The following is a 230686-nucleotide window of genomic DNA, read 5'->3' as shown; positions in this document are numbered from 1 at the left end:
GTGCATACACAGAATTTCAAGCGTATTGCAGCGAAGAAAGAGAAGTGCCAGCGTATTACTTATACGTACAAGATGCGAGAGATGTGTCAAATCGTGTTGCAGAACAATACAGTATTAGACATGAATCACCGCAAGTGCTATACATAAAAGATGGGATGGTAGTATGGAATACATCTCATTGGAATATTAAAAAAGATGCTTTAGAAGAGAATATAAAGTAAAAACAAGCAAGCTAAAGGTGCTTGCTTCTTTTTTTTTGTTTTTGTTGAAATATATTTAGTGGTACACTATTAATAGTTCAAACTAAATAACTAGATTGTTGAAAGTAGGTTTTAAGTAATGAAGAAAATGGCATTATCCTTCGCAGTCGTAAGTTTATTACTAGGAGCTTGTAGTAACAATAGTAATACGATTAGTAAGAAGGATGAAGTTATACAAAAAGATACAAAAGAAAAAAGTATGATTCCGAGAACTGCTGTTTCTAAAGATTATTATAGAACTGTTATTCCTTTAAAAGAACAAAAGGTTATTAATACAGCTAATATAAAAACAAATTCTAAATTAGATTTAGCAGAGTATGAAAATGGTTTAATAAATATTGCAACGCAGCAATTTGATACAGAGAGTTACGTACTGCAATTAAACCAGTATATTCCAGAGAAACTAATTGATGAACTAGTTGCGAAAGTAGAAGCGCCAGTTTTGACGAATATTATAGAACAAGACTATTTCGGAAAACAGAATTCAAATGAATTAAGTTTATCTGGTGTTATGATTGGCTTAGCTATGTCTTCAAGTGTATCGAATGAAGAGGCTATGTCTAAAGGGACTGAAGTTGCTAAACAACTTATTGAAGCTATTAACAAAAATGATAAGTATAACAAATCTCCAATTACGTTTGCTATCTTTAAGCAAGAAAGTACTAGTTCTTTAAAAAATGGTACGTATATTGCTAGTGCTACTGTTCAAAAGAATGATACGAACCTTGGAAATTGGAGTACAATTGATGAAAAGTCGTATTCATATCCTTCTGATGAATTTACACAAGCACATGGAGAAGATAATACAAAAATAAATAACTTTGCTAAGGAAATAAAAGGTTTTTCTAATGGAGATTTTATTCCAGTCAACGCTAAAGTTTCTTATAAGAAAGATCAAATGGATACATTAAATATGAATATTGTTATTAAATATAACGGTAAAACAGAATTAATGGCTCTTACCCAATTGGCTGCGCAAGGTATGTTAGACAAATTGCCTAAAGATGCGAAAGTACAATTACAGATCAAGTCCGAGAGTAAAATCGAGGCTGTGATTATAAAAGAGAAAAACAGTGATAAACCGTTTGTTTCCTTCTTGTAAAAAAGACAGTATGTAAACTGTCTTTTTTATTTTAAATGAAAATATACAACGTTTTTTGATAGTAATTCATTGCTGTATATCGTGTGACAATCGTATATGTATCAGCTATAATAAGTTATCTTAAAAAAGTAACATATAGGAATTTGAAAGAGGTGGCTTTCTTATGGCATCACAACAATTAGGTCGTTTACGTTCTGAAATTGATCAACTTAATTTACAAATATTAGAGTTACTAAACGAAAGAGGTCGTCTCGTACAAGAAGTTGGTAATTTAAAAGAAGTACAAGGTGTGAAACGTTTTGATCCTGTACGTGAAAGAAATATGCTGGATTTAATTGCAGAGAATAATAATGGTCCATTTGAAACTTCGACTTTACAACATATTTTCAAACAAATTTTTCAAGCTGGTTTAGAATTACAAGAAGATGATCATCGTAAAGCATTACTTGTTTCTCGTAAGAAAAAAACAGAAGATACGATTGTTGAAATTAATGGTGAAAAAATTGGTGACGGAAATCAGCATTTTATTATGGGGCCGTGTGCAGTGGAAAGTTATGAACAAGTACGTCAAGTTGCTGAAGTAATGAAAGAGCAAGGTCTGAAATTAATGCGTGGTGGTGCGTTCAAACCACGTACTTCACCGTATGATTTTCAAGGTCTTGGATTAGAGGGATTACAAATTTTGCGCCAGGTAGCAGATGAATATGATTTGGCTGTTATTAGTGAAATTTTAAATCCGAATGATATTGAGATGTCATTAGATTACGTTGATGTTATTCAAATTGGTGCTCGCAATATGCAAAACTTTGATTTGCTAAGGGCAGCTGGTGCTGTAAATAAACCAGTATTATTAAAACGTGGTCTATCAGCAACGATTGAAGAATTCATTAATGCGGCAGAATATATTATGGCAAAGGGAAATGGGAACATTATTTTATGTGAACGAGGTATTCGCACGTATGAAAGAGCGACGCGTAATACGCTTGATATTTCCGCTGTGCCGATTTTAAAGAAAGAAACACATTTACCTGTCGTTATCGATGTAACGCATTCTACAGGGCGACGTGACCTTCTCTTACCAACTGCAAAAGCAGCGATGGCAATTGGTGCAGATGCAATTATGGCTGAAGTACATCCAGATCCAGCTGTAGCTTTATCAGATGCGGCGCAGCAAATGAATATACCGCAGTTCAATGATTTTATGAATGAATTAAAATCATTTGGAAGTAAATTATAAAAACTTTTAATGAGCTGTTCCAAAAAGGGATTTTGGAACAGCTTTCTCTTATTGTATAGCGACTGTCATTGTCGATTTTTGTTGGTAAGTTGATATATTTAAAAAATCGCTGATATAATTAGAGTTGCGGTCGATATATTTGGAAAATCGCTGATATATTTCGAGTTATAGTCGATATATTCGAAAAATCGCCGATATAAATTTCATTTACTATCGTACTGCTTAAAATAAGATTTCTACTTAGGAAACATCTATTTTTTTACAAAAAATGCCCTTTTTTCATAAAAAATACGAAAATACGAGAAAAGAAGCGAATTTTTTCGAAACTTTTGCGGGAAAATATTGTATGAGCCTGCGTTTTTATCGTATCATTAGTAAAAGGAAGAACTCGGGACGATTGGTGGCATCTGCAAATAGAGTTGATGTCTTTTTTTCATTCAAGTAACCGATACATAAAAATAGATAACAAAAATAGAAGGAGTGTGCGATGAGATGAACGTAACAATCTATGATGTAGCGCGCGAAGCAAACGTTTCAATGGCTACCGTATCTCGTGTTGTGAACGGTAACCCAAATGTAAAGCCTACAACAAGAAAGAAAGTATTAGAAGCAATTGATCGTTTAGGATACCGCCCGAATGCGGTAGCACGTGGACTAGCAAGTAAGAAGACAACTACAGTAGGTGTTATTATTCCTGATATCTCAAATACGTTTTATGCAGAACTTGCACGTGGAATTGAAGATATCGCAACAATGTACAAATATAACATCATTTTAAGTAACTCTGATCAAAACAAAGAGAAAGAGTTCCATTTATTAAATACGATGCTTGGAAAACAAGTGGACGGAATTGTTTTCATGGGTGAAGATATTACAGACATTCACATTGAAGAATTTAAAAAATCTCCAGTACCAATTGTATTAGCAGCGTCATTTGATGAGCAAAATGAAACGCCATCAGTAAATATTGATTATACACAAGCAGCTTATGATGCAATGAAGCACTTTATCGAGCAAGGACATAAACGTATCGGTTTCGTCTCTGGTCCTTTCATTGATAAAGCGGGAAGCGCGAAGAAGTTACAAGGTTATAAAAAAGCTTTAGAAGAAGCAGGTATTTCATATGATGAAAATCTTGTAATCGATGGAGATTACACATATGACTCAGGTATTGAAGCATTCGAAAAGCTTTGGAGCAATGATGAAAAGCCAACAGCAATCTTCGTGTCTTCTGATGAAATGGCACTAGGTGTAATCCATGCAGCACAAGACGCTGGATTAAACGTACCAACTGACGTAGAAGTACTTGGTTTCGATAATACACGCCTTGCATTAATGGTTCGTCCGCAGCTTTCAACAGTTGTTCAACCGATGTATGATATCGGTGCAGTAGCAATGCGTTTATTAACAAAGTATATGAACAAAGAAAAAGTGGAAGATCACACTGTTATATTACCTCACCGTATCCAATTTAGAGATTCAACGAAGTAAGTATAAAAAAGCTCACAGCATTTGCTGTGAGCTTTTTTTCGGATTCAGGATAGTATTTTTGTACGACTGTATCCACCGCTTTATTTTTCTTAACGTGTAAAAATCTTGCGTACAATTCTTTTCCAGTTTCAAAGGGGGTATCGTCTAATTCAAACACATGCAACACTTTTCGAAACGTCCACGTTACTTGCTCATCGTACATATTATCGTACGTATCTTCAGATTGCATAGCAATTTTTTTACCAAGTTCGTGAGCATCCTCTAAACTGTTTGCTTTAACAAGAATAATGCTTTCTTCAAAAAGTGTATTGTGATTCTCTTCATAATGCCCATCAATTTTCGTAGAATTAGGCTCACTAGAATGAACAGACTCAAACAATAATTTTACAGCGTACATATTATGCTGCATGTTTCACTTTATAAATAATACTTGCGACAAGCGAAGCAGGTATTGTAAATACGTTACTTTGATAATGGTAATGTACTTGGGATTCTTCATAAGACATATTGTCATATAGTTCGTTTTGTGAGACATTCATTTTTTTCTGTTTTTCTTTGAGCATTTTAATGTAGTTGTACTGTATTGGGACGAGAATGATGAAATAAGCTAATACGATTAGTGAAATCCAAATCATTATGAACACTCCCTTATAAAGAATATTTCTATATAACAATTATATCAATAAAAAGAAAAAATAACCATTTTTTTGTTGGAGCTAATTTTCTTCTAAAAATGCGAACAGTTCCTTTTGGTTTTTTAAATTGTGATCAATACATGTTCGAGCAACATATTTCAATCCTTGTAATAATGCATCTAGGTGAAAAGTATCATAATGAATTATATTTCCCTCTACCATCGTTTCGTCTTTTTGCAAGTTAATTGATATTTTTAGTACAGTTATATTACTTTGTAAATTTACAACTTCGATGTAAAAAAACTGTTTGTCTAAGTCAATCGTAACATAATCGAATCGTTCGAATAGCTCTAATTTACATGTAGTAGTATATTCCAAATGAAAGCCTCCTTATTGTATAAGTGTATGTTATAATGCCTTCGCTATAGATGGGGCTATTCCTTGTTATATGTCACATAAGTGCAAATTTAACTATTATAGGGCAATGTCATGTATAATAGAAAGAAAAGGCTTGTGAGGGGGGAAAAGAGATGATCGTTCTTTGGATAATTACGCTTTGTATGACTGCTATTTTTGCATATATGACGTTAAAACAAAATGGTTTAAAGCGATTTGTTCCAGGAAGTATTCTTGCAGGAATTGCCCTTATCACGTATGTAATTTCTATTTTTATTGAAAGTGTATCAGTAGATATGAGCACAAGTTTAATGTTTATTGGTATTACACTATTTGCAGGTAGCATTATGGTACTTGTGGTTGCTGGTATTATTTTATTTATTCATATGAATTCGGAAACGTTATAGCATATAGAAAAGGCATGTCCCGAGGGACATGCCTTTTTATCCGTTCAATTATGCTCTATCTTTAGAAGAGTTTTGCTGTTTTAGTAAGTCGCGAATTTCGCCAAGAAGTTCTTCTTCTTTTGTTGGTTCTGGAAGTTCTTCCTCTTTTTCTTCTTCTCTTTTAGATGTTAGTTTGTTGAAAACTTTAACAAACATAAAGATAGCAGCTGCAATAATTAAGAAATCAAAAATAGTTTGGATGAAGTTACCATACATAATAGATGATTTACCGAATGTAATTTTTAAATCTGTAAAGTCAACGCCACCTAATACCATACCAAGTAATGGTGTGATGATATCTTTTACTAAAGAACTAACGATTTTACCGAATGCAGCACCGATTACAACCCCGACAGCTAAATCGATTACATTCCCTTTGAAAGCGAACTTTTTAAACTCGTTCCACATGTGTTAATCCCATCCTTTCCACGATTCATTATGAAATTTATAATTCCTATCAACATATTCTATAGAAATTTACGAGAGAAATAAAGAGGGAATGGGAATGAAAGTAAATTCTGAAAAATGTATCCGTTTTAATTTTTATTTACATCATCTAGTAAAGATTGTAGCATTTGCTGCGTTTTTAATCCTTCTAATCCGTCTACAACAGGCTTTGTATCGCCTTGTACACACTCAATAAAATGATGAACAGCATCTTCAAAACCACGTTGTTTTAACGTCGTATCCCATGATGGGGAACCACTTTGTGAAACTGAGTTTTCCTGTTCAATTTCAAATGTATTCATATTTTTTACGCGAATGATTTTCCCTGGCGTTACAAGTTCAATTTGTTCTAAATTTGTACCGGCATGGCGATGCATTGCAGTAGAAAGTAATAGTCCACTTGGAGTTGTATATGTATGATGTCCGTAAAGAAGTTCATTCTTTTCATTGATTTGCATCATATTGTGAACGGCGTTAAGGTCATCATTAGCTAACCAGCGAGCGGTATCTACAATGTGTAAATAATCATCTAACATAGTGAAGTCGTACGTATATGGCCCGACTTTATTTGTACGATGCTTTTCAATTCGAATCCATGAAATATCATGAGCCTGTTCTTTGGCAGCGACATACATAGGAACGAATCTGCGATTAAATCCGACCATTAATTTTCGGTTATACTTCTCGCTCAACTCGACTAGTTGCTCAGCTTGTTCCACTGTAGCTGCTAGCGGTTTATCAACATAAACGTCGATCCCTTTTTTTAGAAGTTCAGAAACGATTTCATAATGCGATGCAGTTGAACTATGAACGAAGATTGCATCGCATTCCGAAGCTAACATTTCAATAGAATGAAAGTCTTGAATTCGGTATTGCTGGCAAACTTGTTTTCTTTTCTGTGCGTTAGGTGTAAACGCCCCTACAAAATTCCAATCAGTTTCTTTTGTAAGTGTTGGAAGATAGGCCTTTTGCGCAATACTTCCAAGTCCAATCATCCCAATTTTAGGTTTGTTCATGTTTATTCCCCCCTATTAATAGTAATGTAACGGCTTAAATGTAGCATAGGGTGGGGGAGGAAGGCAAAAATTAGCTTTTTACTTACGGCCTTCTAACAAAATCTTCTCTATCTCCTCAAAGTGATGAGCGCGAGCATGCTCTAGCGGAGTAACACCATCATTGTCTGGAATATTTACATCTGCACCGTGCTCAATAAGAAGGCGAATGACTTGTTGCTGTGTTTCGTTTCCGTTACTTAGTACGATGGCTTCCATTAAAGCTGTCCATCCCAGGTTATTTACATGATTTACATCAATATTTGTTCGAGTGAGGAGTTCTTTTATAACGTCAATATAGCCATGTTCTGAGGCTGGGATAAGAGCTGTTCCGCCGTAACGATTTGTAATCGTAGGATCTGCACCAGCATCAATTGTTAATTTTAAAATGTCTAAGTAACCTTCCGCACCGGCATATAGAAAGGGATTATTTTTCATGTCATCTTGGATATTTACGTCAGCACCAGCTTCGATAAGTGCCTTTGCGGTTTTTACATCATTTTTGTATGTAGCAATCATAAGCGGAGTGCGTCCTTGACTATCCGTCGCATTTATATTTGCGCCTTGTTTTAGTAAAGATATAACAGTATTCGTTTCATTTTTTTCAGTGGCTGCTAGTAGTGCAGTCTCCATGTTTATCATCTCCTTTTTTACTTCTTGTTCTTGCGAGCATCCTTGTAAAAAAATTACGCAACATATCATACTGAATGTTTTTTTGAACATGGAATTTCAACCTCCTAATTTCAACTGTAAAATAGGAACATTAAATTTTTATAAACTGACGCTAAAATTACTATAAAATCGCTTGAGTAATTGAACATATATTTTTATGCTTATAAATAATAAGGTTTGATAAAGTGAGGATTTAAGATATGTCTATTAAAACAAGGTTTTTATTTTCTTATATTGCTGTTATCCTCGTTTCCATTACGCTTATATTAGTCACGGGATTTTTAATCGTTTTTTCGATAACAGGTGACTTGGAAGCAGTGAAAAATTTCTATAAAAGTTCTTACATTCAAAAGCCGCTTACACCAGAAGAAGAGAATGCCTATCTTGAGTTGAAGTCAGCAGCGAAACAGCATCAATCTCAATTGTTAGATGAGTCGTTTGTCTCAGCAATAGAAAAAGAGGGTGTGAAAATAGTAGTAAGAAAAGGAGAAACACTTTCATATGCTTCAAACGTATTTGAAAGTGTTTCTTTAAAAGAAGCCCTTCCGAAATTTGAATCAGCAAATATTAATAGTCGTGGTACAACGGAACTAGGCGATACATTTTATCGATATGTAAAGTTTGATTTTTATTTTCCTCAGGAAGAAGAGGGAAGTATATTTGTATTAAAAAAGCAAAGTTCATTTGTAGATCTTACACAAAAATTATTTCCAATCTTATTCGTATCGCTTTTACTACTAGCCATTTTACTCATTGGATTATTAAGTTACCTCGTTTCAAGAAGTGTAATAAAACCAATTTTTGTATTGAAAGGCGCAACGGAGAAAATTAAAGAAGGAAATTTAGATTTTCAAATACCAATTACATCACACGACGAAATAGGGCAATTAAATCAAGGGTTTGAGGAAATGAGGAAGAGATTAAAAGAATCGATAGAGATGCAAACACAGTATGAAGAAAATCGAAAAGAGCTTATTTCAAACATCTCTCATGACTTAAAAACACCGATTACATCAATTATAGGATATGTAGAAGGAATAAAGGACGGGGTAGCAAATACGCCAGAAAAAATGGATAAGTATTTAACAACTATCCATACGAAGGCAAAACATATGGACACACTCATTGATGAACTATTTTTATTTTCGAAGCTCGATTTGAATCGAGTTCCATTCCAGTTTGAAACAGTTGAATTGAATACGTTTATGCAAGAATTAATAGAAGAGATGCAGATGGATTTAAGTGAAGAAGGTATAGAAGTGCGCCTACAGTTACATGCATCACCACTATATGTAACGGCTGATTGCGAAAAAATCAATAGAGTGATATCAAATTTAATTCATAATAGTGTGAAATACATGGATAAAGAAGAGAAGAAAATTACTGTAACAGTATCGAGTGATAATAATAAAATTATTGTGAAAGTGATGGACAACGGATCAGGTATAGAATCTGATACATTGCCGTATATCTTTGAACGTTTTTATCGTGCAGAGCAATCGCGGAATTCTAGCACAGGTGGAAGTGGACTTGGTTTAGCAATAGCGAAGCAAATTGTTGAAGAACATGGCGGGGAAATTTGGGCGGAAAGCGAGCTTGGTAAAGGCACAAGCATTTTCTTCTCATTGGAAAAAGTAGAGGAATGTGGTGAGTAAATTGAAAAGAATTTTATTAATAGAAGATGAAGTAAGTATTGCAGAATTACAGCGAGATTATTTAGAAATTAATGATTTCCAAGTTGATGTAGAGCATTCAGGAGAAATAGGTTTACAAACAGCCTTGCAAGAAGACTATGATTTAATTATTTTAGATATTATGCTTCCGAAAATGAACGGATTCGAAATTTGTAAACAAATACGTGCTGTAAAAGATATTCCGATTCTACTTGTTTCAGCAAAAAAAGAAGATATAGATAAAATTCGCGGACTCGGATTAGGAGCGGATGATTATATAACGAAACCGTTTAGCCCGAGTGAATTAGTCGCAAGAGTAAAAGCACATATTGCCCGTTATGAAAGATTATTAGGAAATGTAAGTAAGCAACGTGATACGTTATATATTCACGGAATTTCTATCGATCAACGAGCGAGAAAAGTTTTTATAAACAATGAAGAAGTTGCGTTTACAACGAAGGAATTTGATTTATTAACATTCTTTGTCACACATCCAAACCAAGTATTAAATAAAGAACAGTTATTTGAACGCATTTGGGGATTAGATTCCGCTGGTGATTTAGCCACTGTTGTCGTCCACATTAGAAAGCTACGTGAAAAAATTGAAAGAGATCCTGCTCACCCGCAATATATTGAAACAGTATGGGGAGCTGGTTATCGTTTTAACGTGTAATATACCTGCCGAGTAATTGGCAGGTTTTTTATGTTATTTGTTAAAAGGAAATAATAGGTAATTCGTGTTAAGATATAAAGAGAGATAAAACATAGTAGAGCATGAGAGGGTGTGCTACATTTTGGGAGATACATTACAAGATAATAAATCAAACAAGGTCTTAAGGATTGGAACTAATATTATAATTATTTTATTAATTATTGGTGCAATACAAATGTTTTATGATAAAGATTATACAAATGATCATTTCGGCTGGTTATTTTTAGTATTAGGTTGGATAGTTAGAAGCATTTTTAATATTACGATAGGTTTAAAAGAAGGAGATAAAAAGTCAGTGTTGTTTGATGTAGGTTTGGTGCTCTTTTCCTTTTATCTTTTATTTTTATATAGTACGAAATATTTCTTCTGAAAATTTAGCTCATAGTCTTATAGAGACTGTGAGCTTTCCTTAATAATAACGGTACTGGCGTAACGATTTATAAAATATTTGAGTACTAGAAGTAAACAGGGTCGCTTCTTCTAAAAAAGGATAATGGTTGCTGTTTTCGAATGGAATGAAGAGAGAATTACGTATCCCATCATGTATCTCGATAGAATATTGAACTGGACACTGCACATCATATCTTCCGCATATAATAAGTGTCTTTGTTTGGATGAAAGGTAAATACTCTCTTAAATCAAATGAAGGATATTCATTGGCGAAAGCGTTCATCCGGCTAACGGACATTATTTTATTGATTGGTTTACAAAAATAAGAGTTGTAGTTTTCTGGTTTAAACAATGATAATTTTGTTCTCTCAGTAGATAGTTCTTTTCGTTCTTCACTTGTAAGGTGAGGGCTTTTTAAGTTTTCGATGAGTTTTTGCATATAATGAAACTGTGGATGTGCTGGGTGATAAATGCAAAATGGTGTTTCGGTATAGTTACTTGCTGCAGCTCCTGCTACGACTAATGATTGTAAGGAATTTGGATATGTAATCGCATATAAAAGTCCAAGCATACCACCTGTTGAATGACCGGCGAAATGCCATGTTGGAAGTTGTAATGCTTCTCGTATTGCTTCTAAGTCGTGGATTGTTTCAATCATGCTTAATTCGTTTTCTGACTGGGCGGTTACAGAGCGACCAGTATCTCGTAAATTAATGAGAAATACACGATGCGTAGCAGTAAAAACATCTGCAAAGTAATCACCAGTTTCATTAAATTGTGAATAGTGATGTGTAATACAAAGCGATTCGCCATCTCCTTTTGTAAAGAATTCAAATGTACCACGTTTCGTGTGGATTATTTGTCGTTTCCACATAATATCACGACCTTTTCTCATAAAAGTTGGGCCAGACTGTTATAAAATGAAAATATATCAGCGATTATTAGAATATATCGGCGCAACTCGGAATATATCAGCGATTATCAAAATATATCGGCGTAACTCGGAATATATCAGCGATTATTAAAATATATCGACTTACCGACAGAAAACGACAATAATAGCAAGCTTTAAATAAAAGGAGGCTATTCAAAAACGAGCCTCCTTTTCGTTTAGTATAAAGATTTTGTCGTATTATTCCGAATAATTTCAAGGGATTTCGCTACAGTTAATGCGTTTTTTTCTTCAATTTCTGGTTTACGGGGGATAGGTTTATACATGTTGTCTGGATCTTCCCATGTGAGGGGAAGTTCTGTTTCTGCTTGTCCTTTCCAAGCTTCAATCCATTCTGGAGGGAGATAACCTGAGATGTTTTGGATGTTGTTCATTTCGAGCCAAATGAGTGCCCATGCTCTTGGTACGACACGCCAATGGTCATAGCCGCCACCGCCGACAGCGATCCAGCGACCTTCGCAATATTCATTAGCAATTTCACGAGCGAGCTTCGGTATTTCGCGGTAAATATTCATTGTCGCACAAAGATGTGTAAGTGGGTCATAATAATGTGCGTCAGCACCATTTTGCGTTAAAATAATATCCGGTTTAAAGTACGCTGCAACTTCTTTTACAACAGTTCGATATGATTCTAAGAACGATTCATCTTCTGTAAAAGCATCGAGTGGAACATTAAAAGAATAACTATAACCATTACCTTGTCCACGTTCGTTTACAGCGCCAGTTCCAGGGAATAAATAGCGACCAGTTTCATGCAGTGAAATGGTGCATACGTTAGGGTCATCATAAAACGACCACTGTACGCCATCACCGTGATGAGCATCTGTATCAATATATAAGACGCGTAAACCGTATTTCTTTTGAATATATTTCATTGCGATAGAACTGTCGTTATAAATACAAAAGCCAGATGCTTTGCCGCGAAAGCCGTGATGTAAGCCGCCGCCCAAATTAAGCGCGTGTTTTACTTTTCCGGAAAGAACAGCATCGACAGCTGTTAACGTACCACCAACAAGCAATGCGCTTGCTTCGTGCATATTTGGGAACATCGGTGTATCTTCTGTTCCGAGTCCATATGTCATCGCAATTGATTTTTCTAACTTTCCTTCTCCAGCACGTTTTACCGCATTTATGTACTCCTCTGTATGAATGTAGGCAATCTCTTCATCTGTAGCTATCCGTGGTGAGATGATTTGAGAGGGAGAGATGAAACCGCCCTTTTGTAATAAATCATACGTAAGTGTGACGCGCAGTTGGTTAAAAGGATGATCAGGGCTAAATGAATAGCCCCGAAAGTCATCCGAATAAATAAACGCGCTACTCATGCTTGCATCCCCATGATGTTTGGCCATAATACGCGGTAGCCTTCTGCTTCAAGTGCATCAATCACTTTTAGAGGATTCATCGTTTGAATGCGGAAAACGAGTACTTTATCATTCTCGTCTTTTGCTGGGTAGACGAGAACGCTCACGATATTTATTTGTAAATCACTAAAAATAGCAACGACTTTTCCAAGAATACCAGGTTCGTTTTTTACTTGAATTTCAATTTGCGAACTTGGTTGATGTGCTCCTGTTAATTTTACTAATGTGTGCAGTACTGTAGATTCAGAAATGATTCCAACTAACTTCCCGGCCTTTGTAACAGGAAGACAGCCAATTTTATTTTCAAAAAATAAAGTAGCAATTTCCTCAACGAAATCGAGAGGATGGCAAGTCATAACAGGATGTTTCATAATAAGTTCGAGCGGTTGCTGTAGCATATCGAGTGAAACTTGTTCATCTAGAATAGACGGACTTGCATCTCTTACATCCCGATCAGAAATAATGCCTACGACGTGATTATTTTGATCGACAATTGGAATGTGCCGAATGCCTTTCGTGCGTATCGTTCGGATTGCTGTTTCGATTGTATCGTTTGGATGTAATGTAACTACATTTTGATTCATAATTTCTTCTACAATCATTCCAGTTGCCCCCTTTATTAATACATAAAACGATTGTGAAAACGTAGACGATCAAAAGCTTGAATAGAATCCGTATCAACGCGTTTACCAATGCGGACCATTAAACAGTTGGCAGGATGTGAACAAATTTCAGGGTCGTCTGTAGCCATCCATTGTAACCCGCCAGCATTCATCATCTTCTCCATTACTTTTCGGTATTCCCACACATTCAATCCTGTTTGTTTCAAATCCCAGTGCCAATAATATTCAGTCGTCAATATAATGTAATCTTCCATATAATCGTCCATCATAGAAACCTCTAGTAAGTTCTTTCCGACAGAACTCCCGCGGAAGGCTGGGACTACTTCAATTGCTCCAAGCTCAATTAAGTTTTCCATTTTTCCTTCTGACCATCGTTCAAGTGGATCAGGATACAAGTATGTAACATATCCAACAATTGTTTGGTCATGTCTAGCAATAATGAGACGAGCTTCTGGTAATTTAGAAATTTCGACAATTGCTTTATATTGTTGCTCGGCAGGACGAAACGCAATTAAGTCTGGATGAAACTCATACATTTCTAAGTTATGTGTAGAGACAGGACCTTCAATAATTAAAGTGCCTTTCGCTGTTTTTAAGTTTCTAGCATTATATATTTTTTTATGAATCAATGTATTGCTCACCACCTTGAGGGTTTGTGAATCTATTAATATCGTACTTTATAATATATGCGATGTGAATCGAAATTTGTCATTAAAAATTTGTCTAAAAATCAACAAATATACTGAAAATTTTAAATAATGTCATTATAATAGATAATAGAATACATAGGAGGGGGATGTAAAGTATGAAAGTAGAAACGCTTCCTGTCATTAAAGGAGAAAATAATTTGCCGAATTATGATGAGGCATACGCGAATTTTAACTGGGAAGAGGTTAATAAAAACTTTACTTGGAATGAAACAGGCCGAGTAAATATGGCGTATGAGGCAATTGATAAGCATGCGAAATCCGATCGAAAGAATAAAGTAGCTCTTTATTATCAAGATGGATCGCGAAAAGAGAAATATACATTTAAGGAAATGAAGGATTTTTCTAATAAAGCAGGAAACGTCCTTAAGAATTATGGCGATGTAGAAAAAGGCGATCGCGTTTTTATTTTTATGCCACGTTCTCCAGAGTTATATTTCGCACTTTTAGGTGCAGTGAAATTAGGAGCAATTGTTGGACCGCTATTTGAAGCATTTATGGAAGGCGCAGTTCGCGATCGCTTAGAAGATAGCGAAGCAAAGGTGTTAATTACAACGCCTGAATTGTTAGAGCGCGTACCATTAAATGATTTACCGGCTTTAAAAACAGTTTTCCTTGTTGGAGATAATGTAGAAGAAGGCGGTAAAACGGTAGCGTTCAATCCTTTATTTGAACAAGCTTCAAAAGAATTACATATTGAATGGTTAGGCCGTGAAGACGGCTTGATTCTACATTACACGTCTGGTTCTACTGGTAAGCCAAAAGGTGTGCTTCATGCGCAAAACGCAATGGTTCAGCACTATCAAACGGCGAAGTGGGTATTAGATTTAAAAGAAGACGATGTATATTGGTGTACTGCTGACCCGGGCTGGGTAACTGGAACAGCTTACGGTATTTTCGCACCGTGGTTAGTTGGAGCGTCAAACGTTATTTTAGGTGGACGCTTTAGTCCAGAAGCTTGGTATGAAGCACTGCAAGATTACGGTGTGACGGTTTGGTACAGCGCACCAACAGCATTCCGTATGTTAATGGGAGCTGGACAAGACGCAATTAAAAAATATGACTTATCACAAGTGCGCCACGTATTAAGCGTTGGTGAGCCGTTAAATCCAGAAGTAATTCGCTGGGGTATGAACGCATTTGGACTTCGTATTCATGATACGTGGTGGATGACAGAAACAGGTGGACAAGTTATTTGTAACTACCCTTGTATGGAAATCCGTCCAGGCTCAATGGGTAAACCAATTCCAGGTGTGAAAGCAGCGATTGTTGATAATGAAGGAAATGAAGTGCCTCCTTACACAATGGGTAACTTAGCAATTGCGAAAGGTTGGCCATCTATGATGCGTGGGATCTGGAATAACCAGCAAAAATATGAATCTTATTTCATGCCGGGAGATTGGTACGTATCAGGTGACTCTGCCTATATGGATGAAGATGGATACTTCTGGTTCCAAGGGCGTATTGACGATGTAATTATGACGTCAGGTGAGCGCGTTGGTCCGTTTGAAGTAGAAAGTAAATTAATCGAGCATGCTGCTGTTGCAGAAGCTGGTGTAATTGGTATTCCTGATCCGGTGCGCGGCGAAATTATTAAAGCATTTATCGCACTTCGAGCAGGATACGAACCATCTGATGAATTAAAAGAAGAAATTCGTCAATTTGTAAAGAAAGGCCTAGCAGCTCATGCAGCGCCGAGACAAATTGAATTTAGAGATAAATTACCGAAAACGAGAAGTGGTAAAATTATGCGCCGCGTATTAAAAGCGTGGGAGTTAAACTTACCAACAGGTGACTTATCAACGATGGAAGATTAAGAGAGAAAGGTCTGAACGAAAAATGTTCAGGCCTTTCTTTTTTATGATATCATGAACTTATATATATAAGTTAAAGGGGATAGTATGATGAAAACAGAAAAGGAAAAGATGATACTAGGAGAAATGTACATACCGGCTGATCCAGTTTTAGTTCAAGAGAGGGAGCAAGCTCGTATATTAACGAGAAAATTAAATGAAACGCCAGAAGTACAATTAAAAGAGCGTAGCGAAATCGTAAAAGAATTATTCGGAACGACTGGAGATAACATTCATCTTGAATCTTCTTTTAGATGTGATTACGGCTATAACATTCATGTCGGTGAAAATTTTTACGCGAACTTTGACTGTACCATTTTAGATGTATGTCCAGTAACAATCGGAGTGAACTGTATGTTAGCTCCAGGTGTTCACATTTATACAGCAACGCACCCGCTTGATCCGGTAGAGCGCATAAGCGGATCAGAATACGGAAAACCAGTTACAATTGGCGATAACGTATGGATTGGCGGAAGAGCAATTATTAATCCAGGTGTAACAATTGGAGACAATGCGGTGATCGCATCTGGTGCTGTCGTAACGAAAGATGTGCCTAATAATGTAGTAGTTGGCGGGAATCCTGCAAAGATTATAAAAAAACTAAAATAATATTTGAACGAAGTGCCTTCCTCGTCTGTATACATTTATGAAAGAATAGATGAGGGAGGCTTTTATATGTCTAATAAATTACTTCTTACTCTTGCTGTAATTGGAATTATAGTTGTATTTTCTTGTGGTCTTTTCTTACCGATACCAATTGGATATAGAGTATCAATGCTTACAGCTGGAGTTATAATGGGTGTTATGTTTTCAATCATTATTCCATTTGATAGAAAACATATAGTACGGAAAAATGGATATAAAATTGATTTTACAAAAACAAAAGTGTATTTTCGCTGGAATGTATTTGACACTATTTCTGTCTGCCTTGCGTTGTATGCATGCATATGTGTGCAGGTTTTAATTTTTTTAGTTCCAATGGGATTTACAATTCAAAATCCATATGTTCAATTTTTTACAAATCAATCGCAGTTGTGGGTTTTTATTGCAATTGCATATTTAATCTCTCGCATTTCATTAACGTTAAAAGGAATAAAGGAGATCAAAAATCATGGCGCAGATTGGGATTGAGGAGGAGCTCATGCTTGCGTATCAAAGTGGAGATAAGCAGGCTGGGGAAAAACTATATGTTTTAATCAAACCAGCGCTATACACATTTTTATATCGATTTAATCGAGATGAACAATTAAGTATCGACCTTGTACAAGATACGTTTTTGACGCTAGAGCGTAAGAAACATATGTATGAACTTGAAAAAGGCAAAATAAAAACGTATTTATTTCAAATTGGTTATCGTCTTATGATTAATAAATTAAATAGGAGAAAAAAGTGGCGTACGCTTTTGCCGTTTTTAGTGCCGATTCCGGAAAAAGAATTTTCTCACGAAGATCGGCTCACAGTTAGAGAAGCAATTTTGAAAGTTCCAGAAGAACAAAGAGCGGTCCTAATCCTTTCTTATTATCATGACATGCAGCAAAAAGAAATTGCAGAAATATTAAACATTCCGATTGGAACGGTGAAATCGAGACTTCATAATGGAATAAAGAAATTGAAACAATTGCTGGAGGTGGACGAAATTGAGCGAAAATCCCTTTAAGAGTGAATATAAGTTAAAGCAACATTTAGATAGTGATCATGTAGAAATACCAGACTTTCCAAAAACGGTAAGTCGATTCGATCGATTAATCGGGTTTCTTGGTTCCCCGGCGAAAGATCCTGTGGAGGCGACCATTGGGAATGATTTATCAGTTGTGTTTCATGTCTCGTTATTAGTTGGGCTTCCGGTTATTTCTATAATTATGATATTAATTATAGGATTTTAAATAGGGTAGGAGAAATGAAGTGCATAGTGAAAGCTATGTGCTTTTTACATTTATACATATTATGAAATTAATTCCAAATGAAATAATAATATGTTAATATACAAATATATAATTAATATATTGTTGAGAGGAAGATAAATTATGAGACAGTGTTCCAATTGTGGAAGTCAGGTGCGACAGCATGATAATTTTTGTGGGGATTGTGGTATGAATTTAGAGAAACAACAATGTTCAGAGGAGATATTAGAAACGAACAATGAATGGAATGTAGAGAATAAGAAAAAAACTAGTTTTCTAGCCCATAAACGATTCGTAGTTGTAAGTGCAATAGCCTTAATAATCGTTGCAAGCACTATGTATATTTTTTTAACTCATTCTTCTTCTTTTAATAAGATGAAAGGGTATTGGTATGCTGGCGGTAAAGGGGCTTACCTTCAGATTCAAGAAATAGACGATAAAAATATTGAAATAGTGTTTTATGAAAAGAGAGGGAAAACAGAAAGAGTTAAAGGGAGTGTAGTAGATTATAATGATAATCAAGTAATATGTAATATGTCATACCCTTGGAATGGAAGAGTGAAATTGGAATTATTGGATGATACAACGTTGTACATGAGTGAAGAGGGAAAGAAATCGCATAAATTAAAACTGACAAAGGTTTCCGAAAAGGAGATGCAAGAGTTTTATGGAGGGGAAAAATCTTCAAGGTAGTTTGTATATAGTATTTTCTTCAATTTGACACATGCTAGTAAATAATGATATAAAGAAAAGTATATGAATAATTGAGCGTGGAAAGGGAGAAGTAGTGATCATTTCCCTGTTTTAGAGAGCTGATGGTCGGTGAAAATCAGCACATAGATGATCGCGAATTACGCCCCTAGAGCATCTTTTTTCGATTGAATTGTATTCAAAAGGGAAAAGACGGTGCTAAGCCGTTATGTAAATAAGGTGGTAGGCTTTTTTGCCTGCAACTAGGGTGGTAACGCGATAATCAAAATCGTCCCTTATTTGAAGGGGCGATTTTTTTATGTTTTCAACCTTCACGCCAGTAATGAACTTAAAGGAGAGTATGTAGGATATGGGTATTTTACAAGATCTTGAATTTCGCGGTCTAATTAATCAGCAAACAGATGCTGAGGGCCTTGAGCAATTATTAGAAAAAGAAAGCGTTAAATTATACTGTGGTTTCGATCCGACAGCAGATAGCTTACACATTGGTCATATGTTACCAGTATTAATGTTACGTCGTTTCCAATTAGCTGGTCACCAACCAATCGCACTTGTTGGTGGTGGTACTGGTATGATCGGTGACCCAAGTGGTAAAAAAGCAGAGCGTACATTAAATACGAAAGATACAGTTGCTTACTACACAGAAAGTATTAAAAACCAACTTTCAAACTTCTTAGAGTTCGAAAACGTGGACAACCCAGCAACAATGGCTAACAACTATGACTGGCTTGGTAACTTAGATGTCATTTCATTCTTACGCGATATCGGTAAAAACTTCGGTTTAAACTATATGTTAGCAAAAGATACAGTAGCATCTCGTTTAGAAACTGGTATTTCATTCACTGAGTTCAGTTACATGATTTTACAATCATACGACTTCTTAAACTTATACCAACAACATAATTGTCGCCTACAAATCGGTGGTAGTGACCAATGGGGTAACATTACAGCGGGTCTTGAATTAATCCGTAAATCAGAAGAAGATGCGAAAGCATTCGGTTTAACAATTCCACTTGTTACTAAATCTGACGGTACGAAGTTTGGTAAAACAGAAGGCGGAGCAATTTGGTTAGACCCAGAGAAAACAACTCCTTACGAGTTCTACCAATTCTGGATTAACACAGATGACCGCGATGTTGTTAAATACTTAAAATACTTCACATTCTTATCTCATGAAGAAATTCTTGAGCTTGAAAAGCAAGTAGCTGAAGCGCCAGAAAAACGTGCAGCACAAAAAGCATTAGGTTCTGAAATGACAAAACTTGTTCATGGTGAAGAAGCATTAGAGCAAGCGATTAAAATTTCAGCTGCATTATTCAGCGGTTCTGTAGCAGAACTGACTGCAAGCGAAATCGAGCAAGGATTCAAAGACGTACCATCTGTAGAACGTACTGCAGAAGATACAGTATTAATCGACTTACTTGTAGAAAGCAAAATCTCTCCATCAAAACGTCAAGCACGTGAAGATGTAACGAACGGCGCAATCTACGTGAACGGTGAGCGTACACAAGCATTAGACTACGTTGTAACAGAAAACGACCGCATCGAAGGTAAATTCACAATCATTCGCCGCGGTAAGAAGAAATATTTCTTAATTCGTTACTAATTAGAAACGAATGTAAACAAATAGTACCCCGAATTGTAGGCTGAAAAGTCTATGATTCGGGGTTTTTATGTATGGATTTAAATCGCCGGATCTTTTCTTTTAAATAGAATATAAAGAATTAATATGAGCATATAAAGTAAACTAACTAGCATAACGATAAATGCTGTTGGATAAAATTTTGCCGCATATATAAAGAAATCGATTTGATAAATATCTTGGTAATTTGAAACGGTGCCTTTAAAGTAATTTGTAAACTTAGCGCTATATTTCCATTCATCAGGATTATCTATTAAATTACTCCCCTGATACCAACTCATCAGTGCGGAAGTAATAAATAGCATAAATGAACTTCCGAGTTGAACCATTTGATTTATTGTCAAAAAGAATCCACCTCCCATTTTATGGTTATTATAGCGTGCATTCATATGCTTGTAACCATTTTGTTGTAATCTCCTTTTCGAGTTCATACGGAAATCACATGTAAGCGGTATGATAAATGTATAACAACTAGAAAGGAGTGGTAAAACGAAATGTCACTAGAAGCGCTCATTATTTTTTCTTTGCTAAATGCGGGTCAGCTTGCAGAGAATTCGAAGGTGGATGTACATAAAGAGCAGAAAGATGCTTATGTATATGTTCAGAAAGAGGAAAATAAATAACTTTAATATATATAAATAAAGGCTGCCAGAGAAAGGTTTTAGTTTCTTTGGTAGCTTTTCTATTGAAATGTTTTATTCATCCTCATTTTGGAAGCATTAGGTGACTAAAACAACTAATGTAAGTTCATTAATTATAACTACATCTTTATCTTTTTCGTCATCATAATCAACTGATTTTGTTTTTCCACCTACAAAGTTAGCTAAAATACTTGTTATTGATTCTGAGTCTAGTAATTTGCCAATCTCAATATTTTGCTTCTTTGGCACATACCCCTTTAAACTCCATTTTGTACATTTTGTATTTCATTCAATGTTGAAGACATTATATCTACATAATCTATCATAGCACCTATGTTTAACTTGGCTGTTTCAGTATCATTTTCATTTAAAGCTATAAATGCTTGGTCTACCATTTGTTTAATTGCTCTTGCATCGTCTCTTAATTGAACTTTGAAGTAATCATCCTCCTTAGGAGGTTCTATACTTGCTAGTCTATTAGCTCTCCCACTTACTCTACTTAATTCTCCCTTTAATCCTGTTTGAGTTGTTTTCCACGTTCCATCTTTTTCAGCTAAGGATTTAATAGATTGAACTGCCGTCTTTAAGTCATTAGAAGTATCCTTAATATCTTCTTGATACTTCTCTAAAGGAGAAGATGCACTAGAACCTTTAGTTAACTGCTTATCTCTATACTCTCTTTCCTCAGCTAGTGTTCTACCTTCTCCAATTACAGCTTCTTTTACTGTTTTATCGTTTGAGACTTCATTTTTATCTGTATCTTCTTTCTTTTTCGTTACCTCTTTTTCTTCCTTAGCTTTCTTTTCAGCAAGCAATTCTTCCTTTTCAGCAAGCAATTCTTCCTTTTTAGCAAGCAATTCTTCTTTTTCCTTGTTTAGCTTATCTGCTTCTTTGTCTATTGACTCGTCTTTCTTCTTTTCTGACTCTGAAATCTTTAAGCTATCAGTCTTATTCTCTTCTGTATTGTTCTTAGAACATCCTACCCACGCTACTAACATAAGTGGTAATGCTAAAAAACATATTAGTTTCTTTGCTTTCATTGCGTATACTCCTTTTAAAAAGAATTGTAATTAATTAACATATGAAACTATAACATAAGTTATATAAATAAGATATATAGATATTTCATCCTTAAGAGGGTTTTAACAATATGAAAACATGTATTACGGTTGTGGAGAATCCCACTCCGTATACTTTTAAAAAATTCCTTTATAAATTCCTTAGCGTTTGGGGGCTTTTTTATGCTTTCATAAACTCTTTATCAAAGAAGTTGTTTACGTAACTGATTATTTTTGTAAGGGTATTAATAAAACTCAAAGCGAACTTATCCATATTCATAATGAAAGGGTGATGAAATGATTATTAGAGAAGGTATTGAAGTAACTAGAATAACTTTAGATGGTATGAATTACCGATTCCAGAAGGGGATTCTGAGTTTCTGCTTCGTGCTGGATATTGGGAAGTTGGTGAAAAAGTAGAAAGAATAAATCGTGAGGAAATTCTGGCGGATTATGACAGAAAGGTTTTTCTGGAAGATGGAAAATTGTGTACGATACTCACTTACAAAGGGAATAAAAAGAAAAGATGTGATAGAGGATGAGTGAAGAACAAATTATTCGTGATGAATATGAGTATGTGGTGAAAGTAATCCTTACAAAGGAACAGCGGAAGAAATTTTTAACACCGTTAATACCAGCTGTACGGGAGCTAATTATAAAAAGGAAAGTAGAACAACGAAATAAGCAAAATGAAAGTATGAAAGAAGGTGAATAACAACATTCTTGATATTAAAATAGATGAACAAAAGATTGAAGAACTTTTCTTAGAAGAGTTACGAAAACGGCTAGATCATATTGAACATAGAAAAATGTTTTGGGATATGAAAGAATTGTGTAGACAAACATGTATGAGTGGAAATTCCATCAGAGAAAATTGGTTTTATGATGAACGTTTCCCGAAATTTAAAATAGATGGAAAGTGGTATTTTTCAGCGTTAGAAGTGGAAAAGTTTCTTCTTATGTAGATAAAAGAACAATGAACAATTTTAAAGAAAGAAGGACTAATAATTATTAATTACTAATAAGATGAATGTACTACGGACCTACAGAGGTTTTATTATTTTACTTACACTTATCCATTTCTATACACACGCCAGCCATATTATTTTTTGCCCCCAGTACATTCTTTTTTATGCTTTATATAAATAAAAAAAGCCCAGGTCCCTTGATAAACAAGGTTCCTAAGGCTTTTAATAATACTCTTTGCAGAGTACCGAGATTAACGAGAGTAGAACTCTACGATTAATGCTTCGTTGATTTCAGCTGGTAACTCAGAACGCTCAGCGTGACGAGTGTAAGTAGCTTCTAATTTGTCAGCATCGAAAGTTAAGTATTCTGGTACGAAGTTGTTAACTTCGATCGCTTCTTTAACAACAACAAGGCTGTTAGATTTTTCGCGAACGCTGATAGTTTGACCAGGTTTTACACGGTAAGATGGGATATCTACGCGAGCGCCATCAACCATGATGTGACCGTGGTTTACTAATTGGCGAGCTGCACGACGAGTGCGAGCTAAGCCCATACGGTAAACTAAGTTGTCAAGACGAGCTTCAAGAAGGATCATGAAGTTTTCGCCGTGCTTACCAGGCATTTTACCTGCTTGGTCAAATGTGCGACGGAATTGACGCTCAGTCATGCCGTACATGTGACGAAGTTTTTGTTTCTCTTGTAATTGTAAACCGTATTCTGAAAGTTTCTTACGTTGGTTAGGACCGTGAGGACCTGGTGCGTAAGGGCGTTTTTCTAATTCTTTTCCTGTGCCGCTTAGAGAGATTCCAAGACGACGAGACAGTTTCCAAGCTGGACCTGTATAACGAGCCATAGTTGACTCCTCCTTTAAAAATGTTTTTATTTACGTAAAATAAAAACAGACGTAATCGATATTTACGGGCATTTTGTTTTCATGTACCTTCGCTCCAGCAGCAGGGAGTTACGAGATACACCTCCGTAGAGGAACAAAATACAAACGATAAACTCACATTACAAGGCTGCCTTTTTATTTTACACAAACGCTATTATATCTTTTACCCAGAGTTTCGTCAAGCGAGTACGTTTTTGTTTTATGCATATAAATTTTGGAAATTAATATAAGAAGGAATTTAAAACAATATAGAAGAAGAGATAGAAACACAAATAAAACGCTTACATAAAATGAAGGAAAATGTTCATCAAATTTTTATGGATGAATATGCGGCAATAAAAACATAAGGGGGATGTTTTTATGAAAAAGAAGCATATGGAGACAGCGTTAATTCATCACGGTTATACATCTGAGGAACATAAAGGAAGTTTAACACCACCTTTATTTCAAACTTCTACATTTACATTTGAGACTGCGCAGCAAGGAGAGGCGAGTTTTGCGGGAGTGGATCCATCTTATATTTACTCACGGCTTGGAAATCCAACTGTGAAATTATTTGAAGAACGTATGGCGGTGTTAGAAGGAGGAGAAGAGGCACTTGCCTTCGGATCTGGTATGGCAGCTATTTCAGCGACTTTAATCGGTTTTTTAAAGGCTGGAGATCATATTATTTGTTCAAATGGATTATACGGATGCACGTACGGTTTTTTAGAAGTGTTAGAAGAAAAATTTATGATTACGCATTCGTTTTGTGATATGGAGACAGAGGTTGATATTGAAAATAAAATTCGCCCAAATACAAAGCTTATTTTCGTTGAAACACCAATTAATCCGACAATGAAATTAATTGATTTAAAACAAGTGATTCGGGTTGCGAAGCGAAAAGGCTTACTTGTTATTGTTGATAATACGTTTTGTTCACCTTATTTACAAAGGCCGCTTGAGCTTGGCTGTGACGCTGTTGTGCATAGTGCGACAAAATATATTGGTGGTCACGGTGACGTTGTAGCAGGTGTAACAATTTGTAAAACGAAAGCATTAGCTGAAAAGATTCGCCCGATGCGAAAGGATATCGGCGGTATTATGGCGCCGTTTGATGCGTGGTTATTATTACGTGGGTTAAAGACGTTAGCAGTAAGAATGGATCGTCATTGTGATAATGCAGAAAAAATTGTATCGTTCTTAAGAAAACATGATGCGGTAGAAGGTGTTTGGTATCCAGAAGGGGAGTTAGCATCTCGTCAAATGAAACGCGGGGGCGGTGTTATTTCTTTTTCAGTAAAAGGCGGAAAAGAAGAGACGCAAGCGTTTATTAATGATCTTCACTTTATTACAATTGCGGTGAGTTTAGGAGATACAGAAACGTTAATTCAGCATCCAGCAACGATGACGCACGCTGCGATTCCAGCGGAACTAAGAAAAGAAATGGGCATTTTCGATAATTTAATACGCTTATCGGTCGGTTTAGAATCGTGGGAGGATATCGTTTCTGATTTAGAGCAGGCATTAAAGAAAATATCTACTGTTAATCAATGAAAAAAGAGTGAGCTATCGGTTTTGTACAGGACGTACTAAATCGATAACTCGCTCTTTTCTTTTTACATATGTTTTAGGAGTGTTTCCACAAACTTTTCTAAATAGCGCTGATCTACTTCATCAAAACGATTTTTTTCAGGACTATCAATGTCCAGTACACCAATGACAGCTCCTTCTTTCACAATCGGTACAACGATTTCCGAATTAGAAGCACTATCGCAAGCGATGTGACCTGGGAATTGGTGAACGTCCGCTACAAGCTGCGTTGTTTTCGTTTCAGCTGCTACGCCGCAAACGCCTCGTCCAAATGGAATGCGTACGCAAGCAGGCATTCCTTGGAACGGTCCAAGGACAAGCTGATTTCCTTCTGTTACGTAAAAGCCAACCCAATTAACGCGATCTAAAAATTGGTTTAATAATGCGGACGCATTTGATAAGTTTGCGACTACGTTTGATTCGCCAGTTAATAACGCATCCAGTTGTTTAATTACTGTCTCATATTGCTGCACGCGAGATCCTGCATAACTTTCTTTAGTAAACATGGAAACAGCTCCTTTTTTATCGAGATGTGTAAAATATTAGCAAAATACGATGTATTTCACATGACTTTGTCGATAGAAAATTAAAGGAATTTGTCTTAAAAGTCAAGAAATTTAAACTATAGCTGTTCATTGAAGGGAAGTGAGCGCATGAAGCAGACGAAACAAAAAGTAATTGATGCGGCAATATCGTTGTTTAATACGAAAGGTTATGATGGAACGTCGGTGCGAGACATTGCAAAGCGAGCGGATGTGAATGTAGCGAATATTTCATATTATTTTGCTGGGAAGCAAGGTTTATTAGAACAGCTTATTACTGATTTTTTAGAAGGATATATTCATGTGATTGAAATGTCGTTTGAACAGAGAGAGTATTTGTCGGCTAAAGATGTGATGGTGCAAATGGTGCGAGGGATTTTACGATATCAATTTGAAAATAGAGAACTAACACGTTTCTTCTACCGAGAGCTTTCGCTTGATACGACATTAATTCGTGAAGTGATGACCGTTTATTTTTCTAAAGAAAGATATTATATAGAACAAATGATTAGACAAGGACAAATGAAACAAGAATTTCAGAAAGTATCATTTACAATGTTTATGACGCAATTAAAAGGTATGATAAATATGCCGTTTTTATATCCACAATATATATCAGAAGTACTGCATTCTTTCCCGTCTGAGACATTTTTTATAGAGATGTACACGAAAGAGATTGAGCAATGGATGGAACAAGCATTATGTAAAGCGAATATGTACCATGAATGGCCAAGAGCTGTTCATATGTGAAGAATCCCCACCTAACGAACTGAGGTGGGGATTTTTATGTTTACTTTTCTTTGCCATAAATTGTTACATAATAGCGCGATAATTGTTAATGCAGCTCCAGCGATTTCAATTTTATCGACTGTATAACCTCGAAAGATAGAACCAATCAGTGCAAGGATAGGAACTAAATTCATAAATAATATGCCGTTAATAGATGAAATATAGCGATTTCCCATATTCCAGCAAAATACAGCGATAACGCCTGCGATAATCGACATATAAAAGAGTTCAAAACGAACGCTCACAACTGTACGCAGTGACGGCATAGTAACTATATTTGTGTACGTTAAGAAAGTAACAATAACGATGAGTGAAATGGAGCCAAATAAACAAGTTAATGTCGTGTACCTAAGTGGTGACCAAGATTGAAAACGAGCACCCCCGTTTGTATAAATGACCCAGCAAGTAACGCCGCATAGCATCAATATATTTGTTGATAAGTGGCTTGCAGCTCCAAATAGTAATTCAATATTTCCTTTTGAAATGACAAGCATAACACCAAGTAATGCAACGAACATACAAAGGAATGTATAGTTTTGTGGGCGGCGATTTTTCGTTATCCATTGCAGTGATAAGGCAATCAGTGGCATAAGGGATTGAATCATAGCTGCATGGATTGCTCCGGAAGGTCCGGCAAGTTGTTGTCCGTAGAAAACGAGAAAACCATACCCCGCGAAACCGACTGTCCCGTAAAAGAATAGAGAAAGTGTTCTTTTTTCTAAGCGGAGTGAAGTCTTTCCTTCAGTAATTAATAGCAAAATAAGAAAAATAATAGCTGCTGATCCATAGCGAAGCGTTGTGAAGAAGAATGGATCGATAAATTGCAGAGCATTTGCCATTACAGGAAACATAAATCCCCAGGCAGTGACGGCGAGTAAGCATAGAAAGGATCCGAGTAGCATTTGTTTTTTGTTCAAGAGTATCTTTCCCCTTTACATTTCGTTATAGTAAGTTGATGAAATAAGTATAAAGAGTAATTGTTTATAGGAGGAAATATCGATTTCTTATAACGGTTATAACTTTTTGTTAGAGGTGTGTACGATGGATTTGGAGGCAGTACGATCGTTTATTGAAGTGAAGCATACGCGAAGTTTATCAAAGGCAAGTAAGATTTTACATATATCTCAACCAGCGCTTAGTAAACAAATTCAAAAGTTAGAAGCGGATTTAGAGGTTACTTTACTTAAACGTTCTGCGCAAGGAGTAGAGTTAACGGAGGCAGGAGAGTTATTTATAAAAAGAATGTTACCAATTTTGGAGCAAATAAATGAAGTGAAAACAGAAATGAGGGGGTATCAAGAGAACCGGAAGTTTTCAATTGGTATACTACCGAGTTTAGCGGAGCATTACATATCAGAATGTAAAGATATATTAGGTGATGAGTTCGAAGTGGAATGGCAAATCGGACATACGGAAGTATTAAGAGAGTTATTTAAAGCACGGGAGATTGACGCGATGTTCATCGATTCAGTAGTAGAAGGTGCTACGTATATAAAAGAAGTGCAACAAGAGAAAATTGTTTGTGCTGTTTCAAATAATCATCCGTACAAAGAGAAGATAGTCATTCAAATAGAAGAGCTGCACAATGAAAAATTAATTGTATATCCAGAAATATGTGATGTAAGGAAAATGATTATGAACATGTTTCATGAAATAGGTGTAAAACCAACTATAGCTGTGGAAACATCTTACGCAGAACCGATGCTTGCAATGGTAAAAGCTGGCCTTGGTATCACGTTACTTCCAGAAAGGGCAGTAGAGCAGTCTGTAAGGCAAGGAAATGTACATGTAATTTCTGTTGAACCACCACTCATGCGGAAAATTTATTTCGTATCCCATACGAAAGATTGTTTGTTATTACAATCATTTGAGGATAGGTAGTGAGGTAGGCGGAATATTGAGAAAGATTACAATCACATTGAAAGAAACATGAAATTTTAAAAAAAACTAGGTCAAAAACAAACCATTACATGGTATGATTAGTACATTGTTAGTTGTTAAATATAGGGGAATTCCCTTTTTATACATAATGCCTTCCATTTCATAAACGGAACGGACAAAAAAAGAGATATAACTAGGAGGCTTTTTTGCATGGATTCTATCCTGACGATCGTTATCATTGTAGTAAGCTCTATTCTAGTGCTGCTCATGATAGAGCTTGTGATAAGAAATCGTTCATATAAAGATATTGAAGCACTGGAGCAGTGGAAACAAGAGATAAAAGATAAACCTGTGGCAGATGAACTAAAACGGGTAAAAGATTTAAACATGACGGGTCAAACAGAAGAACTGTTTGGTAAATGGCGTGAAGAATGGGATGAAATTGTATCAACAACCCTTCCGAAAGCTGACAAAGATTTAGCGCAAGCGCGAAAATTCGCCTCGCAATTCTCCTTCCGAAAAGCAAAGCATGCGATGAACGAATCCATAAGTGGTTTAGATGACGCTGATAATCGTATTACGGACATTTTAAATGAATTACAGCAATTGTTAGAAAGCCATGAGAAAAATAGCTCGGAAATTGAAGGGTTACGTGATACATATCGTAGTATGAAAAAGAGTGTTCTTGCTCATAGACATATGTATGGAGCAGCAGAGCAGAAAATCGAAGAGATGCTAGACGCTGAATCTGAGAAATTTAAAACCTTTGAAGAAGCGACAAACAATGGCGACTATTTAAAAGCGAGAGAAATTGTTATTAGTTTGGAAGAAGGTTTAGCAGATTTAGAAATCATTATTCACCAAATTCCAGATTTATTGGTAGAGTGTCAAGCGACGTTACCAGTTCAGCTGGAAGATTTATTACACGGACACAATGATATGGTAAGACAAGGTTATGTATTAGATTATTTGGAAGTCCCTAAAGAAGTTCGCGATATGACGAAACAACTACAAACATGTTTAATGGATATACAGGAGCTTCATATAACAGAAGCGGCTGAAAAAGTAGAAAACTTAAAAACACGTTTAGATGGCTTCTACGATCAACTGGAACAAGAAGTACATGCGAGACATTATGTGGAGCAAAAAACACTTTCTGTTTATGATGATTTAGAAGAAATGCGCATCGAAACGATTGAAACGAAAACAGAAACACAACTTGTGAAACAAAGCTATCAGTTACAAGATAAAGACATTGAGTCTCAAAAAGTAATTGAAAAGCAAATGCACATTTTAACGAAACGTTTTGAAATGCTACAATTACGCGTTGCAGAACAAGATATTGCCTTCTCTATTATTCGCGAGGAACTAGAAGAGGTTTATGAGCAATGTGAAACGTTAAAAGTACTTCATGCAGAATATAAAGAAATGCTGCAAACGATGCGCAAAGAAGAATTTGAAGCACGTGAGAAGTTACAAGAAATGCGAAATACTATTTTCGAAACGAAACGCTTTATGCAAAAATCGAATTTGCCAGGTCTTCCAGAGAGTATTATGGAAGATTTAAAAAGAGGGCAAATGGCAATGCAAGCTGTATATGAACAATTAGAAGTGAAGCCGTTAAATATGAACGCTGTAAATAGCAGTTTAGAAGAAGCATATACAACTGTGAATGGTGTGGCTGAAATGACAGAAGAGTTAATTGGACAAGCGTATTTAGTGGAAAAATTAATTCAGTACGGTAACCGTTACCGCAGTCATGATGAAAACCTAGCAGAAAGTTTAAATTATGCTGAGAAATTATTCCGTGAATACCAATACGATGCAGCTTTAGAACAAGCGGCTTCAGTATTAGAGCAACTTGAACCTGGCGTTGTTCAAAAAATAGCTGAATATGTAGACAATGAACAAACCCTTTCATAAAAGGGTTTGTTTTTTTATGTAATTTTGCAGGCGATGTTGCTATAATGAATAGCGGAATACAGCAAGGTTATTCGTTTCAAAATAAAGTGAAACTGTAATCGGTGGGAAGATTCATCCCCACTGATTACTAGCCTTCACCAATCGGGCATTTACGGGCAGTTAATCTCCCATCTAACTTCTTTGCTCTAACTGGATTTTGAGGTGAGAGTCTTATTGCCCGTTAACGCGGGATAAAGTGAAACTGTAATAGGAGGGCATCCTCGCCAATTATTAGCCTTCACCAATCGAGATAAAACGGAACCTTTGCGTAGTCTTAGCGTAATGACACGTATTTATGATATGATTATACGATGTGATAGCGCTGAAAGGGGAAGAACGATGATCTATTTTGATAATAGTGCGACGACTAAGCCATATCCAGAAGCTCTTCAATCGTACGTGACGGTTGCTGGGAAATATTTTGGTAATCCTTCTTCTATTCATTCGCTTGGAGGAGAGGCAGAGCGTCTATTAACACAATCAAGAACGATTGCAGCGCAGCTTCTTCGTGTTAAACCTTCTGAAATTATTTTTACATCAGGTGGAACGGAAGGGAATAACCTTGCGATTAAAGGGATAGCGATGAGGAATCGTTCGCGTGGCAAACATATCATTACAACAAATATTGAACACGCGTCTGTGTTTGAGGCATATAAGCAATTAGAAGAACTCGGGTTTGATGTAACATATTTACCGGTTAACGAGCATGGTGTTGTATCGGTAGAAGATGTGAAACGAGCGCTTCGTGAAGATACGATTCTTGTGTCAATTATTCATGTGAACAACGAAACTGGAGCAATTCAACCCGTTGCTGAAATTGGAACGTTATTATCGAATCATCCGAAAATAAGATTCCATGTAGATCATGTACAAGGGATAGGAAAAGTACCGCTTGATTTATATGCTTCTCATATTGATCTTTGCTCAATATCTGGACATAAATTCCACAGTGTAAAAGGAACGGGGCTTCTTTATGTACGCGATGGCGTAAGATTAGATCCGATTTTATCAGGTGGTCAACAAGAGCTTAAGTATCGCTCTGGTACAGAGAATTTACCTGGCATTGTAGCGATGGTGAAAGCACTTCGCATGACAATGGAACAAGTGAAAGAAAAGGTAGCTCATTTGCAAAGTTTACAAGCAGAGCTTGTTCGTTTCTTTAAAGAGATGGAAGATGTAACGATTAACACGTCGCTTGCATATGCAGCACCGCACATTTTAAATGTATCATTTGTTGGTTTAAAACCAGAAGTAGTCGTTCATGCTTTAGAAGAACACGGTGTATATGTGTCAACGAAATCTGCTTGTTCTTCAAAAGCAAATGAAGTGAGCAGAGTGTTAGTGTCAATGGGAGTGCCGCATGCAGCAGCTGCAAGCGCTATTCGTATTAGTTTGGCACCAGAAAACACAATGGAAGAAGTAAAACAATTTGAAGGTATTGTAAAAGAGACGCTGCCAAAATTATATGAAGTGATGAGGTAAAGAAATTATGTTGAAATATGAATATATTTTAGTGCGTTATGGAGAAATGACGACAAAAGGTAAGAACCGTTCTAAATTTGTAAGCACATTAAAAGATAACGTGAAGTTCAAACTGAAAAAATTCCCAAATATTAAAATCGATGCAACACATGACCGTATGTACATCCAATTAAATGGCGAAGATCATGAAGCGGTATCTGAAAGATTGAAAGATGTATTTGGTATTCATAAGTTTAACTTAGCGATGAAAGTACCATCAGAATTAGAAGACATTAAAAAAGGTGCATTAGCAGCTTTCTTACAAGTAAAAGGCGATGTGAAAACATTTAAAATTACTGTACACCGTTCTTATAAGCATTTCCCAATGAGAACGATGGAATTATTACCTGAGATTGGTGGACACATTCTAGAAAATACAGAAGATATTACTGTAGATGTTCATAATCCAGATGTAAATGTACGTGTAGAAATTCGCAGTGGTTATAGCTACATTATGTGTGATGAGCGTATGGGAGCTGGCGGTTTACCAGTTGGCGTTGGCGGAAAAGTAATGGTACTTCTTTCTGGTGGTATTGATAGCCCAGTAGCAGCTTACTTAACGATGAAACGTGGCGTATCTGTGGAAGCAGTTCACTTCCATAGTCCACCTTTCACAAGTGAGCGTGCAAAACAAAAAGTAATCGATTTAGCGCAAGAGTTAACGAAGTATTGTAAACGAGTAACGCTTCACCTTGTTCCGTTTACAGAAGTGCAAAAAACAATTAATAAAGAAATCCCATCTAGCTATTCAATGACGGTTATGCGCCGTATGATGATGCGTATTACAGAACGTATTGCTGAGGAGCGTAACGCACTTGCAATTACGACTGGTGAAAGTCTTGGGCAAGTAGCAAGCCAAACGTTAGATAGTATGCATACGATTAACGAAGTAACAAACTACCCAGTTATTCGTCCGCTTATTACGATGGATAAATTAGAGATTATTAAAATCGCTGAAGAAATCGGCACGTATGATATTTCAATTCGTCCATATGAAGATTGCTGTACTGTATTTACACCAGCAAGCCCAGCGACGAAGCCGAAACGTGAAAAAGCAAATCGTTTTGAAGCGAAATACGATTTCACACCATTAATCGATGAAGCTGTAGCGAACAAAGAAACAATGGTATTACAAACGATAGAAGTAGTGGCGGAAGAAGAAAAATTTGAAGAACTTTTCTAAACCATAAATTACCATATCTAAAACGTGTATGAAGTCATGTTATTTATCACACTCTATACTCACAAGGAGGTGATATAACATGTCACGTAGCACAAATAAATTAGCGGTTCCTGGTGCTGAATCAGCATTAGACCAAATGAAATACGAAATCGCTCAAGAGTTTGGTGTTCAACTTGGAGCTGATGCAACAGCTCGCGCTAACGGTTCTGTTGGTGGTGAAATCACTAAACGTCTAGTTTCACTAGCTGAGCAACAATTAGGCGGTTACCAAAAATAATCCCATATGATGGCTTAGAAAGAGCGGGTTCTCCCGCTCTTTCTTTTTTGTGTTGCCATTTGTCGGTAAGTTGATGTAATTTCATTTAGTAATTCGACAGAACTGAAAAATTTGTCAAAAGAAGAGGGTTCAAAATTAACAGAAAATTCTTTATTATATAAAGGAGGCATAAAGAAAAGGGAGGATATTTTATGAAGAGAGAAGAATTGTTGGCGCCACCGTCTTATAATTTAGTTTCTGAAATAGAGAAATATACAGGTGATAAAGAGAAGTTAGCTTTAATTTGGCAAGATGATAAAGGGAATCGAAGGGAAGTTACATACGCTGAATTAATGCAAGGTGCGAATAAAATTGGAAACGCTTTTATAAAAAGTGGTTTGCAAAAAGGGGACAAGCTTCTCATTATGATGCCGCGTTTAATTGAAGCGTACATGACGTATATTGCTGCTATTAAAGCAGGATTTGTCGTAATTCCAAGCTCGGAAATGTTACGTAAAAAAGATATAGAATATCGAATTGGACATGGAGAAGTAAAAGCGATAGTAAGCTATGAGCCGTACATTAGGCAGTTTGATGATATAAAAGCGATGGAATCTCTTCAAAAATTTGTCCTGAGCGAGCAGTCAGTAGATGGATGGATTAATTTAAAAACAGCATTAGAAACAGAGAGTGACATGTTAGAAATGGCGAAGACAGATAAAGAAGATATGGTCTTTTTATCTTACACGTCAGGAACGACAGGAAATCCGAAAGGTGTCGTTCATACACATGCGTGGGCATACGCTCATTTACGTACGAGCGCTCCAAATTGGCTCGGAATTGAAGAGAATGATATTGTATGGGCAACAGCTAGTCCAGGCTGGCAAAAGTGGATTTGGAGCCCGTTTTTAGCAACGCTAGGATCAGGGGCAACAGGATTTGTATATCACGGTAAGTTTGAACCGAAAACATACCTGAACTTATTAGACGATAATAAGGTGAATGTGCTTTGTTGTACACCGACTGAGTATAGATTAATGGCAAAGGTAGAAGATTTAAGCCAGTACAATTTAGAGGCGTTACATAGCGCTGTATCAGCAGGTGAGCCATTAAATAGAGAAGTCATTGGAACGTTCCAAAAGCACTTTCATATTACAGTAAGAGACGGCTATGGGCAAACGGAAAATACATTACTTGTTGGTGTAATGAAAGGGATGGATATTAGACCAGGATCAATGGGGAAACCAACGCCAGGTAACCACGTCGATATCGTAAATGAGGAAGGTACTCCGGTTAAAGTAGGCGAAGTTGGTGATATTGCAGTTCACATTGAAACGCCGGCCCTCTTTAAACAATATTACAAAGACGATGAACGTACAGGGATGCAATTCCGCGGTGATTATTATATTACAGGTGATAAAGCGAAGAAAGATGAAGACGGCTACTTCTGGTTTGAAGGGCGCGGTGATGATATCATTATTAGCTCTGGTTATACAATCGGGCCGTTTGAAGTAGAGGATGCACTTGTAAAACATCCTTACGTAAGAGAATGTGCAGTTGTCGCAAGTCCTGATGAAATTCGTGGAAGTGTCGTGAAGGCATTTATCGTATTAAGAGAGAATATAGAAAAGAACGAAGAAACATTAATTCCAACACTCCAACAACACGTCAAAGAACTTACTGCACCATATAAATACCCTCGCAAAATTGAATTTGTAGATGAACTACCAAAAACGATTTCTGGAAAAATTCGCCGTATTGAACTTAGAAAACAAGAGATGGAGATTCCGTCAAAATAATTTTGAAAACAGTGAAGTAAATAGTTGAATGAAATGCAAAACAATGATAATATAAAAACGAACACAAGTTCGATTTTATAAACTTAAAAAAGAGGTGTCCGTATGATTTTAGGTATTAATCCGTACTTAGTTTTAGATGGTAGTGGGCAAGAAGCTGTACAGTTTTATAAAGAGGCTTTAGATGCAAAAGTAGAAGTCATGCAAACTTTTGGTGACATGCCTGAAAATCCAGAATACCCGATTCCAGCTGAAGCGAAAGAGCGCGTTTTACACGCTACTTTAAAAGTTGGTAATACGGATCTTATGATTTCTGATACATTCCCAGGTCAAGGACATGCAATCGGATCTCAAGTAACAATCGCAATTCAAATTAGTAATGCAGAAAAAGCAAAAGAAGTATTCGATAAGTTACAAGAAGGTGGAGAAGTTATCATGCCACTTCAAGAAACATTCTGGAGCCCAGCATACGGACAAGTAAAAGATAAATTTAATATTGAATGGCAAGTTACAACGTCTACTACTGAACAAAAGTAATTTTTAGAAAAGCACCATGTTTTGAACTGGTGCTTTTTTTTATACAATAAAAAATAAAGGAGATGGGATATATGGGAGAAATTTGGTATGGCGGCACCATTTACACAATGAGAGAAGAAAATGAAAAAGTGGACGCTGTTTACGTTGAAAACGGCATAATTGTTGATGCTGGTAATAAGGGAGAATTAGAAAGCAGATATTCAAACGTAAAGTTACATGACCTAAAAGGAAAAACAATGATTCCAGGTCTCGTTGATAGCCATATGCATCTTATTGGGCATGGAGAGAGATTACTCCGTCTAGATTTATCAAATTGTACATCTTATAGCGAAGTACTGGCTCTCGTTCAGAAGCAAGTGGAAGAAGCTCCAAAGGGCTCTTGGATTATTGGAGAAGGATGGAATGAAAATAACTTTACAGATACGAAAGATGTTCACGCGCGTGATTTAGATGAAATTTCGAAAGACCATCCTATTTTATTAAAGAGAGTTTGTCGTCACGTTACATGGGTGAATTCATACATACTGCAAGAAGCGAATATAACAGAAGCGACAGAAGATCCAAAAGGCGGGAAAATTGGCAGAGATTCATCAAATAAGTTAACAGGACTTTTATATGAACAAGGGCAAGAATTAATTAAACATGTTCAGCCAGAAATTGATGAAGCTTATTTACAAAGAGCTCTGCAAACAGCGATTAAAGATTGCTGGAAATACGGACTTGTTGGCGGGCATACGGAAGATTTAAATTATTATGGTGGTTTTAGAAAAACGCATAATGCGTTTTCTCATGTGATAAAAGAAATGCCATTTAAAGCCCATTTGCTCGTTCACCATGAAGTAGCACATGAACGAAAAGAATATGAAAATGAACATTATATTGAATTTGGGGCAATGAAAATTTTTTCTGACGGTTCTTTTGGCGGAAGAACAGCATTATTAAGTGAACCGTATGAAGATGCGAAGGAAACGAATGGGGTTGCGATTTTCTCATGTGAAGAACTTGCAGAATTAGTGAAGAAAGCACGAGATTTACATATGCCAGTTGCGATTCATACTATCGGTGATTTATCGCTTGAATATGTCATTGATGCACTCGAATTATATCCACCAGCAAAAGGGTTACGTGACCGCATTATTCATTGTCAGCTTGCTCGTGAGGAGTTAATTGAAAGAATGAAAAACTTGCAAGTCATTATAGATATACAGCCAGTCTTTCTTTCATCAGATTTTCCGTCAGTCATTGAAAAACTAGGAGAGCGCCGTCTTCGTTATGCGTATGCTTGGAAGACATTACTGGAAGCAGGGCTACATTGTAATGGTGGCTCAGATGCCCCCATTGAACAAGTAAATCCGTTTCTAGGTATATATAGCGCTGTTACACGTAGAAGTTTTATTGACGGTGTATGCTATATGCCTGAGGAAAGATTAACGGTATATGAGGCTGTTTCTTTATTTACAACAGGAAGTGCCTATGCAATTGGAAAAGAAGCGAAGCGAGGGCAAATTACAAAAGGATATGAAGCAGACTTTACAATATTAGACCGCAATATGTTTGAGATTGAGGCAGAAGAAATAAAAGAAGTAGAAGCAGAAATGACCGTAATAGATGGCCAAGTTGTCTATAGAAAAGATGCGTAAAAATATATGAGCGATTTTCGGAATATATCGACTGTAACTCGAAATATATAAGCGATTATTGAAATATATCTACCGTAACTCGAAATATATGAGCGATTATTAAAATATATCGACTTACCGACAAAAACTGACAAGAATAACGGGTGGATAGTAAGAGAGTATTGTCCGCGCCAATCGGAGTAAATAAATAACCGCAGAATTATGGAATTCCATAATTCTGCGGTTATTTTAATCCTATAAAAACGTTCTCTGTACTTTTTCCCAGAAAGAATTGTTTTTTAATTTAACGGTTTTAATTTGTTTATCGCTTAAGCGTACAACAGCTTTTTCCACTTGTTTAATGCTAAGCGCTTCGTTATCCATGCCGATAACAGGATAATCGTTACCGTCTGGTCTTAGTTTTAAAGTTAATGTACGTTCGTGATTTAAAATGAAAGGTGAACCGAGCGTACGGTAAGTGTTGTTGTTTAAAGATGCTAGTTCGCTTACTTGGAAACATGGAATAAGTGGGTCAACAACTGCGCCATGCAATGATTTATTGTAAGCAGTACTTCCTGTTGGGGTAGAAACTACTAAACCGTCACCTCTAAATGTTTCGAAATATAAATCATCAACGTGAACATCTACAACGAATGTTTTTATAATACTAGAACGTAATGAGAACTCATTTAAACAATGGAAAGATGTACTGTGATCTACATCTACCTGAATTGTTGGATATTTACGCACTTCAATTTCATTTTTTGTAATTTCTTGAAGGGCTGTATCAACGTGATCAATATGGAAATCGCAGTAGAACGAAGTTTCATCTTTCGTAGAAATCCCTGCGTATAAGCAATCTTCCCTAAAACCAGTTTTACGAACGGCTTGTAAGAAGGTTGCATCATCTCCAACACTGACGATAGCGTTTGCATTTTTTGGATGATCTAATATGGTAAATCCATTCTCTTCTAAAATACGATAGATTGGTTTCATTTTTTCAACGAGCGTTGCTTTGTCATCACCATAAAAGAAAAATAAATTGCGACGATCTGCCATTATGTATCCCTCCACTGCAGTTAAATTTTCTGTTTTTCGTGCTACATATCATTAGAGTCCGTTCCCTGATGATATGTTCAAATAATATATTTCGATATAAAATGTCAAAATACCTTTTTATTTTTAGAAAAATTTTTATATTCAATCTTATAGAACTCTGTTTAATGATGAATAAAGTTGTCGATAATGGGTACGGAGTGAAAGGATGATACGTATGAAGTGGCTCGTAATTGGAATAATAATTCTTCTTCTTTTTATTTTGTTTATACTATTGTCAAAAATAAAGCTTAAGGTGACATTTTTATATTCAGAAATGGAAAAGAAATGTTTGCTTCAAGTGAAAATATGGATGATTCGATATACATTTGATGTGTTGGAAAGAATTGAAAAACAGCAGAAAAAGACAGGACAGAAAATCGAAAAAGCTGAAGAGGACGGCGGACTCGATAATAAAATTATGGCGCAACTTGACAGCATTGGTGAACTGATAAAAAAGCTTCAAGAAGTTCATACTATTGTTAAAGATTTTCTCAAACGAGTGAAAATCAATGGTTGGAAATGGCATACACAAATTGGAGCAGGCGACGCAGCTAGTACTGGAATTGTCACTGGATATGCATGGGGGACAAAAGGTATGGCTGCTGGAGTTGTCGGACAATATATGCATATTGTCGACGTACCAGAATTTGAAATTACCCCAGTTTTTCAAGGAAAAGGATTTGCATCAAGATGTGAGTTAACAGCATCTTTTCGTATATTCCGCACTATAAAAACAGCGGTGAAATTGCTCATATTTATGAGGAAGCAAAGATCTGGTATGACAGAAAAATCTGTTCAAGCATAGGGGGGATATAGAATGGACCATCCAATTCAAGGTTTAATGACAACAGCAATGCAGCATTTAAAACAAATGACTGATGTAAATACAATTGTTGGTGACCCAATTAAAGCGGCAGATGGAAGTGTAATTCTTACTGTTTCGAAAGTAAGTTTCGGATTTGCTGCTGGTGGAAGTGAATTTGGTAAAGTAGAACATTCAGGCCGCCATCCATTTGGCGGGGGAAGTGGTGGAGGAGTTTCTATTAATCCTGTTGCTTTTCTTGTTATAAATGGAGATGGTGTGAAAGTATTGCACTTAGATAAACAAACACATGTCATCGATAAAATAATTGAATTAGCGCCACAAGCTGTTGATAAAGTGAAAGAAATGATGGATAAACGAAAAGAAGATGATCCTGAATTTCAAATTTAACGAATAAAGAAGCTAATCAATAGGTTAGCTTCTTTAATTTTTTTGTAAATAAAGCGATTTTATTTGCATTATCGATAGGGACAAACTATCATTTACATTGTACATATTTTGTTTAAATAAGGGAGGATTTTCAAGTGGCAAACGTAACTTTTAAAGGTAATCCAATGACTTTAGTTGGAACAGAAGTTAAAGTTGGCGATCAAGCGCCAAACTTCCAAGTATTAGCAAACGACTTATCTCCAGTAAGTTTAGAAACATACAAAGGCGAAGTGAAATTAATTAGTGTTGTACCTTCAATCGACACAGGTGTGTGTGATGCACAAACACGTCGTTTTAACCAAGATGCAGCAGGTATTGAAAACGCGAAAGTATTAACAATTAGCGCTGATTTACCATTCGCTCAAAAACGCTGGTGTGCAGCAAACGGTTTAGAAAATGTTGTAACACTTTCTGACCACCGCGACCTTTCATTCGGTGAAGCTTACGGCTTAGTAATGAAAGAACTTCGTTTACTTGCTCGTGCAGTATTCGTAGTAGATAGCAATGACAAAGTAGTTTACGTAGAATACGTAAGCGAAGGTACAAGCCATCCAAACTATGAAGCAGCATTAGAAGCAGCTAAATCTGCGAAGTAATGTGAAGAAAATGACCTCTTATAAAGAGGTCGTTTTTTCTCATATATTGCTCTGTAACGGCATCGATATATGAGAAAAAACGTTATATCATATATAACTAAAGGGGAGCTCTTTACAGGAGGTCGCTTTTTCTTTTTGGAAAAAATCACTTTGTGGTATGATATAAGTTATGTGTAAAAGAGAGAAGGAGGAATGTACGTGAGTCAGACAGTAGAAACATTATTTTCTATTTTTGATTCTTCTGCGGTAGTTTTACGTAAAGAATTAGATGTAACATATTTAGAGGCGCTTGTAGAAACAGGTGATAACTTGTTTGAGGGAGCGATTTTACAAGAGGAATTATCCGAATCAGCAATTGAAAGGCTGAATCGTGAATATAGTACGTTTAATGAAGAAACATATAAAGGTGAAGAAATTCGTAAAGCATTTCAGTTAGCCATCTTAAAAGGAATGAAAGAAGGCATACAAGCGAATCACGAAATGACACCTGATGCAGTTGGGATGTTCATGAGTTACTTATTCCATAAATTTATGCAAGGTCAAAATGAAATTACAGTTTTAGATCCTGCAATTGGAACAGGTAACTTAATGACTACAGTGTTTAATAGCGCTAAAGAAGGACTAACAATGAGTGGATTTGGTGTAGAAGTGGATGAAGTGCTAATTAAACTTGCTTTAGTAAATGCAAATTTACAAAAGCATGCAATCGAATTCTTCCATCAAGATGGACTAGCACCACTTTATATCGATCCAGTTGATGCAGTCGTTTCAGACTTACCGGTTGGTTATTATCCAAACGAAATCGGTGCAAGTGAATATAAATTAAAAGCAGATGAAGGAATGTCGTATGCCCATCACTTATTTATTGAACAAAGTGTGAAACATACGAAAGAGGGCGGTTACTTATTCTTCTTAGTACCAAACTTCATTTTTGAAAGTGACCAAGCACCGAAATTACATGCATTTATTAAAGAAACATGCTTTATTCAAGGGTTATTACAGCTTCCTGTTTCCATGTTTAAAAACGAGAAAAATGCAAAAAGTATATTTGTTCTCCAAAAGAAAGGCGCTAATGTAACAATGCCAAAACAGGCGTTATTAGTGGAGTTGCCTAAATTCTCTAACATGAAGGCGATGGAAGACATTATGGATCAATTAAATACTTGGTTTGCAACACATAAATAAAGCTAGGTATATGTAACAGCATTAGTGATTTATGTAGTACAGTTTTATATAATATGTCATATTTTTAAATATATACAAGATTTAACTGAATTTTTTTGAAATCTGTAATATATATTTTTTCTTGGTGTTACAATTTTTTCACTTGAAATATATGTCGGACGATGTTTAAATTAAAATCGTGAGTATAAAATTTGCTAATGATGAAACGTTTTCATATTTAGTGAATTTGATCAGATAAAATCGAGCGGTTTGTGGAAACATCCACACAACTACCAAGAGAAAAAGGGGCGAAAGACTAGATGTCAAAAATCATCGCGATTAACGCAGGAAGCTCTTCCTTAAAATTCCAATTATTTGAAATGCCAAGTGAAACAGTATTAACAAAAGGTTTAGTAGAACGTATCGGTTTAGAAGATAGTATCTTCACTATTACTGTAGATGGCGAAAAACAAAAAGAAATTACAAACATTCCAGATCACGCAGTAGCAGTTAATATGCTTCTTAAAAAGTTAACTGAAAACGGAATCGTTAAATCTCTAGATGAGATTGGCGGTATCGGTCACCGTGTTGTTCACGGCGGCGAAAAATTTGCTGACTCTGTTTTAATTACTGATGAAGTATTAGCTGATATCGAAGAATTAAGCGATTTAGCACCACTTCATAACCCAGCAAACGTTGTTGGTATTAAAGCATTCCAAGAAGTATTACCAAACGTACCAGCAGTAGCAGTATTCGATACAGCATTCCACCAAACAATGCCGGAATCTGCATTCCTATACAGCTTACCATATGAGTACTATGAAAAATTCGGCATCCGTAAATACGGTTTCCACGGAACTTCTCATAAATATGTAACTGAGCGTGCGGCTGAATTATTAGGTCGTCCAATTGAAAGCTTAAGCTTACTTTCTTGTCACTTAGGTAACGGTGCAAGTATCGCAGCAGTAGAAGGCGGTAAATCTATTGATACTTCTATGGGCTTCACTCCACTTGCTGGTGTAACAATGGGTACACGTTCTGGTAACCTTGACCCTGCGTTAATTCCATACATCATGGAAAAAACAGGCCAAACAGTAGAAGAAGTAGTTAACGTATTAAACAAGAAGAGTGGTATGTTAGGTCTTACTGGTTACTCTAGTGACCTACGTGACATCATTGCGAAAGAAGAAGAAGGCGACCACCGTGCGAAAGTAGCACTTGATGTATTCGTAAGCCGTATCCACAAATACATCGGTTCTTACACTGCTCGTATGAAAGGTGTAGACGCAATCATCTTCACAGCTGGTGTAGGTGAAAACAGTGCGATTATTCGTGAGCGCGTATTAGAAGGCCTTGAGTACATGGGCGTATACTTCGACGCAAAACGTAATAACGTATTCGGTGAAGAAGCATTTATCAACTTCCCACACTCTCCAGTAAAAATTATCGTAATTCCAACTGACGAAGAAGTTATGATTGCTCGTGACGTACTACGTCTTGGAGATATTGGTTAATATATGAAAAAAAAGACGAGATCCTATAGGATTTCGTCTTTTTTCTTTTGGATGTATTTTAAAACTCCATCCGGATATAATATTTTTTCTTTCTGAATGAATGCCGTAATAGGAATCCATTTCGCATATGCTACTGTTTCCTCATCTTGTATATTTAATATTTTCATTTCATATAGTGACGTGTCTAATAAACGCAAAGAATATAGTTGAATAATTTCATGACCAATGTCTCCATCTAGATGAAAGACATTTTCTAAACAACCTAAATAATTGGTGATTTCCACTTCTGTATGAAGCTCTTCCCTAAATTCACGAATAACGGTATGTGCTGATTGTTCACCAAGTTCAATTGAACCACCAAGAGGTCGGTAAAATGTTTCATCGGCTGAATGATATTCTTGTACGAGAAGACGCCCGTGATGTATAGCAATGCCAAAAGCCTTTGCACGTGGATACATATACAATCACTCCTTATTTTTTTGTATAAGGAAGATTATAATATGTTTTGTAGTAAAGGTGTCATGTATTTAAGAATGTGGTCTAATCGTAATTCCATCAAATAAGTCTTTCCAAAATGCTTCATTGTATTGGTATACATCCATAATAGGACATTTCATAACGCAAACACGTTGTAATCCCCAATCTTCTTGGGTGATAGTTGGTATATCGGCAGGAATTAGTAACAGGACAGAGAATGTATGTGTAACGATTTGAGATAAAATTTGTTCTAGGGAACATGCTTCTTCATATGTTCCTCCAGTTCGAATAAATAATATGGATTCGGCCGTTTCAATTGTAGCTAGAAAACGATTAATACGATGTTCATAATTTAACTTAATTTCTGTATAAGAAGGCCAAGAAGTTGGTGTGTTTACATCTGTTTTAAAGTCATGACAGGAGTCAATTTCATAAAGGTTGTCCCTTAATCTTAATTTTGCATCATCATCCCAAAATGAGATGAAGGATAAATTTTCGAAATTTAAAAAGCGGTCAAATCGATTTTGTAATAATACATTCACTTTTTCTAATGAGGGGCTTAGCATAAAATCAATAACGCCAAAAAATGGTGATAATTCTAATTGATATAATGCCCAAGCAGGCCAGCAGTTTTGTCCTAAGCTGAATACCGCATTATATTCTTTTTTTATATCGGATAGATTCATGTGATTTATCTCATCCTTTTTGTTAATATTTTATGCCATTCAAAAATGGTATGTGAATAAAGATAGACAAGCATATTTGCAAAGAATAAGCAGAAATATGTTACAATAGAAAAAAATCGAACGAGGTGGTTGTTACGATGCGATCGAAGCGAGAACAAGCCATTTTAGACAATATAAAAGAATGGGAAGCGCAATTAGTTGAGCAAGAAGCGACCGATTTTCAAAAAGTGTTTGATAAATGGTTACATACTACAGTTGCGAAATTACCTGAGAAAAAGCGAAAAGAATTCTTCACGAAAGCAGATGGATGGCTCTTTCATTTGCATGCATTTATTCAAAGTTCACAAGCACAGTTAGATGCACGTAATCGGATTTTAGGAACATCAAGATTATTTGATGAATCGATTGAACAGCTTGAAGATTTGAAAGCATTATCTATTGATCAATTAACATACATAGCAGAGCAGCAAACAGCACGTCATCGTCTATATTCATTTGTACAAGGCGGGGCAACAGGTGCTGGAGGTTTATTATTATTAACGGCGGATTTTCCGGTTATGATCGCATTAAATGTGAAGGCAGTCCAACTTATTGCAACATCATTTGGACATGATGTGAACAAGCCGTATGAAATGATGCTTGCGTTAAAGGTGTTTCATGCGTCATTACTACCAGGAAGACTTCAGCAATACGCATGGTACAATTTATTGCAAGAGCTGGAGCAAGAAGATTCGTTCTTCTACGAAGGAGACGAAGCAGTGCTACAAACAGCTTCTACTGAGGTTGTGTTAAAACAAATTTTGAAGACATTTTCGATTTATGCTCTTCGTCGTAAATTATTCCAAGGTATACCGGTAATTGGAATGGCAATTGGATCTACAGTGAATTATCGTTTAACAAGAAACGTTACTGAATTTGCAAATAGATTTTATCAAGTGCGCCATATAGTCGAGAAAGAAAAAAGAGCATAAAAAAAGCGAGAGGCCGAAGCCTTTCGCTTTTTTAATTTGTTGCATGTTTTTTAGACATTGGAACAGATACTGGCTGCTTTTCTGCTGTTTTTTCTGTTTTTGGATAATAAATTAAATCCAATGTTTTTGCCTGTACGGCAATCGAAAGAATAGTAAAAGCAATTTCTGTCCAATTTAAATAATATAATGAAAGCGCAAGAACAATCGCGTCAAAGACGAAGAAAATTTGCCCAATTGTAAAACGAGTTCGTTTACTTAATACAATTGTTAAAATATCGTCTCCACCGGTTGCACCGCCAAATCGCAATATAAAACCGAGTCCAATACCAGCTAACGCACCGCCAACTACTGCAGCTATAAATAAGTTATTTGATAAATCTACCGTAAATGGAGAATAATTTTCCATAAAGGAATAAAATACTCCGAATGAAATTGAACCTAGGAATGAATAGCCAACCATTTTTCTACCTAAAAATGAAGCACACAGTAAAATAATTGGGATATCCATTAATACAGTTGAAATAGATGGTGAAATATCATAAAAGTTTTGAATGAATAGTGCAATTCCTACAAAGCCACCTTCTGTTAAGTGGTTTTGGAAGTGAATGTGATATAGCGCTGCTGCTAAAATAAATGAACCGATTAAAACCATAAAAATTTCTTTAATAATTTGCCGACTTTGGATGTTCCTCATCGTTATTCCTTCTTTCCGTAGTTAGTAGTCCTTTTTGTGTTGTAAACTAACTACGAGCTCACATGTAGCTTTCAGTTAGTTTACGAAAAAACTAACTACGCTATATGTCGCTGAAGAAATAACGAATAATCCTCTCGTCCATCAATTCTCCCTACCTTCGTTTTAGTTTAAGTCTTAAAACGACTAAACAAAACGTGGAGTAGGATTCTTCATTTAGCAATCCTGCTCTTCTTTGTTTTGTTTAGTTATAACAATTAAGTCCTAAACAAAACGCTATGTGTAAGAAGAGTCTTTTTTTTGCCAAATTATCCTTCGGGCAATCATAATTTCCCCACTCTCGTATTTTTTTCGCTAGACTAAAGTATCTGAGCTGAAAAATACGCTACGTGTATGATTCGTCAATACGATGCCACATGCTCCTTCGAGCGATCATGATATCAAAATCCCTTCCTTCAAGATTTATACTATTATATCATACTTTTAAAAAATGTATGCGGATGGAAACCGACAATAAACGGAGGGAATCTACAAAAAATGTTATGTTTAAATATTTTTGTAGAAAAGCCTAAGTTATTTCGGAGGATTGGACAGTTTGTAACGGTTTGTCCAATAAGTAAGAAAAAAAGGTTTTATTCCGTTGTATTCTTTTCATCACTTTTATCTTTGAAAAACGCATCCCAACTAATCACACTTAAAAAAGTTAAAGCGATAATAACGAAAGCACGCATAAGCTGTAGACCTCCTTTTGTACATAGTATATGAATCATTCGATTCGGAATGTGTCATTTTTTTACAAGTCTTAACTATTATGAGAGTATATTAATATAGATAGATGAAGGGGAGAATGAAGGTATGCTAAAAGAAATGTTCAAAAGAAAAGAATTAATATGTATTTCATGTCAGAAAAAAATTCAATATGAAGAAGAGCTTGTTGCTTTTGTAAAGTTGCCGAAAGAAAGAAGTATATTAGTTGGCCCTTTTGATGTGTGTTTGGCAAAAACAGCACAAGAGATATATTGTAAATCATGTTACGACAAAAAAAGCATGACCCAAAGTAATTGAGGGGCATGCTTTTTTCATTGGTGTGCTTTCCCCTCAGATACATTTTGAGTGAGTCGATACCAAAGCCAAAGGTCATTAATGATGGAAGCAAGATCGGCAATTTCTGAATTTAGTTTACAAGAAACTTCGAAGTCTTCTTCGTTATTTAAATAATGTTGTTTTTTATTAATATAGTGCTCAAGTTCTTTTATACGATCAGGAATTTTCCCGCGAACTTGTTCCCATTTTAGTAAAATAGCATGTTGCATTTTTTCGGGGATTTCTTCCCAGTCTTCTTGTAAATGTGGAATTTCAATTCCTAGATGTTCATCGTATAAGAAATACTTTTCCATAAGTTCACCCCCGTTTTCCTGCTTATATTGTACAGAAAAACAGAAAGAAGTTCGACGAAATTGTTTGAAAAAATTTGAAAATGACTCTTGATACATTTTGTGAAAGGTGTTAAAGTGTGAATTATTATAAAAGAAAATGAATATTTATTCTTTAGGGGGATGCAAAATGGAGAAGAAAAAAGTTGTATTAGCATATTCCGGAGGTCTTGATACTTCCGTTGCAATTAAATGGTTACAAGAGAAGAATTATGATATTATCGCGCTTTGTTTAGACTTAGGGGAAGGTAAAGACTTAGCATTTGTAAAGGAAAAGGCAATTTCAGTAGGTGCAATTAAATCATATATGATTGACGTTCAAGAAGAATTTGCAAGCGAATATGCATTGATGGCGATGCAAGCACACACATTATACGAAGGAAAATACCCTCTTGTCTCTGCATTATCTCGTCCGCTTATTGCGAAGAAATTAGTAGAAATCGCAGAACAAGAAGGCGCAACTGCAGTTGCACACGGATGTACAGGAAAAGGAAATGACCAAGTTCGTTTTGAAGTTTCTATCCAAGCATTAAATCCTTACTTAGAAGTGATTGCGCCTGTACGTGAATGGAAATGGTCACGTGAAGAAGAAATTGCATATGCAAAAGAAAACGATGTACCAATTCCGATTAATTTAGATAGCCCGTTTTCAATCGATCAAAACTTATGGGGACGCAGCAACGAATGTGGAATTTTAGAAGATCCATGGGCAGCGCCGCCAGAAGATGCATATGAGATGACATTGGCGTTAGAAGATACACCGAATAAACCAGAGTTTGTAGAAATCGGATTTGAAGCGGGCGTACCGACTACTTTAAATGGCACTGCATATTCACTTGCAGAATTAATTAAAACGTTAAATGCGCTTGCTGGAAAACACGGCGTTGGACGTATTGATCACGTAGAAAATCGTCTTGTCGGTATTAAATCTCGTGAAGTATACGAATGCCCAGCAGCAATGACGTTAATCACTGCGCATAAAGAGTTGGAAGATTTAACACACGTAAAAGAAGTAGCGCATTTTAAACCAGTGATTGAACAGAAAATAACAGAACTTATTTATAACGGTTTATGGTTCTCACCTTTAAAACAAGCGCTTCATGCATTTTTACAAGAAACGCAAAAGAATGTAACAGGTACAGTGCGTGTGAAATTATTTAAAGGTCATGCGATTGTAGAAGGACGTAAATCTGAATACTCTTTATACGATGAAAAATTAGCAACATATACTGCCCAGGACGAATTTAATCATGATGCAGCAGTTGGATTCATTTCATTATTTGGTTTACCGACGAAAGTATACAGCCAAGTGAATCAAAAGAAGGTGGAAGCGTGAGCAAACTTTGGGGCGGACGTTTTACTGAAGAAGCGGAAGCGTGGGTTGAAGAGTTTGGAGCATCCATCTCTTTCGATCAACAATTAGTAAATCAAGATATAAACGGGAGTATTGCACACGTAACGATGCTAGCAAAGCAAGGCATCGTTACGAAAGAAGAAGCAGAGAAAATAAAGATAGGTCTTCAATATTTATTGAAAGAAGCAAAAGAGAATAAGCTACAATTTTTAGTAGAAGCAGAGGATATTCATTTAAACATCGAAAAAATGTTAATTGAACAAATTGGCGAAGTAGGAGGAAAACTTCACACTGGCCGAAGTCGTAATGATCAAGTAGCGACAGATATGCATTTGTATTTAAAAGAAAAGGTAGAACATATTATAAAAGCTACAAAACAATTGCAAACTGTTCTTGTTCATCAAGCAGAAAATAATATTGAAACGATTATGCCTGGCTATACGCATTTGCAACGTGCTCAGCCGATTTCATTTGCTCATCATATTCTCGCTTACTTTTGGATGTTAGAGCGTGATGTAAATCGTTATGAAGATTCGTTAAAGCGTATTAATATCTCCCCATTAGGAGCAGGAGCGCTAGCTGGGACGACATTCCCGATTGACCGAGAATATAGTGCGGAGCTTCTTGGATTTAATGGAATATATGAAAATAGTTTAGATGCAGTAAGCGATCGTGATTTCATCTTGGAGTTTTTAAGTAACTCATCTCTGCTTATGATGCACTTATCGCGCTTTTGTGAAGAACTTATTTTATGGAGTAGCCAAGAGTTTCAATTTATTGAAATGAGCGATCAATACGCAACTGGAAGCAGCATTATGCCGCAAAAGAAAAATCCGGATATGGCGGAACTAATCCGTGGTAAAACAGGCAGAGTATACGGTAATTTATTCAGTTTACTTACAGTAATGAAAGGATTACCGCTCGCTTACAATAAAGACTTGCAAGAAGATAAAGAAGGAATGTTTGATACAGTAAAAACAGTAGAAGGATGCCTTCATATTATGGCGGGCATGCTTGAAACGATGACTGTAAACAAAGAAAAAATGGGGCAAGCTGTGACGCAAGATTTCTCCAATGCAACAGAAATTGCCGACTATTTAGCAAACAAAGGACTACCATTCCGTCAAGCTCATGAAATTGTTGGGAAGTTAGTGCTATATTGCACACAAAAAGGAATTTATTTATTAGATGTCTCGCTTGAAACATATAAAGAAATGAGCTCTTTATTTGAAGAGGATTTGTATGAAGTTCTTTCACCATATGCGGCTGTAAAGCGTCGTAATAGTTCGGGTGGAACAGGATTTGAACAAATCAAAAACGCTTTGGAGAAGGCGAAGGGGTTAACGAAAGAATTTATTAAGAATTGAGTTGGGAAGTACGCCAGTCTAGTAAAGTCTGGCGTACTTTGTTTTTTAATAATATTTAAGTTACAATATAGTAAAAAATAACAATTTAGGGGAAGTCTATGAAAAAAATAGTGTTTATCATTGTACTGGTAATTAGTTTAATTGCAAATGCTAAAGTGTTTCTTTTGGACAAATATATGTATGTTGGTGAAAAAGAAAAGCGAGAAGAAGCGATTATCGCAACGATGTGGCATTTGCAAGATAAAGGATATAAAGAAAGTGATATTTTATATATAAAACCGGCCTTTTATAGCAAAATGGATTCGTATGGAATGAATGTGCAGTTTAAAGATGAACCAAATGAATCATATACATATAGAGTTTTAAAAGATACGAAAACAAATAAACTAACTGTACACCAAGATAGCAATGAGCAAGGTGGTATGGGCGGGAAGCATCAAGAGCTTAAATAAAGAAAGAAAACGACTGATGGCATTCGCCTGCAGTCGTTTTTCTTTTAATCATACTTATGTCGATCTTCCGTAATTCGAATATACTCAATATCCATCAAATCTCTAAGTAATGCACCGTTACTTAGTTCAACGCCATGTTTCTCTTTAAAATGAGTACGAATCGTATCTAGCATTTCGAGTTCTTTTCCATTCACATCTAAAATAATACGTTCAGAATCATCCATGTTGCATCCTCCTTTTTTACACATATATATTTTGTCCGTCTATTTCTAAAAAATGTATGTTAACGTAATGTTAGGAAATAAGAAAGGGATGAAAAATGAGACGTATTTATTTTATAGGGTTAATTTTGTACACGCTAATTGTATTACACGTTGCATTCCCAAATATCTTTTCATTTGAGGATTTAGAAACAGTACACGTTGCGATATTTATTTTTGCTCTATTTGTAGTAGATTGCATTATTTCTATATGGCTTTCGAAAAGAAAAGATATACAAGGCAAAAAAGAAATGGAACGGAAAAAGAGAAAACGTTCATTTTGGATGATGACATACTGTTTGTCTTTAGTGCTTACTGCTGCTTTTTTTAGTGAACATATTCCATTAGAAAGATTAAATATTGGATTTGGAGCGTTCGTATTCGCATACTATTTTTTTATGCACTTTCTTCCTTATATGAAAGAAAAGCGAGGAGAAGAGGAAGACCAGCTTGTAGAAGAAGCGAAAGAACAAGAGAGTAAGAGAATTGAAGGAGATATAAAGAAACTTGGAGAACAAAAATGGTATTTAAAATCAAAAATCATATATGTTCTTTGCTTCATTACGCCGCCAATCGGCTATTTGTACGTCTTCTTACTTCGTAAAAAAATGACAGAAGGTGCAAAGCAAACGTACTTAACGATCGCGACAATCATGATGGCGTTATGGTCTTTGAAGTTTCTTCCGCCTTATGTGTTGGCAATTACCGTTGTTGTCGTAGCATGTCTTGTGTTTATAGTGAAGTTTATAAAATGAAAAACACCAAGCCTATGTGGACTTGGTGTTTTATCTATAAATTAAAGCTCACCTTGCTCTTCATCACCACGAACAACAAGGACATCGCATTTCGCATAGCGAATAATATGTTCAGAGACGCTACCAATTAGGAAACGCTCAACAGCATTTAAACCAGTCGCACCACACATAATTAAATCTACTTTATGGTTTGGAGCGATTTCTTTTGAAATTTTTGATTTAGGATTACCGAATTCTAATACAGTTTCAATTTTTTCAAGACCAGCTTCAAGCGCAGTTTTTTTGTAGTCTTCTAATAAGTCTTCTGCAAATAGATTTGCCCGTTCAGCAATTGCACGGCTATAAGCTTCTACTGCTGAGTATGCTTTTACATCAACGATATGAGCAATTGTTAATGTTGCATTGTTGCGCTTTGCGACTTGAATTGCTTTTTTAAAGGCTTTTTCTGCTTCTTTAGAACCATCCACCGCGATTAAAATATTTGTATATGTATTATTCATAGTAAATTCCTCCCAATCTGTTTTATAACTGTTTACAACTTAAGTATAAAACAAATTTTGGTAACGTGCTTGCCAGAAACGTTACAGAATTTTGAAAACTCTGTTTCAATTCATTTTAGTTGTAATTGGAGCGAGAACTTGTTACATATGAAGTATAGCAATTTAAAAGGGGGCAGTTTTGTGAGACATGCGCTCATTACAGCCGGTACGAAAGGTTTAGGAAAGCAAGTAACAGAAAAGTTATTGGCTAAAGGCTATTCAGTAACAGTAACGTACCATAGCGATACCACGGCTATGGAAACGATGAAAGAAACATATAAAGATGTGGAAGAGCGTCTACAATTCGTGCAAGCGGATGTCACGAAAAAGGAAGATTTACATAAAATAGTAGAAGAAGCGATGAGCCGTTTTGGCAAAATTGACTTTTTAATTAATAATGCTGGTCCATATGTATTTGAACGAAAAAAGTTAGTTGATTATGAAGAAGATGAATGGAATGAAATGATTCAGGGAAATTTAACAGCGGTATTTCATTTATTAAAACTTGTCGTTCCGGTCATGAGAAAACAGAACTTTGGCCGTATTATTAATTACGGATTTCAAGGGGCGGATAGTGCACCGGGATGGATTTATCGTTCAGCTTTTGCCGCAGCGAAAGTAGGACTTGTTTCATTAACGAAAACAGTTGCTTATGAAGAAGCGGAGTATGGTATTACTGCGAACATGGTATGTCCTGGTGATATTATAGGCGAGATGAAAGAGGCAACTATTCAAGAAGCACGTCAGCTGAAAGAGCATAACACACCGATTGGTAGATCTGGAACAGGTGAAGATATTGCAAGAACCATTTCGTTTTTATGTGAGGACGATTCCGATATGATTACCGGTACAATTATTGAAGTTACTGGTGCAGTGGATGTTATTCATAGACATCGATAGAATAAAATAAGATGAAGTTTCGAATAATTGGACAGTTTATCCATTGTGCTGAGAGGTGCGGATAATACTGTCCTTTAATATAAAATTAAATCTATCGGAAAACTCGTGTTATTTTTTTGTCAAATATTGAGATATTATGTTAAAATATAAGAGCGTAGAAAGCGCTTTAAAAAAATGATTCAGGGGTCATTTCATAACTCAAGGGGGAACTAATCATGCGTATCGGTATTCCAACAGAAATTAAAAACAATGAAAACCGTGTGGCAATGACGCCAGCGGGAGCAGTACATTTAGTACAAAATGGTCATGAAGTTTTTGTTCAAAAAGGAGCAGGTTTAGGATCTGGCTTTACGGATGAAGAATACGTACAAGCTGGTGCGAAACTTGTAGAAACTGCTGAAGAAGCATGGAATCAAGATATGGTTATGAAGGTAAAAGAGCCAGTAGCAAGTGAATACGGCTATTTCCGTGAAGGTTTAATTTTATTCACATACTTACACTTAGCTCCAGAACCAGAATTAACGAAAGCATTAATCGATAACAAAGTTGCATCAATCGCATACGAAACAGTACAATTAGACAATCGTTCTTTACCATTACTTGCACCTATGAGTGAAGTAGCTGGTCGTATGTCTGCACAAATCGGTGCACAATTCCTTGAGAAAAACAAAGGTGGTAAAGGTATTTTACTTGCAGGCGTTCCAGGGGTAAAACGCGGCAAAGTAACAATCATCGGCGGTGGTCAAGCTGGTACAAACGCAGCTAAGATTGCAGTAGGTTTAGGTGCAGATGTAACAATCATTGACTTAAGTGCAGAACGTCTTCGTCAATTAGATGATATTTTCGGTAACCAAGTAAAAACATTAATGTCTAATCCATACAACATTGCAGAAGCTGTTAAAGAATCTGACCTTGTTATTGGAGCAGTATTAATTCCAGGTGCAAAAGCGCCAAAACTTGTAACTGAAGAAATGATTCAATCAATGGAACCGGGTTCTGTCGTTGTAGATATCGCGATTGACCAAGGTGGTATTTTCGAAACAACTGATCGTATTACAACTCATGACAACCCAACTTACGAAAAACACGGTGTTGTTCATTATGCAGTTGCTAATATGCCAGGTGCAGTTCCACGTACGTCAACTCTTGCATTAACAAACGTAACAGTACCATATGCAGTACAAATTGCGAACAAAGGTTACAAAGATGCTTGCTTAGGCAACACTGCATTACTAAAAGGTATTAACACATTAGATGGCTATGTAACATTCGAAGCAGTTGCAGAAGCGCACGGCTTACAATACGCTGATGCGAAAGAGCTTCTTGAAAAAGCTCCTGCTTTATCATAATAGAAATACATTCGAGACCTTCCTTTATGAGGAGGGTCTTTTTTTATGGAGAAATAACATGTGAATAATTGTTATTTATTGGTGTAAATCGATTTTTATTATGATAATTTAGAATTATATAACAAAAAGAGGGGATTCAATGGGGAGCAAAAAGAGGAAGAAAAAGCAAGTTAAGAGACAAAAGTATATGAAGAGAAAACAGGAACAGAACATACCTTTTTCAAAAAAAGTAGTCCTTATGATAGAAAAAGTATTTCGATATATTTGTATGTTCTTGTATGTGATTTTTTGTGTGTTTTTATGTGGGATGGTTAAATGTTTGGGGATAACCCCTAATGTTATTGAAGGTATTTTTGGCGTTATGCTTGTTATGGTAGAAGGAATCTTATTCTTTATATTATTTGATAAGGTTTGGCCTAGTCATGAAAGTAAAAAAGATAGAAAAAGAAGCAAAAAATCTTCATCCAATTCAAGCTCATCAAGTGGATTCGGTGACTACAGTAGCAACGATTGTAGCAGCTCAAGTGATGGCGGAGGAGATTGCGGAGGTGGTGGAGACTAAGTTGGTTTTTCAGAAGAACGACTAATGGAAGGATGGGATGAAATATGGAAACTGTGAACTTAATAGAATTAACAAAAGACATTCAAGATCAACATAAAAACTTCGTCGTTTCAAACATAAACAGTCATTGCTTACGCATCGCTGTATTTACTGGTGAATATGATTGGCACTATCATTCTAATTCGGATGAATTATTTATTGTGCTAGAGGGAGAGTTACTTATTGATTTTGAAGATGGAGAAACGGCGGTTTTAAAGCCAAATGATTCTATTTTAATTCCAGCATGTACGATTCATAGAACGAGAGCATTAAAGAGGACGGTAAATCTTTGTTTTGAACATATAGAGGCTGATACGATTATAGTGGAGCAATTATGAAAAAATTATCTGTAGCCGAGTATAGAAAAATCATTCCGATTTTGGAAAGTAATACAAGAACGACGACATTTGCTTATGCGGTATGTGATCAAATGGTAGATGGTGAGGTTTTTGTAAACGGGCAATTAACAGCAGGGTTAATTATTACAGCTAACGGTATTTATTATTTATTTGGTGATACTGATGATCAAAATTATAACGAAGAGTTATTTTCATATTTAAAAACAGCTATTGAGAAAACAGAGAAGAGATTTACACTCTTTACTTCAAGTGAAGAGTGGGAAATGATGTTAGAAGAGCGTTTTAGTAATACACTTCGGAACATCCCGCGAATGAAATTTCAAAGAGTAACCTTTGAGGAGAGAAAACGAGATTGTAACAAAAATACATATGAAGTGAAGCGTATTGATAGAAGAGATATAGAGCGAAGCAGTGAATTTAAAGAGAAGTACTACAAAGAATATTGGGGATCAAAAGAAACGTTTTTGAATAGTGGTTTTGGATTTTGTATAGAACAAGATGGGATAATTGTAGCTGAATGCGTCTCAATATTTAGCGGGAATGGTTATGCTGAAATAGATATCGCAACACATGAAGCGCATCAAGGGAAAGGATTAGCTCAAGCTGTTGCAACACGGTTCATTGAGCATTGCATGCAAAATGATATTACACCGTGCTGGGATTGTTATGTAGACAATATTCCTTCGCAAAAACTAGCTAGTAAATTAAGTTTTCATAATCCGATAGAATATAGATTGTTTGTACGTAAGAAAACGGGGGAATAAAAATGAATGTGGAATTAACGAGATTCAAAGTGAAACAAGGTAAAAGTCATCGTGTAGATGAATGGATGCAGCTTCTTAATGACAATATGAAAGAAGTGCTTTTGACATTAAACGACGAAAAGATGTACGTTGAGACAATTTTCCGGGAAATAAGAGATGGAGAAGAATACTTATATTGGTATTCTGTGCAAGGAGAAGGCGGGGCTCTTGTCGAAAATTCTCATTATGAAATCGATAAAAAGCACTTGGAATTTTGGCATGAATGTATTGATGAAGAAGCACCATCTGTTGATATGAAAACGGAAGTTGTTATGATTCAAGATGTTGTGAGGGAAGCGATGGAATAATAGAGTAATATTTTGTGAACAAAAAACAGTCTTATTTTTTTGCTGAAATATATATTATTGGAGATGCTATAGGATGAGAATTAGTAATAAATATATCACTCTCGATGAAATAGAGATAATAAGAGAATCCTTAAATAAATTGCATGAATATCATAATAATAAATCAAAATATTTTTCTGGCGATTACCCAAGAATGACATTTGAGGAACGTATTGAAAATTATAAAAAGAACTCAAAGTACGGAGAATATAGAATTGAATTATTGATTGAGTCAGAAACAGATAATATATTAGGATTTTGTATAGCGTATAGTAAAAGCGTAAGCGGAAAGATTGAAGTTTTATTTGTTGATGAAAAATACCGAAGAAACGGATTTGGTTTGAAATTAATGAATAGTGCAGTGGAATGGTTTAAAGTGAAAAAGATAGATGAAATTGAATTAACAGTAGTGTATGGAAATGAAGCTGTATCATTTTATGAAAAGCTGGGATTTTATCCTCGTTCAATTATTATGGCAACTAAGTCATAACGATAGTATGGGGAGAGATGAGTGGGAGTTTTTGTTTCAAAAAAATGGTTCATATTTTACTAAATTATATGTGAAGAGCACATCAAAATAAATGTGCTTTTTACTATGGAAAAATTTATAAAAGCTGTATTTGGATATCTTTAAGTGAAAATAAAGAGGGATATCGAGAATATTTTAGGATAAACTATAAAGTGAAACTTTAATCAGTGGTGAGAGCATCCCCCACTGATTATCAGCCCTCACCAATCGGGCTTTTACGAGCAGTCCGCCCCCCACCTAACTTCTTTGCTTCCGCTGAATTTTGATGTGGGGTCTTACTGCCTGTTAATGCGGGATAAAGAAATAAAAAACACCAAACCAAAAGACTTACCAATATACGGTGTAGTCGTAACAGGAAAACAGAGGATTTACAAAGTTTACAAGGGTCACCGTATATTAAGGCTGCTGTAAGGGGTGTAACAGTTGAGAAATATTGATTACGAGTAATTAATGTGAATAATCAGAAAACTTATGTTATAATATGGGAAAAGGAGGTTTATATGAGGCAAATACATGGAGCAATTTATATTTACATAACAATGTTTTTCGTGGCGATATCCTATGGATTGGGGCACGTGTATTCGCATCCTATACTAACTTTTTTAAGCGGAGCATGTATGGCGTTTGCGCTTCTTGTCCACCTTTTCTCAGTTTGGATCGTGAAATTTCAATTAAATATTAGTGAAATAGAAGAAGGCACTTTCTAAGTGGCCTTCTTTTTTTAATAATATTTTGGAAGGTCTTGCAGCAATTTTTCAATTTTGCATTCGGTTTCTTCACATATAGACAGTGTGCGTAGTCGGAAAAACAAACTACGTAAGAAAGATTTTATATTTCCGTATAGGTACTCGTACGATTCAGTATGTAATGTCTGTTTTTTGACGGGTAATTGAGCTACTAATTCATGAAGGGCTAATAGGAGTACCTCTTCCTTTAGACCATTTTGTAGCATTGCGACAATCGGATAAACGAGACGTTCGTCTTCTTCATATTTGTAGTAAATAGAATGGACACAAACTTTGTTTAATAAAGTTTGTAATATTTCTTCGTAATATAAAGTTTCCAGTTTAGGACTACGAACAAGCGCCTCAAATGTATCAGAAGCGTGAGCGATACTATGTGCCCAGCCGTGGTCTTGCACATATCCGCGGAAATCATGCTCGTTGTTCATATATAACACTAATCGATCTTTTACATGTAAAAGATCAGCCTGTGATAAGAAATTATGATTTGTATCGGCATCAATAATGAGTGCAATTAATAATGTTGTAAATGCACGGGTAAATACCGCATCTTCGTCATCCGAATGAATCTTATACAATAAATATTTGTCACTGATGCTTTCTAATAATAGTTTCTGTAATTGTGTGTGTGAAAGGTAGTCCTTTTTGATGAGATGGTAAAAAGTAGAGCAAATAAGTTTGTCCCTTAAATAGCTATCGGTAACACCGATATGTTTAAGCATATTGGAAATTAAAGAATCCATGTTAATTGTATCCATTACGTAATGATTATTACGAATTTCTTCTAACTGTTGTTGTAACATATAAACCACCTATTTTAGAAAATTCTGTATTTTAATAGTATAATAAGAGGAAGAAATAGACAATAAATAAGTGCTTTTGAATGGAGGTGGGCATTATGAAGAGAGCATTATTCTTTTTCATTAGTATTTTCTTTTTAGGAAGCTGTTCCATTTCGTATGTTACTTTTTCTAGCGAGAGCAAAAGTTGGACGGGACAATATAAGGGCCATATTAAGGACGACAGTGAAGATGGAGTGTTTACGTTTCAGTATAAGGGCGGAGATGGGAATACAGAATTTAAGAATTTAGAGATTGCTATTAATGGAGCCTTTAGTACAATGACACAAACGTCAGAAGTTCATAGAGGAGCAAAGGTTGAAATGAAGTCTTCTTGTGTAAGTTGCGCGCCTATCTCTAAAGATGAACCAATAGAGATTGTGATTAAATGGGATGATAAGTATGAGGAGAAGATGGTGCTAAATTTGAAATAGCCTAGAGTAAGGGGTTAAAAATGAATAGGCATATGAAAATTGTTATGTTTTTAAGTGTATTTCTAGTCGTATTATCAGCGTGTGATACAAAACAAGTAGAGCAAGTAACGGTAAAAGAAGGGTATATTATATTAAGAAATGACACGGTGTTTTTTGCCGATGATAAAACGTTTAAAACAAAAGTAGAGTTGCAACATTATATAGAACAACAAATGAATAAAGATCATCCAGCACATATAGTCTTGAGCTTTAAGGACAAAGACGCATATAAACAGTTAAAAACAGGGGATAAAATAAAAGTATGGTTTTCTCAAATACTTGAAAGTTATCCAGCAAAAATGATTGTAGAGAAATTTGAAATAGTAGAGAAATAAAAAAGGCAGCAATCCCGCTGCCTTTTTTATTATTTTACAAATTGTAATTCTTTCGGGAATTTCGTTAAAATTTCTGATCCGTCTTTTGTGATGTAAATATCATCTTCAATACGAACGCCACCTACGTTTGGTACGTAAATACCTGGCTCGATTGTGAAGACCATACCTTCTTTTAATGGAGACTCGTTACCAGCTTTTACATCTGGATATTCGTGTACGCTAATTCCAAGTCCGTGACCAAGGCGGTGTGGGAAGAAGTCACCGTAACCTGCATCTGCAATAACAGAACGAGCAGCGTTATCGATTGCGCCAAGTGTAACACCTGGTTTACATGCTTCAACTGCTTGTAGTTGTCCAGCAAGTACAGTGTTGTAAATGCGAGTTTGCTCTTCAGAAATCTCACCGAATGCTACTGTACGTGTAATATCAGAGCAATAACCATCAATGATTACGCCTAAATCAAATAGTACGAAATCGCCGCGTTTCATTTTGTTTGCGCCAGGAATACCGTGTGGAAGAGCAGAGTTCGCACCTGCTAATACCATCGTATCAAATGACATTTTATGTATGCCTTTTGTTTTTAATTCGTGTTCAATAATTGCTAATACTTCTAGCTCGCTGCGGTTTTCTTTAATTGCATTTACACCAACTTCAACAGCATAGTCCGCCATTTTAGCTGCTTCGCGTAAAATAGAAAGTTCTTTTTCATCTTTAATTAAACGAAGTTCGCGAACTTTCTCCTCAGCTGATTTGAAAGCTGCATTTGGGAATAATTTCTTTAATTCTTCGTAGCGCTCTACGTTTAAATGTTCTTTTTCAATTGCAACTGCATTTGCATTGATGCCGCGGTCTTTAATTGCTTTTGCAATCATATCCCATGGTCTGTCAGTATCAGTAAATCCGATAATTTCATGTGCCCAGCCAGCGTTACGTGCTTGGCCTTCTTCCATTTTAGGGCAAATTAAAATAGGTTCTTTTTCTTGGAATACAAACATACCAAGAAGTCTTTCGTGTGGTTCACAGTGGAAGTTTGTCATGTAGAAGACGTTCGGTGTAGAAGTTAAGAACGCAGCTTCTACGTTTTTTTCTTTTAGCCATTGCATTAAATTTTCTAATCTAGCATTCATCGATTGGCACCCCCGAGATATTTAATTACAAATATAACTTTAACTCGGAAGAAAGCGTTATGACAAGTAAATAGATGTTAGAAAAGACAGGGGATTGAAAAATCATGTAGAATAAAAAGTGAGAATGTGAATAGGGGAGGAATGTAATAATGAAAGTATCTTATCATGGACATTCAGTTGTGAAAATTGAGGCGAATGGAAAAGTTATTTTAATTGACCCGTTTTTAACAGGTAATCCGAGAACAGATTTAAAAGCTGAAGATGTAAAAGTGGATGCAATTCTTTTATCGCATGGACACGGTGATCATGTTGGAGATACAGTAGAACTTGCGAAGAAAAATAATGCAGTTGTTGTAGCGCCATTTGAACTAGCAACATTTTTAAGTTGGCAAGGTGTAAATACACACCCGATGCATATTGGTGGTTCACATGAATTTGACTTCGGAAAAGTGAAGTTTACACAAGCATTCCACGGCTCTAGTTATATTGATGAAGAAAATAAGACGATTACATATACAGGTATGCCAGCAGGTATTTTATTTACAGCAGAAGAGAGAACTGTATACCACGCAGGAGATACTGCACTATTCTCTGATATGAAGTTAATTGGGGAATTAAATAAAGTTGATCTAGCATTTTTACCAATTGGTGATAATTTCACAATGGGACCAGAAGATGCTGTACTAGCGGCAAAATGGATTAATGCGAAAACTGTTGTACCGATGCATTACAATACGTTCCCAGTTATTGAACAAGATCCATATCAATTTGTAGAAAAGCTACAAGATTGTACAGGGAAAGTATTAGAAGCTGGAGAAAGTATTACACTATAGAAAAGAAACCCTTCATTTGAAAAGAAAAGTGAAGGGTTTTTACGTGTGTAGGACAGCTTTTAATACTTGTATTTGTTTTGGTGATTCTTTTCTTTTGGTATGTGGCTGTTCAGGTGTTTCATTCAATTCCATTGTAACTTTTTTCCCATCTACGAAAGCTAAAAATACAGCACCTACAACCTCTAAAAGTTTTTTCATCATGTGTTCGCTCCTTTGTTTTATTTCTTGTCTTAATTGTATAGGTAATCAAGTGTGCGAACTATCGAATGAGATGACAATAGCATTACATTGTTGTAATAGAATGACTGGTGGAATGTAAGAGTCATTTTGTTATAAAAAAAATAGTACAGGTATGCAAAGAGAGAGTGTAACAGTTTTGAAAATATAGTATACTGAAAGTACAACACATGAAGAATTTAGGGAAAAGAAAGTATGGTGAAACCATTTGGCTACCAAGCATAACCAAATTTTAGAACATATTAATAGCCTGCCAGTAGGCCATAAAATTTCTGTAAGACAAATTGCGAAAGATTTGAGTGTAAGTGAAGGGACCGCTTACCGTGCAATTAAAGATGCAGAAAATAAAGGGTATGTTAGTACAATTGAACGTGTCGGAACAATTCGAATTGAACAAAAGAAGAAAGAGAATATCGAAAAACTGACATATGCAGAAGTCGTTAACATTGTCGACGGTCAAGTACTTGGAGGCAGAGAAGGACTACATAAAACGTTAAATAAATTCGTAATCGGGGCAATGAAATTAGAAGCGATGATGCGCTATACAGAAGCTGGGAACTTACTTATTGTCGGTAACCGTACGAACGCACATCAATTAGCGTTAGAAACTGGAGCCGCTGTATTAATTACGGGCGGATTTGATACGGAAGATCATGTGAAGAAATTAGCAGATGAATTAAAACTGCCGATTATTTCAAGTAGTTACGATACCTTTACAGTTGCAACGTTAATTAACCGTGCGATTTACGATCAGCTTATTAAGAAAGAAATTGTACTCGTTGAAGATATTTTAACGCCAATTGAAGAAACGTTATATTTAAAGCCAAATGATACAGTGCAGCAATGGCATGCCTATAATGAAGAGACGATGCACGGAAGGTATCCGATTGTTGATGAAAGTAACAAAGTGCTAGGAATCGTGACTTCAAAAGATATGATCGGTGTAGCGAAAGAAACACCAATTGATAAAGTGATGACAAAACACCCAATTACAGTGAACGGTAAAATGTCTGTCGCAGCTGCGGCACGTATGATGGTGTGGGAAGGTATTGAGTTACTTCCTGTTGTTGATGAAGGAAATAAACTACAAGGTATTATTAGCCGTCAAGATGTACTTCAGGCACTGCAAATGATTCAACGTCAGCCACAAGTTGGAGAAACCATTGATGATATTGTAACGAATCAATTTATGACGCCGAAAGAAGCGAAGAATGAGCATCTATATCAATTTTCGGTGACGCCGCAAATGACGAACTCAATCGGAACGTTATCGTACGGTGTATTTGCAACAATTGTGACAGAAGCGACAAATCGCGTCATTCGTGCGCAAAAGAAAAGCGATTTAATTGTTGAAAACTTAACGATTTATTTCGTAAAGCCGGTTCAAATTGACAATGTTGTATCTGTTCATCCGAAAGTATTAGAAATTGGGCGTAAATTTGGTAAGGTCGATGTAGAGGTGCATCATGAAGGTAATGTTGTTGGAAAGGCATTACTTATGGTGCAGTTAATCGATAAATAAAAAGATGGAACAAATCGTTTTGATTTGTTCCATCTTTTTTTGTTGTTTTAAATTTGAAAGGCATGATTTTAGATGGGAGTTTTAGTGAAATATGTATGGAGTGGAAAAGTAACGTAAGAAAAGACAGAATAGTAATTCGATTTGGCTGTATATTGTGTTATGATTATATTGTAAGAAAATGGAATTCTGAAAGGTGGTATGCATTATGTCGTCAGCCGTACTCTTTTTTGGTAGTATCGCACTATTTTACTTTCTTGTAATGATACCGATCCAATATTTATATTTACAAGGTTTACATGAAAAAAAGGAAAAGACAGGATTATCTCAGCGAGAGCTATATGAAAAAATGTCTTTTGGAGAAGAACAACTACATTTTCATGTACAAGGTAACCCATTTAATATACCATCTGCGTTTGTTGCATATATGATTTTGAAAGTTAAGGGACGTAAAAAAGCATCACAATATTGATGCTTTTTTATGTTGCTTCATAGACTTCGGCTTCTTTAACTGCTAATGGCAAGAAATGTTTGTATTGGCGAAACCCGTTAAATACACTTGCACTACCAAATAGAATGAATAAAACACCAACGATAATACGAGCGGTTGAAAGTTCTAAAAAGAATTGGTTTATCCCGAAAAATAAAACGAATGAACCGAGTGCCATTGCGGATTTTCCTGAGAGCCAACCTTTCTCCATTGGGCGGTTTGTACGAAAGTATTTTGTTTTGTAAAAGAGGTACAACATAAATGAGACGATAATACAGAAGACTAATACTGGCATAATGAACACTCCCATCGCTTTGTGAAAAATAATAGAAAAGAAAAAGAAATATCTAAACTTTCTAACTTTTATTATAAAGCAATTGTTCGCATGTATGAAATACTTTCCGTTATAATGGAGGATAAAGTGAAGAAGTTGATTAAAAAGGAGATTATACATATGCATGAGCAAATTTTAGGAGCAATTAAAGAGTTTGATACAATTATTATTCATCGCCACGTGCGTCCGGACCCAGATGCGTTAGGTTCACAGGGTGGTCTTGGTACAATTCTACAAGAATCGTTTCCAGAGAAAAATATTTATACGGTTGGGTACAATGAACCGTCACTAGCATACTTACGAGTAATGGATGATATTGAAGATAGTGTATACGAAAATGCGCTTGTTATTGTTTGTGATACTGCGAATCAAGAACGGGTTGACGATCAACGCTATACAAAAGGGAAGATGTTAATTAAAATTGATCATCATCCAAATGAAGATCCATATGGAGATATTACGTGGGTAGACACGACAGCGAGTTCTACAAGTGAAATGATTTATGAGTTTTATAACTATGGAAAAGATAAAGGATTAAAAATAACAAAAGAAGCAGCTCGCCTTATTTTAGCAGGAATTGTTGGAGATACAGGTCGTTTCTTATTCCCAAATACGACAGCAAAAACACTTCGTTACGTAAGTGAGCTTGTTGATATGGGTGTGAAATTCACAGATTTATACAATGAAATGTATAAGACAAAAGAAAAAATTGCTCGTTTAAACGGTTATATTTTACAAAACTTTACGATGGTAGAAGAAGGAGCAGCTTACATTAAATTAACGAAAGAAGTATTAGAAGAGTTTGATGTACTTCCTTCTGAAGCATCTGGTGTTGTTGGAGCGCTTGGCAATATTGATGGATTAAAGGCGTGGGTTCTATTTTTAGAGGAAGATGACGTAATTCGTGTTCGTCTTCGTTCAAAAGGGCCAGTTATAAACAAATTGGCAATGCAATATAACGGCGGAGGGCATCCGATGGCTTCTGGTGCCAAGGCATCTTCTTGGCAAGAAGCGGATCGTCTTTTTGCTGATTTACGTGAGATTTGTAAATAAAAGACTATATGTTAGAACGAAAAGAAGGAGCGGCGCTAAAGCCCTCCTTCTTTATTTTTCTTTCTCTATAGTAATGCTAATTTCAAGCACTGTATCAAAAGATATTGTATCGACTTTAAAACGGTATAGGCGATCGTAATGTTTGTATGTTTTATTTTCGATTACCTTTTTTAGTAGGTCTTTATTTTTTGCGATACTTTGAATGTTTTTCGTTAAAAGATGCTGGAGATCATTATGAATAGATGTAGTCATATTTTCGAGTGTAAGATTGTCTAAATCGTATTTTTCTCGATTGATAAGTTTTATTTTAATCTCTTGAATGGTTAAGAGCCGTTTATTTTCAGTGTTCAATTTTTCTTGATCTTCGAGAAGGACGTGGAGCTTTGCTTCTTGTTTTTCTATAATTTCTCTTTGTTCTGCTATTTTACTAGCTTGTTCTTGTTGAAAAACACCGTATATGTACAAAAAAATAAACCAGCTCAACACGCCTCCAACAGCAGCACCAGCTAATACTAAGTACCATCTTTTTGCTGTATTGGCACTTGGTACTCTCATACATGTTCCTGCGTTAGCCATTTAATAATAATGAGACCTGTTTGCATACCACCAGTTGCGAAAAAAATAAGGAGAATTTGTTTTACGATATCTTTCATATCTCCGCCAAAGAAACTTCTTTCAAAGCTATAAAAGGTATCGAATGTTCCGCCGATTGCTGCAACGAGTGCCCAAATTCTTAAATTTTGGGCGAATTGATTAATGTAAGTTAGAGCTGGTTTTCCGATAAGAAACGCACCAAATCCACCAATTAATGAACCGCCAAGTATAACCCCAAAGGCAATAAAATAACTAATAATAAGCAGAGAGAAAAAAGTATGTTCTCTTACATCCATCGTCATTCCCCTTTCTTCTTCATATATATGGACAAAGTATAAGAAGTATGTTTTGATTTCCGCTTTCCTCATCACCTATAATAAAAGTAGTCAAATAGGTAAAGAGAGGGTACAACAGTGAAGTTTGTGCATTTACAATGTCAAACCGTTTTTAGTTTATTAAAAAGTGCTTGTAAAATTGATGAGCTTGTAGTCAGGGCGAAAGAACTTGGTTTTTCATCGCTAGCTATTACGGATGAAAATGTTATGTATGGTGTTATTCCGTTTTATAAAGCATGTAAGAAACATGGTATACAGCCTGTTATTGGATTAACCGCTTCTATTTTTAGTGAAGAAGAAGAAAGGTCTTATCCGCTTGTATTACTTGCTGAGAATGAAATAGGCTACCAAAATTTATTAAAGATTTCTAGCAGTATTATGACAAAGTCCAAAGAAGGTATTCCTAAGAAGTGGCTTGCGCATTATGCGAAAGGATTAATTGCTATTTCGCCAGGTAAAGATGGCGAAATTGAGCAATTATTACTAGAAGACAATGAGAGTCAGGCTGAAGAAGTAGCTCGCACGTATCAAAATATGTTCGGCCATTTTTATATGAGTTTGCAGCATCATGCAATTCAAGATGAGTTGCTTTTACAAGAGAAACTACCTGAATTTATTAGTAGGGTTAATATTCCAGTCGTTGCAACAAATGATGTGCGCTATATCAATCAAAGTGACGCGCTTGTTCACGAATGTTTACTATCTGTTGAAAGTGGAACGAAAATGACTGATCCAGATAGGCCGAGGCTGAAAACAGATCAGTATTATTTAAAGTCATCGGATGAAATGGAAGCACTATTTTCCCATGCGCCGGAAGCAATCCAAAATACAATAAAAATTGCAGAGCGTTGCCAAGTAGAAATACCGTTCCATGTAAATCAACTTCCGAAGTTTCCTGTTCCGTCTAATGAAACGAGTGATATATACTTGCGTCGTGTTTGTGAAGAAGGTTTGCGGAAACGATATGGTGAACCGAAAGAAGTGCATATAAAGCGTTTGGATCATGAATTAAATGTTATTTCTCGTATGGGATTTAGTGATTATTTCCTCATCGTATGGGATTTTATGAAGTATGCACATGAAAATCATATTCTAACAGGACCAGGTCGTGGATCGGCAGCTGGTTCACTCGTTTCATACGTATTAGAAATTACAGATATTAATCCAATTGAATACGATCTATTATTTGAAAGGTTTTTAAATCCTGAACGTGTGACGCTTCCTGATATTGATATTGATTTTCCAGACGTAAGACGTGATGAGATGATTCGCTATGTGAAAGATAAATACGGTCAGCTCCGTGTTGCGCAAATTGTAACGTTTGGTACGCTTGCAGCAAAAGCGGCAATTAGAGACATTGCCCGCGTAATGGGGCTTCCGCCGCGAGATATTGATATATTTTCAAAACTTATCCCATCAAAGCTTGGTATAACGTTAAAAGATGCATATGAAGAATCACAATCACTTCGTGAGTTTATACAAGGGAATCTTTTGCATGAGCGTGTGTTTGAAATCGCAAAACGTGTAGAAGGTTTACCACGTCATACGTCTATTCATGCGGCTGGTGTTATTATGAGTCAAGAACCGCTAACAGGCAGTGTAGCAATTCAAGAAGGACATAACGATGTTTATGTTACGCAATATCCAGCCGATGCGCTAGAAGAACTTGGGTTGCTTAAGATGGACTTTTTAGGATTACGTAATTTAACGTTACTTGAAAATATTATAAAATTTATCGCGAACAAAACTGGGAAAGAAATCGATATAAGAAACTTACCTCTTCAAGATGAAAAGACATTCCAATTATTAGGGAGAGGAGATACAACAGGTGTATTCCAGCTTGAGTCAGGCGGTATGCGAAATGTACTTCGCGGGTTAAAACCGAATGAGTTTGAAGATATCGTAGCTGTTAACTCGTTATACAGACCAGGACCGATGGAACAGATACCGACTTTTATTGAATCGAAACATGGAAAAAGAAAAATCGAATATTTACATCCGGATTTAAAGCCAATTTTAGAAAGAACATACGGCGTCATTGTATACCAAGAACAAATTATGCAAATTGCATCGAAGTTAGCAGGGTTTTCGCTTGGAGAAGCAGATTTACTGCGCCGTGCAGTGAGTAAAAAAAATCGTGATATTTTAGATCAGGAACGTAAGCATTTCGTCCAGGGATGTTTGCGAAATGGATATGATGAGACGTCTGCTGAAAAAATTTATGATTTAATTGTAAGATTTGCGAATTACGGTTTTAACCGAAGTCACGCTGTAGCTTACAGTATGATCGGATATCAGCTTGCCTATTTGAAAGCGAACTATACGCTGGAATTTATGACGGCATTATTATCAAGCGCAATTGGAAATGAAGATAAAATTGTACAGTATATACGAGAAACGAAGCGGAAAGGTTTTCACGTTTTGCCGCCGTCTCTTCAGAGAAGTGGTTATAACTTCCAAATAGAAGGGAATGCGATACGTTACAGTTTACTTTCGATCCGAAATATTGGAATGGCTACAGTGACGGCATTATTAGAAGAACGAGAGAAAAAAATGTTCGAAGATTTATTTGAATTTTGTCTCCGTATGCCGTCAAAGTTCGTAACGGAGCGTAATTTAGAAGCTTTCGTCTGGTCGGGATGTTTTGATGATTTTGGTGTTTCGAGAACGAATTTATGGAAAAGTATTAAAGGGGCGTTAGAGTACGCGAATCTCGCACGTGATTTAGGAGATGCTGTTCCAAAATCAAAATATGTACAAGGAGAAGAGCTATCTTTTATTGAACAACTAAATAAAGAGAAGGAAGTACTTGGCTTTTATTTATCAAGTTATCCGACAGCGCAATATGTGAAGTTAGCAAAAGAATTAGAAATTCCATCTCTCGCTCAGGCGATGCGACACAAGAAAAAAGTACAAAGAGCTATTGTGTATATAACAAGTGTTAGAGTGATTCGTACGAAAAAGTTTCAAAAGATGGCATTTATTACATTCTGTGATCAAAATGATGAAATGGAAGCGGTCCTCTTCCCGGAAACGTATATACATTTCTCGGATAAGTTGCAAGAAGGAGCAATTGTTTTAGTTGACGGTACGATTGAGCTAAGAAATCATAAGCTGCAATGGATTGTAAATGGACTATATCCGCTAGAGGAAATGGATGTTTATGAAGAAAAGAAAGACGCATCTGTTTACGTGAAATTGCCATCTCAGTATGAGAAAAAGCTTTTAAATCGGGTTACGAAAATATTGTTCGACTATTCAGGTTTTGCGAAAGTACTAATTTATTATGAAAAGGAACATAAAATGGTACAATTATCTCGGAGTTTATCGATTCATCCAAGTGAAGAATGTTTAGGAGCACTTCGTGAAATTGTCGGGGAAGAAAATGTAGTTGTGAAAATATAATGGACAATTTCCCTACACTTCGATTATTATAGTAGTAGTGTTCGTGGTCAGACCACTTGGAGAAATTGATATCAGCAAGAATAATTTGAGGAGAGTGGATAGTTTGTCAACACTTCGTGAAGAAGCACTTCACATGCATAAAGTGCATCAAGGAAAATTAGAAACTGTATCAAAAGTAAAAGTAGAAAATGCAAAAGATTTAAGTCTTGCATATTCTCCAGGGGTTGCAGAACCTTGTAAAGAAATTTATGACGATAAAAGTAAGGTATATGAATATACGATGAAGGGAAATATGGTAGCAGTTGTGACAGATGGAACAGCTGTACTTGGTCTTGGTAACATTGGACCTGAAGCATCTCTTCCAGTAATGGAAGGTAAAGCTGTATTATTCAAGAGCTTTGCTGGTGTAGATGCATTCCCAATTGCCTTAAATACAAACGATGTAGATAAAATTGTTGAAACTGTAAAATTAATGGAGCCAACTTTTGGCGGCGTTAACTTAGAAGATATCGCAGCACCAAACTGCTTCATTATTGAAGAGCGTTTGAAAAAAGAAACAAATATTCCTATCTTCCATGATGATCAACACGGAACAGCTATTGTAACAGTAGCAGGTCTTGTAAATGCACTGAAATTAGTTGGAAAGAAAATGTCTGACATTAAAGTTGTCGCAAATGGCGCAGGTGCAGCAGGTATTGCAATTATTAAACTTTTATATCGCTATGGTGTACGCGACATTATTATGTGTGACCGTAAAGGGGCAATCTATGATGGTCGTCCTACAGGTATGAATCCGGTGAAGGATGAAGTTGCAAAATATACAAATAAGAATCGTATAGAAGGTTCTTTAGCTGATGTTGTACAAGGTGCAGACGTATTCATTGGTGTATCTGCAGAAGGTGCATTAACAGAAGAGATGGTTCGTACAATGAATGACGATGCGATTATTTTTGCAATGGCGAATCCAGTTCCAGAAATTATGCCAGAATTGGCAAAAGCAGCGGGCGCAGCTGTTGTTGGAACAGGTCGTTCTGACTTCCCGAACCAAGTAAATAATGTACTGGCGTTCCCTGGTATTTTCCGCGGTGCACTTGACGTACATGCGACACAAATTAACGAAGAAATGAAGATGGCAGCTGTACAGGCTATTGCTGAGCTTGTAGCAGAAGATGAGTTAAATGCAGACTATATCATTCCGGCACCATTTGACGCGCGTGTAGCGCCTCAAGTAGCGGCTTACGTTGCAAAAGCAGCAATGGAGACAGGAGTAGCTCGCCGTCAAGTAGATCCAAATGAGATCGCTGAAAAAACAAAACAATTAGCGCTGATTGGTAAAGAATAAGCGAGGAAATTCCATTGACATCATCAAATACAAAAGTATATCTCGAAATTGTAAAAAAAATCCGTTCCATTATGGAAGAGGATGGATTGGTGGCGGGGGATCGTTTGCCGTCTGAGCGTGAGTTAAGTTCACGCTTAAACGTAGGACGTTCCTCTGTAAGAGAAGCATTGCGTGCTTTAGAACTGGTAGGATTGATTGAAACGAGACGTGGTGAAGGGACGTTTATTCGAAACTTTTATGATAACGGTCTTGTACAATTAATCGCTCCGTTCTTATTGCAAGATGAGAAAACAATTCGTGATTTATTACAAACGAAACGATTACTTGAGAAAGATATGATTCGAATTGTATGTAATTTACCGAAAGAAACGTTTTCTAAAGTACTAAGTAGATTACACCAAGTACTTGAAGGAAATGAAAGCTCAGTCCCAACGCTTCATCAAACGTTCTTTAAAACACTTATTGAACAAGTCGATAATTATTTACTATATCGCATTTGGATGATCGTAAATGATTACGTAGCAACTCTTTCTTGTAAAGTTTCAAGAGATTCTATCGATATGTATAGAAAGCTTTACGCTACTTTGGAAGAAAAACAAGAAAATGATGCACTAAAAATTTACGATGAATTAGTAGAGAATATACAGTTTCACTCGTAATGTATAAAATTTGTCGAAATGACCATGACACGTTATGACAAACATTCTACCGCTTAGCGGTTAAAGTTAAACGTAAAGAGTGAGGTTATTAGACAGATTGAGAAGATAAGGCTAACATCAAACTTTGGTGTTAGCCCCATTTTCTTCTTACGCTAACCTTAGCTCTCAACGAAGGGGGTCAAATTGTGCTAAGAGATTTATTCGTGAAAAAGAAAAAGTACGCTGCAATACCTTCAGAACAAGTACGAAAAGATGTGCCAGATGGCGTTATGACAAAATGTCCGGAATGTAAAAAAATCATGTATACGAAAGAACTTCTAAAAAATTTAAAAGTATGTGTGAATTGTGGATATCATCATCCTATGAATGCATGGGAACGTCTTGATAGTATATTGGACGAAGGGTCATTCCGTGAGTATGACAAAGAAATGGTTTCATTAAATCCACTCGAGTTTCCAGGTTATGAAGAGAAACTAGAGAGCGATCGTAAGAAGACTGAATTGAACGAAGCGGTTGTAACTGGTGAAGGAACAATTGATGACATGCTTGTTGTTGTTGCAGTAATGGATTCTCGTTTTCGAATGGGGAGCATGGGCTCTGTAGTAGGAGAAAAAATCGCCCGTGCGGTTGAAAAGGCGTACGACTTACAAGTTCCATTTATTATCTTTACTGCTTCGGGTGGTGCCCGTATGCAAGAAGGGATATTAAGTTTAATGCAAATGGCAAAAACAAGCGTAGCTTTGAAAAAGCATAGTAATGCAGGAGGATTATTTATTTCTGTTATGACTCACCCAACGACGGGCGGGGTTTCAGCGAGTTTCGCTTCACTTGGTGATTATAATCTTGCAGAACCAGGTGCACTTATCGGATTTGCTGGTAGACGTGTAATTGAACAAACGGTGCGTGAGAAACTACCGGAAGATTTCCAAACGGCAGAATTCTTACTAGATCATGGTCAATTAGATGCGGTGGTGCATCGTGATGATATGAGAGAAGCGCTTCGCAAGATTTTAGAAGTTCATCAAGGAGGGGAAATGGCTGTATGGCAGAGCTAGAATTTGAAAAACCAGTTGTTGAGCTAAGAAATAAGATTCGTGAACTGAAAGACTATACGAAAAACAGCCAGATGGACTTCAGTGAGGAGATTCGTATTTTGGAAGAAAAGCTAGAAAATTTAGAGGAAGATATATACGGCAATCTAAAAGTATGGGACCGTGTTCAAATTGCTCGTCATGCAGAACGACCGACAACGCTCGATTATATTGAGCACTTATTTACTGATTTTTTCGAATGTCATGGAGATCGTCTATTTGGCGATGATGCAGCGATTGTCGGCGGCATTGCGAAATATAAAGGGATGCCTGTAACTGTAATTGGGCATCAGCGCGGAAAAGATACGAAAGAAAATATTCGCCGTAACTTTGGAATGCCTCATCCAGAAGGATATCGAAAAGCACTGCGTCTCATGAAACAAGCGGAAAAGTTTAATCGTCCTATTATTTGTTTCATCGATACGAAGGGAGCTTATCCTGGTAAAGCAGCTGAAGAACGTGGACAAAGTGAAGCTATTGCCCGCAACCTATTTGAGATGGCAGGTTTAACGGTACCAGTTATTTGTATCGTTATCGGTGAAGGTGGTAGTGGTGGTGCGCTAGGCCTTGGAGTAGGAGATTACATTCATATGCTAGAAAATTCCACTTATTCTGTTATTACACCAGAGGGTGCGGCGGCAATTCTTTGGAAAGATGCAGGAAAAGCAAAGGAAGCTGCAGAGGCAATGAAAATTACAGCAGCAGATTTGAAAGAATTAGGTGTAATTGATGAAATTATTCCAGAGACAAAAGGTGGAGCTCACCGTAATATTTTGAAACAGTCAGAAAATATAGACTTAATAATTAGAAAAACTTTTGAACAATTAAACGGAATTTCGAAAGATGAATTAATCGAAAAACGTTATGAAAAATATATGAAAATTGGGCAAGTTTCGTTTTCAAACGCTTCCATTGGGATAAAATAAGAAAAGCGTGCGTTCCTCTTCGCGAATGCACGTTTTTATTATGAAAAGACACATCTTCTCCATTGTGTTTTTATATTTTTTCGTGTTATTTTATTATAAGGCAAATAATCTTTATGAGGTGAGTACAAATGAAACGTATTGGTGTATTAACAAGTGGTGGAGATTCACCTGGTATGAATGCTGCCATTCGTGCAGTTGTTCGTAAAGCGATTTTCCATGATATTGAAGTATATGGTATTTACCATGGATACGCTGGATTAATTTCTGGTCACATTGAAAAATTAGAACTTGGTTCTGTTGGCGATATTATCCACCGCGGTGGTACGAAATTATATACAGCAAGATGTCCTGAGTTTAAAGACCCAGAAGTACGACTAAAAGGTATCGAGCAATTAAAGAAACATGGTATCGAAGGACTTGTTGTTATTGGTGGAGATGGTTCTTACCAAGGCGCTAAAAAATTAACTGAACAAGGATTCCCATGTGTTGGTGTACCAGGTACAATCGACAATGATATCCCTGGAACAGACTTCACAATTGGTTTCGATACAGCTTTAAACACTGTTATTGATGCAATTGATAAAATCCGTGATACAGCTACATCTCATGAACGTACATATGTTATCGAAGTAATGGGACGTCATGCTGGAGATATCGCATTATGGGCTGGTTTAGCTGATGGTGCAGAAACAATCTTAATTCCAGAAGAAGAGTATGACATGGATGATGTAATCGCTCGTCTAAAACGTGGTAGCGAACGTGGTAAAAAACACAGTATTATCATTGTAGCTGAAGGTGTTGGAAGTGCAATTGACATCGGTAAGCACATTGAAGAAGCAACAAACTTTGATACTCGTGTAACTGTATTAGGTCACGTACAACGTGGTGGATCACCAAGTGCACAAGACCGTGTATTAGCAAGTCGTCTTGGTGCAAGAGCAGTTGAGTTGTTAATTGCTGGTAAAGGTGGACGTTGTGTAGGTATTCAAGATAATAAACTTGTTGATCATGACATTATCGAAGCGTTAGCTCAAAAGCATACAATCGATAAAGATATGTATCAATTATCTAAAGAATTATCCATCTAATCGGCGTAATGTCAGATATTTGGGAACGGTTTCATAATTTTCGGAGGTGCAATATGCGTAAAACTAAAATTGTATGTACTATAGGTCCTGCTAGTGAAAGTATTGAAAAATTAGAGCAATTAATCGAAGCAGGTATGAACGTTGCTCGTTTAAACTTCTCTCATGGTAGCCATGAAGAGCACGGAGCTCGTATTAAAAACATTCGTGAAGCTTCAAAGAAAACTGGTAAAACAGTTGGTATCTTACTTGATACAAAAGGTCCAGAAATCCGTACTCACGACTTCGTAGACGGACAAGCTGAGCTTGTAACAGGTGCAGAGGTAGTTCTTTCTACTGAGCAAGTATTAGGTACTGCAGAGAAGTTCTCTGTATCTTATGCTGGTCTTTATGACGATGTAGACCCAGGTTCTCGTATTCTAATCGATGACGGTCTTATCGAACTAGAAGTAATCGAAAAAGCTGATGGAAACATCCGTACAAAAGTTCTTAACAGCGGAACTGTAAAAAATAAAAAAGGTGTTAACGTACCAAACGTAAGCATTAAGCTTCCTGGTATCACTGAAAAAGACGTAAAAGATATCATCTTCGGTATCGAGCAAAAAGTTGATTTCATTGCAGCTTCATTCGTACGTAAAGCGTCTGACGTATTAGAAATCCGTGAATTATTAGAAGAGCATAACGCTCAATACATCCAAATCGTACCAAAAATCGAAAACCAAGAAGGTATCGACAACATCGATTCAATCTTAGAAGTTTCTGACGGTTTAATGGTAGCTCGTGGTGATATGGGTGTAGAAATTCCACCAGAAGAAGTACCGTTAGTACAAAAACGTCTAATTAAAAAATGTAACGTGTTAGGTAAACCGGTTATTACTGCAACACAAATGTTAGATTCTATGCAACGTAACCCACGTCCAACTCGTGCGGAAGCAAGTGACGTAGCTAACGCAATCTTCGATGGTACAGATGCAATCATGCTTTCAGGTGAAACAGCTGCTGGACAATACCCAGTAGAAGCGGTAACAATGATGGCTAACATTGCGGTACGTGTTGAAAAATCATTACAATATGAAGATATGTTCAAAAAACGTATTAAAGAGTTCACTCCAACAATTACAGATGCAATTAGCCAATCTGTTGCGCATACAGCACTTGCTCTTGATGTAGCTGCAATCGTAGCTCCAACAGAAAGTGGATATACTGCGAAAATGATCTCTAAATACCGTCCAAAATCTCCAATCGTAGCTGTAACATCTGACGAGCAAGTAGGACGTCGTCTTGCACTTGTTTGGGGTGTACAAGCATTTATGGCTGAGAAGCGCGCAGCTTCAACTGACGAAATGTTAGATACAGCAATTCAAACAGGTATGGATGCGGGTCTAATCGGACTTGGAGATACTGTAGTGATTACTGCGGGTGTTCCAGTTGCTGAAACTGGTACAACAAACTTAATGAAAATCCACGTTGTTGGTGAAGAAATTGCTAAAGGACAAGGAATTGGTCGTAAAGCTGCAAAAGGTAAAGTAGTTGTAGCAAAAACAGCTGCTGAAGCTGTAGCGAACGTAAACGAAGGTGATATCCTTGTTACAACAAGCACTGATAAAGATATGATTCCTGCAATCGAAAAAGCTGCGGCTTTAGTTGTAGAAGAAGGTGGCTTAACAAGCCATGCAGCTGTTGTAGGCGTATCAATCGGTATTCCTGTTATCGTTGGTGTAAACGGCGTAACAGCAACTTTAAAAAATGGCCAAGAAGTAACAGTTGATGCAGCACGCGGAATTGTTTATAATGGACATGCGGAAGTGCTATAAGTAATACGGAGAGAAGGATCGGAGTCCTTCTCTTTTTTTTACACAAAAACGAGATAGAATTAGCTTAAAGCGCCTAGAATTGCTTTTAAAAGCTGTTTGTTATGTGTTTTAATATGAAAGAGTATCTATATTTCATATGATGTATATAGGCGTTGTGAGGACGTTAAAAGTGAGTTGTGAGAGAGGTGTAGAACTATGAAGTGGTTACTATTCTTGTTTATTTTAATACCGGCGATTGAGATTACGGTCTTAATTGGATCAAGTCATGTAATAGGTTTATGGTCTACGTTCGCTATGATTGTATTTACAGGTGTTGTAGGTGTGTATTTGGCGAAAAGACAAGGGTTTAAAGTGCTTGGAGAGATTCAATCTAAGTTGAATAGAGGGGAAATGCCAGGTGAGGCGGTACTAGATGGTATTTTTGTATTTGTAGGAGGTATTCTCTTAGTGCTTCCTGGGTATGTGACCGATGTGCTAGGGTTTATCTGCGTGATCCCTATTACGAGAGCTTTATTGAAGCCGCTTGTTATGAAGTGGATGGAATGGAAATTTAGAAAGAACTCTACTATTATTATTCAGAAATAGCACTTAGATTGTAGAAATCTAAGTGCTATTTTTTTGTATTGTAAGAGGAGAGGAGCTTTCTGATTGAAGCTTTGCTTTACCTCGCTATTTGTGGGGTGAAATTTCTATCTCAAAGCTGGGCTGCTCGTAAGTGTCTGATGTGGGGCGAATGATGAGTGGGGATGAACAAAACGTTCGCTTATTATATGTGCTATATAATTTTCGTTTGAACTCTTGTGTGTACTTCGATTAAACTTGTGATTTTTTAGTGCTATTAATTTAGATGAATAAGATGGAGGGAAACGCTGCTGAATTAAAGTTTTGCTTTCTTATATAAAGGAACGATTGGTGTAAAAAATTCATATAAAAAGGCGGAGATTGTTAGTTGAAGTCTTTTTTTATGCTATTTTGTATATTTATTCATTTACATAAAAAGTAATAAATGTAAATGATAATTATAAAATAAATAGAATAAATATGTAAAAATACCACGAAATATGCTTTTTTCATGCAAAAAAACAAGAGAATTATCTTTTTTGAGTGCAATTCTCTTGTTTTATGTAATGAGTATGAAAAATAAGTACAAGGAATAATCAGTGGGAAATTCCCACTGATTACATGTAAGTTTTTTGTTGTGTATGAATTAGAAACTATTATTTTGAAGGTGAACCTTTAATATATTTCCACAAGTCATGGAAGACATTAGCTTTATGTAATGTATTAAGTAGTACTAAGGTGACTGGGCCGATGATTAATCCTAAAAAGCCAAAAAGTTTAAAGCCGACAAATAGAGCGACGAGTGTTGCTAATGGATCGAGACCGATGTTAGATGAAAGTACTTTCGGCTCCATAATTTGTCTTTGGACAATCACGACGATGTATAAAATGAGAAGACCAATGGCGAATGCGGTATCGCCAGTGAAAAATACGTATATAACCCATGGAACGAAGACTGCGCCTGTTCCTAAGTATGGTAGTAAATCTACAACTCCTGTAATAATCGCAATAGTAATGGCGTATGGTACGCGTAATATTAAAAGTCCGATTAGTACAATGACGGTTGTCATAGATACGAGTGTAAGTTGTGCTTTCACAAAACCAAACAAAGCTTTTCTTAAGTCGACAAAAATAGTTTTTCCATAGCCATGTACACGATTCGGTAGCAATTTTCTTGCTTTCTGAGCAAGACGGTGCCAATCGTAACTAATGAAGAAAGTGGCTAATAAAATGAATACAAGAACAGTTAAAGTTGTTGGCAGTGCACTAATGAAATTCGTTAACCCGCTTATAATGGCGGTTAAAAGTTCTTTCATTTGTGTTGTTGCTTCTGTTCCTAAGTTTTGAATGTTTTGTGTAATTGTATAGCGCTGTGGTTCTCCAAGATGATTAAATTTAGAGATTAAATCATCGTAGAGAGGCATAATATGATTAAGTGCAAATTGCTGAGCGAATGTAACGATATCTGGAAACTTTACTGTAACAAGTTGTAGTAAGTATGTTGTGGCAGATATTGCTTCAGTCACAAGATATGTAACAAGTCCAACGATAGCTCCAAATACGAGAATTAAGCTAACGAGTACTGCTAGTGCGCGAGGAAATTGTAGTTTTTGATTAAGGAAATTGACGACAGGATTAATCAAATAAGCAAATGCAAAAGCGATAATAAAAGGATAGATAAGCCCTGACATGTATAGTAATACATAGAACCCAGCTACCGTTGCTACAATGACAAATATGAGTCTCAATATCATATATAGTAAGTTTCGGTTCAAAGATGTATACCTCCCATTCCAATTTGGATTATCCTAATTCGTTCAACTTATAACGAGTGTGCTCCACTGATTAAAGTTTCACTTTACCCCGCATTAACGGGCAGTAAATCTCCTACCCGAAGTGCGGCTGGATCAAAGGAGTTAGCTGGAGATAAACTGCCCGTAAAAGCCCGATTGGTGAAGGCTAATAATCAGTGGAAAATGCCCCACTGATTAAAGTTTCACTTTATGTTATAGTGGAATGATGGATTTTTCCTGCTTTTTCAGTATGTGAGTGACTGTGAAAGCTTGGTGTTGATGCTTCTACTATATGGTAAAAACTTCATTTTCTCTTCTTTTTATTTTACCTGTTTCTAATTAGAAAAGAAAGAAGAGACGCCCGTTTTTTAAAATGTATACATGCTTAAATTTTGATGGTGAAAGTCTCAGTTTGTCATTTTAAAATACATAAAAAATGAAGTGATTCATGTTGAATAGGCATCGATATAGCATGTATAACGATAGGTTTAAAGGTATTTTTGTTTGGAAATGAGTTCATTATTTTCAGAAAGGAAGTGCAAACATGATTAGTCAGTCAACGTTATTTTTATTCATACTACTTATTATAGGACTTATTGCTAAAAACCAATCGCTTACTGTAGCTATTGGTGTGTTATTTTTATTGAAGTTTACGTTTTTAGGAGATAAGGTCTTTCCTTATTTACAAACGAAAGGAATTAACCTAGGTGTAACGGTCATTACAATAGCGGTGCTCGTACCGATTGCGACAGGGGAAATAGGTTTTAAACAACTTGGAGAAGCGGCGAAATCTTATTATGCGTGGATTGCTTTAGCTTCAGGTGTAGCGGTCGCTTTGTTAGCGAAAGGCGGCGTACAATTGTTGACGACGGATCCTCACATTACAACTGCGCTTGTTTTTGGGACAATTATAGCGGTTGCGCTATTTAATGGGGTTGCTGTTGGTCCGTTAATTGGGGCTGGAATTGCCTATGCGGTTATGAGTATTATACAGATGTTTAAATAAGGAATTTTATAGTAATATAAAATTTTTGAATTCTTTCTGTTCACAAAAGTCAGATAATTGTTTATAATAGGATTAGAAACTTTGAAAAGTTACATAACAGCAGAGACTTTACACCAGATAAAATAAAAACAACATAAAACAATTTTATAATGATATTGTTTTATGTTGTTTTTATCATAAAACTCTTCGGAATGTATTTTCCTCACTAACTTGTTGTTTTGAGCGTGAGGATTCGGGGAGACATTCACGCTCATGCTTTCCATGTAAACAATGGACAATAAGAGGGGAACATCGCAACAAATTTGCATGATCGTGCATTTTGCTTGCCTAAAGAGTGAACGGGCGTTCATAATTCATAAGGGGAGCAAATAGATATAAGGAGCAAGGTTGGGAGAATTTTCAGGAAAAGGAGAGAATGTCATGACTGTTATTCGAGGTTTAGAAGGGGTAGTAGCAACAACATCATCTGTGAGCTCTATTATTGATGATACATTAACTTATGTTGGGTATAATATTGATGATTTAGCTGAGAATGCTACGTTTGAAGAAGTAGTGTACTTATTATGGCACCGCAAGCTTCCTAATGAAAAAGAACTAGCGGAATTTAATGAAATTGTATCTGAATACTATAAAGTTCCAGGTGAGATTTTAACATATTTGAAACAAGTAGATTTAAAAATTGCACATCCGATGTCTGTTTTACGAACTGCAATTTCCATGCTATCATTATACGATGAGAGCGCTGAAATTATGGATGAAAAGTCCAATTATTTGAAAGCGGTTAAATTACAGGCGCAAGTCGGAACTTTAGTTGCTGCTTACGCGAGAATCCGTAAAGGTTTAGATATTGTTGAGCCAAGAAAGGATTTATCATTAGCTGCAAACTTCTTATACATGTTAAATGATCGCGAGCCAAATGAAGTTGAAATTGAAGCTTTTGATAAGGCGCTTGTACTTCATGCAGATCATGAGTTAAACGCTTCTACATTTACTGCACGTGTTTGCGTAGCTACACTTTCAGATGTATATTCTGGTATTACAGCAGCAATCGGTGCATTAAAAGGTCCTCTTCACGGTGGGGCAAATGAAAATGTAATGAAGATGTTAACTGAGATTGGTGAAGAAGAAAATGTAGAGTCATATATTCATAATGCTCTTCAAAATAAAGTGAAAATCATGGGCTTTGGCCACCGTGTGTATGAGCAGGGTGATCCACGTGCAAAACACTTACGTGAAATGTCTAAGAGATTATGCGTGCTTTTAGGAGAAGAGAAATGGTATAATATGTCTATCAAAATTGAAGACATTGTAACAAAAGAAAAAGGTCTTCCACCAAATGTTGATTTCTATTCAGCTTCTGTATACCATTGTTTAGGAATTGACCATGACTTATTTACACCTATTTTTGCAATTAGCCGTATGTCAGGCTGGTTAGCTCATATTCTAGAACAATATGAAAACAACCGTTTAATTCGTCCGCGTGCTGATTATAATGGACCAACGCATCAAGTGTATGTTCCAATTGCACAACGATAAGCGAATAACACTATTTTGATAGTGAAAATACGCTTTCAAAAGTCTGATTTTTTCGGAAAGATGTAATGATTAGAATATTTTAATTTGACTAACGGTTTGAACTGAGGGGTTATTCCCTCAGTTTCATACATATGAAATTTCAAACATGGGGGTTATCACATTGACGACAGGTGAAAAAATTACTGTAACTAATGGTGTTATGAATGTACCAAACAATCCGATTATTCCATTTATCGAGGGAGATGGAATTGGTCCTGATATTTGGGCAGCTGCATCTCGCGTACTAGAAGCAGCAGTTGAAAAAGCTTATGATGGTGAGAAGAAAATCGTTTGGAAAGAAGTGCTTGCAGGGGAAAAAGCATTCAACCAAACAGGCGAGTGGTTACCAGAAGAAACTTTAAACTTAATTCGTGAATATTTAATCGCGATTAAAGGTCCACTTACAACTCCAGTTGGCGGTGGTATTCGTTCTTTAAACGTAGCACTTCGTCAAGAATTAGATTTATATGTATGTCTACGTCCAGTTCGTTATTTTGAAGGTGTTCCTTCACCTGTAAAACGTCCGGAAGATACTGATATGGTTATTTTCCGTGAAAATACAGAAGACATTTATGCTGGAATTGAATATGCACAAGGATCTCCAGAAGCAGAAAAAGTTCTTGCTTTCTTAAAAGAAGCAATGGGTGTTAATAAAATCCGCTTCCCAGAAACATCTGGTATTGGTATTAAGCCGATTTCAGAAGAAGGGACAAAGCGTCTTGTTCGTGCTGCAATTCAATATGCAATTAACGAAAAACGCTCTTCTGTTACATTAGTTCATAAAGGAAACATTATGAAATTTACAGAAGGTGCTTTCAAAAACTGGGGTTACGAAGTAGCGGAACAAGAATTCGGCGACAAAGTATTTACTTGGGCTGAATACGATCGTATCGTTGAAAAAGATGGTAAAGATGCAGCGAATAAAGCGATGGCAGACGCTGAAGTGGCTGGAAAAATCATCGTAAAAGATTCTATTGCAGACATCTTCTTACAACAAATTTTAACTCGTCCACGTGAGTTCGATGTTGTTGCAACAATGAACTTAAATGGTGACTATATCTCTGATGCACTTGCTGCACAAGTAGGTGGAATTGGTATTGCACCTGGTGCAAACATTAACTATGTGACTGGACATGCTATCTTTGAAGCTACACACGGTACAGCTCCAAAATATGCAGGTTTAGATAAAGTAAACCCATCTTCTGTTCTTCTTTCAGGTGTATTATTATTAGAACACTTAGGATGGAACGAAGCTGCGAAATTAGTAACTGCTTCTGTTGAGAAAACAATTGCTTCAAAAGTAGTAACTTATGATTTCGCACGCTTAATGGAAGGTGCAACAGAAGTGAAATGTTCTGAGTTCGCTAATGAACTTATTAAAAACATGGATGTAGCGATAATCAAAAACGCATAATTAAAGCGGGGGGTAAATTATGACAATCAAACGCAAGAAGGTTTCAGTCATCGGTGCAGGATTTACAGGAGCAACAACGGCATTCTTATTAGCACAAAAAGAACTGGCAGATGTTGTATTAGTGGACATTCCACAACTGGAAAATCCAACAAAAGGGAAAGCGTTAGATATGTTAGAAGCGAGCCCAGTACAAGGTTTTGATGCTAACATTATTGGAACATCTGATTACGCAGATACTGCTGATTCTGACGTTGTCGTTATTACAGCAGGTATTGCACGTAAGCCTGGTATGAGCCGTGATGACTTAGTAGCAACAAACTCTAAAATTATGAAAAGTATTACGCGCGACATTGCAAAACATTCACCAAATGCAATTATTGTTGTGTTAACAAATCCAGTTGATGCAATGACATATTCTGTATTTAAAGAAGCAGGATTCCCGAAAGAGCGTGTTATCGGTCAATCGGGTGTATTAGATACAGCTCGTTTCCGTACATTCATCGCACAAGAATTAAATCTTTCTGTAAAAGATATTACAGGATTTGTTCTTGGTGGACACGGTGACGACATGGTACCTCTTGTGCGTTATTCATATGCAGGCGGTATTCCGTTAGAAACGTTAATTCCGAAAGAGCGTTTAGAAGCAATCGTAGAACGTACACGTAAAGGTGGCGGTGAGATTGTAGGCTTATTAGGAAACGGTAGTGCATATTACGCACCAGCAGCTTCTTTAGTTGAAATGACAGAAGCAATCTTAAAAGATCAACGCCGTGTATTACCGGCTATTGCGTACCTTGAAGGTGAGTATGGTTATAGTGACCTTTACTTAGGGGTACCAGTAATTCTAGGTGGTAACGGAATTGAAAAAATTATTGAATTAGAACTTCTTGCAGATGAAAAAGAAGCGTTAGATCGCTCTGTAGAATCTGTACGTAACGTAATGAAAGTTCTTGTTTAATAATTGAATAGTAGTGAAAAAGATTCGGGATTCCGAATCTTTTTCTACTATTTACCGAATTGTTTTTTTGAAATAATATGAAAACGCTATCATTTGTAATATCCTATAATGAAACTGTAGATTTATACTATACATTGCCCTCATCATAGTAAATTTCGGATAAGGTATCGCTTTTAGTAGGATAATAAGGTGAAAAAATCGGAGGGGGTTGTAACATGTTAAAGAAAAAAGTTCAAATTGGTCGTAAAATGGATGAAATTACAGTAGGAGAGAAATTATCTATCACTGAAAAAATTGAGGATAAAGATTTGTTATTGTACTTAGGGTTAACGAATGATGCCAATCCATTATATATTCAGCATGATTACGCATCCCAAACTCCGTATGAAAAGCCGATTGTACCAAGCATTATGCTAACGGGAATGATTACAACGGCGGTTACGAAATATTTACCGGGTCCAGGAAGTCATATTACGAGAAAGGACCTTACATTCGTGAAACATGTTCACCATTATGAAACGTTACAAATCCACTTTGAAGTTGTGGCTGTTTCTGAGGAGGAACATACAATTGATATGCTTGTATCTGCTCATGATGAAAAAGGAGAAACTGTTGTGAAAGGTTCATTAACAGTAACGCCACCTTTTAAATCTGTTTCCATTATGGAAAAAGCATTAGATAATTTTTAAAAGATGAAAATATGAATAGCGCTAGCATACCTTTAATAAGGATGCTAGCGCTATTTTTAGTTGAAGAACCCTTCTTTGAACCCTTCAGCAAATTCTGAGCACCCCGTTTTAATCGTATCCCAGCTCGGAGCGTTAAAAGCAAGGATACATGTGACTGCTAAAGATAGAATGGATAGTATTAGTCGCATAATAGACCTCCGTATATTATTAATTTATATATTAAGATTAATAATATAATTATCGGTAATTGAAGTCAATTAAAGGAGTGGTTTTTTAGGTGAGGTGGAAAAGAGAAGAGTGATCTTTGAAACGGTAAGAGAAGCTGAAGTGTGGGCAGACGGGTTTGTGAATGAAATGTACGGGAGAGTATTTGATGGATATGAAACACCAGATTATAAAATAGCGTATGCTTTATCTTTTCTCTTAGCGCAAAATCGAGAACTCAATATTCATACGGAAGTAGAATTTAATAACGATATGGAAGTATATAAAGTATGGATAACAAAACATAATTGAGGCGAACGTAATTGTTTTTAGGAATAACAATAGCACAATCCGAATCCATGAATAGACAATTATATTGAGAGGGACCTTGTTTTCTAGTATGATGAGAATAACGGGGAAAATACTAGGATGAAGAAGGTTTCAAGTCTATAACTTGGAGGAAAAGAATGAACAATCGTATTTTAGTAGTAGATGATGAGGAATTTATCTTAACTTTAATCGAATTTAATTTACAACAAGCTGGGTTTGAAGTTATAACAGCGATGGATGGAGAAATGGCGCTTCAAAAAGCGACAACAGAACGCCCAGATTTAATTATATTAGATTTAATGCTTCCGAAAATGGATGGTATGGAAGTGTGTAAAGAATTACGATTGCAGCGCGTTATGACGCCGATTTTAATGTTAACGGCAAAAGATGATGAGTTTGATAAGGTGCTAGGCCTTGAACTTGGGGCAGATGATTATATGACAAAGCCATTTAGTCCAAGAGAAGTAGTTGCTCGTGTGAAGGCGATTTTGCGCCGTACGAAATTACAACAAGAAGAACAAGTTGCAGAAGCGCCAGATGAAGATAGCATCACAATTGCAGAACTTAAAATTTTACCGGAGTTTTATGAGGCTTATTTCCAAGGAAGAAAGCTTGAATTAACACCAAAAGAATTTGAACTACTTGTGTATCTTGCGAAAAATAAAAGTCGCGTGTTGACACGTGATCAATTATTAAGTGCTGTATGGAATTATGATTTTGCTGGTGATACACGAATTGTTGATGTTCATATTAGCCATTTGCGCGATAAAATTGAACAAAATACGAAAAAACCGACGTACATTAAAACGATACGTGGTTTAGGATATAAATTAGAGGAGCCAAAAGGGAATGAATAAATTTCGTTCCAGGCTTCTTTTTACATTTGTTTCTCTTATTGTATTTATTTTAGTTGGACTAGGTTTATTACTAGAAACTGTGTTTGAAAACTACTATATAGATCATGCTAAAGAGAGAATGGTAAAAGAGACGGAGTATGTTGCGACGTTAGCAGAAGAGCAAGGTTTTGATAATGTCTTAAAAAATCCATACGTATTTGAAAAGTTAGAAGAAAAAATACCAGCTTCTATCGTATTTTTGGATGAAAAAAAGAAAGTTCAATATAGAAAAGGACAAGAATTGGCATTTAGTCCAGAGACGATTAAAGAACTTTCTTCGGAAGTGGCAAAACAACGAAGTAAAGTAATTACGAAAGAAACGGATCGAAAGAATGAATTTTATCATGCGGTGTTCGTTCAAGATGTAGAAGGAAAACAAGGATACATTTTGGTGAAAAGTATAATTGATCCTTTAAGAGACGTACATCAAAAAACGTGGGGATTATTAATTATCGGATTTGTCATTGCTTGTCTCGTAGTTGTATTTTTAGGTATGAAAATTACAGGGCAATATATTAGGCCGATTGAATCGGTTACGAAAGTTGCAATTGAATTGGCAAAGGGTAATTATAAAGCACGTGCATACGAAAGTCATTCGGATGAAACAGGAATGCTGAGTAAAGCGATTAATATTTTAGCTCGAAATTTACAAGAGATGACACTTGAACAAGAAATGCAGCAAGATCGTCTGCATACGTTAATTGAAAATATGGGAAGCGGAATGATTTTAATTGATAGCCGAGGATATATAAACCTTGTAAACCGCTCTTATAAGGAAACTTTCCACGTAACAGATGAAGAATATTTAGATCGCTTATATTATGAATCGTTTCATCATACAGAAATTATTGAGCTTGTAGAAGAAATCTTTATGACAGAAGTGAAAGTGCGTAAACAAATGTTATTGCCACTTGGAATTGAACGGAAGCATTTCGAAGTATATGGAGCGCCGATTATCGGGACAAACCATGAATGGAAAGGGATTGTTCTCGTATTCCATGACATAACAGAGTTAAAGAAATTAGAACAAATGAGAAAAGACTTTTTAGCGAATGTTTCTCATGAATTAAAGACACCGATTACTTCTATTAAAGGTTTTTCAGAAACACTCTTAGACGGAGCGATGGATAATAAAAAATTCTGCGAACATTTCTTGCACATTATTTTAAAAGAAAGTGAGCGCATGCAAGGATTAATTGAAGATTTATTAGATTTGTCGAAGATCGAACAACAAGGATTTAAATTAAATATGGGAACCGTTGACATGAAGGGGCTGCTTGAAGATATTCATATGGTGCTTGATAATAAAGCAGGAGAAAAAGAAATCTCTTTACAAGTGAATGTATTAAAACGTGCCTCTGTTATTGGAGATCCAAGTCGTTTGAAACAAATCTTTATTAATTTAATTAATAACGCAATCGTATATACACCGGCTGGAGGCGTTGTTTCAGTAGAGTTAGCGGAAGATAAATATAATGCTTATATAAAAGTATCGGATACTGGAATTGGTATTAGTAAAGAGGAAATTCCGCGTATTTTTGAACGTTTCTACCGGGTGGATAAAGCAAGAAGTAGAAATACTGGTGGTACCGGCCTTGGATTGTCGATCGTAAAGCATTTAGTTGAGGCGCATCAAGGTACGATTACAGTAGATAGTGAAGTTGGAGAAGGGACAACGTTTACAGTTGTTTTACCGAAATCAGCAACTGAAAAATAGGATGAAGGATGTTTACAATATATTAACAATGGCTTAATTAAATATTAATAAAGCTCTGTTAATATAATACATGAAAACCCCTTCATCCAAGGAGTAATTTTGGACGAGAATAGTTAAGCTGTTCTCGTCACTTCCCTTTATGCCAATATAAGTCTGTTTTATATATGAAAGAAAATAGCCGTTATTTTTCTTCTCTCTATTAGTCATGTTAATATAGAGAGAGGAAAGGAACGGTTTTTTTCTGTGAAAAAAATCATTTCAAATTTGTATGGGGAGGTTTCAATTTTGGAAAAAAAGGTCGTATTAGTAGATGGTAATAATATCGCGTATCGTGCTTTCTTTGCACTACCGCTTTTAAATAACGACAAAGGTATACATACGAACGCAATTTACGGTTTTACAATGATGTTAATGAGAATATTAGAGGAAGAAAAGCCAACTCATATGTTAGTGGCGTTTGATGCAGGCAAAACAACGTTCCGTCATAAAACGTATAGTGAGTATAAAGGAGGGCGTCAAAAGACTCCACCTGAATTATCAGAGCAATTCCCATTTATTCGTGAGATGCTGGATGCGTTCAATGTACCGCGTTATGAATTAGAAAATTATGAAGCGGACGACATCATGGGAACGTTAGCGAAAGAAGCGAGTGAGCAAGGGGCAAGTGTAAAAGTTATTTCAGGAGATAAAGATTTACTTCAACTTGTTTCTGATAACACGCTTGTATGTATTCCGCGAAAAGGGATTACAGAAGTGGATGAATATACGAAAGAAGCTTTATTTGAAAAATACAGCTTATCACCAAAGCAAATTATCGATATGAAAGGTTTAATGGGAGACCAGTCAGATAATATACCAGGTGTACCAGGAGTTGGTGAAAAAACGGCAATTAAATTGTTAACACAGTTTGGAACGGTTGAAGCGGTGTATGAAAATATAGATCAAGTAAGTGGGAAGAAATTAAAAGAAAAACTGGAAGAAAATAAAGAACAAGCTCTTATGAGTAAGGATCTTGCAACTATTATTACAGATGCGCCGATTACAGTTCATGTGGATGATATGGCGTATAAAGGATATGAAGCAAGTGATGTCATTCCAATGTTCGAGAGTTTAGGATTTACATCTCTTTTAAATAAATTAGGCGTTACGCCAGAAGAAACTGCTCCAGCTGAATTAGATGATATTACATTTGATATTGTGGAAGAAGTTACAGAAGAAATGCTTCAGCAAGATAGTGCGCTTATCGTTGAAGTACAAGAAGATAACTATCATAAAGCAGACATTCAAGGTTTCGGTATTCAAAATGAAAATGGATGTTACTTTATTCAGACAGACATTGCTCTTAAGTCAGATGCTTTTAAAGAGTGGCTTGCAGATGGAGAAATGAGAAAGCATACATTTGATGCGAAGCGTGCAATCGTTGCACTGAAATGGAATGGGATAGATATGCAAGGGATTGACTTTGATCTATTAATCGCTGCTTATTTACTTGATCCAGCTGATACGGATAAAGACTTCCGTACTGTAGCGAAAATGAAAGAAACGCATGCTGTGAAATCTGATGAAGAAGTTTACGGAAAAGGTGCGAAGCGTGCTGTTCCAAAGTTAGAGGTAGTAGCGGAGCATGTGGCTCGTAAAGTGCATGTATTATATGATGTAAAGCAAACATTCGTTGAAGAGTTAAAGAAGAATGAGCAATATGAACTGTTTACAGAGTTAGAATTGCCGCTTGCACGTGTATTAGCTGATATGGAAGTAAAGGGTGTAAAAGTTGATACAGAGCGTCTTCGTAATATGGGAGAAGAACTTGCGGGTAGATTAAAGGAAATGGAACAGGAAATTTATAAGCTTGCGGGAACAGAATTTAATATTAATTCACCGAAGCAGCTTGGTGTTATTCTGTTTGAGAACTTAAACTTGCCGGTTATTAAAAAGACGAAAACAGGTTATTCTACGTCAGCTGATGTACTAGATAAGCTTATGAATCACCATGAAATTATTCCAAATATTTTACATTATCGTCAATTAGGGAAACTAAATTCAACTTACATTGAAGGTTTACTGAAAGTTGTACATGAAGATTCATCTAAAATTCATACTCGCTTTAATCAAGTGTTAACGCAAACAGGTCGATTAAGTTCAACGGATCCGAACTTGCAAAATATCCCAATTCGATTAGAAGAAGGAAGAAAGATTCGTCAGGCATTTGTTCCGTCAGAAGAAGGATGGATTATGTATGCGGCTGATTACTCACAAATCGAACTGCGTGTATTAGCTCATATTGCAAATGATAAAGGGCTAGTTGAAGCATTCCAACATGATATGGATATTCATACGAAAACAGCTATGGATGTATTTGGCGTTAAAAAAGATGAAGTAACTTCAAATATGAGACGACAAGCGAAAGCTGTTAATTTCGGAATTGTATATGGTATTAGTGATTATGGTCTTTCACAAAACTTAGGAATTACAAGAAAAGCAGCAGCGGAATTTATTGAAAAGTATTTAGAAAGTTTCCCTGGTGTACAAGAATACATGGAGGACATCGTAAAAGATGCGAAACAAAAAGGATATGTGGCTACATTATTAAATCGTCGCCGTTATATTCCAGAAATTACGAGTCGTAATTTCAATTTACGTAGCTTCGCTGAGCGTACAGCGATGAATACACCAATTCAAGGTACTGCCGCAGATATTATTAAAAAAGCGATGATTATTATGGCGGATCGTTTAGAAGAAGAAGGATTACAAGCACGTCTTCTTCTGCAAGTACACGATGAATTGATATTTGAAGCGCCAAAAGAAGAAATTGAAAAATTAGAGAAGCTTGTACCTGAAGTAATGGAGCATGCAATTGAACTTGCAGTTCCGCTGAAAGTTGATTATTCTTACGGTCCAACTTGGTACGACGCAAAATAAGGAAGTGATGAAATGCCTGAATTACCAGAGGTTGAAAACGTCAGACGGACACTTGAAAATCTTGTAACAGGAAAAACGATTGAAGATGTTATTGTTACTTATCCAAAAATAGTGAAACGACCGGATGATGCAGAAATCTTTAAAGAAATGCTAAAAGGCGAGAAGATTGAAAAAATAAAGCGAAGAGGAAAGTTTTTGCTTTTATATGTAACGAATTATGTTATTGTTTCACATTTGCGTATGGAAGGTAAGTTTTTACTACATCAAGAGGATGAGCCGATTGATAAACATACGCACGTCCGTTTCTTATTTACAGATGGAACGGAATTACATTATAAAGATGTGAGAAAGTTTGGTACGATGCATCTCTTTAAGAAAGGTGAAGAAATGAACCAAATGCCTCTTGCGGACTTAGGTCCGGAGCCATTTGATGCTGAAATGACACCGCAGTATTTACAAGAAAGATTACAAAAGACAAATCGTAAAATAAAAGTTGTGCTACTGGATCAGCGTCTTTTAGTAGGGCTTGGAAATATATATGTAGATGAAGTTTTATTCCGTTCTCAAATTCATCCGGAACGAGAAGCTTCGTCTTTAACAGTAGAAGAAATTGAGCGAATTTATGAGGCTACCGTTACAACGCTAGGCGAAGCAGTAAAGCGTGGCGGAAGTACAATTCGGACGTATATCAACTCACAAGGGCAAATTGGTTCTTTCCAAGAACTCCTAAATGTATATGGGAAAAAAGGAGAGCCGTGCGTAACTTGTGGCACGATATTAGAAAAAACAGTTGTTGGCGGGCGAGGAACGCATTACTGCCCAATTTGTCAGCCTAGAATATAGAAAAGAGATAACATCGGATAGGCATTTGTCATATACATACAGCAGAGCTATGTATAAGGGAGGAGCTTACCGATGTACCTTTATTTATCTCTTATTTTATTAGCTTTTACATTAAGCTTGGATAGCTGTAGTGTAGGGCTAACATATGGTTTAAGAAGCGTAAGAATTCCACTAAGATCAATTATAATTATCGGAATGTGTTCAGCGGCTGTTATGCTTGTTTCAATGGGAATTGGACATATGATCGCGAAAGTATTTTCACCTGTTATCGCAACGCGTATCGGTGGGCTTGTTCTTATTGGAATAGGGATTTGGGTATTATATCAATTTTTTCGAAGTGAGAAAAAAGAAGAACCGAAGCAAGAGGAGAAGGTCTGGAAATTAGAGATTGCCTCGCTAGGGCTAGTGATTCAAATTTTACGGAAACCGACTGTAGCAGATTTTGATAAATCAGGCACCATTTCTGCAGGAGAAGCATTGCTTCTTGGTATCGCTCTTTCTGTAGACTCATTTGGTGCCGGAATTGGTGCATCTTTATTAGGGTATGCACCCGCTATGATGGCGATATTAGTTGCAATTATGAGTTCTTTGTTTTTATTTATTGGAATGAAACTTGGAACGGTTTTATCGAATATGAAGTGGTTACAAAAATTTACATTCCTGCCTGGAGTATTACTCATTATTATTGGAATTTGGAAAATGTAAGTATGGGCGTGGAACATTAGTTTCGCGCCTTTTATTATGAGGAGGATTATGATGACAGTAGTAATTGGATTAACAGGAGGCATTGCAAGTGGAAAAAGTACAGTGTCTCAAATGTTTCGTGAACTGAGCATACCAGTTATTGATGCAGATATTATTGCACGAGAAGTTGTAGAGCGAGGAAAACCAGCATATAACAAAATAGTAGAAGTATTTGGAACGGAAGTGTTACAAGAAGATGGAGAACTAGATCGTCCAAAACTAGGAAGTGTCGTTTTCTATAATGAAGAAAAACGATTGCAGTTAAATAAAATTGTTCATCCTGCAGTGCGTGAGGAAATGAATAGGCAAAAGGAAATGTACATAAAAGAAGGTATGCAAGCGGTTGTGTTAGATATTCCTCTCTTATTTGAAAGCAAATTAACAAGTCTCGTTGACCGCATTTTAGTTGTAGCGGTTAAGCCGCATACGCAATTAGAACGTTTAATGAAACGAAATAACTTTTCAGAAGAAGAAGCAACAGCTCGTATTCAATCTCAAATGCCGTTAGAAGAAAAAGTGAAAAATGCAGATGAAGTGATAAATAATGATGGCACAATTATGGGAACGAAAACACAATTGCAGGTAATTTTAAAGAAGTGGAACATTATTGACTAAAAAATTGTGAAATTAATGAAAATGCTTAGTGACATATCCCCTTTTTGTGTTATACTATTATTGGGATTGGAGATAAATAGTATAACGCATTCAAGGGGGATAACATATTATGACTCGTGTGGCAATTAATGGATTTGGACGTATTGGGAGAATGGTATTTCGTCAAGCAATAAAAGAAAGCGCATTCGAAATTGTAGCAATCAATGCAAGCTATCCATCTGAAACGTTAGCACACTTAATTAAATATGATACAGTTCATGGCAAGTTTGACGGAACAGTAGAAGCATTTGAAGATCACTTATTAGTTGATGGAAAAATGATTCGCCTTTTAAACAACCGCGATCCAAAGGAATTGCCTTGGACAGATTTAGGTGTTGAAGTTGTAATTGAAGCAACTGGTAAATTTAATTCAAAAGAAAAAGCAATTCTTCACGTTGAAGCTGGAGCGAAAAAAGTAATTTTAACAGCGCCTGGTAAAAATGAAGATGTAACAATTGTAGTTGGTGTGAACGAAGACCAATTAGATATTACAAAACATACTGTTATTTCAAATGCATCTTGTACAACAAACTGTTTAGCGCCTGTTGTGAAGGTGTTAGATGAGCAGTTTGGAATTGAAAACGGTTTAATGACGACAGTTCACGCTTATACAAATGACCAAAAAAATATTGATAACCCACATAAAGATTTAAGAAGAGCACGTGCTTGCGGACAATCAATCATTCCGACAACGACAGGTGCTGCGAAAGCGCTAGCAAAAGTTCTTCCACATTTAAACGGAAAACTTCATGGTATGGCACTTCGTGTACCAACACCAAACGTGTCTCTTGTTGATTTAGTAGTAGATGTAAAACGCGATGTGACAGTTGAAGCCATTAACGATGCATTCAAAACTGTTGCAAACGGTGCGTTAAAAGGTATTGTAGAATTCAGCGAAGAGCCTTTAGTATCTATCGACTTTAATACAAATACACACTCAGCTATTATTGATGGTTTATCTACAATGGTAATGGGTGATCGTAAAGTGAAAGTACTTGCTTGGTATGATAACGAGTGGGGCTACTCTCGTCGTGTTGTAGATCTTGTAACGTTAGTTGTTGAAGAGTTAGCGAAACAAGAAAATGTGCAACACATTTAAGTGAATAAGGGAGGAGAGGGCAAGGCAACATTTGCCCTCTTTTTTTAATTTTTTCTGAAAAGGAAAAAAATTATATAAGTATATTTAAAAAAGTGGACATACCACGAAGCGTTGTGATTACTGCATTTGTGAATCGTTTATTTTTTTTAGGGAAAAGTAAAGAGGAAAATATGACAGAAAATCGAAAAAACTGTTGTTGCAAAATGAAAATAAACAAAGTATACTAACACTCGTAAACTTAAGAGCTGAGGTACGTAGTCACTACTTAAAGGGTTAGGACCTCTCTGGACTAACTTTCCCCCGTGGTAGTGGAGCAAGCCAAATTGCAAATTAGTTTTCAATTCGAACAGTTAGAATAAATTTACAAGGGGGAACTGTAGAATGGATACTATGGATACGATGGGTCGTCACGTGATTGCTGAACTTTGGGATTGCGATTTCGACAAACTGAATGACATGCCGTATATTGAACAATTATTTGTGGATGCAGCACTAAAAGCTGGTGCTGAAGTGCGTGAGGTTGCTTTCCATAAATTTGCACCACAAGGTGTAAGTGGAGTAGTAATTATCTCGGAATCACATTTAACAATTCATAGCTTTCCGGAGCACGGTTACGCAAGTATTGATGTTTATACTTGTGGGGATCGTATTGATCCAAATGTTGCTGCAGAATATATTGCAGAAGGTTTAAACGCGAAAACGCGTGAGAGCATCGAGCTTCCTCGAGGAACTGGTAGCTTCGAAATTAAGCAGAGAGAAACAAAAGCTCTTTAAAAAAGAACATAATTGATTTAAAATGTAAAGAGGTGTATAATGCACCTCTTTTTTAGTTTATAAAAAAGGAAAAATATAACGTACTCGTTAGTTGAATAAATTGGATTCTTGCAAATGAGGTAGTGCTCTATATACCATCTTATTTTTAAGGATGAGATGATAAAGTGATGCGCTGAAACTTAAAGTGGTAAGAGAGTTAGAATGAGTTATATAATATTGTATATATATTTTAGGTGAAGTGAGTAGAGAAAAATAAAGAGTATAGTGTAAAGGAGTGAATGTATTGCGTTGTCCATCCTGTTCTCATAATGGTACAAGAGTGTTAGATTCGCGTCCGGTAGACGAGGGGCGCTCTATTCGAAGAAGGAGAGAGTGTGAAAGCTGCTTAAGTCGCTTTACGACCTTTGAAAGGGTAGAAGAGTCACCTCTTATCGTTGTAAAAAAAGAAGGCACACGAGAAGAGTTTAATAAAGAAAAGATTTTACGTGGTTTAATTAAAGCGTGTGAAAAAAGACCAGTATCTTTAAGACAATTAGAAGAAGTAACACAAAGCGTGGAACGTGAACTGCGTAATTTAGGTATATCAGAAGTGAAAAGTGATATGATTGGTGAAATTGTCATGGAAGAACTTCGCGATATTGATGATGTTGCTTACGTACGTTTTGCTTCTGTATATCGTCAATTTAAAGATTTAAATGTATTTATTGAAGAATTAAAAGATATACTGCAAAAAGAAAGAGAGTAGAAGTTGTATTTTATTCTCTTTACATACCGTAAGTAATAGGATAAGAGAGCTAGAAGCGCAAGCTAATAGCTCTTTTTCACTAAGAATTTATATAATGAAGATAGAACGAATGAAGTAGAGGATAGATTGGATGAGAGAAAGGAAAAGCAAGAATGGAAAAACAGTCATGGATGGAGCTATTGCCGATTGATCGTTATAAAGTAAGTGCGAAAGGGCTACTGCACAATTACGACCGAAAAGTGTTAACGATGTTGTATCAGCCGTTAATAGGTAGTAGAGCTTTTAGCTTATACATGACACTATGGGGAGAGCTAGAGCAAGATCGTGTATTTGGAAAAGAGAATACGCATCATTCCCTTATGGTGACTATGCAAATGCAACTTCCTGAAATATATGAGGAACGAGTAAAGTTAGAGGCAATTGGGCTATTGAAGGTATATATTAAGAAAGAAAAAGATATTCGAATGTTCATATATGAGTTGCAACCACCTTTATCTCCGAAGCAGTTTTTTGATGATATTGTTTTAAGTATCTTTTTATACAATCGATTGAGCCGGACAAAATATAATCAAGTAAAGCAATATTTCTTAGAAGAAGAATTTGATTTTGCTTCTTATGAAAATGTTACGCGTTCTTTCAATGATGTGTTTGGTTCGTTTAATCCAGGACAGCTTGAGCATGCGCAAGAAGACCTTCGTATTCCAAAAACGACAACTATGCCAAGTAACGAGAAGGGAGACGCTCCGAAAGTTTGGAATGATTTCTTTGATTTCTCTTTATTTGTAGATGGATTGTCCGCTCTTGTTCCTAAAAAGGCGATTACAGATCAAGTGAGAGACTGCGTTATAACACTTGCTTACGTGTATGGTGTAGATGTGTTATCGATGCAAAATATCGTTCTTGGTGCAGTGACAGAGATGCAAACAATTGATACGGAAAGGCTTAGAAAAGGAGCGCGCGATTGGTATCAATTTGAAAATGGTCAAGCATTACCGGTATTAAGTGAAAGAGTACAGCCTCATGCTGCACGTACGATGAAAGAGAAAGAGCCTTCATCGCAAGAGGAGATGTTAATAAAGCAGCTAGAGGAAATCTCGCCAAAACAACTATTGAAAGAGATTTCTGGTGGTGCAGAGGCAACGAAAGCGGACTTGCAGATCGTTGAAGATGTCATGATTAATCAAAAATTGACACCAGGAGTTGTGAATGTACTTATTTATTACGTTATGCTACGCTCAGATATGAAACTTGCGAAAACGTATGTCGAGAAGATTGCTGGGCATTGGGCACGTAAAAAGGTCGGTACAGTAGCGGACGCGATGGCGTTAGCGAAAGAAGAGAACCGTCAATATCAAGAGTGGGCTGAGACGAAGAAAAAAGGCCGTACGGCGAAGAAAACGGTGCGGAAAGAAATGGTGCCAGATTGGCTTAAGGAAGAAGAGCCGAAAGAACAAGAGAAAGAAACAGAGAAGAAAGATACAAGTGTAGAAAAAGATGCAAGTACGCTAGAAGATGAAAGAAAACGACTAGAAGAAGTGTTAAAAAAATATAAGCGTGATTAATAGAAGAGAATGAACGCTCTTTGAGGTGAGAAAATGGAGCATATTCAAAATTCATTTGCAAAATTAATGGAAAATGAAAACTTTAAAAATAGATATGAAGTACTAAAGGCAGAAGTAATGGCGCATCCGCGTGTGAAAGAATTTATAGACGAACATAAGGGTGAAGTAACGACTTCTATGATTGAGCGCAGTCTTGTGAAGTTATATGAATATATTGGACAAAGTGTAGGTTGCGTGGATTGTCCGGATTTAGGTTCATGTAAAAATATGCTACAAGGTTATGAGCCAAAGCTTGTTATTCAAGGGAAGATGATTGATATTCAATACGATCGCTGCGTTAGAAAAGTAGCGCATGACGAGAGAAAGAAATATGAAAAACTCGTTCAAAGTGTATATATGCCAACGGATATTTTGCAGGCAACTATGGAAAACTTAGACCCTTCTGATTTAAATGCACGTATCGATGCAATTGGTGCAGCGAATGAATTTTTAAGTACATATGAACCAGGTAAAAAAGCACAAGGTTTATATTTGTACGGTAAATTTGGTGTAGGAAAAACGTACCTTTTAGGAGCAATAGCGAACGAGCTTGCTCGAAAGAAAATAAGTTCGATGCTCGTATACTTCCCGGAATTTTTACGTGAAATTAAAAGTTCAATTCAAGATAATTCGATTGGTGAAAAGATTGATGCGGTTAAACGCGTACAAGTTTTAATGTTAGACGATATCGGGGCAGAAGCGATGTCAAGCTTTGTGCGTGACGATGTGCTTGGTGCAATCTTGCAATTCCGTATGTTAGAAAACTTACCGACGTTCTTTACGTCTAATTTTGATTTTAAACAACTGGAACACCATTTAACGTATACGCAGCGTGGTGAGGCTGAAGAAATGAAAGCAGCACGTATTATGGAAAGAATTAAATATTTAGCGAAACCAATTCCAATTGGTGGGAAAAACCGTCGTCATAAGTAAAAGAGTAAGCTTCTCAGCTTGCTCTTTTTTTGTATTATAGTGATATTTTCTTTTCGAATATGAGATCGAAATATTCAGGTTGTCCAGAACTGCCAAACGTAGGGGCAACAATCTGTACGAACCTCCAGCCATCTCTAGCATGTTCTTGAATAATTTCTTGGTAGTCTTCAGCTGGTTTTGAGCGAGTGAACCCCCAATGTAATTCGACTTTTACGAATTTATATTCAAACATTCAGATACCCCCTTTTATTGATAAGTAAAGTATACAATAAAAATTCATAGTAGCTTGTATCATTTTTTTCTCCCTCCCTTAATATATATAAAATTAGCAAGCCATATTGAGTGGATTTTCTAACGATAGGAAATGTGATTCTACTAAGAGTGAAATTCACGCGGGACGGACTCTTATAGGATTTGTAACGTATAGATACAGTCCTTTAGAGCGGGGATAAAAGGGGGGACAAAAGTGATTGAAATTTGCTTCGAAGAAAAAAATGATGCTATGCACGTATATAGACAATTGCTAAAAAGAGCGGAAGTGTTATATAAGGAAACGAGTGTGTATTTACAGGAACAAAAAGTGGTGATTCACATACCAGTACGTGAATCGAATTATATTGAAAAAATCTTATTGCCAGTAATGGTGTATTTCATTGTGAATGTGAAACAAAATGAGTGGATTTATACGATTTTAAAAGAAAAGTTTTTTTATGAAGAACAAGAAGAGTGTCATCAAATATTGCACATGGCACATGAGATTTTAAAGGGAAGAAGAAAAGGTGTAGCTCAGGATTTAACGCGTAACGCATTTGAGTCATATATTAAGTCTTCTTTAAATAATTGGCTTTGTGATCCGCTCTCATTCTCGTTTTCATCATATATCCGTTTTCGTCTTCGTACATATAGGGAAATGGTGGCTAAACTTGCGGAAGTGGCAATTGATGAATATAAGATGGAGCAAGAATACCAAATGTTCATTGAGACGCTTCGGCAACAAGTAAGTAGCCGTAAATCACGTTTGTCTTGCGTGCATCTTATTTTTGATGAAAGCTTTATCTTTTATGATGATAAAGGTAGACGTTTAAAACAGGAGAAGTTGGTCCAATATATAGATGAGGAATTATTAAAGCAAAATGATGTATATATTGATACGAAAGTAATTGCGCCGCTTCTTTCTATTTCGCCTAAAAAGATTTATTTATATACGAAAGAACAAGACCATAATATGATTATTACTTTGCGAAATGTGTTCCAAGAACGGGTCCAATTACATGGATTACATGATTTTGAGCGCAATGTGAAAAATTTAAAAAATAAAGGTAACGCCCTTGATTTTCTAAGTTTTTGAGCATATAATTACCTACATAAATGAAATATATTGAAATGTCATGATGAGGACATGAGTAGTTTTCTACGATTTTCAGAGAGGGAAGCCTTAGGGTGTGAGCTTCCTAGTACGGGATTATTACTTACCACCTCTAAACTTTAGCAGTGAACGGTTTTTCTAGTAATTGCTAACGGACAACACCGTTATGTTGAACTTGAGCAATTAACAATTATGTTAATTGGAACAAGGGTGGAACCACGAATTCAACACTCGTCCCTTTTTACGGGATGAGTGTTTTTTATTTTGAGAAAAAGAGGAGTGACCAGTGATGGCAGATGTAGTTAAAATTACTTTCCCTGATGGAGCTGTGAAGGAGTTTCCAAAAGGCGTAACAACTGAAGAAATCGCAGCTTCTATTAGCCCAGGCTTAAAGAAAAAAGCTGTAGCTGGAAAATTAAACGATGAGATGATCGATCTTGTTACACCAATCGAAGAAGATGGTGCAGTTTCTATCATTACATTAGATTCTGAAGATGGCCTATATATTTTACGCCATTCAACAGCCCACCTTTTAGCACAAGCGTTAAAACGTTTATATAAAGATGTTAAGGTTGAGCTTGGCATTGGTCCAGTAATTGAAAATGGCTTCTACTACGATATTGATATGGAAGAAGCAATTACAGTTGAAGACTTCAAGAAAATCGAAAAAGAAATGCAAAAAATCGTGAACGAGAACTTAGAAATCGTTCGTCATGAAGTACCACGTGCAGAAGCAATTCGTCGCTTTGAAGAAATCGGCGATGAGTTAAAATTAGATTTAATTAACGATCTTCCAGAAGATGCAGTTATTTCAACCTATGAGCAAGGCGAATTTTTCGACCTTTGTCGTGGTGTTCACCTTCCATCTACAGGGAAAATTAAAGTGTTTAAATTATTAAGCGTTGCAGGTGCTTACTGGCGCGGCGATAGCAATAATAAAATGCTACAACGTATTTACGGTACTGCATTCGTTAAGAAAGCAGAATTAGATGAGCACTTACGTATGCTTGAAGAAGCGAAAGAGCGCGATCACCGTAAATTAGGTAAAGAATTAAAACTATTTACTAATAGCCAAAAAGTAGGACAAGGTTTACCACTTTGGTTACCAAAAGGTGCAACAATCCGCCGCATTATCGAGCGTTACATCGTTGATAAAGAAGCAAGCTTAGGCTATGATCACGTATATACTCCAGTACTAGGGAGCAGAGAGCTTTATGAAACTTCTGGTCACTGGAACCACTACCGTGATGGCATGTTCCCATCAATGGAAATGGATAACGAAGAATTAGTTCTTCGTCCAATGAACTGTCCTCATCATATGATGGTTTATAAAAATGATATTCACAGCTACCGTGAATTACCAATCCGTATTGCAGAACTTGGAACAATGCACCGTTATGAAATGTCAGGTGCGTTATCTGGATTACAACGTGTACGCGGAATGACTTTAAACGATGCGCACATTTTCGTTCGTCCAGATCAAATTAAAGAAGAGTTAAAACGTGTTGTAAACTTAACTCTAGAAGTGTACAAAGATTTCGGTTTAGAGAACTACTCATTCCGTCTATCTTACCGCGACCCAGCAGATACTAAAAAGTATTATGCGGATGATGAGATGTGGGAAAAAGCACAAGGTATGTTAAAAGAAGCTATGGATGAAATGGGTCTTGATTACTATGAAGCTGAAGGTGAAGCGGCATTCTACGGTCCAAAACTTGATGTTCAAGTTCGTACTGCTCTTGGAAAAGACGAAACACTTTCAACTGTACAATTAGACTTCTTACTTCCAGAACGCTTTGAATTATCATACGTTGGCGAAGACGGTAAACAACATCGTCCAGTTGTAATTCACCGTGGTGTTGTATCAACTATGGAACGTTTTGTAGCCTTCTTAATTGAAGAATACAAAGGTGCATTCCCAACATGGTTAGCTCCAGTTCAAGTACAAGTAATTCCAGTTTCTCCGCAAGTACATTTAGACTATGCGAAGAAAGTACAAGACGAATTGCGTCGTGCTGGTATCCGTGTTGAATTAGACACTCGTGAAGAGAAGATCGGTTACAAAATCCGTGAAGCACAAATGCAAAAAATTCCGTACATGCTTGTAGTAGGTGACAATGAAGTAACTGAAAACGGCGTAAACGTACGTAAATATGGTGAACAAAAATCAGAAACAATCGCATTAGATGCTTTTGTTGACATGATTAAAGTAGAAGGAAAACGATAAGAAAAAGCCGCGGTATACCGCGGCTTTTTTATGTAATATACTCGAGAGAAATTAGAAAAAATAACCATGTGACACTTATCATAAAAAAGTATTGCAAGTATGTTAGTTGTTTGTTACAATATTTCTTGTTGTTAGTAAAACACATCGCGTCTTCTTGACAGACGTCATGTCCTATGATAAACTCATCAAGGATAATAGAATATTGTTTTGTGGAACAAGTAGAAGCACCCGCTTCTCACCTGATGGACGCATTCGCAGTTAACAGGTAAATGTATTTCTTACTTAAGATTTTACAAGTGTGGGTGTCGTATGCCCGCACTTTTTTTGTTCGGGTTCTATGACTACAAAATATGTTCTGAGAAAACCTTGGAGGTGGCTTACTATTAGCAAGGATATGATGATTAACGAGCAAATTCGTGCACGTGAAGTACGTTTAGTTGGCGCAAATGGCGATCAACTTGGAATCAAGTCTCGTAATGACGCTTTAGACTTAGCTGCAAATCTTAATCTTGATTTAGTATTAGTTGCTCCAAATGCGAAACCGCCAGTATGCCGCATTATGGACTACGGTAAATTCCGCTTTGAGCAACAGAAGAAAGAAAAAGAGCAGCGCAAAAATCAAAAAGTAATTAGCATGAAAGAAGTTCGTTTAAGTCCAACAATTGATGAACACGACTTTAACACAAAACTTCGTAATGCTATCAAGTTTTTAGAGAAAGGCGACAAGGTTAAAGCGTCAATTCGCTTTAAAGGACGTGCCATTACTCATAAAGAAATCGGTCAACGTGTTTTAGATCGCTTCTCAGAAGCTTGTGCTGAAGTTAGTACAGTTGAATCTAAGCCTAAAATGGAAGGACGCAGTATGTTCTTAGTTTTAGCACCGAAAAACGATAAGTAATAGATAGAGGAGGAAATACCTATGCCTAAACAAAAAACTCATCGCGGCGCTGCAAAGCGTTTCAAAAAGACTGGATCAGGTAAACTGAAACGTTCTCACGCTTACACAAGCCATTTATTCGCTAACAAATCTACAAAAGCTAAACGTAAACTACGTAAAGCTGGTGTAGTAAGCGCTGGTGACTTCAAACGCATTCGTCAAATGCTTGACAACTTAAAATAAGTTCGGCTGATATATAGAACAATTAGGAGGTAATATTATGCCAAGAGTAAAAGGTGGTACAGTTACTCGTCAACGTCGTAAAAAAGTAATTAAATTAGCAAAAGGTTACTACGGTTCAAAAAATACATTATTCAAGGTTGCTAACCAACAGGTTATGAAATCTCTAATGTATGCATTCCGTGACCGCCGTCAAAAGAAACGTGACTTCCGTAAATTATGGATTACACGTATCAACGCAGCAGCTCGTATGAATGGTCTTTCTTACAGCCGCTTAATGCACGGTCTTAAAAATGCTGGCATCGAAGTTAACCGCAAGATGCTTGCTGACTTAGCTGTTCATGACGAAAAAGCTTTCGCTGAATTAGCAACAGTTGCAAAAAACAACATTAACTAATTAATTAGTTAAAACCTTAGAAGAATTTTCTTCTAAGGTTTTTTATTTGTATTCAAAGAGAAGTTAGAAGTGAAAAGAAATTCTAAAGATTAACGACTATGTCATTATCAATATGACAAAATCAATATAAAAGTTATAGCAGTATAGAAGAATATACATATGAAGTCAGGAGAATACTCCTGGCTTTTTTTAATTCTGCTCTTTTGGAAAGAAGAGTATCTTTCCTAGCCGAAACGACACTGCTATAATGGAAAGATGATATGGAACTTTCATCAGATGAACAATTTAAGAGCGATGACTGAAACGTATTTGTAAATTAAGGACAAGCTATTTTATAAAGAGGTAGATAGCTGACTTATTCATAAGAACTGAAACATAATAATGAACTTTGAGATGAAACAACATTGTTGCGAAAAATGCGATGTTGGAGGAGGACAATAGAATGGACTTACTACAACTATTTAAATTACAAAAAGAATTAGATGACCGTATTGCAAAAGAACATGACTTACAACCGAAAAAATTGTTAAAAGAAAAAATGTTAGCTCTTCTTGTAGAAATTGGAGAACTTGCAAATGAAACACGTTGTTTTAAATATTGGAGCAACAAACCAGCTTCGGAACGTGAAGTAATATTAGAAGAGTACGTAGATGGTTTGCATTTTATTTTATCAATCGGAATTGATTTAGGTATTGATAAAAACTTCCTATTCTATAAATGTGCACAAACGAATAAAACACAAGTGGAAATTTTCTTAGACACATATGCGAAAGTAATTCGTTTTACAGATCAACCATCTATTACAAACTATATTGAATTATTTACGAGCTATCTTCGACTTGGACAAGCACTTGAATTTGAGCAAGAAGAGATTGAAAAAGCATATTTAGATAAAAATGAAGTAAATCATCAGCGTCAAACACAAGGATACTAATTTAATTTTTGAATATTTCAATTTAATTATTGTATAATAAATTGACTGAAGAAAAAGGAGGGTGTTGGCAATGACAAAATTAGACGCGACATTGACAATGCTAAAAGAATTAACAGATGCACGTGGTATTGCCGGTAACGAGCGTGAACCACGTGAAGTAATGAAGAAATATATCGAGCCGTTTGCGGACGAACTTTCTACTGATAATTTAGGGAGTTTAGTTGCGAAAAAAGTAGGGGAAGAAAACGGTCCGAAAATTATGGTTGCAGGTCATTTAGATGAAGTTGGATTTATGATTACACAAATCGATGACAAAGGTTTCCTTCGCTTCCAAACGGTTGGTGGCTGGTGGTCACAAGTTATGCTTGCGCAGCGCGTGACGATTGTAACGCGTAAAGGAGATGTAACAGGTGTAATTGGTTCAAAACCACCGCACATTTTACCTCCAGAAGCTCGTAAAAAGCCAGTTGAAATTAAAGACATGTTCATCGATATCGGTGCTTCTAGCCAAGAAGAAGCGATGGAGTGGGGCGTACGACCAGGAGATCAAGTTGTACCTTACTTTGAATTCCAAGTGATGAAGAATGAAAAAATGTTACTTGCAAAAGCATGGGATAACCGAATCGGTTGTGCAATTGCAATTGACGTATTAAAACAATTAAAAGATGAAAAGCATCCAAACGTTGTATACGGCGTTGGAACTGTACAAGAAGAAGTTGGTCTTCGTGGCGCAAAAACATCTGCGAATTATATTAAACCAGATATCGCGTTCGCAGTAGATGTTGGTATCGCTGGAGATACACCGGGTGTAACGTCAAAAGAAGCGCAAAGTAAAATGGGCGATGGACCACAAATCATTTTATATGATGCTTCTGTTATTGGACATACAGGTTTACGTGATTTCGTAGTTGATGTTGCTGATGAATTACAAATCCCGTATCAATATGATTCAGTAGCGGGCGGAGGAACGGATGCGGGTGCGATTCACATTGCTGTAAATGGTATTCCTTCTATGGCAATTACAATTGCAACGCGCTATATCCATTCTCATGCGGCAATGTTACACCGTGATGATTATGAAAATGCAGTAAAGTTAATTGTAGAAGTTATTAAACGTCTTGATAAAGAGGCTGTACATAACATTACATTTAATTAATAGAAAAAGCGAAGGAGATTCTCCTTCGCTTTTTTATGTTTTAAAAAGGCCGTTCTAATCCTGCTGCAGTATGAGCGCCTAAAATAATTAAACGAGTTAATTGCATCGCCATAAAATGCGGAGTATATATCATTCCTCTTTTTAACCATGACATAATCATTCCGATGTGAGCCCCTGTCACATAACTAATCAAAATATCACGAGGAACCATAAGATCTTCATCATCTGGTTGTGAAATAGACAAGCTTAATGTTAAATGCACTTGTATTGTTTTCATCATTTTATAAGAGTAGTTTCCGGCAGCTTTATCCCCAAGCATAACGTTATAAAAGTTTACATTTTCTGCGATATGTTCGAATAAAGCCAAAAATGTAGGGTGAGGTGAATCAAATGTAAGTTGAAAATCTTCTTTATTTCTATTTTTCGGTTTAATTACTTCTGCTAGCTTCTCTAACATTTCTTCAATACTTTTGTCTAATAGGTCATATTTATCATGGTAATGGCTATAAAATGTAGCTCGATTTACAGGAGCGCGTTCTGCGATATGTTGCACAGTTACATTTTCAAAGCCTTTTTCGCCTACTAAAGCGACAAAAGCATCCTGAATGAGTTGTCTCGTTCGCTTTACACGTGGATCATTTGTATTTTTAATAGACATTTTTCTTCTCCTCGTTTAATTTTCTATACTTAAACAACATATTGGTATTATATTGTTGTTTAAGCAACATTTCATACGTAAATTGTCGGTTGTAGATTCAAAATAATTATTTATAATTATAAACGATAGTCCTTCAGAAATCAGCACCGCTCGCAGGTAGATAAATTTCGATTTACGCTGCAGATGGTGTGATTTTTTTGTTAAAAGGTTAATATAATTAACAATTAAACAATCTAAACAATAAGGACATAAATAGTTTAGAAAAAAATTATATGCGATATAAGGAGAGGAATGCAATGAATCAGTTTCGAAGAATGGTAATTATCAACATTATCACATTAATTGTACTAGTTGGCGGCGGTATTGGCGGTTATTACTATTACAACCAAACGGAAAATTACTTAAAAACAGACAATGCAAAGATTGATGGGAAGGTAATTCCGGTTGCTTCACCAGTAGCAGGTAAACTAACTGACTGGAAAGCTGAAGTAGGAAAAAATTATAATGAGAACGATAAACTAGGTACTGTTACTGTAGCGGCAGCTAATGGAGAACAAACAGTAGATGTAACAATTCCACAAAATGCAACGGTTGTACAATCAAACGCAACAACAAATGCTTTCGTTGGAGCTGGTAGCCCGATTGCTTACGCATTCGATATGAACAATTTATGGGTAACAGCAAACATTGAAGAAACAGATGTTGATGATGTTCAAAAAGGTCAAGATGTAGATGTGTATGTAGATGCATACCCAGATACAACGTTAACAGGAAAAGTAGAACAAGTTGGCTTAACAACAGCGAATACATTCTCTATGTTGCCATCAAGCAACGCAACAGCGAACTATACGAAAGTAACACAAGTAGTACCAGTTAAAATTTCTTTAGATCATAGCAAATCAGTAAATATTGTTCCTGGCATGAATGTGACAGTTCGTATTCATAAGTAAGGGGGAGATGAGATGTCCTCAATTGTAATTGCAGGATATGCACTATTTTGTATAATCGTCTTCTTCCTTGTAAATCGTCTTTTACGAAAGAAAAAAACGAAAATGGGAGAAGAACAAGTCCCAGCCGTAAGTAAAATAGAAATAAGTAAAGTTGAAACAGAAGAGAAAGAAATTGAACAAAAGCAAGAATCGGAAATTTCTAATGTAGTTGAGTTAGAAACAGGAAAGCAAGAAGAAGTAAAACAAGAAAAAGAAGTGCCGAAAAAACAAATGTCTACGCCTGTAGAGAATGTGAACGTAAAAGCAGTTGTAGCTGTATTAATTCTCGGCATGTTCGTTTCTATTTTAAACCAAACAATTATTAACGTTGCATTACCTCCGTTAATGAATGAATTTAACGTATCAACTTCAACAGCACAATGGTTAATTACAGGCTTCATGCTTGTAAATGGTATTTTAGTACCGATTAGTGCATTTTTAGTTTCACGATTTACGTATCGTAAATTATTCGTAGCAGCAATGTTATTCTTCACGGTAGGATCTATCATTTGTGCTACTTCCGGAAACTTTACGATGATGATGACGGGCCGCGTAATTCAAGCAGTTGGTGCGGGTATTTTAATGCCGGTTGGTATGAATATCTTTATGACATTGTTCCCGCCTCATAAGCGCGGAGCAGCGATGGGGTTACTAGGTGTAGCGATGATTTTAGCTCCAGCTATCGGACCGACTGTAACAGGTTGGGTAATTGAAAATTACAGCTGGAACTTAATGTTCTATGCGATGTTTATTATCGGTTTAATTATTACGTTCCTATCTTTAAAATTCTTTACACTAGCTCAGCCAGTGTCTAAAACAAAATTAGATGTATTTGGTGTTGTTAGTTCAAGTATTGGGCTAGGAAGCTTGCTGTACGGATTTAGTGAGGCTGGAAATAATAGTTGGACTAGTGCAGAAGTTGTTATTTCACTTATCATTGGTGTAATTGGTTTAGCGTTATTTATTTGGAGAGAGTTAACAACGGACAATAAAATGCTTGATTTACAAGTATTTAAATATCCAGTATTTACTTTCACTTTAGTAATTAACGCAATCGTTACGATGGCATTATTCGGAGGTATGTTATTGCTTCCAGTATATCTGCAAAACATTCGTGGCTTTACGCCAATTGAATCTGGTTTACTACTTCTTCCAGGATCATTAATTATGGGGATCATGGGACCAGTAGCGGGTAAATTATTCGATAAATATGGCATTCGTCCATTAGCGATAATTGGATTGGCAATTACGACGTATGCGACATATGAATTTACAAAATTATCGATGGATACACCGTATAGCGTTATTATGACGGATTATATTATACGTTCAATTGGTATGTCATTCATTATGATGCCAATTATGACGGCTGGTATGAACGCGCTGCCGATGAAATTAATTTCTCACGGTACAGCAACGCAAAATACGTCAAGACAAGTAGCGGGTTCAATCGGAACAGCGATTTTAATTACACTTATGACGCAACAAACGACTGCTCACGTAGCAGATTACGGCAACATGTTAACAACATCAAACCCAATTTTAGTTGATAAAATACATGGCATGGGGCAAAGTTTAGCGGCCTTAGCTGGATCAGCTCAAGCAGGAGACGCGATGAGCACACAACTATTATATGGACAAATTTCAAAGCTATCTGCAATTAACGGTATTAACGATGCCTTCTTAATCGCAACGATACTAGCAGGTATCGCTTGGGTGTTATCGTTCTTCTTACCATCAGGCAATAAACCAAATAGAAAAGCAGGGAATTAATTTCCCTGCTTTTTTTGTCTTTTTAAAGAGTAAGATATAAAAGGTAATAACCACTTACAGAGCATAATCCTGTTATAAATAAAATCGTCCCCATAGAACGAATACTCGATATGTGTCTTCCGTTTACTATAGCTAATAGTCCAGCTAAAGAGAAGAGACCCCAATATAAAGTTCCTGAAATTGGAATCATCCCCTCTAAGTCTATTCCATAACCTATACAAATGATAGGAACAACGATAAGAGATATGCTAATTAAACCAGCTATAATAGTAAATGATTTACGACATTTCATACCAGCAATAATTAAAAAAATGCCGACGATGAATTCGCATAACATTAAAGTAAAAGCTAAAATCATCCAAATTAATATTCCGAACATTTCTGTATTACCTCCGATTTGTGGGTTTCGAAAAAAGTTATATAGAATCAATCACCTACAGACATGAGTACCCAGAAGATAACCCCTAATATTCCAATGGTAAAAATAATGAACCCCATATTACGTATACTTTTAATTTTTGCTTGGAATCCACTTATCCCTGCTAATAATCCAGTTAAAGAAAATAGGGTCCAGTAAAGAGCAGTTGGAATGGGGAAGATTGTATCCATATTAATTCCTATACTTAAAAAAACAAAAGGTAGTGTGACAAAGGATAGGCTAAGTAGCCCCATTAAACCAACGAGTAATTTCCGATATTTAATTCCTGTTACTATTAAAAAAATACCACCAGCAATCCCGCATAGTAAGAGAAGTGGCGTGAAAAGCATCCAAATAACACTAAACATATGTAAACTCCTTTATATGAATTAAGTTATATTTTACTACATGAAGTTTATTTTGGATAATATTAATAAATATGTATAAATTGATGGAAATGAGAAGTGATCATACGAATTAATAAAAGAGGTATCGTGAGGATACCTCTTTCTAATTCAAGAATGCCAACATATTATTCATAATATGAAATAACATAGCTGGAATAATGGATTTTGTTTTTTTACATAAAATAGCCATTAATAATCCCATGAAGAAAGTAATGACCATTACGCCAAGTGAGTATGTATGAGCGATACCGAAGAAGAAGCTTGTTATAATCGCTGCAATCCAAAATGGAAAGCGTTCTGAGAAAAAGCGAAGTATAAAGCCACGGAAAATAAGCTCTTCAAAAATTGGTGTGAGTATTGCAAAGCCGAGAAGTAATAATATTTGATACTGCTTAAAGACATCTAAGTTTAGTGCGGAAGATTGCTGCTTTGTAGCGTCTTGGAACACATAATTTAACAAGATGTAATTGAGTAAAATGTTTATAGCGAAGAAAAGAAGTAAGTATACGTATGTACGCCATTCTCTCAGTGCTTTAAAGTTAAATGATTGTAGTAGTAATTTTTTTGCGGGTTCGAATTTAAAAATGAAGAATAACAACACGGCTAGCTGTAATACAATACTTGCAGTATTTACGATAGATTCATACAGGGCAATTTGTTTTTTATCTGTAAGACCGGCTGTATAAATTGTTAAGGGCATTGCGAGGAACACAGTAATAAGTCCGGTTCCGAAAAAAGCGAATACAACGGAGCTAATAAATTGTCCCCATGACATAGAGTATTTCTGTTCATTAGAAAGTTGTGTAGCGGGTTGCATATGTAGAATCACCTCTTTATATTTGTATATTTAATTATAAGGCATTTTGTTTTCAGGCGTAATATTTAAATATTACATATAAAGGTGTATTTTCCATAAAATAATAAAAGAGGTATCACCCTGTAGTGATGCCTCTTTCTCATTGATAACTATGTTCTGTCTTGTTATTCAATTTTGCTTGCTCTATTTGCAATTCACGCTCTACCAATCGATCTAATTGCTGAATTGCTTTAAGTGCTTTTTCATAAGAAATTGTTCGATAATGATGCGCTCCGCCCGGTTCTTCATCTGCTTCGTCTGCCCATTTAATAATATTTTGAAGAGATGTTCTTTCAATTTCTTGTTCCACTAAGAAAGAATCTGTATGAAGAAGAATTGCAATAGAAATTTCTTTTGCTAGTTTTGGATGTTCTCCTAATCTAATAAGTAATTTATGTGCTCTTTCAGCACCTTTAATTGCATGGATATCATTCTTTTTATATAAGTCATAATCCCATTCGCCGCCTGTGTACCACGTATGATGTCCGATATCATGAAGGAAGCCAGCTTTTGTGGCAGCATCGACTGAGGCGTGATGCTTTTTGGCTAGGTGAAACGCATGGTAAGCGACAGCAATCGCGTGGACCATTCCAGAACGGTTTACGTATTTTTGTGTAATGTGGTGTTTAAAAATTTGTTCAAGCGTAATACGGTGCATAAAACATTCACTCCTTTTATCTTATGGTGTATATGAAGAAAAATCGATCGGTTTAAATGTATTTTGAACATTGTACTCCATCATAGTTCGTTAGTAAAGTAGAAATGTTTAGGAGAAGAAAAAATTTTCCCGAAAAAAAATCACCTTAGCTTATGCAAAGGTGATTTTCAAATTGCTTATTTTTTTAATCCTTGCTCTAGTGTTTCTAACATTTCGTGCTTTTCATTTTCATCAGCGTTTTTCCAAATGACTTCAAATAAAACGCCAAGACCTGGAAGCATTTTTTCTTCACCGCTTTGAATTGCATCGACGATTGTTTCTTGTAATTGATCTTGTGAATTTCCAGATACATTCGCTAATACAGCACCGCGTAAATTAAAACTCATTGCTTTCACCTCTTCTTCAGAATTGAAACTGACGTTAGTTTTTGTTCTTTTTTATGTAAATATGTATGAAAAATAGGCTATAATGATAAGACAAGAAGAGAGGGAAATACATATTATGAAAAACATTGATTCAGTACAAAATCCGCGTGTAAAGCAGTGGAAAAAGCTGCAAACGAAAAAAGAACGCGATAAAAAAGGTTTATTTTTTGTAGAAGGATTCCACTTAGTCGAGGAAGCTTTGAAGGCAGGAATTGTAACAGAACTTATCGTTTCAGATCAGACAGACCTTCCGAAAGATTGGACAGTTAATGATGTGGAAATGTATATTGTACCTGAGGCGATTGTCAAAATACTTCGTGAAACAGAAACGACACAAGGTGTATTTGCTGTTTGTGAGAAGCATGAGAAAGAAGTAGCTCTTACTGATGGGAAATTCCTTTTATTAGATGGCCTGCAAGACCCAGGTAATTTAGGAACAATTATTCGTACAGCTGATGCAGCTGGTATTCACGCCGTTGTGCTTGGAGAAGGTTGTGTTGATGTTTACAATAGTAAAGTACTCCGCTCTACACAAGGCTCTATTTTCCACTTACCAATTGTAAAAGGGAACTTAGAAGAATGGGTAGACAAGTTAAAAGAAAACAACGTTCCTGTATATGGAACAGCTCTTGAAAATGGAGTTCCGTATGGTGAAGTAACGCCGGCTGGCAGTTTTGCATTAATTGTAGGAAATGAAGGAAATGGCGTACGCCAAGAAATTCTTGCAAAAACGGATCAAAACTTGTATATTCCGATTTACGGCGGGGCAGAATCATTAAATGTTGCGGTTGCAGCAGGGATTTTAACGTATTATTTGCAAAGCCCGGTTGCGAACAAATAAAAAACTTCTTATAATAAGTTGAAGTACATTATATTAAAAGTTAAATAACGAAAAACGTTGATAGAGAAGAGTAACTTACAAAATCGCCATATAGGGAGAGAGTGCCGTAGACTGAAAGCATTCTTATGGTAGACGGAAGTGAATTCACCTCTGGAGTTGACGCCAGGACCATGTATATGTAAAGGCGTTCCGGTCAGAATTGATCGTTATAACTAATGAGTGGGCAGACTTGTTCTGTCAATTTAGGGTGGTACCGCGAATTTACCTCGTCCCTTTTTGGGAGCGAGGTTTTTTTATTTTTAAAATTAGGAGGGTTCCAAAATGGAAGCACGTTTAAAAGAGCTAAAGCAAAAAGCGTTAGAGCTTATTGAAGAAGCGAAAGAGCTAAAGGGCTTAAACGACGTACGCGTAGCGTATTTAGGAAAAAAAGGCCCAATTACAGAAGTATTACGCGGCATGGGAAAATTGTCAGCAGAAGAGCGTCCACGTATGGGAGCATTAGTAAATGAAGTGCGTGAAGCGATTCAAACGCGTTTAGATGACAAAATTAGTAACTTAGAAAAAGCAGTAATCGAAGCGAAATTAGCTACTGAAACAATCGATGTTACACTGCCAGGTCGTCCTGTTGAAACAGGTTGTCACCATCCGTTAACAGCTGTTGTTGAGCAAATTGAAGATGTATTCATCGGTATGGGTTATGAAGTAGCTGAAGGAACAGAAGTAGAAAAAGACTACTACAACTTCGAAGCACTAAACTTACCGAAAGATCACCCAGCGCGTGATATGCAAGATACATTCTACATTACAGAAGAAACGTTACTACGTACACATACATCTTCTGTGCAAGCACGTACGATGGAAAATAATAAAGAAAAAGGCCCAATCAAAATTATTTGTCCTGGTAAAGTGTATCGCCGTGATGACGACGATGCGACGCATTCACATCAGTTCATGCAAATTGAAGGTCTTGTAATTGATAAAAACATTCGTATGAGTGACTTAAAAGGTACACTGCAAGTATTCGTGAAAAAGATGTTCGGTGAAGATCGTGAAATCCGTCTTCGTCCAAGTTTCTTCCCATTCACAGAGCCATCTGTAGAGATGGATATTTCTTGTATGATGTGTCATGGCAAAGGTTGCGGCACTTGTAAAGGAACTGGCTGGATTGAAATTCTAGGCGCAGGTATGGTTCACCCGAACGTACTTGAAATGGCTGGTTATGATTCAAAAGAATATCAAGGTTTCGCATTCGGTATGGGCGCAGAGCGTATCGCAATGTTGAAATACGGAGTAGATGACATTCGTCATTTCTATACAAATGATGTACGTTTCTTACAACAATTCAAACGAGCGTAAGGGAAGGAGAGGATAAATATGTTCGTATCATATCGTTGGTTACAAGAGTATGTAGATATTAAAGATGTAACAGCACAAGAACTAGCAGACAAAATCACGAAAAGTGGTATTGAAGTAGAAGGCGTTGAAGTATTAAATAAAGGTGTAAAAGGTGTTGTAGTTGGTCACGTATTAGAATGTGAAAAACACCCAGAAGCTGATAAATTAAGCAAATGCTTAATCGATATCGGTGAAGAAGAGCCAGTTCAAATTATTTGTGGAGCTGCTAACATTGCAAAAGGTTTAAAAGTACCAGTTGCAAAAGTTGGTGCTGTACTTCCTGGTAACTTCAAAATTAAAAAAGCAAAACTACGTGGTGAAGCTTCTCACGGTATGGTTTGTGCTCTTCAAGAGCTTGGCATTGATGGAAAGTTAGTTTCAAAAGAATATGCAGATGGTATCTTCATCTTCCCAAGTGACGCTGAAGTTGGTGCAGATGCACTTGAAATTTTAAACTTACACGATGAAGTACTTGAGCTTGGTTTAACACCAAACCGTGCAGATTGCCTAAACATGTTAGGTGTTGCATATGAAGTAGCTGCTATTTATGGCCGCGAAGTAAAACTTCCAGCTATCGACTTACAAGAAACAGCAGAAAAAACTTCTGATTATATTTCTGTAAGTGTAGAAGCGAAAGAAGAAAACCCGTTATACATTGCAAAAATGGTTAAAAACGTAAAGATTGGTCCATCACCAATGTGGATGCAAACTCGTCTTATGGCAGCTGGCATTCGTCCAATTAGCAACGTAGTTGATATTACAAACTACATTTTAATGGAATACGGTCAACCGTTACATGCATTCGATTACGATAAATTAGGTTCAAAAGAAATCGTTGTTCGTCTTGCAAAAGAAGGCGAAAAAATTGAAACGTTAGATGATCAAGAGCGTACATTACAAAGCCACCATCTTGTAATTACAAACGGCACGAAAGCTTTAGCTGTTGCTGGTGTAATGGGCGGGGCGGATTCTGAAGTTACAAATGAGACAGTAAACGTTCTAATTGAGTCTGCATACTTTGCAGGTCAAACAGTACGTCGTACATCAAAAGACTTAGGTCTTCGTAGTGAATCAAGTGCACGTTTCGAAAAAGGAATCGATCCAACACGTACATTTGAAGCAATTCAACACGCAGCTGCTTTAATGGCGAAATATGCTGGCGGTGAAGCACTTGAAGGTGTAGTAGAAGCTGACAACTTACAAGTACAAGAGCGTACAGTATCTGTTACTGCTGAAAAAGTAAACCGTGTATTAGGTACAAATATTTCTGCGAGTGAAATGGGTACAATGTTCACAAACTTGAAATTCCCATTTACAGAAGTAGAAGGAACATTCCATGTAAATGTACCAGCACGTCGTCCTGATATTACAATTTCAGAAGACTTAGTAGAAGAAGTGGGCCGTCTATACGGTTATGACCACATTCCAGTTACATTACCTTCTGGAACGATGACTCGTGGTAAATTAACATCAGCACAAACGAAACGTCGTAAAGTACGCCGCTTCTTAGAGGGTGCTGGTTTATATGAAGCAATTACGTATTCATTAACAAGCGCTGACAAAGCGAAACAATATATGGTTGAGCCAAACGAAAAGGCGCCTGTAGGTCTTGCACTTCCAATGAGTGAAGAACGTAGCCAACTTCGTTTAAGCTTAGTACCGCAATTACTAGAAGCAGTTTCATACAATGTCGCTCGTAAAAACGACAGCGTTGCTTTATACGAAGTAGGTTCTATCTTCTTACCGACAGAAGAAGGAGAACTTCCGAAAGAAGAACAACATCTTGCAGGTGTTATGACAGGTCTTGCTCTTCACCATGCATGGCAAGGTGAGAAGAAAGTAGTAGACTTCTTCGTTGTGAAAGGTGTACTAGAAGGACTATTCGACGTGCTTGGCGTTTCAAATCAAATCACATATGCACCAGCAAAACGTGAAGGTATGCACCCAGGCCGTACAGCTGACATCGTATTAGATGGCGAAATAATTGGTTTCATCGGTCAATTGCACCCAGAAGCAGAAAAACAATTAGATGTGAAAAATACATTCGTATTTGAATTATCTCTTGTAAAAGTATTCGGTGCAGACGCTGAGGAAACTTACTACTCAGCAATTCCACGTTTCCCATCTATGACACGTGACATGGCTGTTGTAGTAACAAAAGAAACAAAAGCTGGTGAAATGAAGCAAGTCATTGCTGAAGCTGGCGGAGAACTTCTGAAAGACGTAACACTATTCGACTTATACGAAGGTGAAAAAATGGAAGAAGGCAAGAAATCACTTGCATTCTCTATGACTTACTTCGATGCAGAACGTACATTAACAGACGAAGAAGTAACAGAAGCACATAACCGTGTACTAACAACGGTAGAAGAGAAATTCGGTGCGGAGTTACGTAAGTAATTAGAAAATTGCCGGATTCATTCCGGCAATTTTTTTATTGGATTGGTTGTCGGACACTGTCGGTAAGTCGATATATTACAAAAATCGCTCATATATTTTCCGACACCTTGCATCTTTCTCTCGAATGTAGTACATTAATTTTAGTTTAACAAAATGAAAGACGATGATAAGGAAAAGTAGTATATACTATAATCCAAAGCGAGTCAGGGACGGTGAGAGCCTGATGAGGCGGTATATGTGAAGAACACCTTGGAGTTGCTAACCGAAATTGAATTTTGTATTCAAGAGTAGACTTAGACGGGAATCCGGCCTGTTACAAACCGGGAAGTATGTATTACATACGAGTTAAAGTTGGTCTTTATGACAAATTGGGTGGTACCGCGAAGTTTAACCTTTCGTCCCTTTATGGATGAAAGGTTTTTTTGTATTTAAATATATGAGCAAAGGAGAATTTCACTATGGAAAACACATTAGTAAAAAGTCTGTATAGAGATACAGAAAAGTATGCAGATCAAACAGTACAAGTATCAGGGTGGATTCGTAACTTACGTGATTCAAAAGCATTTGGTTTCATCGAATTAAACGACGGTAGCTTCTTCAAAAGCGTTCAAATCGTTTTCGATACAGAATTAGAGAACTTCAAAGAAATTGCAAAACTTCCACTTAGCTCTTCAGTTAAAGTAGAAGGTAAAGTAATTGCAACGCCGGGAGCGAAGCAACCATTTGAAATTAAAGCAGAAAAAATTGATATCGAGGGCTTATCAGATTCTGATTACCCACTTCAAAAGAAGCGTCATACGTTTGAATACTTACGTACAATCGCTCACTTACGTCCAAGAACAAATGCATTCTCTGCAACGTTCCGCGTACGTTCTATCGCAGCATTTGCGATTCACCAATTCTTCCAAGAGCGTGGATTCGTACATGTCCACACACCAATCATCACTGGTAGTGATACAGAAGGTGCTGGCGAAATGTTCCGCGTAACAACGCAAGATTTAAATAACCTACCAAAAGGTGAAGACGGAAAAGTTGATGAGTCAAAAGACTTCTTCGGTAAAGAAACAAACTTAACAGTAAGTGGACAGCTGAACGCTGAAGCTTATGCATTAGCATTCCGTGATGTATACACATTCGGACCTACATTCCGTGCAGAAAACTCAAACACAACTCGTCACGCTGCTGAGTTCTGGATGGTTGAGCCTGAGATTGCATTCGCTGAACTAGGTGACGTAATGAACCTTACAGAAGATATGCTGAAATATGCAATGAAATACGTATTAGAGCATGCACCAGAAGAAATGGAATTCTTCAACAGCTTCGTTGATAAAACAGTTCTAGAGCGCATGAACAACGTAATCAACTCTGACTTCGGTCGCATCACATATACAGAAGCAATTAAAGTGCTTCAAGAATCAGGTGCTGACTTCAAATACCCAGTAGAATGGGGAATTGACTTACAAACAGAGCACGAAAGATACTTATCAGAAGAAATCTTCAAACGCCCTGTATTCGTAACTGACTATCCGAAAGACATTAAAGCATTCTACATGCGTTTAAATGAAGACGGTAAAACAGTAGCTGCTACGGACCTTCTAGTTCCTGGTATCGGCGAATTAATCGGCGGAAGCCAACGTGAAGAAAGAATGGACGTTTTAGTAGACAGAATTAAAGAATTAGGTATGAACGAAGAGGACTACTGGTGGTACTTAGAACTTAGAAAATACGGCGGTACAAAACACGCTGGATTCGGTCTAGGTTTCGAGCGCTTCCTAATGTACATCACTGGTATGGCTAACATCCGTGACGTAATTCCATTCCCAAGAACTCCAGGTTCTTCTGAATTCTAAAATATGAAAAAAGGCGAGAGGATTTCCTCTCGCTTTTTATTTTACATATTGTATAGTTTATTCCCTCGTAGCAAAAAGTAACGCGAAGGGGTGAATATAAATGAGTAAAAAAGTGAAAAAAGATCATTCAAGATCGGGCCTAGGTTCTCCAGAAGTTGAAGGACAAGGAACGACGACACATGAAACAGGTTCTCATAAAGTATCTTCATCAAATAAGAAGCAGAAACGAAGCTAACATAACAAAGGAGAGTCTTAAGGGCTCTCCTTTGTTATGTGTTACATCTTATTATCGTTAATTTCTTTTGTAATCTTATTTATGTCTTTGTCTAATCGATCTAAATAGAAAAACCACAGTAAACTTATGAACACGTAATAGATGGCCATCACGCCAAGATTATCAGATATATTTTCGAATGTGGATTTAGTAGTGAAAAAAGCTCCCCAAATTATAGAAATAGTGAGGTAAGAAAGTGGGCCTACGAGGTGTACGAAAGCATATAGTACCTTTTTAACTTTTACAGCGTTCATATGAAAAACCTCCTTTTTCTAATCATACATTCAAGTTCTTCACAGAAGTGTTGTAGTTTTGCTGGATTATGTATTAACAAGCGTGCATCGTGTTTCCCGATAAATCTTCGAATCCGAAAGTTTAATAAGAAAGATCGACCATAACGCTCTATTAAATCGTTGAACGCTGGTTGTTCACTTAGTAGCTGAATGTTTTCTCTAATTTCGAACTGTCTTTCGTGTGGATCGCCTAGTAAAATATTTAGAATCATTTGTAGAAGTAGCAATGTAGATCTCCTCCTATGTTAGAATAATCTGTATATTATAATTATAACAAAACTATAAGGACAATAGTAGGATGAAACAAAAAACAGGAGTTTGTAGGCTCCTGTTTTTGTCGATACTATTTTAATAAGCGAAGCGCCTTCTCTGTATTAGCGAAATGCAGTTTCACAAACTCGGGTAATCGTTCTTTACCAAGCTTTTGAATTAATTTAGCAGCAGCGATATCAACTTGTTTACCAGCACCTTTCGGAAGTGGCATACCAGCTTTTTTACTTAGTTCGTCAAACTGTTTTACGAATGAGTAGCGAGCTAAAATAGAAGCAGCGGCTACTGCTAAATGGACGCTTTCACCTTTCGTAGCGAAATAAACATTTTCACGCTGTACCTGTTTTTGTTTTGCTAAATATTTGTAGTATGTATCAGGTTGTGTGAATTGGTCGATTAAGACGCCTTCAGGTTTTGTAGGTGCCATTTTAGCTAATAAGTTTGTAATAGCTTTATTGTGTAGTAAAGCTTTTAGCTTACCTTGGTTGTTTCCTTTATCAAATAGCTCGTTATATTTTTCGTTATGAAGGACAAGAGAGCTATAAGGAACAACGTGTAGAAGTTGTTTCGCAATGGCAGTAATTTGATCGTCATTTAAGTTTTTAGAGTCTTTTACACCAAGTTCTTTTAGTAGTGGAATTTGCTTCGCATCCACATATACAGCAACGACTGTCATTGGTCCGAAGAAATCACCAGTACCAACTTCATCAGACCCTACAATAGACATTGTACTGATGGAAGCAGGCGGCGCATAACGGTGTGAATCGACAGATTTTTTTACAGCTGTTTTTGGCGCGTGAGAGACAGTTTGCCAACGAGAAGCTTCTGCTTCAGCGCGGCCTCCTTGGAACATTACTTTTCCAGATTTATACGCTGTAATCGTGCAAGATGGCACCTTTGCCATGAAGATTCCGCCTTGTGGAATTTTCGGGCTAAGCGAATGTTTATATTGTTGTTTCATGTCTTCAATTACTGTAGAATTTGTTTGAATTACGATAGAATTTGACATAATGGTCGCCCCTTTTTTTATATTGTTATTTTTATCATATCGGATTGTTCTTTCTGTTTCCATATTATGAAGGTTCATGGTATGATAAACTTTAGGATTCTGTACGTGATTGGAGGCCGGTGAGTTGTCACAACAAAAGGGAAAGAAAAGTCGAATTAATGTAGAAATCTATGGTCAGCAATATTCAGTTGTTGGCGATGAAAGTACAAGTCATATCCGCATGGTAGCAGCGATTGTGGATGATAAAATGCGCGAACTCAATGCCAAGAATCCTTCGCTTGACACGAGTAGACTAGCGGTATTGACGGCGGTAAACGTCATACACGATTACATAAAATTAAAAGAAGAACATGAGAAATTGAAAGAAAGTATGACAAAAAAAGGAATGGAATAACATGATTGATATTATTATCATTTTACTGCTTGTTATGGGATTTTTCCTCGGCTTACGCAGAGGGTTTATTCTGCAACTTGTAAAGTTAACAAGCTTTATTATCGCATACCTTGTTGCATACTGGTACTGTAAAGATTTAGCGCCAGCACTTGCGAAATTTATTCCGTATCCATTTGATAAAAACGTATCTGTTCCAGAATGGATTGATGCAAATAATATTGAGACAGTATTTTATCAAGCGCTTGCGTTTATCATATTGTTTATTATTACAAAAATAGCACTTTCATTACTTGGTAATTTGTTAAATATGTTTGCAGAAATACCGGTTTTAAAGCAAGTAAATGCGTTTGCGGGGGCAATCCTCGGATTTTTAGAAGTATATATTGTTTTGTTTGTCTTAATTATCATTGGAAACATTCTTCCGATTGAACAAGTACAAACACCATTACAAAAATCATCAATTAGCAAAATAATTGTAGACGATACACCGATTCTATCTGAAAAGGTGAAGGAACTATGGCAGACAGGTAGCAGAGTATAACTTCTCTTTTTTCGGAAAGAGAAGTTTTTTTCTATGAAAGAAAGGCGGGGTAATGATGAAAGTAAATAAAAAACAAGTTATCAAATTATTAGAGACAATCGGGCTTTTTATGGAACTAAAGGGTGCGAATCCATTTAAAATATCTGCATTTCGTAAAGCGGCAGCAGCATTAGAAAGTGACGATCGTAGTCTTTCTGAGATTGAAGATTTCACAAAGATTCCGGGCATCGGAAAAGGAACAGCAGCCGTTATTCAAGAATATATAGAATCGGGAACATCTGAAGTATTACAAGAACTTGAAAAAGAAGTACCGAGTAGCTTATTGCCGTTATTAAAACTACCAGGTCTTGGTGGTAAAAAGGTGGCTAAGTTATATAAAGAGCTAGGCGTTATTGATATGGAGACGTTAAAAGCTGCTTGTGAGGAAAATAAAGTACAAGCTTTAGCTGGTTTCGGTAAGAAGACAGAAGAGAAAATATTAGAAGCAATCGATCAAGTAGGCTCTCGTCCAGAGCGTTTACCAATTGCGATGGTATTGCCTATTGCCGGGGAAATAGAGGAGAAATTGTCGAATATTGCTGAAGTAATTCGTTTCTCTCGCGCTGGTAGTTTGCGCCGTGTTCGTGAAACAGTGAAAGATTTAGATTTTATCATTGCAACGACAGAACCAGCAGCGGTACGTGAGCATTTACTACAATTCGATAATATGATTGAGGTAATCGCAAGTGGGGATACGAAAGTTTCTGTTCGTCTTCAATATGAATATGATATTTCAATCGATTTCCGCTTAGTAAAACCAGAAGAGTTTATTACAACACTTCACCATTTCACAGGATCAAAAGACCATAACGTAAAAATGCGTCAAATCGCAAAAGATAAAGGCGAGAAAATTAGTGAGTACGGTGTAGAGAACTTAGAAACAGGTGAAGTGAAAACATTTGAGACTGAAGAAGACTTCTTTGCTCATTTCGGTCTACCATTTATTCCGCCAGAAGTGCGTGAAGATGGAAAAGAAATTGAATTAATTAAAGAGTATCCGAACTTAATTCAGTTTTCCGATATACAAGGTGATTTACATATGCATACAACTTGGAGTGACGGTGCTTTTTCTATTGAAGAAATGGTACAAGCGTGCCGTGCTCGTGGATATAAGTTTATGGCGATTACTGATCACTCGCAATACTTAAAAGTAGCGAATGGTTTAACGAAAGAGCGTCTTCGTGAGCAAGCGAAAGAAATTGAACGTATGAATGAAAAGTATCCAGACATTACAATTTTACGCGGAATTGAAATGGACATTTTACCAGATGCCTCGCTTGATTTTGATGATGAAGTATTAGAAGAATTAGACTATGTCATTGGAGCGATTCACTCTAGCTTCTCACAAGACCGTGAAACGATCATGAAGCGTCTGCGTACTGCACTTGAGAATAAACATGTCACAATGATTGCTCATCCGACAGGACGTCTTCTCGGGCGCCGTGAGGGTTATGATGTAGATACAGATTTATTAATTGAACTCGCAAAAGAGACAAATACAGTTTTAGAATTAAATGCGAATCCGAACCGTCTAGATTTAAGCGCGAAATTATTAAAACAAGCACAAGATGCTGGTGTAAAAGTAGCGATTAATACAGATGCTCATACACTTGAAATGTTAGAAGATATGGAAACAGGTGTAGCAGCAGCACGTAAAGGTTGGATTCAAAAAGATAACGTGATTAACACATGGGATATTGAACGTTTATTAGACTATATTAAACGTAATAAGTAACGCAAGGGGGACCTGCAACATGTTAGAAAGAACGTTGCGTGTATTAGAATACAATAAAGTAAAAGAACAATTACTTGAACATACAGCCTCTTCACTTGGCCGTGACAAAGTGAAGCATTTAGTGCCGAGCACTGATTTTGAAGAAATTGTAGAAATGCAAGATACAACGGATGAAGCAGCGAAAGTTATTCGTTTAAAAGGTAGTGCACCATTAGGTGGTATTACGGATATTCGCTCAAATGTGAAGCGTGCAAAAATTGGGAGTATGTTAAGTCCAAATGAATTACTTGATATTGCGAATACGATGTATGGTAGTCGTAATATGAAACGTTTCATTGAAGATATGGCTGATAACGGTGTCGAGCTTCCGATTTTAGAAACTCACGTCGCTCAAATTGTATCTTTATATGATTTAGAAAAGAAAATTACAAATTGTATCGGTGACGGCGGTGAAGTAGTCGATAGCGCAAGTGATAAACTGCGTGGTATTCGTACTCAAATTCGTACTGCGGAAAGCCGTATTCGTGAAAAATTAGAAAATATGACGCGCTCTTCAAATGCGCAAAAGATGCTGTCTGACTCGATTGTAACGATTCGTAACGAACGTTACGTAATCCCAGTAAAACAAGAATACCGCGGCGTATATGGTGGTATTGTTCACGATCAATCAGCTTCTGGACAAACGTTATTTATTGAACCGCAAGTCATTGTAGAATTAAATAACGCACTGCAAGAAGCTCGTGTGAAAGAGAAACAAGAAGTCGAACGCATCTTATTGATGTTAACAGAAGAAGTGGCAGTAGAAGCCGATATCGTTTTATCAAACGTAGAAGTAGTTGCGAATCTTGATTTCATTTTTGCGAAAGCTTTTTATGCAAAGCGAATTAAAGCAACGAAACCAATCGTAAATAACGAGCGTTATATGGATTTAAGACAAGCTCGCCATCCGCTAATCGATCCAGAAATTATTGTGCCAAATAACATTATGTTAGGTAAAGATTTCACGACAATTGTTATTACAGGACCGAATACAGGTGGTAAAACAGTTACGCTGAAAACAGTTGGTATTTGTGTTTTAATGGCGCAATCTGGTCTTCACATTCCAGTAATGGATGAGTCAGAGATTTGTGTGTTTAAAAATATATTTGCTGATATCGGTGATGAGCAATCGATTGAACAAAGTTTAAGTACGTTCTCCTCACATATGGTGAACATCGTTGATATTTTAGAAAAAGCTGATTTTGAAAGCTTAGTTTTATTCGATGAATTAGGTGCTGGAACAGACCCACAAGAAGGGGCTGCACTAGCAATTTCGATTTTAGATGAAGTATGTAATCGCGGTGCTCGCGTTGTTGCAACGACACATTATCCAGAATTAAAAGCATACGGATATAACCGTGAGCAAGTTATTAATGCGAGTGTTGAGTTTGATGTAAATACATTAAGTCCAACTTATAAATTATTAATCGGTGTACCAGGCCGTAGTAATGCCTTTGAAATTTCGAAACGTCTTGGATTATCTGATCGCGTTATTGACCAAGCACGCAACCACATTAGTACAGATACGAATAAAATTGAAAATATGATTGCGAAGTTAGAAGAAAGCCAGAAGAACGCAGAGCGTGACTGGAACGAAGCAGAAGCACTTCGCAAACAATCTGAAAAACTTCATCGTGAATTACAACGTCAAATCATTGAATTTAACGAAGATCGCGATGAACGATTATTAAAAGCGCAAAAAGAAGGGGAAGAAAAAGTCGAAGCTGCAAAGAAAGAAGCAGAAGGCATTATTCAAGAACTTCGTCAATTGCGTAAAGCACAGCTTGCAAACGTGAAAGATCACGAGTTAATTGAAGCGAAGAGCCGTCTAGAAGGCGCAGCACCAGAGCTTGTTAAGAAACAAAAAGTAAACGTGAAAAACACTGCGCCGAAGCAACAGTTACGTGCAGGTGATGAAGTAAAAGTATTAACGTTCGGTCAAAAAGGTCAATTACTTGAAAAAGTAAGCGATACTGAGTGGAGCGTACAAATCGGTATTCTGAAGATGAAAGTAAAAGAATCTAACATGGAATACATTAACACACCGAAGCAAACAGAGAAAAAAGCAGTTGCAACGGTAAAAGGTAGAGACTATCACGTTTCATTAGAACTTGACCTTCGTGGTGAACGATTTGAAAATGCAATGGCGCGCGTTGAGAAATACTTAGACGATGCCCAGCTTGCAAGCTATCCTCGCGTATCAATTATTCACGGTAAGGGGACAGGAGCACTTCGCCAAGGTGTACAAGATTACTTGAAGAAGCATCGCGGTGTAAAAACCTTCCGTTACGGCGACATGGGCGAGGGAGGCCTAGGCGTAACAGTTGTCGAATTAAAATAGAAAACAACGAAACAAAGGGGAAACCATTATATGTTTATGGACAAACTTGCAAAAGTATTGTTAGCTTGTTGCGGAATATTTTTGGTGATTGGGGTTATTTATTTAGTTGTTTTTGCGAAGTGAAAAAGCGTCAATCGTGGCAGAATTATATTGCCATAGATTGACGCTTTTAATATATGTGAAAAGGAATAGAACATGAAAATCAACCAATACATAAGCGAAGCAAAATCATGCTCCAGACGTGAAACAGATCGCCTCATTAAAGCTGGACGCGTGGCTATTAATGGTGAAATATGTACGCACGGTGAACTTGTGAGCGATGGTGATGTTGTAACGATTGATGGGCAAGTTATTGTAAAAGAAGAGAAAGAAAAGGTGTACATAGCCTTTCATAAACCAGTCGGAATTACTTGTACAGCAGCTGATCATATTGAAGATAATATTATTGATTATATCAATTATCCAGAGCGAATCTTTCCAGTTGGACGATTAGATAAAGCATCGGAAGGACTTATCTTATTAACGAATGACGGCGGCATTGCGAATCGAATTTTACATGGTGATCATGAGCACGAGAAGGAATATGTTGTCACAGTCGATAAACCTTTTACGGACTGGTTTATTGATGAGATGTCCAGCGGTGTAAAGATTAAAGATGGAATGACGAAGCCGTGCAAAGTGACAAGAGTCGATCAATCAACATTTCGTATCGTTTTAACGCAAGGAATGAACAGGCAAATTCGTAGAATGAGTCGAGCTTTCGGGTTTACTGTAATAAAGCTAAAGCGAGTACGCATTATGAATATAGAGCTAAATGAGCTTGAAGTTGGAAAGTGGCGGAGCGTTACAGCTGAAGAGTTAGAAATTTTAATAGGGCAGTTATAGGGAGGGAAAATTTTCTCCCTATATTTTTTTTGTCAGAAAAAATAAAACTATTGATTTTTTAAAAAATAGCCCATATAATAAAAAACAACAAGTTTCGACAAGATATTTTATAAAAGTAATGATGAGGACATGAGTTGTATTTTACGATTCTCAGAGAGGGAAGCCTTAGGCTGTGAGCTTCCTAATACGAAAAGACAAGCTTACCACCTCTAAACTTCAAGAGTGAACTGCATACATGATGCATTGTAATTCTTGGCGGATAAAACCGTTATCAATTTACACGAGCTATAAAATGAGCTTATTTCGTTATAAATTCATTTTATTAGAATAAGGGTGGAACCACGATTTCAACACTCGTCCCTTTGTTAGGGACGGGTGTTTTTTGCGTTCTTTTACGGGGAAGTATGCTTGAAAGAGGATATGTGACGGATTTTAATTCAGAATATTTTGTTAATTTATTATTTTAGGAGGTTAGTAGAAATGAAATCATCTTTAAAGTTTTCGGAGATGTTTGCAATAAGTTTAATGTTATTTGCACTGTTTTTTGGTGCAGGTAATATGATTTTTCCACCAGCGTTAGGGCAAGGTGCTGGAACGGACGTATGGATCGCGCTGTTTGGTTTTATCGTAACAGGCGTTGGACTACCTTTATTAGGAGTAATTGTTATAGCTTTAAAGGGAGATATTAATGAGCTAGCAGGACGTGTACATCCTATATTCGCACTTGTTTTTATCACTGCAATTTATTTATGTTTAGGCGTATTCGTAAGTGTGCCGCGTACAGGAACAGTAGCTTATGAGATGAGTGTTGCACCGTTTTTACCAAGTGAGATAGCTGGTCAGTCATATCCACTTGTTATCTTTACACTTATTTTCTTTGCAGTCACTTTCTATTTAGCTTTAAATCCTTCGAAATTAGTGGGTCGTATTGGTAAGGTGCTAACTCCAATATTATTAGCTGTTATTGCAATTATCGTAGGTAAAGCACTTATTACACCAATTGGAGAATTTGGTGCACCGACAGAAGCGTATAGTGCTCCTCTCTTTAAAGGATTTATTGATGGATATTTAACTTTAGATGGACTTGCAGCACTGGTATTCGGAAATGTTGTAATTCATGCGTTAAAAGAAAAAGGAATTACAAATAAAAACAGTATTGCAAAAGTAACAATCTTTGCAGGATTTATTGCAGCGCTTGGTCTACTACTTGTGTATTTAGCACTTGCTTATCTTGGAGCTTCTAGTGTGTCACTTGGAATGGGCGCAAACGGAGGAATTATTTTAACAAATGTCGTGAATCATTTATTTGGTAGCTACGGAACTTTATTACTAGGGATCGCAATTACAGCAGCATGTTTAACAACTTCTGTAGGTATTGTTGCAGCTTGTGGTGATTACTTCTCTTCCTTATTACCAAAGCTTTCTTATCAAAAAGTCGTTTTCATTTTCTGTGTATTAGCATTTATGGTAGCAAATCTTGGGTTAACTCAGTTAAATGCATTAGCATTACCAATCTTAATCGCAATTTATCCAATTGGAATCGTACTTATCGTATTATCACTTGTTGAAAACTACGTTCGTCTTCCATTAGCGATGTATGTGGGCGGGATTGTAGGAGCATTTGCAATAAGTTTCTTTGATGGATTACACAATGCAAACCTTCAAATTGCAGCGCTAGCACCTATTTTAGATAAGATTCCATTATATAGTGTAGGAATTGGTTGGTTAGTTCCAGGCATAATCGGTATAGGATTTGGTTATATAGTTTCTAAGTTTCAAAAGCAGGAAATTGCTGTAGAAAAATAGAGAAAAGAGGCTTTCTATTATAGAAAGTCTCTTTTTTTGTAAAAAAAGCCGCATATAGAGAAATTCAGATATTAAAAATTTTATACGTAATATAGTTGACAAAAAAATTATGAGTAGGCTAAGATTGACTTAGTTGTGGAAATATTGGAAGGGAAGTGAGGGAAAAGGGGTTTCTATAACTATAGTGTTGTTGTGGGAAGAGGTGAAAGAAGAGGAGAAGAGATAGTTTATTTTTTTTGATTTGAATTGAGAATGATAATCAATAAATAAATGCGTTTTATCATTTTTTCTCAGTTTCTATGCCTTCGTATAAGGAATAGGGTGAGATATTATTTTTAATATTAAATGAGAATGATAATCAATAATACTTATGTTACATAAAAGAATGCTAATTAAATAATAGGTAGAAGAGATTATTTTTTTCTTATAAATTGAGAATAATTATCATTTTCAAAAAGTGAAATGAAAGATAAGCAAGGAGGAAACAAGAAAAATGAAAAAGGTTTCTGTATTACCCGCTTTTATTATAACGTTCGTATGTATGCTAGCTTTTCTTGTAATGCCATACGGGAATGCTTCAGCAAAACTAGCTGATGGTACTTACGATATTAATTACGTAATTCAAAAAGCGGAAAATGATTCAGCTTCAATGGCAAATGACTATTTTGAAAAGCCGGCAAAATTAATAGTGAAAAACGGTGAGATGAGAGTACAAGTTCCGATGAATCATAGTGCTTGGATTACAGAATTTAAAGCACCAGAGAATGGGAATTTTGTTGATGCGAAAGCTGTTAGTAAAGATGAATCGGCAGATAAAAGAACAGTAGAGTTTAAAGTAGATGATTTATCCAAACCGGCAGCTGTAAAAATTCATGTTGTTGTACCAAATGCAAACTATGACCACCACTACACAATTCGTTTTGCTTTTGATGCAAATGTAAAAGCTGTAGGTGGCGATAACGGCGTAGCTGCTACAACAAAAAATAATGATCAAGCGAAAACAGATACACAAGTAAAAGAAGAGAAAACAAAAGTAGAGAGTAAGGAAACAGCTAAAGAAGTGAACAAAGAAACAAAAAATGAAAATGGAAAAGCTGAAAAAACAGATAACCCAAAAACAGGCGATGAAGCACGTATTGGATTGTTTGTAGCGTTAATTCTTATTTCAGGTGCTTTCTTAATTCGTAAAGTGAAGTTGAGTAAATAAATCTTTTGAAGGGTGATGAATATATGTTTAAACAATTTAAAATGATTATTGCTGTATTTGCTGTTTTATTTACGTTTATCGCAACACTAGGTTTACAAGATGCAAAGGCTGCTACAAAACTAGCTAATGGAAAATATAATATTGCTTTTACTGTATGGAAAGGCGATAAAGATGAATCGTCTAGAATGAATAGTTATTTTGAAAGCCCAGCAACATTAACAGTTAAAAATGGAAAACAATATGTTTCATTTAAAGTGAAAGATAGTGCTTCTATTAAAAGTTTCCAAGTAGAAAAAGATGGTCAATTTGTAGAAACAAACGTGTTAAGTGAAAACAAAAAAGATAATACTAGAGTAGTAGAATTTGAAGTTACTGACTTGTCAAAAAAACTAAATGGAAAGGTGAAAATTAATATTCCAATTATTAATTATAATGCTTCATATGATATTCGCTTTGTATTTGATGGGAGCAGTATTAAATAATTTTCAAAAGGGAGAGTCGTTCCATTGAACAGGTATACAAAAATTATTGTTGCTATGTTTTTAATGATATTTACATTCGTATCAACATTACAACCACTTGCAGTTCAAGCAGCTACCAAGTTGGCTGACGGTGAATATTCAATTGGGTTCAAAGTTTTAAAAGATACATCAGATGAAGAATCGATGATGAATCAATATTCAGTAAGCCCAGGGACTTTAAAAGTGAAGGATGGGAAAAAGAAAGTATCCTTTACATTAACGAATAGTTCATGGATTACGAAGTTTGAAACAGAAAAAGCAGGTAAGCTAGTTGCGACAAATATAATTAGTGAAGATAAAGAAAAAGATACAAGAGTAGTAGAATTTGATGTAGAAGATGTAGAGAGGGTATTAAATGCAAAAGTAAAAGTAGATATTGATTTTTTAAATTATCATCATGAGTACGACGTTCGTATTGCATTTGATCAAAATAGTATTACACCAATTCATGTGGAACAACCAAATGAAAAAGAGGACCCAGCTAATAAGCCAGATCCAAATGAAAAACCGGATCCAAGTCAGAAGCCCGACCAAAAGCCTGACCCAGATCAACAACCAAATTCTAACACAATTACAGATGGTGCGTACAGCATTCCATTTAAAGTGTTAAAAAATCAAACAGATGAAGAATCTAAGATGAATACTTACATGGTAAATCCAGGAGTATTAAAAGTAGAAAACGGTAAGAAAAAAGCAATTGTAACATTAAAAAGTAGCTCATTAATTAAAAATTTCCAAACGGAAAAAGATGGCGCATTTGTTGATGCAAAAGTAGTGAGTGAGGATAAGGAAAAAGATACAAGAGTAGTAGAGTTTGAAGTAAACGATTTATCTAAAAAACTAAATACAAAAGTATTTATCGAAATGGCATCAAGAAATTATAAGCAAACGCATGATGTACAACTTTTATTTGAACAAGATAAACTTGAACAAATTAAAAATGAAGAGAAACAACCAGAAGTAGAAAAACCGGAAGCAGAAAAACCGGAAGCAGAAAAACCAGAAGTAGAAAAACCGGAAGTAGAAAAACCGGAAGTAGAAAAACCAGAAGCAGAAAAACCGGAAGTAGAAAAACCAGATGAAAATAAAAAACCAGATGCTGAAACAATTAAAGATGGTGAATACAGCATCAATTTCAAAGCATTAAAAGATCAAACAGACGAAATTTCAATGATGAACACATATACAAAAAGTCCAGGTGTGCTAAAAGTAAAAGATGGTAAGAAGTATGTATCATTTACGTTAACGAACAGTTCTTGGATTACAAAATTTGAATTTGAGAAAAATGGTTCGTTTGTTGATGCACATGTAATAAGTGAAGATAAAAAAGCTGATACACGCGTAGTGGAAGTAGAAGTACCAGATTTATCAAAAAAGTTAAATGCAAAAGTAAAAGTAGATATCGATTCAATGAATTATCACCATTTTTACGATATTCAATTTGCATTTGATAAAGGTAGCATTAAGCCGTTAGATAGCCAAGGCGGAAACGACAACCAAGGCGGAAACGACAACCAAGATGAAAATAATAAACCGAGAGTAATAGTTGATCCGGAAAATTTAGTAGATGGCCAATATGATATTACATTTAAAGTATTAAAAGATAAAACAGATGAGATTTCAAAGATGAATGACTATGTTGTAAATCCAGCGAAATTAATCGTAAAAGATGGTAAAAAATATATTGAGATGACGCTGAAAAATAGTGCGTGGATTACGAAATTCCAAGCGGAAAACAATGAACTATTCGCTGATGCGAAAGTAGTAAGCGAAGATAAAAATGCAAATACGCGAGTAGTACAGTTTGAAGTAGAAGATCTATTTAAAAAATTAAACGCAAAAGTAAAGGTAGACATCGATGAGATGAACTACCATCATTTCTACGATGTACAAATTCAATTTGATACAAATAATATCGGCGCGTTAGGAACTATTAAAGAGGAACCGAAAAATGAACCGAAAAATCCAGTGACTACACCGAAAGTAGATAATGTAAAAACAGTAGGTACTCCTGATTTTAACCGAAATGCAGATGGTCAGAAGAAAAAAGAAGATACAAAAAATGATTCAAAAAAAGAGAAAAACTCAAAAACTGCAGATACAGCACAACTTGGTTTATACATGGTGTTACTGCTAGGTTCACTTGCTTTACTAGTTCGTAAATATAGAGCAGGTAGATTGTAATTTTTGGAGTCTTGATGCATGTTCGCGTGCATCAAGACTTGTTTCATATTGTATGGAAAGGAGTGGTGATTGAGAGTGAAGAAAATTGCAAGTGTACTAATGGCTATCATTTTGTTAATGGGTATAGCCGGGTGCTCATCACCAAAAAAAGAATCAGCAAAGCAGGTAAAGAGTGAAAGTAAAGAGCACGTTGTTGCAACAACAGTGGCTGTTACTGAAATTATGGATGCGTTAGAAGTAGATTTAGTCGGCGTTCCAACAAGTTCTAAAACTTTACCGAAGCGATATAAAGGTTTACCTGAAGTTGGGAATCCAATGAGTCCAGATATGGAAAAGGTAAAGTCATTAAAGCCTTCAGAAGTGTTATCTGTGACAACACTTGAATATGAATTAAAGCCAGTTTTTGATGGTGTGGGTATGAAAGCAAACTTTTTAGATTTAACGAGTTTGAAAAATATGCAAAGTTCTATTAGCGATTTAGGTAAGAAATATGGGCGTGAAAAACAGGCCGAAGCAGTAGTAACTAAATTAGATAAAAAGGTTGCTAGCATTCAAAAAGAAGTAAAAGGAAAGAAAGAACCGACAGTGCTTATTTTATTAGGTGTGCCGGGAAGTTATTTAGTAGCAACAGAGCATTCTTATATTGGAGATTTAGTGAAACAACTAGGTGGTAAAAATATTGTGCAAGGTGAACAAGTAGAATATTTAGCTTCTAATACAGAGTATTTAAAGAAAGCTGATCCAGATATTATTTTACGAGCAGCTCATGGTATGCCTGATGAAGTTGTAAAAATGTTTGATAAAGAATTTAAAACAAATGATATTTGGAAACACTTTGCTGCGGTTAAAAATAACCGTGTTTACGATTTAGAAGAGCGTTTATTTGGAACGACAGGTAATTTAGCAGCAATTGAAGCATTAGATGAATTGAAAAAAATGATGTATCCGTGATGCATTTTAATATAAAGGAAGAGTAGAATGAATAAAAAAACTTGGAGTTTCCTCATTGTTACTGCATTGCTTATTGTTATGACATCATTGTCAGCGATGAAAGGTAGTTTAGAAGTAGGTATTGTTGAACTTGTACAAGGGATATTTACAGGTGGAAATGAAGATGTTGAAGTCATTAAAGATTTACGTTTTCCGCGTATTATTATTGCGTTGTTCACTGGAGCGGCTCTCGCTGTTTCAGGTGTGCTTTTTCAAGCTGTTATGAAAAATCCACTCGCTGATGCTGGGGTAATCGGTATATCTTCAGGAGCAAGTTTTATGACACTCGTTATTATTACGTTGTTCCCGCAATTCTTTTTCTGGACACCCGTATTCGCCTTTTTAGGTGGTGCGCTTGCATGTTATCTCGTTTATTCGTTTTCATGGAAATCAGGATTAAGCCCGCTTCGCATTATTTTAATTGGTATTGCCATTAATGCAATGTTTACTGGATTAAATGAATCATTCGTTACGATTTGTGGATATTTTATTAAGAGTATTAAGCAAACGACGACTTCTAACATAACAATGAAGACGTGGGGCGATGTAGAAATAATGGTGACTTATGGAACGATTGGTCTTATTCTTGCTCTGTTCGTAGGAGCTTGGTGTAACTTATTATCGCTACAAGATAAGACTGCGAAAAACTTAGGCTTGCACGTGACGAGAGTTCGTCTTATTATTTCTGCCATTGCAGTACTCTTAGCGGCAGTATCAACAGCGATTGCAGGTGTTATTGCTTTTGTAGGATTACTAGTTCCGCATATTTCAAGACAATTAGTCGGTTCAGACCATAAAGTATTAATTCCATTTTCTGCTCTTGCAGGGGCGTTATTAATTTTGACGGCAGATACGATTGGAAGGTTAATTGTGCCACCTAACGAAATTCCAGCAGCAACAATTATGGCGGTTATTGGTGGTCCATTCTTAATATTCTTGCTTGGAAAGAGTGATAAAGTTCATGGAAATTAAAAATGTAACCTTTTCATACGATAACGTAACAAATCGATTAAAGTCTGTTAGTAGTGAAATAGAAATTGGGAAAATTACAACAATCATTGGACCGAATGGATGTGGGAAATCAACATTACTTAGTGTCATGTCTAGAAACCACGCTCCTAGCAGTGGAGAAGTAATACTTGATGGGAAAGCGATTAGTGAATATAAACCGAAAGAGTTTGCTAGAAAACTAGCGGTTGTCCATCAACAAAATGAGGCTCCAGCAGATATTACAGTGGAAAAGCTAATAAGCTTCGGGCGTATGCCATATAAAAATATATTCTCTCCGCAAACAGATGAAGATAGAGAAGCGATTGAGCGTGCGCTAGTATGTACGAATTTACAAAGTAAGCGTGATAAGCCAATTTATGCTTTATCTGGTGGAGAGAGGCAGCGAGTTTGGATCGCAATGACATTAGCTCAAAATACACCAATGCTCTTCTTAGATGAGCCGACCACATATTTAGATATTTACTATCAGCTAGAAATATTAGAGTTAGTGAAAGAGTTAAATGAAGTGCATGGACTAACGATTGTAATGGTATTACATGATATTAATCAAGCCATTCGTTATAGCGACCATATTATCGTTATGAAAGATGGAGAAATCATTACGAAAGGTAATCCTAATGATGTAATAACAGAAGAAATGATTAAAGCAATATATGGTGTAGATGTCATTGTAAAGCAGGATGAAGATACCGGATTGTACATGGTACCTATGGGAATCTAAAGGCTGAGCATAATCCGTTTTGAGGTGATAATTTGAATAGTAAGAAAGGACGGAAAAAGAATTCTTTTTTTCAACGCATACTTACAATTGTGTTTTTAGGAATCTTTTTCTATTCAATGTATGAGTTGGGCGGGATTTTCATGGATTATTATGAAAATCGTAAAGTAATGGCTGAGGCACAACATATTTATAAAAGAAGTCCAATGGAAGAAAAATCAGAAGATGGAGAGGTACGTAAACAGTTTCAGGATCTCCAGAAAATTAATCCAGAGATAGTCGGATGGATTACGATGGATGATACACAAATTAATTATCCAATCGTTCAAGCAAAAGATAATGATTACTATTTATTTCGTAATTATAAAGGTGAAGATATGAGAGCGGGAAGCATTTTTATGGACCATCGTAATGATGTGAAATCTCAAAATCGAAATACGATTTTATATGGCCATCGTATGAAAGACGGTTCTATGTTTGGTAGTTTAAAAAAGATGTTGGAAGAAGACTTTTTTATGTCTCATCGTAAATTATATTACGATACATTATTTGAAGGATACGACGTGGAAGTTTTTTCAGTATACACGACAACAACGGACTTTTATTACATTGAAACGGATTTTGAAAATGATGCAGCATATACATCGTTCTTAAAGGAAATTCAAGAAAAATCACTGTACAAAACGGATACGGAATTGACGGCTAATGATGAAATCGTAACACTTTCTACTTGTGACTATGCGCTTGATCCAGAGGCTGGAAGGCTAGTTGTACACGCAAAATTAATAAAAAGAAATTAAAGAAAAAAGTATAGAATATGAGAAGTGATAGATAACGCTTCTCATATTCTATACTTTAAAAAAGGACTGTTTTTACTGTGCTGCAGCCATTGGCATACGTACAACTTTTACATCATAGTAAGCAATTTTATTATCAAGAATATATTCTGGCATTCCGCCTTGATGTGAGTGAGCATCTTTAAATGCAGCGCTCTTTGTCCAACCTTGGAAATCTTCTTTTGCATTCCAGCGAGTGCTAATTGTTACTTCATCATAATCAACTGTATTTTGCGTTAAAAGAACTTCTAGACCTAAAAAGCCTGGCATCGTTTCAACTTTACCTACTTTATTAAAACGCTCAATTAATTTATGTCCATTTCCCTTTGTAATTTTAGCTGTATTTGTAACGATAATCATGTTTATTCCTCCTATAAATATAGCCTTTATTTTCGAGAACTCATATACATTAAATGATAATGAAAATCATTATCATTGTCAATGCTAAATGTGAAATATAAAAGTTTTTTATATTATATTGGACAGTAAGATTTCCAGTTCAAAATGTAGTAAATATGTGGCAGTTAAGCGAGAGAATGAGCGAGTTGTACTAGCAAAGCAATAATATGGTATAGTGAAACGAGGCTGTTTTTTCAGTCTCGTTTTTTAAATGCTTCCTGTAGAGAAAGCATGCAAATGGAAAGGAAGTTATTATATGCGATCAGAAGTAACTGTAAAAATAAAACCGAAATTTATAAAAGAAATTAAAAGTGGATATCCGCTTATTTTAAAAGATGCGATTCAAAATTTAAATGATGTTCGTGAAGAAGGAACAATCATTAAAGTAGTAGATGAGAAGAACCAATTTATCGGAAAAGGCTATTATGGAAAACAAAATAAAGGGTACGGCTGGATTTTAACGAGAAAAGAGAGTGAACAAATTAATCAATCTTTCTTTGAAAGTAAAATCAAATCTGCCTTACATAAACGAAAGCAATTTTACAAATCAAGTGATACGACAGCATTCCGTGTGGTGAATGGTGAAGGTGATGGTCTTGGAGGACTAATTATCGATTATTATGATGGCTATTATGTAGTAAGTTGGTATAGTGAAGGGATTTATACTTTCAGAGATGAGATTATAGCCGCTCTTCAAAAAGTAGCAAACTTTAAAGGTATTTATGAGAAAAAGCGTTTTGATACGAAAGGGAAATATATTGAGGGGGATGATTTCGTAGCAGGAGAGCGCGGCGAGTTCCCACTTATCGTAAAAGAGAACGGTGTAAACTTTGCGGTTTATTTAAATGATGGGGCAATGGTTGGGGTATTTTTAGATCAACGTAACGTTCGAAAACAAATTCGTGATAAATATGCAAAAGGAAGAACAGTGTTAAATATGTTCTCTTATACAGGTGCTTTCTCTGTATTTGCAGCTCTTGGCGGAGCGAGTAAAACGACGAGTGTTGACCTTGCAAATCGTAGTTTAAGTAAAACGATTGAGCAGTTTAGTGTAAATGAAGTTGATTATGAAGCGCAAGATATTATTGTAGAAGATGTATTTCTTTACTTCAAATATGCAGCGAAGAAAAAAATGAAATTTGATATGGTCGTACTTGATCCTCCAAGCTTTGCACGCTCAAAAAAATATACATTTAGTGCAGCAAAAGATTATAAAAATTTATTAAAAGAAACAATTGCTATTACAGAAAATAACGGTATTATCGTTGCTTCTACAAACTGTAGCGCATTCGATATGAAAAAGTTTAAAGGCTTTATCGATACAGCCTTTAAAGAAATGAATGGCAAATATAAAATATTAGAAGAACATTCTTTACCAGGAGATTTCCGTACCATTGATCAATTTAAAGAAGGAGACTACTTAAAAGTAGTTTTCATCGAGAAAATTAAAGGTTAATAAAGAAAAGGAGCTCGAGTTTACTTGAGCTCCTTTTCTTATTGAACGATATTTTGTACTCTACCGACTTGTCCGTCCTGCAATCGCACTTTAATGCCATGCGGATGGGAAGGGGAGTTTGTTAAAATATCTTTTACAATTCCACGTGTTAATTTGCCTGTTCGTTGATCTTGTTTTAATACAATATCAACTTCAAGACCGGGGGCGATATTAGAACGTTTTTGTCCGTTCATTTATACACCTGTACGTCTACGTTGGTTGTTTGTTTTCTTTGTTTGTTGGTTTTGTAATTTTTTTGTTTCTTGGCTTTGATTTTTTGCATTTTGACCATTTCCATTTCCTTGCTTTTTCTTAGCAAGTTGTTCACGCATTAAATCAGCTAAGCTTACTTTTTTGTTTTCTGACATGATAAGTCTCCTTTATATAAAGTTAATTATGAACAATCGTAGTGAATTTCATCATATCATTGTTAAGGAAGGAAGGGAAGTTGGTTTGAAAATTCATATAATTGTTTCCAGTCTGTAGTAGTTACGATACAATTGGATTGTTAACGTTTGTAAAAAGGGGATAGACATATGTCACATCATATTTTATTAGTTGAAGATGATATCTCAATTCAAGAGATGGTGGAAAAGTATTTAATAAAGGAAGGCTTTCAAGTTACGATTGCGTCTGATGGAGAAGAAGGCGTGAACACATATTTAAAAGGTTCATTTGATTTGATTATCCTTGACATTATGATGCCAAAGCTAGATGGCTTAGAGGTTGTACGAATCATTCGAGAAAAAAGTGCAGTTCCGATTTTAATGATGTCGGCAAAAGATACAGATGTTGATAAAGCTGTTGGATTAGGACTTGGAGCAGATGATTACATTTGTAAGCCGTTTTCTATGATTGAATTGGCTGCACGTGTAAAAGCAGGTATTCGGAGGTCTACGAAATACTCGGCTACAGAAACAATAGAAAAAATGATTCAAATTGGTGATTTAACAATTGATCCAATTAATTTTACTGTAGAAAAAAACGGGAAGCTTCTCAAACTTACTTTAAAAGAATTTGAGATTTTAAAGCTATTCGTAAAGAACCAAAATCGTGTATTTACGAAAGCGCAAATATATACGTTAGTTTGGAATGAAGAGTATTACGGTGACGATAACGTTATTAATGTTCATATGAGAAGATTGCGTGAGAAAATCGAAAGTGATCCATCTAATCCAGAATATATTAAAACGCTATGGGGCATCGGCTATAAGCTGGAAGTGATGTAATATGATCAATTTGTTAATAGGTATTATTTTTATATTGTTATGTGTTATTTATATGCAATATAAAATGAGAAAAAATAGTAGTAAAAATTTACGATACACATATGAAAAGTTAGAAAGTATTGTAAATGAAAAAACAGGTGAGACGTTACTCGTTATGACAGATGATCTAGAATTGCAAAAATTATTAGTGGCGATTAATCAATTATTAGATGCAAAACAGAAAACGAATGCAGATCATGCAAAAGTAGAAATTTCGATGAGAAAAATGCTTTCAAATATTTCGCATGACTTGAAAACACCACTAACAGTTATTCTTGGATATACAGAAATGTTAAATAAGGATAAAACGATAAATAAAGAAGAACAACAAATATTACTTGAGAAAGTGCATACGAAAACACTAGAAGTGATGGAATTAATTCATAAGTTTTTTGATTTAGCGAAATTAGAATCTGGTGACAAAGCAATTGAAATGACAAAAATAAATATGAATGAAGTTTGCCGCGAGAAGATTTTATCATTTTATGATTTAGTGACGTCGAAAGGTTTTCAAGTTCATATTGATATACCAGAAAGAAATATATATGCACTTGGAAATGTAGAAGTATTAGGTAGGGTATTGAATAATTTAATATCAAATGCAATTACATATGGAGACGATGGAAAGGCACTCGGTATGACGTTAAGAGATGATGACACGGGCGTGTATATAGATGTATGGGATAAAGGAAAAGGGATTGATGAATCTCATATTGATAAAGTGTTTGAGCGTATGTACACACTTGAAGATTCAAGAAATAGATTGTACCAAGGAAGCGGTCTAGGATTAACGATTACGAAACGGCTTGTGGAAGCGATGGACGGAAAAATTCATCTTTCTAGTAAACCGTATGAAAAAACAATTTTTACAATTGCATTAACAAAGATACAGTTTTAGCTTGTAGAGCAGTAGATTCTACAAGCTTTTTTTCAGCGTAAGGAATTTGTAAGAAACGGGTAAGAAAAAAGAGATTTCCGTTGTCTATTATAGAGATATAGAGTATTGCGAAAGGGGAAAGTAACATGACATATATATTAAAAACAAACCAGTTAACGAAAGTGTTTAAAGGGAAAGAAGTTATTTCCGGTGTTAACATGCATGTGAAAAAAGGAGAAATTTACGGTTTTTTAGGACCAAACGGTGCTGGTAAAACAACGATTATGAAAATGATTACAAATTTAATAAAACCGACGAGTGGTGATATTGAAATCTTCGGTGAGAAATTAACAGATACATCTTATGAAGTATTAAAAAGAATGGGGACAATTATTGAATACCCAATCTTTTATGATAAATTAACGGCGAAAGAAAACTTAGACCTACATTGTGAATACATGGGCTACTACGATAAAAATGCAATTGACCATGCTTTACATTTAGTGAAACTACAAGGGGTAGATAATAAAAAAGTAAAAGATTTTTCATTAGGAATGAAACAACGACTCGGTATTGCAAGAGCAATCGTGACAAAGCCAGAATTGCTCATTTTAGATGAACCAATTAACGGTTTAGATCCAATTGGTATTAAAGAGTTACGAGACTTATTTAAAATGCTCTGCAAAGAATATGGCATTACATTATTAGTTTCTAGTCATATTTTAGGTGAAATGGAACTAATGGCCGATACAATTGGTGTGATTCAAAATGGAAAACTAATAAAAGAAGTTTCAATGAAGAGTATTAACGGAAAACAAACAGAGTACATTGAAATCACTGTTCCTGATGTGAAACGTGCAGCTTATATTTTAGAAGATAAACTTGGTATAAAAAACTACAAAATAATGAGTGGAACCATGATTCGTGTGTATGATACGTTAGCGTCTCAGCAGGCCATTTCAAAAGCACTTATTATGAACGATGTGGAAATTGAAAGTATTAATAAGAAACATAGTTCCTTAGAAGAATATTTCTTAAATGTAATGGATGGAGAGGGCATTCATGCTTAATGGATTGTTAGTGAATCTACTAAGTGGATTGATCGTAATGTTCATAAGTGGGATTTTATATTATAGAAAACCTGAGCGGAAATGGTTGTTAATTCTAATAGTAATAGGAATGTTAAGCTTCGTTACTGCTGGAATTAGAATGTTAGCAGCATAAAGACAGTTATATAAAGAATGGAGGAGTGGTTTGTATGCTTAGATTAATGAAGCTCGAATGGAAGAAACATAAATTATCTAGTTACTTTAAAGGGGTAGCAATTTGTATTATAGCAATTTTCGCTGCAGTAAGCCTTATGGCGTTGGGAATGAAAGCCGAGGGAGACGTGCTCTTCTTTGACTTCACGCAACAAATGGTTTTAATAAACACTTTTATTAGGATAACATTCATTATTTTTAGTTCGGTCATTTTATCACGTTTAGTAATTGATGAGTATAAGAACAAAACAATGCAACTACTATTTATGTACCCATTGCAACGAAAAATGCTAATGAGAGCGAAATTAACAATTGTTTTTTGTTTTTGTTTTGTGAGCACGATTATCGCTACTTTCAGTATCAGTTTGCTTGTATATTTTGTGAGTCCAATGATGGGACTGATTGAAACACCAGCTACGATAGGTGAAATAATATCTATCGTTCCAACTACTTTTATAAGTGCATTTATGATATCTGGTATAAGTTTAATTCCTTTATTTTTTGGGATGAGAAAGAAATCGACACCCACAACAATTACTTCTGCAGTAATAATCGGAATGCTAATTAGTAGTAACTTTGGTCCTGGAAACGGTCAAGTAAGTCTGTTTAATTTTATAGCTATCCCAATAGTGCTCTGTTTATTAGGAATTTTCATCAGTTATCTTTCATATCGTAAAATCGACAAGATCGATGTGGCGTGAAGCAAGCTTAAAACAAAAACGAACTGGGGTATGAATAGTGAAAAAAATGATAGTAATTGCAATATTATTCATTACAATTGCTAGTGTAGTTTTTGGTATTAAGGTATTTCAGGGGAAAGATTTTAAGAAAGAAAAGTCTTTTGAGATAAATAATATAAAAGAAATAGAAGTAGACAATGAAAACTGGAATCTTGAATTTAAAAATACAGACGCTAATAAAATAGTAATTTCCGCTCAAGGTGAACAAGCAGATAAAGAGATAGATCCCGTCAAAATAGAAAATGATGAAAATAAAATTGTGATTAAGCAAAAACAAAAGATGAACAGATTTTTTAATGGTTTCACGTTTAGGAAGAAAAATAGTATATCTATAGCTATTCCGAAGAAAGAAATAGATAAAATTGTAGTAAATAATAAATCGGGTGATGTGAAAATAAGAGATATAGTAGTAAAAAATATCATGACAAAAGGCAAGTCTGGAGATGAAATGATTACAGGACTATCAGCCGAGAAAGGTGAATTTATATCGCAAAGTGGAGAGTTAGTTTTAAAAGGTAGTTCAGTACAAGAATTAAATATAAAGTCTACGACTGGTGATAACTATATAACAAATGTAAGTAACTCAAATATGAACATCACATCAACATCTGGGGAAGTATTACTGAAAGATATGACAGAAGGAAAATCATTATTTATAGAAACAAAATCAGGTGATATTGGCGTACGGTATAAAGGTGTCCCTGCATCATTGAAGCTTATGGCTAAAAGTAATTCGGCTGACGTAATAGTGGATTTAAAAGGACTTAAGAAAGATAAAAATACAGACAAAATAAAAGTAGGAACGATTGGTGATGCAAAAAATGAAGCGAAGATTTTAAGTGAAACAGGAGTCATTTATATTGATTAAGTCCAAGGAGGAAGGAGGAATATCATGCTACGTCTTATGAAGTTAGAATTGAAGAAGTTTAAGTTTGGATGGTATGTGAGGGGAGCAGTTATTGCAAATATTATTATACTGGCATTATTAATCTTTGTTAGTTTCATTGCACAAATAGAAGGAGATCCAGAAATAAGAGATCCGCAGATGATTTTGTTAATGGCTAGTACAGTAGTAAGAGCAACATTTATTATTTTTGGTAGTGTATTAATAGCAAGGTTAATAATTGACGAATATAAAAATAAAACAATACTACTCATGTTTTCTTATCCCATTAATCGAAAGAAAATGATGGCTAGTAAGTTGGCTATTACAGCGATAGTAACATTTATAACAGTTATTGTATCTAACATTTTAGTAGTAGGAATTTTCTTTGGGATAGATAGTTGTTTTTCAATTATTCCTCATTCATTCACAGTAGATCAATTGGTGCAAGAAGGAATAAAACTAGTTCCTTTAGCCATTGCAACTGCGGGGATGAGTTTAATCCCATTATATTTCGGAATGCGTAAACGTTCAGTGCCAACTACAATTGTTTCATCTCTTATCGTTGTCTCAATTGCAATGAATACCAACCCAGAGTTTCCTACAGCAACTTTACTTCCCCTTCAACTAGCATTGGCGGCAATTGGAGTTGTGATTGCATATTACGGCATTAAAAATATAGAGAAGGAAGATATAACTGTATGAAAAGAATAAGAAAAAGAGTTGGCGTTACACCAACTCTTTTTTGTATATGTATGTTTCGGTACTACTCTGTAAATTTAGAGTGTGTGCTTAAATACTTTTGCACTCCTGGAGAAATGTTAAAGTTATTAGGACTTTTATATTCGATAGTAAACTCTCCGTCTCCACTTGTTTCAAAGGCGATTGCATAGCTATTCATTTTAGCATCGTAAGAAGTGTTTTTGACTTCTGCATCTAGATTAAAATATTTTGTAATATATTCTTTTGATTCCGTAATTGCTGCTTGTTTTCCCCAAGGGGTACCATAATAGGTGAAATAAAGAGATACACTAATAACTCCAATAATAGAAGTTAATAAAATAGTGCCCATAGCTATTTTTTTATTCTTTGTATTCAATTTGGTTACTCCTCTTCATAGTATGTATTCATTTTAACCTATCTTTTCCATAAAACAACTATTAAGAAAAAATAGTTTCACATGAAACAAGTTACAGAAAAAGACAAGATATGTAAACATCTTGTCTTTTTTGTCGTTACATTTTAGGAGCTTCCATTCCAGCCGCAGCCCATTCTTCTTTTGCGGGGCCATATACGCCAGGAACTGTTAAGCCAGCTTGTCGCATTAAAACCGTCATTTGTCCGCGGTGGTGATTTTGATGATTAATGAGTGTCATTAAAAATATAGAATTCGGCATAGGGCGACCAAAGAAGTCATTAATAGTAGCTAAGTCTTTATCAGTCCATTTACTTTGAAGTGTTTCAACAAAAGCCGCGTTTACTTTACGGTATTCATCTGCAATTGTTTTTGCAGAAGTTGGAACAGGATAATCTTTCGTTTCTCCTTCAAACTTTAGCCCTGTGCCAGATAGTATCACAGGAACTGCCGTCACGATGTGCCAAGCAATTCTTCCTAACGTCCAGTGCCCAGGTGCAATTTCCTGTGATAAAGATGCATCGGTTAATGAATCAAGCATTTTCTGAGTAGACTCAGCCTCGTATGTCCATGATTGTAAAAAGCCTTCAATTGTTTGGTACATAGTTATCCCTCCTATTTTTGTTCATAGATTAAATTCGTGAGAGATAATATAATCCCTGTTCCACAAGAAATAATTAATTAAGCATTGCTACAATATGAAAACAATTAGAAAATATTTGTAAAAGTGTCAGGAAACGAATGTGCTCATTCGTATATATAATGAATAAAGAATGGGATAAAGAGTGGTGATAAGGGTGAAGGATATAGAAATAGTAGAAGGTCTTCGAAAACAAGATATGTTAGCATTACATACAGCGATTGATCGATATGGAGATTTAATTTATAAGGTAGTTCATAGTATTTTAGATACGGCACATAGTAAGGTGTTAGTGGATGAATGTGTTGACGATATTTTATTAATCGTTTGGTACAACATTAGTAGTTATGATGAAAATCGTGGGAAGTTTAGAAACTGGCTTATATCTGTCGCTAAGTTTAAAGCCATTGATTATAAACGAAAAAGTAATAAGGCTTATCAATTACAAGAGTTTCAGCAAGAAAGATATGAAGATAGAAAAAATGTCAATTTAACAAAAGAAGAGAGAGATTATAATTTTTACGTTTTAATTAAAGAATTGAATGAAGAAGATAAGAAAATTTTTATAAAAAGGTATTTAGATGAATATAGCGTACAAGAAATAGCGCTTGAATTCGGTATGACACGAGATACGGTATATAGCAGGCTGTCAAGAGGGAGAAAGAAATTGAAGAAGCTGTTGGGGGGGGAAAAGGAATGAATAAAGAAAAGTTACTTCAGGAATTAAATAACTTACAGTATAGCGATAATTTTGTAGATGATTATAGAAATGATGAGAAAATAGATAAAACGAAAATAGATCGTACAAAAGAAACTGTAACCAAAACAATTTTAATGAAACGTTGTTATGAGGTTGTACAAGAAGAGTTACAGGGAAGCGAAGAGATTTTATATAGTATGCTTGCCGAAAATCATCATGTGAAAAATTGGCAGACAGGCACAGCCATGACATTAGGGGTAGGCGTTCTTGCAATGAACTTCGGTATTAATAATGTGTTAATCGTTACAAATAAACGGTTGTATGTGTTTTTTATGGATCGTTATTATAATGAAGTTGATTTAAAGGTATGTGTATTGAATGAAGTAGCTTATATGAAAACAATATTAGACCGTAAAGGTGGAAGCGAGTTTCTGCATATAAAGTATAAAAATGATAAGGAATACGTATTATTGGGAAATGCTGATGATTACAGAGAGTTATTTCAAATAGTAGGTAGGTTGAAAATAGCAAATGGAATAGAATTGAGATTACAAGATAAGAAATTAAAGAGAAAGTTAACTTTAAAACGAAGTGTATTCAATATAATCATGTATTCACTTGTTATATATATTATGTACAAAGCCTATATTAATTTTCTGCCATAATAGGAAAAGACGGCTTCACATATATGAAGTCGTCTTTTAATTAACTTTCTTCCCACTTTTCCTCATCAACCATAAGAAATAAGGTGTTCCAAGTATAGCAACTTTTTTCGCCGGTTTATCTAATTTTGTTTCCCCTTCAGTATGTTTAATTGTTATAGTTTGCTTTTTATCTTCTATCGTTGTTACCTTTTTCTCCTCTTTTTTGCTGTCCGCATTCAACAGCGAATAGAAGAACAACCATGAAAATACTAAGAATTTTCTTCATCTTCTTTCCCAAAATAAGTTTTTTATTCGTAATTATATTTTTAAAATTTTGCTGAAAAATAACGAATTATACGAATATCGTTATGTAAGATTAAAATCCATATGTGTATGAAGAATTTAGAAAAGGAATTTCATTTAACTAGAGAGGCGAAAGTACAAGCAAAAGGAGATAGTATCGCATGTAATAATTATTAGAATGTACGGGATAAATCTATATTTATCTCCACTGAATAAAGCTTTCGGTCTGATTTGATAAATGTTTTTTAATTTCTTACTTGTACTTATAAGATTGAATTTGAAGGAAGGAATCAACATGTCTTCATGGCTCAATAATACAAATGGATATTGTAGTTGTAATAATCAAAATGGTGTACATGTTGATTCGTGTTGTTTTAGTTGTGATGGGACAGTCCCTAAGCTTGGTCCAACAGGTCCAACAGGTCCAATGGGTTCAACAGGTCCAACGGGAGCAACCGGTTCAACAGGATCAACGGGTTCAACCGGTCCGACGGGTTCAACCGGTTCAACAGGTCCGACGGGAGCAACAGGTCCAACGGGATCAACGGGTTCAACGGGTTCAACAGGAGCAACAGGTCCGACGGGTTCAACAGGTCCGACGGGAGCAACAGGAGCAACCGGTTCAACAGGATCAACGGGAGCAACAGGCCCAATGGGAGCGACAGGAATAACGGGAGTAACAGGTCCAACGGGAGCGACAGGAATAACGGGAGTAACAGGAATAACGGGAGTAACAGGTCCAACGGGAGCAACCGGTCCGACGGGTTCAACCGGTCCGACGGGAGCAACAGGAGCAACAGGAGCAACAGGTCCAACGGGTTCAACCGGTCCGACGGGTTCAACCGGTTCAACAGGTCCAACAGGAGCGACAGGTTCAACAGGAGCAACAGGTTCAACCGGTCCGACGGGATCAACAGGTCCGACGGGAGCAACAGGTCCAACAGGATCGACGGGAGCAACAGGTCCAACGGGTTCAACAGGATCAACAGGTCCGACGGGAGCAACAGGATCAACGGGTTCAACAGGTCCAACCGGAGCAACAGGTACAAGTATCACGGCGACATATGCATTTGCAAATAATACGTCGGGAACAGCGATATCTGTAGTTCTTGGTGGAACGAATGTCCCGCTTCCAAATAATCAAAACATCGGTCCAGGAATTACTGTTTCTGGTGGAAACACAGTATTTACGGTTGCAAATGCTGGTAATTATTATATTTCATATACAATTAATATAACGGCTTCATTATTAGTCAGTTCACGGATTACAATTAATGGAGGGGCACTTGCTGGGACGATTAATGCTCCTGCGGTAGCAACCACATCATTTAGTGCAACAATCATTACAACTCTCGCAGCAGGAGATGCTATTAGCTTGCAATTATTTGGTTTGTTAGCTGTCGCAACATTATCAACAACTACTCCAGGAGCAGTGTTAACGATAATAAGATTAAGTTAAACTATAACTCTCTTACTCTTTTAAGATTAAGAGAGTTTCTACACATAATAAGAAGTTAATGAAGTAAAGCATAGTTATACAAAAGTCAGAATATTATGATTGTAACGCTATGGTGACTATAATATAATGAAAATAACCATCATGAATGAACATTCATTTATTTTTATGTATTTGAAGGGGGAATGAAGGTGGAAAAACCATGGTTGAAAAGTTATCCAGAGGAAATTCCGAGTACGATTTCTTATGATATTCAGCCGCTTCATAGATATGTAGAACAGATGGCTTCTCGCTACCCAGAAAAGAAAGCGCTTCACTTTTTAGGGAAGGATATTACGTTTTCGGACTTCCATGATAAGGTGAAGAGGTTTGCAAATTATCTTCAAAAGCTCGGTGTGGAAAAGGGTGATCGAGTTGCTATTATGTTGCCGAATTGTCCGCAAGCTGTAATTGGTTATTACGGCACATTACTTGCGGGAGGTATCGTAGTACAAACAAATCCACTGTATACAGAGAGAGAATTAGAATATCAGCTTCATGACTCGGGAGCAAAAGTAATTCTTTGTCTCGATTTAGTGTTTCCAAGAGTAACGAATGTTCAATCTGCTACAAAAATTGAGCATATTATCGTAACTCGTATTGCGGACTTTTTACCATTCCCTAAAAATCTATTGTATCCATTTGTGCAGAAAAAACAGTCAAATTTAGTTGTGAAAGTATCAGAGAGTGAAACGATTCATCTTTGGAATTCAGTAGAAAAAGAAGTGAATACGGATGTTGAGGAGCCTTGTGATCCTGAAAATGATCTAGCTCTTTTACAGTACACAGGAGGAACAACCGGATTTCCGAAAGGCGTTATGTTAACGCATAAAAACCTCGTCTCTAACACGTTAATGGGAGTTCAATGGTTATATAATTGCAAAGAAGGAGAAGAAGTCGTTCTTGGGGTTCTTCCATTTTTCCACGTGTACGGCATGACGGCTGTTATGAATTTGAGTGTTATGCAAGGATACAAAATGGTCCTTATTCCAAAGTTTGATATGAAAATGGTTTTTGAAGCGATTAAGAAGCATAAAGTGACACTATTTCCAGGGGCACCAACTATTTATATCGCTCTTTTAAATAGCCCACTTTTAAAAGAATACGATATTTCTTCTATTCGTGCTTGTATTAGTGGATCAGCACCACTGCCAGTAGAAGTACAGGAAAAGTTCGAAACAGTTACAGGTGGTAAACTAGTAGAGGGATATGGTTTAACAGAATCCTCTCCAGTTACACATAGTAATTTTTTATGGGAAAAGCGAGTGCCAGGTAGCATTGGAGTTCCGTGGCCAGATACAGAAGCAATCATTATGTCACTTGAGACTGGTGAGGCATTACCGCCAGGAGAAATAGGGGAAATTGTAGTGAAAGGTCCTCAAATTATGAAAGGATACTGGAATAAGCCAGAGGAAACAGCGGCTGTATTGCAAGATGGCTGGCTCCATACAGGTGATGTTGGCTACATGGATGAAGATGGATTTTTCTATGTAAAAGATCGCAAGAAAGATATGATTGTCGCGAGTGGATTTAATGTGTATCCTCGTGAAGTTGAAGAAGTATTATATGAGCATGAAAAAGTGCAAGAAGTAGTGACAATTGGAGTTCCAGATCCGTACCGAGGAGAGACAGTTAAAGCATTTGTTGTGTTAAAAGAAGGTACGGAGTGCTCTGAGGAAGAATTAAATCAGTTTGCACGTAAATATTTAGCGGCTTATAAAGTGCCGAAAGTATATGAGTTTAGAGATGAATTGCCGAAAACGACAGTAGGGAAAATTTTGCGCCGTGTTCTAATAGATGAAGAGAAGAGAAAGAATGAGGATGAGCAAACGGGCTAAGGCCCTTTCTTTTTGAAAAAATAGGATTGACACTTTTCTAAATAGTCAGTATTATAAGAATATGAATGACTATTCATTCAGTCATCTTCTTGAAGGGGACAGTAAAGTGAAGAAAAATAGACCGAAATACAATCAAATTATTGATGCGGCAGTCATTGTGATTGCGGAGAATGGGTACCACCAAGCGCAAGTTTCTAAAATCGCAAAGCAAGCTGGGGTAGCTGATGGCACGATTTATTTATATTTTAAAAATAAAGAAGATATATTAATATCCTTATTCCAAGAGAAGATGGGAGAATTTGTCGAAACAATTCGTCAAAAAACAGCAGGAATTGAAAGCGCTGTATCGAAGTTATTCATGTTGGTAGAAACGCACTTCTTGCTGTTGTCGCAAAATGATCCTCTTGCTATCGTTACACAATTAGAGCTGAGGCAGTCCAATCAAGACTTGCGCCTTAAAATAAATGAAGTATTAAAAGGCTACTTACAAGTTATGGATGAGATTTTAGAGACTGGTATAAAACAAGGTGAATTTCAAGCAGATTTAAATGTTCGCGTGGCAAGACAAATGATCTTTGGAACAGTGGATGAAGTTGTGACCAATTGGGTAATGAGCGATCATAAGTATGATCTGGTCGCACTTTCAAAAACGGTACACGGGCTACTTATTGCAGCTTGTGGTTATCGTCAATAATGGGAGGGATCATGTTGAAATTCCTATCTGTAAGAGTTGAAGATCATATCGCGGTGGCGACGTTAAATCACGCACCAGCGAATGCGATGTCTTCACAAGTTATGCATGACGTTACTGAATTAATTGATCAAGTGGAAAAGGATGATAACATTCGTGTTGTTGTTATTCATGGTGAAGGACGTTTCTTCTCAGCGGGAGCAGATATTAAAGAATTTACATCTGTTACTGAAGCGAAGCAAGCAACAGAATTAGCACAGCTTGGACAAGTTACGTTTGAGCGTGTTGAAAAATGTTCAAAACCAGTTATTGCGGCAATTCATGGAGCGGCACTGGGCGGCGGCCTTGAGTTTGCTATGTCTTGCCACATGCGCTTTGCAACTGAAAGTGCAAAACTTGGTTTACCTGAATTAACACTTGGATTAATTCCTGGCTTTGCAGGTACACAGCGCTTACCACGTTATGTTGGGAAAGCGAAAGCTTGTGAAATGATGTTAACAAGCACACCAATTACTGGTGCAGAAGCATTAAAGTGGGGACTTGTTAACGGATTGTTCTCTGAAGAATCTCTTTTAGATGATACGCTTAAAGTTGCAAAACAAATTGCTGGAAAAAGTCCAGCAACAACTCGTGCTGTACTAGAGTTATTGCAAACGACAAAATCGTCTCATTACTATGAAGGTGTACAACGTGAATCACAGATTTTTGGTGAAGTATTTACGAGTGAAGATGGAAGAGAAGGTGTAGCTGCATTTTTAGAAAAGCGTAAACCTTCATTTAGTGGCAGGTAGTTCAATTATTTTTTTAATATAAATTAACAGAAAATTAAAATTGATAGAATCTTTCTGAAAAACAAGGGGGTAAATGGAATGAACATCTACGTACTCATGAAACGAACATTTGATACAGAAGAAAAAATCGTAATTAAAAACGGTGCAATTTACGATGGCGAAGCGGAATTCATCATCAACCCTTACGATGAATATGCAATTGAAGAAGCAATTCAAGTAAGAGACGCACAAGGTGGAGAAGTTACAGTTGTAACAGTCGGTGGCGAAGATAGTGAGAAAGAACTTCGTACTGCATTAGCAATGGGCTGTGATAAAGCTGTATTAATTAATATTGAAGATGACGTAGAAAATGGTGACCAGTTCACGACAGCAAAAGTGCTTGCTGAATATTTAAAAGATAAAGATGCAGATTTAATTTTAGGCGGAAACGTTGCAATTGATGGTGCATCTGGACAAGTAGGACCACGCGTAGCTGAAGCGTTAAATATTCCGTATGTAACGACAATTACAAAACTTGAAATTGACGGTACAAATGTGAAGATTGAGCGTGATGTTGAAGGTGATACAGAAGTGATTGCAACTTCATTACCAGTTTTAGTAACAGCACAGCAAGGTTTAAATGAACCGCGTTACCCATCGCTTCCAGGTATTATGAAAGCGAAGAAAAAGCCGCTAGAAGAATTAGAATTAGATGATTTAGATTTAGAAGAAGATGATGTGGAAGCAAAGACAAAAACAATTGAAATCTATTTGCCTCCTAAGAAAGATGCAGGAAAAGTGTTACAAGGCGAGCTGCAAGATCAAGTAAAAGAACTTGTATCGTTGCTCCATACAGAAGCGAAAGTAATCTAATAAAATACGAAATTATATATGCAGGAGGGAAAATCTATGGCTCGTAAAGTATTAGTAATGGGTGAAGTTCGTGATGGATCGCTACGTAACGTTTCTTTTGAAGCGGTAGCAGCAGCAAAAACAATTGCAGAAGGCGGTGAAGTAGTAGGTCTTCTAATTGGAGACAGCGTTGCCTCTTTTGCAAATGAATTGATTCATTACGGTGCAGATCGCGTTGTGACAGTTGAAAATGATAAATTAAAATCATATACATCTGATGGTTATGCACAAGCGTTTTTAGCTGTACATGCTGAAGAAAATCCAGAAGGTATTGTCTTTGGACATACAGCACTTGGCAAAGATTTATCACCAAAATTAGCAGCGAAGCTTGAAGCTGGTTTAATTTCTGACGTAACTGCTTTAGAGGTTGAAGGTGGAAATGTTATCTTCACTCGTCCAATTTACTCTGGTAAAGCATTCGAGAAGAAGATTGTAACAGACGGCATGTTATTTGCGACAGTGCGTCCAAATAACATTGCAACTCTGGAAAAAGATGAGTCTCGCAGCGGTGACGTATCTTCTATTACAGTTGATGTGAAAGATTTACGTACAATCATTCAAGATGTTGTCCGTAAAACGGCAGAAGGTGTGGATCTTTCTGAAGCGAAAGTTATTATCGCTGGTGGACGCGGTGTGAAGAGTGAAGAAGGCTTTAAACCATTAAAAGAGTTAGCTGACGTACTAGGCGGCGCTGTTGGGGCATCTCGTGGTGCTTGTGACGCTGAATACTGTGATTACTCATTACAAATTGGTCAAACTGGTAAAGTTGTTACCCCAGACTTATACATTGCATGTGGTATTTCTGGTGCGATTCAGCATTTAGCAGGTATGTCTAACTCAAAAATAATCGTTGCGATTAATAAAGATCCAGAAGCAAGTATCTTTAAAGTAGCTGACTACGGTATTGTCGGTGACTTATTCGAAGTTGTACCTCTTTTAACAGAAGAGTTTAAAAAGTTAAAAGTACATTCATGATTTTAGTACCCTTGAGTTCCAAGTGAAGTACCCCTATATATAGAAAAAGGTGAGAGATCCCCTGTCTCTCATCTTTTTAGTATTTAATCCGTATTTTTATATAGTATAAAGGAACATTTTTTTGTTACAATACATAACGATACATATTATTCGCCACGTATATAAGTTAATGATATACTCTTGGTAGAATATACTTGAAGGAGGAAATAAAATGGCAATTGTAAACGCAAATGACCAAAGCTTCGCAGCTGAAACTAGCGAAGGTGTTGTATTATTAGATTTCTGGGCACCTTGGTGTGGACCTTGTAAAATGATCGCTCCTGTATTAGAGGAAATCGATGCAGAACTAGGCGAAAAAGTAAAAGTAGTAAAAGTAGACGTTGATGAAAACCAAGAAACTGCTCGTCAATTCGAAGTAATGAGCATTCCAGCTCTTTTCGTATTAAAAGACGGTAAAGTAGTTGATCAAGCGTTAGGTTATAAACCGAAAGAAGCGTTAGTAGAATTAGTTTCTAAACACTTCTAAAATAAAAAAAGCTACCATTTGGTAGCTTTTTTTATTTTCTTTTTTATAGTCTTTCCGTTACAATAAAAGAACGTATGTTGGGTGTTTGGGCATAGTATGTTTTCAAGGGAAAATAAAAATGCTAAGTATGTAGAAATGGAGGGAGACGAGTGCACGAACATTTGAAAGAGAAGTTGGCTATTTTACCAGATCAACCTGGTTGTTATTTGATGAAAGATAAGCAAGGAACGGTTATATATGTCGGAAAGGCAAAAGTGCTTAAAAATCGTGTGCGCTCGTACTTTACTGGTTCACATGATGGGAAAACACTGCGGCTTGTAGGAGAAATTGTTGATTTTGAATATATTGTAACTTCTTCGAATTTAGAAGCACTTATTTTAGAGTTAAATCTAATTAAAAAATATGATCCGAAATATAATATTCAATTAAAAGATGATAAAACATATCCTTTTATTAAAATTACAGCGGAGAAGCAACCTCGCTTACTCATTACTCGAAACGTAAAAAAAGATAAAGGGAAATATTTTGGTCCTTATCCAAATGCACAATCTGCTCATGAAACGAAAAAACTGCTAGATCGTATGTATCCACTTCGGAAATGCACGAATATGCCAGATAAAGTTTGTTTGTATTATCATATGGGTCAATGTTTAGCGCCTTGTGTGAAAGAAGTGACGGAAGAACAAAATAAAGAAATTGTAGATGAAATTATTAAGTTTTTAAATGGTGGACATAAAGAAGTTCGTTCAGAACTAGAAATAAAAATGTATGAGGCCTCAGAGAAACTAGAGTTTGAACGTGCAAAAGAGTTGCGTGATCAAATTGCTCATATTGATGCGATTATGGAAAAGCAAAAGATGATTATGAGTGACTTAGTGGATCGTGATGTGTTTGGATATGCAGTGGATAAAGGATGGATGTGTGTTCAAGTTTTCTTCGTTCGAAAAGGAAAGCTAATTGAACGTGATGTTTCTATGTTTCCAATTTACGATGAACCAGAAGAGGGTTTTTTAACGTTTATCGGCCAATTTTATGAAAACAGTAGTCATTTTAAGCCGAAGGAAATTGTCGTTCCAGGAAGTATAGACTCGGAATTAGTAGAGCGCTTTTTAGAAGTGGAAGCGACGCAGCCGAAACGTGGTAAGAAAAAAGACCTTGTAGAATTGGCAAATAAAAATGCGAAGATTGCTCTTGAAGAGAAGTTTTACTTAATTGAACGTGATGAAGAACGAACGATTAAAGCGGTAGATCATTTAGGGAAGCAGCTTGGGATTGAAACGCCATATCGTATTGAAGCGTTTGATAACTCAAATATTCAAGGAACAAATCCCGTTTCTGCAATGATTGCTTTTATCGATGGGAAACCGGCGAAGAAAGAGTATCGAAAATATAAAATTAAAACGGTTCAAGGACCAGATGATTATGAGTCTATGAGAGAAGTTGTGAGGCGCCGTTATACAAGGGCGCTTAAAGAAAATTCACCTTTACCTGATTTGATTATTATTGATGGAGGAAAAGGCCATCTAGCGGCTGCAAGTGATATTTTAGAGAATGAGCTCGGATTATATATTCCGATGGCAGGTCTTGTAAAAGATGATAAACATAAAACCTCCCATTTAATTATTGGGGATCCACCGGAACCTGTGATGCTTGAGAGAAATAGCCAAGAATTTTATTTATTGCAGCGTATTCAAGATGAGGTGCATCGATTTGCGATTACATTCCATCGTCAATTACACGGGAAATCTGTCATTCAATCAGCATTGGATGATATTCCAGGAATCGGTGATAAACGGAAAAAGGTATTGTTAAAACATTTTGGTTCATTAAAGAAGATGAAAGAAGCTTCTATAGAGGAATTTGTCGAAGCGGGTATGCCGAAAAATGTCGCGGAGACGATTTATACGTATTTAACAGATAAGAAGACGTTGTAGTTTACAACGTCTTCTGTTTTTTGATATAATTTCTGAAGATTTAAAATAAATGCATCTGAATGAAAATACAAAAAAGTCAACTAAACTGATATGTCTAGTTGACTGTAGGTAATGCTTACACTTCAATGAGATCTTTTATATCCCATTTTACAAGAAATGTAATAGAGTCAGAACGTTTTTTCTTTTCTTCGTATGACTCTGCAACGACGTTCCGTTGCTTTTGGATTTGTTCAGCGATGAATCCGGCTTCTAGTTGATAAGAAGAATGTCGTTTTTGTTTTTGACGTTCTGCGATGAGTGTGCCTTTAAGTTGGAACTGCATTTCACGACGCTTATGTTCAACAATGCTTAAAGTGCCCCAGCCAGCCTTTTCAAAGAACTGAATGACTTCTTCAATTGTTTCTAGCGGATATTTTCTTGCAAGGTTTCTACCAGACCAGTATAAAATACCATCTAAATCGTTGCCGATTAAATCAGGTAGTAATTCTTCACGTAGCAATTCATAAGCGAAGGCGTTCAATGAAACATCTTCTAAAGATGTTGTATCGATTGTATTTTTACTCACAATATTCCCCTCTTTCTATAGGGATTATTATATAACATTTCACATTTATAAAAACAGATTTTTCTTTAGGAAAATCTGAATATATAAGAAGAAAAAAAGAATTGGCAAATTATATGCAAATTATGTATACGTTTTCTTGACGCTTCGACAAAAATAGGAGTAAAATGAACTTGGTATCAAATTATGCTGAAATATTTCGAATAATTTTTTCAGTTTTTCTTATGCCAATAGTGAAAAAACATTATTGTCATAAACTAATCTGAAAACAGCAGTCAAACATTCAAGGGGGGTAATGGGGACATGAAAGGCCGCGAGTATACGTTTCGTAAGTGGCACTCATTAATGGGGGTCATCCCGGTTGGTGTCTTTTTGACGCAACATTTAATTGTAAACAACTTTGCAACACGAGGAGCAGAGGCTTTTAACAAAGCTGCAGGCTTTATGGAGCTCCTTCCATTCCGGTATGCGCTAGAAATTTTCATCATCTTTTTACCGATACTGTACCATGCTATATATGGCTTATATATTGCATTTACAGCTAAGAACAATGCGGTTTCTTACGGTTATTTCCGTAACTGGATGTTCGTTTTCCAAAGAATTTCAGGTATCGTTACGCTGATCTTCATTTCTTGGCACGTCTGGGAAACTCGTATTCAAGCAATGTTAGGTAAAGAGGTAAACTATGATATGATGGCAGATATTTTAAACAATCCAGCTATGTTTGCATTCTACTTAGTTGGTGTTGTTTCAACAATTTTCCACTTTGCAAATGGACTATGGACATTCTGCATCAGCTGGGGAATTACAGTATCTCCACGTTCACAAAGAATCTCTACTTATGTAACATTAGCTATTTTCTTAGGTTTATCTTATGTAGGTGTGAGTGCATTATTAGCGTTCATCGATCCACAGCTAGCAAACCAGTAAGGAGTGGGAGAGCATGAAAGGGAAACTTATAGTAGTCGGCGGTGGCTTGGCTGGCTTAATGGCAACGATTAAAGCGGCAGAAGCAGGAGTAAATGTTGAACTGTTTTCTTTAGTACCAGTAAAACGTTCACATTCTGTATGTGCTCAGGGCGGAATTAACGGTGCCGTAAATACGAAAGGTGAAGGGGATTCTCCATGGATCCACTTTGACGATACAATTTATGGTGGGGACTTCTTAGCGAACCAACCACCAGTTAAAGCAATGTGTGAAGCAGCACCTGGTATCATTCATTTAATGGACCGTATGGGTGTTATGTTCAACCGTACGGAAGAAGGACTTCTTGATTTCCGTCGATTTGGTGGAACGCAACATCACCGTACAGCATTTGCTGGTGCAACAACTGGACAGCAATTACTTTACGCATTAGATGAGCAAGTACGTCGTCACGAAGTAGCAGGACTTGTAACGAAATATGAAGGTTGGGATTTCTTACGAGCTGTTGTTGATGATGAAGGTGTGTGCCGAGGAATCGTTGCACAAGACTTACAAACTATGGAGATTAGAAGTTTCGGAGCAGATGCCGTGATTATGGCAACAGGGGGCCCTGGTATCATTTTCGGAAAATCAACAAACTCCATTATCAATACAGGTACAGCAGCTTCTGCTGTATATCAACAAGGCGCATATTATGCAAACGGTGAGTTCATTCAAATTCACCCAACGGCAATTCCTGGAGACGATAAATTACGTCTTATGAGTGAATCTGCACGTGGTGAAGGTGGACGTGTTTGGACATATAAAGATGGTAAACCATGGTACTTCTTAGAAGAAAAATATCCGGCTTACGGAAACCTTGTACCTCGTGACATCGCAACGCGTGAAATCTTTGATGTTTGCGTAGAGCAAAAACTAGGTATTAACGGTGAAAACATGGTGTACTTAGATCTTTCTCATAAAGATCCAAAAGAACTAGATATTAAACTAGGTGGAATTATTGAAATCTATGAGAAATTTACAGGGGATGATCCTCGTAAACTACCGATGAAAATCTTCCCAGCTGTTCACTATTCAATGGGCGGACTATGGGTTGATTATAAACAGATGACAAATATTCCAGGTTTATTTGCAGCAGGTGAGTGTGATTATTCTATGCACGGTGGTAACCGTCTTGGTGCAAACTCACTATTATCAGCAATTTATGGTGGTATGGTAGCAGGACCAAACGCAATTGAGTATATGAAAGGTCTTTCTAAATCATCTGATGCTGTTTCATCTACTGTATATGAGCAAAATGAATTAATCGAAACAGAGAAATTTAACAATATTTTAACGATGGATGGTAACGAAAATGCGTATGTTCTTCATAAAGAGCTTGGAGAATGGATGACAGATAACGTTACAGTAGTTCGTGAAAATAAAAAATTATTAGAAACAGATGCGAAAATTGAAGAATTAATGGCTCGTTACAAACGTATTAACATTAACGATACAGCAAGATGGAGTAACCAAGGTGCTTCATTTACACGCCAACTTGCAAATATGTTTGAGTTAGCACGTGTTATTACAATTGGCGCATATAACCGTAATGAGAGCCGTGGGGCGCATTACAAACCTGAATTCCCAAATCGTGATGATGCAAACTTCTTAAAAACTACGATGGCAAAATTTGAGGGAGAAGGAAATGCACCAGCATTCCATTACGAGGACGTTGATATTTCGTTAATTAAACCACGTAAACGTGATTATTCTTCAAAACACGATGTAGCTGCTAAGGGTGAAGAGAAGGGGGATAAACAACATGTCTGAGAAAACAATCCGCCTCATCATTACGAGACAAGACGGGCCAGATGCGCAAGCGTTTGACCAAGAGTTTGAAATTCCATATCGTCCGAATATGAATATTATCTCAGCACTTATGGAAATCCGTCGTAATCCTGTTGATTCAAAAGGGAACCAAACAACTCCGATTGCATGGGATATGAACTGCTTAGAGGAAGTATGTGGTGCATGTTCGATGGTGATTAACGGAAAACCACGTCAATCATGTACGGCACTTATCGATCAATTAGAGCAACCAATTCGCTTAAAACCGATGAAGACATTCCCGGTTGTACGTGACTTGCAAGTTGATCGTAGTCGCATGTTTAATGCTCTAAAACGCGTTAAAGCGTGGATTCCAATTGATGGTACGTATGACCTAGGTCCAGGACCAAGAATGCCTGAGAAAAAGCGTCAATGGGCTTATGAGCTTTCAAAATGCATGACATGTGGTGTTTGCTTAGAATCATGTCCAAACGTAAACAGTAAGTCTGACTTTATTGGACCAGCACCGTTATCACAAGCTCGCTTATTCAACTCACATCCAACGGGTGAAATGCATAAAGCAGATCGCTTACGTGCAATTATGGGAGATGGAGGACTAGCAAACTGTGGTAACTCTCAAAACTGTGTGCAATCATGTCCGAAGGGTATTCCTTTAACAACTTCAATTGCGGCATTAAACCGTGATACAACAATTCAATCGTTCAAAGATTTCTTTGGTAGCGATAATAACTATTAATAAATATTGCCTCTTCATATCGAAGAGGCAATATTTATAACTTTATTTTTCTGTTTATTCTGTTTATTTAAAGGTGAAAAGGGGAGATAACAATGAAGAGGATTTCTTATATTGAAGACTTTGAGCAATGGGAAAGTGGTTTTTCGTTTTACAACCCTGTAAAGGTTCGTTTTGGTGAAGTAGATATGTTTGGACATGTAAATAATGTCGTTGCTTTTACTTATTTTGAAGAAGCTCGTATTGCGTTGTTTAAAGAACTTGGATTTATGCAAGAGTGGACACATGCATCATCAGAAACGATGATCGTTGTTGCGGATTTACAATGTAATTTTATTAAGCAAATATATTTTGATGAACTGCTGAAGGTGTATGTAAAGGCAGGATCGGTCGGGAATTCTTCTTTAGATTTACATTATATGGTGAAGAATGCAGCAGGAGAGGTTTGTTTAGTAGGTCGTGGAATGATGGTTCAAGCGTCGAAAAAAACAGGAAGAGGCGAACCATGGCCTGAAGAATGGAAGAAGAAATTACTACAATAATAGAGTGAAAGAAAAATAAGAGAGCAATTTGCTCTCTTATTTTTTGTCTTCCATCGCTTCTTCTAATGTTAAGTGATGTTTATATAGGTATGTAGCGTATGGATTACCAACGTAGCGTAAGTGCCATGGTTCATATGCATATTCTGTTGTATCTGTTTTATCTTCTAAGTAACGAATGACAAAGCCGAATTCATGAGCGTGTTCTGCGACCCATTTTCCTTCTGCTGTCTCCCCGAAGATAGGCTCTAATTGAAATTTAGCTGATTTTGAACTAATATCCATTGCTAAACCCGTTTGGTGTTCACTTGTACCAGGAATTGCGCTTACCGAATTAGCTTCGGCTTTTCCTTGGCGTCTAACGTATGTATCATGCAACGATTTTTGGCGTTTGTATGAACGATAACCAGATACAGCTGTAAGATCAAGCCCTTCTTTTTTCGCAGCTTTAAACATGTTTTCAAGTGCCTCTGCAGCATCTTTTCGCAGCAATGTTTTTTCTTTATCTTTTGGACTAATAAATGGTACATTTGGTCTCGTTAAGTCTTCAGGAATGTATCCATCTGGTAGTTTTCGATGTTTATTAATTAAGACAAGATTAGATTTGGGATTTGTTACCACTGAAAAGTCATTGTCTATTTTCTTTGCATTATGATCAGCTTTTGGAAAAGCAGGAATCTCTTCTTTTTTATGGTTATTATGCTTTTGACTTTCGACAGCTTTTGCTTCATTATGTAGTGGTGTTTTAGAACCAAAGTAAGCGAAAGATGTGATCCCGATTACAATAGTAGTGGCAGAAATAATTATTATCTTTTTCATGATGCCTTGTAATCACAGTCCCTTCTTAATAAAATGTGTAATGTTTTTTTATTATAAATCTAGTTTGTTGGAAAAGGAATATAAGAGTCATAACGTAATAGAAATGCAAAGAAAATGTCAGAAAATGTGTGAATTTGTAGTATTTTTTTATATAATTCATTTCTTATCTTTCATGAAATGCATTTTTTATGTAATATATATACATAAGAAGATGTAGCGATTATCGAGAATAGAGAACTTCTTGTATAGACTGGGAGTGAATGGGAATGGATTTTGCAACAATTATTGGACTTATTTTAGGATTTGTAGCAGTGGTAGTAGGGATGGTCGTCAAGGGCGCTGACATAACAGCCTTATTAAATCCTGCCGCAGCATTAATTATTTTTATCGGTACATTTGCTGCAGTATGTATTGCATTTCCGATGAATCAACTAAAAAGGGTTCCAAAACTATTTAAAGTTCTTTTTGGTTCAAATAAAAAGGATTTAAGTTATGAACAGTTGCTAGAATTATTTGTTCATTGGACATCTGAAAGTAGAAAATACGGTATTTTGTCTTTAGAGCAACAATTAGACAAAATTCAAGATGAATTTCTTTTGCGTGGTATGAAATTTGTGATTGATGGCGTATCCGCAGAAGATTTAGAGCAGATTTTGGAATCAGAATTAGAGGCAATTGAAGAAAGACATGCAAAGGGAGCTGCTATTTTTTCACAAGCTGGTACGTATGCACCGACATTAGGAGTTTTAGGGGCTGTTATCGGTCTTGTAGCTGCGCTTGGTAACTTAACTGATATTGAAAAGTTAGGTCATGCTATTTCGGGTGCATTTATTGCAACGATTTTTGGTATTTTTTCAGGTTATGTATTATGGCATCCATTTGCAAATAAGTTAAAGCAAAAATCTTCAGCTGAAATTGAGAAAAAACGTTTAATCATTGATTGTTTATTAATGTTACAAGAAGGTACATATCCGTTTATTATGAAGAACCGCATTTTAGGTGCACTTTCTGCAACTGAGCGTAAAAAGCTAGAAAAAGGAGCAGAAAAAAATGCGGAGTAAGAAAAATAGAAGAGGCAAAAAGAAAAAACATGATGAGCATATCGATGAAACGTGGTTAATCCCATATTCTGATATGTTAACGTTGTTATTTGCATTGTTTATCGTTTTATTCGCAATGAGTAGTATAGATGCTGCGAAGTTTAAACAGATGGCAGTTGCTTTTCGAAGTGAATTAGCTGGGGGAACAGGTAACAAAGAATTTTTAAGTGATCAAAAGCCAAATGATGAAAAAGAATTATCAGCAAGTAGCCTTGAGGCAGAACAAGCAAAAAAACAAGAAGAAGCTAGAGCTAAAGAAAAAAAAGAGATGGATGAATTGAAAGCATTACAAAAAAAGATTGATCAATATATTAATGAAAAACAATTATCCTCTTCTTTTCAAACTAAATTAACTGAAAAGGGATTAATGGTGACAATATTAGAAAATATACTGTTTGATTCGGGGAAAGCAGATGTGAAATTAGAATCTTTAGGGATTGCAAAAGAGATGTCTAGCTTACTTGTTTCAGCGTCACCTCGTGAAATTACAGTATCGGGTCATACGGATAATGTCCCTATTGCCAATGCGCAGTTTGCGTCGAATTGGGAATTAAGTACGCAGCGGGCAGTTAATTTTATGCAAGTATTACTGCAAAATAAAGAATTACAACCAGAAAAATTTAGTGCGATTGGATACGGAGAATACCGTTCAATTGCTCCAAACGATACACAAGAAGGAAAGGCAAAGAATAGACGTGTGGAAGTATTTATCTTGCCTTTAACAGAGAAAGTAAAATAAAAGAGGATGGCGAATGCCATCCTCTTTTATTTTACTTCAAATGATTTTAAGTTGTCGCGACGGATTTTATCTTTTTCTGCATCTGATTTTTTGAAATCATAATCATATAAAGCGCCTTCCCAATCGCCATACATTGGATTCGGGAAAATAATGAATTTCTCACCAAATTGTGCTTTTGAATCTGCTACTGTTTGGTTACGATCTTTTACAGATTTTCCATCAAAACCTGTGAAATCAGATAAGTTATCACCGAAGAATAAGACAATATCATGAGTTTGAGAAACGAGTTCACGGCGTTTTTCTTTTCCTTTTTCTTTCGGATCTTGTAATAATATATGTTCTTTCGTTGCTTGAGGAGCACCTACACGCTCAAGATTTTTAATTGTCGCATCTAGTTGATTCGTTTTACGATTTGAGATGTAGTAAATATCTACACCTTTAGACTCTGTATATTTTAAGAAATCAATTGCGCCTGGAAGGGCTTCAGCCTCAGCTTTGTTAATCCAATCATCCCATTTGTAAGGATAGCCTTTGCCTGTTTTTACGCTCATTGCTTGATGAGGACTGTTATCTAAAACAGTTTCGTCTAAATCAAGCACGATAGCAGGTTTTTTCTCTGTCCCTTTTGCAAGAATTGCATCAAGCTTTAATTGACCAATGTTGTACCCTTGGTAGTAAAGTGCTTTCGTTTCACCGGCTGTTTGATACCATAAATCAGCCATTAATTGTTGTTCTGTTAATTTTACTTTCTCTTCTTTTGCCACTGTTTTCTCTGGTGTTCCTGAACATGCTACAAGTGATGTAGATAGAACCGCTACAGATAATAAAGTGGTAATGCCCCTCTTCATCTTCATATGTATCCTCCTTGATGTTAGAAAATCATTTTATATTATATATTAAAATATAATATTTTTATATGAACATTTGCATATTGTCTTTTGTATATATAGTAGTATGTCCTATATTAGAAAGATGAGCAAAATAATAATAGTTGCTTTGACAATTTTTATTGTCGTAATGACAATTATAATTGACAAAAAGAACTTTATTATTTACAATTTTAACTAAATAGAACAAATGATGGATTAATGACGATGTTTACATATAAGAGGATGAAGCGTGGTGCTATATTTTGTCTTGAATAAACATAGTCTTTGAAAGAGAGTACGAATGATACTAAAGGGGAGGCTTTATACTTGAGTTTACAAATTCAAAACTTAACGAAACAATTTGGGGAATCAAAAGCAGTTAACGGTTTGCAAATTTCGTTACCAAAAGGTGAAGTACTAGGGTTACTTGGACGAAATGGTGCAGGGAAAACAACAACAATCAAAATGCTTCTCGGATTATTAACGCCTAATGAAGGTTCGATTACATGGGATGGAAAAGCATTTGGAAATAGTGGTGTAACAATTGGGTATTTACCAGAAGAAAGAGGTTTATATACAAAAAGTAGAGTAATAGATCAGCTGCGATATTTTGGTAGATTAGAAGGAATGTCGAAGAAAGAAGTGGATCACGCTATTGATCACTGGTTAGAGCGTTTAGCGATACCAGAATATAAATTTAAAACGGCTGGAGAGCTTTCAAAAGGGAATCAGCAAAAAATCCAATTAATTGCTGCTCTTCTTCATAATCCGGAACTTCTCATTTTAGATGAACCATTCAGCGGCCTCGATCCAGTTAATGCTGGGATGTTATCTAGTATTATTGAAGAACAAGTACAGAGCGGAAAGACGATTATTTTATCAAGTCATCGTATGGAACAAGTAGAGGCTTTTTGCCAACATGTATGTATTTTGAAAAAAGGTGAAGCAGTCGTAAAAGGACAGCTAAGTGATATTAAGAAAGAATACGGTTTCCGTAATTTAACGATTGAAGATACAGTAGAGAATGAAAAGGGATTAGAAGCTATACATGTATCGTATGAAAAACAACAAGGCCTTCTTTATGTGAAAGTACAAGACGATGCGGAAGCTCTCAAGATTTTGCAACAGTTGCAAGAGCAAGGTGTTAGCTTACGACAATTCAAAATGTTAGAGCCGACGTTAAACGAAATCTTTGTAGAGAGGGCGAAATAACGATGCGTAAATTTTCTCACGTATTTTCATTTTATTTTAGGGAAGCATTTTTATCTAAAAAATCATTAATTACGAGTGCGATTTTATTTTTAGTTGTGTTTGGGATTTTTGCATTTAATCATTTTACTTCAGGCGATGATAAAAATAAGGATAAAGATAAAATTGCAGTTGTAGTAGAGAGTTCCACATATAAAGTACAAAAAGATGAGCTAAATAAGCTATTGCCATCAGCAAAAATAACAATTGGTTCAAAGGATGATTTTGATAAACTGCATAAGCAAGTAGAAGAAGGTGATTTAGATGGTCTATTCCATGTGACGGAAAAGGGTGGGGCTCCATCGATTACATATATGTATAATGGATTTCCAAGCCAAGCAACTTCTGCAATTATGGCAGGATATTTAAAGCAACAATATACGATGGTGACGATTGCCAAAAATAATGTTTCACCAGAAATTGCACAGCAATTACAAACAGAAATTCAAGTAAAGCAAGAAGCGATAAAAGATCGTACATCTTCTTTCGGAATTGCCTATTTCTTTACATTTGCTTTATATATGTTTATTGTAGCGTTCGGAAATACAATCGCAATGAATATTGCATCTGAAAAGGCGTCACGTGTAATGGAAGTAATGCTTCCGAAAGTGAAGCCTCTTACGATGATGTATGCGAAAATTTTAGCGGTTGTTTCAACGGCGTTATTGCAACTTGTCATATTGGCGTGTGGTTATCTTATTCCATATTTGTTAGGTTGGGTCGATTTAGAAAGTGCCTCACTATTGGGTATTCCAATTGACTTCACGAAATTAGATGCAAAGGTTATCAGCATGTTTCTTGTTTATTTCATTACGGGATATTTACTTTATGCGATGATGTATGCTGCTGCTGGAGCTGTCGTGTCTAAGACGGAGGATTTACAAGCTGTATCTTTCCCGGTAATGATTTTAATTATGGCTGCATTCTTTATTAGTATTAAATCATTAAGTGATCCGAATAGTACTATCGTCGTTGTAAGTTCTTACGTTCCATTTTTTACACCGATGGTTACCTTCTCACGTATTGTAGCTGGTGAAGCAGGTATGCTAGAAATTACGATAACATTAGCAGTCTTATTGGCGACAATTGCGGTATTAAATGCTGTTACAAGCCGCATTTACGTAAACGGCGTAATGAATTACTCAGATAAAGTGAAATTTAAAGATTTAGCGAAATTTATAAAGCGTCAATAATGAGAGAAAAGCATGATTTCCTATTGAAATCATGCTTTTTCTTTATGTATAAATTAAAAATAGTATATAATGATAAGAGTCGTCTTTTAATAGAATGAATAAAAAGGAGGGTGTGCAGATGGGGATTAGTAGTCGTTTTACAGTAGGTGTTCATATGCTGACATTACTTGCGATAGATCGAAACTCTCGCTGTACCTCTGAATGGATTGCCGGTAGTGTGAATACAAATCCAGTTGTGATTCGTCGCATTACAGGAATGTTGAAGAGAGCAGGACTTGTTGATGTACAAGCTGGTAAAGGTGGTACGACACTTGCTCGAGATTTAGAAGAAATTACATTACTTGATGTATATAAAGCAGTGGAAGTTGTAGAAGAAGGACAGCTATTTTCCTTCCATGAAAATCCCAACATTGAATGTCCAGTAGGAGCTAATATTCAATCAGTATTAGAAATTATTTTAATGCAAGCGCAAGAAGCGATGGAAAACGTACTTGCAAATGTAACGGTAGATCAATTAGTTACAAATTTAAAGTCTAAAATGAAAGAATAAAAAAAGCGAGCTTCCTCATAATGAGGGCTCGCCTTTTTTTATTCAGAAATATTGAAAATTCTATTTTTCAGTATTTAAAATGAATTTACCTACGATAGCTGCGAAGATACCACCAAGAATTGGTGCTACGATGAATACCCATAGTTGAGAAAGTGCTTCTCCACCAACAAATAAAGCTGGTGCGATACTACGAGCTGGGTTAACAGATGTTCCAGTTAACGGAATTCCTAATAAGTGAATTAAAACTAATGTGAAACCAATTACTAGTCCAGCTAAAGAAGAACTTCCTTTTTTACCTGTTACAGCAACGATAACTAAAATAAATACGAAAGTTAAAATGAACTCAACTAAAAATGCTCCAGATAAACCAAGAGTTCCGAAACCATTTTGTCCTAAATTATCTAAAGGTGTTTTAGCAGATTTTAAAATTGTTACTAACGTTGCAGTTCCTAATAAACCACCTAAAATTTGAGCTAATACATAATAACAAAGTTCCATAGCGTTCATTCGTTTGTTGATGAACATAGCTACTGATACTGCTGGGTTAATGTGACATCCAGAAATTGTTCCGATGCTATATGCCATAGCTACAATAGATAGACCGAAAGCCATAGCGATTCCTAATGTTCCAATTCCTTCAATTCCGCCGCCAGTGACAGCTACTCCAGTTCCGAATAATACAAGTACAAATGTACCAATAAATTCAGCGATTGCTTTTTTTAACATAATTTACCTCCTATTAATGCGCATGAAACGTATTATAACATAAGTTTTAGTATAAGCAGCCAATGAAATACTATTCTGATAAGGCGAAATAGGGGGACAATAAAAAAGAGTATGGTTCATCTCTATAGAACCATACCCTTTTTTTATGCTGATTTTTTCTGTTTAACGACTGGAACAGAACGGTTTAAAATACTATTTGCAACCATTCCTAACATTATAATAATCATTCCGATGAGAGAAAGCCCTCCAGGGAGTGAACCATTTAAGAAAATGATTTCTCCAAGTACGGTAAAGACCATCGTTCCAGCTTGTGTTGCTTCAACAGCTCCAAGTAGAGCGAGGTTATCTTTTGCTAAGTCAGTAGCAAAGAAAAATGTCATCGTTGCAATAACGCCGGAACATAATGCTAACAAAAATCCTTGAAGCATTTGGTTGGATGTTGGAATGCCAGTAGTAGAAAATCCGTATATACCAAGCAAGATTGTTATAGGAAGACTTCCAATTGCCATTCCTAATACACGTTGGAACGTATCAAGGCGTCCACCAACAAGCTCCATCATTTTTCGGTTACCGAACGGATATAAGAAAGCGGCTAATACGACAGGTAAAAAACCTGAAATGAACTGAGTCATTGTAATATGGCCTGCGGCAGTTGCTTGCATACAAATTACACCAAGTAAAATAAATAATGCAACATATAAGCTACGAAGTGGAATTTTTCCACGTACAAGTTTCGTACCTGATTTTGTTTCTATTTTCACGAAAAATAGTGGTGATAGTAGTAAACCAGCTAAAATCGTAACTTGCCAAGTTCCAGCAACGAGCCAAGCTGGAGAAAAGACAGCTGCGAAACTTAATAAAGAATAAAAACCAATACCGGCAACAGAACCCCATCCGATCCATGCCAATGGATGTTTTTTTAACTCTTCCCATAATCCCCTAAAGTTTTTGCGAAATAAAACGATAAGGAATAAAATAGGAAGAGCAAATAAAAAACGGAAGGAAGCTGTCCAAGCCCAGCTCGTTCCAGATACATTCATTGCTCTATTAATAATAAAGGTTGCAGAAAAAAAGGCCGATGATAAAAGACCTAATAAAATTGCGCGCATGAAGTATAACACTCCTTTCGAAAATAAATAATTATGTATAGTATGATATACTTTTAATTATTAAAAGTAAACTATTTTATACTTTAAGGTGGTTTTATATATGAAAGAAAATGAAGATATGCAAACGAAAGAAGTCATTCAACAAGTTGGACAGTTATTGAGACAAATTCGAAATGAACAGAAATTAAGTTTAGAAGAATTAGCTCATAAAACAGGAGTTAGTAAATTAACATTAGGAAAGATCGAAAGAGGGGAAACAAATCCGACACTAGCTGTCATTTGGAAAATAACGAAAGGGTTATCAATTCCTTTATCCAGATTAATGGTTGTTGGAGAACCTGTAGCTGTTGCGCGCTGTGGAGAAGGATTTGCAGTAGATGAAGGACAAGCGTGGCATTTAGAAACGATGTTCCGTTATACGAAAGAAACAGGGATGGAAATGCACCGTGCTTGTTTACGATCAAATAGTATATATGAGCCAGAAGCTCATCATGAAGGTGCGATTGAGCTTGTAACGGTAATGAAAGGGAAAGTGTCTATTCAAGTGGAGAATGATGTATACGAATTAAATGAGTTTGATTCCATTCAATTTGAAGCGAATAAGAAGCATATTTATAAAAATGAAGAAGAAGAAGTAGCGGTATTACATTTAACGATGAAATATTCTTCATGAAAAAATCACCTATAGGATTCTATAGGTGATTTGCTCTTCTTAAGTATGTGAAATAATGCCGTTAGTACGAACGTGGCATAAGTAATAAACAAATGAAATAAACTAAAAATCCTGTCCCAAAACATAAAACAGCAATAACCCAAATGATACGAATAAGAGTAGAGCTAATATCAAAATATTCTCCTAAACCACCACATATACCAAATAGCATTTTATCAGTTTCGGATTTACATAACTTTTTTGACATATTCCAATCAACTCCTTTTTATATCAAACTGCATACTTTTATTCTATATGGAAATTTATGAGAAGACTATGGGGTTGTATTACATTTTTTTGTGAGAAGTGATCGTATTAATTGTCTTAATTTTCAGTGGATATTAAACTTGTAGTTATGAGGTGATTTTTAATAAAGGGTGGGGAAATAGAGATGACAGTATATTGGTTGACTAACGTAATGCTTGAATCAGGATATACATATGAAGAAGAGAGAATTTCACAAACAGAAACAGAATTATGCAGTTTACTTATTGAAGATGGTCGAATTAAAAAAATTATAAAAGGGATTGTTCAAGAGGAAGATATAGTAACTTTTGATGCTAAGAACTTATTAATGTTGCCAGCTTTCAAAGAGATGCACATTCACATTGATAAAACATATTATAGTGGCCCATGGAAAGCTTGTATGCCAGCAGAAAGTATTTTTACACGTTTTAATGAAGAAGAAAAAATTTTACCAAAGCAATTAGCGACTGCCCAAAATAGAGCGGAAAATATGCTAGAGTTACTACTGCAAAATGGTGCAACGAATATTAGAACGCATTGTAATGTCGATCCGATTATTGGGCTTGGTAATCTGGAGGCGACGTTAGCGGCATTAGAAACATATAAAAATCGAGTGTCTAGTAGAATTGTTGCGTTTCCGCAACATGGATTATTGCGCAGTGATTCTGTGCAACTCGTGAAAGATGCGATGCGTATGGGTGCTCATCTAGTCGGAGGAGTAGATCCAGCTACAGTAGATAATGACATTGAAAAGTCATTACATACAATTATGGATATCGCAGTAGAATTTAATGCGGATGTTGATATTCATTTGCACGATGCGAATAATCTTGGAACGTTTACGATGAAGGGATTGGCAAGTTTAACAGAAGAAGCAGGATGGCAAGGCCGTGTAACGATTAGTCATGCACTTGGACTTGGTGGTGTTACTGATAAAGAGGCTGAAGAAGTGGCAGAAAGACTCGCAAATGTAAATATTGATATTACTTCAACAGTGCCAATTGGTAAACAAGTAATCCCAATTCCGTTATTAGATAAAAAAGGTGTTAAGGTTGCATTAGGCAATGATAGCATTACAGATCATTGGTCACCGTTTGGAACAGGTGATATGCTTCAAAAGGCGAATCGATTAGCAGAGCGTTTTGGGTGGAGTGACGAAAGGTCTTTAGGAAAAGCACTCCGCTTTATTACAGGAGGAAAAGAAACGTTAAATAATGAAGGGAAGCGAGTATGGCCGAATGTAGGGGATGAAGCGAGCTTTGTTTTGACGAATGCGACATGCGCTGCTGAAGCAGTAGCGCGTCAAACAGAAAAACGTTTAGTCGTGTATAAAGGAAATATTGTTGTTGGAAGTTTAAATGAGGTGGAATTAAATAATCTTGTGTAGAAGAATCGTTTAAATATTTTGAGGAGGGTTCTAATGGTGAGTATAGAACTCTTCTTTTTTATTCTTACAATATATTTTTATAGGAAAGCTAGAAGGGATGAAAAAATTGGACAATCAACATAACCAAAAACATATTATGGGAACTTTGCAATGGTTTATATTTTTATTAGCAAATTCAATCGCACTACCAATTGTCGTTGGCGGATTATTTCATCTTACGACGGAAGAAATATTTTATTTAATGCAGCGTACGTTTTTTGTAGTTGGTATATCTTCTTTTTTACAAGGGTGGCTTGGGCATAGACTGCCAATTGCGGATGGGCCGGCTGGATCTTGGGTTGGTGTATTTACCGTACTTGCTTATGCAACGGCCGGACAGGATCAATTACATAGTACACTGCAAATTTTAGAATTAGGAATGATAATCTCCGGTGTTATTTTAATAGGATTAGGAGTAACTGGTTTTATAGGACGTATTTTATTTTTATTTACGCCGCTTGTGACAGGGACGTTTTTACTTTTATTATGTTTACAATTAAGTGGTGTATTTTTAAAAGGAATGTTAGGAATTACAGCTACTATTTCTCAAATCGACGGATTTACAGCAATGATCGCGTTTAGTATATTTCTGTTCGTTATTATACTATCTAATTTTGGAAAAGGCTTTGTCAAAAGTTATGCAGTTTTAATAGGATTAATTAGTGGGTGGATTATTTTTCTCATTGCAGGAAAAGTGACAATCCCATCTCAAGTAACTCATTTTGTGCAACTTCCACATATATTTGCTTGGGGACTTCCAAAATGGAATACAGGTATGGCTGTATCAAGTTTCGTTATGGTATGTATTTTAGTTTCGAATACGGTGGCAGCTATTATAGCAATTAATCAAGCAACTATTCATAAAGCGACTATTGAACAAAAACAGTTGAAAGATGGAACATGGGTTGGGGGGATTTCACATCTCATCTCTTCTGTATTTTCAACTGTAGGTGTCGTTCCGTTACCAGCAACGGCAGGATTTATACGTTTAACAAAACAAAAGTATATACGATCGTTCTTAATGGCATGTGCGTTACTAGTCGTAATGTCTCTTTTTCCAAGTATTATTCGTTACTTAGCATCTTTACCATCAGCTGTTGCATCGGCTGTTTTAATGGCTTCGTTCGTACAGTTAATTGGAATTGGATTTAATAATATAAAACAAGTGCCGATGAGTGAAAGGAATGTAACGATCTTAGGCGTTGCAGTATTATTTGGCAGCGGCGTAATGTTTTTACCGTCTGGAGCACTCCAATCCTTGCCGTCTATTATGCAATATATATTCGGTAATGGTTTATTTGTAGGTACGGTTGTAAGTATATTGCTAGAACAAATATGGCGCGTTGGAAAGTAAGTGGATAAAAAGAGTGTACGCACTGTATAAAAGTCTAAAATAACATAGGAAATAAAGCCCATTTTTATTCACCACCTGCACATTTCGTTCATACAATATCTTGACTAAATAAACACCCAACTTACACATACACAGCTCTGGCTTAAGCAAGGAGGGTTATACCAGTTGAAGGAAAAAGCGTATCAATCTAAACCTTTACTCACAAAGAGAGAGAGAGAAGTATTTGAATTGCTGGTTCAAGATAAAACAACGAAGGAAATTGCAGGTGAACTTTTTATAAGTGAAAAGACAGTTCGCAACCATATCTCAAACGCAATGCAAAAGCTAGGGGTTAAAGGACGTTCACAAGCAGTTGTGGAGCTTCTTCGTATGGGAGAGCTCGAATTATAAGAAAGCAGCCGACTTTTATATAAAAGTCGGCTATTTTTTGTTTGCTTCACTTGCTATATGAATGATAAGAACACTCCATACATAAATAGGTAATAAGGAGGGGATATGTTGAAAAGGATACTGTTAGTTTCAACAAGTGCTCATGATATGAATGGACACCCGACTGGTTTGTGGCTGGAAGAGCTCGCAGCTCCTTATCATGTATTTAAAAAGGCTAAGTTTGATGTTGATATTGTGTCAATAAAAGGTGGGAGAGTACCTATAGATAGAGTGTCTATTCCGAATGGTATACCTCGCGAATTCAAGCATGTAGCTTCTTTATTGCAAAATACGAGGCCGATTTCAAATGTTCATTTTTCGGATTATGATGCGGTTTTATTTGGTGGTGGGCACGGGGCGATTGTAGATTTTCCAGGTAATCCATATGTAGTAAATTTGATTGAGAATATGTATAACAATAACCGGATTGTAGCGGCTGTTTGTCACGGAGTAAGCTCCTTAGTCGGTGTGAAAAATCAGGATGGCTCGTTTTTTGTTGCGGGTAAGCGTATAACAGGTTATACAAACGATGAAGAAAGAGCTGTACATTTAGAAAAGCGCGTTCCGTTTTTGCTAGAAAGTAAGTTGAAAGAAGAAGGAGCTTTGTTTTATGTAGCCCCCAATTTTACGCCGCATGTAGTAGTAGATGGTCATTTAATTACAGGACAAAATCCACAGTCTAGCGTGGAAATAGGTAAGGCTATAAAAAGGGCTGTAAATAAATTATCGTCATTTTAATTTCTGCTCATTTCTTCTTATTAATGGGAATGTCTTCTTTTCAAAAAAAGATGGAGCAATGAATATGCACTTTATATAGAAGAAACCGACTTTCTTATAGAAGGTCGGTTATTTTTCTATCTTGCAAATTACGAAAAAAAGGAGCAAAATAAAAAAGGTCCTAGTCTATACATGGGAAAATGAAAATTTTCATACAGAAGCATTTGAAGTGAGCGAACTTAAAGTGTGTAAAATATAATGATAAGCATAAAAGATGATGAATGAGAAAACGGGTGATGAAGTTGAATAGAGCAATCGGTGTTATCGATTCAGGAGTTGGCGGTTTAACAGTAGCAAAGGAATTAATTCGTCAGTTGCCGAAAGAGCGTATCATATATTTAGGAGATACAGCACGTTGTCCTTATGGTCCACGTTCTCGAGAAGAAGTACGTCAATTTACGTGGGAAATGACGGAGCATTTACTAGATTTAAATATTAAAATGTTAGTTATTGCGTGTAATACAGCAACTGCAGTTGTATTAGAAGAGATGCAAAAACAATTACCAATTCCAGTAGTAGGAGTTATTCACCCAGGATCACGTACAGCTTTAAAAGTGACAAACACGTATCACGTTGGGATTATTGGAACGATTGGAACGGTGAAAAGTGGTGCATACGAAGAGGCGTTAAAGTCTATTAATAACCGTGTTATGGTAGAAAGTTTAGCTTGTCCACCTTTCGTTGAACTTGTAGAGAGTGGGAATTTCGAAAGTGAAATGGCGTATGAAGTTGTAAGAGAAACGCTGCAACCACTGAAAAGTACCGATATTGATACACTTATATTAGGGTGTACACATTATCCGATTTTAGGACCTGTTATTAAAAAAGTAATGGGAGATAAAGTACAACTAATTAGTTCTGGTGATGAAACAGCACGTGAAGTAAGTACAATCTTATATCATAGTAAAATGTTGAATGAAGGAGAAGAACAAAGCGATCATCTCTTCTTAACAACAGGAAAAATAGGCTTGTTTAAAGAAATTGCATCCAAATGGTTCGGTCAACCGATTGAAAATGTGAAGCATATTCATTTAGAAAAAGAATAATAGTAGAATTTATATAAGTGAGCTCCTGAGAAATCAGGAGTTTTTGTTTTATCTTGCTATTTGCTGGGTAGTAAGACCCCTGCTGATTAAAGTTTCAATTTATAAGAGGCACAGCTTGTTCTAAAACGTGAAACAGCTCGTATACATAATAGTACAAACTTAGATTTTAGGGGGGAATGGCATGCCTAAATCCACTTTTAAATGGGTTGTTGGTGCTACTGTGAGCGCTGTTTTACTAACAGGGTGTGGCTTTATAAATCAAGAGAAAGCAACTGAACAAATTGATCCGCCAAAACAAGTTACGTATACAGAGGGTGGGAAGAAAGAAGTAGCTAAAAAAGATAAGCAAGGGCAAATGGTAAATAGAGAACTATACCTTGTTGATAAAAATGGTTATGTTGTACCACAAACGTTAGCTATACCTACTCCGAAAGCAAATGAGACTGTGAAGCAAACGTTAGAATACCTTGTGAAAGATGGACCGGTAACGAATTTATTACCGAATGGGTTTCGTGCAGTCATTCCGGCGAATACAACGATGACCTTAGATTTGAAAAAGGACGGAACGGCAGTTATTGATTTCTCTAAAGAAATGAAAAACTATGCGAAAGAAGAAGAGCGTCAAATCGTTGAATCTATAGCTTGGACGTTGACGCAATTTACAGAGATAAAACAAGTGCAGTTCCAAATAAATGGTGAGAAATTGGCAAAGATGCCGGTTGGTGGTACACCGCTTGGTGAAGGAGTGAGCCGTGCAAATGGTATTAACTTCGATGATGAACAAGTAGCAGATGTAACAAATACAAAACCAGTCACACTGTATTTTATGGCGCAAAATAATAATAAACAGCAATACTACGTACCAGTCACACGCCGCGTTGCAGAAGGTAAAGAAAATGACTATGCAGCAATTATAGATGAACTTGTAAAAGGTCCGATCCATCAATCGCTCCTGAATGATTTTAATCCAGGCGTTAAGCTTATTACGAATCCGAAATTACAAGACGGAAACCTTACATTAAACTTTAATGAAAATATATTTGTAAACCCAGATAAAAATATGATTTCAAATTACGTATTGAAGTCGTTAGTTTTATCTTTAACAGAAAAGAAAGGTGTGAAAAATATTTCTATTGAAGTAAATGGAAAAGCAAATCTTATAGATGAAAAGGGCGGAAAGTTAATAAAACCTGTAGATCGTCCAGAAAACGTGAATACAGGTAGTTTTTAATCGTCAATAATTTGATATACTTAAGTAAGAAAGAGGAATTGCTTTTTGGGTTCCTCTTCTTTTATTGTATACATATCATACATTTAAATTTGGCTATACTAACAAGTAGTTATGAGGAGGTTATTTTTATGCGAGTAGATGGTAGAGAGAAAACAGAATTACGCCATATACATATTCATACGAATTATTTAAAACATCCAGAAGGATCAGTATTAATTGAGGTTGGGGATACAAAGGTGATTTGCTCAGCGACAATTGAAGAGCGTGTCCCGCCATTTATGCGTGGAGAAGGAAAGGGCTGGGTAACAGCTGAATATGCGATGATTCCACGTGCGACAGAACAACGTACAATTAGGGAGTCAAGTAAAGGGAAAGTAACAGGACGTACAATGGAAATCCAGCGCTTAATTGGACGAGCATTACGTGCGGTAGTTGACTTAGAAGCGCTTGGCGAGAGAACGGTTTGGATTGATTGTGATGTTATTCAAGCGGATGGTGGAACGAGAACAGCTTCTATTACAGGTGCATATGTAGCGATGGTATTAGCGTTTGAGAAGTTATTACAAGCAGAAAAAGTATCTAAAATTCCAGTAAAAGATTATTTAGCAGCAACGTCAGTAGGGATTGTTGAAGAACAAGGTGTTGTTTTAGATTTAAACTATGCAGAAGATTCTAAAGCAGACGTTGATATGAACGTGATTATGACTGGAAAAGGCCAGTTTGTTGAAGTGCAAGGAACTGGAGAAGAAGCGACGTTTAGTAGAGCGCAGTTAAATGAACTACTTGATGCAGCAGAACAAGGCATTTTCCAACTGATTGATATGCAAAAAGAAGCTTTAGGTGACATCGTATCTCATATAGAGTAGAGGTGGAAAGTATGAAACAAGTTGTTGTAGCGACAAAAAATATGGGGAAAGTACGTGAGTTTGCTGAGTTATTTGAGCGATTTGATTTAGAAGTGAAATCATTACACGATTTTCCTCATATTGAAGAAGTCGAAGAAACTGGTGAAACATTTGAAGAAAATGCGATCTTAAAAGCGTATAGTTTGAGTAGACAGTTGAATGCAATTGTAATTGCGGATGATTCAGGTCTTATTGTAGATGCGTTAAACGGGAAACCAGGCGTGTATTCAGCTCGTTTTGCTGGAGAGCCGAAAGATGATCAAGCGAATATTGATAAAGTGTTACAAGAATTAAATGAAGTAGCGTTTGAAAAGCGTAAAGCTCGTTTCTATTGTGCATTAGCAGTTGCTTTCCCTGAAGGTGATAAAAAGCCTGTCATTGTAAACGGGACATGTGAAGGATTTATTTTAGAACAACGCCGCGGGGAAAACGGCTTTGGATATGATCCGATTTTTTATGTGGAAGAATATAAAAAAGCGATGGCGGAACTAAGTTCAGATGAGAAAAATGCTATTAGCCATCGTGGCCGTGCTCTTCGTAAATTAGAAGAAAAAATCCCGGAATGGTTTTTAGGAGAATAAGGGAGAGAGAATGATGAAAGCTTTAATCGTAAGTGATAGTCATAGCTCTGTGAAGGAATTACAGCAGTTGAAAGAGAAATATGAAGGGAAAGTAGATATCATGATTCATTGCGGTGATTCAGAGCTAACGCCTGCTCATGAAGAACTGCAAGGTTTCCGTGTTGTAAAAGGAAACTGTGATTATGCTAACTTTCAAGATGAAATTGTAACTGATGTAGATGGAATTCGCTTCTTAGTTGTGCATGGACATCGCCATAATGTGAAAATGACATTACAAACGCTAGCGTACCATGCTGAAGAAGTGGGAGCGCAAGTTGCATGCTTTGGACATTCTCACGTATTAGGTGCGGAATTAATCGAGGGCGTTTTATTTATTAATCCAGGCAGTATTTTATTACCACGTCAGCGTGTAGAAAAGACATTTGCTTTATTAGAAATGGATGAAAATCAAATGGAAGTTCGTTTTGAAATGTTAGACGGACAACTAGTTGAACAAGCAGTTTTTAAAAGAGGATAAGAAAATTTATCCTCTTTTAAAAAAGGTGTTGACTTTATGTGTGGTTATACATATAATAAATATTGTCGATAGGGCAACGGCGCTAACGAAGAAAAGAAAATAACATATGCGGGTGTAGTTTAGTGGTAAAACAAGAGCCTTCCAAGCTCTGGTCGAGAGTTCGATTCTCTTCACCCGCTCCATGTCCCAGTAGCTCAGCCGGATAGAGCATACGCCTTCTAAGCGTACGGTCGGGAGTTCGAATCTCTCCTGGGACGCTAAAAAAACCTTGTTATCAAAAGATAACAAGGTTTTTTGTTTGGCTAAAATTTGATGTTTGGGTTATAGGTGTAGTTCATTCTTGATATTTGCGACCTTTCCTTTGATATTAAGTAGTTGCATATGTACTTCTTTTTCTTAAATAAAAAGAGCGCCATTTATGCGCCTTATTCCTCTTATTTAATTTAAAGAATCAATAGGTTTATGATGGAACTCAAATCCATATCCAGATTCTCTTAATTGTTTACTTACAATATTATAAAACTCTTTACCATTCTAGTACAATTCAGCAGCAGTTATCGGAACTTATTCCCGGTAGTGTGTTACAATTAATAGAAGCGGAAAACGAGAATCTCCAATTGACTGGACCTGTGATTGGTTAGATGGTTTAAGAAGGTCGTATAAAAAAGGGAGATGGCGCAAAGATGGCGAGATCAAATGAGAATGATTTAACGGAGAAATTGGCGGAAGGTCACCGGAAATATGGTGATGGCAATTTTACAGTACAGAACATCGGTGATGAAACTAACCCGAATTGGACTGTCGTAAAAAATGTGAGGAAAGGATCGGCAGGCATTCGCGAAGGAGAAGATATATTAAGACTGCGATCAAAATATATAAAATAGTACGGAAATGGGCGGAGCGGGAGTTCGAATCTCTCCTGGGACGCTAAGAAAACCTTGTTATCTTTTGATAACAAGGTTTTTTGTTTGTTTTAAATTAGTTGTTAATAAACTTGTCAAAGACAAAACCATAATCTTTCACATTATATTGTTTCTTCGTATCAACGAGCCAGTTAAAAGCGATTTCGTTTATTTCTTTAAACTGTTCTGCTAAATTTACTTGTGCGTTTGAAATACGGCTGAAAGCGTTAGATGCCATATCTAAACTTTTATGTGCATACTGCAATGTAATATCGTTGTCGTATGAGATTTCTTCTATTTTAAGTAAAGCTTTATATAAATCTTTTAATTCTTCAATATGTTTTTTATGGACATCAATTGAATAGTGTTCATCGCCCATTTGGAACTTAATTTCTACATCTAAATCAATCGTTCCCGCAGTTTCAAGCGCTACGTTTTTAATTTGATATTTACTATAGCTAAAGCGGCGTAGTGTACGTTTTTTACTTGTTGCGCTTGTACCGTCTAAGTGAATTAACCCTTTGTTTGTGAAGCAATATTCATCTGATTTCGATTTAATTAGAAAGTAAATTTTCTCCCCATCTTCATGCATTACATAATCATCGGCATCGACCTTATCATAGTCTTTAGGTGTAATAACAGAACCTACATCGCTTAGTCCTAATACATCTGCGGCCATTTTTTTAAACATATATAATCCCCCTTGTAAATTAAAGTCTTAATTGTACAAAAATATATTAACATGATCTTCATCCTTTGTTTTCTTGTAATACGAAAATATCTGAAGGTAAGTTAAGAAAAGTAATGAATAATTATTTTGATCCTAAATTATTTAGTAAATCTATTAGTTTAAGAGTGGATTCTCCGAAAAATAACCAAGAGAAAAAAGTTAATTTTGCAAGTGATTATAAATAAATTCCGTGAAAGCACCTCAAGCGATATGAGGTGTTTTTCAATCTCTTTTTGAAATCTTACAATTCTGTAAGGTAACTGTAAGGTAGTTCGATGGTAAGAAATTGCTAATCTTTTATAATGAAGATAACAACGATAAAACGAGGAGGCAGAAATGATGAAAGGATTAGTTGTAACGGGCTTGACGGTTGCTTTTGGATTTGTAGCGTATGAGAAATTAACGTATGTAGTTGATGTTGTGAAACATTTGATTGCTTAGAGAAAACAGCCATGAGAGGGAAAGGGAATGAGTGAATGAATGGAATGGTTATTTGGAATTATAGGTACTTGTAGTGTAGTGTTATTGTTCTTTGTCCCAAGTGGTATACTTAGTTCGACAACAAGTTTGTTCTTCTTAAGTTTGTTTGCTTGTACGATGCTTATTATTATGTTTTTAATGAAGCGAAGTAAACCAATCTTCTATTTTAGCATGATTGTTATGGCAATTATTGTTCTCCAAATTATTACCCTTGTAATATACCCCACAATTATAAAAGCTTTCCATTAATGATGAATCCTCTGCGTTTGTTGCTGGGGATTTTTACTTGTACAATTTTAATTTTTAGTAGAGATTTATTTGTATTGGAATGTAAAAATTAAATATTTTCATATTTCAAACAAATAGTTTTGGGATGTTGTGTTCTCATTACGCATTTGATATATTTACTTTGAACATAATTAAAATCAAGAAAAAGAGGCGGACGTATGGATAAAAAAGAAAATACGGTCGTATTGTTTCCACAACTATCAGAGCGCTATATTGATGAAGGTTTTTTAGCGCTGAAAGAGCGGAAGTTCGAAGATGCATTGCGCTGCTTTGAAATATTACGTCAGTATAATGCGGAAACGGAACAAACGGAATTAGCTTCAGTTATTTGTTTACTCGAATTAAAACGTATGGAAGAAGCGAAAGACAAATGTGAACAGTTGCTTAAAACAGGAGTTGTCTTATTTGGTGATATTCTTGAAACGTACGTGACTATTTTAGTTCAAACAAATGATTATGAAGGTGTTATTGAAACTGTTGAAAAGGTTTTACAAACGAAAGATATAATGCCTGATCAAAAGGAAAAATTAGCGCAGCTTGCTTTATTTGCAGAAGGTATGCTAAATGAGGGAGACGCATCGCTAGTGGATTCAAATTTTGAGTTGGATGAGTTTACTAAAGAAATTTTTGGAGAAAACTTTGGACAGAAGCTAAGAGCGATTCAGCGACTTTCATTAAAAGACTTAGATCTTGCATTACCTGTTTTAAAGAAATTTTTAATAGACGAAGAGCAACACCCCTATTTGAAAACTTCTATTTTGTATAAAATGATAGAAAGTCAGGTAGAAGAGGAAATAGAGGTAGAAAAGTTTGGGAATACGATTAAGGTAATTCCAGCATTTACAGGTCATAATGAGGAGCAATCCAATAACATTATACATAAATTATCAAGTCGATTAGAGCAAAATTATCCCGATATATTTGAAGCGATGGTTACATATTGGAAAGAATTGCAAATTAGCGTTTTCCCATTCGCTCTATTAATGGATAAAGAAGAGATTTGGTCAGCTGTTTTAGAGAGAATTGGAAGAAAGCGTTTCGGATTGGCTATTGATGAAGAAGAGCTTATGGCAGCATACAATATCGAATTGGAAGAGTTTCATATTGCCTATCAATGGTTATTACGTGTTGAAAGAGAAGGATATTTGCCCGTATAATTATGAAAAAGAATCGTTCAGTTCTTGAAACGAGCATATTCTATGTTATAATGTAAGGGTTGCAAAAGGCAGAAAACTGCCTGTTTGTAAGAGAAGAGAAGTGTAATTCTCTTACTTAATATGTTTCATATTATTCTCGAACAAAATATACCGTAGTTGTCTTCTGGGCAATTAGTAGATTGGAACATTATATCTGAAAGCTTTTGCTAGAGGATTATTTGTGTATTTGTTATTTCAAAAAAGAGATAATGAAGATCTTAATCTATAGAGGTATGTGCATACATTATTATAGTTGGAGGGAAAGAATAAATGTCTACAAAATGGGAAAAATTAGAAGGTAACGTTGGCGTTTTAACAATCGAAGTTGATGCTAAAGAAGTAAACAACTCTATCGACGCTGCGTTCAAAAAAGTAGTAAAAACAATTAACGTACCAGGTTTCCGTAAAGGAAAAATGCCTCGTCCATTATTCGAACAACGCTTTGGTATTGAATCTTTATACCAAGATGCTTTAGATATCATTTTACCAAAAGCATACGGTGAAGCGATTGAAGAAGCTGGTATCTTCCCAGTTGATCATCCTGAAATCGACATCGAGAAGTTCGAAAAAAATGCTAACCTTATCTTCACTGCAAAAGTTACAGTAAAACCTGAAGTTAAATTAGGTGAGTACAAAGGTTTAGCAGTAGAAAAAGTTGAAACAACTGTAACTGACGAAGATGTAGAGAACGAATTAAAATCTTTACAAGAGCGTCAAGCTGAACTAGTTGTTAAAGAAGAAGGAACTGTTGAAAACGGTGATACAGCTGTAATCGACTTCGAAGGTTTCGTTGATGGCGAAGCATTTGAAGGTGGAAAAGGCGAAAACTACTCTCTAGCAATCGGTTCTGGTACATTCATCCCAGGTTTCGAAGAGCAAGTAATCGGTCTTAAATCTGGTGAGTCTAAAGACGTTGAAGTATCATTCCCAGAAGAGTACCATGCTGCTGAATTAGCTGGCAAACCAGCAACATTCAAAGTAACAATTCATGAAATCAAAACAAAAGAACTTCCTGAGTTAAACGACGAGTTCGCTAAAGAAGCAGACGAAGCGGTTGCAACTCTTGATGAATTAAAAGCAAAACTTCGCACAAACTTAGAAGAAGGCAAAAAGCACGAAGCTGAGCACAAAGTACGTGACGAAGTAGTAGAATTAGCTGCTGCTAACGCTGAAATCGAAATTCCAGAAGCTATGATCAACACTGAGTTAGATCGTATGGTTCGTGAATTCGAGCAACGTTTAAGCCAACAAGGTATGAACCTTGAGCTTTACTACCAATTCACAGGTACTGATGCTGACAAATTAAAAGAGCAAATGAAAGAAGATGCACAAAAACGTGTAAGAATCAATCTTGTTCTTGAAGCTATCATTGAAGCTGAAAACATCGAAGTTACTGAAGAAGAAGTAACTGCAGAAGTTGAAAAAATGGCTGAAATGTACGGTATGCCAGTAGACGCTATCAAGCAAGCTCTTGGAAGCGTAGACGCTTTAGCTGAAGATCTTAAAGTGCGTAAAGCTGTAGACTTCTTAGTAGAAAACGCTGCATAATAAAATAACAAGGCACGATTAAAATCGTGCCTTGTTTTATAAATATAGAAATATATTTATAAAACTTTTCGATGGAGAAGGAAAAGTTCCTTTACAAGTCGAATATACATATTTCAAAAGTTTTAAAAATTTTTTATTTGTACATAACTAGTCATATTATTTGTATTTCTCGCCACGTAGTGACATAATATGTATTTACATACGATACATTTATCGTGTACATACGAAGGCAAGAGGTTAGCACTTTGTAAGGGGTGTGAAAATATGTTTAAATTTAATGATGAAAAAGGGCAATTAAAATGTTCTTTCTGTGGTAAAACACAAACGCAAGTTCGAAAGTTAGTGGCAGGTCCAGGTGTTTACATTTGTGACGAGTGTATCGAACTTTGTACTGAAATTGTACAAGAGGAGCTTGCGAAGGACGAAGAAGTAGAATTCAAAGATGTACCGAAACCGGTAGAAATTCGTGAAATCTTAGATGAGTATGTCATCGGGCAAGATAGCGCGAAAAAAGCACTAGCGGTAGCGGTATATAACCATTACAAACGCATTAATTCTAACAGCAAAATTGATGATGTAGAATTAGCGAAGAGTAATATCGCACTTATCGGGCCAACAGGTAGTGGTAAAACATTACTTGCACAAACGTTAGCGCGTATTCTAAATGTTCCATTTGCAATCGCGGACGCAACATCTTTAACAGAAGCTGGATATGTTGGAGAAGATGTAGAAAATATCTTACTAAAATTAATTCAAGCAGCTGATTATGATGTAGAGAAAGCGGAAAAAGGAATCATTTATATTGATGAGATTGATAAAGTGGCACGTAAGTCCGAAAATCCATCAATTACACGTGATGTATCTGGTGAAGGTGTGCAGCAAGCACTTCTGAAAATTTTAGAAGGTACTGTAGCAAGCGTTCCACCTCAAGGTGGTCGTAAGCATCCGCACCAAGAGTTTATTCAAATTGATACAACGAACATCTTATTCATTTGTGGTGGAGCGTTTGATGGCATTGAGCCGATTATTAAACGTCGCCTTGGTGAAAAAGTAATTGGATTTGGTTCTGAGAAGAAAAATGCTGATGTAAATGAGAAGCATGTTTTATCTCACGTATTACCAGAGGATCTTTTAAGATTTGGTTTAATTCCAGAGTTTATCGGTCGTCTTCCAGTTATTGCGAACCTAGAGCCACTTGATGAAGATGCTCTTGTTGATATTTTAACGAAACCGAAAAATGCACTTGTTAAGCAATTCCAAAAACTATTGGAGCTTGACGATGTTGAGTTAGAGTTTGAAGAAGGTGCACTAATCGAAATTGCGAAAAAAGCAATTGAACGTAAAACGGGTGCTCGTGGACTTCGTTCTATTATTGAAGGCTTAATGCTTGATGTAATGTTCGAACTTCCATCTCGTAAAGATATCGAGAAGTGTATTCTTACAAAAGAAACAGTAGCTGATAATGAGCCGCCAAAATTGGTGTTACAAGACGGTACTGTACTTGATACAAAAACATCTGCATAATGCGAAAGGGAAACAGCAATTTTTATAATTGCTGTTTTTCTTTATGTTTAGCTACGTTCCTCCGCGGAAATACTAAGAGATAAAATATTGCGGGAGGAAATAAATAATGAGCTGGACAAATATATTTTTAGTTGTTCAACTTGTTTTTGGTGTAATTGTCGGATTGTATTTCTGGCATTTACTTCGAAATCAACGAACACAAAAAGTTTCAATTGATCGAGAATCGAAAAAAGAATTAGAACAGCTTCGTAAAATGCGTGAGATTTCTTTAACAGAGCCGCTAGCAGAAAAGGTGCGTCCTACAACCTTTTTAGATATTGTAGGGCAAGAGGACGGAATTAAGTCGTTAAAAGCGGCTCTTTGTGGTCCGAATCCGCAACATGTAATCATATATGGCCCACCAGGTGTTGGGAAAACAGCGGCAGCACGTCTTGTATTAGAAGAAGCGAAACGAAATCCTAAATCTCCATTTCGTACGAATGCAACATTTATTGAACTTGATGCGACAACAGCTCGGTTTGATGAACGTGGTATCGCAGACCCTTTAATTGGTTCGGTGCATGATCCGATTTATCAAGGTGCTGGGGCGATGGGGCAAGCAGGTATTCCGCAACCGAAAAAAGGTGCTGTAACAGATGCACATGGTGGTATTTTGTTTATTGATGAGATTGGCGAGCTCCATCCGATTCAAATGAACAAAATGTTAAAGGTGTTAGAAGATCGAAAAGTATTTTTAGAAAGTGCGTACTATAGTGAAGAAAATACAATGATCCCAACATATATACATGATATTTTCCAAAAAGGCTTACCGGCAGATTTTCGCTTAGTTGGAGCAACGACACGTTCGCCAGAGGAAATTCCTCCTGCTATTCGGTCACGTTGCTTAGAAGTATTTTTCCGTGAATTAGATACGGAAGAAATTCAAAAAGTAGCGAAAAATGCCGCGGAAAAAGTGGAAATGCAAATAGGTGAAAATGGTATTGAGATGATTGGGATGTATGCAAGGAATGGACGAGAAGCGATTAATCTCGTGCAAATCTCTGCGGGTATGGCGATAAATGAAGAACGTTCTTTCATTAAGGATGAAGATATAGAGTGGGTTGTTCACTCAAGTCAGCTTACACCGAAATATGAAAAGCGCATTTATCCGATTCCAAGGATTGGTCTTGTAAATGGTCTTGCTGTATACGGACCAAATACAGGTGCGTTATTAGAAATTGAAGTAACAGCAATTCCGGCGAAAGATAAAGGATCGGTAAATGTTACCGGAATTGTGGAAGAAGAAAGTATTGGTAGTCAAACGAAATCTATTCGTCGTAAAAGTATGGCGAAAGGCTCTGTTGATAATGTATTAACAGTACTTCGTTCTTTAGATGTGTTGCCAGAAGGATACGATATACATATTAATTTTCCAGGGGGTATCCCAATTGATGGCCCTTCTGCAGGAATCGCTATGGCAACAGGTGTATATTCTGCGGTGCATCGCACGTATGTAAATAATGAAGTAGCGATGACAGGTGAAATAAGTATACACGGAGAAGTAAAGCCTATTGGTGGTGTATACGCAAAAATAAAAGCTGCGAAAAAAGCGGGAGCTAAGAAAGTCATTATTCCTGCTGAAAATATGCAACCATTTTTGTATACGATCAAGGGAATTGAAATTATTCCTGTCCGTAAGTTAAAAGAAGTATTTGAGTTAACGTTTATGCAAGGAAATATGCATAGAGAGCTAGATGTACATACTAACGTAGACGAAACAGATGCACAATCTATGTAAAAATAAACAATAATAAAATTTGCCAGACTTCGTTTAAGTTTGTATGCTTAATCGGAGTCTTTTTCTTTTCGTGAGGTAGAAAAACAAGCTATTTACAATTGCGCGGAATCTCAGCAATTGCATCTAGGTGTATTGTAATATAAAATAGTTGAACAGGAGTTTAATTTATTATGGAGGTGCTATGTCTAGTATGAATACGAACGAAAGAATCGTGCCCCTCCTACCATTAAGAGGCGTTCTCGTATATCCAACGATGGTTTTGCATCTTGATGTAGGACGTGATAAATCGATACAAGCACTAGAGCAGGCGGCAATGGATGAAAATATCATCTTTTTAGCAATGCAAAAAGAAATGAATATCGATGATCCGAAAGAAGATGACATATATAGTGTAGGTACAGTGGCGAAAGTGAAGCAAATGTTAAAATTGCCGAACGGTACGCTTCGTGTCCTTGTGGAAGGTTTACATAGAGCAGAAGTAATAGAGTTTATCGAAGAAGAAAATGTAGTACAAGTGTCTATTAAAACGGTAACTGAAGAAGTAGAAGATGATTTAGAAGAGAAAGCTTTTATGCGTACGTTACTGGAGCATTTCGAACAATATATTAAAGTTTCGAAAAAAGTTTCAAATGAAACTTTTGCAACGGTAGCTGATGTGGAAGAACCAGGGAGATTAGCTGATTTAATTGCTTCTCACTTGCCGATTAAAACGAAGCAGAAACAAGAGATTTTAGAGATTGTATCTGTAAAAGAACGATTACAAACACTTATTTCAATTATTCAAGATGAACAAGAGTTACTTAGCCTAGAAAAGAAAATTGGGCAAAAAGTGAAACGTTCCATGGAGCGCACGCAAAAAGAATATTTCTTACGTGAGCAAATGAAGGCGATTCAAACTGAACTTGGCGACAAAGAAGGCAAGGGCGGAGAAGTAGAAGAACTTCGTGAGAAAATTGAACAGTCAGGAATGCCGGAAGAAACAATGAAGGCTGCCCTGAAAGAATTAGATCGTTATGAAAAGTTACCAGCAAGTTCTGCGGAGAGTGGTGTTATTCGCAATTATATTGATTGGTTATTAGCGCTTCCGTGGACAGAGGCAACAGAAGATATAATTGATCTTGCTCATTCGGAAGAGATTTTAAATAACGATCATTACGGTCTTGAAAAAGTGAAAGAGCGTGTACTTGAATATTTAGCTGTACAGAAGTTAACGAATTCATTAAAAGGACCTATCCTTTGTTTAGTAGGCCCTCCTGGGGTCGGCAAAACTTCATTAGCGCGTTCAATTGCAACATCATTGAATCGTAACTTCGTCCGTGTATCTCTTGGTGGTGTGCGTGATGAATCTGAAATTCGTGGTCACCGTCGTACATATGTTGGAGCAATGCCAGGACGCATTATTCAAGGTATGAAAAAGGCGAAAACTGTTAATCCAGTCTTCTTATTAGATGAGATTGATAAAATGTCTAACGATTTCCGTGGAGATCCATCAGCGGCATTACTTGAAGTATTAGATCCAGAACAAAACCATAACTTCAGTGATCATTACATTGAAGAACCATATGATCTATCAAAAGTTATGTTTGTAGCAACTGCTAATACACTTTCAAGTATTCCAGGTCCATTACTTGACCGCATGGAAATCATTTCGATTGCTGGCTATACAGAACTTGAAAAAGTACACATTGCTCGTGAGCATTTATTGCCGAAACAATTAAAAGAACATGGCTTACGAAAAGGTAATTTACAAGTGCGTGATGAAGCGCTTCTTGAGATTATTCGTTATTATACACGTGAGGCTGGTGTTCGTACGCTAGAGCGCCAAATTGCAAAAGTTTGCCGTAAAGTAGCGAAGATTATCGTTACAGCAGAACGTAAACGTATCGTTGTGACAGAGAAAAAGATTGTTGATTTACTTGGTAAACACATATTCCGTTATGGGCAAGCTGAAAAAACAGACCAAGTTGGTATGGCAACAGGTCTAGCTTACACAGCAGCAGGCGGCGATACACTTGCCATTGAAGTTTCTGTAGCGCCAGGAAAAGGGAAACTAATTTTAACAGGGAAACTTGGGGATGTTATGAAAGAATCAGCACAAGCTGCGTTTAGTTATATACGTTCTCGTGCAGAAGAGCTTCAGATCGATCCGAATTTCCATGAGAAAAATGATATTCATATTCACGTTCCAGAAGGAGCAGTTCCAAAAGACGGACCGTCAGCAGGTATTACGATGGCAACGGCACTTATTTCTGCGCTAACAGGTATTCCTGTAAGTAAAGAAGTGGGTATGACAGGTGAAATTACACTTCGTGGTCGTGTATTACCAATTGGTGGTTTAAAAGAAAAAACATTAAGTGCTCACCGCGCAGGCTTAACAAAAATTATTTTGCCAGCAGAAAACGAGAAAGATTTAGATGATATTCCAGAGAGCGTAAAAGAAAACCTTACGTTTGTGCTTGCATCTCATTTAGATGAAGTATTGGAGCACGCATTAGTAGGAGTGAAACAATGAAAGTAACAAAAGCAGATATTGTAATTAGTGCTGTTAAACCAGAACAATATCCAGACAGTGATTTACCAGAAATTGCATTAGCAGGTCGTTCAAATGTGGGGAAGTCTTCCTTTATTAATAAAATTTTAAATCGTAAAAAGTTAGTGCGTATTTCTTCTAAACCAGGAAAAACGCAAACGCTGAACTTTTTCTTAATCAATGAGATGATGCACTTTGTTGACGTTCCAGGTTATGGATATGCAAAAGTATCTAAATCGGAGCGCGCTGCATGGGGGAAAATGATTGAAACGTACTTTACAACTCGTGAGCAATTAGACGCAGCTGTATTAGTAGTTGATTTACGTCACCAACCAACAAGTGATGACGTGATGATGTATGATTTCTTAAAGCATTATGAAATCCCAACAATTATTATTGCGACGAAAGCCGATAAAATTCCGAAAGGGAAATGGCAAAAGCATTTAAAAGTTGTAAAAGAAACGCTTGCTGTTGAAATTGGCGATGAAATTGTTCTATTCTCTTCTGAAACAGGACTTGGAAAAGAAGAAGCGTGGAAAGCAATTCATAAATTTACAAAAACAAAAAACGCGTGACGAATGTCGCGCGTTTTTGTTTTGCTAAATTTTTTAGCGTACGTTTAATGTAACTTCAATATTTCCTCGTGTTGCTTTCGAGTAAGGACATACACCGTGAGCCGCTTCTACAAGTTCTTGTGCTTCGCTATGTGAAACGCCAGCCACATGTACATCAAGTACAGCAGATAGACCGAAACCACCATCTGTATCTTTTCCGATAGAAACGTGAGCAGTTACTTCTGTACTTTCTACTTTCACACGTTTTGTACGAATGACAAGTTGTAATGCACTATCGAAACAAGCTGCATAACCAGCTGCAAATAGTTGTTCTGGATTTGTTGCTTCTCCGCCTGCACCACCTAGTGCTTTCGGCATTTTTACATCAAGATTTAATATGCCATCATCTGAAACTACTTTCCCATTTCTTCCACCTGTTGCTGTTACTGAAGCAGTATATAATTTATCCATATTTATTCCCCTTTTCCATCATTAATTGTTTTCATTGTGTCAATTAGTTTATTTAGTTGAATTAATAAAGAGCGATATTCTTGCTCTGTAATTCCTAAGTTTGTAGCCATCGTTGTCGGTAATGAACAAGCCTTTTCCTTTAAATCTTTGCCTTGTTCTGTTAATTCAATACAAACTTTTCGCTCGTCTTCTTTGGAACGAACACGTTTTACAAGTTTTAATGATTCCATGCGTTTTAACATAGGTGTTAACGTACCAGAATCTAAAAATAGACGTTCTCCAATTTCTTTTACTGTTAGTCCATCTTGCTCCCATAGTACGAGTAAAGTAATGTACTGGGGATACGTAATACCCATTTCTTCTAAATAAGGTCGATAAAAACGAGTAACCTCTCTAGAGCAGGCGTAAATAGAAAAACAAAGTTGGTTATCTAGATGCAAAGAGTCCTCTGTCATAAATAACTCCCTTCTAATTAAGTTGTGCACAATTTAATTTTGTAAAACCAATATAACGAAAAAGAAATACAATGTCAAATACATTGTATTGAGAAAGTCTTTGTTGCATTTTGGAACAATCATACATATTTTCCTTCATGATGAAAGAAGATAGGGAAGATGATGTTATAATTTATATGGAATAGTTTCCATCACTTGATTATGAGGGCTTTTTTTGGTAACGTACAAATAGAGTTATTAATTTATAATCATTATAAAGTAGAAGTTTTTTTATTAGTGTTACTGAATCTCCTTTATTACATACGGAGAATAATTAAAAAATAATCGGTTGTTCACACGATTGTCAGATTCATAAGAGGAAAGTTGTATTATGATAGTAGATAAAGTGATAAAACGGGTGAAGGGGGACATGCTGCGTGCATATTCTTGTTGTTAGTGTAAATTATCGAACAGCCCCTGTAGAATTTCGTGAGAAACTCACATTTCAGGCAGCAGAACTAGAGCGAGCGATGACTACATTACAAAATCAAAAGAGCGTGTTAGAGAATGTCATTGTATCAACTTGTAATCGCACTGAGATTTATGCTGTTGTCGATCAATTACACACGGGACGGTATTATATTAAGAAGTTTTTAGCTGATTGGTTTCAGCTTGAAATAGAAGAAGTCGCGCCATATTTAACTATTTTTGAACAAGATGGTGCAATAGATCATTTATTCCGCGTAACGTGCGGTTTAGATTCTATGGTAGTCGGAGAAACGCAGATTTTAGGTCAAATAAAAGATAGCTTTTTAGAAGCGCAACAAGTTCAAGCAACAGGCACAATTTTTAATGAATTGTTTAAGCAAGTCATTACATTAGCAAAACGTGCCCACTCAGAAACAACAATCGGGGAAAGTGCGATGTCTGTTAGTTATGCTGCTGTTGAGCTTGGAAAGAAAATATTTGGCGAGTTAACAGATTGTCATGTGCTTATTCTTGGTGCTGGTAAAATGGGCGAACTTGCACTGCAAAACTTATATGGAAGTGGTGCTCGTAAAGTAACAGTTATGAATAGGACGCTTTCGAAAGCAGAAGTAATGGCTGAGAAATATATGGGACATGCAAAATCGTTAAGCGAATTACAATGTGCATTATTAGAAGCAGATATTTTAATTAGTTCAACTGGTGCATCGGAGTATGTCATTACGAAAGAGATGATGACGAAGGTAGAGAAAATGCGCTCTGGTCGCCCTTTGTTTATGGTTGACATTGCAGTGCCACGTGATATTGATCCAGCGATTGATGAGCTAGAAGGTTCTTTCTTGTATGATATTGATGATTTACAAGGAGTAGTGGAGGCAAACCGTGCTGAGCGTTTGAAAGAAGCAGAGAAAATTCAATTTATGATTGAAGAGGAAATTGTTCTATTTAAAACGTGGTTAAGTACACTTGGTGTTGTTCCATTAATATCAGCTCTTCGTGATAAGGCACTTGCAATCCAAAGTGAAACGATGGTAAGCCTAGAGCGAAAAATACCAAACCTTAGTGATCGTGAGAAAAAAGTCATTAGTAAGCATACGAAAAGTATTATTAATCAATTATTAAAAGACCCAATTTTAGTAGCGAAAGAAATAGCTGCTGAAGAGGGAGCGAGCGAAAAATTAGCGTTATTTGCGAAGATTTTCGATTTAGAAACGGAAGACGTAGAGAGTTGTGCGGAAGAAGTAGAACATAAAAAAGTGTGGACACCATCCGTTCCATCTTTATAATTTGGAAGGATGATCGGATGAGTTTTTTAAATAACAGTATTATTTATCATATTGCAATTATTTTATATGCTTGTAGCATTAGTTTATATTTTATAGATTATTTCCAAAGTAACCGAAAGGCGAACCGATTTGCTTTTTGGTTACTTGCGATTGTATGGGTCCTGCAGTCTATTTTTATGTTGCTTAGGGCTACAGATTCAGAAACGAATCCTATTTTAACTTTATTATCAGGGATTTATTTTTATGTTTGGTTATTGATTACGATGTCGTTAGTCATTAATCGATTTATGAGAATCGACTTTTTAGTCTTTTTTACAAATGTTGTTGCATTTGGCGTAAGCGCTTTTTCTATTTTTACACCGCTCGGAAAGATGTCGCCAGTACTTGCGGAACAATTAGTTTCAGAACTTGTATACGTGCATGTCGGTATGGCAATTATTTCTTACGCAACGTTTACTGTATCGTTCATTTTTTCTATTATGTACTTATTACAATATCGCCTATTAAAAAAGAAAAAATGGAATGCGAGATTAAGAAGGTTAGGGAATTTACCGAAGCTAGAATCTATGTCTTACGGATTAAATTTATTTTCTGTTCCATTTTTCTTACTAGCAATTTTATTAGGATGTATATGGGGATATACAAAATTGGATAATTTCCATTGGTATGATACGAAAGTAATCGGATCTTTTGTCGTTCTATTTGTGTATTGCACAGGTTTATATTTACGAGCGGCAGATGTGTTGCAAGGTAAGAAAATTGTACAGTGGAATATCGGATCGTTTCTCGTAATGCTAGTAAACATTTTTCTATTAAGCAGTTTATCCAATTTCCACTTTTGGTATTTATAATGAGGAGAGAGAATTATGCGCAAAATTATTGTAGGATCACGAAAGAGTAAACTAGCATTAACGCAAACAAACTGGTTTATTGATCAGTTAAAAGCCCTAGGTCTACCATATGAATTTGAAGTGAAAGAAATTGTCACAAAAGGTGATGTTATTTTAGATGTTACTCTTTCAAAAGTAGGCGGCAAAGGCTTGTTTGTAAAAGAGATTGAACATGCGCTACTTACGAAAGAAATCGATATGGCTGTACATAGTATGAAAGATATGCCAGCCGTACTTCCAGAAGGTTTAATGATTGGCTGTACACCAAAGCGTGTTGACCCTCGTGATGCTTTTATCTCAAAAAATGGAGCATCGTTTAAAGAGTTAGCGGAAGGTGCTATTTTAGGTACGAGTAGTTTAAGACGTAGTGCACAGCTACTCGCTGCGAGACCAGATTTACAAGTTAAGTGGATTCGCGGGAATATCGATACACGTTTACGTAAATTAAAAGAAGAAGATTACGATGCGATTATTTTAGCGACAGCTGGATTACAAAGAATGGGCTGGGATGATGAAGTTATTACAGAACATTTAGATGAAGCGTTATGTGTACCTGCTGTAGGACAAGGTGCATTAGCGATTGAGTGTCGTGAGGATGATAAGGATTTATTGCAATTGTTAGCGCATATTAATGATACGATAACAGAAAGAACAGTGGCAGCGGAGCGAGTATTTCTTCATAAACTTGAAGGTGGATGCCAAGTTCCAATTGCTGGATATGCAACCCTTACAGAAAACGATGCAATCGAATTAACAGCTCTTGTCGGCTCTATGGATGGCTCTGTTTTATTAAAAGAGACAGTAGTGGGTACTAATCCTGAGGAAGTAGGATTAGAGGCCGCGGACCGTTTAATTAAGCAAGGCGCCAAAGAACTCATTCTTGCTGCAAATAAGGAGCAACAATAAATATGAACGCTCTCGCTGGAAAAACGGTATTGATTACACGTGCCCAGCATCAAGCGAAACAAATGAGTGTAGCAGTGAAAGAAAAGAGCGGAATTCCATTGGAAATTCCGCTTTTGCGTATGGAAGGTATGTCTCATAGGCAAATTCAACATATTGAAGAGCAGCTACATTCATACGACTGGGTTATTTTTACGAGCAGAAATGGTGTAGCTTTTTTTCTAGATAGTTTAAAAAAGAAACTACCACTAACCATTAAAATCGCTGCGGTAGGTGTGAAAACAAAATTAGAGTTAGAAAAAAGGGGCTATCAAGTTCATTTTGTTCCGACTTCATTTGTTGCAGAAGCATTTGCAGAAGAGTTTCTAAAAGAATTAAGTGGAAATGAACGTATTTTATTTCCGAAAGGGAATTTAGCAAGAGAGGTAATTCCGGTTGCCCTACGGGAAATTGGTGTTTCTCTAGATGAGCTAACCGTATACGGTACGAAAGTGAATATAGAAAAAAAGCAAGAGCTTATAGCGGCATTGAAGTTAGGGAAAGTAGACATTATTACATTTACGAGCCCTTCAACTGTTACTAGTTTTGTTCGTTTACTTAAGGGTACAAACTGGAGAGAATGGACAAAAAAATGTACAATTGCTTGTATAGGACCTATTACGGAAAAAGAGGCAAGTCTTTATTTTCCGTCTGTTATTGTGCCGAAAGAGTACACTGTAGAAGCATTACTACAATGTGTTTGTGAATCTATAAAATGAAAGAATGGGGATAGAAATCTATGAACTCTTTACAATTTAATCGTCATCGTCGTTTAAGACAAAGCGGGGGCATGCGTGCGCTTGTGCGTGAAACGTTTTTACATACGGAAGATTTTATTTACCCTATTTTTGTATTAGAAGGTGAAAATGTTCGTAATGAAGTTCCTTCTATGCCAGGCGTATATCAAATGTCTTTAGATTTATTGCAAGCTGAAATGCAAGAAGTTGTTGATTTAGGTATTCGTTCTGTTATTGTATTTGGTTTACCTGCTGAAAAAGATGAAGTTGGATCATCAGCATATTGTGATCATGGAATTGTACAACGTGCTATTCAGCAAATTAAAGGTGATTTCCCTGAGCTAGTAGTAGTTGCAGACACATGTTTATGTCAATTTACAAGCCATGGTCATTGCGGTGTAATTGAAGATGGTATTATTTTAAATGACGAGTCTCTTGCAGTTCTTGCGAAAACAGCTGTAAGTCAAGCGAAAGCAGGAGCGGACATTATTGCGCCATCAAACATGATGGACGGCTTCGTAACAGCAATTCGCCATGCATTAGACGAAAATGGTTTTGGACACGTGCCAGTTATGTCGTACGCTGTGAAATATTCATCAGCATTTTATGGACCATTCCGTGATGCTGCGCACGGTGCACCGCAATTTGGTGACCGTAAAACATATCAAATGGATCCGGCAAACCGTATGGAAGCATTCCGTGAAGCAGAATCGGATGTAATGGAAGGTGCAGATTTCTTAATCGTAAAACCAGCTCTTTCTTACTTAGATATCGTTCGTGATGTGAAAAATAACTTTAATTTACCAGTTGTCGCTTATAATGTAAGTGGTGAATATTCGATGATTAAAGCGGCAGCGCAAAATGGTTGGATTAATGAAAAAGAAGTTGTTCTTGAAAAATTAATTAGTATGAAACGTGCAGGAGCAGATTTAATTATTACGTATCATGCAAAAGATGCAGCAAGATGGTTACAAGAAGGAGGCGCTAAATAATGAAAAAGTTTGATAAGTCAATTGCAGCGTTTGAAGAGGCGCAAGACTTAATGCCTGGTGGCGTAAATAGCCCGGTTCGTGCCTTTAAGTCTGTTGGGATGAATCCGTTGTTTATGGAGCGTGGAAAAGGCTCTAAAGTATATGATATCGATGGGAATGAATATATCGACTACGTATTATCATGGGGTCCTTTAATTCATGGTCATGCAAATGATCGTGTTGTAGAAGCGTTAAAATCTGTTGCTGAAAGAGGTACAAGCTTCGGTGCACCAACAGAAATTGAAAATAAATTAGCAAAACTTGTTATTGAGCGCGTGCCATCAATTGAGATTGTGCGTATGGTTAACTCTGGAACGGAAGCAACAATGAGTGCACTACGTTTAGCTCGTGGTTATACAGGTCGTAATAAAATCTTGAAATTTATCGGTTGTTACCACGGTCATGGTGATTCGCTATTAATTAAAGCTGGTTCTGGTGTGGCGACTTTAGGTTTACCAGATAGTCCTGGTGTACCAGAAGGTGTAGCGAAAAATACGATTACAGTAGCTTATAACGATTTAGAAAGCGTAAAATACGCGTTTGAACAATTCGGTGATGATATTGCTTGTGTAATTGTAGAACCAGTAGCAGGAAATATGGGGGTTGTTCCTCCACAGCCTGGATTTTTAGAAGGTCTTCGTGAAGTAACAGAACAAAACGGTGCATTGCTTATTTTTGATGAAGTAATGACAGGGTTCCGAGTAGCTTATAATTGTGGCCAAGGTTATTATGGCGTAACGCCTGATTTAACATGCTTAGGTAAAGTAATCGGTGGTGGTTTACCAGTAGGAGCATACGGTGGTAAAGCGGAAATTATGCGCCAAGTTGCGCCAAGCGGACCGATTTACCAAGCTGGTACTTTATCAGGTAACCCACTTGCAATGGCGGCAGGTTATGAAACGTTAGTACAGTTAACGCCAGAATCATATGTAGAATTTGAGCGTAAAGCTGAAATGTTAGAAGCTGGATTACGTAAAGCAGCTGAAAAACATGGCATTCCTCACCATATTAACCGTGCAGGCTCTATGATTGGTATTTTCTTTACAGATGAACCCGTTATTAATTACGATGCAGCAAAATCTTCAAACTTAGAATTCTTTGCGGCTTACTATCGTGAAATGGTAGAACAAGGTGTATTCTTACCGCCATCTCAATTCGAAGGTTTATTCTTATCGACAGCACATAGTGATGCAGATATTGAAGCGACGATTGCAGCAGCTGAAATTGCAATGTCAAAATTAAAAGCGTAATGTATTAGAGAAAATCGCTCTCCGTAAGGGGAGCGATTTTTTTTATTCATAAAGTAAGCTTTCCGCACATAAATCTGTAATGACATATAGTTTGGGAGGGGGAAAAGAAGTGGCTGCAGATCATTCATTACGATTTTCATTAAAAGAATCTGTGTGGTTCCAAAAAGGACAGGAAGTCGAAGAACTTTTGTCAATTTCGTTAGATCCAGACGTTGAGATAGAAGAGCTTGATCATGAAGTAATCGTGAGAGGACAATTAGATTTAACGGGAGAGTATGTTGCACGAAAAGATGATTCGGCGTATTCATTAAGAGAACTATCGCCAGCAAAGTCAATTGATTATGTAGAAACAAGAGAAGATGGGGTTAATGAACTTGTTCATTCCTTTCCACTTGAAATATCAATTCCGAGAAATCGAGTGAAAGTAATTGAAGAGCTATATGTATCAATCGAGGAATTTGATTATGAATTAAAGGAAAATGGTTGCTTACAATTATTAGCGGATATATCTATTACCGGTTTGTGTGATGAAGAGAGAAGCGAGGATGAAGTTGAAGAGGAAGAGGAAGAAACGGTGTATGCTGAGTTAGAAGAAGATTCAGCGCAAGAGGATGAAAATAGACCGGCGCCGCATGTAGAAGAACCAGCATATAAGGAATCAGATGAGTGGGAAGATTACGCATTTGAACCGTTCCAATTAGAGGAAAGAAAAGAGCAGGAATTAGAAGAAGAGAAAATAGAAGAACATGAATTTGTGGAACGTGAAGAGGAGCAAGAAACAACGCCACAATTTGAACTGTTCGGACGAAAAGATTTCAAGAAAGAAAAAGCGAAAAAGCAGGAAGAACAAGAAGAAGAGTACTCACAGCGAGATGAAAATGCGCTTTATTTAACAAAACTATTTACGAAAGAACCGGAAGAAGAATTTACAAAGTTAAGAATGTATTTCGTGCAAGAAGGGGATACAATTGAATCTATTGCAGACCGTTATGAAACGTCTGTACAAAATTTACACCGTGTCAATCAAACAGAAGATATATTTTTAAATACGGGGCAAATTATTTATATTCCCGTTTCAAGGGTAAAGACGAAATAAGGAAGTGAGTGTTTTCACTCACTTCCTTTCTTAGAGGCTATGTTTTGAATAGAAAGGGTTATTCGTATGGATATTGAGTTGCGAAATCACTATGAACCTATTGTGAGGCAATATAGATTGGATACGCAGCATATGGAAGAGCACGGAAATGTAATGAAAATTTATACGAATCAAGGTCCATATGCACTCAAGAAAATAGAAGGCAGAAAGTTAGAGCGGAATAACTTTCTGCATCATATTCAATATTTGAAGGAGAAAGGTTTTTCAAATTATGTACCTATATATCATGCGACGGATGGAAGTTATATTTTAAGTGACGGGACGTATAATTATTATTTAATGCCTTGGTTAGAACGTGCAGAAGGAAACGGTGAGGACAATGATCAATACCATAAAATGTTTCAGACACTTGGAACGTTGCATCAAAAAACTGTGAAGGAAGAAACGTATACGGAAGAAGATTTAGAAAAACATTATACAAGTATATCCGATCGTTGGGAAAATGATGGTGAGATGTTAGAAGAGTTTCTCGTAGAATCTGAATCAAAATGGTATATGTCCCCGTTTGAATTGCAATATTGTACGTACTATCATCATGTAATGAGAGCGCGTGAATTTGCAACGAAGCAATTAAATGAGTGGAACGATGCGATGAAAGAAAAAGAGAAAACGCGTATTACTTTTGTGCATGGTAATGTGTCACTTAATCATTTTTTATTTGACTATGAGCGGAATGGCTATTTTATTAGTTTAGAAAAATCGAAGTTTGCAACGCCTGTGCAAGATATAGTAGGTTTTTATTCACGGTCTTTAAACACATATCCAATCGCAAGAAGTGATCGGTTTGAATGGTTTCAAATGTATCAAAAAAATTTCCCTTTTACGAAAGAAGAGCAACTACTTATGTTTGCGTATATGACGTATCCATCGCAATTTATTCGGCAAATCCAGTCTTATAAGAAAAGAAGAGATAATCGCAACGAGGAAAATGAACTGCGCGGAGTAAAGAGTTTGCAACAATCGCATTGGCTCGTTAGCAATATAGAATATTTCCTGTCGCAATTACAAGCTGCCCAGCAAGGGAACGGATAAAGTAAAGGCATTCTCCGCTGATGATTAGCCTTCACCAATTGGGCGTTTACGGGCAGCAGGGCTCCCATCTAACTTCTTTGCTTCAGCTGAGTTTTGAGGTGGAGGTCTTACTGCCCGCAAATAGCGGGGGAAAGAAGATAAGTAGAGGATTCTACTTATCTTCTTTTTTTTGCACGAAAAGCTGTAGTTTTAAATTTATCTTGACGAATAAGGTTTCGTTTTTTACACTATTGTATATAATAATTAACAATCATATAAATGCCTTGAAGGGGAAGAGTATAACATGAAACGTCTTCAGAGAGGAGAATCATTAGCTGGGAGATTCTCTAGATAGTTATGTTAGAAGGTAGCCCTGGAGCATCTTTTCTGAACGGAATAGTTCTTATTAGGAAAAGACGGATTTGTCCGTTATCAAATTAAGAGTATAAGCAAATTATGAATTTGTTTGTAAATAAAGGTGGTACCGCGATGTCCCTCGTCCTTTTTGGATGAGGGACATTTTTTATTTTAAGGAGGGAAAATAATGTCAAACACGGAAAAGAATTTACCAACTAAATATGATCATATGTCCGTTGAAGAAGGCCTTTATCAATGGTGGCTTGAAGGCAAATATTTTGAAGCAACAGGAGACGAGAAGAAACAACCGTATACAATTGTAATTCCACCTCCGAACGTAACTGGTAAGTTACACCTAGGTCATGCTTGGGATACAACTCTTCAAGATATTTTAACTCGTACGAAGCGTATGCAAGGATACGATGTACTATGGCTTCCAGGAATGGACCATGCTGGTATCGCAACACAAGCGAAAGTAGAAGGAAAACTTCGTGAAGAAGGTATTTCACGTTACGATCTTGGCCGTGAAAAATTCCTTGAAAAAGCTTGGGAGTGGAAAGAAGAGTACGCTTCTCACATTCGTCAACAATGGGGAAAAGTTGGTTTAGGACTAGACTATTCTCGTGAACGCTTCACATTAGACAAAGGTTTATCAGATGCGGTTAATAAAGTATTCGTTCAATTATACGAAAAAGGCTTAATTTACCGTGGTGAATATATCATCAACTGGGATCCAGCAACACGTACAGCTCTTTCTGATATTGAAGTAATTCATAAAGAAGTTCAAGGTGCATTCTATCATATGAACTATCCGTTAACAGATGGTTCTGGTCACATTCGTCTTGCGACAACTCGTCCAGAAACGATGCTTGGTGATACAGCAGTAGCAGTTCATCCAGAAGACGATCGTTACAAACATTTAATCGGAAAAACAGTTACACTTCCAATCGTAGGCCGTGAGATTCCGATTATTGCTGATGAGTACGTAGAAAAAGATTTCGGAACGGGCGTTGTAAAAATTACACCAGCTCATGACCCGAATGACTTTGAAGTAGGTAACCGTCATGACTTACCACGCATATTAGTAATGAACGAAGATGGAACAATGAACGAAAAAGCTGGTAAGTATAACGGTATGGATCGTTTCGAATGCCGTAAAGAATTAGTAAAAGACTTACAAGAAGCTGGCGTATTAGTAGAAATCGAGCCACATATGCATTCAGTAGGTCATAGTGAGCGTAGCGGTGCAGTTGTTGAGCCTTATTTATCAACACAGTGGTTCGTAAAAATGGCTCCACTTGCTGAAAAAGCAGTAGCGCTTCAACAAAAAGAAGAAGAAAAAGTAACGTTCGTACCAGAGCGTTTTGAAAACACATATTTACGTTGGATGGAAAATATTCATGACTGGTGTATTTCTCGTCAATTATGGTGGGGACACCGTATTCCAGCTTGGTACCATAAAGAAACTGGTGAAGTATACGTAGGTACAGAAGCACCAGCAGATATTGAAAACTGGAATCAAGATAACGACGTACTTGATACATGGTTCAGTTCAGCGTTATGGCCATTCTCAACACTTGGTTGGCCAAATGAAGATTCAGCAGATTTCAAACGTTACTATTCAACAGATGCACTAGTAACGGGTTATGATATCATCTTCTTCTGGGTATCTCGTATGATTTTCCAAGGTTTAGAGTTTACAGGAGAGCGTCCATTTAAAGATGTATTAATTCACGGTTTAGTTCGTGACGAGCAAGGTCGTAAGATGAGTAAATCTCTTGGTAACGGTATTGACCCAATGGATGTTATCGAGAAGTACGGTGCAGATGCAATGCGTTTCTTCTTATCAACAGGAAGTGCACCAGGTCAAGATTTACGTTTCAGCATGGAAAAAGTAGAATCTACTTGGAACTTCATTAATAAAATTTGGAACGCATCACGTTTCGTATTAATGAACATGGATGATATGAAGTATGAAGAAATCGATTTAACTGGTGAAAAATCAGTAGCAGATAAGTGGATCTTAACGCGCTTAAACGAAACAATCGAAAGCGTAACACGTAACATGGATAAATATGAGTTCGGTGAAGCTGGTCGTTCATTATACAACTTCATTTGGGACGATTTCTGTGATTGGTATATTGAAATGGCGAAACTTCCACTATACGGTGAAGATGAAGCAGCTAAGAAAACAACTCGTTCTATTTTAGCTTACGTATTAGATCAAACAATGCGTCTATTACACCCATTCATGCCATTCGTAACAGAGAAAATTTGGCAACATTTACCGCATGAAGGCGAGTCTATTACAGTAGCTGCGTGGCCAACAGTTCGCGAAGATTTACAAGATATGGAAGCTGCGGCAGAAATGCACCTTCTAGTTGATATCATTCGCTCTGTTCGTAACATCCGTGCAGAAGTAAATACGCCAATGAGCAAAAAAGTTCAAATGCAAATTAAAGCAAAAGATGAGGCTGTACTTGCTCAACTTACGAAAAACAGCTCTTACATTGAGCGTTTCTGTAACCCAAGCGAATTAACAATTCAAACGGACTTACAAGCGCCAGAAAAAGCAATGACTGCAATCGTATCAGGTGCAGAGTTATTCTTACCGTTAGCTGATCTTATCAATCTTGATGAAGAGAGAGCTCGTCTTGAGAAAGAACTTGAGAAGTTCGATAAAGAAGTAGAACGTGTACAGAAGAAACTTTCTAACCAAGGTTTCGTAGCGAAAGCTCCTGCAGCGGTTATTGAAGGAGAGCGTGCGAAAGAGCAAGATTACCTAGAAAAACGCGAAGCAGTTCGTCAACGTCTAGCAGATCTTGAAAAGTAAAAATGTTTTTAGAGACTCACTATATTGGTGAGTCTCTTTTCTTTGCGTATAATAGAACTATGAAAGTTGTCTTTTGAAAGGGGAAAAACATACGTGATACATACATACGAAGAAGCGATAGGGTGGATTCATAGCCGATTGAAATTTGGAATTAAGCCAGGATTAGAAAGAATGAAATGGATGCTAGCAGAACTTGGAAATCCAGAGCGTCATATAAAATGTGTTCATCTTGCTGGTACAAATGGAAAAGGTTCAACATTAACATATATGCGTTACATGTTAGAAGGCGCGAAATATAAGGTAGGAACGTTTACCTCTCCTTACATCGAAACATTTAATGAGCGCATTAGTGTGAATGGAACACCAATTGCAGACGAAGAGATTACTGAACTTGTAAAGATGGTAAAACCAGTCGTGGAAAAACTAGATGAAACGGATTTAGGGGAAGCGACAGAGTTTGAAATTATTACTGTTATGGCGATTTACTATTTCGGTAAAGTCAATTTCTGTGATGTTGTTTTATTTGAAACAGGGCTTGGTGGACGTTTTGACTCTACTAATGTCATACACCCTGTTCTCACGATTATTACGAATATCGGTCACGATCATATGCATATTTTAGGAAATACACTAGGGGAAATTGCATATGAAAAGGCGGGGATTATTAAGTCTGGCGTGCCGGTAATTACTGGTGTACAAGATGAAGAAGCTTTGCAAGTCATTCAAAATGTTGCAAAGGAAAATCATGCAAACTTATACGAACTTAGCAAGCATTTTACAGCGTTACATAAACAGTCTAATGAAGATGGGGAACAGTTTGATTTTACTTGTCCTTTTTCCGCATTTGAAGATTTGCAAATCTCAATGAAAGGCATTCATCAAGTAGGAAATGCAGCGTTAGCACTTATGGCAGTAATGTATGTAAAAACATATTTATCATTTTTAATTGAGGAAGAGGAAATAAGAACGGGATTACTGGAAGCATATTGGATTGGGCGCTTTGAAAAGCTGCAAAGTAACCCGGATATTATTATAGATGGTGCTCATAATCCAGAAGGTATCGAAAGCCTTGTGAAAACAGTAGAAGCGCATTACAAAGATAAAAATGTAATAGTGTTATTTACTGCCCTTGGTGATAAACAATTACATAACATGGTAGGCCAATTAGAAACCATTGCAGATGAAATTATTTTTACAACATTCGCCTTTGATCGTGCTATTTCTGCTGACAAGCTTGCATCATATTCACAGAAAGAATCAAAATTAGTTTTTGAAAATTGGAAAGAGGCAATTGATACAAAAGTTGAAAAGATAGCAGAAAATGATGTTTTTATCATAACGGGTTCTCTTTATTTCATTTCTGAAGTACGAAAATATATTCGCGAGAAAAACTAGATAGTCTTTGCTATCTAGTTTTTTTGTTCTACAAATGAAGTCAAATGCATACATATAAGATAAATATATAGGGTTATTTGGCGAATTCCTCTGACAAATATCTCGTTTTTTTATGAAATGAATATGATATGATGCGGACAACGATAAGAGGTGAGGTGTGAGTGTATGGACAAGCAATCACGAACGATCTCAGTGAAAGTGAATGGAACAGAAGCGAAGTATGAGGAAAAAAAGAAAGATGAATTTGAATGGATGGTAGTAGAAAGTGAACGACCGAAAAATGTTGTTCCGTTTCAAAAAGCGAAATCAATGTCTGTGGAAAAATACCGAAAGAAGTGGAGTAATACATTAATTGTAATCGTTGCAACTGCAATCATTATCGGTACGGCGTTTGGAATGGGGATGCTTCATTTACTTACTGGACAAGGAACGACAGGAGGAAGTGAAGTGACAGCTTCAAGGCCGACTGGAAATGGAGAATCAAAGGTGGGTGGAACGGCAGAACAAACACCAGCACCGAAAGAAGAAAAACAAAAAGCACAGGCAGGAACGTCATTGGATCCGATGAAATTATTTTTTGTTCAAGGGGGGCTTTATTCTTCTGAAGAAAAGGGACAGGCAGCTCTTGAAGAATGGAAAGGCAATGGGGGCATTGGTGCTTTGAGACCGAGCGGTGATAAGTATGCAATAGTTGTTGGTATTGCTAGCGATGAACAGTCTATAAATCAATTAATGACTAAGTATAAAAATGATGGTGTCTCCGTTTTAAAAAAGAGCTGGGATATAACAGATAAAGCATTGCTGAAAGATGATAAAGAAGTAGGGACATTTTTAACAAAAGTGCAGCCATTATACACTCATTTAGCAAAATATGCTTCTAGCGTACAAGTTGGTGGAAAAAGCAGCCCAAAAGATATAGAAGCAATTGAAAAAGAATGGAAAAAGGTTGAAAAAGAAGGGGAAAGTATGAAACGAGAAGAAGCAAAGAAACTGTATATGTATACGTCGGTAGCTGTACAAACAGTAAAAGATGGGAAGATGGATAAGGAATCTTTGGCGAAATTAAATCAAGTTATTATTGATGGTTTACTCTCGTATGAAAAAATTGTTTCGTAGAAAGTGAAATGATAGGATAATAAAATGAGTAAGAAAGAAGTACATGTACTTCTTTCTTTTCTTTTGAATTTAGAGCAAAGTGCTTTCTCTATGACGGGAATATAATCGTATGCAATAAAGAAGTTTTATTTTAGTTAGAGAAATTAATATTTCTTTCATTTGTGGGCAAACTATTCCTTTGATACGATTAATATAAATTGTTCTGCTTCATGTGAGAAAGGAAGGAGAAAATATGAGAAAAATAATTTTAGCTTCAGGATCACCTCGGAGGAAGGAATTACTTGAGTTAGCTAGTGTGCCATTTGAAATCGTTGTAAGTGAAGTAGAGGAAACAATTGGTGCATATTCATCGCCTTCTGATATTGTAATGTCGCTTGCCTTGCAAAAAGCATCAGCGGTGGCAGAAAATAATAGTGATCACATTGTGTTAGGTGCAGATACAATTGTTACATATGAGTCGCGTATTCTTGGTAAGCCTTCTAATGAGGATGAGGCGAAAGAGATGTTACAATTACTATCAGGGAAAACACATGAAGTGTATACAGGTGTTGCGATTATAGCAAAAGAAAAAACGGTTACTTTTTATGAGCGTACAGAAGTTACATTTTGGGAGTTAACAGAAGAGGAAATTGATACATACGTCGCGTCGAAAGAACCTCTTGATAAAGCCGGTAGTTATGGGATTCAAGGTAAAGGATCTATTTTCGTTCAAAATATTCAAGGGGACTACTATAGTGTAGTTGGCTTACCAATTGCACGTCTCGTTCGGGAATTAAAACAATTTGATATTGATGTAACCCATGCGTAAAATTGCATGGGGTTTTCTTTGAGAGAACAAATAAAGGGGTGGAGAGATGAACGGTATTCGTGATGTTGTAAGAGAAGAACAGCCACGGGAGCGTTTATTGTTAGAAGGTGCTGGAAGTTTATCAAATCGAGAGCTTCTCGCAGTGTTACTCAGAACAGGTTCTAAAGAAGAAACAGTTTTAAAGTTGTCAGATAAAATTTTACACCAATTTGATGGCTTACGTATGTTGAAAGATGCAACATTAGAGGAGCTAATTAGTATACATGGTATTGGGATTTCAAAGGCATCGCAACTTATGGCAGCCTTTGAACTAGGCAGAAGAATGGTACGTTTAGAATATCAAAATAGATATAGTATTCGAAGTCCAGAAGATTGTGCGAAATACATGATGGAAGAAATGCGTTTTTTACAACAAGAGCATTTTGTTTGTTTATATTTAAATACAAAAAATCAAGTTATACATAGGCAAACGATCTTTATTGGAAGTTTAAACACGTCAATTGTACACCCGAGGGAGGTTTTTAAAGAAGCCTTCCGTCGTGCAGCAGCCTCTATCATATGTCTTCATAACCATCCCTCAGGAGATCCCACGCCGAGCCGTGAAGATATTGAAGTAACAAAACGCTTAGTAGAATGCGGCCAGATTATCGGAATTGAAGTGCTTGATCATATTATAATAGGTGACCATAAATTCGTGAGTTTAAAGGAAAAAGGTCATATTTAAGACTATGCTTTTTACTTATTTTGTTTTATAATGTGATTTATGAGTTTTTTGTAGAAATTTATCTACAAAAAGGATAAAGATATAAAAAACGTACTGTTTTTATAATATAAATTAAGAAAAAATGAGTCCGTGAAAACAAGAAAGGAAGATAAATAATATGTTTGGATTTGGTGGATTTACTCGCGATCTTGGAATAGACTTAGGAACTGCGAACACGCTTGTATATGTAAAAGGAAAAGGTGTAGTTTTACGTGAACCTTCAGTAGTGGCGTTACAAACTGATACGAAACAAATCGTTGCTGTAGGTAGCGACGCAAAACAAATGATTGGTCGTACACCAGGGAACGTTGTGGCACTTCGCCCGATGAAAGACGGTGTAATTGCTGATTACGAAACAACTGCAACAATGATGAAATATTACATTCAACAAGCTCAAAAATCAAACGGTTTCTTCTCACGTAAGCCGTATGTAATGGTATGTGTACCATCTGGTATTACAGCTGTAGAAAGACGTGCAGTAATCGATGCGACTCGTCAAGCGGGTGCTCGTGATGCTTATCCTATCGAAGAGCCATTTGCAGCAGCGATTGGTGCAAACTTACCTGTTTGGGAACCAACTGGTAGTATGGTTGTTGATATCGGTGGTGGTACAACAGAAGTTGCAATTATTTCTCTAGGTGGTATTGTAACAAGCCAGTCAGTCCGTGTTGCTGGTGATGATATGGACGATTCAATCATTCAGTACATTAAGAAAAGCTATAACTTAATGATCGGTGAAAGAACAGCTGAAGCATTAAAATTAGAAATTGGTTCTGCAGGCGAGCCAGAAGGTATCGAGCCTATGGAAATTCGCGGTCGTGATTTAGTAAGTGGTTTACCAAAAACAGTACTAATTCAGCCAGAAGAAATTGCAGATGCATTAAAAGATACAGTAGATGCGATTGTAGAATCAGTTAAAAATACGTTAGAAAAAACTCCACCTGAATTAGCGGCTGATATTATGGACCGCGGTATCGTATTAACAGGTGGCGGGGCATTACTACGTAATTTAGATAAAGTAATTAGTGAAGAAACGAAAATGCCAGTTCTTGTTGCAGAAGATCCATTAGATTGCGTAGCAATTGGAACAGGTAAAGCATTAGACAATATCGATCTTTTCAAAACTGCTGCTCGATAATATTGCAAAATAAAAATCAGTGAAATTAAGAGGGTGTGAACGTGCCACAGTTTTTCTTAAACAAAAGATTAATTGTTTTGTTGGTTAGTATTATTCTTCTCGTGGCATTGATTGGAATCTCATTGAAAGAACGGAACAGTTTAACATGGCCAGAGCAGTTTGTTAAAGATACTGTCGGTGTTGTAGAACGTGTATTCCAAAAGCCAGCGAAATACGTAGCTGGATTCTTCGAAAATGTAGAGGATGTAAAGCGCACGTATGAAGAGAATAAAGAATTAAAAGCAAAATTAGATAATTATGCAGGTCTATCAGGGAAAGTAAAACAATTAGAAGATGATAACAAGAAGCTACAAGAGCTAACTGGTAAAAAAGAGTTAAATAGCGGGTATACTGAAATTCCAGCTACTGTTGTTTCTCGTAATCCAGATAAATGGTACGATTTAATTGGAATTGATAAAGGGGCACAGCAAGGAATTAAAAAAGATATGGCTGTAGTAACTTCACAAGGGTTAGTTGGAAGAGTGAAAAGTGTATCTCAGTTTACATCATCAGTAGAATTACTAAGTTCTATGAGCCGAACAAATCGCGTTTCTGCTATTGTACAAGGGCAAGAGAAAATCTTTGGATTGATTGAAGGTTATGACAAAGAAAAGCAATTACTTCTTTTCACAAAGATTGGCTCTGATGCACCGGTAGAGAAAGATCAACTAGTTGTAACATCTGGACTGGGTGATATTTTCCCGAAAGGTCTTGTAATTGGAAAAATCGTTGAAGTTCAGCCAGATGCATATGGCTTAACAAAAACAGCTTATGTAAAACCTGCCGCTGATTTAAATGACGTAGAGCATATTACGGTTGCTAAACGTGCAACACCTTCAGCGCCATTAGAATAGGAGGAGAAGAAGAGATGATGAAGATATTAAAAAGAGCAGCTCTTCCTCTTTTGCTCCTTTTTGTGTTTCTATTTGAAAATATGTTTGCTACTGTTGTTCCAACGGATGTGTTTTGGAAAGACAGCATAGCAGCACCGCATTTCTTTATAATCGTCTTATGTTTTATTACAGTGTATTATAGTCCGGTCCAAGGGATTTATTACGGACTATTATTTGGCTTCTTATTTGATACCGTATACACAGAACTTGTCGGGATATATATTTTTGCTTATCCGATTTTAGCTTATTTAGTATATAGTGTGATGAAAGTACTACAATTGAATTTATTTATTGTTGTTTCTATCATATTAGCTAGTGTTGTAGCACTAGAGTATTATGTGTATGGATTCTTAACTTTATTAGGACGTACTCATATGCCAGCGTATGTCTTTTTCACAGATCGTCTCCTTTCTACTTTATTGTTAAATGCTATTTTCTTATTGATAGTTTGTTTCCCACTGAGACGATATATAGTGCGTCTTTCAAAAGCGATGGAAGAAAAAGAAAAAAGGATTTTCTAATTTTATGTCGAATTGAATCGGTGGGGTGAACTTTAGTGGAAGAAAAAAAGCAACAAAATGTAACGATAAAAGGGACAAAAGATGGGATAACGCTTCATTTAGATGATTGTTGTTCATTCTCAGAATTATTGGTGGAATTAGACGAAAAACTTTCTACACATTACTACGATGGTGATGGGCGCTCTTTAATTGAAGTGCATGTGAAAGTAGGAAATCGTTATTTAACAGAAGTCCAACAAGAAGAGATTCGTACGTTAATTCGTAATAAAAAGAATCTTGTTGTGGATTCAATTGAAAGTGATGTTATCACTAAAGCAGAAGCAATAGCTTGGAAAGAAGAAACAGAAATTGTCCCTATTTCCAAAATTGTTCGCTCTGGACAAGTTTTACATGTAAAAGGAAATTTGTTGTTAATTGGAGATGTTAATCCAGGCGGAACGGTTATCGCTGGGGGGAATATTTTTGTCGTAGGATCATTAAGAGGAATTGCACATGCTGGGTATTATGGGGATTCGGATGCTGTAATCGCTGCATCTGTTATGAACCCGATGCAACTTCGAATTAGTGATGTGGCAATGCGGGCTCCGGAAGAGAAAGAAGACGGAGCGGAGGCGGCAGAATGTGCGTATATTAATGAGAACAATCACATTGTTGTCGATCGCCTGCAACTTCTCACTCATCTTAGACCTAATTTAACAAAGTTAGAAAGGGGAATTGTATAGCTGTGGGAGAGGCAATAGTAATTACATCTGGAAAAGGCGGAGTAGGTAAAACTACTACATCTGCGAACATTGGTACGGCCCTAGCGTTATCTGGAAAGAAAGTGTGCTTAATTGACACAGATATCGGTCTTCGAAATTTAGACGTAGTAATGGGGCTGGAAAATCGTATTGTATTTGATCTTGTTGATGTCGTTGAAGGGCGTTGCCGTTTACCTCAGGCTCTTATTAAAGACAAACGTTTTGATGATCTTTATTTATTACCTGCAGCACAAACGAGTGATAAATCAGCGGTAACACCTGAACAAATGGATGAATTAATACAAGTATTACGTCAAGATTATGATTACATATTAATCGATTGTCCTGCGGGGATTGAGCAGGGATTTAAAAATGCGGTAGCTGGTGCGGATAAAGCAATCGTTGTTACGACTCCAGAAGTATCCTCAATGCGCGATGCGGATCGTATTATTGGGCTTTTAGAAAAAGAGGATATTGAACCACCGAAACTTGTTATTAACCGTGTACGTAGTCATATGCTTCATGAACAGGATATGTTAGATGTTGATGAAATTGTACGTACATTGTCAATCGAGCTTCTTGGTGTTGTCGAAGATGACGATGAAGTTATTCGAGCTACAAATACAGGTGAACCTGTGGCGTTGCAACCAAGCGGAAAAGCAGCGTTGGCTTATCGTAATATTGCAAGACGCTTGTTAGGTGAGAATGTACCATTACAAGCATTTGAACAAGAAAAGGTATCGGTATTTGCAAAGGTGAAAAACTTCTTTGGAATCCGTTAAGAGCACTTCGCACATATGCGAGGTGCTTTCTTTTTTCTTCACACGAATATCTTTCTTTCTTAGCTCATACATATGTACAAACTGTATACAACTGTTTCTAATGAAATTAGCTTAACGAAAGAAAGGAGACAGTATGAAGAATAGACGCGTAGAAGAAATTAAAAAGCGGATTGCAAAAAGGAAGGCCGAGCAAGAAAGGATGGAGGAAGAGCAGTATTTTAACGGAGGGAATTTCGATAGTGAAGCGGTATTTATTGAAGATGGAGAAAAGGAAATGCATCCTTTATTTCGAAAGGAAGTCTTTTTCTTCAAAGTTTTATTATCAGCAATATTAGTTCTTTCGGTTGCTATTTTATATAAGAATGCTCCTTCTTCATTCAATGGAGCTAAAGCTGTTACAGAAAAAGTGATGAAAGAGGAATTTCAGTTTGCTACTGTAGCGAAATGGTATGAAAAGCAATTTGGAAAACCGCTCGTATTCTATTCGCCGAACGAGAAAAAAGAAGGAAGTATTCAGCAAAAGGATTATGCAATTCCTGCTTCTGGAAAGGTAATGCAAGGGTTTCAAAAAAATGGCCAAGGTGTATTTGTCCAAACAGCTACAAATGCAAAAGTGGAGTCAGTAAATGAAGGGTTAGTTGTTTTTGCAGGCAAGAAAGAGGAACTTGGAAATACAGTTCAAATTCAACATGCAGATGGTACGGAGTCATGGTATGCAAACTTAAACGATATGTCAGTGAAATTATATGATTACGTTTCAAAGAAACAAAAAATTGGAACGGTGAGTAATGATACAAATGATAAAAATGGAAAGTTTTATTTCGCGATAAAAAAGAATGAAAAATTTATTGATCCGATCCAGGTGATATCATTTGATTAAATATAGGGACGTTTTAACGAAAATTTCCGTGCATCCATTATTTTGGGTTATTATTGTCATTGGTATTTTTACTGCGCGTTTTAAAGAGTTACTACTGTTATTTTGTATTGTTCTTATTCATGAACTTGGGCATGCTTTTGCAGCAGCACACTATAATTGGCGTATAAAAAGAATTCAACTTTTGCCGTTTGGTGGCGTGGCCGAGCTTGAGGAACATGGTAATAAGTCATTGAAAGAGGAACTTGTTGTCGTAATTGCAGGACCGATTCAACATGTTTGGATGATGCTGGTAGGTTATATGTTGTTCGAAGTCGGCTGGCTGAATACAGATTTATATTATTTCTTTATGTGGAATAATATAATTATTTTAGCATTTAATTTACTCCCTATTTGGCCGTTAGATGGCGGGAAAGTATTGTTTAATGTATTATCATATCGTCTCCCTTATTTACAAGCACATGAAAAGATGATGCAATTGTCATGTGTTTTTTTTGGTGTAATATTAGGATGGCAGTTACTCTGGAATAGTAACAATATTATGATGTGGGTACTACTCATATTTTTAGCAGTGTCATTATATCAAGAGTGGAAACAAAGACGGTATGCATTTATGCGTTTTTTATTAGAACGTTATTATGGAAACAAAAGAGGAATCGAAAAGATTGCACCTATTGAAGTGCAAACGGAAGATCGTTTATATACGATCTTCACAAAATTTCGTAGAGGATATAAGCATTCTATTATCGTCCGTGGAAAATATAAAGAGCATTACACATTGGATGAAAATGAATTGCTCTATGCATATTTTACTGAAAAACGAACAACTTCATCAGTTGAAGAATTAATCGGTTAGTGTTGACGATAGCACTAACCTTTTATTATTGTAAAAGCAAAGAAGATTATAAAGTGAGGAAATAATTTTGAAAACGTTATATGTGAATTACGCTGGTTCGGAAAAGCGCGTTGCAATTGAAGAGAAGAAAAAAATTGTTGAGTTTTTATGGAAACGTAATGAAGAGCAAGAGATTGTTGGGCATATTTATGTTGGACGTGTCGTAAGAACAATTGCTGGAATGAATGCAGCTTTTGTAAACATCGGTTTAGAAAAACATGCTTACCTTTCATACGATGATGTACCATCTTCTTATCGTATACATGAAGGGCAAGCGATACTCGTACAAGTTGTGAAAGAGGCAATTGATACGAAAGGGCCTAAATTGACAGCGAATATAGAATTTACCGGGAAATATGTCGTTTATATGCCGTTTGATGAGATGCGCGCTGTTTCTCGAAAAATAAAAAATAATAAAAGAAGACAACAGCTACTCCAAATTGAAATAGAGGGAACGGGGGGATACATTTTCCGCTCTGCTTCTGAAAAAGGAGCAATTGAAGAAATACAAGCTGAAATGCAAGGGTTACAACAGTTGTATGAAGAGTTAAAAAGAAAAGAGGGCCAAGGAAAGGCGCCGTTATTACTTCATCGACCGGCGACCTTTTTAGATCGTGTATTTCAAGAGAATCCAATTGAAACCATTGAAAAAGTAGTTGTAGATACAAGAAGTATAGTAAAAGAATTAGAAGACAAAGTTGGAAAAGAAAAAGTATCTTTTTATAATGAAAAGTCTTCGATGTTTAACCATTTTGGAATAGAGCGTGAAATTGAGAAAGCACTCCAAAAAATTGTGTGGCTTCCAAATGGTGCTTATTTAATTGTAGAACAAATGGAGACGATGACTGTAATTGATGTGAATACGGGCAAGTTTACGGGAAAACAAAATTTACAAGATACAGTACTTCGCACAAATGAGATGGCAGCTGAAGAAATTGCACGCCAATTAAGACTTCGTGATATTGGTGGTATGATATTAATTGATTTTATTAATATGAAAAAAAGAGAAGATAAAGAAAAGGTAAGAGAATGTCTTATAGCTGCTATGCAAGATGACCGCACATATACAAGGGTGCTCGGCTTTACGGAGCTAGGGATTTTGGAAATGACACGTAAACGTAAAAAGCATTCTTTACGGGACGTATTATTAAAAGAGTGTGTACCTTGCAAAGCGACGGGTTATGTGATGTCGCATGAAACAATTGCGTATGAGTTAGAGAGAGAACTAATCACATATGGCAATATAGAAGATGAAGCGGTATTAATCGCTGCGCCTAAAGAACTGCAAAAACAGTTTTTGCAAAAAGAATTACAAAAAAATATTCCATTTGAAATTTATTTCAAAGATGATAATATCGAAAAGTATGCTATCGTTCGTTTTGGAAGTAAAAAAGAAATTGTAGAGCGGAAAAAATAGTTAGCAGAACATTTATTGACAACCGTCTATGATTCATGATAACATCTTTATGTTATAGTTTATAGCACCTAAACGGCTATATGCTACAACCGCACAAGACAGGTTCCCTAAAGGCATTTATGTCTACCTCGTTTTTGGCGAGTCTTAGTAATTAAGAGGAGGTGCAAGTATGTACGCAATTATCGAAACAGGTGGAAAACAAATTAAAGTTGAAGCTGGTCAAGCAATCTACATTGAAAAATTAGATGTTGAAGCTGGTGAAACTGTTACTTTTGACAAAGTTCTTTTCGTTGGTGGCGAAAACGTTAAAGTTGGTAGCCCAGTTGTAGAAGGTGCAACAGTTACTGCGAAAGTTGAAAAACAAGGTCGCGCTAAGAAAATTATCGTTTTCAAATACAAAGCGAAAAAGAACAATCGTAAGAAACAAGGTCATCGTCAACCTTACACTAAGCTAGTTGTTGAAGCTATCAACGCTTAATTCTGGTTAACATGATTAAAATTACGATAAGTCGCACGAAATTAGGAAGTATCCAATCATTTAAAATGACTGGACATGCCGATTATGCGCCACATGGACAAGACCTTGTCTGTGCTGGAACTACAGCGGTTGTGTTTGGTTCTATAAATGCAGTGGAAGAACTTTGTAATGTGCAAGCAACTATTGAACTCGGAAGTGATGGCGGATTCTTAACGTATGAATTGCCTAATGATTTAGACGTTCATACAGCAGAAAAAGCACAAACGCTTTTAGAAGGATTAGTTGTTTCGCTTAAGACGATCGAACTTGATTACGGAAAGTATATCCGTTTAATAGAAAAAGTGCAGGAGGTGTAACGTATGTTAAGATTAGATCTTCAGTTTTTCGCATCTAAGAAAGGTGTAGGTAGTACAAAGAACGGTCGTGACTCTCAGTCAAAACGTCTTGGTGCTAAACGCGCAGATGGTCAAACGGTTACAGGTGGTTCAATTCTTTACCGTCAACGCGGTACAAAAATTTATCCAGGTGTTAACGTTGGTCGTGGTGGCGATGACACTTTATACGCGAAAGTTGACGGCGTAGTACGCTTTGAGCGTCTTGGTCGTGACCGCAAACAAGTGAGCGTATATCCTGTTGCTCAAGAAGCATAAGAACTCACGGAAAACTCTAACCTGAGTGCAGGTTAGAGTTTTTCTATATTAAGGGGTATCTAAATGAATGAAAAATGGACAATTATAGATGCATTGCGCCATTCAAGACATGATTGGCTCAATCGTATGCAGATGGTGAAAGGAAACCTTTCCCTTGGAAAAGTGGAAGAAATTCATAGTCTCATCGATCGTTTTGTCCAAGAAGCGAGACAAGAATCCAATCTGATGGGGCTATCAATGCCTTTATTTTCAGAGTGGATTTTAACATATAATTGGAAACAGCAGCCGTGCTTATTGGAGTACGAAGTATTAGGGAAATTACATAACTTATCTCACTTAGATGAGACTGTATGTACATGGACGAATCAATTTTTCTCGATGCTTCAGCATAGTTTAGACGTATATGTTGAAAATTATGTTTGTATCACAATTGAATGTGACGCGGATAATGCTCGTTTCTTTTTTGATTTTCGTGGTAAGCTAACGAGTGTAGAAGAACTACAGAATTGGCTTGCGACCCAAAACAATAAATGGTATTCCATTTCTTATACAGTGCGAGACGAAGAAGTCTCAGTTATATTACAACCAATTGAAAAAAGTGTGGTGAAATAATGTTTGTAGATCAGGTCAAGATATATGTAAAAGGCGGCGACGGTGGTAACGGTATGGTTGCGTATCGTCGTGAGAAGTATGTACCAAAAGGTGGCCCAGCAGGTGGCGACGGCGGTAAAGGTGCAGATGTTGTTTTCGTAGTTGAGGAAGGCTTACGTACATTAATGGACTTCCGCTACCAACGTCATTTCAAAGCTGATCGCGGTCAGCACGGAATGAGTAAAGGTCAGCACGGACGTAAATCTGAAGATTTACTTGTAAAGGTTCCACCAGGAACAGTAGTAAAAGATGAAAAAACTGGTCAAATTCTTGCCGATTTAGTAACGCATGGACAAACTGCTGTAATTGCAAAAGGTGGCCGCGGTGGCCGTGGTAACTCACGTTTTGCAACAGCTACGAACCCAGCGCCAGAAATCGCTGAGAACGGGGAACCAGGTCAAGAGCGTGATGTTATTCTAGAACTTAAAGTACTAGCAGACGTTGGACTTGTTGGATTCCCAAGTGTAGGTAAATCTACATTATTATCTGTTGTATCATCAGCGCGTCCGAAAATTGCAGAGTATCACTTCACAACAATCGTTCCAAATCTTGGTGTTGTTGAAACTGGTGATAACCGCAGCTTCGTTATGGCTGACCTTCCAGGACTAATTGAAGGCGCACATGCTGGCGTCGGACTTGGACACCAATTCTTACGTCATATTGAGCGTACACGTGTAATCGTGCATGTTATTGATATGTCTGGTTTAGAAGGCCGTGATCCATATGAAGATTACGTAACGATTAATAATGAATTAAAAGAATACAATCTTCGCTTAACTGAGCGTCCACAAGTTGTTGTTGCAAACAAAATGGATATGCCAGATGCAGAAGAAAACTTACAAGCATTTAAAGAGAAAGTGGGAGACGAAGTAAAAATCTTCCCAATCTCAGCTGTAACAAGACAAGGGGTTCGTGACTTACTGTTTGAAGTAGCGAACTTAATAGAAACAACACCAGAATTCCCAATACATGAAGTTGCGGATGAGTCTGATACAAGTGTAATGTACAAATTTGATACTGAAGGTGTTAAATTTGAAATTACACGTGAAAGTGATGGCACGTTTGTTATCTCTGGTTACGATATCGAGAAAACATTCAAGATGACAGACTTCTCACGTGATGAATCTGTACGTCGTTTCGCTCGTCAAATGCGCGGAATGGGTATTGATGAAGCGCTTCGTGCACGTGGTGCAAAAGACGGAGATATTGTAAAAATTCTTGAATATGAATTTGAATTTATCGATTAAGACTGCCGAAATACGGCAGTCTTTTTTTATATCGTAAAAATAGGATTTATATAGGAAAAAATCCCCACTAATTAAATTTTCAATTTATAATAAAAAGGGGAGTGGTTTTAGAAGAATTTTTTTATGGGGAGAAAACGAACATGTATAAAATATTAATTGTAGAAGATGATGAGAAAATCGCGGGAATATTAGAAGAGCATTTAGAAAGGTATGGCTATCAATCATTTAGAGCAAGTGATTTACGTCAAATAAAAGATGAGTTTGTAAAAGTGAATCCTCATCTTGTGTTACTTGATATTAATTTACCGTACTTTGACGGTTTTTATTGGTGTCGTCAAATTCGTACTGTATCGAATGCACCAATTATTTTTGTTTCTGCAAGAACAGGAGAAATGGATCAAGTAATGGCGATTGAAAATGGCGGCGATGATTATATTACGAAGCCATTCCATTTAGATATCGTAATGGCAAAGGTGAAGAGTGCACTTCGCCGTGGTTACGGAGAGTATGCTTCTGCCGCTGAGAGTGATTGTTTAGGTGTAAATGGACTGTTGTTATTCCCGTCTCAGCATATTGTTGAGTGGCAAGGACAACAAACTGAACTGACAAAAAATGAGTTTTACTTATTAGAGTGTTTAATGAAACAGGTGAATCAATATGTAACGCGCGAAGAACTGTTAGAAGCTCTATGGGATGAAGTAGCATTTGTGGATGATAATACATTAACCGTAAATGTAAAACGTGTAAGGAAGAAACTAGAGGAGTTAGGCATTAAAAATGCAATTGTAACGAAACGTGGATATGGTTATGCGCTTTTTACGGAGTGGGGCGAAGGGCATGAAGGTTAAAAATTACCTTATGGACCGCTTTTCTTTAATTCTTTCTTATATTGTTAGCCTTTGTTTATTTGGGCTCGTTTTACAGCTGCAAAGTCTTTTAGAAAAGAAATCCATTGATTGGAGTACGTGGTTATATGGACTTTTATTAGGAACAGTTGTGTTTACTGTATACCTCATTTACGATTACCGAAAACGGAGTGTGTTTTTAAAGAGGATCGAAAAGTATGTTACTGATGGAAATACATTACATGACTCTTTACTTATTGATGAATCTTATACATCAGAGCAAGAAATGGTCGTTGAATCTTTTACGTTATTAAGACAGCAATATATGAATGAAGTTCATAAACAGCATGCGAAAGAGCAACAGCAAATGATATTTATGAACCAATGGATTCACCAAATGAAAACACCAGTATCTGTTATTGAATTATTGCTGCAAAAGTTTGGCAAAGAGCATCGTGAGGCAAGAGCAACAGTTGAAAGTATTCGTGAAGAAAATAACCGTATACTAAATGGTTTAGATTTAGCGTTACATATGGCAAGACTAGAGCAGTTTGCGAAAGATTATAAGATAGAAGTAGTAAATGTTATAGATGTCGTGCGAGGTATTATTAATGAAAATCGGAAATCCTTTATTCAATCGTCTGTATTTCCGAAAGTGATGTTTGAAGAAGATACTTGTATGGTTGCATCTGATAGAAAATGGCTGAGTATTGCTATAGGTCAAATTGTTGTAAACGCAATCAAGTATACAAAAATTTCAGCGGCAGAGAAAAAAGAAATTCAATTTCAAATTGAAGAGAAAAATCAAAAGGTGTTATTACATATTAAGGACAATGGAATTGGTATTCCAGAGCAAGACGTAAAGCGCATATTTGATCCATTTTTTACGGGAATAAATGGACGTAAAACGAGAGAAGCGACTGGGATGGGCTTATATATTACGAAGGAAATTTGCGATAATTTACATCATGGAATGTATGTCCAATCGGCTGAAGGAGAAGGGACAACATTCACGTTCCAATTTGCAAAAGATGAAGAATATCATACATTGATGAGAAAAATGACAAAACTGTAAGATAACAAAACGTTTTGTAAGGGAAATCACTCGTTTCTTTTTCTTATTTTTCTTATAGTAAATGTAAGAAGAAAACACGTAGGGGGATTAGAAATGAGTGTTCTTGAAGTAAAAGGATTAACGAAGGTGTACCAATCAAAAGGTTCAGTAGCGACGACTGCTTTAAACGATATAAATTTTAAAATAGAAGAAGGCGAATTTGTAGGGATTATGGGTCCTTCAGGAAGTGGGAAAACGACGCTTTTAAATTTATTAGCAACAATTGATAAGCAAACTTCAGGTCATGTGCTTGTAAATGGTGAAGAAATTAATCAAATGCGTGCTGCAAAATTAGCGGAGTTTCGCCGTACACATTTAGGGTTCATCTTCCAAGATTTTAATTTACTTGATACGTTATCCATTAAAGAAAACATTATTTTACCACTTGTAATGGCGAAGAAACCTGTAAATGAAATTGATGCGAAAGTACTGGAAATTGCGAAGTTTTTAAACATCGAAGAAATTTTAAATAAAAAAGTATACGAAGTATCTGGGGGACAACAACAACGTGCAGCAGCAGCGAGAGCAATCATTCATGAACCGACGTTAATTTTAGCAGATGAGCCAACTGGAAACTTAGACTCGAAGTCAGCAAAATCGCTAATGGGCGCTCTGCAAGATTTACACGAGCAAAAGAAAGCAACGATTGCAATGGTTACGCACGATCCAGTAGCGGCTAGTTATTGTGAACGTATCCTTTTCATACGCGATGGAGAAATTTTCTCGGAAATACATAAAGGAAGAACGAAACAAGCCTTTTTCCAAGAAATCCTGGACGTACTTGCGATGCTAGGAGGAGAATATCATGAACTTTCGCCAGCTCGCGCTTAATAACGTAAAAGGAAATTGGCGTAACTATAAAGCGTTTCTTATAAGTAGTTGTTTATCGATTGTCGTATTTTTCATGTATGCTTCTTTTATTTATCATCCAGATGTCGTAAGCGGTAATATTAGTATGAGAAAGATGATCACAAAAGGATTAGAATCGATGAATTATATTGTGGTCATCTTCTCGGCACTCTTTATTTTATATGCAAATTCAACGTTTTTACGAGCAAGAAAAAAAGAGTTTGGTCTACTAACATTAATAGGCGGAACGAAATCGCAGCTCGGCCGAATGATTATATTAGAGCAACTGATGTTAGGTAGTATTGCAATTGTAGTTGGTATTGGGGTTGGGATGCTTTGTTCAAAATTATTTTTCCAAGCGTTAAGCGTATTATTAAAAATAGATAAGACACTTCCACTTGTTTGGAATAGTAAAGCAGTTCTTATTACAGCTGGTGTATACTTTATTCTATTTTTAATCCTATCATTGTTTAGTGTTTGGACAGTAGGACGCTTGCAAATTATTGATTTATTAAGAGAGGCAAGAAAGCAAAAAGTAGAGCCGTTTGCATTTACATGGTTATGTGTAGTTGGTATAGGATGTATTATTGTTGCATATGTACTTAGCTTCCAAGTAACGTTTCTGAATTTCCTCATCCTCTTTTTACCGGTGGTGGGACTGACAATTGGCGGAACGTATTTACTATTTACACAAGGTAGTACAGTTGTATTAAAAGCATTACAAAAAAGAAAGCAATCTTTTTATACGTACCCAAATATGTTCGTCCTTAGCAACCTTATTTATAAAATGAAAGATAATGCTCGTTTTCTATTTGTAATTTCTATCATTACGGCGGTAGTATCTTCAGCGGTGGGTACACTGTACGTATATTTTGAAAATATGAGTGCGAAAACGGTAGAACTTACACCACATGCTATTTCATATGAGGAAAAGGGGTTAAATACGCATAACCTTATTAATGAAGAAAAGGTACAGGAGCTTGTGAAGAGACACGGGTTTGAAGATGCGCGAAAAGTAACATACGTTAAACTACCGGCAACACAGAAAATAACGTTGTTTAATAGTGAACATGAAGTACCGATGACGATTATTTCAGAAAAAGAATATAATGCAGAAGTGCGCAAACAAAAGAGAGAGCAACCTACAGAAGTTCATAATGCACCAGGTAGTGCAACGATGGTTATGGTTGATATGTCAAATGAACTGATGAAGATAGATCGTACGAAATCGTATGAATTTACAATTAATGGACAAAAGCAGTCTGTTCAATTAAATAATCCAACGCAGTATTCTGTTTTTAATGATAGTGAATATCTCATTGTAAATGATCAAGATTTTGAGAAATATGCAACACTCGTACCAGATGAAGAAAAGACAAAATATTACGGTTATTATATTGAGGATTGGAAAAGTACAGAAAACCTTGTATTAGATTTGAAAAATGAAATTGTACCAGAAAAGCAAGGGGAATTGAGAAATTCAGTGTTTGCGTATAAGGATATAAGAGAAGGTGGAGCAATTACAATGTTCATCGGTTTCTTCGTAGCGGTACTGTTCTTCTTCTTCGCTTGTAGTATGACATATTTTAAATGGTTTAACGATAAAGAACAAGATCGCATTCAATTTAAATCGTTAAAGAGAATCGGTATGACAGATAAAGAAATTCGCAAAATTGCGATTCGACAAATGGGAGTTATCTTCTTTATACCAATTTTAATCGGTTCCATTCATAGTGGATTTGCTCTTCATACGTTAGGGAAAATGCTTTATATTAATTTGTGGAAATCAGGTGCGCTTGTAATTGGAGCATACATTTTAGCTTCTGCCATTTACTTTATGATCGCGCAAAGAGGATATTTAAAACACGTAAAAAGCTAGGGGAACCTCTAGCTTTTTGCCTATGTAGTAAGTTACAGGAGGAAGATAGATGAACATTCGGCAACTAGCGCTGCAAAATATAAAAGGAAATTGGCGTAATTATAAAGTGTTTTTCTTAAGTAGTTGTTTTGCAATATTTGCTTCTTTTGCATATATGTCTGTCATTGTACATCCGTATATGCAAGAGACGATGTGGTATCAAAACGTACGCTGGGGACTTATCATATGTAATGTTATAATTATTTCTTTTTTCGTCATATTTATTTTGTACTCTACTTCTATTTTCATAGAAGCACGTAAGAAAGAATTAGGGTTATATATGTTAATGGGAGCAACGAAGTCTAACGTAATAGGAGTAATTATGACCGAGCAAATATTAATTGGAATTTTTGCTAATATTTTCGGTATAGGGCTGGGCTTGATCTTTTTAAAGCTCTTCTTCATGGTGTTTAGTATGTTACTGGGGCTTCCGAAAGAACTCCCTGTTATATTTGACGTAAGTGCGATTGGTGTAACATTTATTACATATATGGTCGTTTTTATTCTGTTATCTTTTATAAGTGCTTTACGTATATGGAATATAAAAATCATTCGGTTATTGAAAGAATTTCGAACAGATAAAAAAGAGAAGAAAACATCAAAGTGGCTCTGTTTATTCGGTTTTGCTTGTTTAGTGGGCGGGTATGCATTGGCGCTACAAGTGACGATGGCTACGATAGCGATATACTTTTTCCCTGTGTCTATACTTGTCTTTTTGGGAACGTATTTTTCTTTTACACATGGAGCTACCCAAGTGTTAGAAATGATAAAGCGAAATAAAAAGATTATGTATACATATCCATATTTATTTATAGTGAATCAATTGTCACATCGAATGAAGGAAAATGGTCGCTTTTTCTTTCTGATGTCTATGGCAACGACGTTTGTAGTTACGGCAACAGGTACGGTGTTCTTGTATTTTTCTAGCATGCAAGATATGTGGCGAACTGGAGGGGTACACTCGTTTTCGTACATAGAAAAAGGTATTTCTACTTATGAAGTCTTTGAAGAAGGTGCGGTTGAAAAATTACTGAATCAATATGGGTATGATGATTTTCAATATATGAGTTTTGTTGGAGTGTATGCATCCTTTCAGTCTAATAAAGGAGAAACAACAATAGCACCGCTTATAAAAGAAAGTGAATATAACCAAGAAGCAAGGAAACAAAAACAGAAAACGTATCGTCCTAAAAAAGGTACAGTGACACTCGTTTATTATAATAAATACAATAATTCGAATGTATATAATCAAAAAGAGATTCAATTGCAAGTAATGAATCAACCATATCAATTCGTATTTAACGGTCAGAAAGAAGGGGTTCAATTTAACCATCACCCTTCGTACATTAATGGTCTGTTCTTCGTTATGAATGATGAAGATTTTGATAGTATAGCAAATCAGGTTCCTGATTCTGAAAAAATGATATATAGAGGCTACACATTACCAAATATCGAAAAGACGAAGAAATTAAATGAAGATTTACGGAAACATATGAAACAAGATAATAATAATGCATTTCGAAGCAATATGGAGTTGTATGTAAATATGAAAGAAGGCGGCGATATTACTCTATTTGTAGGCTCATTTATTAGTATATTATTCTTTCTTACTTCATGTAGTATCGTTTATTTTAAATGGTTCCATAATATTGCATCGGACCGAAAGCAGTATGGTGCACTCTCTAAACTTGGAATGACGAAGGAAGAAGTATGGAAAATTTCTCGTTGGCAATTATGTATGCTATTTTTTGCGCCAATTATAGTAGGGAGTATGCATAGTGCAGTTGCGTTATATACGTTTCATAATACGCTTTTTATGGATGGATCATTAAGAAAAGTAGGTTTGTTCATTCTGTTTTATATCGCAGCATGTATCATTTATTTCTTCTTCGCTCAAAGAGAATATAAGAAACATTTAGACTAGCGAACGCTAGTCTTTTTTTAAATATTCGAAATTTACATAGAAGAATATAAAAAAGTATGGTATAACAGTAAGAAAACGAAAAAGAGGGGAAAAGACGATGATTCGAGTAGGATATTTAGGACCAGAAGCAACATTTACAAATATGGCGGTGAGTCGTTTTTTTCCGGAAGCAGAGCATGTACCATATCGAACGATTCCAGATTGTATAGATGCAGCTGCAAATGAAAATGTAGACTTCGCAGTTGTACCGTTAGAAAATGCAATAGAAGGTTCAGTGAATATAACGGTTGATTACCTTGTACATGAGCAGCCGCTTTCCATTGTAGGAGAAATTACAGTACCAATTCAGCAGCATTTACTTGTACATCCGCAGTATGCAGAAGTGTGGGATGAAGTATATGCAGTGCATTCTCATCCGCATGCCATTGCACAGTGCCATAAATTTTTAAATGAAGAATTAAAAGGAGTAACTGTTCGAGATATGACATCTACAAGTGCTGCTGCGCAATATGTGAAAGAACATCCTGAAGAGAAAATTGCCGCTATTGCAAATGAAGCGGCTGCAGAAAAATACGGATTAACAATTGTGAGACGTAGTATTCATACGCATAAAAATAATCACACACGTTTCTTGGTACTCCATAAGAAAAAGAAAGCAGTACTCCCGAATAACGGAGAGAATCGCGGAGAGAAAACGACGCTTATGATAACGTTACCTGCAGATTATGCAGGTGCCCTATATCAAGTGTTATCAGCTTTCGCATGGAGAAAATTAAACTTATCAAAAATCGAATCGCGTCCGATGAAAACAGGTCTTGGAAATTACTTTTTCTTAATTGATGTTGATAAAGCATACGATGACGTATTATTGCCAGGCGTAACGATGGAACTTGAAGCACTCGGTTTTTCTGTTACTGTGCTGGGGAGTTATTTTTCTTATTGGTTGTAGAGGGGAGCTGTTGTTAAAGTTGTTTGAAATGAAAAGCTGTTTCTCGGTTTGAGGCAGAGTAAGCTATCAATTCTATTGAAGTAAGTGATTAATTAAGCTAGCAAAATAAAGAAGCCGTCCTAAAAGATATTTAGGACGGCTTCTGTTAGGAATAGATAACTCTTTTGTCGGGTTTTTAGTACGCATCATTACAACTATTATAATAATAGGATTCATCATTGTTCGAATTACTGCAGCAAATACAATTCGTTTGTTGTATTAATAGATTGAGTGTAGATGGAGCTACAGTATCTGAGAAAGTAATACTCTCAACATCTTCTACTAAAAATGTTTTAATATCTCCTGGTGTTAAGGTAAATGTAAGTGGAGAGCGATGGTTTAATCTTGCGATTGTTAATCTAATCGTTGTTGCAAATGCAGGACTGAAACTAAATTTAATAAGTGTCTTATTATGATTTTTAGTGAAGTTTTCAAATACAGTTCGAGGAATTCCAGTTGTTATATCAAGATCTTGAGGGGTATTTCCCGTACCGAAAATAGTATAGTTCTGTATAAAACAGTTATTTGAATCTGAATTTGAAGAATTACATGGGCGATCATTTTTCTTATAATATTTTTTTCCATTTTTTAAGAAGTAATCCGCCATAATTAATCACTCCCTTCACATATAAGAATTAAAGGTTGTCCATATATAATATGAAATATATTTTTATATGTTTGGACGTGAAGGAAGAGAAAATAAAAAGAGTCCATCTGGTATGATGGACTCAATACTGTTTTACCTGGTGTGATTCTTTATTTTAACTTCGCAAGACGATCTTCTAACTGACCACGCCAAATATCAGCTAGTTCTGGAACAGCAAGAATTTTTTCAATGCCATCTTTATCTTTTCTATTATGAAAATAAATTTCGTTAGAGAACAAAACAGAAACATTGCTCGGTTGACGTTCTAGTAATGTAATTTTAGAATCTTTACGTACAGTACCTTCTTGAAGAACGCGGCATAGGTAGCCTGTAAATCCAGTTGCTACAATGCGTGGCAGTATGCCAGGGATGCCGAGGCGTTTTGAAATAGTGCTACAAGGAACGCGAGCTTGTGTCACTTGAATGATTGCTCCACCTAGTTGATATGTATCTCCGATGCAAACATCACGCTCTAACATATTTGTTACGGTAATGTTTTCGCCAAATGTGGAAGCTGGTAGCGTAGTTTGAAATTCCTCTTCCCATAGTGCGTAATGCTCGTGTGGGTATACACAAACAGCTCGATCAGGACCGCCGTGATGTTTTAAATCCGCTACGTCATCACCACGAAATCCGTCTTTTGAGAGAAAGGCCTCTTCTGTAGGATCTTTACATATACCTGTTATCATTTCTTTATCTTCGCCATATTTCATTTGTTTCGGTTTACCAGTACTAAAGTGAACGAGTTCAATTCCCATGTTTGATCTCCTTTACGATTGATTACAATATTATAGCATTAAAAAAGCACAGAGAATGATAAAAAACTCTGTGCTTTACATTAATAAACGAGAAATCCTGCTTTATCTAACGCCTCACAAGCAGCATCTAACTTCTCTTTAGAATCTGCTTCAATTGTATGTAAGTGAATACCGTCTGTTAGTTGCGATAGATAGGAAGCATTTGTGTTTTCGATTTTTTGTAAATATTGCTCTACATCAAAGCGATTGCTTACCATAATGGATGCTGTTAGGTCACCGTATACAGGATGCTCAACTTTTACGTCTTTAATCGTAACGCCGTGGTCAACAAGCATTGTAAGTTCTTGACGTACTTCTGCTGGTTTGTGCTGGCATACGATTACGCGTTCAAAAGCTTGTTGTTTCTCTTGTGGCTTTAAATATAAATAGCCTTGGGCAGTCGCAATAATTGGTTCGTTTCGTGCTTTAAGCAAGGAAATATCTTGCACGATAACTTGTCTACTTACGTTTGTCTTCTTCGATAGTTCATTCCCAGATAACGGCTCATTTGCAGCGAGAAGCCACTGAAGGATAAGCTGTCGTCTTTCTTCACCTAAAATCTTTTTTTGTTCATTTTGTTTCATTATGATTTAACACCTCTATAAAATTGATTTCCAATTGTGTGTAGTGCATGAATAGTAGTATCAATTTGATCTTTCGTTGTTTGTTGTCCGAAAGAGAAGCGGACATATTGTTTGGCCTCTTCATACGTTTTTCCAATTGCAAGCATAGTTTTCGAAGGTTCTTGTTTACCGACTTGGCAAGCACTTCCGGTGGAAATGGCGATACCATGGCGATTACATTCTAGCATAGTATATTGACCTTCTATTCCTTTTATTGTAACCCCAACAATATGTGGTAAACAAGAAGTAGAATGACCTTCTACTTCAATTTCTAGCGGAAGTGTTTGTATTTGCTCTAAAAAGTAGGATCGTAACTCTTTAAAACGTAAACTTTCTTCCCATTGGGTGTTTAATATATTTTCAGCAGCTGTTAAAAAAGATGCGATGCCGGGAACATTTACTGTGCCTGGGCGAAATCCTTTTTCGTGAGAAGTTCCTGGAAATACTTGTTCCCAGCGAGATTGCGGATTTATGTAGCAAGCGCCGACACCTTTTGGTCCGTATATTTTATGTGCTGAAACAGAAAGACTATCAATCCCCATCTCAAAAACATGGATAGGCAGTTTACCAAACGTTTGCACACAATCCGTATGAAATAAAACATTATATTTTTTTAAAAGTGCCCCGATTTCTGTAATGTTTTGAACGGTTCCGATTTCAGAGTTTCCATGCTGTATACTTGCTAGCACAGTATCTTCTGTAATAGCTGCCTCTAAATCTACTAAACAAATGAGTCCATTTTTATCAACAGGAATTTCAGTGATCGTATAGCCTTTTGATTTTAGAGATTGAAAATAACTTCGAATGGATGCATGTTCCATAGGTGTCGTAATAATATGCTTCTTAGTTCGGGGATTTAGAAGTGATTGGATCGCAAGATAGTTTGATTCCGATCCGCCACTTGTGAAAAATACTCCTTGTTCTTTTCCTCCAATCATTTCCGCAAATGTTTTTCGGCAAACTTGTAATAAAGAAGCAGCTGTTCCTCCAATATCATGTAAACTTTGTTCATTTCCGAAGTATTGCGACGCTGCTTTCATATATGTTTGTAACGCTTCCTCGCTCATAGGTGTAGTAGCTGCATAGTCAAGATATATCATCATGTAAGTTCCTCTCTCTAGTAAGAGTTACAGTTCTTTTACTTTTTTAATGGTAGTGAAAATAAGAATTATAAAAAAACTCTTGTCATTATTTTAAAACTATGTAAATATAGGTGTCAAGACAGTTGAAAAGTGTAAAGTAGGAGGCAACAATTATGCCAAGTGCAGATGTCTTAATTATTGGAAGTGGTGTTGCGGCACTTCGTGTTGCAAAAGAGATTTGTCACGAAAAGAATGTGATTATTATCACAAAGGAGACGAAACGTAATAATAATACACATTTAGCTCAAGGTGGAATTGCCGCAGCGGTAGCTACATATGACAATCCTAATGATCATTTTGAAGATACATTAGTAGCAGGTTGTCATTATAACAATGAAGAAGTGGTCCGTTATTTAGTCGAGGAGGGACCGAAAGAAATTAATAACCTTATTGAAAGAGGAATGAAATTTGATGGGGATGAAACAGGTCCTCATCTTGGAAAAGAAGGAGCGCATCGAAAACGTCGTATTTTACATGCAGGTGGCGATGCAACAGGAAAGAATTTATTAGAGCATCTTATTCAAGAAGTAGCTCCATACGTTACGGTAGTGGAACAGGAAATGGTGCTCGATTTTATTATAGAAAAAGATAAATGTGTTGGGGCTTTAACTCGCAACAATAAAGGAGAATTGAAACGTTACAATGCAGATTATACGGTGTTAGCTTCAGGCGGTATTGGCGGTTTATACGCCTTTACTTCTAATGATGAGACGATTACAGGCGATGGACTTGCAATGGTGTACCGTGCAGGCGGAGAGCTTGTAGATTTAGAGTTTATACAATTTCATCCGACGATGTTATACGCGGGTGGGCGTTGTTCCGGCCTCGTGTCCGAAGCTGTTCGCGGAGAAGGAGCTGTCCTTATAAATGGAAAAGGGCAGCGTTTTATGATGGATATACATTCCGAACAGGATTTAGCGCCTCGTGATGTAGTCGCAAGGGCTATTCATGAACAGCTACTTGCGGGTGAAAAAGTGTACTTAAACATCGAAATGATTCAAAACTTTGAACAACGCTTTCCGACCGTGTCATCGATATGTAAAACAAATGGAGTCGATATAAATAAAAAACTTATTCCAATCGTGCCCGGTACTCATTTTCACATGGGCGGCGTGAAAACGAACTGTGATGGAGAGACGTCTATTCCGAACTTATACGCAGTCGGTGAAGTAGCTTGTAACGGGGTTCATGGTGCAAATAGATTAGCGAGTAATTCATTATTAGAAGGTCTTGTGTTTGGAAAAAGAATCGGACGACACATTTTATCTAGAGAGACAAAAGAAAAGGTGAACATGCTAGCCGAAAAGGAAGCAAAGTTTATCGTTCTGAATCATTTACCGACGAAAGAAGAAATACAAAAATGCATGATGAAATATGTTGGGATTGTGCGAACAGAGCAAAGTTTATCTTATGCGAAGAGATGGCTTAGTAAGTATGGTGTTCGAAATATGATATTACAACATGATGTTCTTACGAATGAAGAGATAACGCTTATTAATATGTTAACGGTTTGTGAGCTTATAGTTGTATCAGCCTTGCAAAGAGAAGAAAGTATTGGCGGGCATTACCGGAGTGATTATCCAGATAGAAATATAGGAAAGAAAGAGATTGTTCGAGTAAAGAGAAAGCGACAACTTGTGTGATGAGGGGAAGAGAGGCTTTATGAACACGATAAAAGTTAAAGAAGCATTAAATCGATTTTTTTTAGAAGATATAGGGGAAAGAGATGTAACATCTCAGCTTATTTTTCCAGATAACTTGCTTTCGAAAGGAACGTTTCTTGCGAAGGATACAGGGGTCTTTGCAGGACGTTTAGTAATTGAATCAGGATTTAAATTAATTGATGAGAGAATTGAAGTAGAGCTTCATAAAAAAGATGGGGATCTTGTAGAAAAAGGCGAAATCATTGCAACAGTGCAAGGTCCAATTGCATCGTTATTAACAGCAGAGCGCGTTATATTAAATGTTATTCAGCGTATGAGCGGAATAGCGACGATGACGCGTAAAGCGGTTCTTGCTTTAGATAGCAGTCATACTCGCATTTGTGATACACGAAAAACGATGCCAGGACTACGTATGTTTGATAAGTATGGAGTCGTGTGCGGCGGTGGATTTAATCATCGCTTCGGTTTATATGATGGTGTCATGATTAAAGACAATCATATTGCGTTTGCTGGTTCTATTACAAAAGCTGTTACATCAGTGAAAGAAAAGTTAGGACATATGGTGAAAGTAGAAGTAGAAACAGAAACTGAGGAACAGGTGAGAGAGGCTGTCGCTGCTGGTGCGGATATTATTATGTTCGATAATCGTACGCCAGATGAAATCCGGGAGTTTTCAAAAATTGTACCAAGCGCTATCGTTACAGAAGCTTCAGGGGGCATCACAATTGAAGATTTATCAAAATACGGAAAAACAGGGGTAGATTATATTTCACTTGGAGCGTTAACACATTCAGTGAAAGCACTTGATATTAGTTTCAATATTGAAGAGTAAGGAAAGTGGCTTAGAGGGGGAGAAACGTATATGAGTATTTTAGAACAAGTACAGCCAATTGAAACGATGTTACCAGAGCGTTATTACACGATGTCAACGGAAGATATGGAAAAGCGTGTTCGTGAAATTAAAGAGAAAATGGGGAAAATGTTATTCATTCCAGGGCATCATTATCAAAAAGATGAAGTGGTACAATTTTCAGATGCAGCAGGGGATTCACTTCAGCTTGCGCAAGTTGCAGCGAGCAATAAAGATGCAAAATATATTGTGTTTTGCGGGGTGCACTTTATGGCGGAAACAGCAGATATGTTAACTACAGATGATCAAGTTGTCATCTTACCAGATATGCGTGCAGGTTGTTCGATGGCGGATATGGCAGATATTGAACAAACAGAAAGAGCATGGAAAGAGCTCACGAAATTATTTGGAGATACGATGATTCCGTTAACATATGTGAACTCTACAGCTGCAATTAAAGCGTTTTGTGGTCGTAACGGAGGAGCAACAGTAACTTCTTCTAATGCAAAGCAAATGGTATCTTGGGCGTTTACTCAAAAAGAACGTCTCGTCTTTTTACCAGACCAACATTTAGGGAGAAATACAGCGCACAATCTAGGTATTCCGTTAGATAAAATGGCAGTATGGGACCCACACACAGATTCATTAGAGTACGATGGGGATATAGAAGAAATTCAAGTGATTTTATGGAAAGGACATTGTTCTGTTCATCAAAATTTTACAGTGAAGAATATTGAGAGTGTACGAAAAAATCATTCTAATATGAATATTATTGTACATCCAGAATGTTGCTATGAAGTTGTAGCTGCTTCAGATTATGCAGGCTCAACGAAATATATTATTGATATGATTGAATCAGCGCCATCTGGTAGCAAATGGGCGATTGGTACAGAAATGAATTTAGTAAATCGAATTATTAAGCAACATCCAGATAAAGAAATTGTTTCGCTTAATCCATTTATGTGTCCGTGCTTAACGATGAATCGAATTGATCTGCCTCACTTATTATGGACACTTGAAACGATAGAAAGAGGAGAAGAAATTAACGTTATTAGCGTAGACAAACAAGTAACGGCAGAAGCAGTTCTTGCATTAAATCGTATGTTAGAGCGTGTGTAAAGCAACGGTATTCCCGTTGCTTTTTTTCATACATATAATCATAACGAGAACGAAATGGGCATACATTGTTTTGAAGAAATCATTGTGGTTCTTTATGCTTATTCCACTTCGAATGATATTGAAAATCGAAGAAGTGATAAAAGTGAAAAGAAGTTAATGTTATTTAGAAAGAGTTACTTCAAGAGATTTGTTACTTATAGATAAGTTATACAGGAGGGGGAAAATTTGAAAATTCATATCGTGCAAAAAGGGGATACCCTTTGGAAAATTGCGAAAAAGTACGGAGTGGATTTTGACACGTTGAAAAAAACAAATACACAACTTAGTAATCCAGATTTAATCATGCCAGGTATGAAAATTAAAGTGCCATCAAAGAGTGTTCACATGAAACAACAGGCTGGAGCAGGTTCAGCGCCTCCAAAGCAATACGTAAAAGAAGTGCAGCAAAAAGAATTTGCAGCAACACCAACTCCGCTTGGAATAGAAGATGAGGAAGAAGTTACGTATCAATCAGCACCAATTACACAGCAGCCAGCTATGCAACAAACACAAAAAGAAGTGCAAGTAAAACCGCAGAAAGAGATGCAAGTAAAGCCACAAAAAGAAGTACAGGTGAAACCACAGAAGGAGATGCAGGTAAAGCCGCAAAAAGAAGTACAGGTGAAACCGCAAAAAGAGGTGCAAAAAGAACAGCCAATTCAAAAAGAAAAACCGTCTGTTATTCAAAAACCACCTGTGATAGAAAAACAAAAACCGGCGGAAAAAGAAAACACGAAGTTTTCGGTAAATGTATTACCGCAGCCGCCACAACCACCAATAAAACCGAAAAAAGAATATAAAATTTCAGATGTAATAAAAAAAGGAAGCGAGTTAATTGCTCCTCAAATTAGTAAAATGAAACCTAACAATATCATTTCTCCGCAAACGAAAAAAAATAATATAATATCGCCGCAAGTGAAAAAAGAAAATGTAGGGAATATAGTGTCGCCGCAAGTGAAAAAAGAAAATGTAGGGAATATAGTGTCACCACAAGTGAAGAAAGAGAATGTAGGAAATATAGTGTCACCACAAGTGAAGAAAGAGAATGTAGGAAATATAGTG

At 36.3% G+C, this 230686-nt stretch carries 243 protein-coding genes, 2 tRNA genes, 6 pseudogenes and 8 other annotated features (1 of these 259 cut by a window edge); of the genes and pseudogenes, 190 read left to right on the top strand and 61 right to left on the bottom strand.

The window, feature by feature from the left end; all coding sequences use genetic code 11:
- The 4 genes from ytxJ to ccpA form a co-directional block, all read left to right on the top strand.
- Window positions 1–221 carry the 3' portion of a bacillithiol system redox-active protein YtxJ gene (gene ytxJ, locus HFD78_RS09125; protein WP_053563540.1) on the top strand. 106 nt of this gene lie to the left of the window's left edge, so the window shows 221 of its 327 coding nt (coding positions 107–327); its start codon lies beyond the left edge, outside the window; the stop codon is at window positions 219–221.
- Window positions 222–339: 118 nt separating this feature from the next.
- On the top strand, window positions 340–1362 hold the full coding sequence (locus HFD78_RS09120) for a CamS family sex pheromone protein (protein ID WP_191968063.1): 1023 nt from the start codon (window positions 340–342) through the stop codon (window positions 1360–1362).
- A gap of 163 nt (window positions 1363–1525) precedes the next feature.
- Window positions 1526–2599 carry a bifunctional 3-deoxy-7-phosphoheptulonate synthase/chorismate mutase gene (locus HFD78_RS09115; RefSeq protein WP_098005889.1) on the top strand — a complete coding sequence of 358 codons (1074 nt, stop codon included), beginning with the start codon at window positions 1526–1528 and terminating at the stop codon, window positions 2597–2599.
- A 492-nt stretch (window positions 2600–3091) separates the two neighbouring features.
- On the top strand, window positions 3092–4090 hold the full coding sequence (gene ccpA, locus HFD78_RS09110; RefSeq protein WP_001103297.1) for a catabolite control protein A: 999 nt from the start codon (window positions 3092–3094) through the stop codon (window positions 4088–4090).
- Here ccpA and HFD78_RS09105 read toward each other — a convergent pair.
- From HFD78_RS09105 to dhp61, 3 genes are all read right to left on the bottom strand, one after another.
- Window positions 4071–4487: a DUF4288 domain-containing protein gene (locus HFD78_RS09105; protein WP_050428231.1), complete on the bottom strand. Its 417-nt coding sequence runs from the start codon at window positions 4485–4487 to the stop codon at window positions 4071–4073. The genes ccpA and HFD78_RS09105 overlap by 20 nt on opposite strands.
- A gap of 1 nt (window position 4488) precedes the next feature.
- Complete coding sequence (locus tag HFD78_RS09100; protein ID WP_000637899.1) at window positions 4489–4725, bottom strand: DUF3949 domain-containing protein; 237 nt, start codon at window positions 4723–4725, stop codon at window positions 4489–4491.
- An 81-nt stretch (window positions 4726–4806) separates the two neighbouring features.
- Entirely contained in the window at window positions 4807–5103 is a 297-nt protein-coding gene (gene dhp61, locus HFD78_RS09095) for a protein Dhp61 (RefSeq protein ID WP_000456862.1), read from the bottom strand.
- Between the two features lie 152 nt (window positions 5104–5255).
- Between dhp61 and HFD78_RS09090 the strand changes: the two genes are divergently transcribed.
- Complete coding sequence (locus HFD78_RS09090; protein ID WP_000636590.1) at window positions 5256–5528, top strand: DUF3917 domain-containing protein; 273 nt, start codon at window positions 5256–5258, stop codon at window positions 5526–5528.
- A 48-nt stretch (window positions 5529–5576) separates the two neighbouring features.
- Here the strand turns inward: HFD78_RS09090 and mscL are convergent, their stop codons facing one another.
- The 3 genes from mscL to HFD78_RS09075 form a co-directional block, all read right to left on the bottom strand.
- Complete coding sequence (mscL, locus tag HFD78_RS09085) at window positions 5577–5975, bottom strand: large-conductance mechanosensitive channel protein MscL (RefSeq protein WP_000267003.1); 399 nt, start codon at window positions 5973–5975, stop codon at window positions 5577–5579.
- A 128-nt stretch (window positions 5976–6103) separates the two neighbouring features.
- Window positions 6104–7030, bottom strand: coding sequence for a Gfo/Idh/MocA family protein (locus tag HFD78_RS09080; RefSeq protein ID WP_001039709.1), 927 nt, complete (start codon window positions 7028–7030; stop codon window positions 6104–6106).
- A 78-nt stretch (window positions 7031–7108) separates the two neighbouring features.
- Entirely contained in the window at window positions 7109–7789 is a 681-nt protein-coding gene (locus HFD78_RS09075) for an ankyrin repeat domain-containing protein (protein ID WP_000474110.1), read from the bottom strand.
- A 149-nt stretch (window positions 7790–7938) separates the two neighbouring features.
- Here HFD78_RS09075 and HFD78_RS09070 point away from each other — a divergent pair, with 149 nt between their 5' ends.
- The 3 genes from HFD78_RS09070 to HFD78_RS09060 all read left to right on the top strand — a co-directional run bounded on the left by HFD78_RS09070 (window position 7939) and on the right by HFD78_RS09060 (window position 10493).
- Window positions 7939–9393, top strand: coding sequence for a sensor histidine kinase (locus tag HFD78_RS09070; RefSeq protein WP_000023889.1), 1455 nt, complete (start codon window positions 7939–7941; stop codon window positions 9391–9393).
- Window position 9394: 1 nt separating this feature from the next.
- Window positions 9395–10084 (top strand): response regulator transcription factor, encoded by a 690-nt coding sequence (locus HFD78_RS09065; RefSeq protein ID WP_001986686.1) that lies wholly within the window; start codon window positions 9395–9397, stop codon window positions 10082–10084.
- Window positions 10085–10205: 121 nt separating this feature from the next.
- On the top strand, window positions 10206–10493 hold the full coding sequence (locus HFD78_RS09060) for a hypothetical protein (RefSeq protein ID WP_000502934.1): 288 nt from the start codon (window positions 10206–10208) through the stop codon (window positions 10491–10493).
- Window positions 10494–10532: 39 nt separating this feature from the next.
- Here HFD78_RS09060 and HFD78_RS09055 read toward each other — a convergent pair whose 3' ends face one another.
- The 4 genes from HFD78_RS09055 to acuA all read right to left on the bottom strand — a co-directional run bounded on the left by HFD78_RS09055 (window position 10533) and on the right by acuA (window position 14081).
- On the bottom strand, window positions 10533–11408 hold the full coding sequence (locus HFD78_RS09055) for an alpha/beta fold hydrolase (protein ID WP_170950071.1): 876 nt from the start codon (window positions 11406–11408) through the stop codon (window positions 10533–10535).
- 215 nt (window positions 11409–11623) lie between these two features.
- Window positions 11624–12790: an acetoin utilization protein AcuC gene (acuC, locus tag HFD78_RS09050; RefSeq protein ID WP_097998290.1), complete on the bottom strand. Its 1167-nt coding sequence runs from the start codon at window positions 12788–12790 to the stop codon at window positions 11624–11626.
- A complete protein-coding gene (locus HFD78_RS09045; RefSeq protein WP_000634583.1) occupies window positions 12787–13431 on the bottom strand; it encodes an acetoin utilization AcuB family protein in 645 nt (214 codons plus the stop codon). The genes acuC and HFD78_RS09045 overlap by 4 nt, the downstream gene beginning before the upstream one ends.
- A gap of 17 nt (window positions 13432–13448) precedes the next feature.
- Window positions 13449–14081, bottom strand: coding sequence for an acetoin utilization protein acetyltransferase AcuA (gene acuA / locus HFD78_RS09040; protein WP_000581388.1), 633 nt, complete (start codon window positions 14079–14081; stop codon window positions 13449–13451).
- 176 nt (window positions 14082–14257) lie between these two features.
- On the opposite strand from acuA, the gene acsA reads away from it, so the two are divergent.
- The 7 genes from acsA (at window position 14258) to tyrS (ending at window position 20230) form a co-directional block, all read left to right on the top strand.
- Complete coding sequence (acsA, locus tag HFD78_RS09035) at window positions 14258–15976, top strand: acetate--CoA ligase (RefSeq protein WP_000862049.1); 1719 nt, start codon at window positions 14258–14260, stop codon at window positions 15974–15976.
- Between the two features lie 84 nt (window positions 15977–16060).
- Window positions 16061–16621, top strand: a complete 561-nt coding sequence (locus tag HFD78_RS09030) for a maltose acetyltransferase domain-containing protein (RefSeq protein WP_002101427.1) — start codon at window positions 16061–16063, stop codon at window positions 16619–16621.
- Window positions 16622–16687: 66 nt separating this feature from the next.
- Entirely contained in the window at window positions 16688–17143 is a 456-nt protein-coding gene (locus HFD78_RS09025) for a hypothetical protein (protein ID WP_097961137.1), read from the top strand.
- Window positions 17124–17669, top strand: a complete 546-nt coding sequence (locus HFD78_RS09020) for an RNA polymerase sigma factor (RefSeq protein WP_000057185.1) — start codon at window positions 17124–17126, stop codon at window positions 17667–17669. Before HFD78_RS09025 ends, HFD78_RS09020 begins: the two co-directional genes overlap by 20 nt.
- Window positions 17650–17895 carry a hypothetical protein gene (locus HFD78_RS09015; RefSeq protein ID WP_001293780.1) on the top strand — a complete coding sequence of 82 codons (246 nt, stop codon included), beginning with the start codon at window positions 17650–17652 and terminating at the stop codon, window positions 17893–17895. The genes HFD78_RS09020 and HFD78_RS09015 overlap by 20 nt, the downstream gene beginning before the upstream one ends.
- A gap of 141 nt (window positions 17896–18036) precedes the next feature.
- Window positions 18037–18606, top strand: coding sequence for a zinc ribbon domain-containing protein (locus HFD78_RS09010; RefSeq protein ID WP_001248209.1), 570 nt, complete (start codon window positions 18037–18039; stop codon window positions 18604–18606).
- 69 nt (window positions 18607–18675) lie between these two features.
- Window positions 18676–18903, top strand: a binding site (T-box leader).
- A gap of 70 nt (window positions 18904–18973) precedes the next feature.
- Window positions 18974–20230: a tyrosine--tRNA ligase gene (tyrS, locus tag HFD78_RS09005; RefSeq protein ID WP_000512083.1), complete on the top strand. Its 1257-nt coding sequence runs from the start codon at window positions 18974–18976 to the stop codon at window positions 20228–20230.
- Window positions 20231–20307: 77 nt separating this feature from the next.
- Here the strand turns inward: tyrS and HFD78_RS09000 are convergent, their stop codons facing one another.
- Window positions 20308–20595, bottom strand: a complete 288-nt coding sequence (locus HFD78_RS09000) for a YjdJ family protein (protein ID WP_113623466.1) — start codon at window positions 20593–20595, stop codon at window positions 20308–20310.
- A 165-nt stretch (window positions 20596–20760) separates the two neighbouring features.
- Between HFD78_RS09000 and HFD78_RS08995 the strand changes: the two genes are divergently transcribed.
- Window positions 20761–20889 carry a hypothetical protein gene (locus HFD78_RS08995; protein WP_000050944.1) on the top strand — a complete coding sequence of 43 codons (129 nt, stop codon included), beginning with the start codon at window positions 20761–20763 and terminating at the stop codon, window positions 20887–20889.
- A gap of 96 nt (window positions 20890–20985) precedes the next feature.
- On the opposite strand, the gene HFD78_RS08990 is transcribed toward HFD78_RS08995, so the two are convergent.
- Window positions 20986–21156, bottom strand: coding sequence for a hypothetical protein (locus HFD78_RS08990; RefSeq protein WP_002196925.1), 171 nt, complete (start codon window positions 21154–21156; stop codon window positions 20986–20988).
- Window positions 21157–21164: 8 nt separating this feature from the next.
- Window positions 21165–21947, bottom strand: coding sequence for a DUF6376 family protein (locus HFD78_RS08985; protein ID WP_191968062.1), 783 nt, complete (start codon window positions 21945–21947; stop codon window positions 21165–21167).
- Between the two features lie 315 nt (window positions 21948–22262).
- Between HFD78_RS08985 and HFD78_RS29420 the strand changes: the two are divergent.
- From HFD78_RS29420 to HFD78_RS08975, 3 genes and pseudogenes are all read left to right on the top strand, one after another.
- Window positions 22263–22507 (top strand): annotated as a pseudogene (locus HFD78_RS29420) (hypothetical protein).
- A complete protein-coding gene (locus HFD78_RS08980) occupies window positions 22504–22680 on the top strand; it encodes a hypothetical protein (protein WP_001288257.1) in 177 nt (58 codons plus the stop codon). The pseudogene HFD78_RS29420 and the gene HFD78_RS08980 overlap by 4 nt, the downstream one beginning before the upstream one ends.
- Window positions 22673–22930 (top strand): hypothetical protein, encoded by a 258-nt coding sequence (locus HFD78_RS08975; RefSeq protein WP_001063532.1) that lies wholly within the window; start codon window positions 22673–22675, stop codon window positions 22928–22930. Before HFD78_RS08980 ends, HFD78_RS08975 begins: the two co-directional genes overlap by 8 nt.
- A 254-nt stretch (window positions 22931–23184) precedes the next feature.
- Here HFD78_RS08975 and rpsD read toward each other — a convergent pair whose 3' ends face one another.
- Complete coding sequence (gene rpsD / locus HFD78_RS08970) at window positions 23185–23787, bottom strand: 30S ribosomal protein S4 (protein ID WP_000135317.1); 603 nt, start codon at window positions 23785–23787, stop codon at window positions 23185–23187.
- 399 nt (window positions 23788–24186) lie between these two features.
- On the opposite strand from rpsD, the gene megL reads away from it, so the two are divergent.
- Window positions 24187–25362, top strand: a complete 1176-nt coding sequence (gene megL, locus HFD78_RS08965) for a methionine gamma-lyase (RefSeq protein ID WP_000726606.1) — start codon at window positions 24187–24189, stop codon at window positions 25360–25362.
- 62 nt (window positions 25363–25424) lie between these two features.
- Here the strand turns inward: megL and HFD78_RS08960 are convergent, their stop codons facing one another.
- Entirely contained in the window at window positions 25425–25904 is a 480-nt protein-coding gene (locus HFD78_RS08960) for a GAF domain-containing protein (RefSeq protein ID WP_000494340.1), read from the bottom strand.
- 147 nt (window positions 25905–26051) lie between these two features.
- Here HFD78_RS08960 and refZ point away from each other — a divergent pair, with 147 nt between their 5' ends.
- Window positions 26052–26690, top strand: coding sequence for a forespore capture DNA-binding protein RefZ (gene refZ / locus HFD78_RS08955; protein ID WP_000814921.1), 639 nt, complete (start codon window positions 26052–26054; stop codon window positions 26688–26690).
- 11 nt (window positions 26691–26701) lie between these two features.
- Here the strand turns inward: refZ and HFD78_RS08950 are convergent, their stop codons facing one another.
- Window positions 26702–27646 (bottom strand): DMT family transporter, encoded by a 945-nt coding sequence (locus HFD78_RS08950; protein WP_002101415.1) that lies wholly within the window; start codon window positions 27644–27646, stop codon window positions 26702–26704.
- A 124-nt stretch (window positions 27647–27770) separates the two neighbouring features.
- On the opposite strand from HFD78_RS08950, the gene HFD78_RS08945 reads away from it, so the two are divergent.
- The 8 genes from HFD78_RS08945 to HFD78_RS08910 all read left to right on the top strand — a co-directional run bounded on the left by HFD78_RS08945 (window position 27771) and on the right by HFD78_RS08910 (window position 37505).
- Entirely contained in the window at window positions 27771–28610 is an 840-nt protein-coding gene (locus HFD78_RS08945; RefSeq protein WP_000362532.1) for a LysR family transcriptional regulator, read from the top strand.
- A 210-nt stretch (window positions 28611–28820) separates the two neighbouring features.
- Window positions 28821–30533, top strand: coding sequence for a septation ring formation regulator EzrA (gene ezrA, locus HFD78_RS08940; protein WP_000377305.1), 1713 nt, complete (start codon window positions 28821–28823; stop codon window positions 30531–30533).
- 378 nt (window positions 30534–30911) lie between these two features.
- Window positions 30912–32054 (top strand): cysteine desulfurase family protein, encoded by a 1143-nt coding sequence (locus HFD78_RS08935; RefSeq protein WP_000638991.1) that lies wholly within the window; start codon window positions 30912–30914, stop codon window positions 32052–32054.
- 7 nt (window positions 32055–32061) lie between these two features.
- Window positions 32062–33276 (top strand): tRNA uracil 4-sulfurtransferase ThiI, encoded by a 1215-nt coding sequence (thiI, locus tag HFD78_RS08930; RefSeq protein WP_000922340.1) that lies wholly within the window; start codon window positions 32062–32064, stop codon window positions 33274–33276.
- A 79-nt stretch (window positions 33277–33355) separates the two neighbouring features.
- A complete protein-coding gene (locus HFD78_RS08925; protein WP_000091640.1) occupies window positions 33356–33553 on the top strand; it encodes an alpha/beta-type small acid-soluble spore protein in 198 nt (65 codons plus the stop codon).
- A 191-nt stretch (window positions 33554–33744) separates the two neighbouring features.
- Window positions 33745–35331, top strand: a complete 1587-nt coding sequence (gene mbcS, locus HFD78_RS08920) for an acyl-CoA synthetase MbcS (protein ID WP_098005920.1) — start codon at window positions 33745–33747, stop codon at window positions 35329–35331.
- Window positions 35332–35433: 102 nt separating this feature from the next.
- Window positions 35434–35865, top strand: coding sequence for a VOC family protein (locus HFD78_RS08915; protein ID WP_000600350.1), 432 nt, complete (start codon window positions 35434–35436; stop codon window positions 35863–35865).
- A 71-nt stretch (window positions 35866–35936) separates the two neighbouring features.
- Window positions 35937–37505: an amidohydrolase gene (locus tag HFD78_RS08910; protein ID WP_061654597.1), complete on the top strand. Its 1569-nt coding sequence runs from the start codon at window positions 35937–35939 to the stop codon at window positions 37503–37505.
- A gap of 234 nt (window positions 37506–37739) precedes the next feature.
- On the opposite strand, the gene HFD78_RS08905 is transcribed toward HFD78_RS08910, so the two are convergent.
- Window positions 37740–38543, bottom strand: coding sequence for an NAD kinase (locus tag HFD78_RS08905; protein WP_000785186.1), 804 nt, complete (start codon window positions 38541–38543; stop codon window positions 37740–37742).
- Between the two features lie 205 nt (window positions 38544–38748).
- On the opposite strand from HFD78_RS08905, the gene HFD78_RS08900 reads away from it, so the two are divergent.
- The 5 genes from HFD78_RS08900 (at window position 38749) to ackA (ending at window position 43108) form a co-directional block, all read left to right on the top strand.
- Window positions 38749–39387, top strand: a complete 639-nt coding sequence (locus HFD78_RS08900) for a DUF2953 domain-containing protein (protein WP_002101410.1) — start codon at window positions 38749–38751, stop codon at window positions 39385–39387.
- Between the two features lie 12 nt (window positions 39388–39399).
- Window positions 39400–39795: a GerW family sporulation protein gene (gene ytfJ / locus HFD78_RS08895; protein WP_000350003.1), complete on the top strand. Its 396-nt coding sequence runs from the start codon at window positions 39400–39402 to the stop codon at window positions 39793–39795.
- 134 nt (window positions 39796–39929) lie between these two features.
- Window positions 39930–40430, top strand: a complete 501-nt coding sequence (gene tpx / locus HFD78_RS08890) for a thiol peroxidase (RefSeq protein WP_000024529.1) — start codon at window positions 39930–39932, stop codon at window positions 40428–40430.
- Between the two features lie 198 nt (window positions 40431–40628).
- Window positions 40629–41615, top strand: coding sequence for a class I SAM-dependent methyltransferase (locus tag HFD78_RS08885; RefSeq protein WP_000084354.1), 987 nt, complete (start codon window positions 40629–40631; stop codon window positions 41613–41615).
- A gap of 299 nt (window positions 41616–41914) precedes the next feature.
- Window positions 41915–43108 carry an acetate kinase gene (gene ackA / locus HFD78_RS08880; protein ID WP_000034574.1) on the top strand — a complete coding sequence of 398 codons (1194 nt, stop codon included), beginning with the start codon at window positions 41915–41917 and terminating at the stop codon, window positions 43106–43108.
- 23 nt (window positions 43109–43131) lie between these two features.
- On the opposite strand, the gene HFD78_RS08875 is transcribed toward ackA, so the two are convergent.
- Both HFD78_RS08875 and HFD78_RS08870 read right to left on the bottom strand, forming a co-directional pair.
- Complete coding sequence (locus tag HFD78_RS08875; protein ID WP_000283468.1) at window positions 43132–43566, bottom strand: NUDIX hydrolase; 435 nt, start codon at window positions 43564–43566, stop codon at window positions 43132–43134.
- 69 nt (window positions 43567–43635) lie between these two features.
- Window positions 43636–44271, bottom strand: coding sequence for a DUF1796 family putative cysteine peptidase (locus HFD78_RS08870; protein ID WP_001053732.1), 636 nt, complete (start codon window positions 44269–44271; stop codon window positions 43636–43638).
- 137 nt (window positions 44272–44408) lie between these two features.
- Here HFD78_RS08870 and HFD78_RS08865 point away from each other — a divergent pair, with 137 nt between their 5' ends.
- Window positions 44409–45242: an EcsC family protein gene (locus HFD78_RS08865; RefSeq protein WP_001256853.1), complete on the top strand. Its 834-nt coding sequence runs from the start codon at window positions 44409–44411 to the stop codon at window positions 45240–45242.
- 31 nt (window positions 45243–45273) lie between these two features.
- Here HFD78_RS08865 and HFD78_RS08860 read toward each other — a convergent pair whose 3' ends face one another.
- Window positions 45274–45936 (bottom strand): YitT family protein, encoded by a 663-nt coding sequence (locus HFD78_RS08860; RefSeq protein ID WP_001244515.1) that lies wholly within the window; start codon window positions 45934–45936, stop codon window positions 45274–45276.
- Window positions 45937–46788: 852 nt separating this feature from the next.
- On the opposite strand from HFD78_RS08860, the gene HFD78_RS08855 reads away from it, so the two are divergent.
- Window positions 46789–46998: a hypothetical protein gene (locus HFD78_RS08855; protein WP_000910674.1), complete on the top strand. Its 210-nt coding sequence runs from the start codon at window positions 46789–46791 to the stop codon at window positions 46996–46998.
- A gap of 14 nt (window positions 46999–47012) precedes the next feature.
- Here HFD78_RS08855 and HFD78_RS08850 read toward each other — a convergent pair whose 3' ends face one another.
- A complete protein-coding gene (locus tag HFD78_RS08850) occupies window positions 47013–47330 on the bottom strand; it encodes a hypothetical protein (RefSeq protein WP_000417216.1) in 318 nt (105 codons plus the stop codon).
- 166 nt (window positions 47331–47496) lie between these two features.
- Here HFD78_RS08850 and HFD78_RS08845 point away from each other — a divergent pair, with 166 nt between their 5' ends.
- From HFD78_RS08845 to HFD78_RS08835, 3 genes are all read left to right on the top strand, one after another.
- A complete protein-coding gene (locus tag HFD78_RS08845) occupies window positions 47497–48702 on the top strand; it encodes an argininosuccinate synthase (RefSeq protein WP_000412309.1) in 1206 nt (401 codons plus the stop codon).
- On the top strand, window positions 48699–50087 hold the full coding sequence (argH, locus tag HFD78_RS08840) for an argininosuccinate lyase (protein WP_000041281.1): 1389 nt from the start codon (window positions 48699–48701) through the stop codon (window positions 50085–50087). Before HFD78_RS08845 ends, argH begins: the two co-directional genes overlap by 4 nt.
- Window positions 50088–50185: 98 nt before the next feature.
- Entirely contained in the window at window positions 50186–50539 is a 354-nt protein-coding gene (locus HFD78_RS08835) for a DUF3139 domain-containing protein (protein WP_000724675.1), read from the top strand.
- Between the two features lie 44 nt (window positions 50540–50583).
- Here the strand turns inward: HFD78_RS08835 and HFD78_RS08830 are convergent, their stop codons facing one another.
- A complete protein-coding gene (locus HFD78_RS08830) occupies window positions 50584–50763 on the bottom strand; it encodes a hypothetical protein (protein WP_000342765.1) in 180 nt (59 codons plus the stop codon).
- A 95-nt stretch (window positions 50764–50858) separates the two neighbouring features.
- Here HFD78_RS08830 and HFD78_RS08825 point away from each other — a divergent pair, with 95 nt between their 5' ends.
- The gene (locus HFD78_RS08825) at window positions 50859–51554 is read left to right on the top strand and encodes a hypothetical protein (protein ID WP_001252890.1); all 696 of its coding nucleotides are present in this window, start codon (window positions 50859–50861) and stop codon (window positions 51552–51554) included.
- A gap of 41 nt (window positions 51555–51595) precedes the next feature.
- Here HFD78_RS08825 and HFD78_RS08820 read toward each other — a convergent pair whose 3' ends face one another.
- Complete coding sequence (locus tag HFD78_RS08820) at window positions 51596–52054, bottom strand: universal stress protein (RefSeq protein WP_001066673.1); 459 nt, start codon at window positions 52052–52054, stop codon at window positions 51596–51598.
- A 147-nt stretch (window positions 52055–52201) separates the two neighbouring features.
- On the opposite strand from HFD78_RS08820, the gene HFD78_RS08815 reads away from it, so the two are divergent.
- The 9 genes and pseudogenes from HFD78_RS08815 (at window position 52202) to HFD78_RS08775 (ending at window position 57688) form a co-directional block, all read left to right on the top strand.
- A complete protein-coding gene (locus tag HFD78_RS08815; protein WP_002062486.1) occupies window positions 52202–52993 on the top strand; it encodes an SDR family oxidoreductase in 792 nt (263 codons plus the stop codon).
- A 215-nt stretch (window positions 52994–53208) separates the two neighbouring features.
- Window positions 53209–54342, top strand: a complete 1134-nt coding sequence (gene ald / locus HFD78_RS08810) for an alanine dehydrogenase (protein WP_001219402.1) — start codon at window positions 53209–53211, stop codon at window positions 54340–54342.
- A 139-nt stretch (window positions 54343–54481) separates the two neighbouring features.
- Window positions 54482–54904, top strand: coding sequence for a hypothetical protein (locus HFD78_RS08805; protein ID WP_000534947.1), 423 nt, complete (start codon window positions 54482–54484; stop codon window positions 54902–54904).
- A 44-nt stretch (window positions 54905–54948) separates the two neighbouring features.
- Window positions 54949–55281, top strand: a complete 333-nt coding sequence (locus HFD78_RS08800; protein ID WP_000450931.1) for a cupin domain-containing protein — start codon at window positions 54949–54951, stop codon at window positions 55279–55281.
- Window positions 55278–56066, top strand: coding sequence for a GNAT family N-acetyltransferase (locus tag HFD78_RS08795; protein WP_000736731.1), 789 nt, complete (start codon window positions 55278–55280; stop codon window positions 56064–56066). Before HFD78_RS08800 ends, HFD78_RS08795 begins: the two co-directional genes overlap by 4 nt.
- Before the next feature lie 2 nt (window positions 56067–56068).
- A complete protein-coding gene (locus HFD78_RS08790; protein WP_001100230.1) occupies window positions 56069–56413 on the top strand; it encodes a DUF6176 family protein in 345 nt (114 codons plus the stop codon).
- Between the two features lie 73 nt (window positions 56414–56486).
- On the top strand, window positions 56487–56942 hold the full coding sequence (locus HFD78_RS08785) for a GNAT family N-acetyltransferase (protein ID WP_001222923.1): 456 nt from the start codon (window positions 56487–56489) through the stop codon (window positions 56940–56942).
- A gap of 336 nt (window positions 56943–57278) precedes the next feature.
- A pseudogene (locus tag HFD78_RS08780) lies at window positions 57279–57418 on the top strand (anti sigma factor C-terminal domain-containing protein); the annotation flags it as partial.
- Window positions 57419–57481: 63 nt separating this feature from the next.
- Window positions 57482–57688, top strand: a complete 207-nt coding sequence (locus HFD78_RS08775; RefSeq protein ID WP_001248905.1) for a hypothetical protein — start codon at window positions 57482–57484, stop codon at window positions 57686–57688.
- Window positions 57689–57702: 14 nt separating this feature from the next.
- Here HFD78_RS08775 and HFD78_RS08770 read toward each other — a convergent pair whose 3' ends face one another.
- The gene (locus HFD78_RS08770; RefSeq protein WP_000941455.1) at window positions 57703–58527 is read right to left on the bottom strand and encodes a DUF2785 domain-containing protein; all 825 of its coding nucleotides are present in this window, start codon (window positions 58525–58527) and stop codon (window positions 57703–57705) included.
- A 95-nt stretch (window positions 58528–58622) separates the two neighbouring features.
- On the opposite strand from HFD78_RS08770, the gene HFD78_RS08765 reads away from it, so the two are divergent.
- Together HFD78_RS08765 and HFD78_RS08760 are read left to right on the top strand one after the other, a co-directional pair.
- A complete protein-coding gene (locus tag HFD78_RS08765; protein ID WP_000816711.1) occupies window positions 58623–58997 on the top strand; it encodes a hypothetical protein in 375 nt (124 codons plus the stop codon).
- A gap of 20 nt (window positions 58998–59017) precedes the next feature.
- Complete coding sequence (locus tag HFD78_RS08760) at window positions 59018–59371, top strand: DUF3221 domain-containing protein (protein ID WP_001079374.1); 354 nt, start codon at window positions 59018–59020, stop codon at window positions 59369–59371.
- A 29-nt stretch (window positions 59372–59400) separates the two neighbouring features.
- Here the strand turns inward: HFD78_RS08760 and pepQ are convergent, their stop codons facing one another.
- Window positions 59401–60498 (bottom strand): Xaa-Pro dipeptidase, encoded by a 1098-nt coding sequence (gene pepQ / locus HFD78_RS08755; RefSeq protein ID WP_000994024.1) that lies wholly within the window; start codon window positions 60496–60498, stop codon window positions 59401–59403.
- A 149-nt stretch (window positions 60499–60647) separates the two neighbouring features.
- Here pepQ and HFD78_RS08750 point away from each other — a divergent pair, with 149 nt between their 5' ends.
- Window positions 60648–61331: a metal-dependent hydrolase gene (locus tag HFD78_RS08750; RefSeq protein ID WP_000868929.1), complete on the top strand. Its 684-nt coding sequence runs from the start codon at window positions 60648–60650 to the stop codon at window positions 61329–61331.
- Between the two features lie 39 nt (window positions 61332–61370).
- On the opposite strand, the gene HFD78_RS08745 is transcribed toward HFD78_RS08750, so the two are convergent.
- Complete coding sequence (locus HFD78_RS08745) at window positions 61371–61532, bottom strand: hypothetical protein (protein WP_000976305.1); 162 nt, start codon at window positions 61530–61532, stop codon at window positions 61371–61373.
- A gap of 244 nt (window positions 61533–61776) precedes the next feature.
- Here HFD78_RS08745 and HFD78_RS08740 point away from each other — a divergent pair, with 244 nt between their 5' ends.
- Together HFD78_RS08740 and HFD78_RS08735 are read left to right on the top strand one after the other, a co-directional pair.
- The gene (locus tag HFD78_RS08740) at window positions 61777–63090 is read left to right on the top strand and encodes a CBS domain-containing protein (protein WP_000201590.1); all 1314 of its coding nucleotides are present in this window, start codon (window positions 61777–61779) and stop codon (window positions 63088–63090) included.
- Window positions 63091–63295: 205 nt separating this feature from the next.
- Window positions 63296–63559 carry a DUF3949 domain-containing protein gene (locus tag HFD78_RS08735; protein WP_000093045.1) on the top strand — a complete coding sequence of 88 codons (264 nt, stop codon included), beginning with the start codon at window positions 63296–63298 and terminating at the stop codon, window positions 63557–63559.
- Window positions 63560–63566: 7 nt separating this feature from the next.
- Here the strand turns inward: HFD78_RS08735 and HFD78_RS08730 are convergent, their stop codons facing one another.
- Complete coding sequence (locus HFD78_RS08730) at window positions 63567–63872, bottom strand: YtpI family protein (RefSeq protein WP_001144767.1); 306 nt, start codon at window positions 63870–63872, stop codon at window positions 63567–63569.
- Between the two features lie 159 nt (window positions 63873–64031).
- Between HFD78_RS08730 and HFD78_RS08725 the strand changes: the two genes are divergently transcribed.
- Window positions 64032–64964, top strand: a complete 933-nt coding sequence (locus HFD78_RS08725) for a DHH family phosphoesterase (protein WP_000545137.1) — start codon at window positions 64032–64034, stop codon at window positions 64962–64964.
- A gap of 51 nt (window positions 64965–65015) precedes the next feature.
- On the opposite strand, the gene ytrI is transcribed toward HFD78_RS08725, so the two are convergent.
- Both ytrI and HFD78_RS08715 read right to left on the bottom strand, forming a co-directional pair.
- Window positions 65016–65519, bottom strand: coding sequence for a sporulation membrane protein YtrI (gene ytrI, locus HFD78_RS08720; protein ID WP_001265740.1), 504 nt, complete (start codon window positions 65517–65519; stop codon window positions 65016–65018).
- Complete coding sequence (locus HFD78_RS08715) at window positions 65516–65929, bottom strand: YtrH family sporulation protein (protein WP_002005839.1); 414 nt, start codon at window positions 65927–65929, stop codon at window positions 65516–65518. Before HFD78_RS08715 ends, ytrI begins: the two co-directional genes overlap by 4 nt.
- A 42-nt stretch (window positions 65930–65971) precedes the next feature.
- On the opposite strand from HFD78_RS08715, the gene dnaE reads away from it, so the two are divergent.
- The 8 genes from dnaE (at window position 65972) to HFD78_RS08675 (ending at window position 76800) form a co-directional block, all read left to right on the top strand.
- The gene (dnaE, locus tag HFD78_RS08710) at window positions 65972–69298 is read left to right on the top strand and encodes a DNA polymerase III subunit alpha (protein ID WP_000673731.1); all 3327 of its coding nucleotides are present in this window, start codon (window positions 65972–65974) and stop codon (window positions 69296–69298) included.
- A 133-nt stretch (window positions 69299–69431) separates the two neighbouring features.
- The gene (gene ystJ, locus HFD78_RS08705) at window positions 69432–70640 is read left to right on the top strand and encodes an NADP-dependent malic enzyme (RefSeq protein ID WP_161508111.1); all 1209 of its coding nucleotides are present in this window, start codon (window positions 69432–69434) and stop codon (window positions 70638–70640) included.
- A 14-nt stretch (window positions 70641–70654) separates the two neighbouring features.
- A complete protein-coding gene (locus tag HFD78_RS08700) occupies window positions 70655–71299 on the top strand; it encodes a FadR/GntR family transcriptional regulator (protein ID WP_000204448.1) in 645 nt (214 codons plus the stop codon).
- A gap of 185 nt (window positions 71300–71484) precedes the next feature.
- Complete coding sequence (gene accD / locus HFD78_RS08695; RefSeq protein WP_000942854.1) at window positions 71485–72354, top strand: acetyl-CoA carboxylase, carboxyltransferase subunit beta; 870 nt, start codon at window positions 71485–71487, stop codon at window positions 72352–72354.
- Window positions 72342–73316, top strand: a complete 975-nt coding sequence (accA, locus tag HFD78_RS08690; protein ID WP_000818807.1) for an acetyl-CoA carboxylase carboxyl transferase subunit alpha — start codon at window positions 72342–72344, stop codon at window positions 73314–73316. Before accD ends, accA begins: the two co-directional genes overlap by 13 nt.
- A 128-nt stretch (window positions 73317–73444) precedes the next feature.
- Window positions 73445–74404 (top strand): 6-phosphofructokinase, encoded by a 960-nt coding sequence (gene pfkA, locus HFD78_RS08685; RefSeq protein ID WP_000821156.1) that lies wholly within the window; start codon window positions 73445–73447, stop codon window positions 74402–74404.
- Between the two features lie 53 nt (window positions 74405–74457).
- Window positions 74458–76215: a pyruvate kinase gene (pyk, locus tag HFD78_RS08680; protein ID WP_001232673.1), complete on the top strand. Its 1758-nt coding sequence runs from the start codon at window positions 74458–74460 to the stop codon at window positions 76213–76215.
- Between the two features lie 195 nt (window positions 76216–76410).
- Window positions 76411–76800 (top strand): FxsA family protein, encoded by a 390-nt coding sequence (locus tag HFD78_RS08675; protein ID WP_000871631.1) that lies wholly within the window; start codon window positions 76411–76413, stop codon window positions 76798–76800.
- Between the two features lie 632 nt (window positions 76801–77432).
- Here HFD78_RS08675 and ytvI read toward each other — a convergent pair.
- The gene (gene ytvI, locus HFD78_RS08670) at window positions 77433–78551 is read right to left on the bottom strand and encodes a sporulation integral membrane protein YtvI (protein WP_001081388.1); all 1119 of its coding nucleotides are present in this window, start codon (window positions 78549–78551) and stop codon (window positions 77433–77435) included.
- 562 nt (window positions 78552–79113) lie between these two features.
- Between ytvI and HFD78_RS08665 the strand changes: the two genes are divergently transcribed.
- The 5 genes from HFD78_RS08665 (at window position 79114) to HFD78_RS08645 (ending at window position 84211) form a co-directional block, all read left to right on the top strand.
- Window positions 79114–79575 carry a DUF441 domain-containing protein gene (locus HFD78_RS08665; protein ID WP_000625507.1) on the top strand — a complete coding sequence of 154 codons (462 nt, stop codon included), beginning with the start codon at window positions 79114–79116 and terminating at the stop codon, window positions 79573–79575.
- A 387-nt stretch (window positions 79576–79962) separates the two neighbouring features.
- The gene (citZ, locus tag HFD78_RS08660; RefSeq protein WP_000503652.1) at window positions 79963–81111 is read left to right on the top strand and encodes a citrate synthase; all 1149 of its coding nucleotides are present in this window, start codon (window positions 79963–79965) and stop codon (window positions 81109–81111) included.
- Window positions 81112–81271: 160 nt separating this feature from the next.
- On the top strand, window positions 81272–82564 hold the full coding sequence (gene icd / locus HFD78_RS08655; RefSeq protein WP_000206898.1) for an NADP-dependent isocitrate dehydrogenase: 1293 nt from the start codon (window positions 81272–81274) through the stop codon (window positions 82562–82564).
- Window positions 82565–82583: 19 nt separating this feature from the next.
- Window positions 82584–83522 carry a malate dehydrogenase gene (gene mdh, locus HFD78_RS08650; protein ID WP_000153232.1) on the top strand — a complete coding sequence of 313 codons (939 nt, stop codon included), beginning with the start codon at window positions 82584–82586 and terminating at the stop codon, window positions 83520–83522.
- A 215-nt stretch (window positions 83523–83737) separates the two neighbouring features.
- Window positions 83738–84211, top strand: a complete 474-nt coding sequence (locus HFD78_RS08645) for a MaoC family dehydratase (RefSeq protein WP_000914180.1) — start codon at window positions 83738–83740, stop codon at window positions 84209–84211.
- 56 nt (window positions 84212–84267) lie between these two features.
- Here HFD78_RS08645 and HFD78_RS29795 read toward each other — a convergent pair whose 3' ends face one another.
- A complete protein-coding gene (locus tag HFD78_RS29795; RefSeq protein ID WP_001237022.1) occupies window positions 84268–84399 on the bottom strand; it encodes a hypothetical protein in 132 nt (43 codons plus the stop codon).
- Window positions 84400–84488: 89 nt separating this feature from the next.
- Between HFD78_RS29795 and HFD78_RS08640 the strand changes: the two are divergent.
- From HFD78_RS08640 to dnaI, 12 genes and pseudogenes are all read left to right on the top strand, one after another.
- Window positions 84489–84727 (top strand): annotated as a pseudogene (locus HFD78_RS08640) (hypothetical protein).
- A 155-nt stretch (window positions 84728–84882) separates the two neighbouring features.
- A complete protein-coding gene (gene phoP, locus HFD78_RS08635; protein ID WP_001065220.1) occupies window positions 84883–85602 on the top strand; it encodes a two-component system response regulator PhoP in 720 nt (239 codons plus the stop codon).
- Complete coding sequence (phoR, locus tag HFD78_RS08630) at window positions 85595–87358, top strand: sensory box histidine kinase PhoR (RefSeq protein ID WP_001032106.1); 1764 nt, start codon at window positions 85595–85597, stop codon at window positions 87356–87358. Before phoP ends, phoR begins: the two co-directional genes overlap by 8 nt.
- A gap of 285 nt (window positions 87359–87643) precedes the next feature.
- Complete coding sequence (gene polA / locus HFD78_RS08625) at window positions 87644–90277, top strand: DNA polymerase I (RefSeq protein WP_000412804.1); 2634 nt, start codon at window positions 87644–87646, stop codon at window positions 90275–90277.
- Between the two features lie 12 nt (window positions 90278–90289).
- On the top strand, window positions 90290–91120 hold the full coding sequence (mutM, locus tag HFD78_RS08620) for a DNA-formamidopyrimidine glycosylase (protein WP_065703075.1): 831 nt from the start codon (window positions 90290–90292) through the stop codon (window positions 91118–91120).
- A gap of 72 nt (window positions 91121–91192) precedes the next feature.
- On the top strand, window positions 91193–91825 hold the full coding sequence (gene ytaF, locus HFD78_RS08615; protein WP_000281743.1) for a sporulation membrane protein YtaF: 633 nt from the start codon (window positions 91193–91195) through the stop codon (window positions 91823–91825).
- A gap of 51 nt (window positions 91826–91876) precedes the next feature.
- Entirely contained in the window at window positions 91877–92479 is a 603-nt protein-coding gene (gene coaE, locus HFD78_RS08610) for a dephospho-CoA kinase (protein WP_000219315.1), read from the top strand.
- A 109-nt stretch (window positions 92480–92588) separates the two neighbouring features.
- Window positions 92589–93617, top strand: a complete 1029-nt coding sequence (locus HFD78_RS08605; RefSeq protein ID WP_000198974.1) for a glyceraldehyde-3-phosphate dehydrogenase — start codon at window positions 92589–92591, stop codon at window positions 93615–93617.
- A 390-nt stretch (window positions 93618–94007) separates the two neighbouring features.
- Entirely contained in the window at window positions 94008–94391 is a 384-nt protein-coding gene (gene speD, locus HFD78_RS08600) for an adenosylmethionine decarboxylase (protein ID WP_098413228.1), read from the top strand.
- 283 nt (window positions 94392–94674) lie between these two features.
- Window positions 94675–95136, top strand: coding sequence for a transcriptional regulator NrdR (nrdR, locus tag HFD78_RS08595; protein ID WP_001203687.1), 462 nt, complete (start codon window positions 94675–94677; stop codon window positions 95134–95136).
- A 152-nt stretch (window positions 95137–95288) separates the two neighbouring features.
- Window positions 95289–96698 (top strand): replication initiation and membrane attachment family protein, encoded by a 1410-nt coding sequence (locus HFD78_RS08590; protein WP_000415029.1) that lies wholly within the window; start codon window positions 95289–95291, stop codon window positions 96696–96698.
- A 33-nt stretch (window positions 96699–96731) separates the two neighbouring features.
- Entirely contained in the window at window positions 96732–97670 is a 939-nt protein-coding gene (gene dnaI / locus HFD78_RS08585) for a primosomal protein DnaI (protein ID WP_000400104.1), read from the top strand.
- A 34-nt stretch (window positions 97671–97704) separates the two neighbouring features.
- Here dnaI and HFD78_RS08580 read toward each other — a convergent pair whose 3' ends face one another.
- Window positions 97705–97902, bottom strand: coding sequence for a DUF4177 domain-containing protein (locus HFD78_RS08580; RefSeq protein ID WP_000464456.1), 198 nt, complete (start codon window positions 97900–97902; stop codon window positions 97705–97707).
- Window positions 97903–98136: 234 nt separating this feature from the next.
- On the opposite strand from HFD78_RS08580, the gene ytxC reads away from it, so the two are divergent.
- The 7 genes from ytxC to HFD78_RS08545 all read left to right on the top strand — a co-directional run bounded on the left by ytxC (window position 98137) and on the right by HFD78_RS08545 (window position 104867).
- The gene (ytxC, locus tag HFD78_RS08575; RefSeq protein WP_000569629.1) at window positions 98137–99018 is read left to right on the top strand and encodes a putative sporulation protein YtxC; all 882 of its coding nucleotides are present in this window, start codon (window positions 98137–98139) and stop codon (window positions 99016–99018) included.
- Between the two features lie 31 nt (window positions 99019–99049).
- Window positions 99050–99278: a binding site (T-box leader), on the top strand.
- 47 nt (window positions 99279–99325) lie between these two features.
- The gene (gene thrS, locus HFD78_RS08570) at window positions 99326–101263 is read left to right on the top strand and encodes a threonine--tRNA ligase (protein WP_098005925.1); all 1938 of its coding nucleotides are present in this window, start codon (window positions 99326–99328) and stop codon (window positions 101261–101263) included.
- Window positions 101264–101473: 210 nt separating this feature from the next.
- Window positions 101474–101594, top strand: a sequence feature (ribosomal protein L20 leader region).
- Window positions 101595–101657: 63 nt separating this feature from the next.
- Window positions 101658–102161 carry a translation initiation factor IF-3 gene (gene infC / locus HFD78_RS08565; RefSeq protein WP_000973215.1) on the top strand — a complete coding sequence of 168 codons (504 nt, stop codon included), beginning with the start codon at window positions 101658–101660 and terminating at the stop codon, window positions 102159–102161.
- A gap of 21 nt (window positions 102162–102182) precedes the next feature.
- Window positions 102183–102383, top strand: coding sequence for a 50S ribosomal protein L35 (gene rpmI / locus HFD78_RS08560; protein ID WP_001125945.1), 201 nt, complete (start codon window positions 102183–102185; stop codon window positions 102381–102383).
- A 37-nt stretch (window positions 102384–102420) separates the two neighbouring features.
- Complete coding sequence (rplT, locus tag HFD78_RS08555; RefSeq protein WP_001138362.1) at window positions 102421–102777, top strand: 50S ribosomal protein L20; 357 nt, start codon at window positions 102421–102423, stop codon at window positions 102775–102777.
- Window positions 102778–103219: 442 nt separating this feature from the next.
- Window positions 103220–103711 carry a dUTP diphosphatase gene (locus HFD78_RS08550; RefSeq protein ID WP_000365050.1) on the top strand — a complete coding sequence of 164 codons (492 nt, stop codon included), beginning with the start codon at window positions 103220–103222 and terminating at the stop codon, window positions 103709–103711.
- A gap of 70 nt (window positions 103712–103781) precedes the next feature.
- Complete coding sequence (locus HFD78_RS08545; RefSeq protein ID WP_000163555.1) at window positions 103782–104867, top strand: M42 family metallopeptidase; 1086 nt, start codon at window positions 103782–103784, stop codon at window positions 104865–104867.
- Between the two features lie 40 nt (window positions 104868–104907).
- Here HFD78_RS08545 and HFD78_RS08540 read toward each other — a convergent pair whose 3' ends face one another.
- Window positions 104908–105525, bottom strand: coding sequence for a TetR/AcrR family transcriptional regulator (locus tag HFD78_RS08540; protein ID WP_000023661.1), 618 nt, complete (start codon window positions 105523–105525; stop codon window positions 104908–104910).
- 296 nt (window positions 105526–105821) lie between these two features.
- Here HFD78_RS08540 and HFD78_RS08535 point away from each other — a divergent pair, with 296 nt between their 5' ends.
- Together HFD78_RS08535 and HFD78_RS08530 are read left to right on the top strand one after the other, a co-directional pair.
- A complete protein-coding gene (locus tag HFD78_RS08535) occupies window positions 105822–106475 on the top strand; it encodes an HlyD family secretion protein (protein ID WP_001071419.1) in 654 nt (217 codons plus the stop codon).
- 12 nt (window positions 106476–106487) lie between these two features.
- Complete coding sequence (locus HFD78_RS08530; RefSeq protein ID WP_000095268.1) at window positions 106488–108287, top strand: DHA2 family efflux MFS transporter permease subunit; 1800 nt, start codon at window positions 106488–106490, stop codon at window positions 108285–108287.
- Window positions 108288–108309: 22 nt separating this feature from the next.
- Here HFD78_RS08530 and HFD78_RS08525 read toward each other — a convergent pair whose 3' ends face one another.
- The 5 genes from HFD78_RS08525 to sspI all read right to left on the bottom strand — a co-directional run bounded on the left by HFD78_RS08525 (window position 108310) and on the right by sspI (window position 111012).
- Window positions 108310–108666: a hypothetical protein gene (locus HFD78_RS08525; RefSeq protein WP_002062504.1), complete on the bottom strand. Its 357-nt coding sequence runs from the start codon at window positions 108664–108666 to the stop codon at window positions 108310–108312.
- 47 nt (window positions 108667–108713) lie between these two features.
- Complete coding sequence (locus HFD78_RS08520) at window positions 108714–109073, bottom strand: hypothetical protein (RefSeq protein WP_000493175.1); 360 nt, start codon at window positions 109071–109073, stop codon at window positions 108714–108716.
- Window positions 109074–109215: 142 nt separating this feature from the next.
- Window positions 109216–109929, bottom strand: coding sequence for a CPBP family intramembrane glutamic endopeptidase (locus HFD78_RS08515; RefSeq protein ID WP_001182123.1), 714 nt, complete (start codon window positions 109927–109929; stop codon window positions 109216–109218).
- 139 nt (window positions 109930–110068) lie between these two features.
- Window positions 110069–110626, bottom strand: a complete 558-nt coding sequence (locus HFD78_RS08510; protein WP_000554786.1) for an HD domain-containing protein — start codon at window positions 110624–110626, stop codon at window positions 110069–110071.
- Window positions 110627–110802: 176 nt separating this feature from the next.
- Window positions 110803–111012, bottom strand: a complete 210-nt coding sequence (sspI, locus tag HFD78_RS08505) for a small acid-soluble spore protein SspI (RefSeq protein WP_000009509.1) — start codon at window positions 111010–111012, stop codon at window positions 110803–110805.
- 82 nt (window positions 111013–111094) lie between these two features.
- Between sspI and HFD78_RS08500 the strand changes: the two genes are divergently transcribed.
- The 5 genes from HFD78_RS08500 to HFD78_RS08480 all read left to right on the top strand — a co-directional run bounded on the left by HFD78_RS08500 (window position 111095) and on the right by HFD78_RS08480 (window position 117772).
- Window positions 111095–111892 (top strand): TrmH family RNA methyltransferase, encoded by a 798-nt coding sequence (locus HFD78_RS08500; RefSeq protein WP_001986644.1) that lies wholly within the window; start codon window positions 111095–111097, stop codon window positions 111890–111892.
- Between the two features lie 48 nt (window positions 111893–111940).
- Window positions 111941–112169, top strand: a binding site (T-box leader).
- A gap of 44 nt (window positions 112170–112213) precedes the next feature.
- Window positions 112214–113248 carry a phenylalanine--tRNA ligase subunit alpha gene (pheS, locus tag HFD78_RS08495; RefSeq protein ID WP_000388219.1) on the top strand — a complete coding sequence of 345 codons (1035 nt, stop codon included), beginning with the start codon at window positions 112214–112216 and terminating at the stop codon, window positions 113246–113248.
- An 18-nt stretch (window positions 113249–113266) separates the two neighbouring features.
- Window positions 113267–115687, top strand: coding sequence for a phenylalanine--tRNA ligase subunit beta (gene pheT, locus HFD78_RS08490; protein WP_000498189.1), 2421 nt, complete (start codon window positions 113267–113269; stop codon window positions 115685–115687).
- Between the two features lie 154 nt (window positions 115688–115841).
- Window positions 115842–116093: a binding site (T-box leader), on the top strand.
- A gap of 52 nt (window positions 116094–116145) precedes the next feature.
- Window positions 116146–117537 (top strand): asparagine--tRNA ligase, encoded by a 1392-nt coding sequence (gene asnS / locus HFD78_RS08485; RefSeq protein WP_000432177.1) that lies wholly within the window; start codon window positions 116146–116148, stop codon window positions 117535–117537.
- Between the two features lie 100 nt (window positions 117538–117637).
- Window positions 117638–117772 carry a YuzL family protein gene (locus tag HFD78_RS08480; protein ID WP_000039590.1) on the top strand — a complete coding sequence of 45 codons (135 nt, stop codon included), beginning with the start codon at window positions 117638–117640 and terminating at the stop codon, window positions 117770–117772.
- Window positions 117773–117813: 41 nt separating this feature from the next.
- Here the strand turns inward: HFD78_RS08480 and HFD78_RS08475 are convergent, their stop codons facing one another.
- The 3 genes from HFD78_RS08475 to rnhC form a co-directional block, all read right to left on the bottom strand.
- Complete coding sequence (locus HFD78_RS08475; protein WP_000994758.1) at window positions 117814–118065, bottom strand: hypothetical protein; 252 nt, start codon at window positions 118063–118065, stop codon at window positions 117814–117816.
- Window positions 118062–118331: a hypothetical protein gene (locus HFD78_RS08470; protein WP_000925537.1), complete on the bottom strand. Its 270-nt coding sequence runs from the start codon at window positions 118329–118331 to the stop codon at window positions 118062–118064. The genes HFD78_RS08475 and HFD78_RS08470 overlap by 4 nt, the downstream gene beginning before the upstream one ends.
- Window positions 118332–118447: 116 nt before the next feature.
- A complete protein-coding gene (rnhC, locus tag HFD78_RS08465) occupies window positions 118448–119383 on the bottom strand; it encodes a ribonuclease HIII (protein ID WP_000071566.1) in 936 nt (311 codons plus the stop codon).
- A 124-nt stretch (window positions 119384–119507) separates the two neighbouring features.
- On the opposite strand from rnhC, the gene zapA reads away from it, so the two are divergent.
- The 13 genes from zapA (at window position 119508) to srtB (ending at window position 134594) form a co-directional block, all read left to right on the top strand.
- Window positions 119508–119777, top strand: a complete 270-nt coding sequence (zapA, locus tag HFD78_RS08460; protein WP_000082701.1) for a cell division protein ZapA — start codon at window positions 119508–119510, stop codon at window positions 119775–119777.
- Between the two features lies 1 nt (window position 119778).
- Window positions 119779–120318 (top strand): CvpA family protein, encoded by a 540-nt coding sequence (locus HFD78_RS08455; protein WP_000565412.1) that lies wholly within the window; start codon window positions 119779–119781, stop codon window positions 120316–120318.
- A 55-nt stretch (window positions 120319–120373) separates the two neighbouring features.
- On the top strand, window positions 120374–122092 hold the full coding sequence (gene polX / locus HFD78_RS08450; RefSeq protein WP_000867517.1) for a DNA polymerase/3'-5' exonuclease PolX: 1719 nt from the start codon (window positions 120374–120376) through the stop codon (window positions 122090–122092).
- 19 nt (window positions 122093–122111) lie between these two features.
- Window positions 122112–124472, top strand: coding sequence for an endonuclease MutS2 (locus HFD78_RS08445; protein ID WP_000893716.1), 2361 nt, complete (start codon window positions 122112–122114; stop codon window positions 124470–124472).
- A 195-nt stretch (window positions 124473–124667) separates the two neighbouring features.
- Window positions 124668–125357: a 23S rRNA pseudouridine(2604) synthase RluF gene (locus HFD78_RS08440; protein ID WP_000700746.1), complete on the top strand. Its 690-nt coding sequence runs from the start codon at window positions 124668–124670 to the stop codon at window positions 125355–125357.
- Window positions 125358–125466: 109 nt separating this feature from the next.
- Window positions 125467–125722 (top strand) — a binding site (T-box leader).
- Window positions 125723–125837: 115 nt separating this feature from the next.
- On the top strand, window positions 125838–127163 hold the full coding sequence (gene brnQ6, locus HFD78_RS08435; protein WP_000842650.1) for a branched-chain amino acid transport system II carrier protein BrnQ6: 1326 nt from the start codon (window positions 125838–125840) through the stop codon (window positions 127161–127163).
- Window positions 127164–127656: 493 nt separating this feature from the next.
- Window positions 127657–128370, top strand: a complete 714-nt coding sequence (gene isdC, locus HFD78_RS08430) for a heme uptake protein IsdC (RefSeq protein ID WP_000757942.1) — start codon at window positions 127657–127659, stop codon at window positions 128368–128370.
- A gap of 23 nt (window positions 128371–128393) precedes the next feature.
- A complete protein-coding gene (locus HFD78_RS08425; protein WP_000476168.1) occupies window positions 128394–128852 on the top strand; it encodes an NEAT domain-containing protein in 459 nt (152 codons plus the stop codon).
- A 24-nt stretch (window positions 128853–128876) separates the two neighbouring features.
- Window positions 128877–131075: an NEAT domain-containing protein gene (locus tag HFD78_RS08420; protein WP_001083182.1), complete on the top strand. Its 2199-nt coding sequence runs from the start codon at window positions 128877–128879 to the stop codon at window positions 131073–131075.
- A 69-nt stretch (window positions 131076–131144) separates the two neighbouring features.
- Complete coding sequence (gene isdE / locus HFD78_RS08415; RefSeq protein WP_002101379.1) at window positions 131145–132026, top strand: heme ABC transporter substrate-binding protein IsdE; 882 nt, start codon at window positions 131145–131147, stop codon at window positions 132024–132026.
- A gap of 27 nt (window positions 132027–132053) precedes the next feature.
- Window positions 132054–133037 (top strand): FecCD family ABC transporter permease, encoded by a 984-nt coding sequence (locus HFD78_RS08410; RefSeq protein WP_001036847.1) that lies wholly within the window; start codon window positions 132054–132056, stop codon window positions 133035–133037.
- Complete coding sequence (locus HFD78_RS08405; RefSeq protein ID WP_000403760.1) at window positions 133027–133797, top strand: ABC transporter ATP-binding protein; 771 nt, start codon at window positions 133027–133029, stop codon at window positions 133795–133797. Before HFD78_RS08410 ends, HFD78_RS08405 begins: the two co-directional genes overlap by 11 nt.
- 32 nt (window positions 133798–133829) lie before the next feature.
- Entirely contained in the window at window positions 133830–134594 is a 765-nt protein-coding gene (srtB, locus tag HFD78_RS08400) for a class B sortase (RefSeq protein WP_001086124.1), read from the top strand.
- 72 nt (window positions 134595–134666) lie between these two features.
- Here srtB and isdG read toward each other — a convergent pair whose 3' ends face one another.
- Window positions 134667–134990, bottom strand: coding sequence for a heme oxygenase (isdG, locus tag HFD78_RS08395; protein ID WP_000587818.1), 324 nt, complete (start codon window positions 134988–134990; stop codon window positions 134667–134669).
- A 295-nt stretch (window positions 134991–135285) separates the two neighbouring features.
- On the opposite strand from isdG, the gene HFD78_RS08390 reads away from it, so the two are divergent.
- Window positions 135286–136485: a class I SAM-dependent rRNA methyltransferase gene (locus tag HFD78_RS08390; RefSeq protein ID WP_001255972.1), complete on the top strand. Its 1200-nt coding sequence runs from the start codon at window positions 135286–135288 to the stop codon at window positions 136483–136485.
- Window positions 136486–136523: 38 nt separating this feature from the next.
- Here the strand turns inward: HFD78_RS08390 and HFD78_RS08385 are convergent, their stop codons facing one another.
- Both HFD78_RS08385 and HFD78_RS08380 read right to left on the bottom strand, forming a co-directional pair.
- Window positions 136524–136718 carry a YwbE family protein gene (locus HFD78_RS08385; RefSeq protein ID WP_001014310.1) on the bottom strand — a complete coding sequence of 65 codons (195 nt, stop codon included), beginning with the start codon at window positions 136716–136718 and terminating at the stop codon, window positions 136524–136526.
- Window positions 136719–136892, bottom strand: coding sequence for a hypothetical protein (locus tag HFD78_RS08380; RefSeq protein WP_001293578.1), 174 nt, complete (start codon window positions 136890–136892; stop codon window positions 136719–136721).
- 168 nt (window positions 136893–137060) lie between these two features.
- On the opposite strand from HFD78_RS08380, the gene HFD78_RS08375 reads away from it, so the two are divergent.
- From HFD78_RS08375 to HFD78_RS08345, 7 genes are all read left to right on the top strand, one after another.
- The gene (locus HFD78_RS08375) at window positions 137061–137753 is read left to right on the top strand and encodes a response regulator transcription factor (protein ID WP_000018028.1); all 693 of its coding nucleotides are present in this window, start codon (window positions 137061–137063) and stop codon (window positions 137751–137753) included.
- A gap of 1 nt (window position 137754) precedes the next feature.
- Window positions 137755–138690 carry a HAMP domain-containing histidine kinase gene (locus tag HFD78_RS08370; protein WP_000609139.1) on the top strand — a complete coding sequence of 312 codons (936 nt, stop codon included), beginning with the start codon at window positions 137755–137757 and terminating at the stop codon, window positions 138688–138690.
- 125 nt (window positions 138691–138815) lie between these two features.
- Window positions 138816–139739, top strand: a complete 924-nt coding sequence (locus HFD78_RS08365) for an ABC transporter ATP-binding protein (protein ID WP_000221066.1) — start codon at window positions 138816–138818, stop codon at window positions 139737–139739.
- A complete protein-coding gene (locus HFD78_RS08360) occupies window positions 139732–139893 on the top strand; it encodes a hypothetical protein (RefSeq protein WP_000931763.1) in 162 nt (53 codons plus the stop codon). The genes HFD78_RS08365 and HFD78_RS08360 overlap by 8 nt, the downstream gene beginning before the upstream one ends.
- A 34-nt stretch (window positions 139894–139927) precedes the next feature.
- On the top strand, window positions 139928–140632 hold the full coding sequence (locus tag HFD78_RS08355) for an ABC transporter permease (protein ID WP_000945211.1): 705 nt from the start codon (window positions 139928–139930) through the stop codon (window positions 140630–140632).
- Window positions 140633–140669: 37 nt separating this feature from the next.
- Window positions 140670–141539 (top strand): DUF4097 family beta strand repeat-containing protein, encoded by an 870-nt coding sequence (locus HFD78_RS08350; protein ID WP_000738286.1) that lies wholly within the window; start codon window positions 140670–140672, stop codon window positions 141537–141539.
- 24 nt (window positions 141540–141563) lie between these two features.
- Window positions 141564–142259 carry an ABC transporter permease gene (locus HFD78_RS08345; RefSeq protein WP_000945178.1) on the top strand — a complete coding sequence of 232 codons (696 nt, stop codon included), beginning with the start codon at window positions 141564–141566 and terminating at the stop codon, window positions 142257–142259.
- A 61-nt stretch (window positions 142260–142320) separates the two neighbouring features.
- On the opposite strand, the gene HFD78_RS08340 is transcribed toward HFD78_RS08345, so the two are convergent.
- Entirely contained in the window at window positions 142321–142653 is a 333-nt protein-coding gene (locus HFD78_RS08340; protein WP_001093293.1) for a YfjL-like protein, read from the bottom strand.
- Between the two features lie 136 nt (window positions 142654–142789).
- Window positions 142790–143293, bottom strand: a complete 504-nt coding sequence (locus tag HFD78_RS08335; protein WP_000284977.1) for a DinB family protein — start codon at window positions 143291–143293, stop codon at window positions 142790–142792.
- A 184-nt stretch (window positions 143294–143477) separates the two neighbouring features.
- On the opposite strand from HFD78_RS08335, the gene HFD78_RS08330 reads away from it, so the two are divergent.
- Window positions 143478–144029 carry a sigma-70 family RNA polymerase sigma factor gene (locus HFD78_RS08330; protein WP_080002104.1) on the top strand — a complete coding sequence of 184 codons (552 nt, stop codon included), beginning with the start codon at window positions 143478–143480 and terminating at the stop codon, window positions 144027–144029.
- Window positions 144026–144694, top strand: coding sequence for a hypothetical protein (locus HFD78_RS08325; RefSeq protein WP_001031138.1), 669 nt, complete (start codon window positions 144026–144028; stop codon window positions 144692–144694). The genes HFD78_RS08330 and HFD78_RS08325 overlap by 4 nt, the downstream gene beginning before the upstream one ends.
- Window positions 144695–144772: 78 nt before the next feature.
- Here HFD78_RS08325 and HFD78_RS08320 read toward each other — a convergent pair.
- Window positions 144773–144959, bottom strand: a pseudogene (locus tag HFD78_RS08320) (ABC transporter substrate-binding protein); the annotation flags it as partial.
- Between the two features lie 312 nt (window positions 144960–145271).
- Here HFD78_RS08320 and HFD78_RS08315 point away from each other — a divergent pair.
- The 8 genes from HFD78_RS08315 (at window position 145272) to uvrC (ending at window position 154117) form a co-directional block, all read left to right on the top strand.
- Entirely contained in the window at window positions 145272–146435 is a 1164-nt protein-coding gene (locus tag HFD78_RS08315; protein ID WP_191968061.1) for a BclA C-terminal domain-containing protein, read from the top strand.
- A gap of 188 nt (window positions 146436–146623) precedes the next feature.
- Window positions 146624–148309: a long-chain-fatty-acid--CoA ligase gene (locus HFD78_RS08310; protein ID WP_000414742.1), complete on the top strand. Its 1686-nt coding sequence runs from the start codon at window positions 146624–146626 to the stop codon at window positions 148307–148309.
- A gap of 106 nt (window positions 148310–148415) precedes the next feature.
- The gene (locus HFD78_RS08305) at window positions 148416–149003 is read left to right on the top strand and encodes a TetR/AcrR family transcriptional regulator (protein WP_000742223.1); all 588 of its coding nucleotides are present in this window, start codon (window positions 148416–148418) and stop codon (window positions 149001–149003) included.
- Between the two features lie 11 nt (window positions 149004–149014).
- The gene (locus HFD78_RS08300) at window positions 149015–149791 is read left to right on the top strand and encodes an enoyl-CoA hydratase (protein ID WP_000911292.1); all 777 of its coding nucleotides are present in this window, start codon (window positions 149015–149017) and stop codon (window positions 149789–149791) included.
- Window positions 149792–149869: 78 nt separating this feature from the next.
- Window positions 149870–150643, top strand: a complete 774-nt coding sequence (gene etfB / locus HFD78_RS08295) for an electron transfer flavoprotein subunit beta (protein ID WP_001029028.1) — start codon at window positions 149870–149872, stop codon at window positions 150641–150643.
- Window positions 150644–150679: 36 nt separating this feature from the next.
- Window positions 150680–151657 carry an electron transfer flavoprotein subunit alpha gene (gene etfA, locus HFD78_RS08290; RefSeq protein WP_000101944.1) on the top strand — a complete coding sequence of 326 codons (978 nt, stop codon included), beginning with the start codon at window positions 150680–150682 and terminating at the stop codon, window positions 151655–151657.
- 211 nt (window positions 151658–151868) lie between these two features.
- On the top strand, window positions 151869–152183 hold the full coding sequence (gene trxA / locus HFD78_RS08285) for a thioredoxin (RefSeq protein WP_001018943.1): 315 nt from the start codon (window positions 151869–151871) through the stop codon (window positions 152181–152183).
- 149 nt (window positions 152184–152332) lie between these two features.
- Window positions 152333–154117 (top strand): excinuclease ABC subunit C, encoded by a 1785-nt coding sequence (gene uvrC, locus HFD78_RS08280; protein ID WP_000544296.1) that lies wholly within the window; start codon window positions 152333–152335, stop codon window positions 154115–154117.
- A 115-nt stretch (window positions 154118–154232) separates the two neighbouring features.
- Here the strand turns inward: uvrC and HFD78_RS08275 are convergent, their stop codons facing one another.
- The gene (locus tag HFD78_RS08275) at window positions 154233–154682 is read right to left on the bottom strand and encodes a YslB family protein (protein WP_000042226.1); all 450 of its coding nucleotides are present in this window, start codon (window positions 154680–154682) and stop codon (window positions 154233–154235) included.
- Between the two features lie 300 nt (window positions 154683–154982).
- Between HFD78_RS08275 and sdhC the strand changes: the two genes are divergently transcribed.
- The 4 genes from sdhC (at window position 154983) to HFD78_RS08255 (ending at window position 158709) form a co-directional block, all read left to right on the top strand.
- Window positions 154983–155609 carry a succinate dehydrogenase cytochrome B558 gene (gene sdhC, locus HFD78_RS08270; RefSeq protein WP_000678354.1) on the top strand — a complete coding sequence of 209 codons (627 nt, stop codon included), beginning with the start codon at window positions 154983–154985 and terminating at the stop codon, window positions 155607–155609.
- A 13-nt stretch (window positions 155610–155622) separates the two neighbouring features.
- A complete protein-coding gene (sdhA, locus tag HFD78_RS08265) occupies window positions 155623–157416 on the top strand; it encodes a succinate dehydrogenase flavoprotein subunit (RefSeq protein WP_000676750.1) in 1794 nt (597 codons plus the stop codon).
- A complete protein-coding gene (gene sdhB, locus HFD78_RS08260) occupies window positions 157409–158170 on the top strand; it encodes a succinate dehydrogenase iron-sulfur subunit (protein WP_001291827.1) in 762 nt (253 codons plus the stop codon). The genes sdhA and sdhB overlap by 8 nt, the downstream gene beginning before the upstream one ends.
- A 92-nt stretch (window positions 158171–158262) precedes the next feature.
- Complete coding sequence (locus HFD78_RS08255) at window positions 158263–158709, top strand: acyl-CoA thioesterase (RefSeq protein WP_098204820.1); 447 nt, start codon at window positions 158263–158265, stop codon at window positions 158707–158709.
- A 36-nt stretch (window positions 158710–158745) separates the two neighbouring features.
- Here the strand turns inward: HFD78_RS08255 and HFD78_RS08250 are convergent, their stop codons facing one another.
- On the bottom strand, window positions 158746–159525 hold the full coding sequence (locus HFD78_RS08250; protein ID WP_000720201.1) for a M15 family metallopeptidase: 780 nt from the start codon (window positions 159523–159525) through the stop codon (window positions 158746–158748).
- A gap of 266 nt (window positions 159526–159791) precedes the next feature.
- On the opposite strand from HFD78_RS08250, the gene motA reads away from it, so the two are divergent.
- Together motA and motB are read left to right on the top strand one after the other, a co-directional pair.
- On the top strand, window positions 159792–160586 hold the full coding sequence (gene motA / locus HFD78_RS08245) for a flagellar motor stator protein MotA (protein ID WP_000344853.1): 795 nt from the start codon (window positions 159792–159794) through the stop codon (window positions 160584–160586).
- A complete protein-coding gene (motB, locus tag HFD78_RS08240; protein ID WP_001256734.1) occupies window positions 160576–161364 on the top strand; it encodes a flagellar motor protein MotB in 789 nt (262 codons plus the stop codon). Before motA ends, motB begins: the two co-directional genes overlap by 11 nt.
- A 26-nt stretch (window positions 161365–161390) precedes the next feature.
- Here motB and HFD78_RS08235 read toward each other — a convergent pair whose 3' ends face one another.
- The gene (locus HFD78_RS08235) at window positions 161391–162218 is read right to left on the bottom strand and encodes a 5'-nucleotidase, lipoprotein e(P4) family (RefSeq protein ID WP_000782768.1); all 828 of its coding nucleotides are present in this window, start codon (window positions 162216–162218) and stop codon (window positions 161391–161393) included.
- A gap of 342 nt (window positions 162219–162560) precedes the next feature.
- Between HFD78_RS08235 and HFD78_RS08230 the strand changes: the two genes are divergently transcribed.
- From HFD78_RS08230 to HFD78_RS08220, 3 genes are all read left to right on the top strand, one after another.
- On the top strand, window positions 162561–163445 hold the full coding sequence (locus HFD78_RS08230; protein WP_000058121.1) for an ABC transporter ATP-binding protein: 885 nt from the start codon (window positions 162561–162563) through the stop codon (window positions 163443–163445).
- Window positions 163446–163447: 2 nt separating this feature from the next.
- Window positions 163448–164674 (top strand): ABC transporter permease, encoded by a 1227-nt coding sequence (locus HFD78_RS08225; RefSeq protein ID WP_001224981.1) that lies wholly within the window; start codon window positions 163448–163450, stop codon window positions 164672–164674.
- A gap of 118 nt (window positions 164675–164792) precedes the next feature.
- Window positions 164793–165224, top strand: coding sequence for an Rrf2 family transcriptional regulator (locus HFD78_RS08220; RefSeq protein WP_000512998.1), 432 nt, complete (start codon window positions 164793–164795; stop codon window positions 165222–165224).
- A 60-nt stretch (window positions 165225–165284) separates the two neighbouring features.
- Here HFD78_RS08220 and HFD78_RS08215 read toward each other — a convergent pair whose 3' ends face one another.
- Together HFD78_RS08215 and HFD78_RS08210 are read right to left on the bottom strand one after the other, a co-directional pair.
- The gene (locus HFD78_RS08215; protein ID WP_000913213.1) at window positions 165285–165950 is read right to left on the bottom strand and encodes an aquaporin; all 666 of its coding nucleotides are present in this window, start codon (window positions 165948–165950) and stop codon (window positions 165285–165287) included.
- 143 nt (window positions 165951–166093) lie between these two features.
- The gene (locus tag HFD78_RS08210) at window positions 166094–167059 is read right to left on the bottom strand and encodes a DMT family transporter (RefSeq protein ID WP_001201630.1); all 966 of its coding nucleotides are present in this window, start codon (window positions 167057–167059) and stop codon (window positions 166094–166096) included.
- Window positions 167060–167159: 100 nt separating this feature from the next.
- Between HFD78_RS08210 and HFD78_RS08205 the strand changes: the two genes are divergently transcribed.
- Window positions 167160–167732 (top strand): helix-turn-helix domain-containing protein, encoded by a 573-nt coding sequence (locus tag HFD78_RS08205; RefSeq protein WP_000661924.1) that lies wholly within the window; start codon window positions 167160–167162, stop codon window positions 167730–167732.
- A 61-nt stretch (window positions 167733–167793) separates the two neighbouring features.
- Here HFD78_RS08205 and HFD78_RS08200 read toward each other — a convergent pair whose 3' ends face one another.
- Entirely contained in the window at window positions 167794–167979 is a 186-nt protein-coding gene (locus tag HFD78_RS08200) for a PspC domain-containing protein (protein WP_000038411.1), read from the bottom strand.
- Between the two features lie 183 nt (window positions 167980–168162).
- Here HFD78_RS08200 and HFD78_RS08195 point away from each other — a divergent pair, with 183 nt between their 5' ends.
- The 11 genes from HFD78_RS08195 to HFD78_RS08145 all read left to right on the top strand — a co-directional run bounded on the left by HFD78_RS08195 (window position 168163) and on the right by HFD78_RS08145 (window position 176540).
- Window positions 168163–169404 (top strand): amidohydrolase family protein, encoded by a 1242-nt coding sequence (locus HFD78_RS08195; RefSeq protein WP_000219558.1) that lies wholly within the window; start codon window positions 168163–168165, stop codon window positions 169402–169404.
- 97 nt (window positions 169405–169501) lie between these two features.
- On the top strand, window positions 169502–170797 hold the full coding sequence (locus tag HFD78_RS08190) for a purine/pyrimidine permease (RefSeq protein WP_002196909.1): 1296 nt from the start codon (window positions 169502–169504) through the stop codon (window positions 170795–170797).
- A 165-nt stretch (window positions 170798–170962) separates the two neighbouring features.
- Window positions 170963–171187, top strand: a complete 225-nt coding sequence (gene gerE, locus HFD78_RS08185; protein WP_000659484.1) for a spore germination transcription factor GerE — start codon at window positions 170963–170965, stop codon at window positions 171185–171187.
- 105 nt (window positions 171188–171292) lie between these two features.
- The gene (locus tag HFD78_RS08180; RefSeq protein ID WP_000919606.1) at window positions 171293–171964 is read left to right on the top strand and encodes a type 1 glutamine amidotransferase domain-containing protein; all 672 of its coding nucleotides are present in this window, start codon (window positions 171293–171295) and stop codon (window positions 171962–171964) included.
- Window positions 171965–172239: 275 nt separating this feature from the next.
- Complete coding sequence (gene racE / locus HFD78_RS08175; RefSeq protein WP_000774005.1) at window positions 172240–173049, top strand: glutamate racemase; 810 nt, start codon at window positions 172240–172242, stop codon at window positions 173047–173049.
- Between the two features lie 181 nt (window positions 173050–173230).
- The gene (gerM, locus tag HFD78_RS08170) at window positions 173231–174280 is read left to right on the top strand and encodes a spore germination protein GerM (protein WP_001126746.1); all 1050 of its coding nucleotides are present in this window, start codon (window positions 173231–173233) and stop codon (window positions 174278–174280) included.
- A 128-nt stretch (window positions 174281–174408) separates the two neighbouring features.
- Window positions 174409–175146: a ribonuclease PH gene (gene rph, locus HFD78_RS08165; RefSeq protein WP_001261765.1), complete on the top strand. Its 738-nt coding sequence runs from the start codon at window positions 174409–174411 to the stop codon at window positions 175144–175146.
- Window positions 175147–175157: 11 nt separating this feature from the next.
- Window positions 175158–175766 carry an XTP/dITP diphosphatase gene (locus HFD78_RS08160; protein ID WP_000815950.1) on the top strand — a complete coding sequence of 203 codons (609 nt, stop codon included), beginning with the start codon at window positions 175158–175160 and terminating at the stop codon, window positions 175764–175766.
- Between the two features lie 13 nt (window positions 175767–175779).
- Window positions 175780–176283, top strand: a complete 504-nt coding sequence (locus tag HFD78_RS08155) for a metallophosphoesterase (protein ID WP_000645504.1) — start codon at window positions 175780–175782, stop codon at window positions 176281–176283.
- 108 nt (window positions 176284–176391) lie between these two features.
- Window positions 176392–176465 (top strand) — tRNA-Gly (locus HFD78_RS08150).
- Window position 176466: 1 nt separating this feature from the next.
- A tRNA-Arg gene (locus HFD78_RS08145) sits at window positions 176467–176540 on the top strand.
- A 181-nt stretch (window positions 176541–176721) separates the two neighbouring features.
- Here HFD78_RS08145 and HFD78_RS30060 read toward each other — a convergent pair.
- A pseudogene (locus HFD78_RS30060) lies at window positions 176722–176814 on the bottom strand (DUF6572 domain-containing protein); the annotation flags it as partial.
- A gap of 152 nt (window positions 176815–176966) precedes the next feature.
- On the opposite strand from HFD78_RS30060, the gene HFD78_RS08140 reads away from it, so the two are divergent.
- On the top strand, window positions 176967–177167 hold the full coding sequence (locus HFD78_RS08140; protein ID WP_000124460.1) for a hypothetical protein: 201 nt from the start codon (window positions 176967–176969) through the stop codon (window positions 177165–177167).
- A gap of 94 nt (window positions 177168–177261) precedes the next feature.
- Here the strand turns inward: HFD78_RS08140 and HFD78_RS08135 are convergent, their stop codons facing one another.
- Window positions 177262–177876 carry a PH domain-containing protein gene (locus HFD78_RS08135; protein WP_000473866.1) on the bottom strand — a complete coding sequence of 205 codons (615 nt, stop codon included), beginning with the start codon at window positions 177874–177876 and terminating at the stop codon, window positions 177262–177264.
- Window positions 177877–178395: 519 nt separating this feature from the next.
- On the opposite strand from HFD78_RS08135, the gene HFD78_RS08130 reads away from it, so the two are divergent.
- The 7 genes from HFD78_RS08130 to ysxC all read left to right on the top strand — a co-directional run bounded on the left by HFD78_RS08130 (window position 178396) and on the right by ysxC (window position 187833).
- Entirely contained in the window at window positions 178396–178644 is a 249-nt protein-coding gene (locus tag HFD78_RS08130; protein WP_001983650.1) for a hypothetical protein, read from the top strand.
- A gap of 197 nt (window positions 178645–178841) precedes the next feature.
- Window positions 178842–179840 carry a hypothetical protein gene (locus HFD78_RS08125; RefSeq protein ID WP_000358272.1) on the top strand — a complete coding sequence of 333 codons (999 nt, stop codon included), beginning with the start codon at window positions 178842–178844 and terminating at the stop codon, window positions 179838–179840.
- Between the two features lie 309 nt (window positions 179841–180149).
- Window positions 180150–181427, top strand: a complete 1278-nt coding sequence (gene tig / locus HFD78_RS08120; RefSeq protein WP_000105215.1) for a trigger factor — start codon at window positions 180150–180152, stop codon at window positions 181425–181427.
- Between the two features lie 264 nt (window positions 181428–181691).
- The gene (gene clpX, locus HFD78_RS08115) at window positions 181692–182951 is read left to right on the top strand and encodes an ATP-dependent protease ATP-binding subunit ClpX (protein WP_000472289.1); all 1260 of its coding nucleotides are present in this window, start codon (window positions 181692–181694) and stop codon (window positions 182949–182951) included.
- Between the two features lie 106 nt (window positions 182952–183057).
- The gene (lonB, locus tag HFD78_RS08110; RefSeq protein WP_000119180.1) at window positions 183058–184728 is read left to right on the top strand and encodes an ATP-dependent protease LonB; all 1671 of its coding nucleotides are present in this window, start codon (window positions 183058–183060) and stop codon (window positions 184726–184728) included.
- A gap of 181 nt (window positions 184729–184909) precedes the next feature.
- Window positions 184910–187240, top strand: coding sequence for an endopeptidase La (gene lon / locus HFD78_RS08105; protein WP_000097285.1), 2331 nt, complete (start codon window positions 184910–184912; stop codon window positions 187238–187240).
- Window positions 187237–187833: a ribosome biogenesis GTP-binding protein YsxC gene (gene ysxC, locus HFD78_RS08100; protein WP_000869116.1), complete on the top strand. Its 597-nt coding sequence runs from the start codon at window positions 187237–187239 to the stop codon at window positions 187831–187833. The genes lon and ysxC overlap by 4 nt, the downstream gene beginning before the upstream one ends.
- Before the next feature lie 33 nt (window positions 187834–187866).
- Here the strand turns inward: ysxC and HFD78_RS08095 are convergent, their stop codons facing one another.
- A complete protein-coding gene (locus tag HFD78_RS08095; RefSeq protein ID WP_000359781.1) occupies window positions 187867–188283 on the bottom strand; it encodes an organic hydroperoxide resistance protein in 417 nt (138 codons plus the stop codon).
- A gap of 2 nt (window positions 188284–188285) precedes the next feature.
- A complete protein-coding gene (locus HFD78_RS08090; protein WP_000133916.1) occupies window positions 188286–188738 on the bottom strand; it encodes a MarR family winged helix-turn-helix transcriptional regulator in 453 nt (150 codons plus the stop codon).
- Window positions 188739–189154: 416 nt separating this feature from the next.
- On the opposite strand from HFD78_RS08090, the gene hemA reads away from it, so the two are divergent.
- The 32 genes from hemA (at window position 189155) to pheA (ending at window position 222705) form a co-directional block, all read left to right on the top strand.
- The gene (hemA, locus tag HFD78_RS08085; protein ID WP_097863220.1) at window positions 189155–190489 is read left to right on the top strand and encodes a glutamyl-tRNA reductase; all 1335 of its coding nucleotides are present in this window, start codon (window positions 189155–189157) and stop codon (window positions 190487–190489) included.
- A gap of 17 nt (window positions 190490–190506) precedes the next feature.
- A complete protein-coding gene (locus HFD78_RS08080; protein ID WP_000008991.1) occupies window positions 190507–191340 on the top strand; it encodes a cytochrome c biogenesis protein in 834 nt (277 codons plus the stop codon).
- A 15-nt stretch (window positions 191341–191355) separates the two neighbouring features.
- A complete protein-coding gene (gene hemC, locus HFD78_RS08075; RefSeq protein ID WP_001226396.1) occupies window positions 191356–192285 on the top strand; it encodes a hydroxymethylbilane synthase in 930 nt (309 codons plus the stop codon).
- 2 nt (window positions 192286–192287) lie between these two features.
- Window positions 192288–193040, top strand: a complete 753-nt coding sequence (gene hemD / locus HFD78_RS08070; protein WP_000992350.1) for a uroporphyrinogen-III synthase — start codon at window positions 192288–192290, stop codon at window positions 193038–193040.
- A 20-nt stretch (window positions 193041–193060) separates the two neighbouring features.
- On the top strand, window positions 193061–194050 hold the full coding sequence (gene hemB, locus HFD78_RS08065) for a porphobilinogen synthase (RefSeq protein WP_001087065.1): 990 nt from the start codon (window positions 193061–193063) through the stop codon (window positions 194048–194050).
- Complete coding sequence (hemL, locus tag HFD78_RS08060; protein ID WP_000712943.1) at window positions 194050–195339, top strand: glutamate-1-semialdehyde 2,1-aminomutase; 1290 nt, start codon at window positions 194050–194052, stop codon at window positions 195337–195339. The genes hemB and hemL overlap by 1 nt, the downstream gene beginning before the upstream one ends.
- A 79-nt stretch (window positions 195340–195418) precedes the next feature.
- Window positions 195419–196435: a stage VI sporulation protein D gene (gene spoVID, locus HFD78_RS08055; protein WP_002062448.1), complete on the top strand. Its 1017-nt coding sequence runs from the start codon at window positions 195419–195421 to the stop codon at window positions 196433–196435.
- A 66-nt stretch (window positions 196436–196501) separates the two neighbouring features.
- A complete protein-coding gene (gene ysxE, locus HFD78_RS08050) occupies window positions 196502–197527 on the top strand; it encodes a spore coat protein YsxE (protein WP_000350658.1) in 1026 nt (341 codons plus the stop codon).
- Window positions 197528–197781: 254 nt separating this feature from the next.
- Window positions 197782–198013, top strand: a binding site (T-box leader).
- A gap of 37 nt (window positions 198014–198050) precedes the next feature.
- Window positions 198051–200696: a valine--tRNA ligase gene (locus tag HFD78_RS08045; protein WP_000072249.1), complete on the top strand. Its 2646-nt coding sequence runs from the start codon at window positions 198051–198053 to the stop codon at window positions 200694–200696.
- A gap of 93 nt (window positions 200697–200789) precedes the next feature.
- Window positions 200790–202091 (top strand): bifunctional folylpolyglutamate synthase/dihydrofolate synthase, encoded by a 1302-nt coding sequence (locus tag HFD78_RS08040; protein WP_000582036.1) that lies wholly within the window; start codon window positions 200790–200792, stop codon window positions 202089–202091.
- Window positions 202092–202256: 165 nt separating this feature from the next.
- Window positions 202257–203207: a hypothetical protein gene (locus HFD78_RS08035; protein ID WP_000361010.1), complete on the top strand. Its 951-nt coding sequence runs from the start codon at window positions 202257–202259 to the stop codon at window positions 203205–203207.
- 232 nt (window positions 203208–203439) lie between these two features.
- Window positions 203440–204015 (top strand): Maf family protein, encoded by a 576-nt coding sequence (locus HFD78_RS08030; protein ID WP_001226291.1) that lies wholly within the window; start codon window positions 203440–203442, stop codon window positions 204013–204015.
- Window positions 204016–204061: 46 nt separating this feature from the next.
- A complete protein-coding gene (gene radC / locus HFD78_RS08025; protein ID WP_001013391.1) occupies window positions 204062–204739 on the top strand; it encodes a DNA repair protein RadC in 678 nt (225 codons plus the stop codon).
- Between the two features lie 157 nt (window positions 204740–204896).
- Complete coding sequence (gene mreB / locus HFD78_RS08020; protein ID WP_000466736.1) at window positions 204897–205916, top strand: cell shape-determining protein MreB; 1020 nt, start codon at window positions 204897–204899, stop codon at window positions 205914–205916.
- Between the two features lie 41 nt (window positions 205917–205957).
- Window positions 205958–206809 carry a rod shape-determining protein MreC gene (gene mreC / locus HFD78_RS08015; RefSeq protein WP_001135488.1) on the top strand — a complete coding sequence of 284 codons (852 nt, stop codon included), beginning with the start codon at window positions 205958–205960 and terminating at the stop codon, window positions 206807–206809.
- 14 nt (window positions 206810–206823) lie between these two features.
- Entirely contained in the window at window positions 206824–207369 is a 546-nt protein-coding gene (gene mreD / locus HFD78_RS08010) for a rod shape-determining protein MreD (RefSeq protein WP_000975766.1), read from the top strand.
- Between the two features lie 35 nt (window positions 207370–207404).
- Window positions 207405–208091: a septum site-determining protein MinC gene (minC, locus tag HFD78_RS08005; protein ID WP_000391525.1), complete on the top strand. Its 687-nt coding sequence runs from the start codon at window positions 207405–207407 to the stop codon at window positions 208089–208091.
- Between the two features lie 2 nt (window positions 208092–208093).
- Window positions 208094–208891, top strand: coding sequence for a septum site-determining protein MinD (gene minD / locus HFD78_RS08000; RefSeq protein ID WP_000503309.1), 798 nt, complete (start codon window positions 208094–208096; stop codon window positions 208889–208891).
- A gap of 133 nt (window positions 208892–209024) precedes the next feature.
- Window positions 209025–209771 (top strand): stage IV sporulation protein SpoIVFA, encoded by a 747-nt coding sequence (spoIVFA, locus tag HFD78_RS07995; protein WP_000797471.1) that lies wholly within the window; start codon window positions 209025–209027, stop codon window positions 209769–209771.
- Window positions 209764–210624 (top strand): stage IV sporulation intramembrane metalloprotease SpoIVFB, encoded by an 861-nt coding sequence (spoIVFB, locus tag HFD78_RS07990; protein ID WP_000599057.1) that lies wholly within the window; start codon window positions 209764–209766, stop codon window positions 210622–210624. The genes spoIVFA and spoIVFB overlap by 8 nt, the downstream gene beginning before the upstream one ends.
- A gap of 67 nt (window positions 210625–210691) precedes the next feature.
- Window positions 210692–212080 carry an Rne/Rng family ribonuclease gene (locus HFD78_RS07985; RefSeq protein ID WP_000855488.1) on the top strand — a complete coding sequence of 463 codons (1389 nt, stop codon included), beginning with the start codon at window positions 210692–210694 and terminating at the stop codon, window positions 212078–212080.
- 77 nt (window positions 212081–212157) lie between these two features.
- Window positions 212158–212235, top strand: a sequence feature (ribosomal protein L21 leader region).
- Between the two features lie 14 nt (window positions 212236–212249).
- Window positions 212250–212558, top strand: a complete 309-nt coding sequence (rplU, locus tag HFD78_RS07980) for a 50S ribosomal protein L21 (RefSeq protein ID WP_000270907.1) — start codon at window positions 212250–212252, stop codon at window positions 212556–212558.
- An 11-nt stretch (window positions 212559–212569) separates the two neighbouring features.
- Window positions 212570–212914, top strand: coding sequence for a ribosomal-processing cysteine protease Prp (locus HFD78_RS07975; protein WP_002001054.1), 345 nt, complete (start codon window positions 212570–212572; stop codon window positions 212912–212914).
- A gap of 3 nt (window positions 212915–212917) precedes the next feature.
- Window positions 212918–213208 carry a 50S ribosomal protein L27 gene (gene rpmA, locus HFD78_RS07970; RefSeq protein WP_000944958.1) on the top strand — a complete coding sequence of 97 codons (291 nt, stop codon included), beginning with the start codon at window positions 212918–212920 and terminating at the stop codon, window positions 213206–213208.
- 63 nt (window positions 213209–213271) lie between these two features.
- Window positions 213272–213820: a sporulation initiation phosphotransferase B gene (locus HFD78_RS07965; RefSeq protein ID WP_001003584.1), complete on the top strand. Its 549-nt coding sequence runs from the start codon at window positions 213272–213274 to the stop codon at window positions 213818–213820.
- Entirely contained in the window at window positions 213820–215106 is a 1287-nt protein-coding gene (gene obgE, locus HFD78_RS07960) for a GTPase ObgE (protein WP_000497128.1), read from the top strand. Before HFD78_RS07965 ends, obgE begins: the two co-directional genes overlap by 1 nt.
- A 140-nt stretch (window positions 215107–215246) precedes the next feature.
- Window positions 215247–215954 carry a response regulator transcription factor gene (locus HFD78_RS07955; RefSeq protein WP_001986640.1) on the top strand — a complete coding sequence of 236 codons (708 nt, stop codon included), beginning with the start codon at window positions 215247–215249 and terminating at the stop codon, window positions 215952–215954.
- A complete protein-coding gene (locus HFD78_RS07950; RefSeq protein WP_000865398.1) occupies window positions 215944–217026 on the top strand; it encodes a HAMP domain-containing histidine kinase in 1083 nt (360 codons plus the stop codon). The genes HFD78_RS07955 and HFD78_RS07950 overlap by 11 nt, the downstream gene beginning before the upstream one ends.
- Before the next feature lie 93 nt (window positions 217027–217119).
- Entirely contained in the window at window positions 217120–217896 is a 777-nt protein-coding gene (locus tag HFD78_RS07945) for an ABC transporter ATP-binding protein (RefSeq protein WP_000114524.1), read from the top strand.
- Complete coding sequence (locus tag HFD78_RS07940) at window positions 217871–219793, top strand: ABC transporter permease (protein WP_001011424.1); 1923 nt, start codon at window positions 217871–217873, stop codon at window positions 219791–219793. The genes HFD78_RS07945 and HFD78_RS07940 overlap by 26 nt, the downstream gene beginning before the upstream one ends.
- 49 nt (window positions 219794–219842) lie before the next feature.
- Window positions 219843–221756 carry an ABC transporter permease gene (locus HFD78_RS07935; RefSeq protein ID WP_001026334.1) on the top strand — a complete coding sequence of 638 codons (1914 nt, stop codon included), beginning with the start codon at window positions 219843–219845 and terminating at the stop codon, window positions 221754–221756.
- Window positions 221757–221853: 97 nt separating this feature from the next.
- The gene (gene pheA, locus HFD78_RS07930; RefSeq protein WP_000621700.1) at window positions 221854–222705 is read left to right on the top strand and encodes a prephenate dehydratase; all 852 of its coding nucleotides are present in this window, start codon (window positions 221854–221856) and stop codon (window positions 222703–222705) included.
- Between the two features lie 175 nt (window positions 222706–222880).
- Here the strand turns inward: pheA and HFD78_RS07925 are convergent, their stop codons facing one another.
- From HFD78_RS07925 to HFD78_RS07910, 4 genes are all read right to left on the bottom strand, one after another.
- Entirely contained in the window at window positions 222881–223351 is a 471-nt protein-coding gene (locus tag HFD78_RS07925; RefSeq protein ID WP_000796370.1) for a hypothetical protein, read from the bottom strand.
- 149 nt (window positions 223352–223500) lie between these two features.
- On the bottom strand, window positions 223501–224148 hold the full coding sequence (locus tag HFD78_RS07920) for an MOSC domain-containing protein (RefSeq protein ID WP_000510707.1): 648 nt from the start codon (window positions 224146–224148) through the stop codon (window positions 223501–223503).
- A gap of 80 nt (window positions 224149–224228) precedes the next feature.
- On the bottom strand, window positions 224229–224771 hold the full coding sequence (locus HFD78_RS07915) for a transcription repressor NadR (RefSeq protein ID WP_000812272.1): 543 nt from the start codon (window positions 224769–224771) through the stop codon (window positions 224229–224231).
- Entirely contained in the window at window positions 224771–225913 is a 1143-nt protein-coding gene (locus HFD78_RS07910; protein WP_000973762.1) for an IscS subfamily cysteine desulfurase, read from the bottom strand. The genes HFD78_RS07915 and HFD78_RS07910 overlap by 1 nt, the downstream gene beginning before the upstream one ends.
- Before the next feature lie 152 nt (window positions 225914–226065).
- Here HFD78_RS07910 and nadB point away from each other — a divergent pair, with 152 nt between their 5' ends.
- The 4 genes and pseudogenes from nadB to exsA all read left to right on the top strand — a co-directional run.
- Window positions 226066–227595, top strand: a complete 1530-nt coding sequence (nadB, locus tag HFD78_RS07905; RefSeq protein ID WP_001138539.1) for an L-aspartate oxidase — start codon at window positions 226066–226068, stop codon at window positions 227593–227595.
- Between the two features lie 19 nt (window positions 227596–227614).
- Entirely contained in the window at window positions 227615–228448 is an 834-nt protein-coding gene (nadC, locus tag HFD78_RS07900; RefSeq protein WP_001092230.1) for a carboxylating nicotinate-nucleotide diphosphorylase, read from the top strand.
- A 30-nt stretch (window positions 228449–228478) separates the two neighbouring features.
- Complete coding sequence (nadA, locus tag HFD78_RS07895; RefSeq protein WP_000025337.1) at window positions 228479–229585, top strand: quinolinate synthase NadA; 1107 nt, start codon at window positions 228479–228481, stop codon at window positions 229583–229585.
- A gap of 225 nt (window positions 229586–229810) precedes the next feature.
- A pseudogene (exsA, locus tag HFD78_RS29410) lies at window positions 229811–230686 on the top strand (spore coat assembly protein ExsA); the annotation flags it as partial.

It is taken from the genome of Bacillus sp. EKM501B (assembly GCF_011800505.1).
In the GTDB taxonomy this organism is placed as follows: domain Bacteria; phylum Bacillota; class Bacilli; order Bacillales; family Bacillaceae_G; genus Bacillus_A; species Bacillus_A cereus.
Note: the sequence above shows the minus strand (reverse complement) of the source record. Positions and strands in the feature narration are given on the sequence as shown.

What these genes read in the sequence shown, in the direction of transcription:
- HFD78_RS07965 (WP_001003584.1), top strand. Translation starts at nt 213,272, where the DNA reads ATGAATGAAAAATGGACAATTATAGATGCATTGCGCCATTCAAGACAT.
- HFD78_RS08550 (WP_000365050.1), top strand. Translation starts at nt 103,220, where the DNA reads ATGGACTTACTACAACTATTTAAATTACAAAAAGAATTAGATGACCGT.
- HFD78_RS08300 (WP_000911292.1), top strand. Translation starts at nt 149,015, where the DNA reads ATGTTGAAATTCCTATCTGTAAGAGTTGAAGATCATATCGCGGTGGCG.
- HFD78_RS08775 (WP_001248905.1), top strand. Translation starts at nt 57,482, where the DNA reads ATGAGGCAAATACATGGAGCAATTTATATTTACATAACAATGTTTTTC.
- HFD78_RS08215 (WP_000913213.1), bottom strand. Translation starts at nt 165,950, where the DNA reads ATGTTAAAAAAAGCAATCGCTGAATTTATTGGTACATTTGTACTTGTA.
- HFD78_RS08805 (WP_000534947.1), top strand. Translation starts at nt 54,482, where the DNA reads ATGGGGAGCAAAAAGAGGAAGAAAAAGCAAGTTAAGAGACAAAAGTAT.
- HFD78_RS08255 (WP_098204820.1), top strand. Translation starts at nt 158,263, where the DNA reads ATGAAGAGGATTTCTTATATTGAAGACTTTGAGCAATGGGAAAGTGGT.
- HFD78_RS07940 (WP_001011424.1), top strand. Translation starts at nt 217,871, where the DNA reads ATGAACTTTCGCCAGCTCGCGCTTAATAACGTAAAAGGAAATTGGCGT.
- HFD78_RS07975 (WP_002001054.1), top strand. Translation starts at nt 212,570, where the DNA reads ATGATTAAAATTACGATAAGTCGCACGAAATTAGGAAGTATCCAATCA.
- asnS (WP_000432177.1), top strand. Translation starts at nt 116,146, where the DNA reads ATGGAAAACACATTAGTAAAAAGTCTGTATAGAGATACAGAAAAGTAT.
- HFD78_RS08125 (WP_000358272.1), top strand. Translation starts at nt 178,842, where the DNA reads ATGGATAAAAAAGAAAATACGGTCGTATTGTTTCCACAACTATCAGAG.
- HFD78_RS08915 (WP_000600350.1), top strand. Translation starts at nt 35,434, where the DNA reads ATGATTTTAGGTATTAATCCGTACTTAGTTTTAGATGGTAGTGGGCAA.
- HFD78_RS08360 (WP_000931763.1), top strand. Translation starts at nt 139,732, where the DNA reads ATGCTTAATGGATTGTTAGTGAATCTACTAAGTGGATTGATCGTAATG.
- HFD78_RS08500 (WP_001986644.1), top strand. Translation starts at nt 111,095, where the DNA reads ATGATAAGACAAGAAGAGAGGGAAATACATATTATGAAAAACATTGAT.
- HFD78_RS08520 (WP_000493175.1), bottom strand. Translation starts at nt 109,073, where the DNA reads ATGTTTAGTGTTATTTGGATGCTTTTCACGCCACTTCTCTTACTATGC.
- HFD78_RS07955 (WP_001986640.1), top strand. Translation starts at nt 215,247, where the DNA reads ATGTATAAAATATTAATTGTAGAAGATGATGAGAAAATCGCGGGAATA.
- HFD78_RS08195 (WP_000219558.1), top strand. Translation starts at nt 168,163, where the DNA reads ATGACAGTATATTGGTTGACTAACGTAATGCTTGAATCAGGATATACA.
- HFD78_RS08540 (WP_000023661.1), bottom strand. Translation starts at nt 105,525, where the DNA reads ATGTCTATTAAAAATACAAATGATCCACGTGTAAAGCGAACGAGACAA.
- gerM (WP_001126746.1), top strand. Translation starts at nt 173,231, where the DNA reads ATGCCTAAATCCACTTTTAAATGGGTTGTTGGTGCTACTGTGAGCGCT.
- HFD78_RS08530 (WP_000095268.1), top strand. Translation starts at nt 106,488, where the DNA reads ATGTCCTCAATTGTAATTGCAGGATATGCACTATTTTGTATAATCGTC.
- HFD78_RS08770 (WP_000941455.1), bottom strand. Translation starts at nt 58,527, where the DNA reads ATGTTACAACAACAGTTAGAAGAAATTCGTAATAATCATTACGTAATG.
- HFD78_RS08180 (WP_000919606.1), top strand. Translation starts at nt 171,293, where the DNA reads ATGTTGAAAAGGATACTGTTAGTTTCAACAAGTGCTCATGATATGAAT.
- HFD78_RS08815 (WP_002062486.1), top strand. Translation starts at nt 52,202, where the DNA reads ATGAAGTATAGCAATTTAAAAGGGGGCAGTTTTGTGAGACATGCGCTC.
- ezrA (WP_000377305.1), top strand. Translation starts at nt 28,821, where the DNA reads ATGGATTCTATCCTGACGATCGTTATCATTGTAGTAAGCTCTATTCTA.
- HFD78_RS08235 (WP_000782768.1), bottom strand. Translation starts at nt 162,218, where the DNA reads ATGAAGATGAAGAGGGGCATTACCACTTTATTATCTGTAGCGGTTCTA.
- HFD78_RS08030 (WP_001226291.1), top strand. Translation starts at nt 203,440, where the DNA reads ATGAGAAAAATAATTTTAGCTTCAGGATCACCTCGGAGGAAGGAATTA.
- HFD78_RS08925 (WP_000091640.1), top strand. Translation starts at nt 33,356, where the DNA reads ATGTCACGTAGCACAAATAAATTAGCGGTTCCTGGTGCTGAATCAGCA.
- HFD78_RS08335 (WP_000284977.1), bottom strand. Translation starts at nt 143,293, where the DNA reads ATGTACCAAACAATTGAAGGCTTTTTACAATCATGGACATACGAGGCT.
- dnaI (WP_000400104.1), top strand. Translation starts at nt 96,732, where the DNA reads ATGGAGCATATTCAAAATTCATTTGCAAAATTAATGGAAAATGAAAAC.
- acsA (WP_000862049.1), top strand. Translation starts at nt 14,258, where the DNA reads ATGAAAGTAGAAACGCTTCCTGTCATTAAAGGAGAAAATAATTTGCCG.
- pfkA (WP_000821156.1), top strand. Translation starts at nt 73,445, where the DNA reads ATGAAACGTATTGGTGTATTAACAAGTGGTGGAGATTCACCTGGTATG.
- HFD78_RS08725 (WP_000545137.1), top strand. Translation starts at nt 64,032, where the DNA reads ATGCATGAGCAAATTTTAGGAGCAATTAAAGAGTTTGATACAATTATT.
- HFD78_RS07910 (WP_000973762.1), bottom strand. Translation starts at nt 225,913, where the DNA reads ATGATGATATATCTTGACTATGCAGCTACTACACCTATGAGCGAGGAA.
- HFD78_RS08960 (WP_000494340.1), bottom strand. Translation starts at nt 25,904, where the DNA reads ATGTTTACTAAAGAAAGTTATGCAGGATCTCGCGTGCAGCAATATGAG.
- HFD78_RS09055 (WP_170950071.1), bottom strand. Translation starts at nt 11,408, where the DNA reads ATGAGAAAAGGTCGTGATATTATGTGGAAACGACAAATAATCCACACG.
- HFD78_RS07945 (WP_000114524.1), top strand. Translation starts at nt 217,120, where the DNA reads ATGAGTGTTCTTGAAGTAAAAGGATTAACGAAGGTGTACCAATCAAAA.
- HFD78_RS08315 (WP_191968061.1), top strand. Translation starts at nt 145,272, where the DNA reads ATGTCTTCATGGCTCAATAATACAAATGGATATTGTAGTTGTAATAAT.
- sdhC (WP_000678354.1), top strand. Translation starts at nt 154,983, where the DNA reads ATGAAAGGCCGCGAGTATACGTTTCGTAAGTGGCACTCATTAATGGGG.
- lonB (WP_000119180.1), top strand. Translation starts at nt 183,058, where the DNA reads ATGAGCTGGACAAATATATTTTTAGTTGTTCAACTTGTTTTTGGTGTA.
- tyrS (WP_000512083.1), top strand. Translation starts at nt 18,974, where the DNA reads ATGGGTATTTTACAAGATCTTGAATTTCGCGGTCTAATTAATCAGCAA.
- HFD78_RS08645 (WP_000914180.1), top strand. Translation starts at nt 83,738, where the DNA reads ATGTTAAAGAAAAAAGTTCAAATTGGTCGTAAAATGGATGAAATTACA.
- rpmI (WP_001125945.1), top strand. Translation starts at nt 102,183, where the DNA reads ATGCCTAAACAAAAAACTCATCGCGGCGCTGCAAAGCGTTTCAAAAAG.
- HFD78_RS08095 (WP_000359781.1), bottom strand. Translation starts at nt 188,283, where the DNA reads ATGGATAAATTATATACTGCTTCAGTAACAGCAACAGGTGGAAGAAAT.
- rplT (WP_001138362.1), top strand. Translation starts at nt 102,421, where the DNA reads ATGCCAAGAGTAAAAGGTGGTACAGTTACTCGTCAACGTCGTAAAAAA.
- motA (WP_000344853.1), top strand. Translation starts at nt 159,792, where the DNA reads ATGGATTTTGCAACAATTATTGGACTTATTTTAGGATTTGTAGCAGTG.
- HFD78_RS09115 (WP_098005889.1), top strand. Translation starts at nt 1,526, where the DNA reads ATGGCATCACAACAATTAGGTCGTTTACGTTCTGAAATTGATCAACTT.
- HFD78_RS08545 (WP_000163555.1), top strand. Translation starts at nt 103,782, where the DNA reads ATGACAAAATTAGACGCGACATTGACAATGCTAAAAGAATTAACAGAT.
- polX (WP_000867517.1), top strand. Translation starts at nt 120,374, where the DNA reads ATGAAAGTAAATAAAAAACAAGTTATCAAATTATTAGAGACAATCGGG.
- HFD78_RS08380 (WP_001293578.1), bottom strand. Translation starts at nt 136,892, where the DNA reads ATGTCAGAAAACAAAAAAGTAAGCTTAGCTGATTTAATGCGTGAACAA.
- HFD78_RS08730 (WP_001144767.1), bottom strand. Translation starts at nt 63,872, where the DNA reads ATGCCAGTATTAGTCTTCTGTATTATCGTCTCATTTATGTTGTACCTC.
- HFD78_RS08475 (WP_000994758.1), bottom strand. Translation starts at nt 118,065, where the DNA reads ATGAACGCTGTAAAAGTTAAAAAGGTACTATATGCTTTCGTACACCTC.
- HFD78_RS08250 (WP_000720201.1), bottom strand. Translation starts at nt 159,525, where the DNA reads ATGAAAAAGATAATAATTATTTCTGCCACTACTATTGTAATCGGGATC.
- HFD78_RS09045 (WP_000634583.1), bottom strand. Translation starts at nt 13,431, where the DNA reads ATGATTGTAGAAGAAATTATGAATCAAAATGTAGTTACATTACATCCA.
- HFD78_RS08385 (WP_001014310.1), bottom strand. Translation starts at nt 136,718, where the DNA reads ATGAACGGACAAAAACGTTCTAATATCGCCCCCGGTCTTGAAGTTGAT.
- HFD78_RS08870 (WP_001053732.1), bottom strand. Translation starts at nt 44,271, where the DNA reads ATGAATCTATCCGATATAAAAAAAGAATATAATGCGGTATTCAGCTTA.
- HFD78_RS08425 (WP_000476168.1), top strand. Translation starts at nt 128,394, where the DNA reads ATGTTTAAACAATTTAAAATGATTATTGCTGTATTTGCTGTTTTATTT.
- HFD78_RS08155 (WP_000645504.1), top strand. Translation starts at nt 175,780, where the DNA reads ATGAAAGCTTTAATCGTAAGTGATAGTCATAGCTCTGTGAAGGAATTA.
- nadB (WP_001138539.1), top strand. Translation starts at nt 226,066, where the DNA reads ATGCCAAGTGCAGATGTCTTAATTATTGGAAGTGGTGTTGCGGCACTT.
- hemL (WP_000712943.1), top strand. Translation starts at nt 194,050, where the DNA reads ATGAAAAAGTTTGATAAGTCAATTGCAGCGTTTGAAGAGGCGCAAGAC.
- HFD78_RS08605 (WP_000198974.1), top strand. Translation starts at nt 92,589, where the DNA reads ATGACTCGTGTGGCAATTAATGGATTTGGACGTATTGGGAGAATGGTA.
- HFD78_RS09105 (WP_050428231.1), bottom strand. Translation starts at nt 4,487, where the DNA reads ATGTACGCTGTAAAATTATTGTTTGAGTCTGTTCATTCTAGTGAGCCT.
- HFD78_RS08795 (WP_000736731.1), top strand. Translation starts at nt 55,278, where the DNA reads ATGAAAAAATTATCTGTAGCCGAGTATAGAAAAATCATTCCGATTTTG.
- pepQ (WP_000994024.1), bottom strand. Translation starts at nt 60,498, where the DNA reads ATGAATGCTAGATTAGAAAATTTAATGCAATGGCTAAAAGAAAAAAAC.
- spoVID (WP_002062448.1), top strand. Translation starts at nt 195,419, where the DNA reads ATGACATATAGTTTGGGAGGGGGAAAAGAAGTGGCTGCAGATCATTCA.
- spoIVFA (WP_000797471.1), top strand. Translation starts at nt 209,025, where the DNA reads ATGAAGAATAGACGCGTAGAAGAAATTAAAAAGCGGATTGCAAAAAGG.
- nadC (WP_001092230.1), top strand. Translation starts at nt 227,615, where the DNA reads ATGAACACGATAAAAGTTAAAGAAGCATTAAATCGATTTTTTTTAGAA.
- HFD78_RS08875 (WP_000283468.1), bottom strand. Translation starts at nt 43,566, where the DNA reads ATGTATCCACGTGCAAAGGCTTTTGGCATTGCTATACATCACGGGCGT.
- HFD78_RS08855 (WP_000910674.1), top strand. Translation starts at nt 46,789, where the DNA reads ATGCTAAAAGAAATGTTCAAAAGAAAAGAATTAATATGTATTTCATGT.
- HFD78_RS08860 (WP_001244515.1), bottom strand. Translation starts at nt 45,936, where the DNA reads ATGAGGAACATCCAAAGTCGGCAAATTATTAAAGAAATTTTTATGGTT.
- trxA (WP_001018943.1), top strand. Translation starts at nt 151,869, where the DNA reads ATGGCAATTGTAAACGCAAATGACCAAAGCTTCGCAGCTGAAACTAGC.
- HFD78_RS08800 (WP_000450931.1), top strand. Translation starts at nt 54,949, where the DNA reads ATGGAAACTGTGAACTTAATAGAATTAACAAAAGACATTCAAGATCAA.
- HFD78_RS08210 (WP_001201630.1), bottom strand. Translation starts at nt 167,059, where the DNA reads ATGCGCGCAATTTTATTAGGTCTTTTATCATCGGCCTTTTTTTCTGCA.
- mbcS (WP_098005920.1), top strand. Translation starts at nt 33,745, where the DNA reads ATGAAGAGAGAAGAATTGTTGGCGCCACCGTCTTATAATTTAGTTTCT.
- lon (WP_000097285.1), top strand. Translation starts at nt 184,910, where the DNA reads ATGTCTAGTATGAATACGAACGAAAGAATCGTGCCCCTCCTACCATTA.
- HFD78_RS29795 (WP_001237022.1), bottom strand. Translation starts at nt 84,399, where the DNA reads ATGCGACTAATACTATCCATTCTATCTTTAGCAGTCACATGTATCCTT.
- rplU (WP_000270907.1), top strand. Translation starts at nt 212,250, where the DNA reads ATGTACGCAATTATCGAAACAGGTGGAAAACAAATTAAAGTTGAAGCT.
- HFD78_RS07925 (WP_000796370.1), bottom strand. Translation starts at nt 223,351, where the DNA reads ATGGCGGATTACTTCTTAAAAAATGGAAAAAAATATTATAAGAAAAAT.
- motB (WP_001256734.1), top strand. Translation starts at nt 160,576, where the DNA reads ATGCGGAGTAAGAAAAATAGAAGAGGCAAAAAGAAAAAACATGATGAG.
- HFD78_RS07920 (WP_000510707.1), bottom strand. Translation starts at nt 224,148, where the DNA reads ATGGGAATTGAACTCGTTCACTTTAGTACTGGTAAACCGAAACAAATG.
- HFD78_RS08220 (WP_000512998.1), top strand. Translation starts at nt 164,793, where the DNA reads ATGGGGATTAGTAGTCGTTTTACAGTAGGTGTTCATATGCTGACATTA.
- HFD78_RS08835 (WP_000724675.1), top strand. Translation starts at nt 50,186, where the DNA reads ATGAAAAAAATAGTGTTTATCATTGTACTGGTAATTAGTTTAATTGCA.
- HFD78_RS08535 (WP_001071419.1), top strand. Translation starts at nt 105,822, where the DNA reads ATGAATCAGTTTCGAAGAATGGTAATTATCAACATTATCACATTAATT.
- HFD78_RS08140 (WP_000124460.1), top strand. Translation starts at nt 176,967, where the DNA reads ATGGCGAGATCAAATGAGAATGATTTAACGGAGAAATTGGCGGAAGGT.
- HFD78_RS08750 (WP_000868929.1), top strand. Translation starts at nt 60,648, where the DNA reads ATGAAAGTATCTTATCATGGACATTCAGTTGTGAAAATTGAGGCGAAT.
- sspI (WP_000009509.1), bottom strand. Translation starts at nt 111,012, where the DNA reads ATGAGTTTTAATTTACGCGGTGCTGTATTAGCGAATGTATCTGGAAAT.
- HFD78_RS08405 (WP_000403760.1), top strand. Translation starts at nt 133,027, where the DNA reads ATGGAAATTAAAAATGTAACCTTTTCATACGATAACGTAACAAATCGA.
- HFD78_RS07915 (WP_000812272.1), bottom strand. Translation starts at nt 224,771, where the DNA reads ATGAAACAAAATGAACAAAAAAAGATTTTAGGTGAAGAAAGACGACAG.
- accA (WP_000818807.1), top strand. Translation starts at nt 72,342, where the DNA reads ATGGCAGAGCTAGAATTTGAAAAACCAGTTGTTGAGCTAAGAAATAAG.
- HFD78_RS09075 (WP_000474110.1), bottom strand. Translation starts at nt 7,789, where the DNA reads ATGTTCAAAAAAACATTCAGTATGATATGTTGCGTAATTTTTTTACAA.
- isdG (WP_000587818.1), bottom strand. Translation starts at nt 134,990, where the DNA reads ATGATTATCGTTACAAATACAGCTAAAATTACAAAGGGAAATGGACAT.
- HFD78_RS08390 (WP_001255972.1), top strand. Translation starts at nt 135,286, where the DNA reads ATGCGATCAGAAGTAACTGTAAAAATAAAACCGAAATTTATAAAAGAA.
- HFD78_RS09070 (WP_000023889.1), top strand. Translation starts at nt 7,939, where the DNA reads ATGTCTATTAAAACAAGGTTTTTATTTTCTTATATTGCTGTTATCCTC.
- HFD78_RS08905 (WP_000785186.1), bottom strand. Translation starts at nt 38,543, where the DNA reads ATGGCAGATCGTCGCAATTTATTTTTCTTTTATGGTGATGACAAAGCA.
- HFD78_RS08980 (WP_001288257.1), top strand. Translation starts at nt 22,504, where the DNA reads ATGAGTGAAGAACAAATTATTCGTGATGAATATGAGTATGTGGTGAAA.
- pheS (WP_000388219.1), top strand. Translation starts at nt 112,214, where the DNA reads ATGGAAGCACGTTTAAAAGAGCTAAAGCAAAAAGCGTTAGAGCTTATT.
- phoR (WP_001032106.1), top strand. Translation starts at nt 85,595, where the DNA reads ATGAATAAATTTCGTTCCAGGCTTCTTTTTACATTTGTTTCTCTTATT.
- rpsD (WP_000135317.1), bottom strand. Translation starts at nt 23,787, where the DNA reads ATGGCTCGTTATACAGGTCCAGCTTGGAAACTGTCTCGTCGTCTTGGA.
- HFD78_RS08225 (WP_001224981.1), top strand. Translation starts at nt 163,448, where the DNA reads ATGCGTAAATTTTCTCACGTATTTTCATTTTATTTTAGGGAAGCATTT.
- tig (WP_000105215.1), top strand. Translation starts at nt 180,150, where the DNA reads ATGTCTACAAAATGGGAAAAATTAGAAGGTAACGTTGGCGTTTTAACA.
- ccpA (WP_001103297.1), top strand. Translation starts at nt 3,092, where the DNA reads ATGAACGTAACAATCTATGATGTAGCGCGCGAAGCAAACGTTTCAATG.
- HFD78_RS07935 (WP_001026334.1), top strand. Translation starts at nt 219,843, where the DNA reads ATGAACATTCGGCAACTAGCGCTGCAAAATATAAAAGGAAATTGGCGT.
- HFD78_RS08820 (WP_001066673.1), bottom strand. Translation starts at nt 52,054, where the DNA reads ATGAATAATACATATACAAATATTTTAATCGCGGTGGATGGTTCTAAA.
- HFD78_RS08355 (WP_000945211.1), top strand. Translation starts at nt 139,928, where the DNA reads ATGCTTAGATTAATGAAGCTCGAATGGAAGAAACATAAATTATCTAGT.
- HFD78_RS08995 (WP_000050944.1), top strand. Translation starts at nt 20,761, where the DNA reads ATGTCACTAGAAGCGCTCATTATTTTTTCTTTGCTAAATGCGGGTCAG.
- mutM (WP_065703075.1), top strand. Translation starts at nt 90,290, where the DNA reads ATGCCTGAATTACCAGAGGTTGAAAACGTCAGACGGACACTTGAAAAT.
- etfA (WP_000101944.1), top strand. Translation starts at nt 150,680, where the DNA reads ATGGCTCGTAAAGTATTAGTAATGGGTGAAGTTCGTGATGGATCGCTA.
- HFD78_RS08190 (WP_002196909.1), top strand. Translation starts at nt 169,502, where the DNA reads ATGAAAAAATTGGACAATCAACATAACCAAAAACATATTATGGGAACT.
- rnhC (WP_000071566.1), bottom strand. Translation starts at nt 119,383, where the DNA reads ATGTCAAATTCTATCGTAATTCAAACAAATTCTACAGTAATTGAAGAC.
- HFD78_RS08130 (WP_001983650.1), top strand. Translation starts at nt 178,396, where the DNA reads ATGGAATGGTTATTTGGAATTATAGGTACTTGTAGTGTAGTGTTATTG.
- acuC (WP_097998290.1), bottom strand. Translation starts at nt 12,790, where the DNA reads ATGAGTAGCGCGTTTATTTATTCGGATGACTTTCGGGGCTATTCATTT.
- HFD78_RS08910 (WP_061654597.1), top strand. Translation starts at nt 35,937, where the DNA reads ATGGGAGAAATTTGGTATGGCGGCACCATTTACACAATGAGAGAAGAA.
- HFD78_RS08480 (WP_000039590.1), top strand. Translation starts at nt 117,638, where the DNA reads ATGAGTAAAAAAGTGAAAAAAGATCATTCAAGATCGGGCCTAGGTTCT.
- HFD78_RS08845 (WP_000412309.1), top strand. Translation starts at nt 47,497, where the DNA reads ATGGAGAAGAAAAAAGTTGTATTAGCATATTCCGGAGGTCTTGATACT.
- nadA (WP_000025337.1), top strand. Translation starts at nt 228,479, where the DNA reads ATGAGTATTTTAGAACAAGTACAGCCAATTGAAACGATGTTACCAGAG.
- hemC (WP_001226396.1), top strand. Translation starts at nt 191,356, where the DNA reads ATGCGCAAAATTATTGTAGGATCACGAAAGAGTAAACTAGCATTAACG.
- HFD78_RS09025 (WP_097961137.1), top strand. Translation starts at nt 16,688, where the DNA reads ATGTCTAATAAATTACTTCTTACTCTTGCTGTAATTGGAATTATAGTT.
- HFD78_RS08160 (WP_000815950.1), top strand. Translation starts at nt 175,158, where the DNA reads ATGAAACAAGTTGTTGTAGCGACAAAAAATATGGGGAAAGTACGTGAG.
- racE (WP_000774005.1), top strand. Translation starts at nt 172,240, where the DNA reads ATGAAGTTGAATAGAGCAATCGGTGTTATCGATTCAGGAGTTGGCGGT.
- HFD78_RS08090 (WP_000133916.1), bottom strand. Translation starts at nt 188,738, where the DNA reads ATGACAGAGGACTCTTTGCATCTAGATAACCAACTTTGTTTTTCTATT.
- pheT (WP_000498189.1), top strand. Translation starts at nt 113,267, where the DNA reads ATGTTCGTATCATATCGTTGGTTACAAGAGTATGTAGATATTAAAGAT.
- HFD78_RS08345 (WP_000945178.1), top strand. Translation starts at nt 141,564, where the DNA reads ATGCTACGTCTTATGAAGTTAGAATTGAAGAAGTTTAAGTTTGGATGG.
- HFD78_RS08675 (WP_000871631.1), top strand. Translation starts at nt 76,411, where the DNA reads ATGAAGTGGTTACTATTCTTGTTTATTTTAATACCGGCGATTGAGATT.
- HFD78_RS08735 (WP_000093045.1), top strand. Translation starts at nt 63,296, where the DNA reads ATGTCGTCAGCCGTACTCTTTTTTGGTAGTATCGCACTATTTTACTTT.
- speD (WP_098413228.1), top strand. Translation starts at nt 94,008, where the DNA reads ATGGATACGATGGGTCGTCACGTGATTGCTGAACTTTGGGATTGCGAT.
- HFD78_RS09030 (WP_002101427.1), top strand. Translation starts at nt 16,061, where the DNA reads ATGATGAAAACAGAAAAGGAAAAGATGATACTAGGAGAAATGTACATA.
- HFD78_RS09020 (WP_000057185.1), top strand. Translation starts at nt 17,124, where the DNA reads ATGGCGCAGATTGGGATTGAGGAGGAGCTCATGCTTGCGTATCAAAGT.
- HFD78_RS08580 (WP_000464456.1), bottom strand. Translation starts at nt 97,902, where the DNA reads ATGTTTGAATATAAATTCGTAAAAGTCGAATTACATTGGGGGTTCACT.
- HFD78_RS08200 (WP_000038411.1), bottom strand. Translation starts at nt 167,979, where the DNA reads ATGTCAAAAAAGTTATGTAAATCCGAAACTGATAAAATGCTATTTGGT.
- ytrI (WP_001265740.1), bottom strand. Translation starts at nt 65,519, where the DNA reads ATGAGAGTACCAAGTGCCAATACAGCAAAAAGATGGTACTTAGTATTA.
- brnQ6 (WP_000842650.1), top strand. Translation starts at nt 125,838, where the DNA reads ATGAAATCATCTTTAAAGTTTTCGGAGATGTTTGCAATAAGTTTAATG.
- hemB (WP_001087065.1), top strand. Translation starts at nt 193,061, where the DNA reads ATGAACTCTTTACAATTTAATCGTCATCGTCGTTTAAGACAAAGCGGG.
- HFD78_RS08205 (WP_000661924.1), top strand. Translation starts at nt 167,160, where the DNA reads ATGAAAGAAAATGAAGATATGCAAACGAAAGAAGTCATTCAACAAGTT.
- obgE (WP_000497128.1), top strand. Translation starts at nt 213,820, where the DNA reads ATGTTTGTAGATCAGGTCAAGATATATGTAAAAGGCGGCGACGGTGGT.
- HFD78_RS08765 (WP_000816711.1), top strand. Translation starts at nt 58,623, where the DNA reads ATGAAGAGAGCATTATTCTTTTTCATTAGTATTTTCTTTTTAGGAAGC.
- refZ (WP_000814921.1), top strand. Translation starts at nt 26,052, where the DNA reads ATGAAGCAGACGAAACAAAAAGTAATTGATGCGGCAATATCGTTGTTT.
- HFD78_RS08850 (WP_000417216.1), bottom strand. Translation starts at nt 47,330, where the DNA reads ATGGAAAAGTATTTCTTATACGATGAACATCTAGGAATTGAAATTCCA.
- hemD (WP_000992350.1), top strand. Translation starts at nt 192,288, where the DNA reads ATGAACGCTCTCGCTGGAAAAACGGTATTGATTACACGTGCCCAGCAT.
- HFD78_RS08370 (WP_000609139.1), top strand. Translation starts at nt 137,755, where the DNA reads ATGATCAATTTGTTAATAGGTATTATTTTTATATTGTTATGTGTTATT.
- sdhA (WP_000676750.1), top strand. Translation starts at nt 155,623, where the DNA reads ATGAAAGGGAAACTTATAGTAGTCGGCGGTGGCTTGGCTGGCTTAATG.
- mscL (WP_000267003.1), bottom strand. Translation starts at nt 5,975, where the DNA reads ATGTGGAACGAGTTTAAAAAGTTCGCTTTCAAAGGGAATGTAATCGAT.
- ysxC (WP_000869116.1), top strand. Translation starts at nt 187,237, where the DNA reads ATGAAAGTAACAAAAGCAGATATTGTAATTAGTGCTGTTAAACCAGAA.
- ytaF (WP_000281743.1), top strand. Translation starts at nt 91,193, where the DNA reads ATGTACCTTTATTTATCTCTTATTTTATTAGCTTTTACATTAAGCTTG.
- isdC (WP_000757942.1), top strand. Translation starts at nt 127,657, where the DNA reads ATGAAAAAGGTTTCTGTATTACCCGCTTTTATTATAACGTTCGTATGT.
- HFD78_RS08745 (WP_000976305.1), bottom strand. Translation starts at nt 61,532, where the DNA reads ATGATGAAAAAACTTTTAGAGGTTGTAGGTGCTGTATTTTTAGCTTTC.
- HFD78_RS08945 (WP_000362532.1), top strand. Translation starts at nt 27,771, where the DNA reads ATGGATTTGGAGGCAGTACGATCGTTTATTGAAGTGAAGCATACGCGA.
- HFD78_RS09010 (WP_001248209.1), top strand. Translation starts at nt 18,037, where the DNA reads ATGAGACAGTGTTCCAATTGTGGAAGTCAGGTGCGACAGCATGATAAT.
- phoP (WP_001065220.1), top strand. Translation starts at nt 84,883, where the DNA reads ATGAACAATCGTATTTTAGTAGTAGATGATGAGGAATTTATCTTAACT.
- HFD78_RS08935 (WP_000638991.1), top strand. Translation starts at nt 30,912, where the DNA reads ATGATCTATTTTGATAATAGTGCGACGACTAAGCCATATCCAGAAGCT.
- rph (WP_001261765.1), top strand. Translation starts at nt 174,409, where the DNA reads ATGCGAGTAGATGGTAGAGAGAAAACAGAATTACGCCATATACATATT.
- mreB (WP_000466736.1), top strand. Translation starts at nt 204,897, where the DNA reads ATGTTTGGATTTGGTGGATTTACTCGCGATCTTGGAATAGACTTAGGA.
- HFD78_RS08045 (WP_000072249.1), top strand. Translation starts at nt 198,051, where the DNA reads ATGTCAAACACGGAAAAGAATTTACCAACTAAATATGATCATATGTCC.
- HFD78_RS09120 (WP_191968063.1), top strand. Translation starts at nt 340, where the DNA reads ATGAAGAAAATGGCATTATCCTTCGCAGTCGTAAGTTTATTACTAGGA.
- sdhB (WP_001291827.1), top strand. Translation starts at nt 157,409, where the DNA reads ATGTCTGAGAAAACAATCCGCCTCATCATTACGAGACAAGACGGGCCA.
- thrS (WP_098005925.1), top strand. Translation starts at nt 99,326, where the DNA reads ATGGCAGATGTAGTTAAAATTACTTTCCCTGATGGAGCTGTGAAGGAG.
- HFD78_RS08790 (WP_001100230.1), top strand. Translation starts at nt 56,069, where the DNA reads ATGAATGTGGAATTAACGAGATTCAAAGTGAAACAAGGTAAAAGTCAT.
- HFD78_RS08900 (WP_002101410.1), top strand. Translation starts at nt 38,749, where the DNA reads ATGATACGTATGAAGTGGCTCGTAATTGGAATAATAATTCTTCTTCTT.
- HFD78_RS08665 (WP_000625507.1), top strand. Translation starts at nt 79,114, where the DNA reads ATGATTAGTCAGTCAACGTTATTTTTATTCATACTACTTATTATAGGA.
- ysxE (WP_000350658.1), top strand. Translation starts at nt 196,502, where the DNA reads ATGGATATTGAGTTGCGAAATCACTATGAACCTATTGTGAGGCAATAT.
- pyk (WP_001232673.1), top strand. Translation starts at nt 74,458, where the DNA reads ATGCGTAAAACTAAAATTGTATGTACTATAGGTCCTGCTAGTGAAAGT.
- HFD78_RS08455 (WP_000565412.1), top strand. Translation starts at nt 119,779, where the DNA reads ATGATTGATATTATTATCATTTTACTGCTTGTTATGGGATTTTTCCTC.
- HFD78_RS08135 (WP_000473866.1), bottom strand. Translation starts at nt 177,876, where the DNA reads ATGTTTAAAAAAATGGCCGCAGATGTATTAGGACTAAGCGATGTAGGT.
- HFD78_RS08445 (WP_000893716.1), top strand. Translation starts at nt 122,112, where the DNA reads ATGTTAGAAAGAACGTTGCGTGTATTAGAATACAATAAAGTAAAAGAA.
- HFD78_RS08760 (WP_001079374.1), top strand. Translation starts at nt 59,018, where the DNA reads ATGAATAGGCATATGAAAATTGTTATGTTTTTAAGTGTATTTCTAGTC.
- infC (WP_000973215.1), top strand. Translation starts at nt 101,658, where the DNA reads ATGATGATTAACGAGCAAATTCGTGCACGTGAAGTACGTTTAGTTGGC.
- HFD78_RS08080 (WP_000008991.1), top strand. Translation starts at nt 190,507, where the DNA reads ATGAGTTTTTTAAATAACAGTATTATTTATCATATTGCAATTATTTTA.
- ald (WP_001219402.1), top strand. Translation starts at nt 53,209, where the DNA reads ATGCGTATCGGTATTCCAACAGAAATTAAAAACAATGAAAACCGTGTG.
- HFD78_RS08375 (WP_000018028.1), top strand. Translation starts at nt 137,061, where the DNA reads ATGTCACATCATATTTTATTAGTTGAAGATGATATCTCAATTCAAGAG.
- ackA (WP_000034574.1), top strand. Translation starts at nt 41,915, where the DNA reads ATGTCAAAAATCATCGCGATTAACGCAGGAAGCTCTTCCTTAAAATTC.
- HFD78_RS09100 (WP_000637899.1), bottom strand. Translation starts at nt 4,725, where the DNA reads ATGATTTGGATTTCACTAATCGTATTAGCTTATTTCATCATTCTCGTC.
- HFD78_RS08525 (WP_002062504.1), bottom strand. Translation starts at nt 108,666, where the DNA reads ATGTTCGGAATATTAATTTGGATGATTTTAGCTTTTACTTTAATGTTA.
- coaE (WP_000219315.1), top strand. Translation starts at nt 91,877, where the DNA reads ATGACAGTAGTAATTGGATTAACAGGAGGCATTGCAAGTGGAAAAAGT.
- HFD78_RS08410 (WP_001036847.1), top strand. Translation starts at nt 132,054, where the DNA reads ATGAATAAAAAAACTTGGAGTTTCCTCATTGTTACTGCATTGCTTATT.
- HFD78_RS09080 (WP_001039709.1), bottom strand. Translation starts at nt 7,030, where the DNA reads ATGAACAAACCTAAAATTGGGATGATTGGACTTGGAAGTATTGCGCAA.
- HFD78_RS08830 (WP_000342765.1), bottom strand. Translation starts at nt 50,763, where the DNA reads ATGGATGATTCTGAACGTATTATTTTAGATGTGAATGGAAAAGAACTC.
- HFD78_RS08985 (WP_191968062.1), bottom strand. Translation starts at nt 21,947, where the DNA reads ATGAAAGCAAAGAAACTAATATGTTTTTTAGCATTACCACTTATGTTA.
- mreD (WP_000975766.1), top strand. Translation starts at nt 206,824, where the DNA reads ATGATGAAGATATTAAAAAGAGCAGCTCTTCCTCTTTTGCTCCTTTTT.
- HFD78_RS09090 (WP_000636590.1), top strand. Translation starts at nt 5,256, where the DNA reads ATGATCGTTCTTTGGATAATTACGCTTTGTATGACTGCTATTTTTGCA.
- pheA (WP_000621700.1), top strand. Translation starts at nt 221,854, where the DNA reads ATGATTCGAGTAGGATATTTAGGACCAGAAGCAACATTTACAAATATG.
- HFD78_RS08825 (WP_001252890.1), top strand. Translation starts at nt 50,859, where the DNA reads ATGAGACGTATTTATTTTATAGGGTTAATTTTGTACACGCTAATTGTA.
- ystJ (WP_161508111.1), top strand. Translation starts at nt 69,432, where the DNA reads ATGCATAAAGTGCATCAAGGAAAATTAGAAACTGTATCAAAAGTAAAA.
- HFD78_RS08590 (WP_000415029.1), top strand. Translation starts at nt 95,289, where the DNA reads ATGGAAAAACAGTCATGGATGGAGCTATTGCCGATTGATCGTTATAAA.
- HFD78_RS08440 (WP_000700746.1), top strand. Translation starts at nt 124,668, where the DNA reads ATGAAAATCAACCAATACATAAGCGAAGCAAAATCATGCTCCAGACGT.
- HFD78_RS08785 (WP_001222923.1), top strand. Translation starts at nt 56,487, where the DNA reads ATGAGAATTAGTAATAAATATATCACTCTCGATGAAATAGAGATAATA.
- ytfJ (WP_000350003.1), top strand. Translation starts at nt 39,400, where the DNA reads ATGGACCATCCAATTCAAGGTTTAATGACAACAGCAATGCAGCATTTA.
- thiI (WP_000922340.1), top strand. Translation starts at nt 32,062, where the DNA reads ATGTTGAAATATGAATATATTTTAGTGCGTTATGGAGAAATGACGACA.
- radC (WP_001013391.1), top strand. Translation starts at nt 204,062, where the DNA reads ATGAACGGTATTCGTGATGTTGTAAGAGAAGAACAGCCACGGGAGCGT.
- HFD78_RS08510 (WP_000554786.1), bottom strand. Translation starts at nt 110,626, where the DNA reads ATGCACCGTATTACGCTTGAACAAATTTTTAAACACCACATTACACAA.
- HFD78_RS08515 (WP_001182123.1), bottom strand. Translation starts at nt 109,929, where the DNA reads ATGCAACCCGCTACACAACTTTCTAATGAACAGAAATACTCTATGTCA.
- HFD78_RS08865 (WP_001256853.1), top strand. Translation starts at nt 44,409, where the DNA reads ATGCGATCGAAGCGAGAACAAGCCATTTTAGACAATATAAAAGAATGG.
- HFD78_RS09000 (WP_113623466.1), bottom strand. Translation starts at nt 20,595, where the DNA reads ATGGTTCAACTCGGAAGTTCATTTATGCTATTTATTACTTCCGCACTG.
- clpX (WP_000472289.1), top strand. Translation starts at nt 181,692, where the DNA reads ATGTTTAAATTTAATGATGAAAAAGGGCAATTAAAATGTTCTTTCTGT.
- HFD78_RS08365 (WP_000221066.1), top strand. Translation starts at nt 138,816, where the DNA reads ATGACATATATATTAAAAACAAACCAGTTAACGAAAGTGTTTAAAGGG.
- HFD78_RS07950 (WP_000865398.1), top strand. Translation starts at nt 215,944, where the DNA reads ATGAAGGTTAAAAATTACCTTATGGACCGCTTTTCTTTAATTCTTTCT.
- etfB (WP_001029028.1), top strand. Translation starts at nt 149,870, where the DNA reads ATGAACATCTACGTACTCATGAAACGAACATTTGATACAGAAGAAAAA.
- rpmA (WP_000944958.1), top strand. Translation starts at nt 212,918, where the DNA reads ATGTTAAGATTAGATCTTCAGTTTTTCGCATCTAAGAAAGGTGTAGGT.
- HFD78_RS08035 (WP_000361010.1), top strand. Translation starts at nt 202,257, where the DNA reads ATGGACAAGCAATCACGAACGATCTCAGTGAAAGTGAATGGAACAGAA.
- HFD78_RS08325 (WP_001031138.1), top strand. Translation starts at nt 144,026, where the DNA reads ATGAATAAAGAAAAGTTACTTCAGGAATTAAATAACTTACAGTATAGC.
- megL (WP_000726606.1), top strand. Translation starts at nt 24,187, where the DNA reads ATGAAAAAGAAGCATATGGAGACAGCGTTAATTCATCACGGTTATACA.
- mdh (WP_000153232.1), top strand. Translation starts at nt 82,584, where the DNA reads ATGACAATCAAACGCAAGAAGGTTTCAGTCATCGGTGCAGGATTTACA.